This is a genomic window from Agrobacterium sp. CGMCC 11546 (genome assembly GCF_013365515.1).
In the GTDB taxonomy this organism is placed as follows: Bacteria; Pseudomonadota; Alphaproteobacteria; order Rhizobiales; family Rhizobiaceae; genus Agrobacterium; species Agrobacterium fabrum.
Genome location: NZ_CP047388.1, coordinates 288,356 through 519,041 on the forward strand (window position 1 = coordinate 288,356; position 230,686 = coordinate 519,041).

At 60.2% G+C, this 230,686-nt stretch carries 204 protein-coding genes (2 of these 204 cut by a window edge); 96 read left to right on the top strand and 108 right to left on the bottom strand.

The window, feature by feature from the left end; translation table 11 throughout:
• Together GSF67_RS26265 and GSF67_RS16155 are read right to left on the bottom strand one after the other, a co-directional pair.
• Positions 1 to 762, bottom strand: the 5' end (the start) of a protein-coding gene (locus GSF67_RS26265; protein ID WP_035216879.1) for a phosphatase PAP2 family protein. It extends 1,221 nt beyond the left edge of the window; only the first 762 of its 1,983 coding nucleotides appear in the window; it begins with the start codon at positions 760 to 762; its stop codon lies beyond the left edge, outside the window.
• Positions 763 to 976: 214 nt separating this feature from the next.
• Complete coding sequence (locus GSF67_RS16155; protein WP_006316511.1) at positions 977 to 2,257, bottom strand: ABC transporter substrate-binding protein; 1,281 nt, start codon at positions 2,255 to 2,257, stop codon at positions 977 to 979.
• Between the two features lie 194 nt (positions 2,258 to 2,451).
• On the opposite strand from GSF67_RS16155, the gene GSF67_RS16160 reads away from it, so the two are divergent.
• Genes GSF67_RS16160 through GSF67_RS16185 form a run of 6 tightly spaced genes read left to right on the top strand, consistent with a single transcriptional unit; the run spans position 2,452 to position 10,592 of the window.
• Positions 2,452 to 4,974, top strand: a complete 2,523-nt coding sequence (locus GSF67_RS16160; protein WP_006316513.1) for a hypothetical protein — start codon at positions 2,452 to 2,454, stop codon at positions 4,972 to 4,974.
• 13 nt (positions 4,975 to 4,987) lie between these two features.
• Entirely contained in the window at positions 4,988 to 6,082 is a 1,095-nt protein-coding gene (locus GSF67_RS16165; protein ID WP_176072043.1) for a glycoside hydrolase family 88 protein, read from the top strand.
• 5 nt (positions 6,083 to 6,087) lie between these two features.
• The gene (locus GSF67_RS16170) at positions 6,088 to 7,440 is read left to right on the top strand and encodes a glycoside hydrolase family 28 protein (RefSeq protein WP_035216880.1); all 1,353 of its coding nucleotides are present in this window, start codon (positions 6,088 to 6,090) and stop codon (positions 7,438 to 7,440) included.
• Positions 7,440 to 8,531: an ABC transporter ATP-binding protein gene (locus GSF67_RS16175; RefSeq protein ID WP_006316518.1), complete on the top strand. Its 1,092-nt coding sequence runs from the start codon at positions 7,440 to 7,442 to the stop codon at positions 8,529 to 8,531. Before GSF67_RS16170 ends, GSF67_RS16175 begins: the two co-directional genes overlap by 1 nt.
• A gap of 13 nt (positions 8,532 to 8,544) precedes the next feature.
• The gene (locus GSF67_RS16180; RefSeq protein ID WP_006316520.1) at positions 8,545 to 9,540 is read left to right on the top strand and encodes a carbohydrate ABC transporter permease; all 996 of its coding nucleotides are present in this window, start codon (positions 8,545 to 8,547) and stop codon (positions 9,538 to 9,540) included.
• 2 nt (positions 9,541 to 9,542) lie between these two features.
• Positions 9,543 to 10,592 (top strand): carbohydrate ABC transporter permease, encoded by a 1,050-nt coding sequence (locus GSF67_RS16185; RefSeq protein ID WP_006316522.1) that lies wholly within the window; start codon positions 9,543 to 9,545, stop codon positions 10,590 to 10,592.
• A 9-nt stretch (positions 10,593 to 10,601) separates the two neighbouring features.
• On the opposite strand, the gene GSF67_RS16190 is transcribed toward GSF67_RS16185, so the two are convergent.
• From GSF67_RS16190 to GSF67_RS16230, 9 genes are all read right to left on the bottom strand, one after another.
• Positions 10,602 to 11,648 (bottom strand): LacI family DNA-binding transcriptional regulator, encoded by a 1,047-nt coding sequence (locus GSF67_RS16190; RefSeq protein ID WP_176072044.1) that lies wholly within the window; start codon positions 11,646 to 11,648, stop codon positions 10,602 to 10,604.
• 203 nt (positions 11,649 to 11,851) lie between these two features.
• Positions 11,852 to 12,637, bottom strand: a complete 786-nt coding sequence (locus GSF67_RS16195; protein WP_006316526.1) for a TIM barrel protein — start codon at positions 12,635 to 12,637, stop codon at positions 11,852 to 11,854.
• Between the two features lie 8 nt (positions 12,638 to 12,645).
• Complete coding sequence (locus GSF67_RS16200; protein WP_006316528.1) at positions 12,646 to 13,656, bottom strand: Gfo/Idh/MocA family protein; 1,011 nt, start codon at positions 13,654 to 13,656, stop codon at positions 12,646 to 12,648.
• Positions 13,657 to 13,665: 9 nt separating this feature from the next.
• On the bottom strand, positions 13,666 to 14,562 hold the full coding sequence (locus GSF67_RS16205) for a sugar phosphate isomerase/epimerase family protein (protein WP_006316530.1): 897 nt from the start codon (positions 14,560 to 14,562) through the stop codon (positions 13,666 to 13,668).
• Between the two features lie 49 nt (positions 14,563 to 14,611).
• Positions 14,612 to 15,520, bottom strand: coding sequence for a substrate-binding domain-containing protein (locus GSF67_RS16210; protein WP_035216862.1), 909 nt, complete (start codon positions 15,518 to 15,520; stop codon positions 14,612 to 14,614).
• 427 nt (positions 15,521 to 15,947) lie between these two features.
• Positions 15,948 to 16,976 carry a LacI family DNA-binding transcriptional regulator gene (locus tag GSF67_RS16215; RefSeq protein ID WP_035216866.1) on the bottom strand — a complete coding sequence of 343 codons (1,029 nt, stop codon included), beginning with the start codon at positions 16,974 to 16,976 and terminating at the stop codon, positions 15,948 to 15,950.
• A gap of 511 nt (positions 16,977 to 17,487) precedes the next feature.
• The gene (gene pcaF, locus GSF67_RS16220) at positions 17,488 to 18,693 is read right to left on the bottom strand and encodes a 3-oxoadipyl-CoA thiolase (RefSeq protein WP_006316538.1); all 1,206 of its coding nucleotides are present in this window, start codon (positions 18,691 to 18,693) and stop codon (positions 17,488 to 17,490) included.
• Positions 18,694 to 18,703: 10 nt separating this feature from the next.
• Positions 18,704 to 19,399 carry a CoA transferase subunit B gene (locus tag GSF67_RS16225; RefSeq protein WP_006316539.1) on the bottom strand — a complete coding sequence of 232 codons (696 nt, stop codon included), beginning with the start codon at positions 19,397 to 19,399 and terminating at the stop codon, positions 18,704 to 18,706.
• A complete protein-coding gene (locus GSF67_RS16230) occupies positions 19,396 to 20,103 on the bottom strand; it encodes a 3-oxoacid CoA-transferase subunit A (RefSeq protein ID WP_006316540.1) in 708 nt (235 codons plus the stop codon). The genes GSF67_RS16225 and GSF67_RS16230 overlap by 4 nt, the downstream gene beginning before the upstream one ends.
• A gap of 138 nt (positions 20,104 to 20,241) precedes the next feature.
• Between GSF67_RS16230 and GSF67_RS16235 the strand changes: the two genes are divergently transcribed.
• Positions 20,242 to 21,003: an IclR family transcriptional regulator gene (locus GSF67_RS16235; protein WP_006316541.1), complete on the top strand. Its 762-nt coding sequence runs from the start codon at positions 20,242 to 20,244 to the stop codon at positions 21,001 to 21,003.
• Here the strand turns inward: GSF67_RS16235 and GSF67_RS16240 are convergent.
• Entirely contained in the window at positions 20,973 to 21,896 is a 924-nt protein-coding gene (locus GSF67_RS16240; protein ID WP_006316542.1) for a helix-turn-helix domain-containing protein, read from the bottom strand. The two genes, GSF67_RS16235 and GSF67_RS16240, sit on opposite strands and share 31 nt — an antisense overlap.
• 118 nt (positions 21,897 to 22,014) lie before the next feature.
• On the opposite strand from GSF67_RS16240, the gene pobA reads away from it, so the two are divergent.
• A complete protein-coding gene (pobA, locus tag GSF67_RS16245) occupies positions 22,015 to 23,187 on the top strand; it encodes a 4-hydroxybenzoate 3-monooxygenase (protein ID WP_006316544.1) in 1,173 nt (390 codons plus the stop codon).
• Here the strand turns inward: pobA and pcaQ are convergent.
• The gene (gene pcaQ / locus GSF67_RS16250) at positions 23,181 to 24,125 is read right to left on the bottom strand and encodes a pca operon transcription factor PcaQ (RefSeq protein WP_006316545.1); all 945 of its coding nucleotides are present in this window, start codon (positions 24,123 to 24,125) and stop codon (positions 23,181 to 23,183) included. The two genes, pobA and pcaQ, sit on opposite strands and share 7 nt — an antisense overlap.
• A gap of 95 nt (positions 24,126 to 24,220) precedes the next feature.
• Here pcaQ and pcaD point away from each other — a divergent pair, with 95 nt between their 5' ends.
• The 12 genes from pcaD (at position 24,221) to aroQ (ending at position 33,519) form a co-directional block, all read left to right on the top strand.
• Positions 24,221 to 25,018: a 3-oxoadipate enol-lactonase gene (gene pcaD, locus GSF67_RS16255; protein ID WP_006316546.1), complete on the top strand. Its 798-nt coding sequence runs from the start codon at positions 24,221 to 24,223 to the stop codon at positions 25,016 to 25,018.
• 3 nt (positions 25,019 to 25,021) lie between these two features.
• Positions 25,022 to 25,456 (top strand): 4-carboxymuconolactone decarboxylase, encoded by a 435-nt coding sequence (gene pcaC / locus GSF67_RS16260; RefSeq protein ID WP_006316547.1) that lies wholly within the window; start codon positions 25,022 to 25,024, stop codon positions 25,454 to 25,456.
• Positions 25,453 to 26,193, top strand: a complete 741-nt coding sequence (gene pcaH, locus GSF67_RS16265) for a protocatechuate 3,4-dioxygenase subunit beta (RefSeq protein ID WP_006316548.1) — start codon at positions 25,453 to 25,455, stop codon at positions 26,191 to 26,193. The genes pcaC and pcaH overlap by 4 nt, the downstream gene beginning before the upstream one ends.
• 2 nt (positions 26,194 to 26,195) lie before the next feature.
• On the top strand, positions 26,196 to 26,816 hold the full coding sequence (pcaG, locus tag GSF67_RS16270) for a protocatechuate 3,4-dioxygenase subunit alpha (RefSeq protein ID WP_006316549.1): 621 nt from the start codon (positions 26,196 to 26,198) through the stop codon (positions 26,814 to 26,816).
• Between the two features lie 12 nt (positions 26,817 to 26,828).
• Positions 26,829 to 27,890: a 3-carboxy-cis,cis-muconate cycloisomerase gene (locus GSF67_RS16275; protein WP_006316550.1), complete on the top strand. Its 1,062-nt coding sequence runs from the start codon at positions 26,829 to 26,831 to the stop codon at positions 27,888 to 27,890.
• A gap of 370 nt (positions 27,891 to 28,260) precedes the next feature.
• Complete coding sequence (locus tag GSF67_RS16280) at positions 28,261 to 28,929, top strand: amino acid ABC transporter permease (RefSeq protein ID WP_006316551.1); 669 nt, start codon at positions 28,261 to 28,263, stop codon at positions 28,927 to 28,929.
• A gap of 10 nt (positions 28,930 to 28,939) precedes the next feature.
• Positions 28,940 to 29,590, top strand: coding sequence for an amino acid ABC transporter permease (locus GSF67_RS16285; protein WP_006316552.1), 651 nt, complete (start codon positions 28,940 to 28,942; stop codon positions 29,588 to 29,590).
• Positions 29,591 to 29,633: 43 nt separating this feature from the next.
• Positions 29,634 to 30,473, top strand: a complete 840-nt coding sequence (locus tag GSF67_RS16290; protein WP_006316553.1) for a transporter substrate-binding domain-containing protein — start codon at positions 29,634 to 29,636, stop codon at positions 30,471 to 30,473.
• Positions 30,474 to 30,509: 36 nt separating this feature from the next.
• A complete protein-coding gene (locus tag GSF67_RS16295) occupies positions 30,510 to 31,346 on the top strand; it encodes a transporter substrate-binding domain-containing protein (protein WP_006316554.1) in 837 nt (278 codons plus the stop codon).
• A gap of 30 nt (positions 31,347 to 31,376) precedes the next feature.
• Complete coding sequence (locus GSF67_RS16300; RefSeq protein WP_006316555.1) at positions 31,377 to 32,138, top strand: amino acid ABC transporter ATP-binding protein; 762 nt, start codon at positions 31,377 to 31,379, stop codon at positions 32,136 to 32,138.
• Positions 32,139 to 32,209: 71 nt separating this feature from the next.
• The gene (locus tag GSF67_RS16305) at positions 32,210 to 33,079 is read left to right on the top strand and encodes a shikimate dehydrogenase (RefSeq protein WP_006316557.1); all 870 of its coding nucleotides are present in this window, start codon (positions 32,210 to 32,212) and stop codon (positions 33,077 to 33,079) included.
• Positions 33,076 to 33,519 (top strand): type II 3-dehydroquinate dehydratase, encoded by a 444-nt coding sequence (gene aroQ, locus GSF67_RS16310; RefSeq protein WP_006316558.1) that lies wholly within the window; start codon positions 33,076 to 33,078, stop codon positions 33,517 to 33,519. Before GSF67_RS16305 ends, aroQ begins: the two co-directional genes overlap by 4 nt.
• Here the strand turns inward: aroQ and GSF67_RS16315 are convergent.
• Positions 33,494 to 34,186: a TetR family transcriptional regulator gene (locus GSF67_RS16315; RefSeq protein WP_006316559.1), complete on the bottom strand. Its 693-nt coding sequence runs from the start codon at positions 34,184 to 34,186 to the stop codon at positions 33,494 to 33,496. The genes aroQ and GSF67_RS16315 overlap by 26 nt on opposite strands.
• A gap of 121 nt (positions 34,187 to 34,307) precedes the next feature.
• Here GSF67_RS16315 and GSF67_RS16320 point away from each other — a divergent pair, with 121 nt between their 5' ends.
• Positions 34,308 to 36,209: a bifunctional sugar phosphate isomerase/epimerase/4-hydroxyphenylpyruvate dioxygenase family protein gene (locus GSF67_RS16320; protein ID WP_035216869.1), complete on the top strand. Its 1,902-nt coding sequence runs from the start codon at positions 34,308 to 34,310 to the stop codon at positions 36,207 to 36,209.
• Between the two features lie 62 nt (positions 36,210 to 36,271).
• Here the strand turns inward: GSF67_RS16320 and GSF67_RS16325 are convergent, their stop codons facing one another.
• The gene (locus GSF67_RS16325; protein WP_035216882.1) at positions 36,272 to 36,574 is read right to left on the bottom strand and encodes a putative quinol monooxygenase; all 303 of its coding nucleotides are present in this window, start codon (positions 36,572 to 36,574) and stop codon (positions 36,272 to 36,274) included.
• 589 nt (positions 36,575 to 37,163) lie between these two features.
• Here GSF67_RS16325 and GSF67_RS16330 point away from each other — a divergent pair.
• The 5 genes from GSF67_RS16330 to GSF67_RS16350 all read left to right on the top strand — a co-directional run bounded on the left by GSF67_RS16330 (position 37,164) and on the right by GSF67_RS16350 (position 44,259).
• Positions 37,164 to 38,984 carry an ABC transporter ATP-binding protein gene (locus tag GSF67_RS16330; RefSeq protein WP_006316566.1) on the top strand — a complete coding sequence of 607 codons (1,821 nt, stop codon included), beginning with the start codon at positions 37,164 to 37,166 and terminating at the stop codon, positions 38,982 to 38,984.
• 41 nt (positions 38,985 to 39,025) lie between these two features.
• Positions 39,026 to 40,561 carry an ABC transporter substrate-binding protein gene (locus tag GSF67_RS16335; protein ID WP_006316567.1) on the top strand — a complete coding sequence of 512 codons (1,536 nt, stop codon included), beginning with the start codon at positions 39,026 to 39,028 and terminating at the stop codon, positions 40,559 to 40,561.
• Positions 40,562 to 40,651: 90 nt separating this feature from the next.
• The gene (locus tag GSF67_RS16340) at positions 40,652 to 41,575 is read left to right on the top strand and encodes an ABC transporter permease (RefSeq protein WP_006316568.1); all 924 of its coding nucleotides are present in this window, start codon (positions 40,652 to 40,654) and stop codon (positions 41,573 to 41,575) included.
• A gap of 6 nt (positions 41,576 to 41,581) precedes the next feature.
• Positions 41,582 to 42,430, top strand: a complete 849-nt coding sequence (locus tag GSF67_RS16345; protein WP_176072045.1) for an ABC transporter permease — start codon at positions 41,582 to 41,584, stop codon at positions 42,428 to 42,430.
• A gap of 5 nt (positions 42,431 to 42,435) precedes the next feature.
• Complete coding sequence (locus tag GSF67_RS16350; protein WP_244399945.1) at positions 42,436 to 44,259, top strand: M14 family metallopeptidase; 1,824 nt, start codon at positions 42,436 to 42,438, stop codon at positions 44,257 to 44,259.
• A 29-nt stretch (positions 44,260 to 44,288) separates the two neighbouring features.
• Here the strand turns inward: GSF67_RS16350 and GSF67_RS16355 are convergent, their stop codons facing one another.
• The gene (locus GSF67_RS16355; protein WP_035216873.1) at positions 44,289 to 44,663 is read right to left on the bottom strand and encodes a hypothetical protein; all 375 of its coding nucleotides are present in this window, start codon (positions 44,661 to 44,663) and stop codon (positions 44,289 to 44,291) included.
• Between the two features lie 340 nt (positions 44,664 to 45,003).
• On the opposite strand from GSF67_RS16355, the gene GSF67_RS16360 reads away from it, so the two are divergent.
• The 11 genes from GSF67_RS16360 (at position 45,004) to GSF67_RS16410 (ending at position 57,718) form a co-directional block, all read left to right on the top strand.
• Positions 45,004 to 46,176 carry an ABC transporter substrate-binding protein gene (locus tag GSF67_RS16360; RefSeq protein WP_006316572.1) on the top strand — a complete coding sequence of 391 codons (1,173 nt, stop codon included), beginning with the start codon at positions 45,004 to 45,006 and terminating at the stop codon, positions 46,174 to 46,176.
• A 90-nt stretch (positions 46,177 to 46,266) separates the two neighbouring features.
• Entirely contained in the window at positions 46,267 to 47,130 is an 864-nt protein-coding gene (locus GSF67_RS16365; RefSeq protein WP_006316573.1) for a branched-chain amino acid ABC transporter permease, read from the top strand.
• A 1-nt stretch (position 47,131) separates the two neighbouring features.
• Complete coding sequence (locus GSF67_RS16370; protein ID WP_006316574.1) at positions 47,132 to 48,139, top strand: branched-chain amino acid ABC transporter permease; 1,008 nt, start codon at positions 47,132 to 47,134, stop codon at positions 48,137 to 48,139.
• Entirely contained in the window at positions 48,136 to 48,900 is a 765-nt protein-coding gene (locus tag GSF67_RS16375) for an ABC transporter ATP-binding protein (protein ID WP_006316575.1), read from the top strand. Before GSF67_RS16370 ends, GSF67_RS16375 begins: the two co-directional genes overlap by 4 nt.
• Positions 48,881 to 49,597, top strand: a complete 717-nt coding sequence (locus tag GSF67_RS16380; RefSeq protein ID WP_176072046.1) for an ABC transporter ATP-binding protein — start codon at positions 48,881 to 48,883, stop codon at positions 49,595 to 49,597. The genes GSF67_RS16375 and GSF67_RS16380 overlap by 20 nt, the downstream gene beginning before the upstream one ends.
• Before the next feature lie 101 nt (positions 49,598 to 49,698).
• Positions 49,699 to 50,514: a MurR/RpiR family transcriptional regulator gene (locus tag GSF67_RS16385; RefSeq protein WP_006316577.1), complete on the top strand. Its 816-nt coding sequence runs from the start codon at positions 49,699 to 49,701 to the stop codon at positions 50,512 to 50,514.
• Positions 50,515 to 50,719: 205 nt separating this feature from the next.
• Positions 50,720 to 52,636 (top strand): 5-dehydro-2-deoxygluconokinase, encoded by a 1,917-nt coding sequence (iolC, locus tag GSF67_RS16390; RefSeq protein WP_006316578.1) that lies wholly within the window; start codon positions 50,720 to 50,722, stop codon positions 52,634 to 52,636.
• Positions 52,633 to 54,459 (top strand): 3D-(3,5/4)-trihydroxycyclohexane-1,2-dione acylhydrolase (decyclizing), encoded by a 1,827-nt coding sequence (gene iolD / locus GSF67_RS16395; RefSeq protein ID WP_006316579.1) that lies wholly within the window; start codon positions 52,633 to 52,635, stop codon positions 54,457 to 54,459. Before iolC ends, iolD begins: the two co-directional genes overlap by 4 nt.
• Before the next feature lies 1 nt (position 54,460).
• On the top strand, positions 54,461 to 55,369 hold the full coding sequence (gene iolE / locus GSF67_RS16400) for a myo-inosose-2 dehydratase (RefSeq protein WP_006316580.1): 909 nt from the start codon (positions 54,461 to 54,463) through the stop codon (positions 55,367 to 55,369).
• A 185-nt stretch (positions 55,370 to 55,554) separates the two neighbouring features.
• Positions 55,555 to 56,367, top strand: coding sequence for a 5-deoxy-glucuronate isomerase (gene iolB / locus GSF67_RS16405; RefSeq protein WP_003519834.1), 813 nt, complete (start codon positions 55,555 to 55,557; stop codon positions 56,365 to 56,367).
• A gap of 223 nt (positions 56,368 to 56,590) precedes the next feature.
• Positions 56,591 to 57,718 carry a Gfo/Idh/MocA family protein gene (locus GSF67_RS16410; protein WP_006316582.1) on the top strand — a complete coding sequence of 376 codons (1,128 nt, stop codon included), beginning with the start codon at positions 56,591 to 56,593 and terminating at the stop codon, positions 57,716 to 57,718.
• 134 nt (positions 57,719 to 57,852) lie between these two features.
• On the opposite strand, the gene GSF67_RS16415 is transcribed toward GSF67_RS16410, so the two are convergent.
• The 3 genes from GSF67_RS16415 to GSF67_RS16425 form a co-directional block, all read right to left on the bottom strand.
• Positions 57,853 to 58,815: a 2-hydroxyacid dehydrogenase gene (locus tag GSF67_RS16415; protein WP_006316583.1), complete on the bottom strand. Its 963-nt coding sequence runs from the start codon at positions 58,813 to 58,815 to the stop codon at positions 57,853 to 57,855.
• 484 nt (positions 58,816 to 59,299) lie between these two features.
• A complete protein-coding gene (locus GSF67_RS16420) occupies positions 59,300 to 60,322 on the bottom strand; it encodes a LacI family DNA-binding transcriptional regulator (RefSeq protein ID WP_004433466.1) in 1,023 nt (340 codons plus the stop codon).
• Between the two features lie 133 nt (positions 60,323 to 60,455).
• Positions 60,456 to 60,965, bottom strand: a complete 510-nt coding sequence (locus tag GSF67_RS16425) for a MarR family winged helix-turn-helix transcriptional regulator (protein ID WP_006316585.1) — start codon at positions 60,963 to 60,965, stop codon at positions 60,456 to 60,458.
• Between the two features lie 79 nt (positions 60,966 to 61,044).
• Between GSF67_RS16425 and GSF67_RS16430 the strand changes: the two genes are divergently transcribed.
• From GSF67_RS16430 to GSF67_RS16440, 3 genes are all read left to right on the top strand, one after another.
• The gene (locus GSF67_RS16430) at positions 61,045 to 61,845 is read left to right on the top strand and encodes a creatininase family protein (protein ID WP_006316586.1); all 801 of its coding nucleotides are present in this window, start codon (positions 61,045 to 61,047) and stop codon (positions 61,843 to 61,845) included.
• Between the two features lie 115 nt (positions 61,846 to 61,960).
• Entirely contained in the window at positions 61,961 to 63,088 is a 1,128-nt protein-coding gene (locus GSF67_RS16435) for a GTP-binding protein (RefSeq protein ID WP_006316587.1), read from the top strand.
• Between the two features lie 236 nt (positions 63,089 to 63,324).
• Positions 63,325 to 64,317, top strand: a complete 993-nt coding sequence (locus GSF67_RS16440) for a WD40 repeat domain-containing protein (RefSeq protein ID WP_006316588.1) — start codon at positions 63,325 to 63,327, stop codon at positions 64,315 to 64,317.
• A 212-nt stretch (positions 64,318 to 64,529) separates the two neighbouring features.
• Here the strand turns inward: GSF67_RS16440 and GSF67_RS16445 are convergent, their stop codons facing one another.
• From GSF67_RS16445 to GSF67_RS16455, 3 genes are all read right to left on the bottom strand, one after another.
• Positions 64,530 to 65,711: an MFS transporter gene (locus GSF67_RS16445; protein ID WP_006316589.1), complete on the bottom strand. Its 1,182-nt coding sequence runs from the start codon at positions 65,709 to 65,711 to the stop codon at positions 64,530 to 64,532.
• Between the two features lie 207 nt (positions 65,712 to 65,918).
• Positions 65,919 to 66,566, bottom strand: coding sequence for an outer membrane protein (locus GSF67_RS16450; RefSeq protein ID WP_006316590.1), 648 nt, complete (start codon positions 66,564 to 66,566; stop codon positions 65,919 to 65,921).
• Positions 66,567 to 67,103: 537 nt separating this feature from the next.
• Positions 67,104 to 67,391 (bottom strand): hypothetical protein, encoded by a 288-nt coding sequence (locus GSF67_RS16455; RefSeq protein WP_006316592.1) that lies wholly within the window; start codon positions 67,389 to 67,391, stop codon positions 67,104 to 67,106.
• Positions 67,392 to 67,660: 269 nt separating this feature from the next.
• On the opposite strand from GSF67_RS16455, the gene GSF67_RS16460 reads away from it, so the two are divergent.
• From GSF67_RS16460 to GSF67_RS16470, 3 genes are all read left to right on the top strand, one after another.
• Positions 67,661 to 68,839, top strand: a complete 1,179-nt coding sequence (locus GSF67_RS16460; RefSeq protein ID WP_006316593.1) for a hypothetical protein — start codon at positions 67,661 to 67,663, stop codon at positions 68,837 to 68,839.
• Between the two features lie 95 nt (positions 68,840 to 68,934).
• Entirely contained in the window at positions 68,935 to 69,576 is a 642-nt protein-coding gene (locus GSF67_RS16465) for a DUF1007 family protein (RefSeq protein WP_006316594.1), read from the top strand.
• Positions 69,570 to 70,619: a nickel/cobalt transporter gene (locus GSF67_RS16470; RefSeq protein WP_006316595.1), complete on the top strand. Its 1,050-nt coding sequence runs from the start codon at positions 69,570 to 69,572 to the stop codon at positions 70,617 to 70,619. Before GSF67_RS16465 ends, GSF67_RS16470 begins: the two co-directional genes overlap by 7 nt.
• Positions 70,620 to 70,699: 80 nt before the next feature.
• Here the strand turns inward: GSF67_RS16470 and GSF67_RS16475 are convergent, their stop codons facing one another.
• From GSF67_RS16475 to GSF67_RS16490, 4 genes are all read right to left on the bottom strand, one after another.
• Entirely contained in the window at positions 70,700 to 70,945 is a 246-nt protein-coding gene (locus GSF67_RS16475; protein WP_006316596.1) for a hypothetical protein, read from the bottom strand.
• The gene (locus GSF67_RS16480; RefSeq protein ID WP_006316597.1) at positions 70,932 to 71,624 is read right to left on the bottom strand and encodes a GNAT family N-acetyltransferase; all 693 of its coding nucleotides are present in this window, start codon (positions 71,622 to 71,624) and stop codon (positions 70,932 to 70,934) included. Before GSF67_RS16480 ends, GSF67_RS16475 begins: the two co-directional genes overlap by 14 nt.
• 257 nt (positions 71,625 to 71,881) lie before the next feature.
• Positions 71,882 to 72,577: a tellurite resistance TerB family protein gene (locus GSF67_RS16485; RefSeq protein ID WP_006316657.1), complete on the bottom strand. Its 696-nt coding sequence runs from the start codon at positions 72,575 to 72,577 to the stop codon at positions 71,882 to 71,884.
• A 121-nt stretch (positions 72,578 to 72,698) separates the two neighbouring features.
• Positions 72,699 to 73,337, bottom strand: a complete 639-nt coding sequence (locus GSF67_RS16490) for a 2-dehydro-3-deoxy-phosphogluconate aldolase (RefSeq protein ID WP_006316659.1) — start codon at positions 73,335 to 73,337, stop codon at positions 72,699 to 72,701.
• A 171-nt stretch (positions 73,338 to 73,508) separates the two neighbouring features.
• Here GSF67_RS16490 and GSF67_RS16495 point away from each other — a divergent pair, with 171 nt between their 5' ends.
• The 3 genes from GSF67_RS16495 (at position 73,509) to GSF67_RS16505 (ending at position 76,008) form a co-directional block, all read left to right on the top strand.
• On the top strand, positions 73,509 to 73,997 hold the full coding sequence (locus tag GSF67_RS16495) for a CYTH domain-containing protein (RefSeq protein ID WP_006316661.1): 489 nt from the start codon (positions 73,509 to 73,511) through the stop codon (positions 73,995 to 73,997).
• Positions 73,981 to 74,889 carry a CHAD domain-containing protein gene (locus GSF67_RS16500; RefSeq protein ID WP_006316662.1) on the top strand — a complete coding sequence of 303 codons (909 nt, stop codon included), beginning with the start codon at positions 73,981 to 73,983 and terminating at the stop codon, positions 74,887 to 74,889. The genes GSF67_RS16495 and GSF67_RS16500 overlap by 17 nt, the downstream gene beginning before the upstream one ends.
• Before the next feature lie 174 nt (positions 74,890 to 75,063).
• A complete protein-coding gene (locus GSF67_RS16505; RefSeq protein WP_006316664.1) occupies positions 75,064 to 76,008 on the top strand; it encodes a rhodanese-related sulfurtransferase in 945 nt (314 codons plus the stop codon).
• Between the two features lie 137 nt (positions 76,009 to 76,145).
• Here the strand turns inward: GSF67_RS16505 and GSF67_RS16510 are convergent, their stop codons facing one another.
• The 12 genes from GSF67_RS16510 to GSF67_RS16565 all read right to left on the bottom strand — a co-directional run bounded on the left by GSF67_RS16510 (position 76,146) and on the right by GSF67_RS16565 (position 92,792).
• Positions 76,146 to 78,389, bottom strand: a complete 2,244-nt coding sequence (locus GSF67_RS16510; protein ID WP_006316667.1) for a bifunctional diguanylate cyclase/phosphodiesterase — start codon at positions 78,387 to 78,389, stop codon at positions 76,146 to 76,148.
• A 196-nt stretch (positions 78,390 to 78,585) separates the two neighbouring features.
• On the bottom strand, positions 78,586 to 79,365 hold the full coding sequence (locus GSF67_RS16515) for a MetQ/NlpA family ABC transporter substrate-binding protein (RefSeq protein WP_006316668.1): 780 nt from the start codon (positions 79,363 to 79,365) through the stop codon (positions 78,586 to 78,588).
• Between the two features lie 33 nt (positions 79,366 to 79,398).
• On the bottom strand, positions 79,399 to 80,067 hold the full coding sequence (locus GSF67_RS16520; protein WP_006316669.1) for a methionine ABC transporter permease: 669 nt from the start codon (positions 80,065 to 80,067) through the stop codon (positions 79,399 to 79,401).
• Positions 80,057 to 81,172: a methionine ABC transporter ATP-binding protein gene (locus tag GSF67_RS16525; RefSeq protein WP_174011914.1), complete on the bottom strand. Its 1,116-nt coding sequence runs from the start codon at positions 81,170 to 81,172 to the stop codon at positions 80,057 to 80,059. Before GSF67_RS16525 ends, GSF67_RS16520 begins: the two co-directional genes overlap by 11 nt.
• A gap of 293 nt (positions 81,173 to 81,465) precedes the next feature.
• Entirely contained in the window at positions 81,466 to 82,095 is a 630-nt protein-coding gene (locus tag GSF67_RS16530; RefSeq protein WP_006316671.1) for an NAD(P)H-dependent oxidoreductase, read from the bottom strand.
• Between the two features lie 167 nt (positions 82,096 to 82,262).
• Positions 82,263 to 83,654, bottom strand: coding sequence for a GH1 family beta-glucosidase (locus GSF67_RS16535; protein ID WP_006316672.1), 1,392 nt, complete (start codon positions 83,652 to 83,654; stop codon positions 82,263 to 82,265).
• Positions 83,655 to 84,302: 648 nt separating this feature from the next.
• On the bottom strand, positions 84,303 to 85,241 hold the full coding sequence (locus tag GSF67_RS16540; protein WP_006314745.1) for an IS110 family transposase: 939 nt from the start codon (positions 85,239 to 85,241) through the stop codon (positions 84,303 to 84,305).
• Between the two features lie 370 nt (positions 85,242 to 85,611).
• Positions 85,612 to 86,922, bottom strand: a complete 1,311-nt coding sequence (gene xylA, locus GSF67_RS16545) for a xylose isomerase (protein ID WP_006309856.1) — start codon at positions 86,920 to 86,922, stop codon at positions 85,612 to 85,614.
• Positions 86,923 to 87,161: 239 nt separating this feature from the next.
• Positions 87,162 to 88,616, bottom strand: coding sequence for a xylulokinase (gene xylB / locus GSF67_RS16550; RefSeq protein WP_035214500.1), 1,455 nt, complete (start codon positions 88,614 to 88,616; stop codon positions 87,162 to 87,164).
• A gap of 47 nt (positions 88,617 to 88,663) precedes the next feature.
• On the bottom strand, positions 88,664 to 89,686 hold the full coding sequence (locus GSF67_RS16555; protein ID WP_006309858.1) for a LacI family DNA-binding transcriptional regulator: 1,023 nt from the start codon (positions 89,684 to 89,686) through the stop codon (positions 88,664 to 88,666).
• A 283-nt stretch (positions 89,687 to 89,969) separates the two neighbouring features.
• Positions 89,970 to 91,553: a DHA2 family efflux MFS transporter permease subunit gene (locus GSF67_RS16560; protein ID WP_006309859.1), complete on the bottom strand. Its 1,584-nt coding sequence runs from the start codon at positions 91,551 to 91,553 to the stop codon at positions 89,970 to 89,972.
• 21 nt (positions 91,554 to 91,574) lie between these two features.
• Entirely contained in the window at positions 91,575 to 92,792 is a 1,218-nt protein-coding gene (locus tag GSF67_RS16565) for an HlyD family secretion protein (protein WP_006309860.1), read from the bottom strand.
• A 161-nt stretch (positions 92,793 to 92,953) separates the two neighbouring features.
• Between GSF67_RS16565 and GSF67_RS16570 the strand changes: the two genes are divergently transcribed.
• From GSF67_RS16570 to lysS, 5 genes are all read left to right on the top strand, one after another.
• Complete coding sequence (locus GSF67_RS16570) at positions 92,954 to 93,640, top strand: TetR/AcrR family transcriptional regulator (protein ID WP_006309861.1); 687 nt, start codon at positions 92,954 to 92,956, stop codon at positions 93,638 to 93,640.
• 182 nt (positions 93,641 to 93,822) lie between these two features.
• Positions 93,823 to 94,584, top strand: coding sequence for a TerC family protein (locus tag GSF67_RS16575; RefSeq protein ID WP_006309863.1), 762 nt, complete (start codon positions 93,823 to 93,825; stop codon positions 94,582 to 94,584).
• Between the two features lie 238 nt (positions 94,585 to 94,822).
• On the top strand, positions 94,823 to 96,595 hold the full coding sequence (locus tag GSF67_RS16580) for an SLC13 family permease (protein WP_006309864.1): 1,773 nt from the start codon (positions 94,823 to 94,825) through the stop codon (positions 96,593 to 96,595).
• A gap of 211 nt (positions 96,596 to 96,806) precedes the next feature.
• A complete protein-coding gene (gene gltX / locus GSF67_RS16585; RefSeq protein WP_035214506.1) occupies positions 96,807 to 98,264 on the top strand; it encodes a glutamate--tRNA ligase in 1,458 nt (485 codons plus the stop codon).
• A gap of 247 nt (positions 98,265 to 98,511) precedes the next feature.
• Entirely contained in the window at positions 98,512 to 100,011 is a 1,500-nt protein-coding gene (gene lysS / locus GSF67_RS16590; protein ID WP_006309866.1) for a lysine--tRNA ligase, read from the top strand.
• A gap of 246 nt (positions 100,012 to 100,257) precedes the next feature.
• Here lysS and GSF67_RS16595 read toward each other — a convergent pair whose 3' ends face one another.
• Entirely contained in the window at positions 100,258 to 101,175 is a 918-nt protein-coding gene (locus GSF67_RS16595) for a hypothetical protein (RefSeq protein ID WP_006309867.1), read from the bottom strand.
• A 282-nt stretch (positions 101,176 to 101,457) separates the two neighbouring features.
• On the opposite strand from GSF67_RS16595, the gene GSF67_RS16600 reads away from it, so the two are divergent.
• From GSF67_RS16600 to GSF67_RS16620, 5 genes are all read left to right on the top strand, one after another.
• Entirely contained in the window at positions 101,458 to 102,348 is an 891-nt protein-coding gene (locus tag GSF67_RS16600) for a metal ABC transporter substrate-binding protein (RefSeq protein WP_035214509.1), read from the top strand.
• A complete protein-coding gene (locus GSF67_RS16605) occupies positions 102,345 to 103,253 on the top strand; it encodes a manganese/iron ABC transporter ATP-binding protein (RefSeq protein WP_006309869.1) in 909 nt (302 codons plus the stop codon). The genes GSF67_RS16600 and GSF67_RS16605 overlap by 4 nt, the downstream gene beginning before the upstream one ends.
• Complete coding sequence (locus GSF67_RS16610) at positions 103,234 to 104,094, top strand: metal ABC transporter permease (RefSeq protein WP_006309870.1); 861 nt, start codon at positions 103,234 to 103,236, stop codon at positions 104,092 to 104,094. Before GSF67_RS16605 ends, GSF67_RS16610 begins: the two co-directional genes overlap by 20 nt.
• Positions 104,091 to 104,945 (top strand): metal ABC transporter permease, encoded by an 855-nt coding sequence (locus tag GSF67_RS16615; RefSeq protein WP_006309871.1) that lies wholly within the window; start codon positions 104,091 to 104,093, stop codon positions 104,943 to 104,945. Before GSF67_RS16610 ends, GSF67_RS16615 begins: the two co-directional genes overlap by 4 nt.
• A 211-nt stretch (positions 104,946 to 105,156) precedes the next feature.
• Complete coding sequence (locus tag GSF67_RS16620; RefSeq protein WP_003499086.1) at positions 105,157 to 105,330, top strand: DUF1328 domain-containing protein; 174 nt, start codon at positions 105,157 to 105,159, stop codon at positions 105,328 to 105,330.
• 55 nt (positions 105,331 to 105,385) lie between these two features.
• Here GSF67_RS16620 and GSF67_RS16625 read toward each other — a convergent pair whose 3' ends face one another.
• A complete protein-coding gene (locus tag GSF67_RS16625; RefSeq protein WP_006309873.1) occupies positions 105,386 to 106,117 on the bottom strand; it encodes an SDR family oxidoreductase in 732 nt (243 codons plus the stop codon).
• Between the two features lie 196 nt (positions 106,118 to 106,313).
• On the opposite strand from GSF67_RS16625, the gene GSF67_RS16630 reads away from it, so the two are divergent.
• The gene (locus GSF67_RS16630; protein WP_006309874.1) at positions 106,314 to 107,081 is read left to right on the top strand and encodes an IclR family transcriptional regulator; all 768 of its coding nucleotides are present in this window, start codon (positions 106,314 to 106,316) and stop codon (positions 107,079 to 107,081) included.
• A 105-nt stretch (positions 107,082 to 107,186) separates the two neighbouring features.
• Here GSF67_RS16630 and tal read toward each other — a convergent pair whose 3' ends face one another.
• Entirely contained in the window at positions 107,187 to 108,152 is a 966-nt protein-coding gene (gene tal, locus GSF67_RS16635) for a transaldolase (protein ID WP_006309875.1), read from the bottom strand.
• A gap of 195 nt (positions 108,153 to 108,347) precedes the next feature.
• Between tal and GSF67_RS16640 the strand changes: the two genes are divergently transcribed.
• Entirely contained in the window at positions 108,348 to 109,379 is a 1,032-nt protein-coding gene (locus GSF67_RS16640; RefSeq protein ID WP_006309876.1) for a sugar-binding transcriptional regulator, read from the top strand.
• A 207-nt stretch (positions 109,380 to 109,586) separates the two neighbouring features.
• Here the strand turns inward: GSF67_RS16640 and GSF67_RS16645 are convergent, their stop codons facing one another.
• Together GSF67_RS16645 and GSF67_RS16650 are read right to left on the bottom strand one after the other, a co-directional pair.
• Positions 109,587 to 110,459, bottom strand: a complete 873-nt coding sequence (locus GSF67_RS16645; RefSeq protein WP_006309878.1) for a bifunctional helix-turn-helix domain-containing protein/methylated-DNA--[protein]-cysteine S-methyltransferase — start codon at positions 110,457 to 110,459, stop codon at positions 109,587 to 109,589.
• Between the two features lie 267 nt (positions 110,460 to 110,726).
• The gene (locus GSF67_RS16650; RefSeq protein WP_006309879.1) at positions 110,727 to 111,209 is read right to left on the bottom strand and encodes a DUF2244 domain-containing protein; all 483 of its coding nucleotides are present in this window, start codon (positions 111,207 to 111,209) and stop codon (positions 110,727 to 110,729) included.
• Between the two features lie 37 nt (positions 111,210 to 111,246).
• Here GSF67_RS16650 and nth point away from each other — a divergent pair, with 37 nt between their 5' ends.
• Positions 111,247 to 112,029, top strand: a complete 783-nt coding sequence (gene nth, locus GSF67_RS16655) for an endonuclease III (protein WP_006309880.1) — start codon at positions 111,247 to 111,249, stop codon at positions 112,027 to 112,029.
• Here nth and GSF67_RS16660 read toward each other — a convergent pair.
• The gene (locus GSF67_RS16660) at positions 111,991 to 112,728 is read right to left on the bottom strand and encodes a sulfate transporter family protein (RefSeq protein WP_006309881.1); all 738 of its coding nucleotides are present in this window, start codon (positions 112,726 to 112,728) and stop codon (positions 111,991 to 111,993) included. The two genes, nth and GSF67_RS16660, sit on opposite strands and share 39 nt — an antisense overlap.
• Before the next feature lie 295 nt (positions 112,729 to 113,023).
• Between GSF67_RS16660 and GSF67_RS16665 the strand changes: the two genes are divergently transcribed.
• Entirely contained in the window at positions 113,024 to 113,857 is an 834-nt protein-coding gene (locus GSF67_RS16665) for a MurR/RpiR family transcriptional regulator (protein WP_006309882.1), read from the top strand.
• A gap of 66 nt (positions 113,858 to 113,923) precedes the next feature.
• On the opposite strand, the gene GSF67_RS16670 is transcribed toward GSF67_RS16665, so the two are convergent.
• From GSF67_RS16670 to GSF67_RS16715, 10 genes are all read right to left on the bottom strand, one after another.
• Entirely contained in the window at positions 113,924 to 115,498 is a 1,575-nt protein-coding gene (locus tag GSF67_RS16670) for an FGGY-family carbohydrate kinase (RefSeq protein WP_006309883.1), read from the bottom strand.
• A 57-nt stretch (positions 115,499 to 115,555) separates the two neighbouring features.
• Entirely contained in the window at positions 115,556 to 116,275 is a 720-nt protein-coding gene (locus GSF67_RS16675; RefSeq protein WP_006309884.1) for an HAD family hydrolase, read from the bottom strand.
• A gap of 6 nt (positions 116,276 to 116,281) precedes the next feature.
• Positions 116,282 to 117,766 carry a mannitol dehydrogenase family protein gene (locus tag GSF67_RS16680; RefSeq protein ID WP_035214505.1) on the bottom strand — a complete coding sequence of 495 codons (1,485 nt, stop codon included), beginning with the start codon at positions 117,764 to 117,766 and terminating at the stop codon, positions 116,282 to 116,284.
• Between the two features lie 125 nt (positions 117,767 to 117,891).
• Complete coding sequence (locus GSF67_RS16685) at positions 117,892 to 118,890, bottom strand: ABC transporter ATP-binding protein (RefSeq protein WP_128822053.1); 999 nt, start codon at positions 118,888 to 118,890, stop codon at positions 117,892 to 117,894.
• 12 nt (positions 118,891 to 118,902) lie between these two features.
• Positions 118,903 to 119,727, bottom strand: a complete 825-nt coding sequence (locus GSF67_RS16690) for a carbohydrate ABC transporter permease (protein WP_006313219.1) — start codon at positions 119,725 to 119,727, stop codon at positions 118,903 to 118,905.
• A gap of 12 nt (positions 119,728 to 119,739) precedes the next feature.
• Positions 119,740 to 120,612 carry a carbohydrate ABC transporter permease gene (locus GSF67_RS16695; protein WP_035215471.1) on the bottom strand — a complete coding sequence of 291 codons (873 nt, stop codon included), beginning with the start codon at positions 120,610 to 120,612 and terminating at the stop codon, positions 119,740 to 119,742.
• A 165-nt stretch (positions 120,613 to 120,777) separates the two neighbouring features.
• The gene (locus GSF67_RS16700) at positions 120,778 to 122,091 is read right to left on the bottom strand and encodes a sugar ABC transporter substrate-binding protein (RefSeq protein WP_080814536.1); all 1,314 of its coding nucleotides are present in this window, start codon (positions 122,089 to 122,091) and stop codon (positions 120,778 to 120,780) included.
• Between the two features lie 143 nt (positions 122,092 to 122,234).
• A complete protein-coding gene (locus GSF67_RS16705; protein ID WP_006313245.1) occupies positions 122,235 to 123,188 on the bottom strand; it encodes a sugar-binding transcriptional regulator in 954 nt (317 codons plus the stop codon).
• 305 nt (positions 123,189 to 123,493) lie between these two features.
• Entirely contained in the window at positions 123,494 to 125,344 is a 1,851-nt protein-coding gene (locus GSF67_RS16710; protein ID WP_006313239.1) for an ABC transporter ATP-binding protein, read from the bottom strand.
• Between the two features lie 48 nt (positions 125,345 to 125,392).
• Positions 125,393 to 126,556 carry a M20 aminoacylase family protein gene (locus GSF67_RS16715; protein ID WP_006313238.1) on the bottom strand — a complete coding sequence of 388 codons (1,164 nt, stop codon included), beginning with the start codon at positions 126,554 to 126,556 and terminating at the stop codon, positions 125,393 to 125,395.
• Between the two features lie 305 nt (positions 126,557 to 126,861).
• Between GSF67_RS16715 and GSF67_RS16720 the strand changes: the two genes are divergently transcribed.
• The 3 genes from GSF67_RS16720 to GSF67_RS16730 all read left to right on the top strand — a co-directional run bounded on the left by GSF67_RS16720 (position 126,862) and on the right by GSF67_RS16730 (position 130,635).
• The gene (locus GSF67_RS16720) at positions 126,862 to 128,571 is read left to right on the top strand and encodes a peptide ABC transporter substrate-binding protein (protein ID WP_006313237.1); all 1,710 of its coding nucleotides are present in this window, start codon (positions 126,862 to 126,864) and stop codon (positions 128,569 to 128,571) included.
• A 140-nt stretch (positions 128,572 to 128,711) separates the two neighbouring features.
• Complete coding sequence (locus tag GSF67_RS16725; RefSeq protein WP_006313236.1) at positions 128,712 to 129,722, top strand: ABC transporter permease; 1,011 nt, start codon at positions 128,712 to 128,714, stop codon at positions 129,720 to 129,722.
• Positions 129,715 to 130,635 carry an ABC transporter permease gene (locus tag GSF67_RS16730; RefSeq protein WP_006313234.1) on the top strand — a complete coding sequence of 307 codons (921 nt, stop codon included), beginning with the start codon at positions 129,715 to 129,717 and terminating at the stop codon, positions 130,633 to 130,635. Before GSF67_RS16725 ends, GSF67_RS16730 begins: the two co-directional genes overlap by 8 nt.
• A gap of 145 nt (positions 130,636 to 130,780) precedes the next feature.
• On the opposite strand, the gene GSF67_RS16735 is transcribed toward GSF67_RS16730, so the two are convergent.
• The 14 genes from GSF67_RS16735 to GSF67_RS16800 form a co-directional block, all read right to left on the bottom strand.
• Positions 130,781 to 131,131: a ribbon-helix-helix domain-containing protein gene (locus GSF67_RS16735; RefSeq protein WP_006313233.1), complete on the bottom strand. Its 351-nt coding sequence runs from the start codon at positions 131,129 to 131,131 to the stop codon at positions 130,781 to 130,783.
• Positions 131,132 to 131,202: 71 nt separating this feature from the next.
• On the bottom strand, positions 131,203 to 131,769 hold the full coding sequence (locus GSF67_RS16740; protein WP_006313232.1) for a DJ-1/PfpI family protein: 567 nt from the start codon (positions 131,767 to 131,769) through the stop codon (positions 131,203 to 131,205).
• Positions 131,770 to 131,865: 96 nt separating this feature from the next.
• Positions 131,866 to 133,263, bottom strand: coding sequence for an amidase (locus GSF67_RS16745; protein WP_006313231.1), 1,398 nt, complete (start codon positions 133,261 to 133,263; stop codon positions 131,866 to 131,868).
• Between the two features lie 53 nt (positions 133,264 to 133,316).
• Positions 133,317 to 134,138, bottom strand: coding sequence for an ABC transporter permease (locus GSF67_RS16750; protein WP_006313230.1), 822 nt, complete (start codon positions 134,136 to 134,138; stop codon positions 133,317 to 133,319).
• Positions 134,135 to 135,085, bottom strand: a complete 951-nt coding sequence (locus GSF67_RS16755; protein WP_006313229.1) for an ABC transporter permease — start codon at positions 135,083 to 135,085, stop codon at positions 134,135 to 134,137. Before GSF67_RS16755 ends, GSF67_RS16750 begins: the two co-directional genes overlap by 4 nt.
• A gap of 247 nt (positions 135,086 to 135,332) precedes the next feature.
• Complete coding sequence (locus GSF67_RS16760; RefSeq protein ID WP_006313228.1) at positions 135,333 to 136,868, bottom strand: ABC transporter substrate-binding protein; 1,536 nt, start codon at positions 136,866 to 136,868, stop codon at positions 135,333 to 135,335.
• Positions 136,869 to 137,077: 209 nt separating this feature from the next.
• The gene (locus tag GSF67_RS16765) at positions 137,078 to 137,980 is read right to left on the bottom strand and encodes a LysR substrate-binding domain-containing protein (protein ID WP_006313227.1); all 903 of its coding nucleotides are present in this window, start codon (positions 137,978 to 137,980) and stop codon (positions 137,078 to 137,080) included.
• Positions 137,981 to 138,240: 260 nt separating this feature from the next.
• Positions 138,241 to 138,990 carry an ABC transporter ATP-binding protein gene (locus tag GSF67_RS16770; protein WP_006315575.1) on the bottom strand — a complete coding sequence of 250 codons (750 nt, stop codon included), beginning with the start codon at positions 138,988 to 138,990 and terminating at the stop codon, positions 138,241 to 138,243.
• Positions 138,987 to 139,823, bottom strand: coding sequence for an ABC transporter ATP-binding protein (locus GSF67_RS16775; protein ID WP_006315574.1), 837 nt, complete (start codon positions 139,821 to 139,823; stop codon positions 138,987 to 138,989). The genes GSF67_RS16770 and GSF67_RS16775 overlap by 4 nt, the downstream gene beginning before the upstream one ends.
• Complete coding sequence (locus GSF67_RS16780; RefSeq protein ID WP_006315573.1) at positions 139,820 to 140,752, bottom strand: ABC transporter permease; 933 nt, start codon at positions 140,750 to 140,752, stop codon at positions 139,820 to 139,822. Before GSF67_RS16780 ends, GSF67_RS16775 begins: the two co-directional genes overlap by 4 nt.
• Complete coding sequence (locus tag GSF67_RS16785; RefSeq protein WP_006315572.1) at positions 140,749 to 141,816, bottom strand: ABC transporter permease; 1,068 nt, start codon at positions 141,814 to 141,816, stop codon at positions 140,749 to 140,751. Before GSF67_RS16785 ends, GSF67_RS16780 begins: the two co-directional genes overlap by 4 nt.
• Positions 141,817 to 141,834: 18 nt before the next feature.
• Positions 141,835 to 143,475 carry an ABC transporter substrate-binding protein gene (locus GSF67_RS16790; RefSeq protein ID WP_006315571.1) on the bottom strand — a complete coding sequence of 547 codons (1,641 nt, stop codon included), beginning with the start codon at positions 143,473 to 143,475 and terminating at the stop codon, positions 141,835 to 141,837.
• A 50-nt stretch (positions 143,476 to 143,525) separates the two neighbouring features.
• Positions 143,526 to 144,581: a dipeptidase gene (locus GSF67_RS16795; protein WP_035216431.1), complete on the bottom strand. Its 1,056-nt coding sequence runs from the start codon at positions 144,579 to 144,581 to the stop codon at positions 143,526 to 143,528.
• 205 nt (positions 144,582 to 144,786) lie between these two features.
• Positions 144,787 to 145,494, bottom strand: a complete 708-nt coding sequence (locus GSF67_RS16800) for a phosphoribosyltransferase (RefSeq protein WP_006315568.1) — start codon at positions 145,492 to 145,494, stop codon at positions 144,787 to 144,789.
• A gap of 212 nt (positions 145,495 to 145,706) precedes the next feature.
• Here GSF67_RS16800 and GSF67_RS16805 point away from each other — a divergent pair, with 212 nt between their 5' ends.
• Positions 145,707 to 146,879 (top strand): M20 aminoacylase family protein, encoded by a 1,173-nt coding sequence (locus GSF67_RS16805; protein WP_035216430.1) that lies wholly within the window; start codon positions 145,707 to 145,709, stop codon positions 146,877 to 146,879.
• 216 nt (positions 146,880 to 147,095) lie between these two features.
• Positions 147,096 to 147,797, top strand: a complete 702-nt coding sequence (locus GSF67_RS16810; RefSeq protein WP_035216426.1) for a DNA helicase — start codon at positions 147,096 to 147,098, stop codon at positions 147,795 to 147,797.
• A 51-nt stretch (positions 147,798 to 147,848) separates the two neighbouring features.
• Here GSF67_RS16810 and GSF67_RS16815 read toward each other — a convergent pair whose 3' ends face one another.
• From GSF67_RS16815 to GSF67_RS16850, 8 genes are all read right to left on the bottom strand, one after another.
• Entirely contained in the window at positions 147,849 to 149,642 is a 1,794-nt protein-coding gene (locus tag GSF67_RS16815; RefSeq protein WP_006315566.1) for an adenine deaminase, read from the bottom strand.
• A complete protein-coding gene (locus tag GSF67_RS16820) occupies positions 149,639 to 150,559 on the bottom strand; it encodes a nucleoside hydrolase (RefSeq protein WP_006315565.1) in 921 nt (306 codons plus the stop codon). Before GSF67_RS16820 ends, GSF67_RS16815 begins: the two co-directional genes overlap by 4 nt.
• Positions 150,560 to 150,561: 2 nt before the next feature.
• Positions 150,562 to 151,587, bottom strand: coding sequence for an ABC transporter ATP-binding protein (locus GSF67_RS16825; protein ID WP_006315564.1), 1,026 nt, complete (start codon positions 151,585 to 151,587; stop codon positions 150,562 to 150,564).
• Positions 151,580 to 152,359 carry an ABC transporter permease gene (locus GSF67_RS16830; protein WP_006315562.1) on the bottom strand — a complete coding sequence of 260 codons (780 nt, stop codon included), beginning with the start codon at positions 152,357 to 152,359 and terminating at the stop codon, positions 151,580 to 151,582. The genes GSF67_RS16825 and GSF67_RS16830 overlap by 8 nt, the downstream gene beginning before the upstream one ends.
• A complete protein-coding gene (locus GSF67_RS16835; RefSeq protein ID WP_006315560.1) occupies positions 152,356 to 153,183 on the bottom strand; it encodes an ABC transporter permease in 828 nt (275 codons plus the stop codon). The genes GSF67_RS16830 and GSF67_RS16835 overlap by 4 nt, the downstream gene beginning before the upstream one ends.
• Positions 153,184 to 153,349: 166 nt before the next feature.
• Entirely contained in the window at positions 153,350 to 154,372 is a 1,023-nt protein-coding gene (locus GSF67_RS16840) for an ABC transporter substrate-binding protein (RefSeq protein ID WP_006315558.1), read from the bottom strand.
• Positions 154,369 to 155,430 carry a LacI family DNA-binding transcriptional regulator gene (locus tag GSF67_RS16845; protein ID WP_006315554.1) on the bottom strand — a complete coding sequence of 354 codons (1,062 nt, stop codon included), beginning with the start codon at positions 155,428 to 155,430 and terminating at the stop codon, positions 154,369 to 154,371. Before GSF67_RS16845 ends, GSF67_RS16840 begins: the two co-directional genes overlap by 4 nt.
• A gap of 134 nt (positions 155,431 to 155,564) precedes the next feature.
• Positions 155,565 to 156,485, bottom strand: coding sequence for a LysR family transcriptional regulator (locus tag GSF67_RS16850; RefSeq protein ID WP_006315552.1), 921 nt, complete (start codon positions 156,483 to 156,485; stop codon positions 155,565 to 155,567).
• A gap of 96 nt (positions 156,486 to 156,581) precedes the next feature.
• Here GSF67_RS16850 and GSF67_RS16855 point away from each other — a divergent pair, with 96 nt between their 5' ends.
• The 4 genes from GSF67_RS16855 (at position 156,582) to GSF67_RS16870 (ending at position 161,282) form a co-directional block, all read left to right on the top strand.
• Positions 156,582 to 157,769: an acyl-CoA dehydrogenase gene (locus GSF67_RS16855; protein WP_006315550.1), complete on the top strand. Its 1,188-nt coding sequence runs from the start codon at positions 156,582 to 156,584 to the stop codon at positions 157,767 to 157,769.
• Positions 157,770 to 157,981: 212 nt separating this feature from the next.
• Positions 157,982 to 158,698 (top strand): 4'-phosphopantetheinyl transferase, encoded by a 717-nt coding sequence (locus GSF67_RS16860; RefSeq protein ID WP_176072047.1) that lies wholly within the window; start codon positions 157,982 to 157,984, stop codon positions 158,696 to 158,698.
• A 128-nt stretch (positions 158,699 to 158,826) separates the two neighbouring features.
• Positions 158,827 to 160,740, top strand: coding sequence for a PhoX family phosphatase (locus GSF67_RS16865; protein ID WP_006315546.1), 1,914 nt, complete (start codon positions 158,827 to 158,829; stop codon positions 160,738 to 160,740).
• A 191-nt stretch (positions 160,741 to 160,931) separates the two neighbouring features.
• A complete protein-coding gene (locus GSF67_RS16870) occupies positions 160,932 to 161,282 on the top strand; it encodes a DUF488 domain-containing protein (protein ID WP_006315544.1) in 351 nt (116 codons plus the stop codon).
• A 55-nt stretch (positions 161,283 to 161,337) separates the two neighbouring features.
• Here the strand turns inward: GSF67_RS16870 and GSF67_RS16875 are convergent, their stop codons facing one another.
• From GSF67_RS16875 to GSF67_RS16925, 11 genes are all read right to left on the bottom strand, one after another.
• Positions 161,338 to 161,733: a cytochrome c family protein gene (locus tag GSF67_RS16875; protein WP_035216428.1), complete on the bottom strand. Its 396-nt coding sequence runs from the start codon at positions 161,731 to 161,733 to the stop codon at positions 161,338 to 161,340.
• A gap of 69 nt (positions 161,734 to 161,802) precedes the next feature.
• Complete coding sequence (locus GSF67_RS16880) at positions 161,803 to 162,363, bottom strand: gluconate 2-dehydrogenase subunit 3 family protein (RefSeq protein ID WP_006315541.1); 561 nt, start codon at positions 162,361 to 162,363, stop codon at positions 161,803 to 161,805.
• Complete coding sequence (locus GSF67_RS16885; protein WP_006315540.1) at positions 162,363 to 164,048, bottom strand: GMC oxidoreductase; 1,686 nt, start codon at positions 164,046 to 164,048, stop codon at positions 162,363 to 162,365. Before GSF67_RS16885 ends, GSF67_RS16880 begins: the two co-directional genes overlap by 1 nt.
• 151 nt (positions 164,049 to 164,199) lie before the next feature.
• On the bottom strand, positions 164,200 to 165,054 hold the full coding sequence (locus tag GSF67_RS16890; protein ID WP_006315537.1) for a sugar phosphate isomerase/epimerase: 855 nt from the start codon (positions 165,052 to 165,054) through the stop codon (positions 164,200 to 164,202).
• A gap of 122 nt (positions 165,055 to 165,176) precedes the next feature.
• Positions 165,177 to 166,346: a Gfo/Idh/MocA family protein gene (locus GSF67_RS16895; protein ID WP_176072048.1), complete on the bottom strand. Its 1,170-nt coding sequence runs from the start codon at positions 166,344 to 166,346 to the stop codon at positions 165,177 to 165,179.
• An 11-nt stretch (positions 166,347 to 166,357) separates the two neighbouring features.
• A complete protein-coding gene (locus GSF67_RS16900; RefSeq protein ID WP_006315535.1) occupies positions 166,358 to 167,407 on the bottom strand; it encodes a sugar phosphate isomerase/epimerase in 1,050 nt (349 codons plus the stop codon).
• A 33-nt stretch (positions 167,408 to 167,440) separates the two neighbouring features.
• The gene (locus GSF67_RS16905; protein ID WP_006315534.1) at positions 167,441 to 168,463 is read right to left on the bottom strand and encodes a LacI family DNA-binding transcriptional regulator; all 1,023 of its coding nucleotides are present in this window, start codon (positions 168,461 to 168,463) and stop codon (positions 167,441 to 167,443) included.
• 3 nt (positions 168,464 to 168,466) lie between these two features.
• Positions 168,467 to 169,435 (bottom strand): ABC transporter permease, encoded by a 969-nt coding sequence (locus GSF67_RS16910; RefSeq protein ID WP_006315533.1) that lies wholly within the window; start codon positions 169,433 to 169,435, stop codon positions 168,467 to 168,469.
• Between the two features lies 1 nt (position 169,436).
• Entirely contained in the window at positions 169,437 to 170,381 is a 945-nt protein-coding gene (locus tag GSF67_RS16915) for an ABC transporter permease (RefSeq protein ID WP_006315532.1), read from the bottom strand.
• Positions 170,378 to 171,871, bottom strand: coding sequence for a sugar ABC transporter ATP-binding protein (locus GSF67_RS16920; protein ID WP_006315531.1), 1,494 nt, complete (start codon positions 171,869 to 171,871; stop codon positions 170,378 to 170,380). The genes GSF67_RS16915 and GSF67_RS16920 overlap by 4 nt, the downstream gene beginning before the upstream one ends.
• Before the next feature lie 103 nt (positions 171,872 to 171,974).
• A complete protein-coding gene (locus GSF67_RS16925) occupies positions 171,975 to 172,997 on the bottom strand; it encodes a substrate-binding domain-containing protein (RefSeq protein WP_006315530.1) in 1,023 nt (340 codons plus the stop codon).
• A gap of 298 nt (positions 172,998 to 173,295) precedes the next feature.
• Between GSF67_RS16925 and GSF67_RS16930 the strand changes: the two genes are divergently transcribed.
• Both GSF67_RS16930 and GSF67_RS16935 read left to right on the top strand, forming a co-directional pair.
• Positions 173,296 to 173,691, top strand: coding sequence for a cupin domain-containing protein (locus GSF67_RS16930; RefSeq protein ID WP_006315528.1), 396 nt, complete (start codon positions 173,296 to 173,298; stop codon positions 173,689 to 173,691).
• Positions 173,692 to 173,850: 159 nt separating this feature from the next.
• Positions 173,851 to 174,726, top strand: a complete 876-nt coding sequence (locus GSF67_RS16935) for a hypothetical protein (protein ID WP_006315527.1) — start codon at positions 173,851 to 173,853, stop codon at positions 174,724 to 174,726.
• On the opposite strand, the gene GSF67_RS16940 is transcribed toward GSF67_RS16935, so the two are convergent.
• Positions 174,716 to 175,780: a LacI family DNA-binding transcriptional regulator gene (locus GSF67_RS16940; RefSeq protein ID WP_006315526.1), complete on the bottom strand. Its 1,065-nt coding sequence runs from the start codon at positions 175,778 to 175,780 to the stop codon at positions 174,716 to 174,718. The two genes, GSF67_RS16935 and GSF67_RS16940, sit on opposite strands and share 11 nt — an antisense overlap.
• Positions 175,781 to 175,918: 138 nt before the next feature.
• Between GSF67_RS16940 and GSF67_RS16945 the strand changes: the two genes are divergently transcribed.
• The 6 genes from GSF67_RS16945 (at position 175,919) to GSF67_RS16970 (ending at position 182,089) form a co-directional block, all read left to right on the top strand.
• Positions 175,919 to 176,953 carry a Gfo/Idh/MocA family protein gene (locus tag GSF67_RS16945; protein WP_006315525.1) on the top strand — a complete coding sequence of 345 codons (1,035 nt, stop codon included), beginning with the start codon at positions 175,919 to 175,921 and terminating at the stop codon, positions 176,951 to 176,953.
• A 12-nt stretch (positions 176,954 to 176,965) separates the two neighbouring features.
• Positions 176,966 to 177,868: a sugar phosphate isomerase/epimerase gene (locus GSF67_RS16950; protein ID WP_006315524.1), complete on the top strand. Its 903-nt coding sequence runs from the start codon at positions 176,966 to 176,968 to the stop codon at positions 177,866 to 177,868.
• Between the two features lie 63 nt (positions 177,869 to 177,931).
• Positions 177,932 to 179,164, top strand: coding sequence for a sugar ABC transporter substrate-binding protein (locus GSF67_RS16955; RefSeq protein WP_006315523.1), 1,233 nt, complete (start codon positions 177,932 to 177,934; stop codon positions 179,162 to 179,164).
• 113 nt (positions 179,165 to 179,277) lie between these two features.
• A complete protein-coding gene (locus GSF67_RS16960) occupies positions 179,278 to 180,180 on the top strand; it encodes a carbohydrate ABC transporter permease (protein WP_006315522.1) in 903 nt (300 codons plus the stop codon).
• The gene (locus GSF67_RS16965) at positions 180,177 to 181,004 is read left to right on the top strand and encodes a carbohydrate ABC transporter permease (protein WP_006315521.1); all 828 of its coding nucleotides are present in this window, start codon (positions 180,177 to 180,179) and stop codon (positions 181,002 to 181,004) included. Before GSF67_RS16960 ends, GSF67_RS16965 begins: the two co-directional genes overlap by 4 nt.
• On the top strand, positions 181,001 to 182,089 hold the full coding sequence (locus GSF67_RS16970; RefSeq protein ID WP_006315520.1) for an ABC transporter ATP-binding protein: 1,089 nt from the start codon (positions 181,001 to 181,003) through the stop codon (positions 182,087 to 182,089). Before GSF67_RS16965 ends, GSF67_RS16970 begins: the two co-directional genes overlap by 4 nt.
• 74 nt (positions 182,090 to 182,163) lie before the next feature.
• On the opposite strand, the gene GSF67_RS16975 is transcribed toward GSF67_RS16970, so the two are convergent.
• Positions 182,164 to 182,829 carry a transglutaminase-like cysteine peptidase gene (locus tag GSF67_RS16975; protein ID WP_006315519.1) on the bottom strand — a complete coding sequence of 222 codons (666 nt, stop codon included), beginning with the start codon at positions 182,827 to 182,829 and terminating at the stop codon, positions 182,164 to 182,166.
• Between the two features lie 232 nt (positions 182,830 to 183,061).
• Between GSF67_RS16975 and GSF67_RS16980 the strand changes: the two genes are divergently transcribed.
• Together GSF67_RS16980 and GSF67_RS16985 are read left to right on the top strand one after the other, a co-directional pair.
• Positions 183,062 to 184,078 (top strand): DUF1402 family protein, encoded by a 1,017-nt coding sequence (locus GSF67_RS16980; protein WP_006315518.1) that lies wholly within the window; start codon positions 183,062 to 183,064, stop codon positions 184,076 to 184,078.
• Positions 184,079 to 184,453: 375 nt separating this feature from the next.
• Complete coding sequence (locus tag GSF67_RS16985; protein WP_128822080.1) at positions 184,454 to 186,010, top strand: TerC family protein; 1,557 nt, start codon at positions 184,454 to 184,456, stop codon at positions 186,008 to 186,010.
• Between the two features lie 3 nt (positions 186,011 to 186,013).
• Here GSF67_RS16985 and GSF67_RS16990 read toward each other — a convergent pair whose 3' ends face one another.
• Entirely contained in the window at positions 186,014 to 187,684 is a 1,671-nt protein-coding gene (locus tag GSF67_RS16990) for a metallophosphoesterase (RefSeq protein ID WP_035216840.1), read from the bottom strand.
• Between the two features lie 260 nt (positions 187,685 to 187,944).
• Here GSF67_RS16990 and GSF67_RS16995 point away from each other — a divergent pair, with 260 nt between their 5' ends.
• Entirely contained in the window at positions 187,945 to 189,903 is a 1,959-nt protein-coding gene (locus tag GSF67_RS16995; RefSeq protein WP_006316386.1) for a bifunctional diguanylate cyclase/phosphodiesterase, read from the top strand.
• 139 nt (positions 189,904 to 190,042) lie between these two features.
• Here the strand turns inward: GSF67_RS16995 and GSF67_RS17000 are convergent, their stop codons facing one another.
• From GSF67_RS17000 to tssH, 9 genes are all read right to left on the bottom strand, one after another.
• Complete coding sequence (locus tag GSF67_RS17000) at positions 190,043 to 190,348, bottom strand: PAAR domain-containing protein (RefSeq protein ID WP_035216835.1); 306 nt, start codon at positions 190,346 to 190,348, stop codon at positions 190,043 to 190,045.
• A gap of 74 nt (positions 190,349 to 190,422) precedes the next feature.
• Entirely contained in the window at positions 190,423 to 190,965 is a 543-nt protein-coding gene (locus tag GSF67_RS17005; RefSeq protein WP_006316387.1) for a GNAT family N-acetyltransferase, read from the bottom strand.
• A 6-nt stretch (positions 190,966 to 190,971) separates the two neighbouring features.
• The gene (locus tag GSF67_RS17010; RefSeq protein WP_202797956.1) at positions 190,972 to 191,595 is read right to left on the bottom strand and encodes a hypothetical protein; all 624 of its coding nucleotides are present in this window, start codon (positions 191,593 to 191,595) and stop codon (positions 190,972 to 190,974) included.
• A gap of 672 nt (positions 191,596 to 192,267) precedes the next feature.
• Entirely contained in the window at positions 192,268 to 193,269 is a 1,002-nt protein-coding gene (locus tag GSF67_RS17015; RefSeq protein WP_138921683.1) for a DUF4123 domain-containing protein, read from the bottom strand.
• 5 nt (positions 193,270 to 193,274) lie between these two features.
• Positions 193,275 to 195,722 carry a type VI secretion system tip protein TssI/VgrG gene (gene tssI / locus GSF67_RS17020; protein WP_176072049.1) on the bottom strand — a complete coding sequence of 816 codons (2,448 nt, stop codon included), beginning with the start codon at positions 195,720 to 195,722 and terminating at the stop codon, positions 193,275 to 193,277.
• Between the two features lie 14 nt (positions 195,723 to 195,736).
• Positions 195,737 to 196,237, bottom strand: a complete 501-nt coding sequence (locus tag GSF67_RS17025) for a type VI secretion system amidase effector protein Tae4 (protein ID WP_006315890.1) — start codon at positions 196,235 to 196,237, stop codon at positions 195,737 to 195,739.
• An 11-nt stretch (positions 196,238 to 196,248) separates the two neighbouring features.
• Positions 196,249 to 196,638, bottom strand: a complete 390-nt coding sequence (locus GSF67_RS17030; RefSeq protein ID WP_006315891.1) for a Rap1a/Tai family immunity protein — start codon at positions 196,636 to 196,638, stop codon at positions 196,249 to 196,251.
• Between the two features lie 106 nt (positions 196,639 to 196,744).
• A complete protein-coding gene (locus tag GSF67_RS17035; protein WP_003504561.1) occupies positions 196,745 to 197,221 on the bottom strand; it encodes an Hcp family type VI secretion system effector in 477 nt (158 codons plus the stop codon).
• 57 nt (positions 197,222 to 197,278) lie between these two features.
• Entirely contained in the window at positions 197,279 to 199,957 is a 2,679-nt protein-coding gene (tssH, locus tag GSF67_RS17040; RefSeq protein ID WP_006315892.1) for a type VI secretion system ATPase TssH, read from the bottom strand.
• 220 nt (positions 199,958 to 200,177) lie between these two features.
• Between tssH and tssA the strand changes: the two genes are divergently transcribed.
• From tssA to GSF67_RS17110, 14 genes are all read left to right on the top strand, one after another.
• Entirely contained in the window at positions 200,178 to 201,233 is a 1,056-nt protein-coding gene (tssA, locus tag GSF67_RS17045; RefSeq protein WP_010973762.1) for a type VI secretion system protein TssA, read from the top strand.
• Positions 201,234 to 201,298: 65 nt separating this feature from the next.
• Positions 201,299 to 201,808: a type VI secretion system contractile sheath small subunit gene (gene tssB, locus GSF67_RS17050; RefSeq protein ID WP_010973761.1), complete on the top strand. Its 510-nt coding sequence runs from the start codon at positions 201,299 to 201,301 to the stop codon at positions 201,806 to 201,808.
• A gap of 93 nt (positions 201,809 to 201,901) precedes the next feature.
• Positions 201,902 to 203,383, top strand: coding sequence for a type VI secretion system contractile sheath large subunit (gene tssC / locus GSF67_RS17055; protein ID WP_006315895.1), 1,482 nt, complete (start codon positions 201,902 to 201,904; stop codon positions 203,381 to 203,383).
• Between the two features lie 54 nt (positions 203,384 to 203,437).
• Positions 203,438 to 204,832 (top strand): type VI secretion system contractile sheath large subunit, encoded by a 1,395-nt coding sequence (gene tssC / locus GSF67_RS17060; protein ID WP_006315896.1) that lies wholly within the window; start codon positions 203,438 to 203,440, stop codon positions 204,830 to 204,832.
• Positions 204,829 to 205,653, top strand: a complete 825-nt coding sequence (locus GSF67_RS17065) for a type VI secretion system accessory protein TagJ (RefSeq protein ID WP_006315897.1) — start codon at positions 204,829 to 204,831, stop codon at positions 205,651 to 205,653. Before tssC (GSF67_RS17060) ends, GSF67_RS17065 begins: the two co-directional genes overlap by 4 nt.
• Positions 205,646 to 206,155, top strand: a complete 510-nt coding sequence (gene tssE / locus GSF67_RS17070; protein ID WP_006315898.1) for a type VI secretion system baseplate subunit TssE — start codon at positions 205,646 to 205,648, stop codon at positions 206,153 to 206,155. The genes GSF67_RS17065 and tssE overlap by 8 nt, the downstream gene beginning before the upstream one ends.
• Positions 206,148 to 207,929, top strand: a complete 1,782-nt coding sequence (gene tssF, locus GSF67_RS17075) for a type VI secretion system baseplate subunit TssF (RefSeq protein ID WP_006315899.1) — start codon at positions 206,148 to 206,150, stop codon at positions 207,927 to 207,929. The genes tssE and tssF overlap by 8 nt, the downstream gene beginning before the upstream one ends.
• Before the next feature lie 9 nt (positions 207,930 to 207,938).
• Positions 207,939 to 208,943, top strand: coding sequence for a type VI secretion system baseplate subunit TssG (tssG, locus tag GSF67_RS17080; protein WP_006315900.1), 1,005 nt, complete (start codon positions 207,939 to 207,941; stop codon positions 208,941 to 208,943).
• 10 nt (positions 208,944 to 208,953) lie between these two features.
• Positions 208,954 to 210,153 (top strand): type VI secretion system-associated FHA domain protein, encoded by a 1,200-nt coding sequence (locus tag GSF67_RS17085; RefSeq protein WP_006315901.1) that lies wholly within the window; start codon positions 208,954 to 208,956, stop codon positions 210,151 to 210,153.
• Positions 210,143 to 211,483 (top strand): type VI secretion system baseplate subunit TssK, encoded by a 1,341-nt coding sequence (tssK, locus tag GSF67_RS17090; protein WP_010973757.1) that lies wholly within the window; start codon positions 210,143 to 210,145, stop codon positions 211,481 to 211,483. Before GSF67_RS17085 ends, tssK begins: the two co-directional genes overlap by 11 nt.
• Entirely contained in the window at positions 211,480 to 212,985 is a 1,506-nt protein-coding gene (gene tssL / locus GSF67_RS17095) for a type VI secretion system protein TssL, long form (RefSeq protein ID WP_006315905.1), read from the top strand. The genes tssK and tssL overlap by 4 nt, the downstream gene beginning before the upstream one ends.
• Positions 212,982 to 216,461 carry a type VI secretion system membrane subunit TssM gene (gene tssM, locus GSF67_RS17100; RefSeq protein ID WP_176072050.1) on the top strand — a complete coding sequence of 1,160 codons (3,480 nt, stop codon included), beginning with the start codon at positions 212,982 to 212,984 and terminating at the stop codon, positions 216,459 to 216,461. The genes tssL and tssM overlap by 4 nt, the downstream gene beginning before the upstream one ends.
• An 82-nt stretch (positions 216,462 to 216,543) precedes the next feature.
• Complete coding sequence (tagF, locus tag GSF67_RS17105) at positions 216,544 to 217,959, top strand: type VI secretion system-associated protein TagF (RefSeq protein ID WP_006315907.1); 1,416 nt, start codon at positions 216,544 to 216,546, stop codon at positions 217,957 to 217,959.
• A complete protein-coding gene (locus GSF67_RS17110) occupies positions 217,946 to 218,848 on the top strand; it encodes a protein kinase (protein WP_006315908.1) in 903 nt (300 codons plus the stop codon). The genes tagF and GSF67_RS17110 overlap by 14 nt, the downstream gene beginning before the upstream one ends.
• An 8-nt stretch (positions 218,849 to 218,856) precedes the next feature.
• Here the strand turns inward: GSF67_RS17110 and GSF67_RS17115 are convergent, their stop codons facing one another.
• Positions 218,857 to 219,993, bottom strand: coding sequence for a polysaccharide biosynthesis/export family protein (locus GSF67_RS17115; RefSeq protein ID WP_006315909.1), 1,137 nt, complete (start codon positions 219,991 to 219,993; stop codon positions 218,857 to 218,859).
• Between the two features lie 264 nt (positions 219,994 to 220,257).
• Between GSF67_RS17115 and GSF67_RS17120 the strand changes: the two genes are divergently transcribed.
• Both GSF67_RS17120 and proP read left to right on the top strand, forming a co-directional pair.
• Positions 220,258 to 220,554, top strand: a complete 297-nt coding sequence (locus GSF67_RS17120) for a PRC-barrel domain-containing protein (RefSeq protein ID WP_006315910.1) — start codon at positions 220,258 to 220,260, stop codon at positions 220,552 to 220,554.
• 165 nt (positions 220,555 to 220,719) lie between these two features.
• Positions 220,720 to 222,240 (top strand): glycine betaine/L-proline transporter ProP, encoded by a 1,521-nt coding sequence (gene proP, locus GSF67_RS17125; protein ID WP_035216560.1) that lies wholly within the window; start codon positions 220,720 to 220,722, stop codon positions 222,238 to 222,240.
• Between the two features lie 85 nt (positions 222,241 to 222,325).
• Here the strand turns inward: proP and GSF67_RS17130 are convergent, their stop codons facing one another.
• The 8 genes from GSF67_RS17130 to GSF67_RS17165 form a co-directional block, all read right to left on the bottom strand.
• Entirely contained in the window at positions 222,326 to 223,051 is a 726-nt protein-coding gene (locus GSF67_RS17130; RefSeq protein ID WP_006315912.1) for an SDR family oxidoreductase, read from the bottom strand.
• Between the two features lie 49 nt (positions 223,052 to 223,100).
• Positions 223,101 to 224,711: an FGGY-family carbohydrate kinase gene (locus GSF67_RS17135; protein ID WP_006315913.1), complete on the bottom strand. Its 1,611-nt coding sequence runs from the start codon at positions 224,709 to 224,711 to the stop codon at positions 223,101 to 223,103.
• 89 nt (positions 224,712 to 224,800) lie between these two features.
• The gene (locus GSF67_RS17140; protein WP_006315914.1) at positions 224,801 to 225,532 is read right to left on the bottom strand and encodes an SDR family oxidoreductase; all 732 of its coding nucleotides are present in this window, start codon (positions 225,530 to 225,532) and stop codon (positions 224,801 to 224,803) included.
• A gap of 39 nt (positions 225,533 to 225,571) precedes the next feature.
• Positions 225,572 to 226,549 carry an ABC transporter permease gene (locus GSF67_RS17145; RefSeq protein WP_006315915.1) on the bottom strand — a complete coding sequence of 326 codons (978 nt, stop codon included), beginning with the start codon at positions 226,547 to 226,549 and terminating at the stop codon, positions 225,572 to 225,574.
• Positions 226,539 to 228,041, bottom strand: a complete 1,503-nt coding sequence (locus tag GSF67_RS17150; RefSeq protein WP_176072051.1) for a sugar ABC transporter ATP-binding protein — start codon at positions 228,039 to 228,041, stop codon at positions 226,539 to 226,541. The genes GSF67_RS17145 and GSF67_RS17150 overlap by 11 nt, the downstream gene beginning before the upstream one ends.
• A 71-nt stretch (positions 228,042 to 228,112) precedes the next feature.
• Complete coding sequence (locus tag GSF67_RS17155; protein ID WP_006315917.1) at positions 228,113 to 229,024, bottom strand: ABC transporter substrate-binding protein; 912 nt, start codon at positions 229,022 to 229,024, stop codon at positions 228,113 to 228,115.
• A 97-nt stretch (positions 229,025 to 229,121) separates the two neighbouring features.
• Positions 229,122 to 230,006, bottom strand: coding sequence for a helix-turn-helix domain-containing protein (locus GSF67_RS17160; RefSeq protein WP_035216607.1), 885 nt, complete (start codon positions 230,004 to 230,006; stop codon positions 229,122 to 229,124).
• 371 nt (positions 230,007 to 230,377) lie between these two features.
• Positions 230,378 to 230,686 carry the final stretch of an NAD(P)-dependent alcohol dehydrogenase gene (locus GSF67_RS17165; RefSeq protein WP_006315924.1) on the bottom strand. Its footprint extends 744 nt past the window's final position, so only the last 309 of its 1,053 coding nucleotides appear in the window; its start codon lies off the right edge, out of view; the stop codon is at positions 230,378 to 230,380.

The window sequence follows — 230,686 nt, forward strand, 5'->3', positions numbered from 1 at the left end:
GGTCTCGATCACCTCACCCTTGTCATTCATGCGCCAGGGCCTTGGTGTGGAATAGAAATATTTCGCCGGCGATGTCGTACCCTCAGGGCCACGGATTACCTTCATGAAAGCGACGAAATCCTTCAGCTCGCTATCCGCCGCACCGGCCTCGGTGCCCTTGTCGTCTTCCTTGCGGGTGATGACCTCGTTCGGGTCGAAATCGGCAAGCGTATGATTGATCGTCGTCGTCGCACCCGCCCCTTCGCGATACCAGTCGGCAAGCGGGCCCATGCCGTCGATGACGCTGTAACCCTGCGAGCGGCGGTCGTTCATATAGGCTTCGAAGGCAGCCGCGCGGGTGCGGTTGTCGCCGGTTACGGACAGCACGTAACGCATGTTTTCCTGCCAGACGGCGGGATCGACGATCTTCACATGGCTGAAATCCGCCGGACCATCACCATTGGCGCCGCCATCGGCCCATTTTTCATCGCCGAGGGTCCAGATGCGGTTGAAACCGGAGAGGATTTCGATGATCGGATTGTCCCGGTCGTCATAGGCGCGAACGTCCTCGACTTTGGCATTCTTGCCCGTCTGGTTGCGGTAATTGTCGACAAGCGGCAGCGGATAGGACGCGACAGGCTCCGGAACCGCGATGGCATAACCCTTGCCCGCCGGCCCGTTGCTATCGAATGCCGCAGCGCCTTGAACAAAAAGCAGCAATGCGGCCGAGGCAAGCATGGTCGAGCGCGCAGACGGAAAAGACAACATATTCAATTTGGCCATGACGAATCCTATGATTTTAAGCGAACGAAAGCAGGCGACGCGGTTTTCCGCGCGCCTCGTCACCAGGTTTAAACGGCGCTTATTTCAGTTTTTCGATTGGGCTGATCGAGGCAGCGATATCCGCTCGCAAGGAGGGGATGGATATGCCCGGAGGCTGGCTCCGGGCATGGTCTTCGATGGCTGCATTCTTCCGGCAATGCCGGATAATTGCCGATTATTTCTTGACCGTAACGGCCTCGTTGATCTTGGCGACATCGTCTTCCAGAACCTTGTAGGTCTGGTCGAGCGTCAGTTCGCCGACGATCAACTGGCTCATGCGCTGCACGATCTGCTGATACATGGCGCTGCCGCCCTTGGCGCGCTCGAATTCGCGGGCGGCCTGCGGCACGTTCTTCTTGTTGTCGAGGAAGACCTGCATCGCCGCCTTGGCGTTTTCGCTTTTCAGCTTGTATTGCGGGTCGGCGATCTCCGCACCCGTCAAGATGACGTAGTTTTCAGCAATTTCCCGCTGCACCTTCTCGGAGCCGAGGAATTCGATGAAATGGGCCACATCCTCAGGATATTTGGTGCGCTTGAAACCGACGATCGCGGTGCCGCCTGGCATGGCGTAGCAGCCGGCATCGCCGCAGGGGGCATTGATCGCGGTCCACTCGAAGGTATCGCCGATCTTGTTCTGGAACGGATTGACCATCCAGTTGCCAGCCAGATAGGTCACGACATTGCCGTTGACGAACTCGTCACCCATGTTCTTGTACTGCGAACCACCGGCGGCACCCCACATTTCCTTGGGGAAGCTGCCGTTCTGCGTCCATGAAAAGAGATCAGCGATATATTTCTTCGCCGCGTCGTCAGGGAAGCTGAACTTGCCGTCCTTCACATAGGTCGAGCCATAGGAGAATGCGCCGCCGGAAAAACGGTGGCCGGAACGGTCCATGGTGAAGGGGATCTGCACGCCCGTCGCCTTGGCGACACGGGCGGATGCCTCGACGATCTCGCTGAATTTCGCGGTCGGGCCGGGCAAGGGTTCGCCGGCCTGCTCAAACAGCGTCTTGTTGACGAAGGGTAGATTCAGCGTCTGCGACGCCATATAGCCGTTGATCGACTTCGGATCGTTGACATTGGGCAGGCGTAGCTGGTCGAGGCTTGCACCGTGCAGTTTCGCGAAGGCTTCCGCATCCTTCATGTAAGGCCGCATGTCGAGATAGTAGGGCGCCAGCTGCCAGTCGGTGATCTTGGCGATATCAGGGCCCTCGCCCACCGCCAGCTGCACCGGCAGCTGCTTGGAAACCGCGTCATAACCCGACGATACAAAATTGATCTTCACATCGGGATTGGCTGCCTCGAACTCCTTGCTGAGCGCGGCCATGCGCTGCACGTAGCCCTGATCGTCATCCGTAAAAAGAAACGTGATCGTGCGGGTCTCGGCCTGGGCAGCTGCCAGACTGGCGACGGAGGCTAATACAAGGGCGCTGACCCCCGAAAACAATTTCATCATGCTCATCCTCCCAATGAAAACATTTTCACAAATCGAACAAAAGCTCCTCTGCCAAATTCGATTTATAATGTTTTGCGGCTTGACAGAATAAACGTCAAGCTGTTTGTTTTGCGTAATTCGCACAAATCGACGCGGAAAAGCGAAGTTCGGTTTGTGAAAATAATTTCATTATCGGTCGACGGGAGGCGATCCATATGACGGATGCAGCATTAGCGGCGAGCGCCTCGCAGCCGACCTATAGCGTCGCCAACGGCGAGACGGTGACGGCATGGATCGTCTCGGATCTGGTGGAGACATCGTTTCCGGGCACGCCGGCACCGGCAGAGGATCGGGTCAATTACCGCTTCATCAACGGTTTCGTTGATGTGGGTGACCTGCCCTGCCGCAAGGCTTTCCAGCAGACCATGATCGGCCGTGACATCAAGCCTGATACGGACTGGCCGGTATCACATCTCAACCTGCCGGGTTCCAACCGCCGCGTTGAATTTACCGGCTTCTGGCATGTTCCCACCCATGTGCAGCGCTGGCTGAAAGGCACCTTCCGCAGCGATGCGGCAAGGCAGGCGCATTTGCGGCTTCGCACCTGCGGCGGCGTGCGCATCTGGGTGAACGGCGTCGAACAGCTGCGCTTCGAACCCTTCATCCGTAATGTCGAAAGCAGCCGCGATATCACACTTGATCTGGCGGCCGGCGACAATGAGGTGCTGCTGCTCTGCGAAGATCTTGCGGAGCGCGACATCATCTGGTTCTTCGAGCTTGAGGTCATCGATGCCGTGCCGCTGACCGTGGTGCTGCCGGTCCCTCTCAATCGCGAGGAGACGAAACGTCTGGCCGCACTGGTGCGTGACGTGCACCTCGCCCGCGACGTATTTTCCGGCAGCGCCCTCGAGCTTGTCTTCGGCGCGGCACCCACGAGCGACCTGCCGGTGCATATCGCAGTCAAAAGCCATGGCCATGAGCGCGCCGCACTCGCCGATGTCGAGACCGTACTGAAGGCCGGGCAATCCTCGCTGACGATCCCCGAGACGATTGGCATTGCCGACGGGTATCACGGCGTCAGGATCACCCTCGGATCGGGAGCCGGCACCGTCACCCGCGTCATCGACGCCGCCTTCATGCGCGATATCGCGCCGGAAGCGTCCGCTGGCGACATAAGCGCGCGAAAAAAGGCGGCCCTCTTCTTCAGCGCCCGTTTCGGCGCCTGGCGCATCGGCCGCGCGCTCGCCATGGTCGCGACCGGCAGCGATGACATCAAGACGATCGGTGGCATCGTTGACGCGACGCTGCACTCCATCGACCGGCGCGAAGACTGCTCCGACTTCATCATGATCCCGCTGCTCTGGCTGGTGCGCGCCTATGGTGACCGGCTGCCGGCGGATATGCGGGCGCGCATCGATGCCTCGATCCTCGGCTATCGCTACTGGGTGGACGAGCCGGGCAATGACGTCATGTGGTTCTGGAGCGAAAACCACGTCCTCTGCTTCCATACCAGCCAGTTGCTCGCCGGCGACTATCTGCCAGACGCCACCTTCACCGCCTCTGGCCGTACCGGACGCGAACAGGCGGCGCTGGCGGCGGACCGGCTGGGGCGCTGGTTCGACAGCGTCGAGGCGCATGGCCTCGCGGAGTGGAATTCGGCCGCCTATTACCCCGTGGATTTCATTGGCCTGCTGGCCATCGAACATTGGGCGGGGCCGGAACTTGCCGCCCGCGCGCGCCACCAACTTGATCTCATTTTCGAAATGATCGCGCTGCATACACTCGGCGGCGTTCCCTCGGGTTCTCAAGGGCGAGCCTATAACAAGGAGTTGCGCGCGGGACCGCTGACGGAGCTGGCGCCCTTTGCCGAGGTCGCCTTCGGCAAGGGCTGGCTCAACAACGGCGTCGCCTCGCTACCGATGTTCTGCTGCGGCGACTACCTGCCGCCGGCGCATCTTGCCGCCCTCTCCCAGCTGGAAACCGGCCGCATGGTCGAGGCGCGGTATGCGCAGGGGCTGGAGCCCGGCAAGCTTGTGCTGTTCAAGAACGAGGCCGCCCAGCTTTCCACCGTTGTCGACCACAAGACCGGCCGCAAGGGCCACCAGCAGCATGTCATGGACATCAAGCTTGCCGGCCATCCGATGGCGCGGCTCTGGGTCAATCATCCCGGTGAAGACGATCCATGGGGCACGCAGCGCCCTTCCTATTGGGCGGGAAGCGGCATCCTGCCGCGTGTGGCGCAGCATCGCGATATCGCAATGCTGATTTTCGATACCGGGGATCACCGCAATGACTGGACCCATGCCTATCTCGGCCGCGACGGGCTGGACGAGGTAGTGATGCAGGGCAACTGGCTCATCACCCGTTCGGGCCGCGGTTTCGCGGCGCTTTACGCCACGAACGGACTTGAACCCGTCACCTCTGGCGCCACTGCCAACCGCGAGATCAGATCGCCCGGACGCCGGGCCGGCTGGATCGGCGTCATTGGCTGCGGCGACGGGCAGGCCTTCGCCGGCTTCCGCGAGAAAATCCTCGCCACACAGGTCACCTTTAATGCCGAAAGCCGACTGCTCTCGGTCACGCCGCCGGGCGGGCCGGAACTCACTCTCAGCTGGGACGGCAGCTTCACCATCGGCGGACAGGCCATGGCCTTTGACCATGACCAACCGCAACCGAAAATCACCTTCGACAGCGCCGATCCCACCTCGGACAGCGCGGCACGCCCCTTTTACTCCTAAGCGGAATGACCAGATGAACCAGCCAAGCATGGAAAAAGACACTCTCCGGACGACCATCGACAATGTCGCCGCCGCCTTCAGTCGCCTCAAGGGCATTCAGGAAGGTCTGGTCAGTGGCGGTTCCGATGGCAAGATCCAGTTCGACGAATGGGACTGGGAAGTGGGCGTGGGCCTTTACGGCTTCCTGCGCCGGGCGTTCGCCGCCAATGACCAGAAGGCATTGGACGACCTCGTGACATGGTACGGCTGGCAGATCGACCGTGGCCTGTCGCCGCGCCAGATCAACAGTTCCGCGCCGATGCTGCCGCTCGTCATCTTGACGGAACATGTCGACCGGCCGGATTTCCGCGCACTGGTGGAAGACTGGGCCGACTGGCTGGTGCATGAATTGCCCAAAACCGAAGATGGCGGTTTCCAGCATGTCGTCAAGGAGCGGCTGAACGAGGGCGAATTATGGGACGACACGCTGTTCATGGCCTGTCTGTTCCTCGCCCGCGCTGGTGTGGTCTGTAAACGCCAGGACTGGATCGATGAAGCCGTCTACCAGTTCATGATCCATGCGCGGTATCTCTCCGACCCCGTCACCGGGCTCTGGTATCACGGCTGGACCTTCAACGGCCGGCACAATTTCGCGGACGCCTTCTGGGCGCGTGGCAATTCCTGGATCACCGTCGCCATTCCCGAGCTCTTCGAGCTGGTGCCGACACTTGCCGGAAAGGACAAACTTTTCCTCGCCAATGTGCTTTCAAGCCAGGTGCGGTCGCTGAGAAAATATCAGCGTGAAGACGGCATGTTCCATACGCTGCTCGATGACCCGACTTCGCCGGTCGAGACATCGGCAACCGCCGGCATCGCCTATGGCATTCTGCGCGGCATCGAAGCCGGCATTCTAGGCGAAGAAAACCGGCCGCATGCGGAGCGCGCACTGAAGGCGGTGCTCGGCAATATCGATGACGAAGGTGTCGTTCACGGTGTCTCCGACGGCACGCCGATGGGACACGACCTCGATTTCTACCGCCGCATCCCCAATCTGCCCACGCCCTATGGGCAGGCGCTGACGATGCTGCTTCTGATCGACGTTTTTCTGAAAAGGCCAAAGGCATCGTGAATATCATGAACACCAGTCAGGACATCACAGTTGCAGCAGGTGGCGTTGATGCCACGGCGGCCATCCAACAGGCTATCGACACCGTATCATCAGCAGGCGGCGGGCGCGTGTCTCTCTCGGCCGGGCGTCATGTCAGCGCCGGTCTCCATCTCAAAAGCGGCGTGGAACTGCACCTTGCCGAAGATGCCGTGCTTGCTCCCGTTTCGGATTACGACGCTTACGCGCTGACCCGGGTTTCGGTGATTGCCGAAGACTCCGATCGCGGCATGATCATCGCGAACGGCGCAAGCAATATTGCCGTTACCGGGCCCGGCCGTATCGAGGCCGGCGGTGAAAACTTCATCATCGGCGATGACGCGGCCATGGGAACCTATGTCCCGGCGAAAAAACGCCCGCGCGTGATGGTGCTGGAAGCTTGCCGCAACGTGCGCCTCGAAAACCTGAACGTCAGCGGCTCACCCATGTGGACGCTGCACATGGTAAATTGCGAGGACCTCCATTTCCGCAACCTGCGCATCGAAAACGACCGCCGCCTGCCCAATACGGACGGCATCGTGCTGGACGCCTGCCGGCGCGCGCTGATAGAGGACTGCTTTATCTCAACTGCCGATGACGGCATATGCCTCAAAACCAGCGCCGGGCCGGATGGCAAGGCGGTGGGGGTCTGCGCCGACATCACTGTGCGCGGCTGCACCGTCTCCAGCATGAGCTGCGCGCTGAAACTCGGCACGGAGTCCTTCGGCGATTTCACCAATGTGGTGTTCGAGGATTGCAAGGTCGTGCAGTCCAATCGCGGCATGGGTCTTTTCTCTCGCGATGGCGGCGCGATGCGCAACATCCGCTTTTCGCGGATCGAGACCGAGTGCCACGAGACACCGGGCGGATTCTGGGGCTCGGGTGAAGCGGTCACCGTCACCGTCGTCGACCGCCGTCCCGAACGGCAGGCCGGCCGGGTGGAAAACCTCGTGGTGGAAGATCTAGGCGGCTCCATGGAAGGGGCGATCAACCTCGTCTCCACCTCAAAGGCGGGCATTCATAATGTCAGGCTGGAGCGCATCACGCTTGCGCAGCAGCCAGGCATGCTCGGCACCGGCCTGCAATATGACCTGCGCCCCACCAATGCCGACATAGCGCCAAGTGCCGATGCGGCCGGCCGCGCCAATGCCTGGACACAGGATGCGCAGGGCCGGATTGTCGGCATGGAGGATTATCCCGGCGGCATGCCGGCGATCTATCTTTCCGGCGTTCACGGATTTTCGGCTGATAATGTCGCCATCAAAAGAGCGATGCCCTTGCCCGAGGGCTGGAATACCAAAGAGATCGTCGCGACGACGGGCTCTGATGAAGGGAGCATGTGATGGGAAGTCTGAAACTCGAAAACCTCAACAAGGCGTTCGGCGCCGTTCATGTGCTGCATGATATCGATCTTCAGATCGAAAACGGTGAGTTCGTCGTTTTCGTCGGCCCCTCAGGCTGCGGAAAATCGACGCTGCTGCGCATCATCGCCGGGCTTGAGGACGTTTCCTCCGGCACCATCGGCATTGGCGGGCGCGATGTCAGCGCGCTGTCGCCGGCTGAGCGCAAGATCGCCATGGTATTCCAGTCCTACGCGCTTTATCCGCATATGAGCGTGCGCAAGAACCTTGCCTTCGGTCTGGAAAACCTGCGCTTCAAGCGGGCCGAAATCGAAAGCCGCATCAATGAGGCGGCGCGTATGCTCGCCATCGAGCCCTATCTCGACCGCAAGCCGAAACAGCTTTCCGGCGGCCAGCGCCAGCGTGTCGCCATCGGCCGTGCCATCGTGCGCGAGCCTGACATTTTCCTGTTCGATGAGCCGCTCTCGAACCTTGATGCGGCACTGCGCGTGCAGACCCGCGCCGAAATCACGCGGCTGCACCGCGATATCAAGACAACGATGATCTATGTCACCCACGATCAGGTGGAAGCCATGACCATGGCCGACAAGATCGTGGTGCTGCGCGCCGGGCGCATCGAGCAGGTGGGCAGCCCGCTCGAGCTTTTCGACAATCCGCGCAACCTCTTCGTTGCCGGTTTCCTCGGTTCACCGCGCATGAACATGCTGAAGGGCACCATCACCAAGGGCGAGGACGGCAACATCGCCATCGACGCCGGCTACGGCGTGTCTCTGCCCTGCCTCGTCGACCCCGCGACCGTCAGTCCCGGACAGGCGGTTCTGGCGGGCATCCGCCCCTCGCATTTCGCCATCACGGATGCCGGTCTGCCCTTCGAGGTGCAATATCACGAAAGCCTCGGCACCGAGACCTATCTTTACGGCAATCTCCAGGGTGAGAAAGAGCAGATCATCGTGCATCAGGCGGGCCATTTCGCGCCCGCCTCCGGCTCCGTTCTGAAGATCATGCCGGCACGGGAAAAAGTGCATGTCTTCGATCCCGCCACCGAACTGGCGCTGCCGCGCGCCGCGAGCTAAGGGAGAGGTTAGCATGGCCAATCCGACGCTTGCGAGACTGTCCGACCGTGCGCTCGATGCCGTGATGGCGATTGCCGAAGTGCCGCTCAACTTCATCGAGCGGCTGATCGGCAAAAGGCGCATGCCCTATATTTTCCTGATGCCGAACCTTGTTCTGTTCGGCATCTTCACCTTCCTGCCGATTGCGATTGCCGTCGGTTACGCCTTTACCGGCGGCACCGAACTTCTGATCTCCGACCGCCCCTTTGTCGGCTTGGAGAATTTCGGAAAACTGCTGGATTGCCAGAGCTACATGGACCCCGGAAGCTGCCGGGAATCGCTGTTCTGGACAGCAATCTGGAACACGCTGTGGTTCGTCGCCTTCAATGTCGTCGCCACGCTGCTGGTGGCACTCATCACCGCACTCATTCTCAACAGGGCGATCGCCGCGCGCGGTTTCTTCCGCGCCATGTTCTTTTACCCCGTGCTGCTATCGCCCGTCGTCATCGGCCTCATCTGGAAATGGTTTCTGGACCGCAACGGCCTGCTTAACGCCTTCTTCCAGATGCTGGGCGTGCCGCCGGAAATCTTCCTGCTGGATGTCGGCTGGTCGCGCTTTTTCGTGGTCGTCGTTTCGGTCTGGTTCCATATGGGCTTTTATACGCTCATCCTGCTCGCCGGCCTTCAGGCCATCCCCAAGGACCTCTATGAAGCTGCCGCCATCGATGCCGCGTCGCCCCGGCGCACGCTGTTGCGCATCACCCTGCCGCTTCTCGGCCCCAACCTGCTTGTCGTGCTCATTCTCCTGATGATCCGCTCCGTGCAAATCTTTGATGAAGCGTGGGTGCTGACCAATGGCGGCGGACCGGGCACGGCCAATACATTCGTCGTGCAATATATCTACCAGATGGCCTTCGGCAGCGATCTGAGGCTGTTTGGCCTTGCATCCGCCGCATCGGTTCTCATGGGCCTTGTGCTTCTCGCACTCACTCTCGTGCAGTTGCGCCTCGGCAAAAAGATGGAGTCCTGACCATGTCCAACGCCGTCGCGTTCCTCACACGCACCCGCCGCCCCGGCAGGATCGGCCTTACCGATATCCTCTCCTGGGTCTGGCTCATCGGCGGCACGCTCGCCGTCCTCATTCCGGTCGTGTGGGCCGCCATGTCATCGCTGAAACCGGAAGCCGAAATCACCAGGTTTCCGCCGAGCCTTCTGCCGCGCGCCGCCGTGCAGGTGGAGGTTCAGGGTTACGACAAGCCGCTCAGCCTGTGGAAAGCCACCATCAATGACGTGGAGCGGGAAATGGCCATGGTCCGCCGCGTCGGCCTGAAAGCCCAGATGGTCGATCCGGCCAATCCCGGTCCGCCCGTCAGCGTCGATACCCGCGAAATAAAGCCGGTTCAGAAACTAACCATCGCAACGGAGAACTTCACCGATCCCCTGACGCAGTTCAGCTTCCTGACCTTCCTCAAGAACTCTGTCTTCGTCACCTTCGTCGCAACGGTCCTGACGCTGATCGTCAATGCCATGGCGGCCTTTGCGCTCTCGAAGTACCGTTTCCGCGGCGAAAAGGCGATCTTCGTGCTGATCATCTCCACCCTGATGATCCCGCTCACCGTCGTCATGGTGCCGGCCTATCTCGTCATCGTCGGTGTCGGCCTCGTCGATAATCTCTGGGGCGTCATCATCCCCACCGTCGCGACGCCGACGGGCGTGTTCCTGCTCAGGCAATATATGCTGACCATCCCCGACGAGCTGATCGAGGCCGCGCGAGTGGATGCTGCCAGCGAATTCCGCATCTTCTGGCGCATCATCCTGCCGCTGACGGCACCGGCACTTGCGGTCCTCGCGATCTTCTCGGTTTTGTGGCGCTGGAACGATTTCCTCTGGCCGCTGATCGTTCTCAGCAGCCGCGAAAACTTCACGCTGCAGGTGGGGCTGAACGCTTTCCAGGGCGAGTTCTCGGTGCAATGGCACTATATTCTCGCCATGACCTTCCTCAGCCTGGCACCCGTCACCGTCGTGTTCCTGTTCCTGCAGCGTTACATCACGACAGGCATTGCCGGCACTGGCATGAAGTAATCCCTGACATCACCTGGGGGGCGGCGCGATGCTGCCCCTCAACACCAGCCGACAACCAAGTTCCAGCCGATGCGCCGGACGTGTCGGATCGGCTGCCAACAGCCGCTGCTCCAGCAGCGCAAGCGCCGCACCGCCCAGCCGGTCGGCCGGCAGCTGGATGGTGCTGAGCGGCGGCGCGCTGAAGGCTGCCGGCATGATATCGTCGAAACCCAGCACTGACACATCATCGGGAACTCGGATTCCAGCCTCCGTCAGCGCCTTCAGACAGCCGAGCGCCAGATTGTCAGCGGCACAGAAGATTGCCGTTGCTTTTCGAAGCGGGCGTTCTTCGGCCAGCAGCCGGCGAATGGCAGCCTCGCCCCATTGCGGCTCATAGCTTTCCACCTCGACAACCATATCCGAAGGCACGGCAAGGCCCGCCGCGAGATAGGCGTCGCTGTAACCATCATAACGACGGCGGATCGTCGTGCGCCCCTTCCAGGTGATATGCAGGATATTGCGATGCCCGAGCGACAGCAGATGCTCGATGCCGAGCCGCGCGCCAAACCGGTTTTCCGCCGTCACCGTATCGACGATCATGGCCGGGTCTTCGCCATTGATGAGCACCACCGGTCGGCCAAGCGCCGACAGCGCCTCGACCAGTTGCGGCCTGTCATCATTGAGAACCACGATCCCATCGACATTGTCGCCATCAGCTGCCGCCGCCACGGCGACCGGATCAATCCGGCTCGTTGCACTGACATAGGGAACGATGCGAATGCCGCGCCGCTCGCATTCGCGCCGAAAACCGTTCAGCATCGTCCAGCTGACCATGTTGAGGTCACTCTGCGGGGCTGCATCATTGGTCATAGCCAGAAGCACGACGCGCAGGGTCGCGATGGTTGCCTTCTGCCGGCGGTTTTCGAGATAGCCAAGCGTGCGTGCCGCCTCCAGCACCCTCTCGCGAACCTGCGTGGTCAAGGGGGCGGTGCCGTTGATGGCATGAGAAGCCGTGCTCAGCGAAACATTCGCCTCCCGCGCCACGTCCTTAAGCGTCGTTTTCCTATCCGCTTTCATATAGGGAGAATTCAACCACTCTTCTTCGCACAGTGCGGGCAGAAAGCCTGCCCACGCAGTCGATCTGAAGAATACCCGTGCCTGTTCGCTGCTCACTCGTTACCGGAAGACTACAGCAACATCCGTAAATGCGGAATTGATTTCTTTAGGTTTTTACCGATCAATAAAGCGCCGCCCGCAGCAATCCACAGGCGGCGGCGCTATCAGAGTGCATGGACGATATGGCCGATGCTGTCCCTCACGGCAACGGCGGGGTCTTTCAGCTCGTGCACCTCAGTCGCAAATGGCTCGAAGCTGTAGGGCCCCTTGTAACCGGCCGCCTCCAGCGTCCTGATCTGAGCGATATTCTCCAGCCGATCGTCGCCATCCACCAGAACACGGTGGGCGTCCAGCATGTCGGCGACCGAGACGGCGGGGTCGGTAACACCGGAAATGTGGACGAGGCCGGTGCGTTCGGGGAAGAACTCGGTCTCGCCCGCGAGGTGATGGTGAAAGGTGTCATGCACCAGCTTATAGACATCACCGCCGCCGGCCGCATCGATTGCCCTCACGGCCTCCGCCTTTGTGCGCAGCGAGGAAACCGGGAAGCCGAGCGGCTCGACAAGGCCGGTCAGGCCGCGTTCCTCGAGGATCGGCTTCATGGTCTTCAGCGCCGTAACGAGATCGTCAAAAGAGACGGCCGTGCCGTCATTGAGCGGGCACATGACCAGCGCCTTCGCGCCGCTTGCCGCCGCATAATCGGCCATGGCGACAGCCCGCGCAGGCAAGTCGCCCGACCAGACATTGAAAGGATAAAGCGCGTTGATCGAGATGATCGTCACGCCAGCCTTTTCGGCCGCCGCCTTCACCGCGACCGCATCCGTCGTGCCGACGATATCAGGCAGGTCGTTGCGGATTTCGACTTCAGTGAGACCGAGTTCGCGGGCGGTTGCGAAGAACTGCTCGAGGGAAAGCTTCGGGGCGGTAATGTGGTTGATGGCAAAACGCATGAAAGACCTCACTGGTAAAGAGCAGGACGGGCTGGCAGATCGATGGCGACGGCCGCCCCTTGTGTTTCCTGCGCGGCCACGCAGGCGTCGGAGGTGATGGCGGCCACATAGCCGTCCCAGGAATTGGGACCCGAGGCCGTGCCCTTCGCTGCGGCGTGAATGAAATCCTGCAATTCGACATCGTAGCTGGCGATAAAGCGGTCTTTCCAGTCGGTCAGAATATCGTTCTGCAGCCTGGCGCCAAGGCGCGTCTGCACCGACATCGGCTCGGGCAGGCTGGCAATGCCGTCCTCACCCACCACCTGGCACTGGATATCGTAGCCATAATGGCAATTGACGAAGATTTCGACGTCGATGATCGTGCCCTTGGCGGTTTCCAGAATGACGATCTGCGGGTCCTTCAGCCTCGCGTGGCTGCGGGCGGCGGAACGGGGGAAAAGAACGCGGGCGGAAACATAGTCATCGTCGAGCAGCCAACGCAGCACGTCGATCTCATGGATCATTGTGTCGTGGATCGCCATCGGCGTCACATATTGCTCCGGAACCGTGGGGTTGCGATGAGCGGCATGCACGATGATCGGCGCGCCGATCCTGTTGTCCACGGCCTGTTTCAGCGCCATGTAACCGGCATCATATCGCCGCATGAAACCCACCTGAACCAGCCGTTTGCCATGCGCCACTTCGGCATCGACGATGCGTCTTGCGCCTTCGGCCGTCGTCGCCAGCGGCTTTTCGCAGAAGCACGGCTTCCCGGCTGCGATGGCCGCTAGCACATATTGCTCATGGGTTGCGCCCCATGAGGTGACGAGCACGGCGTCCACGTCAGGCGATGCGATCAGCTCCTCACCGGTGGCGAAGATGGCGGCATCCGGGGCGATGTCGTTTTTGACCGCATCGGCCGAGGCGCGGTTGACGTCACTTAGCGCAACGATCTTCGCGCCGCCCAGAACCTTGTTGATACGGCGGGCGTGATCACGCCCGATTGCGCCGGTGCCGACGACACCAATTTTCACAGTCATCTGAAAACCTCATTTCCAGTATTTGGCGACGTATCGCCGGGTTTCGCTGAGCATGAACCGCGCGCTGTCATCGACACGGTCTTCCCAGGCAAAGACGCAGTTCGACAGCACGCCATCGAATTTCATGTCGGCAAGCGTTGCGAAGAACGTCTCCCAGTCGATCTCGCCCTGGCCGAAATCCGTGTGCTGATGCACCCGGACCTTGGAACCGGGCGGATTGACGATGTAACGCAGCTGCGACGACTTGTTATGGTCGTAGGTATCGGCAAGGCGCACATGCACCAGATGACCCTCGGTCGCGCGCAGGTTCGCCACCATGTCCGGCCCGTAAAAGAACGTGTGCGGTGCGATGAAGGAGGCCTTTACCGCCTTGGAATTGATGGTCTTGATGATGTCGATGGCCGGCGCGATCTCCTCGATCCAGTCTTCGGGATGGGCCTCCAGTGACAGCACCAGCCCTTCCCGCTCGAGGATCGGCACCAGAATATCCATGGCGCGGAAGAACTGCGCCTCGCAGGTTTCCGGGCGATGCAGGCCGGAACGGTCGTTGAGGCTGCGCTCCGGCGAGCCGCCACGGCCGAATTCCGAAACGAACATCGGGCATTCCATCTCAATGGCAATCTCGATGGCGCGTTTCCAGTTATCTATCGCCACGTCCCATTCGTCCGGGTAGGGGCTTGCCCAGCGATACATCGGCTGCAGCGTGGCAAGGCCGACACCATGGTCCTTCAACGCCTTTTTGAATTCAGCGACCCGTTCAGGATAGACCTTCGGCCGTGTCCACCAGGAAAGGAAATCCGGGCGCGGCGAAAGTTCGACGTAATCATAACCGAGGTCTGCGACCTTGCGGCAGGTTTCGGCCAGGGAGAGGTGCCGGAACATGTGGGGATCGAGCGTATGTTTCATGGCTATTTCCAGTGGAGTGATAAACGGACCGGGGCCGAGGCCCCGGGGCTTATTTCGCGTAGGCGGACATGTTTTCCGGGGTGACGAGTTCGAAAGGCACCCAGAGCGTCTTTTCCGTGCTTTGCCCGGCAGCGGCCTTCACCGCCGTCTGGACGGAGACCTCACCCTGCTTCGTCGCATTCTGGTAGACGGTGATATCGAGATCGTCGGCCTGCATGGCGGCAAGACCGTCAGGTGTGGCGTCGATGCCGGCAATGACGACATCCTTCATGGACACGCCCGCTGCTTTGAGCGCCTGCGCTGCACCTATCGCCATTTCATCATTATTGGCGATGACGGCATCGAACTGAATACCCGCCGTCAACCAGGATGAAACGAGGTCCTGCGCCTGCGTGCGGCTCCAGTTCGCCGTCTGCTTTTCGAGGATTTCGATCTTGCATTCCGGTTTGGAAAATACCGTTTCGACATCCTTGGTACGCACCAGCGCCGCGTGATTTTCCAATGGCCCCATCAGGATGACGGCCTTGCCCTTGCCGCCCATCAGCTTGCAGGCGGCTTCTGCCTCCATGGTGCCGGAATCGAGTTCGTTGGAACCGACAAAGGCCGTGCCATCAGGCAGGCCGGTCTCCAGTTCGGCCGGCGGATGGTTCACATAAACCAGCGGAATTTTCGCAGCAGAGGCGGCTTTGGTGATTGCGGCAGTCGCATCGCCATCCACGGCATTGACGATGATCGCATCGATACCATTGGCGATGAAATTCTGTACCTGATTGAGCTGCTTCGACGGATCAAGCTGGGCATCCTCAACCAGAAGCTCGATATTTTTATCGCGCCCGGCCTCGGCTTTGATGCCGTTGAGCAAGATCGTCAGAAATGGGTTGTCGAAAGACGTCATCGAGACTGCGATGCGCGTCTCGGCAAGAGCCGGTGTCGCGAAAATGCAGAGTGCCGTCGCCATCAGTAATTTTTTCAAGGTTTCCTCCCACGGAAATCGCCGTTGGTTGCTTCAGTTTATGTCGCCGGAGCCGGCCATCCTGCCGGTCTGGGCCAACGCACCCGTTGCCAGCATGGCGGCGAAAGCTGCAATTGCGAAATGTCTTTTCATGTCGTTCTCCTCCACAACCCTTGAAAAGAACCGGTTGCGCACTCCCGCGCATTTCGCGCTGTCATGGCTTTCCGGCAAAGCTGCCCCTTCGCCGCAAAGGAAAATCCGCGGCGTCAAGCAACCCTGAAATAATCTAGTCTCGTGAAGGTCGGCCTCCTGCCCGCTCCACAGGCGGCCAAGATTTCCTAGTCCGGTCGCGGCGTCAACGCGTCAGCAGCACGCAAAACCATCAAGAATGATAGAAACAGGCGCCGGGTGTATGATGGAATCTATCAAACCATCACAGGCTCTCAGGAACCCACAGATGCGCGGGCACAAAACGCTGGCCCGGCGTTTCCGCCATGCCATGTTCGATGGTGTGAACCATGGTGGCCAGAAGGTCGGCGCAGAGTTCACGCAGCGGGGTCTGGAAGACGCCGCTGATGCGCCGTTCAAGCAGCGCCTGACGGGATTCAGGCGTGAGTTCATTGACCAGACAGACGATGTTTTCCTGCCGGTTTTCCTGCTGCAGGGCCTCGATCACCCCCTCCATGCCACCGCCGACGCAATAGATGCCGACGAGATCCCGGTGCTTGGCGATGGTGTCCATGACCAGCTCATAGGTCAGCCGGCGTGTTTCCAGCGTGATCAACGCGTCCATCACCTCGAATTCCGGCGCATATTCGCGCATGTAGCTGCGAAATCCTGTCTCACGCAGGGAATGGCCGTGGAAACGGTGGCCGCCGAGGAGAAGAAGCACCTTGCCCCTGCTGCGCGCCAGCTGCGAGATCATCCACGCCGCCGTGCGTCCGATCTTCATGTTATTGGCACCGAGATAGGCTTCCCGCACACCCTGGGCGAAATCGGAGAGCAGCGAAAACGTCGGTATACCGTTGGCCTTCAGCGCTTCGACGGCAGCCGTGACATCGTGATGGTCCGGCCCCGTAGCGGCAACCGCCTGCACGCGGCCCTTCATGCCAGTCAGCAGCGCCGCCAGTTCGCCCGGCTCACCGGACTGGGCGAATTCGATGCGCAAGGTGAGGTGGCGATCCCGGATGTTGCGCGCCGCAAGCTCCAGCTCGTCGGCAAAGCTCTGGTAAAAGGCATGCCGTTCCTTGCGCAGAATGATGCCGAGACTGTAGGACGGCATATCGGCCAGCATGCGCTGGCGAATGATGTTGGCGGCATGAAAGCCGATCTTCTCCGCCGCCTCGAACACCCGCCGCGCGGTTTCCTCACGCACGGGCAGGCGACCATTCAGCACCCGGTCAACGGTGGCGACGCTGACGCCGGCGGCTTTTGCGACATCTGTGATGGTCGGACGCTTCATGTTGGCTCCCGCAGGCGGAAAGATTCCTGTCATGTCTTGCAGAACATGTCATGGATGATGATGGAATCCAACATGGGCGAAGGGATATGGCAGGGAGCGTGATGGCAGGGATGCCGACCCGCCACCTGAACGGCTCCTGTTTTAATAGTCCACCATGACCAGTCCCCCCAATGCCTCCTCCCCCTCATCTCTGTGCTTGTCACAGAGATCCAGCCAGCCCAAGTCCTTGGGCTGAGAGAACTCTTTTCGCCGCGCAGACGCGCGCCGGCTGGACTCCTGTGACGAGCACAGGAATGAGGAGGAATGGGGTTGGGGTGGGCTGCACTGGAATGGGCCAAGACGAGAAAATCGCCGTCTGAGTGGCCCAAATAGCCACAATCGCGCGGAATGAAACTGCGGCAGCGGTATTCATGGCCTTTTACAGTGGCACTCATACCTTTTCACAGCAGTATCCCTACCGCCTCACGATGGCATTCGCCCCGTATTACGATACCGAATGGCGCTGATCTCGTCAGACCCGCTCCAGCGCCACGGCAATACCCTGCCCGACACCGATGCACATGGTGGCGAGCGCAAGCCGCCTGCCGGTGAGCGAAAGCTCAAGTGCCGCCGTCCCGGCAATGCGCGCACCCGACATGCCGAGCGGATGGCCAAGCGCGATCGCACCGCCATTGGCATTCACCCGCGCATCGTCGTCGGCAATGCCGAGCTGGCGCAGCGTCGCAAGACCCTGGCTGGCGAAGGCCTCGTTCAGCTCGATCACGTCGAGCTGTTCCTGCTTCAACCCGAGCCGTGCCAAAAGCTTGGCCGAGGCCGGCGCCGGACCGATGCCCATGACGCGCGGCGGCACGCCGGCGGTGGCCCCGCCGAGAATGCGGGCAATCGGTGTCAGACCATATTTTCTCGCCGCTTCCGCTGAAGCGATGATGAGCGCGGCCGCGCCATCATTGACGCCGGATGCATTGCCCGCCGTTACCGTCGCGCTATCGCGCTTGTTCACCGGCTTCAGCTTCGCCAGCGCTTCGAGACTGGTCGCCCGCGGATGTTCGTCACTGGAGATAACAACCGGATCGCCCTTACGCTGCGGGATCGTCACCGGGACGATTTCCTTGGCGAGACGGCCGTTGGCCTGAGCATCAGCCGCCTTCTGCTGGCTGCGCACCGCAAAAGCATCCTGATCCTCCCGCGAGACCTGATAGTCGACCGCGACATTGTCGCCCGTTTCGGGCATGGAATCGACGCCATATTGTGCCTTCATCAGCGGGTTGACGAAACGCCAGCCGATGGTGGTATCGTAGATTTCGGCATTGCGCGAAAAGGCGCTTTCCGCCTTCGGCAGAACGAAGGGCGCGCGGCTCATGCTTTCCACGCCGCCGGCGATCATCAGTTCCGCCTCGCCCGATTTGACGGCGCGGGCGGCTGCGATGACGGCGTCCATGCCCGAGCCGCACAGCCGGTTGATCGTCGTTCCGGTCACTGAAACCGGCAGGCCGGCAAGCAGCAGCGACATGCGCGCCACATTGCGGTTGTCCTCACCCGCCTGGTTGGCGCAGCCGAAGATCACATCCTCGACGGCTTCCCAATCGACGGAAGTATTGCGTTCCATCAGCGCCTTCAGCGGCACCGCGCCGAGATCGTCGGCCCGCACGGAGGAGAGCGCGCCGCCGAAGCGGCCGATGGGCGTGCGGATATAATCGCAGATATAGGCTTCGGTCATGGATTTATCCTTAAAGTTCCGGGGCAACGAGATCGGCTACCGCACCATCCACAATGAGCGGCGCGCCGGTCATGGCCTGCAATTCCTCAAACGTCATCGCCGGCAATTTTTCGCGCAGCACGAAACGACCGTCCACTACGTCGATCACCGCATGGCTGGTATAGATGCGGGTGATGCAGCCGACGCCGGTCAGCGGGAAGCTGCATTTTTCAACCAGCTTCGGTTCGCCGTTCTTGGTGACATGTTCGGTAATGACGAAAACCTGTTTGGCGCCATGCACCAGATCCATGGCGCCGCCGACGGCCGGCACGCCCTTGGAACCGACGCGCCAATTGGCGAGATCGCCATTTTGCGCCACCTGATAGGCCCCTAGGATCGCCACATCCAGATGCCCGCCGCGCACCATGGCGAAGCTGTCGGCATGGTGGAAGAAGGCGGCACCCGGCTTCAATGTCACGGCCTTCTTGCCGGCATTGATGAGGTTCCAGTCCTCCTCGCCTTCCGGCGGGGCCTCGCCGAAATTCAATATACCGTTTTCGGTGTGGAAGATCGCCTGACGGCCGGGCGGCTGGTAGCGCGCCACCATTTCCGGAAAGCCGATGCCGAGATTGACGTAAGCGCCGTCCTCGATGTCCTGCGCCGCGCGCCAGGCAATCTGAGCGTTGGAAAGCTTGATATCGTCGCGGGTGTCGATGGTCTGGGTCATGCGTAGGCTACTCCGGCGCGAATGAGGACTTCTTCCTGTTGCGGATCGGGGATTTCCACGACGCCGTTCACAAAAATGCCTGGCGTCACGACATGCTCCGGGTCGATCTCGCCGGCGGCGACGATCCTGGAGACCTGCGCGATGGTGGTCTTTGCGGCCATGCACATCAGCGGGTTAAAATTGCGACCCGCCTTGTTGTAGGTGAGGTTGCCGTAGGTATCGCCAAGCTCGGCCTTGACGATGGCGAAATCCGCCTTCAGCCAGCGTTCCTGCACGTAGGAGCGGCCGTCGAATTCCGCGATCACCTTGCCATTGGCCAGTTCGGTGCCGAAGCCCGTCGGGGTGTAGAAGGCCGGAATGCCGGCACCGCCGGCGCGGATGCGCTCGGCGAGCGTGCCCTGCGGCACCAGTTCCAGCTCGATTTCGCCGGCCAGATACCGGTCTGTAAAGGCGCGCGGATCGGAAGAGCGCGGGAAAGAGCAGATCATCTTTTTGACCATGCCCGCGTCGATCATCGCGGCGATGCCGATGCGGCCATTGCCGGCATTGTTGTTGATGACCGTCAGGTTCTTCGGCCCCTTGTCGATCAATGCGTGGATCAACTCGATCGGCGCGCCGGATCCGCCGAAACCGCCGATCATGATCGTCGCACCGTTGCCGATACCCGAAAGCGCCTCTTCGGCGCTCTTGATTGTCTTGTCCATTCTCAAAACCTCCATCCAGCCGAGCGGATGGACCGACAGGGCTGCGTGGCCCTGAGGTAAAGCCGAAACAGTCTCGACGGCAAGAGTTTTGTGCGTTATATGATTTTTGTTCGTATATCGCACAAACGGAGCTTGGATATGGCCGTCAGCGAAAGAGACATGATGGGCGGTCTCGCCAAGGGTTTGCGGGTCATCGAGGCCTTCAGCGCCGAGCGGCCGCGGCTTTCCATCTCCGATGCCGCCGAGATCGCCGGGCTGGACCGCGCCACGACGCGGCGTTGTCTGCTGACGCTTTCGGAACTTGGTTATGCGGCTTATGACGGCAAGTTCTTCACCGTGACGCCAAAGGTGCTGCGGCTCGGCACCGGCTGTTTGGCCACCATGCCGCTTCCGAAGATCGTCCAGCCGCTCATCGACCGTCTCTCGGAGGAGATCGGCCAAAGCACCTCGGTTTCCATCCTGGACGAGACCGAAATCGTTTATGTCGCCCGCGCCGCCCAGCAGCGAGTGATGTCGATTGCGCTGATGCCGGGGTCACGCCTGCCCGCCTATTGCACCTCGATGGGCCGCGTTCTTCTTTCCGCACAACCGCCTGAGCGGCGGCGCGACATTCTCGAAGCCTCCCGGCGGGTTGCCCGCACGGAAAAGACGACCACCGACATGGACGCCCTGCTCGCCGAAATCGAGGTGAGCGGCCATCGCGGCTATGCGCTGATCGATCAGGAAGTGGAGATCGGGCTTCGCTCCATCGCCGTGCCGCTGAAAAGCGTGCGTGGCCAGACGGTGGCCGCGCTCAATGTCGGGCTTGCCGCCTCGGTCGCCTCGATGGAGGACCTGGTGGAGCGTTATCTGCCGGCGCTTCTTTCCGTTCAGCGGGAACTGGCGAGAATGCTGGTCTGAGGCGGTGTCAACGACGCGCCGGTATCGCCCATTTTGCGCTGTTCGGCGAGCCGCCAGGCGCGCGGCGTCAGGCCGGCCTCCCGCCTGAAGAAGCGGTTGAAATAAGCGGGATCGGCAAAACCCAGCCCTTCCGCAATCATCTGCACACTGGAGACAGTAAAGACCAGTTCCTGCTGGGCGATCTCGATCTGACGCTTGGCGATCAGCCGTTGCAGGCTGAGGCCGGACACCGAACGGACCAGACGGTTGAGATGTGTCTCGGAAAGGCCGAGCTTCCCTGCATAAAACCCGGCTTTCTGCGGCTCGCGAATATGGCGGGCGATCAGCGACAGCAACCGTTCGAAACGCTGCTCGGCAAGGCCTTCGCCACTCGTTTCCAGAAGCGGCTGCGCCGCCCGTGAGAGAAGCGTGACGACAGTGGCGAGCTGGCCTTCGATCATCGCGTCGCGACCGATCTCGCGGGCCTCATATTCCGTGGATATCCGTTCGAAACCGCTGCGCAAACAGTCTTTTTCGGCAAAGTCCCGCAACGGCAGAAGCACCGGCTGCTGAAAATTCCGCAGCAACAGCGCTTGCACCGATGCCGGCAGCGCGCCCGGCAGCATCGTGACGATCACTCCACCGATATCGCGTGAAAAGCGGAAGCCGTGTTCGAAACCCGGCGGCACGATGATGACGACCGGCGGGCGGATCGGCTCGATGCGGCCTTCCAGCAACGCATCGCCCTCGCCACCGAAAATGTACAAGATTTGCAGAAAGGCGGAATGACGGTGCAGGCCGATTTCAAAGCGGTGCAGGCTGCTACGCGAAAAAAGCGTCTCGCAATGGAAGCGAAAATCGGTGCCTTGCGCGGCTTCTTCCCCATAAAGCCCTTCATTGGCAGTCACCCGCATCTCACCTTCACTCCTCCGCACAATGGTCGGATAGTGCAATTTACGGACCGGAAAGTCCATTGAGCTTGTGGCCTGTCTTGGTCAAGTTCTTGACCGGAGACAAGTTCGGGAGGACATAATGCGTACACAGGTCGTCATCATCGGCTCTGGCCCGTCAGGGCTTCTGCTTGGCCAGCTTCTGGCGAGAGCCGGCGTCGAGACCGTCATTCTCGACCGGGTCAGCAAGGATTATATCCTCGGTCGCGTTCGTGCCGGAGTGCTGGAAGAAGGCACAGTGCAGCTGATGGAAAAGGTCGGCGCGGATAAGCGTCTGCGTCGGGAAGGCCTGCCGCATGACGGTTTTTCGCTGACCTTCGATGGTCGCGACCACCGTATCGATCTGTTCGATCTGACCGGCGGCAAACGCGTGATGGTTTACGGCCAGACCGAGGTCACGCACGATCTGATGGATGTGCGCGAGGCGGCAAACCTAGTGACCATCTACGACGCCGCCAATGTCGAGCCGCATGATTTTGATGGCGCAAGCCCCTATGTCACCTATCAAAAAGACGGCGTAAACCACCGGATCGATTGCGATTTCATCGCCGGTTGCGATGGTTTTCACGGGGTCAGTCGCAAATCCGTGCCTGATGGAGCCATCAAGCAATTCGAGAAGGTCTACCCTTTCGGCTGGCTTGGCATTCTGGCCGATGTGCCGCCGGTCAACCACGAACTCATCTATGCCAATCACCCGCGCGGTTTTGCCCTCTGCTCCATGCGCTCCAACACCCGTAGCCGGTATTACATCCAATGTTCGCTGGATGACCGGCCCGAGGACTGGAGCGACGAGCGCTTTTGGGATGAAATCCGCCGCCGCCTGCCGGAAAGCCACGCAGATGTCATGGTAACTGGCGCTTCCTTTGAAAAATCCATCGCGCCGCTCCGCTCCTTCGTCAGCGAGCCGATGCGGTTCGGACGGCTGTTTCTGGCCGGAGACGCTGCCCATATCGTGCCGCCGACGGGCGCCAAGGGCCTTAACCTCGCCGCCAGCGACGTGCATTATCTGAGCGAAGCGCTGATCGAGTTTTATCGCGACAGGTCTGAAGCCGGCATCGACGCTTATTCGCAGAAGGCGCTTTCCCGCGTCTGGAAGGCCGTGCGTTTCTCGTGGTGGATGACAACGATGATGCATCGTTTTCCCGATACGGAGGATTTCGGCCAGCGCATCCAGGAGGCGGAACTGGATTATCTCGTGCAATCGCGCGCCGCTTCCACGGCGCTTGCGGAGAATTATGTGGGGCTTCCTTACTGAGGGGCAGCCTCCGCCTTCCCATCCAACAAATCACCGGCTGCCTCGCGGATTGCCTGCATCAGCAGCGACAGCGGCAGCGAGGGCTGCGTATCGGCGCGGACAGTCAGCCCCACAGGGCCGCTGGTATCGCCGGTCTCGACCGGCAGGATGGCCAGAATGCCATCGGCCACATCCGCCGCCACCACGCCCTCCGAAATGATCCAGATTGCATCGCTGGTACGCAGGAAGGCGCGGCCGAAGGCATCCGACACGGTTTCGATGCGGATCGGCAGAGCCGGAACGCCGTTGGCGATCAAAAACTGCTCGACGACGGGGCCGATGACGGATTGCCGTGTCGGCATCAGCACCGGATATTCGTGCAGGTGATCGAAAATCGAAAGGCCGGGCGATAAAAGCGAATGGCCGGCACGAACCACGAAGCGCACCTTTTCCGAATAGAGGTGCTCGAAGGAAAAACCCGCCATTTTCTGCGGCGCGGCGAGACGCCCAACGACAAGATCGAGATCGCCAACGCGCAGCTGCTCCAAAAGCACCGCGTTTTCACCCGTCACGATCTTCACCGGACTACCGGTCTTCTCCGCCAGAAATCCAGCCATCGCCTTCGGCATGATGCGCACCGACACGGTCGGCAGAGCCCCAACCCGCACCGGCGGACCGGCGCGCGCCGCCTCCTGCGAGACCGAATCGACCGCCTGACGCAACGCCGTCATCGTCGCACCGGCATGGCGCAGGAATACCTCGCCGTAGCGGCTGATGCGGATGCCGCGTCCCTCCCGCTCCAGCAGCGACACGCCGAGAACGTCTTCCAGCTCGCGGATGGTCTTCGTCACCGCAGGCTGGCTGACATGCAGGATTTCCGCAGCGCGGATGACGCTTTTCTGGCGCGCCACCTCCACGAAGGTCTGCAGATGCCGGAACTTGATGCGCTGATCGACCATCGCTCATATAATCCAGTGGTTATGGTTTTCATCGATAATGTCATTTTACTTAACCGGAACCGGCTTGCAATACTCTTCGCAGGGAGGAGCATGCCATGCATTTTCTGCGCTGCGGCGAGACTGTGATCCATTATCGCGTCAAGGGATTGGGCAGCGGCAAGCCTGTCATCGCCTTCATCAATTCGCTCGGCACCGATTTCCGCATCTGGGATGCGGTTATCGAGGCGCTCGGTGATGACTATGCCTATGTCCTGCACGACAAGCGCGGCCACGGACTTTCCGATGTCGGGCGTGCTCCCTATTCCATCGACGATCACGCCGGTGACCTGATTGCGCTTCTCGATCATCTCGAGATCAAAAACGCCGTCATCTGGGGCCTGTCGGTCGGCGGACTGATTGCGCAGGGACTTTATGCGCGACGGCCCGATCTCGTCCGCGCTTTGGTGCTCAGCAATACAGCTCACAAGATCGGCACGACTGAGATGTGGGACGCCCGGATCGACAAGATCGCCGCCGATGGCCTCGCCTCACTGGTCGATCCCGTCATGGAGCGCTGGTTCACGCCACGCTTCCGCCAGCCTGAGAATGCCGCCTATGCCGGCGCGCGCAACATGCTCTCGCAACAGCCGGAAGCGGGTTATAGCGGCACCTGCGCCGCCATTCGTGATGCGGATTTTACCGAACAGGCCGGGCGTATCGCCGTGCCGACGCTCTGTATCGCGGGTGATCAGGACGGCTCCACCCCGCCGGAACTGGTGCAATCGCTGGCGGGTCTCATCCCCAAGAGCCGTTTCGTCACCATCGCCGGCTGTGGCCACATTCCCTGCCTTGAACAGCCGCTGGTCTATGCACAGGCGGCCTCCATTTTTCTGAAGACCTTGCCGGAGCATTGACCGATGGCGGACCATATCGACAAGAACGAACGTTTCGAACAGGGCATGAAAACCCGCCGCGCGGTGCTGGGCGACGCCCATGTCAACCGCGCGCAGACCATGACGTCCGATTTCGACCAGCCTTTCCAGCAGCTCATCACCGAAGGTGCATGGGGCACGGTCTGGTCCGGCAACCACTTCACGAAGCGCGAACGCTCGATCGTCACCATCGCCTTGCTGGCGGCGCTGGGGCAGGATGAGGAACTGGCCATGCATGTGCGCGCCACCGTCAATACCGGCGCCACGGAAGCGGATATTCGCGAGGCGCTGCTGCATGTGGCGATCTATGCCGGCGTGCCCGCCGCCAACCATGCTTTCAAGATCGCCAAGCTTGCCCTGGTCAGCATGAAGGCCGATAGTTCCGCTGATAATTCTGGCAATGGGGAGGAGACGAAATGAGCAACCAACCGCCTGAAACCGGGCCGTTCTTCGCGCGCAACCGCGACATTCACCCGCTGGCCTATGCGCCCGGCTACAAGACGTCGATCCTTCGCTCGCCGCAGCGCGCGCTGATTTCGCTTGAGGGCACCAAGAGCGAGATCACCGGCCCCGTTTTCGGTCATGGCATGCTCAACCCGCTGGATAACGACCTCATCCTCAACTATGCCCGCCCCGGCGAAATGCCGATCGGCCCGCGGATTCTGGTGCATGGCCGGGTGCTGGACGAGCGTGGCCGCGGCGTGGATGGCGCGCTGGTGGAATTCTGGCAGGCCAATGCCGGCGGCCGTTACCGCCACAAGAAGGAAAGTTATCTCGCCGCCATCGATCCAAATTTCGGCGGCGTTGGCCGCACGATTACGGATGAAAACGGCTATTACTGGTTCAAGACCATCCAGCCGGGCGCTTACCCCTGGCCAAACGGCGTCAATGACTGGCGCCCGGCCCATATCCATTTCTCGGTCTTCGGCCATGGCTTTGCCCAGCGGCTGATCACCCAGATGTATTTCGAGGGCGATCCGCTGATCTGGAAATGTCCGATCGTCAAGACGATTCCCGATGAGGATGCGATCAAAAGACTGATCGCGCCGCTTGACATGAACGCGACGCTGCCGATGGACATGCTGGCCTATAAGTTCGATATCGTTCTGCGCGGCCGCCGCTCGACCCTTTTCGAAAACCGCATGGAGGGCAACTGACCATGGTCCAGCCGCTCAACTATTTCAAGGAAACCGCTTCGCAGACGGCAGGCCCCTATGTGCATATTGGTTGCACGCCGAATTTCGTCGGCATCGAAGGCGTGTTCGAAAAGGATCTGGGTTCCGGTCCGCTTTATAACGACAAGGCTCGCGGCGAACGCATCAGCGTGCGCGGCACGGTCTATGACGGTGCGGGCATGGCGCTGAAGGATGCGCTGATTGAGATCTGGCAGGCCGATACCGACGGTTATTACAACAGCCCCAGCGAAACCCGGGGCAAGGCCGACCCGAATTTCATCGGCTGGGGCCGCTCGCCGGGCGACATGGATACCGGCGAATTCGTCTTCGAGACTATCAAGCCCGGCACGGTGCCGTTCCGCGATGGCCGGCCGATGGCGCCGCACATCACCTTCTGGATCGTTGCGCGCGGCATCAATATCGGCCTGCAGACCCGCATGTATTTCCCGGAAGAACAGGAAGCGAATGCGGCCGACCCGGTTCTTGCCCGTGTCGAGCAGAAAAGCCGCATCGCCACGCTTGTCGCCAAAAAGGAGGAAGGCAACGTCTATCGTTTCGATATCCGCCTTCAGGGCGAAGGCGAAACCGTGTTTTTCGATATCTGAGAGAGGCGGAAGATGAGCCTTTCTCCCTTCGAGCACCCGTTCCTGTCAGGCCTTTTCGGCGATAGCGAAATCGTCGAGCTGTTTTCGGCAAGGGCGGATATCGACGCCATGATCCGTTTCGAAACGGCGCTGGCAGAGGCGCAGGTGGGAACAGGCATCATCTCCGAAGAGGTGGCGGAGACAATCGTCTCGGGGCTTTCGGAGTTTGCTGCCGATATCACCGCCCTTCGCCGTGAAGTCGAGAAAGACGGCGTGGTGGTGCCTGAACTCGTGCGGCAAATGCGGGCAGCCGTCCCTGGCGAGGCGGCGGAAAAGGTGCATCTCGGCGCAACCAGCCAGGATGTCATCGATACCAGCCTGATGCTGCGACTGAAAATGGCAACGGAAATCATCGCCGCACGGCTTGGCCGACTCATCGATGCGCTCGGCGACATCGCCTCCCGCGATGGCCATAACGCGCTCACCGGTTATACCCGCATGCAGGCCGCCATCGGCATCACGGTGGCCGACCGCGCGGCGAGCTGGATTGCGCCGCTCGAGCGCCATCTGCTCAGGCTCGAAACCTTCGCGCAAAGCGGTTTTGCCCTGCAATTCGGCGGTGCGGCCGGAACGTTGGAAAAGCTCGGCGTCAATGCCGGAGCCGTGCGGGCCGATCTCGCCATGCGGCTCGGCCTTGCAGACAAACAGCAATGGCAGAGCCAGCGCGACGGTATCGCCGAATTCGGCAATACTCTCTCGCTCGTGACGGGGACGCTCGGCAAGTTCGGGCAGGATATCGCCCTGATGGCCGAACTCGGTACGGAAATCCGTCTCTCCGGCGGCGGCGGTTCTTCCGCCATGCCGCACAAGCAAAATCCGGTCAATGCCGAAACGCTGGTGGCGCTTGCCCGCTTTAATGCCGTGCAGATATCCGCGCTGCATCAGTCGCTCGTACATGAACAGGAACGGTCCGGCGCGGGCTGGATGCTGGAATGGCTGTCGCTTCCGCAAATGGTGACGGCAACGGGTGCCTCGCTGCTGATCGCCGAACGGCTGGCAGCGCAGATAGACAGGCTCGGCGCGAACGAAAACTAACCGCAGGGCGGGTTCGTTTTGAGCGCATCAAGGAGTTTCCGGCACTGCCAGACAGCATGCCGGAAGCGAGTTGACCGCGCGTGGAAAGCGCTTGTGGTTTCGCGCCTTAGCCTTTGATAATAAATGATTTACTTGAAAATCCGACAAATGAAAAAACAGCGCGGAAGCTGTTTTTTAACCGGACATAATGCTTGACATAAAAATGAACTAACTGGTACAAACATTATGATTAACACCATGCCGACGAGGAAGGCTCAAAGCCTTTGGCGGCAGGAGCATATAAAAATGGAGGGCTTTGGCGCCGGGAGGTTCCAGAGCAATGCGGACAAGGCAAAACGCCTGTCCGGACCCGAACGGGTTGGGAGGAAGAATGTCTTACAGTCTCGATTTTTCGGCAGTCATAGAGCGCCTGCCCGAGCTGCTTTTGGCCTGTCTTGCGACAATCGGCCTGGCGATTGCCGGCATGTCGCTCGCGACAGTCATCGGCGTTCTGGGCGTTGTTGCCCGCCGTTCGCGCTTCAAGCTGCTACGCGGCCTCGTCATCGGCTTTGTGGAAGCCATCCGCAACACGCCGTTTCTGGTGCAGATATTCTTCATCTTCTTCGCCCTGCCGCAGATCGGCATCAAGCTCAACCCGACCGTGACCGCCATCATCGCGCTCGCTCTCAACGGCGGCGCCTATGCGATTGAAATCATTCGCGGCGGCGTCGATTCCATTCCCAAGGGCCAGGTGGAGGCGGGACTGGCGCTCGGCCTGCACCGCGCGCAGATTTTCCGCCATATCATCCTGAAGCCGGCGCTGCGGGCGGTTTATCCCTCGCTCACCAGCCAGTTCATCATGCTGACGCTGACCACCTCGGTCTGTACCTCGATCGCGGCTTACGAACTGACATCGGTGGCGCAGAAGATCGAGGCGGATACGTTCCGTTCCTTCGAGGTCTATTTCTCGATCACGCTGCTTTATCTGGTCATTTCCTCACTGATGATGGGAATTTTTGCGCTCATCTCGCGTGCATCCTTCAGCTATCCGGTCAAGTGAGGAAAAGACAATGGCATCAATCGGTCCCAACGAACTCTTCTTCCTGATGCAAGGCCTGAAATGGACCCTTGCGCTGACCCTGATCGGTTTCATCGGCGGCGGTGTCTTCGGCCTTTGCGTGGCGCTGGCCCGCGTCGCGGACAGCCCGGCAATCCAGCGTGCGAGCATGGCTTTCATCGCCGTTTTCCAGGGCACGCCGCTCCTGATGCAGCTTTTCGTGGTTTATTACGGCGTGGCGCTTGCGGGCCTCAACGTCGATGCCTGGATCGCGGTCGCCATCGCCTTTACCCTGCATGCCAGCGCCTTCCTCGGCGAAATCTGGCGCGGCGGCATCCAGGCAGTGCCGAAGGGCCAGACCGAGGCCGCCAATGCGCTCGGCCTGCATTACGTATCACGCATGAAAGACGTGGTTCTGCCGCAGGCCTTCAAGATTTCGCTGCCGGCGACCATCGGTTTCCTCGTGCAACTCATCAAGGGCACCTCGCTTGCGGCAATCGTCGGCTTCGTCGAGCTGTCGCGCGCCGGCCAGATCGTCTCCAACCAGACATTCCGTCCGCTCACCGTCTTCGCCATCGTCGGCATCATTTATTTCCTGATCTGCTGGCCGCTTTCCCTGTGGGGCGCCGGCGTTGAAAAGCGGCTGCAGGCCGCGTCCCGTTAATCGTCAAAAATCATCTCATCAGCTTTGTAAGGAGGAGCAAAAGATGAAAACTACCAACATGAAATTCTCACGCCGCGCCCTGCTCGCGCTTGCCGCGGCAACCGTCGCCCTGCCCTTCGTCGCGCCGGTCGATGCTTCCGCCGCCACGGTGGAAGAGGCCAAGGCCAAGGGCAAGGTCGTCATCGGCATTCAGGGCGATAATTCGCCATGGGGCTTCGTCAATTCCAGCGGCGTGCAGGATGGTCTGGATGCCGATATCGGCAAGGCCTTTGCCGACTATCTCGGCGTCAAGGTGGAATTCGTGCCGCTCGCCGTGGCCAACCGCATCCCGGCACTTTTGACCGGCAAGGTCGACGTGCTTTTCGCCACCATGGCCATGACCGCAGAACGCGCCAAGAGCATCCAATATTCCAAGCCCTACGTCGGCAACGTGTTTTCCGTCTACGGCCCGAAAGACAAGAAGATCGCCGGTTTTGACGATCTGACCAGCCTCAACGTCGGCGTGCCGAAATCGAGCGCCATGGATACGGCCATCACCGCCGGCGCGGGTTCCAAGGCCAATATTCTGCGCTTCGATGATGACGCCGCGAATATTCAGGCGCTGATTTCCGGCCAGGTCGAAGCGGTTGGCGGCAACATGTTTTATGGCGACCGGCTGAACAAGGCGGCCGAAGGTAAATACGAGTCGAAGTTCGATCTGACGACGATGTATAACGGCGCCGGCACACGTCCTGGCGAAAAGGACTGGAACGAGACCATCAACGCCTTCCTCGACAAGATCAAGTCGGATGGCCAGCTCGCCAAGATCTACGACAAGTGGATGAAGCGAGATATTCCGGCCTTCCCGGAAAGCCTGCCGGATATTCCTTTCACCGTGAAGTGAAGGATTGGACGAGGCTGAGATTGGGAGGAGTAACCAATGGGAATCTTTGAGACAAAGACACGTTGGCGGACGGCCCTCGCAGTCGGATTGGCAGCACTGCTGCCGATCCTGACACCCGCAGGGGCAGATGCCCGGACGCTGGAAGAGGCAAAATCCAGCGGCAAGATCGTGATAGGCATCCAGGGCGACAACGCGCCCTGGGGCTTCATCAATTCATCCGGCGTGCAGGAAGGCTACGATGCCGACCTGGCCAGGGGGTTTGCGGATTATCTCGGCCTGAAGGTCGAGTTCGTGCCGCTTGCCGTCGCCAACCGCATTCCGTCGCTGCGCACCGGCAAGGTTGATGCCCTGTTCGCATCGATGGGGATGACACCGGAACGTGCCAAGAACGTGCAATATGCACAGCCTTACGCGCATAACGTCATGTCGGTTTACGCCACCAAGGACAAGAAGATCGCCAATTTCGACGATCTGACGGGGATGACCGTCGGCGCACCGAAATCCAGCCCGATGGACACAGCCTTGACCGCCGGCGCGGGTACGAAAGCGAATATCCTTCGTTTCGATGACGACGCCGCCACCATCCAGGCGATCCTGTCGGGCCAGATCGAGGCGATCGGCGGCAACCAGTTTTATGGTGACCGCCTCGCGGCGGCCGGCGGCAAGGATTACGAGGTGAAGTTCGACCTCGTGACCCTCTACAACAGCGCCGCCACGCGCCCGGGTGAAAAGGACTGGAACGAAGCGCTGAACGCCTGGCTCGATAAGGCCAAGGCCAATGGCGACCTCGCAAAAGTCTATGCCAAATGGATGAAGCGCCCGGTTCCGGACTTCCCGGCCTCGCTTCCCGACATTCCCTACACCATCAACTAAACGCCGCTGCAAAGCATGAAGGAAAGTTCCATGTCGCAATCCTCCGCCGCACAGGCTCCGCTGATCGCCCTTGAAGGGGTTGGAAAGTGGTATGGAGCCTTCCATGCGCTTAAAGGCGTCAACATGACGGTTCGCAAAGGCGAAAAGATCGTTCTTTGCGGCCCGTCCGGTTCGGGCAAATCCACCCTTATCCGCTGCATCAACCATCTGGAGGAAATCCAGGAGGGCAAGATCACGGTCGAGGGCACCACGTTGTCGGATTCAAGCCGCGCCATCGATGCGGTTCGCCGCGAAGTGGGCATGGTGTTCCAGAGCTTCAATCTCTTCCCGCACAAGACCATCATGGAAAACTGTACCCTTGCCCCCATGCGGGTGAAGGGTCTCTCCAAGGCCGATGCGGAGGCGACGGCGCGCAAATATCTGGAGCGCGTGCGCATACTCAACCAGGCCGACAAATACCCGGCACAGCTTTCCGGCGGCCAGCAGCAGCGTGCGGCCATCGCCCGGGCGCTATGCATGGAACCGAAGGCCATGCTGTTCGACGAGCCGACCTCGGCACTCGACCCGGAAATGGTGAAGGAAGTGCTCGACACCATGATCGGCCTTGCCCGCGACGGCATGACGATGATCTGCGTGACCCATGAAATGGGTTTCGCCCGCCAGGTGGCCGACCGTGTCGTCTTCATGTCGGAAGGCGAGATCATCGAGGAAGGCCCGCCGGAAGAATTCTTCCGCGATCCCAAGCACCAGCGTACGCGCACGTTCCTCGGCGAAATTCTCGCCCACCACTGAGGTTCGCGCGCTCTTAAGGCGGGCGGGATCGTCCCGCCTCTCCCACACCGTCCGATGAGCGACATCAGATCATGACAGAAAAAACCGTCTTCAAGGTCGGCCTGATAGGCGCCGACATCCAGCTTTCCAAATCGCCCGCGCTGCATATGCGCGAGGGGGCGGCCCATGGCCTCGACTATTCCTACGAGCTTGTGGATGTTACCGCCCGCAAACTGCCGCAGAGTAGCCTTCCCGCTCTTCTCGACGAGCTGGAGGCGCGCGGTTTTGCCGGGACGAACATCACCCATCCCTTCAAGCAGGCCATTATTCCGCATCTGCATGAACTCTCCGACGATGCCCGCATGCTGGGCGCGGTCAACACGGTCGTCTTCCGGGATGGACGCCGTATCGGCCACAATACCGACTGGTACGGTTTTTACGAAAGCTTCGTGCGTGGCCTGCCGGATGCAAAGCGCGACCGGGCGCTTCTGGTCGGCGCAGGTGGTGCAGGCGTTGCAGTGGCCCATGCCGCGTTGAAGCTCGATATTATCAGGCTCGATATTGTCGACCGGGATTTTCCAAGAGCCGAACGTCTCGCCGACGAGCTCGATGCCCGTTTTGGTGAAGGCCGCGCCTTCGCGGTGAAGGACCCGGTCGACTCGCTGCCCTTTGCCGATGGCCTGATCCATGCCACGCCGATGGGCATGCCCGCCCATCCCGGCATGCCGGTTGCGGCCGAGCTGATCGAACAAAAGCACTGGGTCGCCGATATCGTCTATATGCCGCTGGTGACCGAGCTTCTGGCGACTGCGGCCAGCAAGGGATGCCGAACCCTGCCCGGCGGCGGCATGACCGTATTCCAGGCCGTCGGCGCATTTCGCCTCTTTTGCGGCCGCGAGCCGGATGCGAAACGGATGACGGCGCATTTCACAGAACTTTGCATGGCGGAGGGCGTGGCATGAGCCTTTTTACGATCCTGAACGGTCCGAACCTCAATTTGCTCGGCCAGCGCCAGCCGGAGATTTACGGCTACGAGACGCTCGCCGATGTCGAGGCCGATTGCCGTGCCATCGCCGAAGCCGCCGGCCACGAGCTGTTTTTTGCCCAGAGCAACCGGGAATATGAGCTGATCGACTGGATCCACGAAGCCCGCGGCAAGTCCGCGGGCATCGTCATCAATCCGGGCGCATTTACCCATACGTCAGTGGCGATCCTCGATGCGCTGAACGCCTTCGAGGCACCGGTCATCGAGGTCCATATTTCCAACATCCACAAACGCGAGGTCTTCCGGCACCATTCCTATGTGTCGACCCGTGCCGAAGGCGTGATCGCTGGTCTTGGCATCGAAGGTTACGGGGTGGCGCTACGCCACCTCATCAACCGTCTTTCCCGATCCTCGTAATATGCTCGGGCTTCAGCACATAGCGCAGCAACATCTCCGCCACATGTGCGGACAGCGCTTCCTGGCCGGCCTCACTGAAAAGCGTATCGCCAAAATTGAACGAAAAAGTTTCGGTGTTCGAGACGTTGTAAAAAGACAGTGCACTGATCTGCCAATGCAGCTCAAGAGCGTCCAATCCCGGCCGGAACAGGCCGGCATCCTGCCCGCGCTTCAATATTCGCCGCATGATCTCGATGGCGGGCCGGTTGACGTTGCGGATCGCCTCCGAAACCCTGATGTGCCTGCCGTGGTGAATGTTTTCCGTCATGACCATGCGGACAAAAGCGGGGTTGCGACGGTGATGCTCGAAGGTGAACCGACAGAGCTTCTCCAGTGCGGCAATCGGCTCCAGATCATCCAGCTCAAGGTTGCCTTCGCCGCCGCGCACCTGCGCATAGGCCGCCTCCAGGACGCGTTTGTAGAGGCCTTCCTTGTCGCCGAAATAATAATAGATCATGCGCTTGGACGTGCGCGTGCGCGCCGCGATCTCATCGATGCGCGCGCCGGAGAGGCCGTTCTGCGAAAACTCATCCATGGCGACGGAAAGAATGTCGCGGCGCACCCCTTCCGGATCGCGCTTCGCCTGCCGGCTTTCTCGGGTTGCGTTCGAAGTCGCGCTTTTGGTCATTATCCATTCCATCGGTGCGGCGGCGGCCTGCGGTCACGCCCTGCTTATTAACCAATTAGTACATAAGGCTGAAAAGGAAGGCAATATGGCGAGCTATGACACAGGAAGACACGGCATGCCAATGCGCACATCCATCGCAACCGTGTCGATCAGCGGCGAGTTTCCCGAAAAGCTGGCGGCCATCGCCAAGGCCGGCTTTTCCGGCGTGGAGATTTTCGAGAATGATTTCCTGACCTATGACGCCTCCCCGCGCGAGGTGAAGGCGCTTGCCGCCGATCATGGTCTCGATATCACCCTCTTCCAGCCGTTCCGCGATTTCGAGGGCATGCCGGAACCGCACCGCGCCCGCGCCTTCGAGAGGGCTGAGCGGAAATTCGATATCATGGGCGAACTCGGCACTGATCTGATGCTGATCTGCTCGAATGTCTCTCCGGTCTCGCTCGGCGGCATCGACCGCGCCGCGGCCGATTTCCATGAGCTCGGTGAACTGGCCGCAAAACATGGCGTGCGCGTCGGTTACGAGGCGCTGGCCTGGGGCCGCCATATCAGCGATCACCGCGATGCCTGGGAGGTGGTGCGCCGTGCCGATCACGCCAATGTCGGGATCATTCTCGACAGTTTCCACACGCTATCGCGCAAGATCGACCCCAATTCGATCCGCTCCATTCCGGGCGACAAGATCTTCATCGTGCAGCTGGCCGATGCGCCGCTGATCGACATGGACCTGCTCTACTGGAGCCGCCATTTCCGCAACATGCCGGGTGAAGGCGATCTGCCTGTCGTGGACTTCATGCGCGCCGTGGCCGCGACGGGTTATAGCGGCCCGCTGTCGCTGGAAATCTTCAACGACCAGTTCCGCGGCGGCTCCGCCCGGCTGCTTGCCGAAGATGGCCACCGCTCGTTGATCAACCTGATGGACCAGGTGCGACGGCTCGAACCCGATATCCGCATCGACGTGCCTGCCATGCCGGAAAGGGTTGAAACGCAGGGTGTGGAATTTGTCGAGTTCACCACGGCACCCGAGGAAAAGGCCAATCTGGAAGTGCTGCTCGCCACGCTTGGTTTTGAAAAATCGGCGCAGCACCGCAACCGCGCGGTCGATCTTTATACGCAGGGCGATATCCGTATCGTCATCAATACCAGCGATGACGGCGACAGTTTTGCCGGTGCCTCCTATTCGATCCACGGCACCAATGCCTATGCCTTCGGGCTGAAGGTCGACGATGCCAAGGCGGCGCTGGCGCGGGCCGAAGCGCTCGGCGCACCGACCTTCGCAGAACCGCGCAACACGGACGAAGTTGCCGTTCCCGCCATTCAGGGCGTGGGCAATGGCGTCATCTATTTCCTCGATGCGTCACCGGCGCTCGCCTCCATCTGGGACAAGGAATTCGAGCCGATTCAGGGGCAGAAGGCGGTGAGCGATGCCGGCCTGACGCGTATCGATCATCTCGCGCAAACAACGCATTATGATGAAATGCTGACCTGGCTTCTGTTCTACACCTCGCTGTTTTCCTCCCGCCGCACACCGATGATCGATGTGGTCGATCCCGGCGGGCTGGTGCGCAGCCAGGCGATTGAAAGCGTGCCGGCAGCGAATTTTCGCCTGACCATGAACGGCGCGGACAATCGCAAGACCTTTGCCGGCAAATTTCTGGCGGAGGGTTTCGGCACCAGCATCCAGCACATCGCCTTTGCCACCGACAATATTTTCGCCACGGCCAAGGCGATGCAGGCGCGCGGCTTTCACGCCCTGCCGATCTCGCGCAATTATTACGACGATCTGGAAGCCCGATTCGGGCTGGAGCCGGAATTCTCCGATGCCCTGCGAGAAGCAAGCATTCTTTATGACCGCGACGACAATGGTGAATATTTCCAGATCTACAGCCGTACCTTCGGTGAGGGCTTTTTCTTCGAGGTCATCGAAAGGCGTGGTGCTTACGGCGGTTATGGCGCCATGAACGCCCCCTTCCGCATTGCCGCGCAACGACGCCTTGCGCCGCCGGTCGGCATGCCGAAGGAATAAGTCCCGGCACAGCAATTCGATCGGGCCGCAGCCGGCAGAAATGCCGCTGCGGCCCGTTTCGTTCAAGGCAAGGTCGTTATTTCATAGTCGCGCGGAATGGCGGAGGTCGCCGTAAACCAGGCAGATGCCCGCGTCCGCTGCTGATGAAAGTCAAAGGCAGGACGATCGGCAAAAAGCTCCTTCACCCGCCAGACCAGCGGATCGTCGGTCTGGGACACCTCGAAAGAAATGCAACCGGGTTCCGCTCTCGTCAGGCGAATATGGTCGGGAAGATGCTGCCGCACCAGTTCAACATCATCTTCCGATAAGCACCGTAGAAAACCGCTCAACCTGACCGCGCCTGCCTTGTTGTTCATGCCTGACATCCATTCCTCGTCGCCCACACCTCGGGCAGCGCTTTGCGCGCTCTGCCCGATTGCACTAGAACGTGGATATCGCCACGCTCCTCAGCTTTGCAAACTATAAATATATTCGTCTGCCTGCGGATAGGAAGACGGCCCTTAACGACAACGATTCTGCGACATAGGCATCTTTACGGAGCATTCGGTGCAAATCCGCGCTCAAAATCGATGCGCCTGCACATTTGTAGAGCAGTACACAAAAATTGTTCAACACTCTGGACATGATTGTTCTGTTTTGTTAGCTTTTTCGGCAAAACAAGGGTGGGGAATAAAGTTTCATGCGCATCGTGGAATCGGCGGCCGACGCAAATTATCCTGATGAGACCTGCGAGGTCATCAGCTGCGCTTCCGTGGCAATGCGGGCCTTGAATTGCCCGGCGGCGTCCAAGGCGTTTTCCACCGGCAAAGCGGCCTGAAACATGCAGTCCCTCGAGACATCCCCGTCCTGTCCGCATGGTGTCGCCCCGCGCATGCCTGCCTGCAACCCATTCCCCTTTTCCATTTCAGATGACTGCGCCAGAATTGCCGCGCAGGCCATGCCGGAGACGATGATATGACTGCCGCAAACGCAAACGCCCTCCTGTCCGTCGAAGGCCTGAGCGTCGAGTTTGGAAACAGCCGCGTCGTGGACGATATCTCCTTCCGCGTGGAACCCGGCCGCACCGTCGCGGTCGTTGGCGAATCCGGGTCGGGAAAATCGGTCACGTCGCTCTCCACCATGCGCCTTGCGGACATGATGGGCGCGACCTACCCCACCGGCAAAATCCTGTTTGAAGGCAAGGACTTGCTGAAGGCGTCGCAGAAAGAGATGCGCTCGATCCGCGGCAAGGAGATCGCCATGATCTTCCAGGAGCCGATGACCTCGCTCAACCCTGTCTTCACCATTGGCGACCAGATCTGCGAAGTGCTTGTTCTGCATGAGAAGCTCGGCAAGACGGCTGCGATGGACCAGGCAAAGCAACTGCTCGACATGGTGCGCCTGCCCGATGCGGCGGAGCTTCTGAAACGTTATCCGCACCAGCTTTCCGGCGGCATGCGCCAGCGCGTGATGATAGCCATGGCGCTCGCCTGCCGGCCGAAGCTTTTGATCGCCGACGAACCGACGACGGCGCTTGATGTGACCATTCAGGCGCAGATTCTCAACATCATGCGCGACCTGCAGAAGAAGCTCGGCATGGGCATGGTCTTTATCACCCATGATATGGGCGTTGTGGCGGAAATGGCCGATGACGTCGTTGTCATGTGGAAGGGCAAGAAGGTCGAGGAAGGCCCGGTCAAGGATATCTTCGCCAACCCGCAGCACCCGTACACGCGCGCCCTGCTTTCCGCCGTGCCGCGTCTCGGCAGCATGGAGGGCGAAGCGTTTCCGAAGCGCCTGCCGCTCACCGTGTTGCAGGATGGCCAGCCGGTGGTGATCGGTGAAGAACGCGTGCAGGACACCGCCAAATATGATCAGAAACCGCTTCTGTCGGTGAAGGACCTGTTCGTTCGCTTCGATATTCGCAAGAACCTGTTCGGCAAGGCGACGCACCGCCTGAGCGCGGTGCAGAAGGTCAGTTTCGACATCCATGCCGGCGAGACGCTGGCGCTGGTGGGCGAATCCGGTTCCGGCAAATCCACCATCGGCCGCACCATCCAGCAGCTGCAAACGGCTGTATCAGGCGAAATTTCCTTCAACGGCCGCAGCTATTCGCAGATGTCGGCGGCGGAGCGGTTCCGCATGCGCCAGGAAGTGCAATATATCTTCCAGGACCCCTTCGCCTCGCTCGATCCGCGCAAGACGGTCGGGTTTTCGATTGCCGAACCGATCAACACTCATGGTTTGATCAATGATCAGAAGGCCGTACGCCGGCGCGTGGATGAGTTGCTGGAACGCGTGGGCCTCAGCTCGGAACATGCCGCGCGTTATCCGCACGAGTTTTCGGGCGGCCAGCGCCAGCGCGTCTGCATCGCCCGCGCACTCGCCTCCGATCCGAAGCTCATCATTGCAGACGAAGCGCTGTCGGCGCTCGACGTCTCCATTCAGGCGCAGATCATCAATCTGTTCATGGATTTGCAGGCCGAGCGCGGTCTCGCTTATCTCTTCATCAGCCATGACATGGCTGTCGTGGAAAAGATGAGCCATCGCGTAGCCGTGCTTTATCTCGGCCAGATCATGGAGATGGGCAGCCGCCAGCAGGTCTTCGAAACGCCGACGCATGATTATACCCGCCGCCTGCTTTCGGCCGTGCCGGTCGCCGATCCGACCATTGAGCGCCGCATCGCCATGATCGAGGGCGAAATACCCAATCCCGTGCGCCGTGTCGGTGATGAGCCGACCATATTCGCCCATGAGGAAATCAATCCGGGCCACTTCATTGCGAAGAGCGCCTGAATAACAACCAGAACCGCAACCATCTGAAGAGGAACAGGTAGATGACAATAATCAAAAAGGGGATGACGACAACGTTCGTCGCGCTTGCCATGGCCGCCACGGCCTTTACCGCCGCACCGGCTCTTGCCGCCGGCAAGATGACCATTTCCAGCCCGCAGGACCCCGGCAGCTGGGATCCGATCGACACCTTCCTCGTACAATGGGCAGCCGTTGCCACCAACATTTTCGACGGCCTGACCTATCGCGGCCCGGACCTGAAGCTGGCGCCCGGCCTTGCCGAATCCTGGGAAGAACTGGATGAAGGCAAGCGCATCCGCTTCAAGCTGCGCCAGAACGTCAAGTTCCACAATGGTGAGCCTTTCAACGCCGCCGCCGTCAAGTTCACCTTCGAGCGCCTTCTCGGCGAACAGGGTGCCAAGGGCCCGCAGCGCTCCAACTACGTCGCCATCGAAAGCGTCGATGTCATCGATGATTACACCGTCGACATGAAGCTGAAGGCGCCCGATCCGGTGCTGCTCACCAAGCTTGCCGGTTATGGCGGCATGATCGTTCCGCCTGCCTATATCAAGGAAAAGGGCGAGGACAATTTCAACCTCAACCCTGTCGGCACCGGCGCATTCAAATTCGTCTCCTATGCGCCGAAGACCAACATCAAGCTGGAAGCCAACCCGGATTACTGGGGCGGCGCACCAAAACTCTCCGAACTGGAATACCGCTTCATTTCCGAACCGGCGACAGCCGTTGCCGAGTTGCAGGCCGGCCGCGTCGATCTCGTCATTCCGCCCACCATCCCGATCGGCATGATCCCGGTCATCGAAGGCGATTCCAAGCTGGAGATCGTCAGCGTTCCCGGCCCGACGGTGGATGCGCTGCGTTTCAACACCCGTGACGGCATCACCGCCGATCCGAAGGTGCGCAAGGCGATCATCATGGCCGTCGACCGTGGCACCATCGTCAAGTCGATCCTCGCCGGCCAGGCATCTGAGATCGCCAGCTTCCAGAGCGCGCTGTCCTTCGGTTACGATGCCGATCTGAAGCCGCTGCCTTACGATCCGGAAGCCGCAAAGAAGCTGCTCGCGGAAGCCGGCGTCAAGCCGGGTGCGGCGTTGCAGATCGATATCCGCGGCAATGACGCGACGATGAACGAAGTGGCGCAGGTCATTTCCAGCTATCTCTCCATGGTCGGCATCACCGCCACCATCAAGCCCTATGAGACCAACGTTCTGCTGAACGACATCATCCCGCAGGGCAAGACCGGCGCGATGTTCCAGCAGAAGTGGGGTGGCTGGACCTTCGATTACGACAATACGGCCTATTCCATGTACCACTCGGGTGAAAAGTGGAACCCTTACGACAAGGATGAAAAGCTCGACAAGCTCCTGGAATCGCAGCGTCCGCTGACCGACCGTGCCGCGCGCGAAAAGATCCTCAAGGAAATCGGCAGCTATACCGCCGAACGCGCGCTGGAAATTCCGCTTTACAACACCAATGCCATTTACGGCATCAACAAGCGGGTCAAGGGTTTCATCGCACCGCCGGATAACCGCCTGAAGCTGACCGACGTCACCGTCGAATAATCAGGTTTATCCGCCCTAAAAGCGCCTTGCCCGCCATCCCGCGGGCAAGGCCGGGTCTCTCTTCCCGAGTTTCTCTTCAAGGTAAAAAACGTGGCCGGTTTCCTCATCAAGCGATTGCTGCAGGCGATTTTCGTCGTCATCGCCATCACCCTTCTCGTATCTTTCGCCATCCGCCTGACGGGCGATCCGGCTGTCACCATGTTCCAGGGCGGTGGCAGCATGACGGAAGACGATCTGGCGCGCATCCGTGCAGCGCTTGGAACCGACCGGCCGTTCTTCGTACAATATTTCAGCTTCCTGAAGGGCCTCGTGACACTCGATTTCGGCCGCAGCTTCACCGGCAGCACGCCGGTCTCGCGTCTCATCGCCGATGCCCTGCCCGCCACGCTGCTGCTCGCCTTCATCTCCATGGCGGTGTCGATCGCGCTTTCGATCCCGCTCGGCATCAAAGCCGCGACCTCGCGCGGCAAGACGGCAGATCAGGTGATCCGCATCTTCTCGCTCATCGGCCTGTCCTTCCCGAATTTCTGGCTGGCGACGATGCTGGTGTTGCTGTTCTCCATTACGCTCGGCTGGTTGCCGCCAAGCGGCATGGGCGGCTTCGCCAGCTACATCATGCCATCCGTCACCATGGGTGTTATCCTGACGGCGACCAATGTCCGTCTCGTGCGCACGGCGATGCTCGATACGCTACGCTCACAATATGTCATGGTGGCGCGCGCCAAGGGCCTCAGCGAAAGCAAGGTTCTCTACAAGCATGCGCTGCGCAACTGCGCCATTCCGCTCATCACCTATTTCGGCCTGCAATTTGGCGGGCTTCTCGGCGGCATCGTCGTCATCGAGCGCGTCTTCAACTGGCCGGGTCTCGGCACGCTGGCTTTCGATGCGGTCGGGGCGCGCGACTATCCCGTGCTTCAGGCCGTCATCACCGTGCTCTCGCTGATGATCGTCGGCATCAACCTTCTGGTCGATATTGCCTACGGGCTTGTCGATCCGCGCATCCGCACGGAGTAAGTGACAATGGCTGCCAAAACCTCGCGCCTGTCGCGCTTCACCAATCTGGAATTCGTCCTCGGCGCGTTCCTCACGACAGTCATCTGCCTTGCGGTCGTCTTTTCCGACGTGCTGTTTCCCGGCGGCGCAGACAAGATCGACCTGATGGCGCGCCTTGTCAAGCCCTTTGCCAATGCCGCCCATCCGCTCGGCACCGATCCGCTCGGCCGTGACGTGCTGGCCCGCGTCGTCGCCGGCGGCAAGATTTCGCTGCTGGTCGGTTTCACCTCGGTCATCGGCGCGGTCATCTTCGGCGTCGCGGTCGGCTTGGTCGCCGGTTATTATCGCGGCTTCTGGGATATGCTTGTCATGCGTTTTGCAGATATCCAGCTCGCCATGCCCTTCATTCTTCTGGCGATCACCTTCATCGCCATTGTCGGCGGCAGCCTCACCAACACCATCATCCTGCTGATCATCTCGCAATGGGTGCAATATGCCCGCCTCGTGCGCGGCTCGGTGCTGACCCTGCGCGAACGGGAATTCATTCTCTCCGCCCGCGCCATCGGCGTGAAGGACTGGCGTATCATCCTCCAGCACCTGCTGCCGAACCTCATCGGCCCGGTCATCGTGCTGATGACGCTCAACGTCGCCAATAACATCCTCTTGGAAAGCAGCCTGACTTTCCTCGGCCTCGGCGTCGATCCGACCATTCCAAGCTGGGGCGGCATGCTGGCGGATGGCCGCACTTACCTGCAAACGGCATGGTGGGTCAGCGTTTTCCCCGGCCTTGCCATTCTGCTGACCGTGCTTGGCCTCAACCTTCTCGGCGACTGGCTGCGCGACAGCCTCGACCCCACAGGCAGAACCTCAAGGTGATTGCGATGAGCCAGATTTTCGACCAGACCTTCGAGCGCACGCTGGATGCGCTTCTCGCTAGCGCCACGCCCGGCCAATCCTTCGAGGCTTGGACCTTCGATGATGCCAAAAGCCGGCGCGAGGCCGAAGAGAGGCTGAAGAAAAAAGGCGTCTGCGCCCGCATCCGCAGCGCCTACAAGCCGCTTCTCTTCACCTTTCTGGAAGAGATCAATCTCGATGGCGTCGACGCCATCGAGGTGCGTTACCCGGTGCACGCAAATGCGCCAGCCAACCGTTTCCGGCTGGAGGCCTATCCGCTGGCGGCACTAGTGGGCGATGCGACGATAAATTTCATCGCCCGCGACGACGATGCCTTCCATTATGACCTGACGCTGAGCCGTAACGGCAAGCAGGAAAGCCTCACGGTTCTGGCCCCAAACCGGGTCCATACCGATATCGTCGGCGAAACCAATGTCTCGCCAACCGGCTGGTTCCGGCCTGCCGGCAATGCTGCGGGCAAGCGGCTGGAGACGGATTACGAGCAGCTTTTCGAAGCGGCAATCAATGCCGTCGCCGACCATAGCTGGGGCGATGAAGAACCCTATTTCGAGGAACTGAACATCGGCGTCGCTCATCCTGCCGAGGACATGGCCCTGCCCGTCGGCGACGAGGTCGTCAGCCTGCGCGAAGCGCTGCACGAGGATTTCTATTTCTCGCTACTGGAATTCTTCCAGAAGAAATCCGGCCGCCCGCTGGGTGACCGGGGCCTGAAACCCGGCCAGATCGTACCGGAAATCTTGAAAAGCGAAGGTGGAATCTCCGTCCACATCGAGACCCGTTCGCTGACTACCACCTTCCTCGATGGCGGCGAGCAACCGATCGATGAAGCCCGTGAACCGGTCGCGGCGGGCCAGCTCGCAAAGCTGCTTGAAGAGATCGGCGGCGAGGCCTTCGATGCCCGCTCCCGCTCCGGCCGCATCCTTGCCGCCCGTTACGTGGCCGGCAGCGATGCCGCCGTGATGGTCAGCGGCGGCCAGCACCCGAACGAGACGACAGGCATCGTTGGCGCCATCCGCGCCGCCGGCAAACTCGCTGAGCGCAAGGACGCGCATTTCACCATCTCGCCGCTGGAAAACCCTGACGGTTACGCCCTGCACCAGCGGCTGCGCATCGACAATCCGCGTCATATGCACCATGCGGCGCGTTACACCGCTCTTGGCGACGACCTCGAATATCGCACGCCGCAAAATTCAGGCGCGCATCTGAACGAGAAGGAAATCCGCTTCAAGGCGCAGGAAATCAGTGGCGCCAGCCTGCATGTGAACCTGCACGGTTATCCCTCACATGAATGGACCCGGCCTCTATCCGGTTATGTGCCGCGCAATTTCGCCATGTGGACGTTGCCGAAGGGCTTCTTCCTCATCATCCGCCACCATGCGGACTGGGAAAGCCAGGCTGAAGCCCTGCTCGACAAGGTGACCCGCCATCTCGGCGCGATTCCCGGCCTTCTGGATTATAATAACCGCCAGATCGGGCTTTATGAAATCCACGCCGGCGAAACTGGTTTCCGCATCATCAACGGCTTCCCATGCCTGTCATCCGTGGACGACCGCCACACCGTGCCGATGACGCTGATCACCGAATATCCCGATGAAACGATCTATGGCGACGATTTCATCACCGGCCATACCGCGCAGATGGAAACAGTGCTTTCGGCCTATGAGGCCTGGCAGGAAATCCTGGCACCACAGGTCGCGATAGAGCCTGCCGGAAACGGCGCGGCCTGCATTACCGGCGGCACCGGCCTGCGGGAAACACATGCTCCAACGGAGTGTTGCCGCATGTGTTGAACGGAACCGCCCAACCGGAGGCGGTTCGCCTATTTTGCCGACGCGGTGGTGGCGAGCTTCTGGTCCCGCTGCTTCTGCAGCAGCTTCTTGCCCTTGCTGAGAATATGCAGGTTGGCTGCGTCAAGCTTATTGTAACCCGCCTGAATAATATCGATATCGGCAACGTGGCCGATCGCTGCAAGCTTGTACATGACGTCACCGACGGCCACATCGATGCTGGGCGCCGGCGCGGATACGGCATCCTTCACGGCTGCCTGCAGGTCTTCCGTTGTTCCGCCCATGGCGTGATAGAGCGTCAGCGCCTTGCGCAGGAATGCTTCGCGACGCTCGATCCTGTTGTTGAGCGTATTTTCCCCGACGCGATTGCGCATCAGCTCAACAGCTTTATTCTGATATTCGCCCATCAAGACACCAAATAAAGTTCCAAAATATGCTTGGCGAGACTACGAACAATCCCCTTAGAACTGGTTAAGGCATTGGTTCGTCTCCACATCGGCACTATCCAGCGTCGAGTTTGCCCGAAGCTGTTCTCACGACACGCCAGCCCCCCAGCGGCCGCTTGTTAGACTGGCAGCAACGGCGCTTCTCCATCGTGGCGGTATGGAGTAGAACGAAATGCTGGCTTATTGATAACCGTCAGGTTATTTATCACCCCCCTTATTTCATTTTACATTGGCCATCACACTCCCCAATCTGCGAAGATCGGCCAGTGGATGGGAGCCACGGGTCACTTGGGAGGAAATTATGAAGTTGCCGCTTACCGCCGCGATTGCGGCTGTTCTTTTCAGTTCCGTCGCCTCTGCAGAAACGATCAAGATCGGCGTCATCGGGCCGATGTCGGGGCCTTTTGCGATCCACGGCAAGAATTTCAAAGCCGGTATCGAAGCCTGGCTTTCGATGCATGACAACAAGGTGGGCAACGACACTGTCGAAGTCGTTTATCGCGACGTGCCGCAGGCTGATCCCGCCCAATCCAAGGCGCTTGCACAGGAACTGGTGGTGAAGGAGCGCGTGCAATATCTGGCCGGCTTCATGTTCACCCCCGATGCCATGGCGGTGACGCCATTGTTGAAACAGGGCAATGTGCCGATGGTGGTCATGAATGCCGCCACCTCGGCCATCGTCACCAAAAGCCCCTATGTGGTGCGCACCTCTTTCACAACCTGGCAGACCTCCACACCCATCGCCAAGGTGGCTTTTGACGGCGGCACGAAAAAGGTGATCACGCTGGTCAGCGACTATGGCCCGGGCGTCGATGCCGAAAACGCCTTCAAGGCGGCTTTCGCGGCCGCCGGCGGAGAGGTGGTAGAGAGCATTCGCATGCCGATTTCCACCAATGATTTCAGCCCCATCATGCAGCGCGCGAAGGATTCCGGCGCTCAGGGCGTCTTTGCATTTCTACCCTCGGGCCCGACAACGCTCGGCTTCGTCAAGGCCTTCAACGATAACGGCCTGAAATCGGCGGGCATCAAGCTTTTTGGCCCCGGCGATCTCACGCAGGAGCCGGATCTGCCGGCTCTGGGGGAAGCCGCACTCGGCATGCAGACCACCTTCCATTATTCCGTGTCGCATGATTCACCCGAAAACAAGGCCTTCGTGGCAGCAGTCAGCAAGACGATCGGCAATCCCAAGGATATTTCCTTCACCTCCGTCGGCGCCTTTGACGGCATGTATGTCATCAGCAAGATGATCGAGGCCACCGGCGGCAAACAGGATGCGGAAAAGGCGGTTGAGGCGGTGAAGGGTCTATCCTGGACAAGCCCGCGCGGCCCTGTCAGCATCGATCCGGAAAGCCGCCACATCACGCAGAACATCTATCTGCGCGAAGTGGCCAAAGCGGATGACGGCACCTATTACAACAAGGAAATCCAGACCTTCGAAAAGCAGGGCGATCCGGGTCTCGCCGCCGCGAAATAAAAGGCAGCTTTAACGACGTTGTCGGGCCGCCAAGAGCGGCCCGTCTCCGGCCCGGATGGGCATCGCTGCACCGGGAGGAGTTTTTTCAGCATGCAGACGGTCTTCAGCATCCTCATCGATGCGCTTGCCTATGGCATGGTCCTGTTCATCATCTCCATCGGCCTTTCCGTCACAATGGGGCTGATGCGGGTGGTCAATCTGGCGCACGGCGCCTTCGCGATGATCGGCGGTTACCTCGCCTCCTATGCTGCCCACGGCCTCGGCCTTGGTTATGCGATGGCGATCCTCGTTGCTATTGTCGGCACCATCGTCATCGCCATACCGCTCGAACGTTTCCTCTACCGCCGCATCTATGGCGCGCCGGAGCTGACACAGGTACTGATGACCATCGGCATCACCTTCTGCATTATCGGCATCGCAAATTACGTTTTCGGACCCACGTTGAAGACCATTCCGCTGCCGCAGCAGCTGGCTGGCCCCACCGATCTCGGCTTCCGCACCATCGCCACCCATCGCATCTTCGCCATTGCCTGCGGGCTGGCCGTGGCCGGCGCGCTGTGGTTCACCTTCGAAAAGACCGCCTTCGGCATCAAGCTGCGTGCCGCCGTTGATAATGCCGCCATGGCGGCCGCACTCGGCGTTCGCACGGAAATCATCTATGCCGTCAGCTTCGCCATCGCCGTCGGCCTTGCCGCGATGGGCGGCGTCATCGGCGCGGAACTGCTGCCGGTCGAACCCTATTATGCGCTGCGCTACATGGTCACCTTCCTCGTGGTGGTCTCCGTCGGCGGCGCGGGCTCCATTCCCGGCGCGCTGATCGCCTGCCTGCTGCTCGGCGCGATCGATACGACGGGGCGGTATCTCGCCCCCGAATATGGCGAATTCTTCTTTTATCTGGCGGTCATCGTGATCATCACCTTGTTCCCGCGCGGCCTTCTAGGAAGGGCGAAATGAGATGGCGGTGCTCATGAACGACGTGACTGAAACGGCAGACACCCCGAAGGCACGCTCACCGCTGCGTGCTGTCGCCGGGCCGCTTCTCATCATCGCCGCCGCCATCATCGGCTACTTCCTGTTTCCGGATAATCTGGCGCTTCTGACCCGCATCATCGCCATTGCGCTTCTCGTGCTGTCGATCGATCTCGTCACCGGTTATTGCGGCGTCGCCACGCTTGGCCATGCCGCACTCTTCGGCGCGGGCGCCTATGCCGCCGGCATTGCCGCTGCCCATTTCGAGATCACCGACCCGCTTCTCATGACCGTAATCGGCGCGGCAGCGGGCGGTGTGGCCGGGCTGCTCTCCGGCACGGTGCTGCTGCGCGCCCACGGCCTGCCGCAGCTGGTGCTTTCCATCGCCGTCATCCATTTGTTCCATGAGGCGGCCAACAAGGCATCCGGCTGGACAGGCGGCAGCGACGGTCTGTCAGGTGTTTCCCCGGACGCCCTGTTCGGCACCTTCGAATTCGACCTTTTCGGCCGTACCGCCTATGTCTACGGCGTCTGTCTGCTGCTCCTCGTTTTCATCGCCCTCAGGGTCGTGGTCAATTCGCCTTTCGGCATGTTGTGCCGCGGCGTCAAGCAGGACAGCGTCCGCATTCAGGCCATGGGCGGCTCTGTGAACGGCACGATTTTGAAGATGTTCGTGATATCAGGCATCGTCGCCGGCATTGGCGGCGCGCTGAACGCCATCTCCACCCAGGTTGTCGGCCTCGACAGCCTCAGCTTCACGCTTTCGGCCGAGGGGCTGGTCATGCTGGTTCTCGGCGGCGCGGGCTCGCTTTACGGCGCGCTGATCGGCACTGTCACTTTCATGTGGTTCGAGGATGTGGTTTCCGCGGCCAATCCGTTCCACTGGCTCACCATTGTCGGCCTGCTGCTGATTGCCGTCGTGCTCTTTGCACCGCGCGGACTTTACGGCGCGGGTGAACAGATCATCGCGCGCCTGCGGGGAGATCGCAAATGAGCGCCATTTTCGAAGTCTCCGGCCTGCAGAAGAATTTCGGCGGCCTTGTCGTCACCAACAATGTCTCGCTGTCGCTTTCGCCGGGAGACCGTACGGTGCTGATCGGCCCCAATGGCGCCGGCAAGACGACCTTCGTCAATCTCGTCACCGGCAATATCAAACCCTCAGCCGGCACGGTGCGCATCGCCGGGGAGGACGTCACAAACCTCAGCGCCAGCCAACGGGTGAAGCGCGGCCTCGTGCGCTCCTTCCAGGTCACCCGGCTGTTTCAGGACATGACGCCCGAGGAACATGTGGCGCTCGCCATTCTCCAGCGCGAAGGCAAAACGGCCCGGATTTTCGGCCGCTACCGCGCCATGCCCTTGGTGATGAGCGAAGCCCGCGACATTCTCGGCACGCTCGGTCTTCTGGCGCTTGCCGAAACAAGGGTGCGCGAAATCGCCTATGGCCAGCAGCGGCTGATCGAGATCGCGCTTGCCATGGCGCTTCGCCCGAAAATCCTGCTGCTCGACGAACCAGCGGCGGGCGTGCCTTCCACGGAAACGGCGCGCATCGAACAGGCGCTAGACCGGCTGCCGGCCGATCTCGCGATCCTGATGATCGAACACGACATGGATCTGGTCTTCCGTTTCGCCAAACGCGTCGTCGTTCTGGCGGCCGGCGCCGTCATTTTCGATGGCTCCCCTGAAGATGTCACCAGCAATGCGGAAGTCCGCCAAGCCTATCTCGGAAGTTACGCCAATGCCCGCAGCGCCGCTTGAAATCGCCAACCTCACCGCCGGTTATGGCCCGACAAAGGTCATCGAGGGCCTGTCGCTCTCCGTGCCATCGGGCTCGCGTTTTGCCGTGCTCGGCCGCAACGGCGTCGGCAAGACCAGCCTCTTCGCCACGCTGGCCGGCCAGACGAAACGGTTTGCCGGCGATATCCGCATCGGCGGACAGGACATCGCCGCTTTGCCGAGTGCTGCCCGCGCCAAGGCCGGCCTCGGTTACGTGCCGCAGACCCGCGATGTATTCCCCACCCTCACGGTGGAGGAAAACCTCTTCGTCGGCCTCAAGACCCGGCCGAAATCGGCCATCGAGGAAGCCTACACGCTGTTTCCGCGCCTGAAGGAGCGCCGCCGCAACCTCGGCTCGCAACTCTCCGGCGGCGAACAGCAGATGCTCTCCACCGCCCGCACCATTCTCGGCCAGCCGCGCGTGCTGCTGTTCGACGAACCGCTCGAAGGCCTCGCGCCCGTCATCTGCGAAGAACTGATGGCCGCCTTCTCCAAACTCGCGCAATCGGGCGAAATGACCATTCTTCTCATCGAACAGCGCATCCAGATGGCCATCGATTTCGCCGACCACGCCATCATCATGGAACGCGGCCGCATCGTCTGGGAAGGGCCGTCGAGCGAGCTTGCGGAGAACCCCGGTATTATCGACACGCATCTCGGGGTTGGCGGGTTGCACTGAGCCATCTCACCCTCATTCGTCGGCTTCCAAAAAACCCAATGGAATAAAAATTCCATTGCGGCTAAAGTGCACACGATTTCAGTCTGCACAAAGGAATGACAATGACGGCAATCGAGGCGCCAGATTCGGTGAAGGCTTTTGAGGAGCGGTTGCTCCAGGTGGCGGAGGGCCTGCCGAAGCGGTTGCGGCAATGTGCCGATTATGTCGCCTCCAACCAGGATCGCATTGCCGTTTCCACCGTCGCCGAAATGGCCGAAGGGGCCGGCGTGCAGCCCTCGGCCTTCATGCGGTTTTGCCAGATCATGGGTTTTTCCGGCTTTTCGGAAATGCAGCGCCTGTTTCGTGAATCCTATGTCGGCGGCTGGCCGGATTATGCCACCCGGCTCGATCACCTGCGTGAAAAGGGCGACGAGAGCGCCGCCGGCCTGCTGGCGGAATTCGTCGAAGCCGGCCGTTCTTCGCTCGAAATGCTTTTGAAATCAGTCGATACGAAGCAGCTGGACGAGGCGGTTTCGGCGCTCTCCAAGGCGCGCACCGTGCATATTATGGGTCTGCGCCGCTCATTCCCCATCGCCAGTTATCTGGCCTACGCCTTCGAGAAGATGAAGGTGCCGGCCGTTTTGCACAGCGCCGTTGGCGGGCTCGGCAATATCAGTGCCATTTCATCCGACGATGCGCTGATCGCCATCACCTTTTCCCCCTATTCCACTGAGACGCTGGAACTGGCGGAAAACGCCCGCGCCAACGGCATTCCGGTGGTGGCGCTTTCCGATTCCGCGGTCAATCCGCTCCGGAAATCCGGTGCGACGCTCCTGACGGTGACGGAAATCGATTTCGGCGCATTCCGCTCGCTTTCGGCCACGCTCTGTCTCGCCATCACGCTGGCGGTTGCTGTGGGAACACGCAAGACAGCCTGAATATTTTTATTGAAAATGGAAAAAATAGAATTTATGATCCAAATTCATGAAACGGGCATTCCACGACTGTCCGTCTCGTGACGGGACAAGTGAGCGGAGGAGGCTCACCGGAGCGGGATGGCGATAGCTGGCGGCATGGTTGCCTGATCCGCTCGACACACATGAGGCAGACCGCGCCAGCGTGCGGTGCTAAGGAGGAAACCTTTTGAAAAAACTTGATCTTATCACGATCGGGCGCTCGTCTGTCGACCTGTACGGTTCGCAGGTCGGCGGCCGTCTGGAGGACATGGCCTCCTTTGCCAAATATATTGGCGGATCTCCCACCAATATCGCAGCGGGTGCTGCGCGCCTTGGATTGAACAGTGCTGTCATTACCCGCGTGGGTGATGAGCATATGGGCCGTTTCATCCGTGAACAGCTGGTGCGTGAAGGCGTTGACGTGCGCGGCGTGAAGACAGACCCGGAGCGGCTGACCGCGCTGGTGCTGCTCGGCATTCGTGACCAGAACCAGTTCCCGCTGATTTTCTATCGTGAAAACTGTGCCGACATGGCGCTCAGCGAAGACGATATCGATCCCGACTTCATTGCCGACGCCGGCTGCATCTGCGCCACTGGCACGCATCTGTCGCATCCGAACACGGAAGCTGCCGTACTGAAGGCGCTGAAGCTCGCCCGTGAAAACGGTGCAAAGACCGCACTCGATATCGATTACCGTCCCAATCTCTGGGGTGTTGCCGGCCATGGCGATGGCGAAAGCCGTTTCGTCGAATCGCAGAAGGTCACCGCCAAGCTGCAATCCACTCTACATCTCTTCGATCTGATCGTCGGCACGGAAGAGGAATTCCACATCGCCGGCGGCTCCACCGATACGCTGACCGCGCTCAACGCCGTGCGCAAAGTCTCGAATGCGACGCTGGTGTGCAAGCGCGGTCCGATGGGTGCTTCGGTCTTCACCGGCGATATCCCTGATAGTCTCGATGACGGCCAGACGGGCGAAGGTTTCCCGATCGAGGTCTTCAATGTTCTCGGTGCCGGCGATGGTTTCATGGCCGGTCTGTTCCGTGGCTGGCTGCGCGGCGAAGACTGGCCGACGACGCTGAAATACGCCAATGCCTGCGGCGCCTTCGCCGTCTCCCGCCATGGCTGCACGCCAGCCTATCCGAGCTGGGAAGAGCTGCAATATTTCTTCAAGGCCGGCATTCGCAACAAGGCGCTGCGCAAGGACGAGGCACTGGAGCAGGTGCACTGGTCCACCAACCGCAAGGGCGACTGGGACACGATGCGCGTTTTCGCCTTCGACCACCGCATGCAGCTGGAGGCCATCGCCGACGAACTTGGCGTGAAACACGAGCAGATCGGCGCTTTCAAGAAGCTTTGCCTTCAGGCCGCACAGAAAGTTTCCGGTGGTGAGCCGGGTTACGGCATTCTCTGCGACGGCCGTCTTGGCCGCGACGCCCTGTTTGCCGCCAGCGGTTCTGGCCTCTGGATCGGCCGTCCGGTGGAATGGCCGGGCTCGCGCCCGCTGACGCTGGAACCCGATCTCGGCAAGGATTTCGGCGGGCTTTCCGAATGGCCGCTTGAAAATGTCGTCAAGGTTCTGTGCTTCTATCACCCCGATGACACCGAGGAGATGCGCACCGCGCAGGAAGAGACGGTCATGCGTCTGTTCGAGGCGGCACGGCGCAACCGGCTGGAAATGCTGCTGGAGGTCATTCCCTCCAAGGTCGGCCCGACAGACGATCTGACCGCGGCCCGCATCATCGAGCGCTTCTACGAGATCGGCGTTTATCCCGACTGGTGGAAGCTGGAGCCGATGAAGACACGCGCGGCGTGGAAAAATGCCTGCGACGCCGTGCATCGCAACGATCCTTACGTGCGGGGCATCGTCGTTCTCGGCCTCGACGCACCGCAAAGCGAGCTGGAGGAGAGCTTCCGCCTTGCCGCCGGCTTCGATCTGGTCAAAGGTTTCGCCGTCGGCCGCACGATTTTTGCCGACGCCGCACGGGGTTGGCTCGGTGGCAAGATCACCGATGAGGAAGCGGTGAAGGACATGGCGCAGCGCTATACCAGCCTGTGCCGCATATGGGATGAGGCGCGCGCCAAAAAGGGAGAGGCAGCGTGAAGACAATCAGATTAACGGCTGCGCAGGCTATGGTTCGTTACCTCGCCGCGCAGATGAATGAACATGGCGAAACCTATATCGCCGGCATGTGGGCGATTTTCGGCCATGGCAATGTCGCCGGCATCGGCGAGGCGCTTTATGGCATCCGCGACGAGTTGCCGACCTATCGCGGCCAGAACGAACAATCCATGGCCCATGCGGCCATCGCCTATTCCAAGCAACTGCGCCGCCGCCGCGCCATGGCGGTCACCTCCTCCATCGGCCCCGGTGCCGCCAACATGGTGACGGCGGCAGCGCTGGCGCATGTCAACCGCCTGCCGGTTCTGCTGATCCCCGGCGATGTCTTTGCCAATCGCGGTCCCGACCCCGTGCTGCAGCAGTTGGAAGATTTCGGCGACGGCACGATGACGGTGAATGACTGCTTCCGTCCGGTCAGCCGCTACTTCGACCGTATCATGCGCCCGGAACAATTGCTGACGGCCCTTCCCCGCGCCATGCGCACCATGACGGACCCTGCCGATTGCGGCCCGGTCACGCTTGCCTTCTGCCAGGATGTTCAGGCCGAGGCCTATGACTATCCGGTCAGTTTCTTCGAAAAGCGCATCTGGCGCCAGCGCCGCCCGGAACCTGATGTGGTGGAATTCGAAGAAGCGCTTGCCGCACTGAAGGCCGCAAAGAACCCGATCATCGTTGCCGGCGGTGGCGTGCATTTTGCCGGTGCCACCGAGACGCTGAAACGTTTTGCCGAAACCCATTCCATTCCGGTCGTTGAAACACAGGCCGGCAAATCGGCGCTTGCGTGGGATCACGATCTCAATTTCGGCCCGGTCGGTGTTACCGGCGCGGAAAGCGCCAATATCGTCAGCGAGAAGGCCGATCTGGTCTTCGGCGTCGGCACCCGCTTTCAGGATTTCACAACAGGCTCCTGGGCGCTGTTCAAGAACCCGAGCCGCAAGATCCTCGCGCTCAACGTCCAGCCCTATGACAGCGCCAAGCATGACGCCATCAGCCTGACGGCGGATGCGAAGATCGGGCTTGAAAAACTCTCCGCCGCCCTCGGCAGCCACCGTTACGCGGCGCCGGATGCCGGCCTCAAGGCAGCATGGTTCGCAAAGGCCGATGCCGATACCGCCGCACCGGGCGAGGAGCATGTGAACAGCCTGCCCACCGACATGCAGGTGATCGGCGCGGTGCAGCGCCAGTCGCGGGACAATACCGTCGTCATGTGTGCCGCAGGCACCATGCCGGGGGAGCTGCATCAGCTCTGGAAATCAAAGCTGCCGCTCTCCTATCACATGGAATATGGCTTCTCCTGCATGGGTTATGAAGTGGCCGGCGGCCTCGGCATCAAGATGGCGGAACCGGACCGCGACGTGATCGTCATGGTCGGCGACGGCTCCTACATGATGATGAATTCCGAGCTTGCGACATCCGTTGGCATGGGCGTCAAGATCACGCTCGTCATCACCGACAACAGGGGCTATGGCTGCATCAACCGCCTGCAGATGGAAACCGGCGGCGCGGAGTTCAACAACCTCTACGCTCATACCAACGTCAATCCGATCGCCATCGACTTTGTCGCCCATGCCGGCTCGATGGGCGCGGATGCAAGCAAGGTTTCTACCATTGCTGAACTGGAAGAGGCACTTGCCGCCGCCCGCGCTTCCAGCCGCACCACCGTCATCGTCATCGATACCGACCCCTATCCAACCCCGCAGGCCGGTGGTCACTGGTGGGATGTCGCGGTGCCTGAAGTCTCCGACCGCGCCGAAATCGGCCCGGCCCGCGTTCGTTATGAAAACCATGTCAAGGAAAGACAGTAAGATGATCCGTTACGGCACCAACCCCATCGCCTGGTCCAACGACGACGATAGAACGCTCGGCGCCCATATCAGCCTGGACCAATGCCTCGATGAGACCGCCAAGATCGGTTTCGACGGTATCGAGAAGGGCCACAAGTTTCCGACCGACCCGGAAGGCCTGAAGGGCGTGCTTTCACCGCGCGGCCTCTCCTTCGTTTCCGGCTGGCATTCTCTGAACCTTCTGACCGACGACATCGAGTCTGAAAAGAAGGCGATGCAGCCGGCGCTCGATCTCCTGAAAGCCATGGGCTCGAAGGTCATCATCGTCTGCGAGACCTCCAACGCCATCCACGGCGCCGATGACACGGCGCTGGTCGACCGGCCGCGCCTTGCGGCCGAAGACTGGGCGAAGTTTGGCGCCGGTGTCGAGGCGCTGGCTGCTTTTGCTGCTGGGCAGGGCATCACCCTGGTTTACCACCATCACATGGGAACGGTGGTCGAGAGCGAAGAGGAAATCGACCTCCTGATGAAGCATACCGGGCCGAAGACGCATCTGCTGCTCGATACCGGCCATTGCCTGTTCGGCGGCGGTGACCCCGTCCGCGTCGCACAGAAATATATGGGCCGCGTCGGCCATATCCATGCCAAGAACGTGCGGCCGGTGATTGCCGATCAGGTGCGCAATGAGCGGCTTTCCTTCCTCGAAGGCGTTCGCCGCGGCGTGTTCACGGTGCCCGGCGACAGCGAAGGCGGCGTGAACTTCCCGCCTGTGCTGAAGGTGGCGGCCGAGCATGGTTACAGCGGCTGGCTGGTGATCGAAGCCGAGCAGGACCCTGATGTGCGCAACCCGTTCGAATATCAGAGCCTCGGGCTGAAATCGCTGAAGGCTTTTGCGCGCGAGGCGGGGCTGGACAAGGCTGAGGCTGCTTGAAGCCTTTTCTTCCTCATTCCTGTGCTTGTCACAGGAATCCAGCCGACGCGCGTCTGCGCGACGCAAAGACTCCTCTCAGCCCAAGGACTTGGGCTGGCTGGATCCCTGTGACGAGCACAGGGATGAGGGAAACGCGGGAATAGCCGCCCGATAAATTGAACGACTGACCAAAAAGGAACATCACCATGACCTCACTTCTGCGCAAGCCGGTCGCGACAAGCGGCAAGGTGCACGATATCACGCCCCAAAGCGCGGATTGGGGTTATGTCGGTTTCGGCCTCTACCGCCTGAAACCGGGTGAGACGGCAGCGGAAAACACCGGCGATACGGAAGTCATCCTCGTGCTTGTCGAAGGCAAGGCGACGATTTCCGCAGGCGGCAAAGATTTCGGTGAACTCGGCGACCGCATGAACGTCTTCGAGCGCAAGCCGCCGCATTGCGTTTATGTTCCGGCCGGTTCGGAATGGTCGCTGACCGCCACGACGGATTGCACCGTTGGCGTCTGCACCGCACCCGGCGAAAAAGGCAGCCGCGAGGCGCAGCAGATCGGGCCCAATGGTGTGCAACTGACGGAACGCGGCAAGGGCGCCAATACACGGTATATCTTCCCCATCGCCATGGAAGAGCGCGATGTGGCAGACAGCCTGCTGGTGACGGAAGTGTTCACACCATCGGGCAACTGGTCATCCTATCCGCCGCACCGGCATGATGAGGATAACTATCCCGATATGACCTATCTGGAAGAGACCTATTATCATCGCCTCAACCCGGCGCAGGGTTTCGGTTTCCAGCGTGTCTTCACCGAGGATGGCTCGCTGGACGAGACCATGGCCGTGTCTGACGGCGATGTCGTGCTGGTGCCCAAGGGCCACCACCCCTGCGGTGCGCCCTATGGCTACGAGATGTATTATCTGAACGTGATGGCGGGACCGATGCGCAAATGGCGCTTCAAGAACCACCCGGATCACGACTGGATTTTCAAGCGGGATAATCCCTGAGACGCACGACGTCCCTCATTCCTGTGCTTGTCACAGGAATCCAGCCGGCGCGCGTCTGCGCGGCGGGTAAGGACTCCTCTGAGGCCCAGGACTTGGGCTGGCTGGATCCCCGTGACAAGCACAGGGATGAGGGCGGTGAAACTTGGGAGCGCCCATTGCAATTCAGAGAAAATAGAAGCGATAAGTCGTTGATTTTATTCTAATAATTTCGGGAGGAGAGACCATGGCCGCTCTTGGCGTGGGCCTTATTGGCACGGGTTACATGGGCAAATGCCACGCGCTGGCGTGGAATAACGTCACGAGTGTCTTCGGCGATGTGGAGCGCCCACGGCTGGTGACGCTCGCGGAGGTCAATCCGGAGCTGGCGGCGAAGAAGGCCGCCGAATTCGGTTTCGCCCGCTCGACAGGTAACTGGCGCGACCTGCTGGCCGATCCCGAGATCGACGTCATCTCGGTCACCACGCCGAACGCCTTTCACCCGGAAATGGCAATTGCCGCCCTTGAGGCCGGCAAACATGTCTGGTGCGAAAAACCGATGGCGCCCGCCTTTGCCGATGCGGTGAAGATGCGCGATGCCGCCCGCCGTTCCGGCAAGGCGGCGGCGATGGGTTACAACTATATCCAGAACCCCGTCATCCGCCACATTCGCCGCCTGATCGATGAGGGCGCTATCGGCAATGTCTATCACGTCCGCGCCGAAATGGACGAGGACTTCATGGCGGACGCCACCCAGCCCTTCTACTGGAAGAGCGAAGCGTCCTCCGGATACGGTGCGCTGGATGATTTCGCCGTTCACCCGCTGTCATTGCTTTACGCCCTGTTCGGCCATGCCGAAAGCGCCATCACCGACATGGTAAAACCTTACGAGACCCGCCCGCTTGCCGGCGGCGGCGAACGCGCTGTCGAGACCCACGATCTTGCCAGCGTTCTCCTGAAGCTCGAAGGCGGCATTTCCGCCGTGCTCATCGCCAACCGCTCCGCCTGGGGCCGCAAGGGCCGCATCGCCATCCAGATTTACGGCTCCACCGGCTCGATCCTGTTTGATCAGGAGCGGATGAACGAGTTCCAGCTCTACACCACGGATGGACGGCCGGAAGAACAGGGTTTCAGAACCATCCTCACCGCACCCCACCACAAGCCCTATGACCGCTTCATCCCCGCCCCCGGCCACGGCCTCGGTTTCAACGATCTGAAGGTGATCGAATGCCGTGAGCTGATCGCGGCGATCGAGGGCAACAAGGCCCATATCATCGATTTCGAGGAAGGGCTGAAGATCGAGCGCAGCATTCACGCCATGGCGCGGTCGTTTGCCGAAGGGCGTTGGGTAAGGGCGGAGGAGATTGCGGAATAGGGACAGACAGGAGGTGAGCGCCAAGCTCACCTCTTTCGTCATGCTCGGGCCTGTCCCGGGCATCTGCAACCGATCGATTTAACGCGACGTGGTTGGAACCTCGGGACAAGCCCGAGGATGATGGAGGAAAGGCCTTACCCCTTGACCGGCGTCTCCGGCACCGGTGTCAGCACCTTGCCATCCCTGAACCAGCCGAGAATATTGTCCGCCACCAGGTCGGCCATGGCGTTGCGCGTCGGAACCGAGGCGGAGGCGACATGCGGCAGCAGGGAGACATTCGGCAAGGCGAGGAAAGCTTCCGGCACCTTCGGCTCGGCATAAAACACGTCGAGACCGGCAGCACCCAAAGCACCGCTCTGCAACGCCTGCAGCAGCGCATCCTCATCGACGCTGGAGCCACGGCCGACATTGATGAACACGCCCTCACGCCCAAGCGCCGTCAGGATGTCGGCATTGATCGCCTTGTGCGTCTCCGGCGTGCCGGGCACGATGCAGATCAGGATATCGACGGCCTCAGCCATCTCCTTCAGCGAACCGTAATAGGTGTAGGAGAGTTCGTCGCGCTTGCTGCGGGTATGGTAACCGATTTCCACCTTGAAGGGCTCGAGCCGCTTGGCGATTTCCTGGCCGATGCGGCCCATGCCGAAGAGGCCGACCTTGCGGCCGCGCAACGAAAACGGCGATAGCGCAAACGGACCTTCGCCAACCCATTTGCCATCACGCAGCCACGTCTCGGCCTGATAAAGACGGCGCACGGTATTGATCAACAGCGCAATCGTCGTATCCGCCACTTCGTCATTCAGCACATCGGGCGTATTCGTCACCACGATGCCGCGCGTGGCGGCGTGTTTGGCGTCGACGCCGTCATAACCCACGCCAAAATTGGCGATGATCTCAAGCTTCGGCAGTGCGTCGATCCACTTGGCGTTAACGACACCGGAAACGGCAATGGCATTGATGCGCTCGGCCGCACCCTCAGGCAGAACCGGCTCGGCACCGGCAGGCACTGCCACGATCTCGACCTTGCCTTCAAGGCGTTCGAGAACGCGCGGGTTTATCTTGCCGGGAACGAGAACGACGGCCTTTTTGTCAGACATGAGCGGATATTCCTCCAGATAACATTCCGATATCAGGAGCGGGCTTTGGGCGAACCGCTCCTATAGGCAGCGATCTTTTCAAACAACGGCGGCCGTGAAAAGGCCAATAAGGGGATGTTATGGGGGCAGACGGAAGTTTCATGCCGATTTTTATGCGGCACATCGCTCGCCGCCATGCCGGACTGGTTCATCGCTACTGGGTGTGAATTTCTGAAGAAACTTCGCATCAAGAGCATCTCGCGCGAAGGATAAAGCTTCTCGCGACGTCACCCTTTGGCATGTCCCAAGGCTCTAATCACATCGACAAATCAGTACGTTGCAGCTCCTCGGGACAGGCCCGAGGATGACGTCGGTGCAGGTTGCATGACCCACCTCCCCTAAAAGAAGCCTTCCCGTCGCGCGGGCGCACGTCAGTAGGATTTCAGGCCAACACCGGAGATGGATACGCGCGCCGCAAAGATCGCTCCTCTCCCATTCGGCAAGCTCAAACCCGCGGCCGCACCGGCCCCGTCGACTGGCGGATGCGCATTTCCGGCTTGATCAGGTGAATACCGTCAGGCTCGTGACTGCCCGCCAGCCTGTCCAGCAGCGCACGGGCCGCAAGACGCCCGACCTCGGCCTGGCCGTTGGAAACGGTGGTCAGCGCCGGCGTGGCGATGGCCGCTTCTTCCAGATCGTCGTATCCCGTCACGGAGATATCGACGCCCGGTACCAGTCCCGCGCGGGAAATGCCGTTCATGAGACCGATGGCGACGAGATCGTTCCAGCAGACGGCAGCTGTAGGCTTCTGCGGCAGCGACAGGAAATGCACCGCCGCTTCAAAGCCGCCCTGCTTGGAGCGCGGGCCGGGAATACGCAGGTTCGGATCAACCTCGATGCCCGCCTTGCGCAGAGCATTGACGTAACCCTGATACCGGTCGCGGCCGGTCGATGTCTGGTCGGTGCCGCCGACCATGGCGATGGTGCGGTGGCCGAGGCTGATGAGGTGGTTGGTGGCGAGCGAAATGCCGTAGCTGTCATCGCCGCGATAGGTCGGCATGTCGACGCCGTCCATCGAACGGGCCACGAGGATGGCGGGCATGCCGTTTTCTTCGGCCAGCGTCATGTCCTCGATCGGCGTGCCGATGGCGGGCGACATGATGATGCCATCAGAGCCGAGCTGCAGCAGCGTTTCGATGAAGGTGCGCTGTTTTTCCACCGAATCATAATGGTTGGACAGAATGAAGGTCTGGCGGCTGCGGTCCAGCTCGCTTTCGATGGCTTTCAGGATTTCGCCATAGAAGGGGTTCATCACATCATGGAACACCACGCCGACAATGCCGGAGCGCGAGGTGCGCAGGCTGGCGGCGCGGCGGTTGTAGATATAACCCAGCGCCCGCGCCTGTTCCTTGATCTTGTCACGCGTATCGGAAGCAACCAGCGGGCTATCGCGCAATGCCAGGGAAATGGTGGCGGTCGAAAGACCGAGGCTTTCGGCAATCGTCGACAGTTTAACCTTTTGTGCCATGGCATTCCTCCCCAAACGCATGTCAGCGACGGACGTCCCTGTTTAAATCGCAATTAAACAATTTAAACAAAATCCGCAACCTGTTTAAGGAATGCCCATAAAAACAGAGGGCGCGTTTAAAAATTTCAACAAATTATTGAAGATTGGCGTCGATTGCCTTGAGAAGTTTAACAACGTTGCGAATATCCTTGGCCGAAAGCCCCTCTATGGCCCTCGCCCCGCAATCCGCTATTGATGTGTTGATGTGGTCGACACTCTTCAGGCCCGCTTCCGTCAGCTTCACCAGCGTCACACGGCCATCCTCATCGTCGCCGCTGCGTTCCACGAAACCTTGGGCTTCCATGCGGCCGATGGTGCGCGTCATGGTTGGCGCCTTGACGCCGAGTTTCTGGGCGATCTGCCCGGGTGTCAGGCTGCCTTCCTGCGCCAGCGCCAGGATAACGCCGTCCTGTCCGGCATAAAGCCCGCTTTCGGAAAGGCTGTGGCTCAGCGCCGTGCGCATGGAGCGGGCCGCCTGGGTGATAGATTGCGCCAGTTCCTCGGGGTTGAAATTCTCATCCCTTTTTTTGACGTCCTTTACCTTCTTGCTGCCCTTTTCCTTCTTGGCGCTTTTGTCCTTATGCCCGGATTTGTCCTTGCTCATATGCGAGTGCCTTTTACCCTGTGGCGGAACCGATATATGTTGCTGGAAATCCTTACCGAATGCACGCGCGGACTGCCAGATGCCAAACTCATACACGCATTATCACGACGAAAACGTAACAGACCCTCATCTTCGCGCAACAGGTGCAATTTCTGTCCTGCCGCTCGGCGCGCACGAACAGCACGGCCCCCACCTGCCCTTCGAAACCGATACGCTGATTGCGGCGGGCATCGTCTCCCGCCTCGCCGCGGTTTTGCCGGCCCATCTGCCGGTCTCCTTCCTGCCGGTGGAGGCGGTCGGTTATTCCATCGAGCACATGGATGTGCCGGGCACGAAGACCCTGCGTTACGACGAGGCCATCGAGCGCTGGCTCGGCACCGCGGAGGCGGAATATGAAAAAGGCGTGCGCAAATTCGTGATGCTGAATGCTCATGGCGGCAATTCACCGCTGATGACCATCGTCGCCACCGAGGCCCGCGCCCGTTTCGGCATGCTGGCGGTCGCCACCAGCTGGACCCGTTTCGGGGTGCCGGCCGATATCGTGAAACCGGAAGACAAGGCGGTCGATATCCATGGCGGCGATATCGAAACATCCGTCATGCTGGCGCTTCATCCAGAACTCGTGGCGATGGAAAAGGCCGCCAATTTCCCCTCGCGTCAGAGCGATTTCGCACAACGTTTCAGCCATCTGCGCGCTTATGGCCCGCACGCATTCGGCTGGCTGATGAGCGATTTAAACCCGGATGGCGTTGCCGGAAACGCCGCCGCCGCCTCAGCCGAAAAGGGCGAGAGGCTGATTTCCCACGCGGTCGACGGTCTTCTCGAACTGCTTGAAGATGTCCACGCTTTTGACATAACGTTATTTCATAACAAAATTTGAAAAACTCAGCCGAAACCGGCCAGAATCCCTTTGAACTGCCCGAACGTCGCGCCTATATGGACGACGACACTTATTCCTTAAGGCCGCGACCGGCCTTGCTCCACACGAGGTTTCCATGACCGAAACAGCACCAGCCAAGCCCATTCCAGTCACCGTCCTGACGGGATATCTCGGCGCCGGCAAGACGACGCTTCTCAACCGCATTCTCTCCGAGAACCACGGCAAGAAATACGCTGTCATCGTCAATGAATTCGGCGAGATCGGCATCGACAACGATCTGATCGTCGAATCCGACGAGGAAATCTACGAAATGAACAATGGCTGCGTATGCTGCACGGTGCGCGGCGACCTGATCCGCGTCGTGGAAGGCCTGATGCGCCGTCCCGGCCGTTTCGACGGTATCATCGTCGAGACGACAGGCCTTGCCGATCCGGTGCCCGTCGCACAGACCTTCTTCATGGATGACGACGTGCGCGCCAAGACCGAGCTTGATGCGGTTGTTGCCCTCGTTGACGCCAAGCACCTGCCGCTGCGCCTGAAGGACAGCCGCGAGGCTGAAGACCAGATCGCCTTTGCCGATGTCGTCGTCGTCAACAAGACCGACCTCGTAACGCCGGAGGAAGTGGCCCGCATCGAAGATATCGTGCGCGCCATCAATCCTTCCGCCCGCATCTACAAGACCACCCGTTCCGGCGTCGATCTCGCCCGAGTTCTCGATCAGGGCGCCTTCAACCTGGAACGTGCGCTCGAAAACGATCCGCATTTCCTCGAGCACGGCCATGAGGATCATGCCTGCGGCCCCGATTGCGATCATCACCATCATGATCATGGGCACGATCACGGCCATGACCACCATCATCACGACCATGACCACGGGCATCATGACCATGCGCACGACCATGGCCACGATCACCACCACGGCGCGGTCTCGCCGATCCATGATGTCACGGTGCAGTCGGTTTCGCTGCGCGGCGGCGAAATGAACCCCGAGCGGTTCTTCCCGTGGATCCAGAAGGTCACCCAGACCGATGGCCCGAACATCCTGCGCCTCAAGGGCATTATCGCCTTCAAGGGCGATGCGGAACGTTACGTAGTGCAGGGCGTGCACATGATCATCGAGGGTGATCACCAGCGCCCGTGGAAGGAAGACGAAAAGCGCGAAAGCCGCCTCGTCTTCATCGGCCGCGAAATGGATCGCGAGAAGCTGGAAAACAGCTTCAAAGCCTGCCTCGCGACGGCCTGATCCTTATCCCTCCGTCACCCCGGCCCTGAGCCGGGGCGGCGCTGCGGCGCATCCGTATCGTGAGCGATAAGCCGTTTCCAATCAATGACTTGATTGTTCCGGCTTCTGGCTAATTGCCGGAATGACGGATAAGACTTACGACTCGACGGACGCAAACAATCCTCATAGAACTATGGCGACCGCCGGGCCGACACCACGTCGTCCCATCAGACACACATATGAAAGACCGATGCCCCATGCCGACTGTTGCCCCGCTTGATATCGAAGGCCACGTGGTCTCGACCCATTTTCTCGGTGACATTCCGCTGTTTGCCACCGCCGCCGGCACCATTCACCGGCTGGATGGCGGCGAGAAGGTGACTGAGGCGCATGACGGGCTTCTGACCTGCATCCGTGATCCCTATAGCGCCACGCTGCTTTCCGGCGGCGAAGACGGACGCGTGCTGCGCATCGGCCATGATGGCAGCATCAGCGAAATCGCCAATGTGCCACGCAAATGGGTGGGCGTCGTTGCCGGCGGGCCGCAGAAGGCGGTCGCTTATGGTGTCGGCAAGTCCAGCTTCGTGCGGCTGTCGGACGGCACGGTCAAGGAATTCAAGGAAGAGCGCACGGTGGAAGCGATTGCCTTTGCGCCGAAGGGCCTGCGCATTGCCGTCGCCCGTTATAACGGCGTGACCCTGCATTGGGTGGCGACAGCGGGCGATCCCGTCGATCTGGAATGGAAGGGCGCCCATACCGGCGTCACATTCTCGCCCGACGGCAAGTTCCTCGTCACCACCATGCAGGAAAACGCCCTGCATGGCTGGAAGATGGAAGCCACCAAGGGCGGCATGGAAGCCCGCCACATGCGCATGACGGGTTATCCCGCCAAGGTGAAGTCCATCTCATGGTCGGTGAAAGGCAAGTGGCTCGCCTCATCAGGCGCGCCCGCTGCCATCGTCTGGCCGTTCTCCGGCAAGGACGGCCCGATGGGCAAGGCCCCGGAAGAACTCGGCAGCCGCGCCAACATCATGGCCACCAATGTCGCCTTCCACCCGGTGGAAGACGTGCTCGCCATCGGCTTCATCGACGGCATGATCCTTGGCGTGCGGCTCGCGGACGGCAAGGAAGCCTTGCTGCGCCGCCCGGGCAAGGGCGCCATTACCAGCATGGACTGGAGCGCCACCGGCAATCTGCTCGCCTTTGCCTCGGAAGCGGGCGATTGCGGGATTATTGATATTTCGGCTTAAAGTGTGGTTGGCCGCCCAGCGGGCTGATTCCATTTCGCGACGTGCTCTCTTCCCTCATCCCTGTGCTTGTCACAGGGATCCAGCCAGCCCAAGTCCTTGGGCTGCAAGAACCTTTCCCGTCGCGCAGACGCGCGTCGACTGAATTTCTGTGACTAGCACAGGAATGAGGGGTGTCCGCGATGCCACGGCCACAGTCAATCCTCAGCAAAATCCTATTCACTCACCTGACGTCGGGTCAGGAACAGCAACAGCAGCGCTGCACCCGCGCCAACCGAAGCCAGCCGGATCGACGTGCCGAAGCTCGCATATTGCGACACGAACCCCATTAACGGCGCCGCAAACAGGCCGGCAAGGAAGATGGAGTTCATGTAGAGCGCGGTTGCCCGTGCCGTGCGGCCGCGCGCGAAGCCCTGCACGAAGGTCAGGCAGGTGCCGGCGCACAACCCGTAATAGGCGCCTTCCATTGCCGCACCGACAAGCATGGCCGGCAAAGTCTGAACCGAAGCGATGATGTTGAAAGCGATGATCGCCATCACCGCCGAGACGCCAAGCAGGATCCGGGCGCTGACCCGGCGCATGATCCTCGGCGCAAGCAGGATCAGCAGAACCTCCATGGCACATTTGACGCTGAGCGACAGGCCCGGCACGTAATCCGGCAGGCCCACTTCGCGCACCAGAAACACAGGCAGGGCCGAGGCGCAGAGCGCGTGAGCGAAAGACATGCAGAAGCTGGCCGCCGCCGCCATCAGCAGCGGCAGGTTGCGACGCGCATCGGCATCACCGTCTGCCCGCCGTTCCATCGGACAGGTCTGGCCGCGCGGCACAATGGCGAGCGCCAGCCCGGCCCAGATCGCTGCCATCATCATGGCATTCATGAAAACGGCTTTCGCCCCGGCAAGATCGAGGATCAGGTAGGCCGCGGCCGGAAGCAGCATCCATGCCAGCGACACCATTGTGCGCAGGAAGGCGTTATATGAAGGCGCATCCAGTGCGTTTACCCGGCCATAGTAGCGGCCATAACTGAAAATCAGGGTACTGGCGGCATTGGAAAGCCCCATGCCCGTTGCCGTCACCGCCACCAGCAATGCCAGGTGTCCGGAGGTCGCCGCTGCCGCTGCGACAAAAGCACCGAACACAGAGAGCAGCAGCAATGGCCGTACCCGCACGCCGGCATCCACGCGCTCGCCATAGAAACGGCTGGCGATGATCGACGCCACCATTGCCGTCACGCTGTAGAGACCAAGCGTGGCCGGCGGGTGACCGAGCACCTGAATGATATAAAAGCCGATAAACGGCACGACAGCCGCATTGGTGCTGCCGGCGATGAAAACCAGCAGCGCGATCAGATAGGCCTGACGATCAAAAGCGCCCGGCGACGTGCTTTTCTGTAACATGGGAATCGACTGGAGACTGGCAGCGGGAGTGGATTGGGCGCCACCATCACATCAAAAGGGTATGCTGTTCAAGCCCAGGCGGAAGGCGATGTTTGTTTTCGTTTCCCGCGAAGCACGACACGTGACGCGTGTGCTTCCCTTGGCGTTCCCCGGGGTGCCGGGGCGGCGCAATACCTGCGCCGCCCCTTGTCGAAAACGGGATAACCGTCAGAACTTCACGCCAAGGCCAACCTTGACGACATGTTCGCTGACGTCACCTTTCGAAGTGATCGGACCGGTATGGTAGGTTGCCTTTCCGAAGTCGTTGTAACGATATTCGACGCGTCCAAACAGGTTGTTGGTGAAGGCGTAGTCGATACCCGCGCCGACCGTCCAGCCGTGCAGTACCTTGCTGTCCTCACCGAAGGGCGCCTTCACTTCGCTGTCCGTCGCGGTGTAACCGGCGGCGGTGTAGATCAGCGCCCGGTCGATCGCATAACCGGCGCGCAGACGTGCAGAGCCGTTCAGGCCTGCGGAAACCTCGCTGGTGACGATGGTCTTGTCGCCCCAGGCGTAACCGAGATCGCCTTCGACGCCGAGAATGACGGAGGGGGCGACTTCGAAATTATAGCCCGCGAAACCGGAAAAACGGCCGCCGTCAAATTCGTGCTTGGTGGTGACACCGAAGGTGGTCGACTTCACGCGGTTCCAGCCATAACCGGCCGAGGCACCGACATAAACACCGTCCCAGGAAAAGGCAGGCGCAACGTCATTGACGGCCGGTGCTGCTGGGATGTCGCCGACGGCATCGGCGGCAACGGAGGCGCCGGAAAGGATGCCGAGCAGGCCGAGGGCGAGAAGAGATTGTTTCAACATGCGATAGCTCCTTGAAAATACCATCCCGCCACCTGCGTGATGCGAGTATTTCGCGACCAGAAACGCAGCGTGATGACGGGGTTGACGCACCCCTAGATTGAAGAACATCGTGGTTAAAATCACGTAAACAGCCTAGACAAAAAGACACTTGTCGAACGTATTCCGATTAATATTTTCAATATTTACCAAATATAAATTAGAATTCACGCGAATGATCCCGGACTGTCCGCCGTGACATATAGTGGCTGCCATCGCGTCACAAAAACCATCATGAGTAGTGGCCATCCCGCACTTTTGTGTGTGCAGTCATCGGCGGTAAAGCCAACAAAAAAAGGGAGCCCGAAGGCTCCCTTGCAGTCACACGATGCGCCGTTTGTTCTTGCCGGCAGCGCCTTGCCATACATGCGCAAACTCGGGTCTTTGCCGGTCCATGTGCTGCGCGCATCGTCTGCGTCGAAAATCCCTGTCGATTTCCGAGCCATTGCTTCGGAGCGGGATGGCGAAAGCCAAGGGTTTCGCCATCCCTTTCTTCGTCCCTCAGTGCCGGCGCTTTTTGCCGCCGTCATTCTTGTTGTCGATGCCATCGACGGACGTCTTGTTGCCGTTGAGCACGCCGTTCAGGATGCCGGTCTTGTTGCCGTTCAGGATCCCGTTATTGGACAGGATACCGCTGACACCGAGATCGATGCTCGGCGAGACAACGACGAGGGCGCCGCCCTTGTTGCTGTTACCGGACAGGATGCCACCCAGAAGACCGCCCGCATTGGCCTGACCAACGGAAGCGACAGTAAGAATAGCGGCGACACAAGCAAATTTAGCAATCATTTCTCTCTCCTCTTATGTTTGATCACGCCATCTGGCGTAACTGAACTGTATATTTAGAGGATTCTAATTCAAGCAAAGGCTAATATTACAATAAACAATTAACTTTAATACTGGTGATTTTAATAGAATTTTATGTATCTGTCTTTCATTCGTTCGCCTCTATTGCGGCATTGGTGTCCGACAGCGACGTGGCGACAGTAAAATGGCGCGGGAGACTTTATTAACCATCCAAATATAAGATATTGCTTAATTAGAGACCGGAGATGCGAATGCGGCTGGGGGGATATATCGCGCTTGTTCTCGGGCTTGCCTGTGCCTCCGTTGCGCGGGCGGGTGAAAGCGCCGATGAGCATAATGTCACCTACAAGTCCGGCATCGCCTATGACAGCAATTATTTCGCCGACACCAACCGGCTGAGCGCAATTTCGCTGCGTGCCGGTCTGGGGCTCAATGGCAAGGTCGTGCTTGAGGGTGCGGAGCTGCGTTATTCGCTCGAGCATGAGGAGGTCCGCCTCCCCCGCTACAGCTTCGCCAATGAACATAATACCATCGCGGCATTGGGACTGACGAAACGCTTTTCCGACAGGCTGGAATGGGCCATCGAGCTGCGCGGCACCCGCAGCGATGCCGGCGATATCTTCCTGCATCTGCCGGAAGAAGACATCGGTTACCGACGGCTGGATCACAAGCTGGAAGCCTCTTCCCAGCTCGGCATCCTGGCGCTCGGCGGCAAGAACACGCTGACGGCAAGTTATGCCAGCCTGTTGAAAGGCAAGGCGCGGTTCCGCCCGGCCTATTTCATGCCCACCCGGCTGGAAGCCAATGAGGCGCTTTTATCGCTGAAGGCCGAACATGTGCGCCCGCTCGCCGGCGGCGAGGCGGGATTGACCATCGCCTATGACCGCATTCTCGTGCCGGAAGGGCAGCAGGAAAAATATGAGCGCTTCCCGTCCCAGACGCTGCGCGGCTCGCTGGCCTATGGCTACAAGTTCTCCGAGCGTTTCGCGGTCCTGGCCGAGGCGGGTCTCACCACCATTTCCGGTGACGAGATCAGCGACAAGGTGAAGCGCACCCGGCCTTATCTACGGGCGGAAGCAGAAATGAAGGCCAGCGAGCGCCTCGCCTTCGGTATCGGCTATTCGCAGGACTATGCGCTTTTTGATCCGGACGATTCCATCGCCGAATTTCACCGCCGCTGGCAGCTCGTCATGAAAAGCAGGCTCACCGAGAAGGTGGGGCTCGATCTTGCCCTGCGGCGCGTTCAGAAGGACTGGATCTACTACAATTACGACAGCAGCGAGCGCAGGCTGGTGGCTACACTGACCTTTGATACCGGCAAGAGCAGCAAGCTGGAACTGGAATTTAATCGCCTGCTGCATGGCGAACGCGATACCGACCTCGCTTATGACGGCTCCAGCATCACATCGCGTTTCAGCGGCACCTTCTGACGTCTCCCGGGAGCGGCGCGGGATCAGGTCGAAATTCGGTCCCAATTTCTGCTAGAGTCGAGCCTTCAAGATTCGAAGGCAGGACAGACCGGATAATGAACAGACGACTATTGCTTCTTGCGGCTGGCCTGACCTCCATTCCCATTGCCGCTTCGGCGCATCCGCACATCTTCGCGGAAGCCCGCATGGAAATCGTCGAGGGGCCGAACGGCACCATTCAGGAAGTACGCAACATCTGGCGTTTTGACGAGATGTTCTCGGCAAGCGTGGTGATGGATTACGACAAGAACAGCGACCTGAAGCTGGACAAGGACGAGCTGGCCGAGATCGGCAATACGGTCAAGGAATCGCTTGCCGAATATTCCTATTACACCTTCATCACCGCCAACGGGAAACCGGTGGAATTCGGCAAGCCCGACGCCATTCATGTGGACTACAAGGATCAGCAGATCCTGATGTTCTTTTCCGTGAAGCCGGCCAAGCCTCTGGCCATCAAGGGCAAGCTCAGCTTCGGCGCCTGGGATCCGACCATGTATACGGCGATCGATTTTGCCAAGGACGGTGATATCGCCACCGAGGGCAAGGATCTGAATGCCTGCAAGCACCATATCGTGCGTCCCGATCCCGACGAGGTAATCTCGCAGAACCAGAGTTCGCTCACCGACGCCTTCTTCAACGATCCGACGGGCACCGACATGACAAAACTCTTCGCCACCCGGCTGGAGATATCATGCTGAGCCGCAGGGCAAACCTTGCCGCCATCGCCATCGGCCTCATCGCGGCTGCCGGTGCGGCCCATGCCCAGTCGCCGCTCGGCATCGGTTCGGCGGAGCCATCCTTTTCCGTCGGCGGGCCCTTTGCGCCGCTGATGCAGTGGATCAACGTGCACCAGCAGATGTTCTACCGGGCGCTGACCGGCGCGCTGAAGGCGATGCGCGAGGATAGCTGGGCGCTCGGTTCGCTGATCAGCCTTTCCTTTGCTTATGGCGTTTTCCATGCCGCCGGCCCCGGTCACGGCAAGGCGGTTATCTCGTCTTATATGATCGCCAATGAAACGCAGCTGAGACGCGGCATCCTGATTTCCTTCGTCTCCGCGCTCATTCAGGGTTTGATGGCCATCGGCCTCGTCGGCGCGGCCTGGCTGGTGCTGCGCGGCACCTCCATCACCATGACCAAGGCGACGCAGGCGATGGAGATCGCCAGCTTCGCGATGGTAGCGCTGTTCGGTGCCTGGCTCTTGGTGCGAAAGCTCTGGTCGCTACGCATCCGGCGCGAGCCGGTGCCCGTCTTCGTCACCGCGGGCGAAACCCCCATGACCAGGACCACCGGCATGGGCACGGGGCTGCGGTTCCAGGGCAAGCCGGTCTTTGCTGACCATGATCATAACGGCACCGGCGATCTCTGCACCGCCTGCGGAAAGTCGCACGCACCCGATCCCATGCTGTTGAAGGGCAAAAATTTCAGCCTGCATGAAGCATGGTCGGCGATCATCGCGGTCGGCCTCAGGCCCTGCTCCGGCGCGATCATCGTCATGAGCTTTGCGCTTTTGAACGGGCTTTATCTCGGTGGCGTGCTTTCCGTGCTCGCCATGTCGCTCGGCACCGCCATCACGGTATCGGCTCTCGCCATCATGGCCGTTTCCGCCAAGGGGCTTGCCGTGCGCTTCGCCGGCCCCGGCAGCCGCAAGGCCGCCGGCATCAGCCACGCGATCGAAATCGCCGGCGCGCTTTTCGTGCTGATCATGGGGCTGTTATTGCTCGGCGCATCGCTTCAGTTCTGAAGCATTTCCAGTAAAACTGCGGAGCGGTTTTACGCCCGGAAAATGCGATAAAACGAAGAAGTAGAGCCTATTTTAGTGCCCTACCCGTCGCGGCGGCGCTGATACCGCGCCCGCAGCCAGAACAGCAGGAAAAAACACAGCACCGCCACCGTGCCAAAACCTGCGGCGAGCCAGGGCGAATAATCACCCAGCCACAACATGATCTTCGGCATGACGAAGAAGACCAGCCCGAAGCCGATGATGATGAGGGCGGCGGCGATGGCCGGCGACCAATCCTTCTTGCCGCTGGTCGGCTTTGCAGATGTCGGTTTCTCAGGCACTGGCATTGGTCAGCTCCGCGCGGATATCCTCGAGCTTGCGCTTCTGGTTGCCATCAGAGGCGAAATTGTCAGGCGAAAGCCAGGCTTCGAAGGCCCTGCCGATCAGCGGCCATTCACCGTCGATCATCGAAAACCACGCCGTATCGCGGTTTTGCCCCTTCGAGACCATATGCTGGCGGAAAACACCCTCGAAGGTGAAACCATACCGTTTCGCGGTGATCTTGGAGGGCTCGTTTTGATTGTGGCATTTCCACTCGTAACGGCGATATCCCAGATCCTCGAACACATGTTTCGCCATCAGATAATGGGCTTCCGTCGCAAGCGGCGAGCGCTTCATCTTCGCGCCATGGGCGACGGAACCGACCTCCACCACGCCATTGGCGGGATCGGGCCGCATGTAGCTCGCCATGCCGACGACCTCGCCGGTGGCATTTTCGACAAAGATGAGCGTCACCCAGTTGAGCTTCTGGCCAGCATCGATGAGCCAGTCACCAAAGGCATCGGCATCGGGAAAGGCGCTTTGCGGGAAATATTTGAGCAGCGCATTCACGCCCTCGCCGCCAAGTGCTGTCCAGAGTTTGGCGAGATGTTTTTCACGATCGAACGGTTCGGCGGTTACGTAACGGCCTTTCAGCACCACCGGCTTGGGCGCCGGACATCCTTTGAAATCACTCAGATCGCGCATTCTCTTCCCCATTTGCTGGGAGAAGGATTAGGGCAAGCGGGGCGGGATGACAACAGGGGATACGGCGTTCTTGGTGGGTGGCGCTCACCCCCCTCTGCCCTGCCGGGCATCTCCCCCTCAAGGGGGGAGATTAGCCAGCAGGTAACGCTCGCTCACTCGCAACGTTGAGGATGGCCGAGAGGCCGCCTCGGGTCGATCTCCCCCCTTGAGGGGGAGATGCCCGGCAGGGCAGAGGGGGGTGAACCCCAAACTCCGACTTACACCTTCGCCGCCACCACGGTCGCCTCGATATGATCCACCAGCGCATCCGGCAGCCCCAGGCGCCCGGCAAGAAGGTCTAGATACCCCCGCTCCGCCCGCGTATCCGCCTCGATTGCAAGCCGCGAAGCCGTATAAAGCTCCACCTTCTGCTCTTCGGTGCGGGCAGCAGCCACCAGCGCATCGATATCGAGCGGATCGGCCAGTTCCTTTTCCAGGAACCGCTCGGCTTCCGTGTCGAGGCCGGAGATCTGCACCTTGTCCATGATATTGGCGCGCTCCTTCTCATCGATATGACCATCGGCCTTGGCGGCGGCGATCATCGCCTGGATAAGTTTCAGCGCAAAATCATTGGAAAGGGCTGGCGATTGCGGATGGAAGGCGGAATCGGCCGGCGGGGCGAGAAGCTCCGGTTCGGGTTTCGGCGCGGCTTCCGGGGCCTGTCCGGACTTGTAATTCTTGTAGGCGAGATAACCGAGGCCGGCGATGGCGGCGACACCGCCGACGGTGGCGACATTGCCCGCGAGCTTGCGGCCGGTCTTGGTGCCGAAAATGGCGGCGGCAAGGGCACCGGCCTTCAGGGGATTGTTCTTGGCGATATCGGCGGCCTGCCCGGCTCTGTCACGGACGCTTCCCGAAAGGCCCGGCACCTGAGAACCGAGGAATTGTTCAAGAAGCTTCTTGGCGTCGAACATCAAAATCTCCTGTAGAGGTCAAATCTACAGGGGAGATAGGAAGCCGTGGGCCGAATACAAATGTCAAACCCGCTCACGCCTTCGTGAACGGGTTTGCAGAACGCATATCAGTGGCGCAAAATCAGCCGCGCAGCGCAGCCGCTTCGGCGGCAAGCTTGGTGATGCCTGCCCAGTCGCCAGTCGCTACCAGTTCGCGCGGGGCAACCCAGGAACCGCCGACGCAGACGACATTCGGCAGCGACAGGTAATCATTGGCATTCTTCAGCGATACGCTGCCGGTCGGGCAGAATACCGTACCGGCGAGCGGCGAAGACAGCGCCTTGAGGTAAGGCGCACCACCGGCCTGCTCGGCCGGGAAGAACTTCAGCACCTTGTAGCCCTCGTCGCGCAGCGCCATCACTTCGCTGGCGGTGGCAGCACCGGGAAGCAGCGGCACCTTGGAAGCGCGCGCGGCTTCCAGCACGCTTTTATTGATGCCGGGGCTGACGATGAAGGTGGAGCCCGCTTCAGCCGCCGCTTCGAAATCCTTAGCGTTGAGGATGGTGCCGGCGCCGACATGGGCGCCTTCCACTTCCGCAGCAACCGCACGGATGGCATCGAGTGCCGCCGGCGTGCGCATGGTGATCTCGATTGCCTTCAGGCCGCCTGCGACCAAAGCGCGCGCCAGGGGAACGGCGGAAGCGGCATCATCCACGATCAGCACCGGCACGACCGGCTGCAGTTTGAGGATGGAGAGAAGTTTTTCGGAATCCTGGGCCAAGACGAGCCTCCTTGCGCGATTGAAACGATTGAAATCCCGTTTACCGATTAGCCTGCCCCGGCTTTGATGTCGAGGCATGGCGGGGCCATTTTTTATCCAAATACTTCAATCAATTCGCTTCTTCATAAAGCTCTCTTGCGATAATCTGACCCCCCAGTTTGCGGAGACAGCATGGCCAAGGAAATCGAACGGAAGTTTCTTGTTGCAGGCGGTGAATGGCGCGATGAGGTGACACATAGCATGGCTTTTCGGCAGGCATATGTCGCTTCGCTGGAAAATCGCTCGGTCCGGGTCAGGATCGTCGACGGGCGTGATGCCACACTGACCATCAAGATCGGCGCAAGCGCGCTTGTCCGCGATGAATATGAATATTCCATTCCCCTCAAAGACGCGGAAGAGCTGATGGCGAGCGCACCGGGCGTGGTGATCGAGAAGACGCGCCACACGGTGGACCATGGCGGTTTCACCTGGGAGGTGGATGTTTTCGAAGGACAATATCGTGGGCTGGTCGTGGCCGAAGTCGAGATGAATGATGAAAATGCTAATCCCGATCTGCCGTCCTGGCTTGGCAGGGAAGTAACCGGGGACAAGCGCTTCTCCAACCAGTCGCTTGCCATGGACTGTCCGAACGGAGACCTGTCGGATGCCCTTCAGAATTGATCCGAAAAAGCCTTTCGGCGATGAAATCCGCCGGGCCGGACTGGAATTGATCGAGGATGCGGTCACCATCCTGCGCGACCAACCATCGGGATCGCATGAGGCGGTGCACGATGCCCGTAAGCGCTTCAAGCGGTTGCGGGCGCTCTATCGGCTGATCCGCAAGGTAGCGCCCGATTTCGCCCGCGAGGAAAATACCCGCTTCCGCGATATCGCCCGCTCGCTCGCCTTTGCGCGTGATGCGACGGCGCTGGTGGAAACCGCGGAATATCTCGAGGCTTTTGCGGCTTCCGATACGCAGGGCGAGGCATTGCGGTCGGTTACCGTGATGCTACGCGAGCGCCGCGACGATGCCCTTGACCACGAAGCCGGTCTCGATGAGGCGATTGCGGCGGCCATCACCGGCTGCGAAACGGGACGCGAAAGGCTGGAGGACCTTTCCCTGCCCGATGACCTGAACAAGACCGCAAGACTGGTGAGAACCGGCTGGGCGAAACAGAGGGTCAAAGCGCGCAAGGCGCTCTCCTGTTGTCGCGAGCAGGCGGATGTCGAACATTTCCACGAATTGCGCAAGGCGGGCCAGACCTACTGGATGCATCTTGGCCTGATGCGCCGCCTCTGGCCGTCTGCCATGCGCGCCAAGCGCGCCGACACCAAGCGGCTGGTCGATATTCTCGGCCACGAGCATGATCTCTCCGTCCTCACCGCGGTCGCCGACCGGGAACCGGACCGTTTCGGCAATGGCGAACGGCTGGCCCTGCTGCTTGCTGCAATCATCGAACGGCAGCAGGCGCTGCGTGCCGAAGGCCTTGTACTGGCCGACGAGGTGTTTTCCGAATCCGCCCGCACGGAGAGCCGCATCGTCGGCCTGTTGTGGCGGCAGGCGGCAAAATAGGCGGGCAGGCGGCGGTGTTGGGACGAGGTGTTGCGGTCTGACCAATTCCGGGTTTGAGGCACGAACCGTCTGCCCTCTTTTTCATCCTTGGATCTGATATTTGACGATTTTCAAAATAGCGCGATCCGCTGATAAATATTGCTTTGCGGCCGCCGTCGCTGTATTTCAGCGCCCATGACCGACACGACCATTCTCCCCCGCCCGGAAGTCTCTGGTGATTTCCTTGTGGCAGCGCTTTATCATTTCGCCCGCCTGCCGCGGTTCGAGAGCCTGCGCGAGCAGCTGTTCGAGCTCTGCCAGGAAAACGGCGTCAAGGGCACGCTGCTGCTTGCCGCCGAAGGCATCAACGGCACGATTGCCGGGCCGGATGCGGGCGTTCAGGCGGTGCTTTCCTTCCTGCGTGCCCAGCCGGAATTTGCCGCACTGGAGCACAAGGAAAGCCGTGCCTCGCACATGCCTTTCGTGCGCCTGAAGGTGAAGCTCAAGAAAGAGATCGTCACCATGGGCGTTCCGGATATCGATCCGAACCGCATTGTCGGAACCTACGTCGAGGCGCGAGACTGGAACGCGTTGATTTCCGACCCGGATACCATCGTCATCGACACCCGCAATGATTACGAGACCGCCATCGGCGTCTTCAAGGGCGCGGTCGATCCGCAGACGAAAACCTTCCGCGAGTTTCCCGACTGGGTGAAGAACAATCCCGGCCTGCACAACAAGCCTAAGATCGCCATGTATTGCACCGGCGGCATCCGCTGCGAAAAGGCCACCGCCTTCATGAAGGAACAGGGTTTCGACGAGGTCTATCACCTCAAGGGCGGCATCCTGAAATATCTGGAAGAGGTGCCGGAAGAAGAGAGCCTCTGGGAAGGCGCCTGTTTCGTGTTCGACGAGCGCGTCTCCGTTGTCCACGGCCTCGCGGAAGGCGATCACCAGCTCTGCCATGCCTGCCGCAACCCGATCACGCCGGAAGTGCGCCTGTCGACCAAATTCGAGGAAGGCGTATCCTGCCCGAGCTGTTACGACGAGCGCAGCGAAGACGACCGCCAGCGGTTTCGCGACCGGCAGCAGCAGATCGAACTGGCAAAGACGCGCGGCGAGCGGCATCTGGGGCGGTAAGACCGGGCAGCTGTCGGCGTGCGTAGCGGTTACATGTATATCGAGGGTTGCGCCTGACGTTCTTCTCCCCGCCGGGGAGAAGAAATGGCCGCGCTCTCAGGTGATTAAAATCACGGGAAGAAGCCGGTGCGCACCCTTCACGTCCCCGCCCGAAGCGCAAATAGCGGTGCATCCTGCCCGTCCAGCATGGTGGTGATATCTTCGGCCGCAACCGGCTTCGAGAACAGGTAACCCTGCAGTTCATCACAGCCGCACAGATGCAGGATGGCCGCCTGTTCTTCCGTCTCGACGCCTTCGGCCGTCACCGGAATATCGAGCGATTTCGCCAGCGCCACGGTCGCCTGGAGCATTTCCAGCGAGCGGCCGCCCTTATCGAGCGCCATGATCAGCGAGCGGTCGATCTTCATGCGGTCGAAACCGAAGCGGCGCAGATAACCGACGCTCGCAAAACCGGCGCCAAAATCATCAAGCGCTATGTGCAGGCCGAGCTGTTTCAGCTTGTCGATCGCCGCACTCGCCCGCTCCGGATGCTGGATGAAATAACCTTCCGTCATTTCCAGCCGCAACCTTTCGGACGGCGTCTGCGTCGCATCGAGAATGTCCGCGACATAACCGGAGAAAGCCGGATTGCGGAACTGCACGGGGGAAATATTCACTGACAGCTTGATGGACGGCCATTGCCGTGCCGTCTCGCAGGCCTTGCGCAGCACCAGAAGGCCGAGCCGGTCAATCAGCCCACTGGTTTCGGCGGCGGCAATGAAAATATCCGGCGGCACGAAACCGTAGCCCGGCCGCTGCCAACGGGCCAGTGCCTCCACGCCGGTGATGCAGCGCGTGGCGGCGCTGACAACCGGCTGGTAAACCACCTGTATCTCGTCATTCAGGATCGCGGAGCGCAGATCCGCTTCCAGCTGCAATTTTTCTTCGCGCAGCGCATCCATCTTCAGCTCATAGGAGACGTAACGCCCGCGTCCGTTCTCCTTGGCCTGGTACATGGCCATATCGGCACGGCGCAACAGTTCCTCGCCATTGATATCGCCCGCGCGGGAAACCGACGTGCCGATGCTGCAACCGATGCTCGCCACCCGTTCGCCGATGCTGAAAGGCTCGGTGAAGAGTTCGAGAAGCGACAAACACAGCTTGCGGCCTTCCGACCAGACATCGTTGCCCTGAATGGCGATGGCGAATTCATCACCGCCGAGCCGCGCCAGCACCGCGCCTTCCGGCACCAGCACCCGCAGCGCCGCCGCCACGCCCTTGATCAGCCGGTCGCCGGCGGCATGGCCATAGGAATCATTGATTTCCTTGAAGCCGTCGAGATCGAGATAGAGCAGCTTGATATCGGTCTTGTCGTGGCGGGCCTTGCCAACCATGCGGGTGAGGTGGGCAAACAGCCCGGCGCGATTGTCGAGCCCGCTCAACCGGTCACGCAGCGCCTCTTCCCGTGCTGCAGCCTCGTCCGCCTTCAGCCGGTCGAGCGTGGCCGAGCCGATGATGAGCAGCACCAGGAAAAACGTGCCGGCAATGCCGAGCGCGGTGAAGACCACCGGCCGCGCCTCATGAAAGCTGACATCCCCCGGCAGATGCGAACGCCAGACGAGCCGGGCCAGCACCTGCCCCAGCGGATTGACGATATCCACATGGTTGGCGGCAGGTCCGTCGCCATATTGAAGTTCCAGCCCCTCGACGACGTAATTGCGGGCGAGCTTGTCCACCGTCGCCTGTTTGAGGTGACGGGCGAAGATCAGATAACGACGCTCAGCATTATCCGTGGCCAGCGCGCCGGATTTGAGCCGCACAAGCGCGACACCGGCAGCGGCGACGCCATCTTCGGTTTTGACGAAACCCGTCACCTGCGAGGTAATGCTTGGGCGCATGGCCTGCACCCGCTCGATCATCTCCTTCAGGCCAGCGGCAAAATAGGTGTCATAAGTCCATTTCACCGGTTTGCCGTCCTGGTACGCCATTCGGGTCTTGCCGTCTTCATCCAATACCACGGCGGTGTCGAAAAGATCGCTGTTGACCGTCATCTCGCCATAGTTGCTTGCCACCCAGTCGAAACGATCAGGGGCGTAGACATACTCGGCGGCATCGTCCCAGGCGGCGTAATCGTTCAGCGTCGCGCCAAGCTGATCACGAAAGGTGACGAGAGCGCCCGCCGTCGTCTCGCGCGAGCGGGCATTGTCGAGCAGATTGGCCTTTTCGCGGACCTGGCTGAGGGCTGAAAGGACGAGCGCGGTGACGATGAGAAGCACCAGCGCGAAGGTGGACAATACGACGCCGACGGCGGTTCTGCGCCCGACCGGCAAATAGTCCCCAATGTTGCGCGGCGCAATCCGCATAAAATCCCCTTTGAAAGCATCATCTTGCGAGGGAAACATTCAAAAGGCGTTAAACCGCCCCGCAACGCCGACCCAAAAAACAACGGGTACAAAACGACAGTCCGGGCGAGAGACTGAAAAATCCTTCCCTGAAATGGCGGGGGTTTTTCAGGGAAAACCGGTTATCGCTGGTCTCCAAACAAAAAACCTCCCCCGCGAACGGGAGAGGTCCTCATTTCCACCATGCGGCAGCTTCTTACCAGGACGGGATGACCGTGCCGTTGTACTTTTCCAGAATGAAGGCCTTCACTTCCGGGCTGTGGTAGGATTCTACCAGCGTCTTCACCCAGGGCTTGTCCTTGTCCTGCGCACGGACGGCGATGACGTTGGCATAAGGGGACTTTTCGCTTTCGATGGCGATGGCGTCCTTTTTCGGGTTCAGGCCGGCAGCCGTCGCGTAATTGGTGTTGATGACCGAAGCGTCGGTGTCGTCAAGCGAACGCGGCAGCTGAGCAGCGTCAAGTTCGACGATCTGAATGTTCTTCGGGTTTTCGGTGATGTCGGCAGGCGTTACCTTCAGACCGGCCTCTTCCTTGACCTTCAGCACACCCTTGGAGGCGAGAACCAGAAGCGCACGACCGCCATTGGTCGGGTCGTTCGGAATGCCGATGGTTGCGCCGTCCTTCAGCTCGTCAAGGTTCTTCACCTTCTTGGAATAAACGCCCATCGGGGTGGTGATGGTGGTGCCGACGCTGACGAGATCGAACTTGCGGTCGGCGATCTGGTTGTCGAGGTAAGGCTGGTGCTGGAAGGAGTTGGCCTGCAACTCGCCATCATTCAGCGCCTGGTTCGGCACGACATAGTCGGAGAATTCGATGATATCGATATCCAGACCCTTGGCGGCCGCGATCTTTTTCACCTGTTCCATGATCTGCGCGTGTTCGGCAGGGGTAACGCCGATCTTGATCGTCTCTGCCAGCGCCTGACCGGCGGTGAAGAGAGCGGCGAGCGAAGCCGCGAGGATGAGTTTCTTCATGGGTGTCTCCTTGGGTTGTTATTATAAACGCAGTTAATTCTTCCGGGTCCGCTTGTCGAAGCTGCGCGCCAGCCGGTCGCCGGCGCTCTGCACCAGTTGCACCAGCACGATGAGCACCACAACCACCGCCAGCATCACATCAGGCATGAAGCGCTGGTAACCGTAGCGGATGCCGAGGTCACCCAGCCCGCCGCCGCCGACAGCGCCGACCATGGCCGAATAACCGATGAGGCTGACCAGCGTCAGCGTCAGCGCCAGCGTGATGCCGGGCTTGGCTTCGGCGAGCAGCACCTTGGTGACGATCTGCAACGGTGTCGCGCCCATGGCGCGGGCGGCCTCGATCAGGCCCTTATCCACTTCGCGGATCGCCGCCTCCACCAGCCTTGCGATGAAGGGCACGGTCGCAACCGTCAGCGGCACGATGGCCGCATTGGTGCCGATCGACGTGCCGGCGACGAGACGGGTGAAGGGAATGATCGCCACTACAAGAATGATGAAGGGCGTGGAGCGCGCCGCATTAACGATGAGGCCGAGGATGCGGTTGGTCATCGGTGCTGGAAACAGTTCGCCCTTGCCGCTGGTGGCAAGGAACACACCCATGGGCACGCCGATCAGTGAACCGACAATGCCGGCCACCGCCACCATGTGCAGCGTCTGCCAGAGTCCCTTGAAGAGAAGGTTGAAGATCATATCAGGCGACATAACCGAGCACCTCCGTGTGAAGACCGGTTTCCGCATAAAAGCGGTTGGCGCGGGCGGTGACCTCAGCCGAGGCCGGATAGGAAACGACGAGCGAACCGAATGGCTGACCGGAGATTTCCTCGATGGTACCGGCAAGAATGTTCACGTCTGGGCCGATTTCAGCAACAAGCCGGGCGGTAAGTGGCTGGAAAGCCGTCTCGCCGAAGAAGACCAGGCGCACCAGAACGCGGTCGCCGTCCGTAGCTTCCTGCTTCAGCCCCGAAGTGACCCAGTGCGGCAGCTTCACACCGACCGAGGATGACAGCAGGCTGCGCGTCGTCTCATGTTTCGGCGCGGTGAAGATGTCGAAGGTCGTGCCTTCCTCGACGATCAGGCCCCTGTCGATAACGGCCACCTGCGAGGCGATGGTCTTCACCACTTCCATCTCATGGGTGATGAGCAGCACGGTGAGACCGAGTTCGGCATTAATGCGCTTCAGCAGTTCGAGAATGGACTGCGTCGTTTCCGGATCGAGCGCCGAGGTCGCCTCGTCGGAGAGGAGCAACTTCGGCTGGGTGGCGAGTGCGCGGGCAATGCCAACACGCTGCTTCTGGCCACCAGAGAGTTCCGCCGGATACCGCTTCGCCTTGTCGGAAAGCCCGACGAGATCAAGCAGCGGCGCGACGCGGGCCTCGATTTCCTTCTTGCCCAAGCCGGCGATTTCGAGCGGCAGGGCCACGTTGTCAAAAGCGGTGCGTGAGGACAAAAGGTTGAAGTGCTGGAAGATCATGCCGACGGAACGGCGCAGCGTGCGCAGGCTCTTTTCATCAAGCGCCGCAACATCGACGCCATCAACGACCACGCGGCCGGTCGAGGGCTTTTCAAGGCCGTTGGCGAGGCGGATGAGCGTGGATTTGCCCGCACCCGAACGGCCGATGATGCCGGTGATGGAGCCTTTCGGCACGGTGTAGTCGATACCGGCAAGGGCTGCGAAGCCCGGCTTGCCGTCGGCGCCGCCAAAGGTCTTGGTCACGCCTTCAAACGTGACCATCGGCTCCTTTGCCGCCCCTTGCGGGACCGCCTGTTCTGAACGCGCGGGCGAGGCCGCACTGGATGGAAAATTCATTGTGAACTCTGGGAATGCGTGACGGATTGGGTCTCAAAAAATCCTGTTGCGGTGCTGAACCGCTATCTTCATGCAGCCTTCGGGCACATTCGATGACAGCTGATTTTCCGGGTCATTTCGTCAGGCTTTCACTCAGAAATGCCGGGGATCGGCAATTCGATGGCGCATACTTGCCCGCACACGCCACCTTTTAACAGGGATGTTTTTTCAATTATCTGAGAAGAGAGAAAAAATCTACCGCAAAGCCGCCTCGGCGGCCTTGCGGCGGTCAAGATTTCGCGACGATATGAAAATCACACGCGGCTGGTGAATTCCTCGAGCGGGCGGCGGACCTTTTTCAGGTTCACCAGCCAGTCGCCATCCGGCTGGCGATAACCAAGCGGCAGAATAGTGACGGAGCGCAGGCCCTTCTCACGCAGGCCGAGGATTTCGTCGAGCTTGGCGGGATCGAAACCTTCCATCGGGGTGGAATCCACACCCTCAAAAGCGGCCTGCGCCACGGCCATACCGAAGCCGATATAGGCCTGACGCGCAGCATGTTCGAAATTCACCTGCTGGTCACGCTGCGGATAGGTGGTGAGCAGCATCTGGCGATAGGCTTCCCAGCCCTCGTTCTTGATGCCGCGTTCCTCATTGACCAGATCGAACATGTGGTTGATCCGCTCTTCGGTGTAGTTATCCCACGCCGCAAACACCAGCAGATGCGAACCTTCGGTGACCTGCGCCTGGTTCCAGGCGATCTCGCGGATCTTGGCGCGCACTTCCGGGTCGGTGACGACGATCACCTCGAAAGGCTGCAGGCCGCTGGAGGTGGGCGCCAGCCGAGCCGCCTCGACAATGCGCTCGACCTTGTCTTCCGCGACCGGCTTGGAAGGATCCATTTTCTTGGTGGCATAACGCCAGTTGAGTTTTTCAATAAGCATGTTCGTTTTCCCTTGGGAGGACCAGCCCGCCCGGCCCCTTTTGGAGGCAGAAACGGACGCTACGCCTTCGTAGCCTGCCTGACATAGGGGACGGGATGACGGGTGCAAGCAGGCACCGCCGGGTAACCAACGAAAAACTCAGCATGACTGATGATTTTGTTTACTTATTATTTTTCCTGCTTCGTATTTTCAGGAACGTGATTGCCCTTCGGAAATCCCGAAGCCAAAGCACTATACCACTTGCCGCTGTTCTTCAGCGTGCGCACCTGTGTGTCATAATCCACATGTACGAGGCCGAAGCGCATGCGGTAGCCCTCTGCCCATTCGAAATTATCCATCAGGCTCCAGGCGAAATACCCGCGCATCGGGTAACCGTCGCGGATGAGATCGGCGACGATGCCGAGATGTTCGGCGTAATAATCGAGGCGCGGCTGGTCATTCACCTCGCCGTTTTCGACGCCGACATTATAGCAGGCGCCGTTTTCGGTAATGTAGCACTCCGGCAGGTCGTAACGTTTGTAGAGTGTCTCGACCAGCGACTTAAGCGCCGGCGCATAAACCTCCCAGCCGATATCGGTCTTCACCTCGCTGACCGCCGGAGCCGGCGTCGTGGCGGGGAATTCCGCACCCGGCGTCGCATCGTCGGCAACGCGCATCGGCGTGTAATAATTCAGGCCCCACCAGTCGAGCTTCTGACTGATGATGGCGAGGTCTTCCGCCTCCACGACTGGCATGCGATCACCCAGCGCTTGCATCATCTCGGCTGGATATTCGCCCTTGAAGACCGGATCGAAAAACGCACCATTGTGGAACTGGAAGGCACGTTCGGCGGCCTTGAGATCAGCCTCGCCGTTAGAAGCCGGAATGACGGAATGGGCGTTCAGCACCAGCCCCACCGGCACCTTCGGCGCGACATGGCGGGATGCCTCGACGCCGAAACCATGGGCGAGATTGATGTGGTGCATGGCGGCTAAGGCCGCCTCCATGTTGCGTTCGCCCGGCGCGTGAATGCCGTAGAGGTGGCTGAGCCAGACCGCGCACCAGGGTTCGTTGAAGGTCGCCACCGCATCCAGCCGGTCGCCCAGACGGGCCATGACGGTCTTGGCGTAACGCTGGAAAGCATGGGCGGTGGAGCGCGAGGCCCAGCCGCCGTCGCCCATCAGGGTCAGCGGCAGATCCCAATGGTAAAGCGTCGCATAGGTCTTGATGCCGCGCGCCTTGCAGCCATCAACGAGACGGTCGTAAAAATCCAGGCCTTTTTCGTTGATCGGTCCGAAACCATCGGGAATGATGCGCGGCCAGGCGATGGAGAAACGATAGGCCCCGACACCCATCTCCTTGATGAGATCGAGGTCGTCTTCCCAGCGATTGTAATGGTCACAGGCAACGTCGCCATTGTGGCGCCCGAAGACATGGCCCGGCATGTTGCAGAAGGCATCCCAGATGGAGGGCTTGCGGCCATCCACCTTGGTGGAGCCTTCGATCTGGAAGGAGGCGGTCGCGACGCCGAACAGGAAATCACCGGGGAAACGGGCTGCAAGCGTTTGGGGATCGGTCATCCGACAGGCCTTTCTATCCATCGAGCGTGAAAAGATCAGCAGCGGTTTAGACCATGTCGCGTGCGAGGTACAGCCGGGCTGGCAGAATCTACAACGTTTCAGGATGCGCGGTTAACAAGTCCAAAGCGCTTTGCATGCACAAATGCCGCCGCAGCGGTTTAACCGGCGGCGCAAGGCATCGGCCCGGCGAATGCGGGTGGAATGGGGAAGTGGTAGAAGTTTTTGCATTCGCCGGGCCTCGTCATCCGGGCCGTCATAACGGCCCTTCGGTCTTTTCACGGCATCTATCCGATCAGCCCTTCCCGCCTCTGGCCCGGCGGGATGCCTTTCAGAAACACGGTCTGCCAGAACCATGCTTGTCGATGCCGGCCTCCGGTTCGCAAAGGGCGCCGCGCGTATCGCCCTTCCGTTCCGGTTGCGGGAAGAATGATGCGGCCAAACGGGCTGATGGGGATGAGTGGGGACGTATTTTTCGGGAAGTGACTGAAAAACAAGGAGAGGTGGCGCGGAATTGTCCTCACCTGTGAAAGCCTGACAGGGAGCGAGCCGCCTTATCCGGCGTGCGACCTTCTTCATCTCGCTATGGAATGGTATCTGCAGCATCAGGGCAGGAGACCGAATGGGCGGCATCCTGCATACTCAACGTCATCAACTCTGTTGTAACAAGTCGTCCCTGAGCCTTGCGTTTATGGTCACGACGATCTTTCGCATGGTTGCGGCGATAGCGACGATGGGCGGTTTTCCGTTTCGGATGAGGCGTTCGTAGAAGGGGGCGAACTGTCCCTTTCCCTGTGCTGCACACATTGCGGGCATGAACAATGCGGTTTTGGCCTGGGGTCTTCCGCCGCGCTGTCGCCGTCGACCTTTGGCGTTTCCGCTTTCGCTGGGATGGGGAGCGGTTCCGGCAAGGGCTGCGGCCTGGCGGCGATGCAGGGAGCCGAGTTCCGGCAGCTGGGCGATCAGGTTTGCAGCGCTTAGGGTTCCGACGCCGCTGACCGTGGTGCAGATACGGATGCGCCTGGCAAGCCTGTCGCTTCTTTCGACGAGCGCTGCGATTTGGCCATCGAGGGCGTCGATCTGGCGCTGGATGGCACCGAGCATGGCCTTGAACGAGGCTGCGATAGCCTTTGCGCCAGGGGCTTTAGAGCGGTTCTGCTCGGCTACCCTGAGCGCCACCAGATCGGTCCTGCGCCGCACCAACACCTGCAATTCCACCTCATCGGCATCCGGCGCATGCCATAGCGGCAACCTCGCCCAACGCTCGCAGCCATAGGCAGCCATCTGTCTGGCGTCGATGGCGTCGCTTTTGCCAAGCGTTCCCAGCGAACGGATATAGGCTTTGAGCTTCATCACATCGGCGCGATGGCAGGCAATGCCCACTTTGAGGCATTCCTCCAGCAGCATGAGCTCGTATCCGCCGGTCGGTTCGCAGATGACGAAATCCGGCCGCATCGTCTTGAGCAGCGCGCGGACGCCGCAGCGGTTGTTGTCGACGGTCAGGATGCGGCTACCCTCGCTGGCGACGAGACTGTCCTTGGCGACATCGACACCGAGGCATCGAAGGGGTGGCGTGTGCAAAAAGTCCATAGGTCTGCTATCCTTTGCAGGCTTCGGATTGTTTGCGGGCGTGGCGATCAGCGGCCCAATCAACTCTCCAAGCGGTGAAGCAAAGGCGGCAGGGAACCTTGATGACGTCGGGCGTGATCCCGATCCTTGGACGGTCGCCCGCCGCCGGGACTGCGGGCTGTGAAGGGCCCGCAGTCCCGCACCGACAATACCCGGAAAGCAACAAACAATCCTCGGGCTTGTCCCGATGATCCAACCACCTTTCAATCAATTGAGAGGTTGCAGATGCTCGGGACAGGCCCGAGCATGACGGAAGAACGGTTTCGCAACTTGAACCAGCCTGTGAATGGGGGAGATTCCCCCATCCACTGTCTTTGAACGAACCAGCCCGTCAAACGTAACGATTGACCACGTTTTCGAGATATTCCTGACGACCGGACTTCGGCTCGGGATTGATATCCTGGCGTTCGACCAGCGCTGCGATCTCTTCGAGCTTCAGCTCGCCGCGCAGCATCTTCTGCGCTTCCGGGGAATCCCACTTGGCGTAACGCTCGGAAAGCGGCTTCGACAGCGCACCGTCCTCGATCATCTTCGCCGCCGCCTTCAGGCCACGGGCGCAGCAATCCATGCCGCCGATATGGCCGATCAGCAGGTCCTGCGGATCGAGCGACTGGCGACGCAGCTTGGAATCGAAATTGGTGCCGCCATTCTTGAAACCGCCGCCGGCGAGAACATGATAATAGGCAAGCGCCATTTCCGGCACATTGTTGGGGAACTGGTCGGTATCCCAGCCGGACTGGTAATCGTTGCGGTTCATGTCGATGGAGCCGAAAATGCCGAAGGCATTGGCCATGGCCAGTTCATGCTCGAAGGAGTGGCCGGCGAGGATGGCGTGGCCCTGCTCGATATTGACCTTCACTTCCTTTTCCAGACCGTTTTTCTGCAGGAAGGCGTAAACGGTCGCGACGTCGTGATCATACTGGTGCTTGGTGGGCTCCTGCGGCTTCGGCTCGATCAGGATCGTGCCTTCGAAACCGATCTTGTATTTATATTCCACCACCAGATTGAGGAAGCGGCCGAGCTGGTCGAGTTCACGCGACAGATCGGTGTTGAGCAGGGTCTCGTAACCTTCGCGGCCGCCCCACAGAACATAATTCGCGCCGCCGAGCGTCTTGGTGGCGTCCATGCAGGTCTTCACGGTTGCGGCGGAGAATGCGAAAACATCCGGGTCCGGATTGGTCGCGGCGCCCGACATGAAGCGGCGGTTGGAGAACAGGTTCGCCGTGCCCCACAGCAGCTTCACGCCGGTATCGGCCTGCTTCTGCGCGAAGTAATCGACGATCTCGTTAAGGTTCTTCGTGTTCTCAGCAAAGTTTTTGCCTTCCGGGCGCACATCCGCATCGTGGAAGCAATAAAACGGCGAACCGAGCAGCGAGAAGAATTCGAAGGCCACGTCTGCCTTCAGCTTGGCAGCCTGCATGGTGTCTTCAAACCACGGGCGCTGGAAAGTCTGGCCGCCGAAGGGGTCACCGCCCGGCCAGGTGAAGGTGTGCCAGTAGGCTACCGCGAAACGCAGGTGATCTTCCATGCGCTTGCCGCCGACGATCTCGTCGGGGTTATAGTGGCGGAAGGCCAGCGGATTGGTGCTGTCGGGGCCTTCATATTTGATCTTGGCGATATCGCCGAAAAAACCTGTGCTCATTGGGTGGTTCCTCCTTGGTGGTTTTAAATCGTGTTTGGAAATTTCAAGGTTGGAGGGTGTGGTTCACCCCCCTCTGCCCTGCCGGGCATCTCCCCCTCAAGGGGGGAGATCAGCAGGACGCTATCTATCGCTCCATACTCAGCCTCGCATGAGGGCGGGAAGTAGCCGCTTGTCGATCTCCCCCCTTGAGGGGGAGATGTCCGGCAGGACAGAGGGGGGTAAACCCCACACTCCGCGTCTCACTGCGAAAGCGCCCGAATAGCCGGATAAAGCGCATGATACCGGCGGTAAGCCTCTTCATAAGCATCGCCAAGCGCCGCCACCGGCTCAATCGTCCGCGCCGTCTCCGGCTGCGAGCAGACGGCCACCGGATCGGCCCCGGTCGCGGCAATCAGGCCGAGGCGGGCGGCACCAAAGGCCGCACCGAAATCGCCCTCAGCCGGAATATCGACGGGAACGCCAAGCGAGGTGGCGATCGAGGCCAGCCAATAGGCCGAACGCGAGCCGCCGCCGATAGCGGTGACGCGGGAGATGGACGTGCCGGCAGATTTCAGCGCTTCGAGATTATCCCGGATCGCGAAAGTCACGCCTTCCAGCACGGCCTGGGTCAGCGCCTTGCGGTCACTTTCATGCGACAGGCCGATGAAGGACCCACGGATGGCAGCATCATTATGCGGCGTGCGTTCGCCGGAAAGATAAGGCGCGAAAGTGACGCCGGTCGGTGCGAGAAGCGTCTCGCCGAGTTCGCCGGTCAGATCGGCAGCGGATTGCCCGGTGAGGCGCGAATACCAGTTCAGCGCATCCGTGGCGGAGAGGATGACGCCCATCTGGTGCCAGGTGTTCGGCAGCGCATGGCAGAAGGCATGCACGGCGCTTTCCGGCTTCGGCAGATAGGAGGCATTGGCTGCGAAGAGCACGCCCGATGTGCCGAGCGACACGAAGGCATGGCCTTTCTTCACCGTGCCCATGCCGCAGGCCGACGCCGCATTGTCGCCGGCACCACCGGCGACGACGGCGCGTCCGGAAATGCCCCATTCGCCGGCGAGTTCGGCACGAAGAACGCCCGCCTCATCCGTGCCTTCCACCAGCGACGGCATGTGTTTTTCATCGAGCCCGGTGGCGGCGAGCAGCTCGGGGGACCATTTGCGCGCGCCGGTATCGAGCCAGGAGGTGCCGGCGGAATCCGACATTTCCGAGATGTATTCGCCCGTCAGCCATAGCCGCAGATAATCCTTCGGCAGCAATACCTTGGCCACTTTCGCGAAGATGTCGGGTTCGTTCTTCGCCACCCAGGCAAGCTTCGGCGCGGTGAAGCCGGGGAAGACGATATTGCCTGTGATCTTGCGGAAACGCGGATCGGCATCGAGCGCGGCGGCCTCGGCATGGGAGCGCGTGTCGTTCCACAGGATGCAGGGGCGCAGCACCTTGCCTTCGGCATCGACAAGCGTCGCGCCGTGCATCTGGCCGGAGAGGCCGATGCCTTTCACGGCAGCAAGCTCTTTCGCAAACTTCTGCTTCAGGCCCGCAACCGCAGTTTTCGTCGCGGCAATCCAGTCCGCCGGGTTCTGCTCGGACCAGCCGTGATGCGGGCGCGAAACATCCAGCGAGCCGTTGGCCGAACCGATGATTTTCTGATCGCCGTCCATCAGCAGGGCTTTGACGCCTGACGTGCCAAGATCGAGACCGAGATACATGTATTTCTCCATTCCGGCGCTCCACGCGCCACTTCCAGCCTGTTTGCTCAGGGCAGATTGTCCCTGAGGAAGATGTCAATACGGATACGTTCCTGCGCGGCGATGACGGGCAGGCCATCGGCGCGCGCCTTCAACACGCGGATGGCGCTGCGCACCTCGTGGCCGGCATCCTGGTTGAGCACGGCATCGAGCAGCCCTTCTCTCAGCGCATTGGCGGTGTTTTCCGTCAGCTCATGGGCGATGACCGAAAGCGCTCTTTCGCCATCTGCGGCCCCAAGCGCCCGGATGAGGCCGCGATTACCCGCGCCGAGACTGTAGATACCGGCGAGGGCATCATTGCCGAGCGCCTCGCGCACCAGCGCCTCGACGGTGAGCGGATCGTCCCTGCCCTCCAGCACCGGCAGCAGCCGCACCTGCGGAAATTCGGTTTCGAGGACGGCGCGAAACCCTTCCAGACGCTCGCGATGGTCACGCACCAGCATGGAGCCGGCAACAACGGCGACATCGCCTCCGTGCCCGGAGAGGAAACGTCCCATCAGGCTCGCCGCCGTGCGCCCGGCCGCAACGTTGTCCACGCCGGCATAATGATCGCGCCGCGAGCCGGAAAGGTCCGACACCAGTGTGACCGTGGCGATGCCATCTTCCGCCAGCCGGTCGGCGGCTTCGGCCACATCTTCGGAATCGGTGGCCACGAAGGCGACGCCGGATGGTTTTTCCCGCCGCGCCACCTCGAGAGCTTCTGTGAGCGCTGCGGCATTAAAGGGCGGCACTTCGATCACGCGGATGGCCGTGCGCTCCAGATGCGAGCGGCCGGCTGCAGCCCGCACTTCGGCGCGCAAAGTCGCCATGAAGGAATTGTCATTGCCCGGCAGAATGAAGATCATCGAGTAGTTGCGGCCCTTGGCCAGATTGGCGGCGGCGATATCGCGCACATAACCAAGCTCGGCAATGGCCGCTTCCACCCTTGCACGGGTGGCGGCATGCACGCCGGGGCGCATGTTCAGCACCCGGTCGATGGTGGCGAGGCTGACGCCCGCACGCTCGGCGATATCGTGAACTGTCGGCTTCATGGCTCCTCCCTCGCCTTTGAATATCCAGCTTTGCGGTCGAGGTAAACCAAAAAATGATGTACGTACCTCATATTTCAACAAAAGCCGATGTGGAGGTCAGCGGCTCCTCGCGCAACGATGCCGCTTATTTTTCCTCCGCGCCGGGGAGAAGGGGACCCGAAGGGTCGGATGAGAGGGAACGCCAGCGATAAACCAAGAGTTTCCACTGCGCCAACAGGCAGGCAAAAAAGGGGCCGTCATTTCCGACGGCCCCAGCTCTGCGGTGGATGGGAGGGGATTTCGTTCAGTGCGCCGCGTCTGGTGGCGGCGCTGCCTTGGGTTTCTGGATCAGCACGGTCATAAAGATCAGGCTGCCGAACAGCAGCGTCAGCGCAAAGAACACGTCCGCGAAGGCGAGCATCCAAGCCTGTTGCGACACCATGCCGACCAGCTTCTTGATCGCGACGGAAGCCCCGTCGAGCCCGTAGGAATCGTAGTTCGCGCCGACATTGTTCAGCCATTCCAGCGCCTGCGGATTGGAATAGCTGACATGTTCCGCCAGCCGCACGTAATGATCGTCGGTGCGCTGCGACAGCAGGGTGTTGATGACCGCAAGACCAACCGCGCCGCCGAGGTTACGGGTGAGGTTGAACAGACCGGATGCATTGCGGATACGGGCCGGCGGCAGCGTGCCGAGCGCGATGTTGTTGATCGGCACCATGCACATCATCAGCCCGAAACCGCGCAGGATCTGCGGGATCAGCAGCTCGTAGAAATCCCAGTCGGTCGTCACATAGGTCATGATCCAGGTCCCGCAGCCGAAGCTGATGAAGCCGATGGCCATCATGATGCGCGGATCGAGCTTGGTGGAGACCTTGCCGGCGATCGGCGCGGTGAAGAACATGGCAAGACCGGAAACGAACATGGTCTCGCCGATCATCAGCGCATCATAGCCACGCACCCGGCCGAGATAGAGCGGGTAGAGATAGGTCAGCCCGTAAAGCCCGATGCCCATGACGAAGGAAAACAGCGAGCCGATGGAGAAGTTTCGGTCCGCGAAGGCGCGGATGTCCACCACGGGGAAGTCCACCTTGAAGGCACGCCAGAAGAACACCACCGCGCCGATGACCATGGCGATGGATCCGATGACAATACGTTCATCGTTGAACCAGTCCTTGTTGTTGCCTTCTTCCAGCACATATTCCAGCGAGCCGAGGAAGACCCCCATGGAGATCAGCCCCCACCAGTCGAACTTCTTCCAGAGCGAACGTTCCGGCTTGTCGAAATCGATCAGGCTCCAGGTCAGGATGGTGACGATGATGCCGGGAATGATGTTGACGAGGAACAGCCAGTGCCAGGAAAACGCATTGGAAAGATAACCGCCGACCGTCGGGCCGATGGTGGGCGCAAGCGTAGCGACGAGACCGATGATGGGCGAGACGATGGAGCGCTTGGACGGGGGGAAAATGGTGAAGGCGGCCGCAAAGACTGACGGGATCATGCCGCCGCCGATAAAGCCCTGGATCGCCCGGTAGACGATCATCTGGTCGATATTGGTGGCAGTGGCGCAGAGGGCGCTCGACAGCGTGAAACCCGCCGCGCAGGTGGCAAACAGCACGCGCGTGGACAGAATGCGCGCCAGCGTGCCCGACAGCGGGATCATGATGACTTCGGCGATCAGATAGGAGGTCTGCACCCAGGCGATCTCGTCCGAGCCCGCGCCGAGGCCAGCCTGGATTTCCGCAAGCGAGGCGGAGACGATCTGAATGTCGAGAATGGACATGAACATGCCGAAGACCATCGCGAAGAACGCGATGAGCCTGCGTCTGTCCATAGGTGGATCGACGGGGATGGACGCCCCGCCTGTGCCGACAACCGTAGCCGCCATGATCTTGCCCTCAACGAAGCCTTACTTGGCCTGCGGGTTAACTTGCGCCGTTCTGGTGTTTTCAGGTGCCGTGCGGGTGTCGACATCAACAACGACACTGAGGCCGGCGCGCAGATTGTGTTTGGCAAGGTCTTCCTTGGAGAAGACGATGCGTACTGGCACACGCTGGATGACCTTGGTGAAGTTGCCCGTCGCATTTTCCGGCGGCAGCATGGAGAAGACCGAGCCCGAGCCGGGCGAGATCGACTGGACCGTGCCTTCGATGGCCTCGTCGTCGAAGGCATCTACGTGGACGCGGACCTTCGAACCGGGCACAACGCGGGCAAGCTGCGTTTCCTTGAAATTGGCGTCGATATAAAGCTCGTTCATCGGCACCAGCGAAGCGAGGCGCTTGCCGACAGAGACCAGATCGCCGGTCTGCACCGCAAGATTGCCGATGACGCCGTCATAAGGTGCCTTCAGAACCGTGAAGGCCAGGTCGCGGGCGGCCTTGTCCTTGGAAAGCTGCAGCGAACGGATAGTGCTTTCGGCTTCCTCGCGCTGGGCGCGCAGAAGCTCGACATTGGCTTTCGCAGACGAGATCGCCGCCTCGCCCGCCACGACATTGGCCCTGGCCTGATCGAGTGCGACCTGCGCGTTATCGGATGCGGCGACCGTGCCGACGTCCTTAGCCTGCAATTCGGTGGCGCGCTTCTGGGTGATTTCGGCGCCGCGAAGGGCGGCATCAAGAGCGCCCTTCTGGGCAACGGCCTGCTCCTGCGCTGCCTCGCCGCCGATGATCTGCGCATCGATGCGCTTCAGCGACAGTTGCTCGGTGCGGATCTGTGCGTCGGCCTGTTCGAATGCGATGCGGTAGTCGCCATCGTCAAGCGTCACCAGCGGATCGCCCGCCTTGACTTCCTGGTTCTCGACGACGTTCACCTTGGCGACGTAACCGGCAACCTTCGGCGCGATGACGGCAATATCACCTTGTATATAGGCGTCATCGGTCGACACCATGAAGCGGCCGTCGATCCACCAGTTGTAACCGTACCAGCCGGCACCGGCCAGAAGCGCAAGCGCGAAGATCGGCAGAAGCGGCGAACGCTTCTTCGCCTTCGGCGCAGCAACGGCGGGAGCCGGAGCCGCCTGCGGCGGTGCGTCAGCCGGCTTTGCCGGGGAGGTCTCGGCCTTGGCGGTGATGTCCGCCTCTTCCGCATCGTTGACGGCGCGAACCGCGCTATTCTTCTGGGCCGACATGAGATTGTACCGTGATAAATTGAAGAAAGTTTTTTCGAACTGAACCGTTCGGTTCGATTGACATAATCTCTTTCCTGACACATATCAAGTGTTATCGAACTGATTGGTTCGACGTTCGGTTAATTTTTTTTACGTCATTCCAATGCTAAGGGGCATTAGCGATGGCAGGTGAAGACAGGGATATGGAGACGGAAACGGAAACGGTCTGTCCGGGCAACACCGCCGGGCGTTTTGCGGCGGGCGAAGACCCCGCCAAACGCGACCAGATTCTGGCGGGCGCGTGGCGCGTGTTCAAGCTCAAGGGCTTCGACGCCGCCAGCATGAACGACATCACCCGTGAAGCCGGCGTTTCCAAGGGTACGATCTATGTCTATTTCTCCAACAAGGAGGATTTGTTCGCGGCGTTGGTCGACCATCACCGGCAGGAATTTGCCACCTCCATGCGCAATATTCTGGCCGGCACCGAAGAGGTGCGCAAAGGCCTGGAACAGTTCGGCAAGGCTTTTGCCAACAAGATGATCTGCTCGGACATGATCCCCGCCATGCGCTCGGTGATCGGCGTCATCGACCGCATGCCCAAGCTCGCCCAGCGCTTTTTCATCGCCGCACCCAATAATGTCCGCACCGTGCTTCAGGATTTCATCGAGCACCATATAGCGCTCGGCCATCTGAAGGTAGACGACGTGGAACTGGCCGCGCGGCAATATATCGAGCTTTCCACCGGCACGTTCTTCAAGCTGCGCCTGTTCGGCGAGATCGACGGCCCGGTTCCGGAAGAGGAGCTGGACCGGGTGATCGCCAGCGCCATCAAGGTGTTCATGGCGGCCTACGGAACCGACAAGGCCTGAAATCATTCAGCAACGGGCGACCGGACCGGCAACGGCACGGGGCCTGATACGCGGTTTGCGCGAAATTTCGATGAAATCTTGCCTATCACAGGCGCGGTCTCCTTGTTTCTCGCGTATTGCGCTATAAATTCCACGAACCGAATGTTTCGGGTGGCCTTGTTGCTGAAAGGAAAAATTCCCTGATGGAGTCCGTTCTCCCTCTTCTGTCCGACCCCGCTGCCTGGGTGGCGCTGGTCACCCTGATCGTCATGGAGGTCGTGCTTGGCATCGACAACCTGATCTTCATCTCGATCCTCACCAACAAGCTTCCGCCTGAACAGCGCGAAAAAGCCCGCAAGATCGGCATCGGACTTGCGCTCATCATGCGTCTCGGCCTGCTCGGCACCGTGGCCTGGATCGTGCAGCTCACCACGCCGGTCTTCGAAATCTTCGGCCACGCCTTCTCGTGGAAGGACATGATCCTCATCGCCGGCGGCCTTTTCCTGATGTGGAAGGCCACCAAGGAAATCCACCACAACGTCGATCCTGAAGACCACAAGGAAGACATGGTGGGCGGCCCGGTCGCGATGAATTTCGGCGCCGCCATCGGCCAGATCCTGCTGCTCGACCTCGTCTTCTCGGTGGACAGCATCATCACCGCCGTTGGCATGACACCGCATCTGCCGATCATGATCGTCGCTGTGGTCTTTGCCGTTGCCGTGATGCTGCTGGCCGCAACGCCACTCGCCAACTTCATCGAGCGCAACCCCACCATCGTCATGCTGGCACTCGCCTTCCTGATGATGATCGGCACGACGCTCATCGCCGAAGGCATGGGCTTTCATGTGCCCAAGGGCTACGTCTATGCCGCCATGGCGTTTTCGGCGCTCGTGGAACTGCTCAACATGCTCGCCCGCAACGCCAGACAGCGCAAGAAAGCGCAGGCCGCCGGCAAACCGCATTGACGGCATTCCGTCATGCCGGACCCGATCCGACATCCAGCCAGCCCAAGTCTTTGGGCTGGAAAGACACTTCTCGCCGCGCAGACGCGCGTCGACTGGATACCGGCTCATGGCCGGTGTGACTGAGGGGTAGGAAGGACGATCTTCCTCCGCGGAACCGCTTCACCCCGCCTTGCGTTCTTCGATATCATCCCCGATAGAGTCCTCCCCCGGTGCCTCTCATTCGAAAGCATAAGCAAGCATGACGACAGAACAGATCCTCGCTTTCGTCGTGATCGCTGGCATGATGGTCGCGTTCATCTGGGACAGGTTCCGTTACGATGTCATCGCCTGCAGCGCATTGCTGGTGGCGGTGGCACTTGGTGTGGTGCCATTTAACAAGGCTTTCTCAGGCTTTTCCGACGATATCGTCATCATCGTCGCCAGCGCGCTGATCGTCAGTTCGGCCGTGGCGCGTTCGGGTGTCGTCGATATGACGATCAAGAAATATTTCCCCGAAATGCATTCCAAGGGCCTGCAGCTTGCCTTTCTGATGATCGTCGTCGCCATCATGTCGGCCTTCATCAAGAATATCGGCGCTCTCGCCATCATGATGCCGGTCGCCTTCCAGTTCGCCCGCAAATCGGGCAGCCCCGTTTCCTATTATCTGATGCCGATGGCTTTTGCCGCGCTCTTGGGCGGGTTGATGACGCAGATCGGCACCTCTCCCAACATCGTCGTCTCGCGGTTGCGCGAGGAGATGACCGGCCAGAGCTTCTCGATGTTCGACTTCACACCCGTCGGCGCGGGCCTGACGGTGATCGGCATCATCTTCCTGACCTTCGGTTACCGCCTGCTGCCGGTGCGCAACCGCCAGCAGGCATCCGTGGAGGATGCACTCGACCAGGCAGCCTATACGGCAGAGGCGACGCTGCCGGCTGACAGCACCTTTGGCGACAGGCCGCTGCGGGAGCTTTTGAAACAGGCGGATGGCGATGTGATCGCCAGCACCATCCTGCGCGGGCCGCGACGCATCTCCCCCTTCCCCGACGTCAAGCTGAAGGCGGGCGACACCGTTTTGCTCGAAGGTAGCCCGGAGGGACTGGACCGCGTCGTCTCGCAGGCGAAGCTGCTTTTATCCGGCAAGCCGTTGATGGAGAATGGTCAGAAAACCGCCGATCTCATTTCCATGGAAGCGGTGATCAGCAATGAATCGGTGCTATCAGGCATTTCCGCGCGTGAGCTTTCCTTATCTTATACGCGCGGCGTCAACCTGATCGCCGTCAGCCGCCGCGGCCAGCGTGTCAGCCAGCGGCTCTCCGACCTCACCTTGCAGGCGGGCGACGTCATTCTTTTGCAGGGAAGCCGCAAGAACCTGCCGCAGGTGCTGCAGGAATTTTCGCTGCTGCCGCTGGCGCAGCGGGAAATCCTGCTTGGCGTGCAACGTCGCGCGCTTTTGCCCGTCATCGTGCTGGCCGCCGCCATGCTGGCCGCCGGCAGCGGACTGGTGCCGGTTTCGGTTGCCTTTTTCGCCGCCGCCTTTCTGATGATCGTCGTCGGCGCGATCCCGCTTGCCGAGGTCTATAAATCGATCGACGGGCCGATCCTCGTCATGCTCGCCGCCCTTATTCCCGTCAGCGATTCGCTTCGCACGAGCGGGGCGAGTGAACTGATCGCGGGCTGGCTTGGCAGTGCGGCGCAGGGGCTGCCGCCTTTCGCGGCGCTCGGCATGATCCTGCTCACCGCCATGGCTGTGACGCCCTTCCTCAACAATGCCGCCACCGTGCTGGTCATGGCCCCCATCGCCGCCGGTTTTGCCACCACGCTCGGCTTTCGCCCGGAAGCCTTCCTGATGGCCGTGGCAATCGGTGCCGGCTGCGACTTCCTCACCCCCATCGGTCACCAGTGCAACACGCTTGTCATGGGCCCGGGCGGGTATCGTTTCAGCGATTATCCGCGCCTTGGACTGCCGCTGTCGATCATGATCGTCATCGCCAGCATTCCCATGCTGCTTTACGTCTGGCCGGTGAACTGAGGCCGGGCGGCGAGACCGGCCATCCCCTCGGGACTCCATATTTCCTTGACGCCTGCGGCAGAATATGGCCTAAGCCGAAGCCGAACGGGAATATGAAAAAGGCACTTTCTTTTCGCCTTTCGACATGATGTCCTGCCGCATCCAAACGAAAACTCCGTGATATCAGGGTGAACCGTCCCGATGTCACTCCACGTCACGACGAGTGAATTTCATGACCACTTCCGGCGTTCGCGTCCGCATCGCACCTTCCCCCACCGGCGAGCCGCATGTCGGCACCGCCTATATCGCGCTGTTCAACTATCTCTTCGCCAAGAAACACGGTGGCGAGTTCATTCTGCGCATCGAGGATACCGACGCCACTCGCTCGACCCTTGAATATGAGCAGAAGGTGCTGGAAGCGCTGCGCTGGACCGGCCTCACCTGGTCGGAAGGCCCCGATGTCGGCGGCCCTTACGGTCCCTACCGTCAGTCCGAGCGCAAGCCGATGTACTGGCCCTATGCCGAAGAATTGCTGGAAAAAGGCCATGCCTTCCGCTGTTTCTGCACGCCCGAGCGGCTCGAGCAGATGCGCGAAGCGCAGCGCGCCGCGGGCAAGCCGCCGAAATATGACGGCCTTTGCCTCCACCTGAAGGCTGAAGAAGTGACCACCCGCGTTGCCGCCGGCGAGGCCAATGTCGTGCGCATGAAAATCCCGACCGAAGGCTCGTGCGATTTCCATGACGGCGTTTACGGCGATGTCTCGATCCCCTGGGATTCGGTTGACATGCAGGTGCTGATCAAGGCCGACGGCATGCCGACCTATCACATGGCCAACGTCATCGACGACCATCTGATGAAAATCAGCCATGTGGCGCGCGGCGAAGAATGGCTCGCCTCCGTGCCCAAGCACATCCTGCTTTACCGTTATTTCGGCTGGCAGGAACCGGTGTTCATGCATCTTTCGCTGATGCGCAACGCCGACAAGTCGAAGCTCTCCAAGCGCAAGAACCCGACGTCGATCTCCTATTATTCGGCCCTCGGTTACCTGCCGGAAGCGCTGATGAACTTCCTCGGCCTGTTCTTCATCCAGATCGCCGAAGGCGAAGAACTTCTGACGATGGAAGAACTGGCCGCAAAGTTCGACCCGGAAGCGCTGTCCAAGGCCGGCGCCATCTTCGACATCCAGAAGCTGGACTGGCTGAACGGCCGCTGGCTGCGCGAAAAGCTTTCGCCGGAAGAGTTCATTGCCCGCACGCTGGAATGGGCGATGGAAAATTCCCGCCTGACCGAAGGTCTGAAGCTTTCGCAGAGCCGCATTTCCAAACTCGGCGAGTTGCCGAACCTCGCCGGGTTCCTGGTGTCGAGCGATGTTGGCCTGACGCCAGCTTCGTTTGCGGGTCTTAAAAGCAAACCGGAGGAAATCCACGAGATCCTCACCACGGTTGCCGCCGACCTCGAAAAAATGCCGGACTGGAATGTGGAAGCCATCGAAGCCGAGCTGCGCGATGTGGCCGAACGCACAGGCAAGAAGCTGCGCGTCGTGACGCCGCCGCTCTTCGTCGCCGTCTCCGGTTCATCGCGCTCGCTGCCGCTGTTTGAAAGCATGGCGCTGCTCGGCCGCTCTGTGGTTCGCCAGCGCCTGAAAGTGGCGATTGCCGTTGTGGCCACGATGGTTGGCAGCGGAAGCTGATAATTTGGTGTTGGCGGTCACGCCGGCATCCTGAAATATACCCCTCTGCTTGGGGTACCCCCCTCTGCCCTGCCGGGCATCTCCCCCTCAAGGGGGAGATCGGGCGCCGCACCCGCTCGTTCCATGGGCAAGGTGTCCACCGCTTGTCGATCTCCCCTTTGAGGGGGAGATGTCCGGCAGGGCAGAGGGGGGTAGACCCGAGCGCAAAGGGTAACCGCAACGAACAAGCCCGCTTAAGGCAAAAAACATGACCGACACCAAGACCGAGACCACCGCCCTTTCCTCCGACGCGACTGAAGTGCGCCGCCAGAAACTTGCGCTGCTGCGCGAGCAGATCGGCGATGTCTATCCGGCACATTTCCATCGCACGCTGACCAATGCGGAGCTGGCGGAAAAATATGCCGATATTGAGCCGGACACGGAAACCGGCGACACGGTAACGGTGGCGGGCCGCGTTTATTCCTCGCGCAATTCCGGCATGTTCATGGATATACATGACGCCTCGGGCAAGGTGCAGATCTTCTCCCACAAGGATACGACGCCGGAAGCGGCGCGCAACCTGCTGCCGATGATCGATATCGGCGACATCATCGGCGTCACCGGCAAGGTGCGCCGCACCAAGCGTGGCGAGCTGACGATCAATGCCGAAGAAATCACCATGCTGACGAAGTCGCTGCTGCCGATGCCCGAAAAGTGGCATGGTGTCTCCGATATCGAGCTGCGTTACCGTAAGCGCCATCTCGACATTCTGGCGAACGAAGACTCAAAGCTGCGCTTCCTGCAACGCTCGAAAATCCTCTCCGGTATCCGCCGTTTCATGGAGGCCGAAGGCTTCCTCGAAGTGGAAACGCCGATGCTGCAGACCGTTTATGGTGGTGCAACGGCCGATCCGTTCAAGACCTTCCACAACACACTGAAGATGGACATGTATCTGCGCATCGCGCCGGAACTGTTCCTGAAGCGCACGCTGGTCTCAGGCCTTTCCGACAAGGTGTTCGAAATCAACCGCAACTTCCGCAACGAAGGCGTCTCCACCCGGCACAATCCTGAATTCACCATGATGGAGTGCTATTGGGCCTATGCCGATTACGAAGACATCATGGGTCTCGTGGAACGGCTGTTCGAGACGCTGGCGATTGCCCTGCATGGCACGACCGAAGTGGAGTTCCAGGGCCAGACGATTTCCTTCAAGGGTCCGTTCAAGCGCGTGCCGATGCCTGATGCGGTGAAGGAAGCGACCGGCATCGATTTCCTCGCCATCAAGACCGACGAAGAGGCCCGCGCCGCTGCCAAGGCCGCCGGTTTTGCCGTCGAGAAGGACTGGACCTGGGGCGAATGCCTTGCCTTCATCTTCGAAGAGAAGGTGGAAGCCACGCTGATCCAGCCGAGCCACGTCACGCATTTCCCGAAGGACATTTCGCCCTTCGCCAAGGAAGTGCCGGGCGAACCGCGCCTCGTCGAGCGTTTTGAGAGCTATTGCAACGCCTGGGAAGTGGGCAACGCCTTCTCGGAACTCAACGATCCCGAAGAACAGCGCCGCCGCATGGTGGAACAGCTGGAGCAGGCCCACGCCCGTGGCGAAAAGGACAAGCAGCTGGACGACGAATTCCTCGACGCCATCGACCAGGGCATGCCACCCGCCGGCGGCCTCGGCATCGGTGTCGATCGCCTGATCATGCTCTTGACCAACGCCCCGTCGATCCGCGACGTGATCCTCTTCCCGGCTCGCCGCAACAAAGCGGATTGAGAAGAGACGAAGAAAGGGAGCTTCGCGTGAGAAGCTCCCGATAATCTCGTTCGTTATGCCAGTGACCGACCGTCCCTCATTCCTGTGCGCGTCACAGGAATACAGTCGACGCACGTCTGCGTGGCGGGGAAGGACTCCTTTCAGCCCAAGGACTTGGGCTGGCTGGATCCCTGTGACAAGCACAGGCATGAGGAAAGACACCAGTACCTTCCGGGATTGTGTGGCCTGCGCCGAATTCCGGCGCCCTTAATGCCCTGCCTTGGCCTTGTCGCCACTCGGTTCATCCGCCTCAGCCTTCTCCTCCGCCGCCTGGGCGGTCGTCGAGCCTTTTCCGAAGATCAGTGATTTCAGATAGGACAGGCTGAAGATGCTGCTGCCCTCGGCTTCCGGTGTCGAGGTCAGAAGCTCGTCAGTGACGGGTTCGCCATGGGCTTCGGGAGACGGGGTTTCGCCGTTGGTTTCCGGGCTCGTTTCGCCATGGCCGCTCTCAGCCGGGGCAGCGCCGTGCTCGCCGCCGGCAGCGCCCTTGTTTTCGCCGTGACCTTTCGGTGCCTTGCCCTCGTGACCTTCAGAGCCACCATCCAGGACCGGGGTGGCGCAATCGGCGGAATCGCTGAGGCTTGCGGCCATGGCTTCGGTATCTTCCAGCGGCAGATCGATGCGCAGACCATAAAACTGGCCGCTGCCATTGGCGGCGCCATCGTAATAAAAGGCGGAATAACGATGGGCGTTGGCGCCTTCGGGAATTTTTGCCGGATCGGGAATGAAGACCACCTGCGCGGCAATGGCGCGGCCGCGCATTTCCGAGCGCAGCTGCGGTCCGTTCTTGTCTAGCACGGAAACCTGCACCAGATCGGGTTTCTGCTTGTCGTAAACCGCCTTTGCAACACGAAGCGCGGTCTTCAGCCGCTCGGGGCCGTCTCCGCCTCCGGTGCGGATAAATTTGCGCACCCATAAGGCGCCGTTCTTGCGGATGTTGACCGTCTGGACTGCGTCGCAGGAAAGCCCGTTGCTGGAAGCATAGGATGGACCAAGCAGCCGTTCACTGCCGATGAACACGGCAGCAGAACCGGTCGCACCCGCCAAAAGCAGGATCCCGCCTCCAATCATAACGAGCTTGCGCGAAAACCGCATTCGTCCGAATACAGCTTTCACCCGCAACATCCTGACATCAAGTACCCCGCCTTAAGCCCTCACCCCGAAACGTGGCTCGAAGGATGAGGGACACGCGGGATAAGCTGCGGACAACGTTGTCCGAGCCTCGCGATAGTGCCGCTTTCTCATTGAAAAAAGTTTAACCAGACCGCCGCGGCGCCTGCAAAAACGCACCAATTTCGGACATTTCCGAAATCAGCTAAATTGAGAATGATTTGCAATAGCGTTGACATCTGTGATTCCATAACAGATGGTATTGCGAGTTAATCGCAACAGAAATTGGTGACAGACGTGAATCTTCATAAAATCCGCCATGCCCTTTTTGCTTTTTCGCTTTTCCTGCCGGGTGTTGCCGTCGCGCAGGAAAAGCCGAAAGTGGTCACCACCTTCACCATCATCGCCGATATGGCGCGCAACGTGGCGGGTGATGCGGCGGACGTGGAGAGCATCACCAAGCCGGGTGCGGAAATTCACAATTACCAGCCGACACCGCGTGATATTCTCAAAGCCCGCAAGGCCGATCTGGTGCTGCGCAACGGCCTCAATCTGGAATTGTGGTTCGAGAAATTCCTGACCAATCTTTCCGGCGTGCCTGATGTAACGGTAAGCGATGGTGTGCAACCCATGGCGATCAGCGGCGGCGCCTATCAGGGAAAACCCAATCCGCATGCCTGGATGTCGCCCGATAACGCCTTGATCTATGTGGAAAATATCCGCAAGGGTCTTGCCGAAATCGACCCTGCCCACGCCGATGTTTATACCGTCAATGCCAAGGTCTATTCGGACAAGATCAAGGCCACGGTGCAGCCGATCCGCAATGCGCTTTCCGTTCTGCCTGACAACAAGCGCTGGTTGGTAACGAGCGAAGGCGCCTTTTCTTATCTCGCCCGTGATTTCGGCCTGAAGGAACTGTTCCTCTGGCCGGTCAATGCCGATAGCCAGGGCACGCCGCAACAGGTGCGCGGTGTGATCGACGCCATGCGCGAGCACAATATCCAGGTCATCTTCAGCGAAAGCACGGTTTCCGCCGATCCTGCAAAGCAGGTGGCCAAGGAAACCGGTGCGGCCTATGGCGGCGTCCTTTATGTGGATTCGTTGAGCGAGGCGGACGGCCCGGTTCCGACCTATCTGGACCTCCTGCGCGTGACCAGCGAAACCATCGCCAAGGGACTGTCTTCATGAGAATGGGCAGTAAAAAATCCGGCGGCGGCCTGACGGTTCAAAATGCGACAGTGACCTATCGCAATGGCCACACCGCATTAAGAAACGCCAGCTTTTCCATCCCCCGCGGAACGATCACTGCACTTGTCGGCGTCAATGGCGCCGGCAAGTCCACGATTTTTAAGGCGATCATGGGTTTTGTGCCGCTGGCAGCCGGGTCCGTATCGATTTTCGATCTGCCGGTGAAGGAAGCGCTCCGCAAAAACCTCGTCGCTTATGTGCCACAAGCCGAAGAGGTGGACTGGAGTTTTCCGGTGCTGGTGGAAGATGTGGTGATGATGGGCCGATACGGCCACATGAATTTCCTGCGCATCCCGTCGAAACGCGATCACCAGATGGTCGAGGAGGCGCTTGGACGCGTCAACATGCTCGATTATCGCAAGCGGCAGATCGGCGAACTCTCGGGCGGGCAGAAGAAGCGGGTGTTTCTCGCCCGCGCGCTGGCGCAGGAGGGCCAGGTGATCCTGCTGGATGAGCCTTTCACCGGTGTCGACGTGACGACGGAGGAGCAGATCGTCGTGCTGCTGAAAGCGCTGCGTGACGAAGGCCGGGTCATGCTGGTCTCAACCCACAATCTCGGCAGCGTGCCGGAATTTTGTGACCGCGCCGTGTTCGTCAAGGGCACGGTTCTGGCGTCCGGCAAGACGGCGGATACCTTCAACGAGGAGAACCTGCAAAAGGCCTTTGGCGGCAGCCTGCGCCACTTCGTGCTCGGCGGGGCGGAACTGCATGACGATGCCGATCCGCGCCGCTTGAAGGTGATTACCGATGACGAGCGTCCCTTCGTGATCTACGGCAAGAATGGTCAGAACGGGGATGAGGCACAGGCTCTGAAAGAAAAAACCGATGATAACCAGCCTTCTTGAGCCCTTCACCTATGGCTATATGCTGAACGCCATCTGGGTCAGTGCGCTGGTGGGCGGTGTCTGCGGTTTTCTCTCCGCTTATCTGATGCTGAAGGGCTGGTCGCTGATCGGCGATGCGCTTTCCCATGCCATCGTTCCCGGTGTGGCCGGGGCCTATATGCTCGGCCTGCCCTTTTCGCTGGGTGCCTTTCTTTCCGGCGGGCTTGCAGCCGGTTCGATGCTGTTCCTGAACCAGAAGACGCGGCTCAAGGAAGACGCGATCATCGGCCTCATCTTCACCTCGTTTTTCGGGCTTGGCCTGTTCATGGTGTCGCTCTCGCCCACGTCGGTGAATATCCAGACCATCGTACTTGGTAATATTCTGGCGATCACGGCGGAAGACACCATCCAGCTGGTGCTGATCGGCGGCATCAGCCTCCTCGTGCTGGCGCTGAAATGGCGCGACTTCATGGTCGTCTTCTTCGATGAGAACCATGCCCGCACCGTCGGGCTGAAACCGGAGGTGCTGAAGGTGATCTTCTTCACCCTGCTCGCCGCCTCCACGGTCGCCGCTTTGCAGACGGTCGGGGCCTTCCTCGTCGTCGCCATGGTGGTGACGCCGGGCGCCACCGCCTATCTCCTGACCGACCGTTTCGAACGGCTGATCCTGATGAGCCTCATCATCGGTGCGGCCACCAGCTTCGTTGGCGCTTATCTCAGCTATTTCCTCGATGGCGCCACCGGCGGTGTCATCGTCGTGCTGCAGACGGCGATCTTCCTTGCCGCCTTCGTTTTTGCGCCCAAGCACGGCCTGCTCGCGTCGCGCGCCAAGGCCCGCAAGGCACTGGAGGAAACGCCATGAGCGACACTCTCGAACTCGCCATCCTGCCGTTTCAGCTGCCCTTCATGCAATATGCCTTCGTCATTACACTCATGATCGCGGTGCCGATGGCGATGCTGTCCTGTTTTCTGGTGCTGAAGGGCTGGTCGCTGATGGGGGATGCGGTCTCCCATGCCGTGCTGCCCGGCGTGGTGATGGCCTATATCGCCGGCATACCGCTCTCCATCGGCGCTTTCATCGCCGGCATGATCTGTGCGCTCGGCACCGGTTTCATCAAGGAAAACAGCCGGATCAAGGAAGATACGGTGCTGGGCATCGTCTTTTCCGGCATGTTCGGGCTGGGGCTGGTGCTTTACGTGAAGGTGCAGAGCGACATGCATCTCGACCATATTCTCTTCGGCGACATGCTAGGCATTGCACCCAAAGACATGCTGGAGACGGGTCTGATCGCGCTTTTTGCCACGCTGTTCCTCGGCATCCTGCGCAAGGACCTTTTGGTCAACGCCTTTGATGCGCAGCATGCCAAAGCCATCGGCCTGCCGGTGCGCGTGCTGCATTATGGCCTGCTGATGGTCCTGTCGCTCACCGTCGTCGGTGCATTGAAGGCGGTGGGCATCATCCTCTCGGTCGCCATGCTGGTGACGCCAGGCGCAATCGCTTTCCTGCTGACCCGGCAGTTTTCCGCCATGATGCTGGTGGCCGTTGCGGTGGCGGTTGCCTCATCGCTGGCTGGCATATGGGTGAGCTTCCTGATCGACAGTGCGCCAGCCCCCACCATCGTGATGTTCATGAGCCTTGCTTTCGTCGCCACCTTCATCCGCACCACCTGGAAGGCCCGCCGGACGGACGCGGCGCGGGAAACAGGCTTCTAGAGCATTTCCGGTGAAAGCCGGTTCACCTGAAATGCTCTATCTCTTTGCTTTTGCGCAGTCCGGACGCAAAACCGCTAACGCACTTTTGCTGGACATGCTCGAGAACAACGATTTTTGCGGGCGTGTGGAACATTTTCGCCTTTTGCGCGTCATTTTGCTGAGCCTGTCGCGGGGCGGCGGGCTTGGCAAATTATGCAAAAGGGGAAGCGCCATGCTGAAGTGGGCTCTTATTTTCTTCGTTATTTCTTTGATCGCAGGCGTATTCGGCTTTACCGGCATTTCCGCGGCGGCGGCGGGCGTGGCCCGTATCCTGTTCTTCATCGCCGTGGTGATCTTCCTGGTCTTCCTCGTGCTTGCACTGATGGCCGGCAGCGCTGTCGTCTGAACAAAAAAGGCGACCGGTCTTCACCGGTCGCCTCTCCTCTTTCCAGTAAAGATAATCAACCCGTCCAGCCGCCATCGATCACATGGATCTGGCCGGTGGTGAAACCTGCCTCGTCGGAAGCGAGATAAGTGACGAGCGCTGCGATTTCTTCCGATGTGGCGATGCGGCCCATCGGCTGGCGGGCGATGAAATCGGCCAGCGCCTGTTCGTAATTGCCGGTGGCGCGCAGGCGGTCATGCAAGGACGGGCTGTCGACCGTGCCGGGGCAAATGGCGTTGCAGCGAATGCCCTTGGTGACGAAATCGGCGGCAATGGCCTTGGTGAGACCCACGACGGCAGCCTTGGAAGCCGTATAGGCGAAACGGTTCGGCACGCCCTTCACGCTTGAAGCAACCGAGGACATGTTGACGATCGCGCCCTTGCCCTTTTCCAGCATACCGGGCAGGAAGGCGCGGCAGGTGCGATACATCGCCTTGGCATTGAGGTCGAAGGAGAAATCCCAGTCCTTCTCTTCACAATCGAGAATGGTGCCGGAATGCACGAAGCCGGCGCAGTTGAACAGCACGTCGGCATGGCCGATATCGGCAGCGAAATCCTTGACGCCATCTCCGTCAAGCACGTTCAGAACCCGGGTTTCCGCACCCTTCAGGGTGGAAAGCGCCTGCTCGTTGATATCGGTGGCGATGACGCGCGCGCCGAGCGATATGAAACGCTCCGCCGTCGCCCGGCCGATACCCTGGCCGGCGGCGGTGATCACCACTGTCCGGCCGTTAAAATCCTGCACCATAAATAGCCTCCCGCTAAAGCCGACCGCCAGCGTGGCCGAGCCGTTGAATTTCAGTGATCTCAAATATGGATCGACAATTCATATGTAAACGCGGTATTCATATGGCGTCAAGCAAACTTGCGCGGATGCGGGGTATCGGGCAACCATATTTTAAGGCACCCCGCCCGGCACGCATCAGAAACACCATCGAGGCCAGATGACCGACGACGACAGCGAAAGATATCGCGCCCCCGCCCTCGACAAGGGCCTGGACATTCTCGAGCTTCTGGCCCGCACGGATGGCGGGCTGACGCAGATCGAGATCGCCAAGGCGATCGGCAAAAGCCCCAACGAACTGTACCGGATGCTGGACCGTCTGGTTCGTCGAGGTTATGTGCAGCGGCTCGACGGCGACCGGTTTTCGCTGACGCTGAAAATGTTCGGGCTGGCGCATTTTCATGCACCGATCCGCCGGCTCGTCTCCTTCGCCGCACCTGTGATGCGCGATTTCTCAGCAAGCGCCGAACAGGCCTGCCATCTCGCCGTTTATGATCGCGGCAGCGTCGTTGTCATCGCCCAGCAGGAATCCGCCACCTATTGGGCCATGTCCATGCGGGTCGGCGCGCAAATGAGCCTGTTCCACACCGGCTCCGGCCATGTGCTTCTGGCCTTCCAGACAGAGGCGCAGCGCGAGATCATGATGACCGAACAGGTGCGCGGCAGCGGCGAGACCGTGCCGGCGGACCTAGCCGAGCGGCTGCGGCAGGTGCGCAGCAACGGCTTTGAATCCATGGACAGCTTGCAGACGGCGGGCGTGCGCAACATTTCCGCCCCTGTTCTGACGCTGGATGGCACCGCACTCGCCGTCATCACCTGCCCCTACATCACCACGCTCGGCGGCACGGCCCCGACGCGCGAGACTTGCGAACAGCTGATCCGCGATGCGGCAAAACGCATCTCCGAAGTGGTGACGGGAAACGTCTGAAGGGCACAAAAAAACGCGACCGGCAGGGGCCCGATCGCGTTTCAATTGACTGGAGATTATGTCTGGTAAACGCGAGGGGAACGCAGATGGTTCCCCCTTTTTTTGTCAGGCGGCAGCGGCCGTCAGTTCCTTGCGGACCATCTCGCGCAGCGTCACCAGATCCTTGGCGAACAGGCGGATGCCTTCGGAAAGCTTCTCGGTTGCCATCGCGTCTTCGTTCATCGCCCAGCGGAACGCCTTTTCATCGAGCGACTGCAGCGCCTCGGCCTTGACATTGTCAGGCGAAAGCTTGCGCTCAAGCTTGCCATTGTCCTTGTCCAGCTCTTCGAGCAGCGCCGGGCTGATCGTCAGGCGGTCGCAACCAGCCAGCGCTTCGATTTCGCCGACATTGCGGAAGGACGCGCCCATGACGACGGTGCCGATGCCATTGGCCTTGTAATAATTGTAGATGCTGCGCACCGAAACGACGCCCGGATCGGTCTCGGCGGTGTAGGTCTCGCCGGTCGACTTCTTGTACCAGTCGAGGATACGGCCGACGAAGGGCGAGATAAGGAAAGCCTTGGCTTCGGCGCAGGCGATCGCCTGTGCCTGCGAGAACAACAGCGTGAGGTTGCAGTCTATGCCTTCGGATTGCAGAACTTCGGCAGCCTTGATGCCTTCCCATGTGGAGGCCAGCTTGATGAGGATGCGTTCACGCTCGATGCCGCGCTCCTTATAGGAGGCGATGATGTGGCGTGCCTTGGTGATGGAAGCCTGCGTGTCGAAGGACAGGTCGGCATCGACTTCGGTCGACACGCGGCCCGGCACCAGACCGGCAAGGGCTGCACCGACGGAAATCGCCAGACGGTCGGCAACGGCGGCAACGACGGCGTCGGACTGGCCGCCCTGCTTCCTGCCCCAGGCGACAGCTTCCTTCACCGCATCGGCAAAGGCCGGCGTGCCGAGCGCTTTGAGAACGATGGTCGGGTTGGTGGTGCAATCCACCGGCTTCAGGCGTGCAACCGCCTCGATGTCGCCGGTATCGGCAACGACCGTGGTGATGGCGCGAAGTTGTTCGAGTTTGGACGTCATGGCGAATGATCCTTCATGATCTCTGGTAAACTTGCTCAGCCGTCTTTTCGTTCCCGCACCAGAAGTGCGCCCAAGGCCGAAATCACGGTTCTGTCCGGCTCCGACTATCGCAAGTGGCGCGGTCGAAAGTCAAGACATTTGCGCATCGCAATTGACATAAGTTTCATGGCTGCGATACTCGACCGCACATAAGGAATGGCGAAAACCGTGGCGAAACTGAGAAGAGAGACCCATACGACCTATTCGGAAGCGGCTTCGCTGAGGCTGCGCGCGGCATGGCTCTATTATAACCAGGGCATGACGCAGAAGGATGTCGCCGAAAGACTGGGGATCAGCCGCTCCACCGTCATCCGCCTGCTCGACGAGGCAATGAAACGCTCCGAAGTGCAGATCTGGATCAATGAAGGCATCGAGGATTTCGTCTCGCTGGCCGGCCAGCTGGAAGCAGCCTACGGACTGGACGAGGCCGTCATCATCCCTTCGCCCGGCCCGTCTCCCGCCGGCCCATCTACCGCCAGCCCATCTACAGCCAGCAAGACAAGCGCGGAAGGCACCGCCAAGGCCGTCGGCCTCGCACTCGGGCAGTTCCTCTCCGAAGTGGTGCCGAACGGTGCCACCATCGGCGTCGGCTGGGGACGCACCATGACCGCCTCGCTCTCCAGCTTCCGGCCGCCGCGGCGGGAAAACTGCAAGGTCGTCTCACTGCTCGGCGGTATCGTCGCCGTGCACCAGACCAATCCGCTCGATTACACCTGGCGGCTGGCAAGCGCGCTCGGGGCGGAATGTTACATGTTCCTCGCGCCGCTTTTGGTGGATTCCGTCGAGACCAAACGGGCGCTGATCGAAAAATGCGGGTTGGCGACGCTTTACGATCTCGCCGAAACGCTCGATCTCGCCATCGTTTCCTGCGGCGATATCGGCCCCCATTCCACTTCGCTGTCGGAAGGTTTCATCTCCAGGGAGACGCTGCGCGAACTCGTCGATGCCGGCTGCGTCTGCGACACGATGTTCAACTTCATCGATGCCGAAGGCCGCTCCGTCAATCATCCGATCAACCAGCGCGCCATGGCGATCGATCTCGACACGCTGCGCAAGGCCAAACACATCGTCCTCGCTTCCGGCGGCGCCCACCGCGCCATCGCCATCCGCGCCACGATCAAGCGCATCGGCTGCAATACGCTGATTACCGACGAAGCCGCGGCGCGGGCCTTGATGGAACTGGTTTAAGCGTCGTCAGGCCATTCGCGGGCGGTCCTCATGAGCGTCTCTTGCGTCGGCTCTCCACCCCTCCCTCATTCCTGTGCTTGTCACAGGAATCCAGTCGCCTCGCGTCTGCATGGCGGGAAGAGTTCTTTCAGCCCAAAGACTTGGGCTGGCTGGATCCCTGTGACAAGCACAGGGATGAGGAATAAAGGGGATAGCCGATCCTCAGCGTCACGCCTTCCCCGTTTCCCATCCCAGCATCGCACGCTTGCGCGTCAGGCCCCAATGGTAACCCGTCAACGCACCGCTCTTGCCGACCGCGCGGTGGCAGGGGACAACGAAGGAGACCGGGTTCGCGCCAACAGCTGCACCTACGGCTCGGGATGCGGTGGGCTGGCCGATATCGCAGGCGATGTGCGAATAGGTGACGGCGCGGCCCATCGGGATTTTCAGGAGGCTTTCCCAGACCCTCACCTGAAAATCCGTGCCGAGCAAAACCACGCGCAGCGGCTTGTCTGCCGTCCATAGGGACGAATCGAAGATACGTGCGGCATAGGGCGCGGTCGCTTCGCGATCCTCGACATAATCCGCATTCGGCCAGCGGCCGGCCATATCCTCGAAACAGGCTCTTTCGTCGCCCGGATCGGCAAAGGCGCAGCCGGCAAGGCCGCGATCGGTGATCATGACCAGCGCAAGCCCGAAGGGCGAGGCGTGAAAACCGTAACGGATCGTCAGCCCGCCGCCTTTCGCCTTCCATTCGCCGGGCGACATGGCCTCGTGGGTAACGAACAGATCATGCAGGCGGCCAGGCCCGGACATGCCGACCTCGATCGAGGTTTCAAGCAGCGGCAGGTCCTCTTCGCGCAGCAGCCTTTTGGCGTGATCGAGCGTCACGGCCTGCAGGAAGGCCTTGGGCGAAAGACCGGCCCAGCGGGTAAAAGTCTTCTGCAATTGCGTCGGCGACTGGCCGAGCCTGGCGGCGATGGCTTCGAGGGAGGGTTGCTCGCGATAATCCAGCGTCAAAAGCTCGATAACCCCGCGCACCGTATCGTAATCCGAGCCGATGGGGGTGATGTCTTCCTTCAGCATGATATTGGCGTTCATCGCATGTCTCCTTAACGGGTAAGAGAAAACCACTAAAGCGCGCCGGTCTCCACCCGTTTCTTGCGCGGCATCACGATACACAAGGAATGTTCGTTAGCCGGAACACCCACTCACCCTCATTCCTGTGCTCGTCACAGGAATCCAGCGGACAAGCGCCCGCGTGGCGAAGGACTCTTCTCAGCCCAAAGACTTGGGCTGGCTGGATCCCTGTGACGAGCACAGGGATGAATGAAGGAGACCACCGCGCCGCGACACTTCCTGACCCACTCACATCCGCCGCCGCACCGTCGCCAGCGCACCGCCGAAGGCCTTGGCAAAGCTTTCCCTATCATCCGGGTTCAGGAACGAACCAATATCGGTCGCCCGGCCCTCGCCCGTCACATGCATGGAAACGATGCCGATCTCATCATGCCGTCTTACCCGGAAGCGCGCCCAAAACGGATTAAAACGATATTCCACCATGCGTCCGGCGGGCGAGAATTTGCGGATCGACAGGTTGGTGCGCGATACGCTCACCTCTTCCCGCGCTTTCGCCGCCCGGTAATTGGCGCGGAAGGCGATATAAAGCAGCAGAAAATCCAGCCCGAAAAACAGGCCGACCGGCCATGCGCCGGTGGCGAGGAAAAAGCCGCCATAGATGAGGCAGGCAAATCCGGTGAGGATGAGAAGCAGCCGGAAACCCCTTCGGCCAAGCGAGCGGTGCGGAACGAGTTCCGCCGCGAAAATCGGCTGGTCGTCGAGCGTATCCACGTTGCTTTCCTTTGGCCGCGCTGGCTATAGATAGTGCATGACAGTCGCCAAGAAACGATCCAGCACCCAAACATTGAAAAAGTCAATTCCGGCGCAGCGGCGCAAACCAGCGCGGGTAAAAACCGCCTATTCGAAAGACGAACTCACCGAAATCTTCCGTCGCTTTTCTATTCAGCGGCCGGAGCCGAAAGGCGAGCTGGAACACACCAATCCCTTCACCCTGCTGGTCGCCGTGGCGCTCTCCGCTCAAGCGACCGATGTCGGTGTGAACCGGGCGACCCGCGCCCTGTTCAAGGAGGCGGATACGCCGGAAAAAATGCTGGCGCTCGGCGAGGAACAGCTGATCGGCCATATCAAGACCATCGGCCTTTATCGCAACAAGGCAAAAAACGTCATCGCACTATCGCAGATGTTGATCGACAATTTCCATGGTGAGGTGCCGAAAACCCGCGAGGAGCTGGTAACCCTGCCCGGTGTTGGCCGCAAGACCGCCAATGTGGTGATGTCGATGGCCTTCGGCGTGCCGACGCTCGCAGTGGACACGCATGTGTTCCGCATTGCCAACCGGCTCTGTCTTGCGCCCGGCAAAACTCCCGATGAGGTAGAAGACCGGCTGGTCCGCATTATCCCCGAACAATATCTGTTCCATGCGCATCACTGGCTGATCCTGCATGGGCGTTATTGCTGCAAGGCGCGTAAGCCGGAATGCGAGCGCTGCGTGATTGCCGATATCTGCAAATCGCCGGAAAAGACCTTCGATATTCCGGCCCCGCTGGTAGAACTACCCGCGCAGCTGTTCGGTGCCGCCGGCGGCGAATGACGGATCGCGCCGGCTGACGGCCTTGTGCAGATGCACCATCAGCGAGGCGGCGAAAAGCGGAGTCAGCAGGTTGAGGAACGGCACCGCCAGGAATGCCGCAATCACCAGCCCGGCGATGAACACCGTGGTGCGGTGCTTCACCCGGAACAACCGGGCGTCAGCGGGCGAGCGGAAACGCATGGCCGCGAACTCGAAAAATTCCCGGCCGAGCAGATAACCGTTCACCAGAAAAAACGCGATGAGATTGACGCCCGGCACCAACAGCAGCAAAAGTGCTATGAGGTTGCCGGCAATGACGACGCCGAAAAACTTGATCGATGACAGCACGGCTTCGCCCATCGGCATTGCCTTGCCAGGCGGATCATCCGGATAGTGCTGTTTTTCCACCACTTCGGCGACATCATCGAGAAACAGGCCGGCGATGACGGCCGTGACCGGCGAGATGAGCAGCGCCAGCGCCAAGGCAAGTCCGATGCCGGCGAAAATGGCGAAAACAAAGCTCAGCCAGCCAGCCCAATCGGGCACGCCGGGGATAAGCGTATCGATCCATGGCAAAGCGAAATAGATGAAGATGGAGCGGATCGCGAACCAAAGCGCCGCCAGCACCAGCAGCGTCAGCCCCAGCACCTTCCAGAATACCGACCGGGTCTCGGCGGCAAAGAGATTGCCAAATGCCAGCCGCGCCGCATCAAATATCATTCGGAACTCCCTTGACGCCTGTGGCGTTGAAACTCTCTCAACACCGAGATAGGCGCTGGCCCTTCACTCCGCAAGACAGGGTGTGACGCCCGCTGGCGGGAGTTAAACCGCAAATGGAATTTCCCTTGAATAAAAGGTATCTCTAAAATATAATAAACCATCTACGATAATTCGCATTCCGGTCCGGTGGAGGACATGGCCGGGAAAGCTCGTCCCCACCGTCAAATCGCGGTTCGCACGCTTGCACGGGCGCGCGAATGCATCACCGTTCAATAAATATAAAATAAAAGAGGCGTTGGTGGAAAAGCTGCTGTTGAACCTGACGCGCGCCATGAAGGCAGGCACCCCTTCCGAGCGCAAGATTGCCAAATATCTGATCGAACATCTGGACGAGTTGCCGTTTGAAACGGCACAGACGCTGGCCGCAAAGCTCAGCCTCAGCCCGATGACGGTCGGCCGTTTCCTGCGTTCTCTGGGGTACCGGCAATTCAGCGATATCCGCGCCGACCTGCGCCACGCGGAAGAAACCGTCGGCGCAGACCAGCCGGTGACGGCCGAAGGCGGCGAACGGCATTCCAATCCGTTCTCACAGCTTCTGTCGCAGCAGATCCAGGCGATCCAGACCGCCTTCGACATGACCACCCAGACGATCTGGCGTCTTGCCATGAACGAGATCACCTCGGCGGACGATGTCTGTCTGGCGACCTCTCCGGAAGGGCTTGATGCCGGCCGGCATTTTTACGGGCGGCTTCTGGAGTGCCGGGGCCATATTCACTACCTCGGCAGCGACAATGCGGCCTATGTCGCCCTGTGGGATTACGACCCCACGCGCACGTTGCTCGTCATCATGGATTGCGGCGGCAACCTGTTGCCCCTCCAGCGCCTGTCGGCCACCGCCCGCAAGGGCGGTTACAGAACACTTCTGATCACCACCCGTTTTTACGAATGGGGACCGGAAAGCGTCGATCTCTGTCTTGCCATGCCGCAGAGCCAGAATGGCGGCCAGGGCCTCCTGCAACTGGTCTCCCTGCTGGAATTCACGCTTTGCGCGCTGAGCGCCGGGGCGGACGACGCCAGCAGGGTCCGGACAAAAAACCTTGCCGCCCTGAAGCGCTCGCTGCGCAGCTGATTGCGGTTGACAACAACAAACGGCCGAGGAATCGAGCGGTCACCGCCATAATTCCAATCTAATAAATCAAAGACGTTCCAGTTCCTGGCGATGCCGGTACATGGCGAGGAAACGGCGATAATCCCGCTCGTAATGCGCCGTCAGCGCCGGATTACCCGAGATTTCCGCATTGCCGGGATACATGGCGGCCCCTGCCGCCGCGAGGCTCGCATGCACGCCGCCGGCCGTCGCCGCCGTCATCGCCGTGCCGAGCAGCACCGCATCGGCGGTGGCGGGAACCACGATGCGTTTGCCCGTCACATCGGCGTAAAGCTCCATCAACAGCGGGTTCTTCACATGCCCGCCGGTGACATGCAGCGTTTCCACCGCATAACCGAAACGCTCCATGGCATCGAGGACATGGCGTGCGCCGAGCGCAATCGCGACCGCGGTGCGCCAATAAAGACGGCAGAGACTGTCGAAGGAGGTATCGAGCGTCAGCCCGCTGATGACGCCCACCGCATGCGGATCGGCAAGCGGCGAACGGTTGCCGTGAAAGTCAGGCAGAACATGCAGCCGGTCCGCAAAGTTCTCTCCCTCCATCTCGCGCAATTCAGTGACGCGCGCAACGATGCGGGCATGTAACGCCGTATCCGGCTCGCCACCCGCCGCATGCATGCGCACGATATGGTCGAGCAGCGCGCCGGTAGCCGATTGCCCACCCTCCACCAGCCAGTGGCCAGGCAGCACCGCCTGCCAGTAGGGTCCCCACAGGCTGCGGCCGGGCATCGGCTGCGTGGACATGGCGACAAGGCAACTCGACGTGCCGGCGATCAGCGCGACATGTTTGCCGACATCCTCGGCAAGGCATCCACCCAGAGCCCCGAGCGCACCGGCATAGGCATCGATCATGCCCGCCGCCACCTGGCAGCCGGTATCGAGACCAAGTTCTGCGGCGGCCTCGGGCGAAAGCGGGCCGATGGCGCCGCCCGGCATGACGGTAGTTTCAGGCAGGCCTGCCCGCTCCTTCAGGTCGTCCAGTCCGGCAAAGGCCAGATAATCCGCCTGCCAGCCGGGATTTTCCTGCGCCAGGAAGTTCCATTTCGCCGTCTGCGTGCAATTGGAGCGCTGTGCCGAGCCGGTCGCCTTCCAGGTCAGGAAATCCGCGAGATCGAAGGCGAAGGACATGCGCGACCAGCTTTGCGGCATATGCGTCTTCAGCCACATCAGCTTCGGCATCTGCATTTCGGGCGAGACGCTGTTGCCGGCGAAATCGAGCACCCGATGGCCCGAGGCCGTTAGCCGGTCGGCCTCGCCGATGGCGCGGTGGTCGAGCCAGACGATGGTGTCGAAACGGTCTTCACCGGTCGTGGAAACCGAAACCGGCTCACCCTGTCCATCGCGGATGACCAGCGAGCAGGTCGCGTCAAAACCAATGGCGGCAATGTTTTGCGGCAGCACGCCGGCATCGGCAAGCGCCGCCTTCACGGCAATGCAGACGGCATTCCATATATCGGTGGAATCGTGCTCGGCGTGGTTTTCACGCGGCCGCTGCATGAGGATGGGATGAATGGAGCGCGCGAGCAGCCGGCCGGCCGGATCGAAAATCCCGGCCCGGGCGCTCGCCGTACCGACATCGACAGCGACAAGATTTTGACGCATCAAGACTGCAATTCCATCCCTGGCGGAGCGACCCAGCGGCGGCAGGCAAGATCGGGTTCAGCCTGCGTCACGTTCCACCTGGCCGTCAAAACCGCCCCTCCCCACATAGCTGCCGACAAGTTGGACCAAATCCGGCATCGCGTCAAACACGGCATCGGCCCCGAGAGCGGCGATCTTTTCACGGAAGGCGGGGAAGCGTGCATGCGATCCGCCGGTGAAGGCAAAAACGCCCATGCCGGCCGCTTTTGCGGCGGCAATGCCCGCCGGGCTGTCCTCAATCACGATGCAGTGACGCGGGTCGACGCCCATAGAGCGCGCCGCATGCAGGAAGAGATCGGGGGCCGGCTTGCCGTTCTTCACCATGGTGGCGCTGAAGACATGTGGCTCGAATTTGTCGATGAGGCCCGTCAGCCCCAGCGAATAACGGATGCGCTCCGGCTGGCTGGATGACGCGACGCAGCGCTTCAATGGCAGAAGCCGGTCCAGCGTCTCGGCAATGCCGTCGATCGGCTTCAATTCGGTGCGGAAGCGTTCGAACAGCGTCGCCCGCATATGCTCGAGAAAATCGATGTCGGTCTCGACACCGTAATCCTCGAACAGGATCGCTGTCATGCTGGCAACACTGCGGCCGAGAAAACGCTCATAGGCTTCCTCCTCCCCCATCGTCACGCCGAGATGGGAGAGCATGTCGAGAAGAACCGAGATGGAGACCGGCTCGCTGTCGACGAGAACGCCGTCGCAGTCGAAAATCAGCAGAGGTCCGGTCCCGTCTCGCATCTCACGTCACTTTTCAGCCAGCTTGTCATCCAGATAAAGCTGCAAGGTCTTCGCCGTGCCTTCTTGCCACAGCGTCTTCAATGCATGGGCGAAGCGTTTACGGAAAAGCGCCGATTCGGCAACCTCCCCGAAGATGTCGTCGAGGGCAAGGAAGGCCATCGGGTCGTCCTTGGCCTTGATGGCGGCCGCCTGCAGCCGCTCGGCGCTGGCGTCGTTGAAGACTATTTCCTTGCCGCTGTCGGAGGTACCGTAGAAATAACGGCACCACAGTGCCGAAACCAGCGACAGTCCGACGATATCCTCGCCGCGCGACAGGCGGTCGGCGGTAGAGGGCAGGATGAATTTCGGCTGGCGGTTGGAGCCGTCCTGCGCGAGGCGCGGAATGGTATCGCCAATCTTCGGGTTGAGGAAACGCCGCTCGATGAGGCCGAAATATTCGCCAAGATCGGTATCGGGAACGGGCGGAATGACCGGGATGATCTCGTCCTTTTCGAGCTTGGCCAGAAACGCCCGGATCAGCGGATGCTCCATGGCCTCATGCACGAAATGAATGTCGAGCAACGCTGCCGGATAGGCGATTGCCGCGTGGCCACCGTTCAGGATGCGGATCTTCATGTGCTCGTAGGGCGCAACATCCTTGACGAACTGAACGCCCGCTTTCTCGAGCGCCGGACGGCCTGCGGGGAAATTATCCTCCATCACCCATTGCTTGAACTCCTCGCAGAAGACCGGCCAATTATCCTCGATGCCGAAATCGTCACGGGCAATATTGCGTTCACGCTCACCGGTGGCGGGCGTGATGCGGTCAACCATGGAATTCGGAAAGGCGACGTTTTCGCCGATCCAGTTGGCGAAGGCCGGGTCGGAAAGCGCTGCCAGTCCGACAACAGCATTTTTCGTGACCTTGCCATTATGGGGAATGTTGTCGCAGGACATGATAGTGAAGGGTGAAAGCCCTTTGTCGCGCCGCGCCTTCAACCCGGCAACGATGAAGCCAAAAACGGTTTTCGGAGCGGACGGGTTCCTGCCATCCTCGGCAATTGCCGGATGCTGCGGATTGAAGGAGCCGGAGGCATCGATGAAATAACCGCCTTCGGTGATCGTCATCGAGACGATGCGGATTTTCGGATCGGCGAGCGTATCGATGGTGGCCTGGGTATCGCCAACCTTCAGAATGTCGATCATCGGCCCGGTGACGCGCGCGCCGGTGCGATTATTGTCCTGCTCCACGACAGTGGTCAGGAAATCCTGTGCGGCAAGTTTTTCGCGCATCGTGGCATCGGAAGGCAGAACGCCAGCGCCGATGATGGCGAAGTCGTGGTCCGCACCGGTGTTGAACAGGTCATCAAGATAGACCGCTTGATGGGCGCGGTGGAAATTGCCAACGCCGAAATGCACGATGCCAGCGGATAGATCATCCCGGGAATAGGCCGGAACAGCTGCCGTCTTTCGGGCTTCGTCAAGCGTTGCGAGGGAGAGTTTGCATGTCATGTCACGATCCTCGAAGGGGAAACGTTGGTCGTGCCGATCGCCCTCTTGCCGGGCAATCAACCTGTCGGAGCACCGCCTGCGACCACAGGGCAGTCAGGCGGCAGAACTTTCGGAGTTGCCTCCCCCTAGATCGCGATGCCCTTGTCATCGAATCTGTGGATTTTGGTCTCATCGGGTGTGATGAAGACGGTATCGCCGTGTTTGCATTCGAACTCACCGTCGGTCCTGGCGGTGATGGGTCCGATGCCTGACACCTCGAGATGCAGGAACGTATCCGATCCGAGATGTTCGGCAACGGTGACCTTGCCCTGCCACAGGCCGCTTTCTTTCGACAGCACCAGATGTTCGGGCCGCACGCCGGCGGTGGTGGCGTTCTTGCTGCGGGCGAAGTCGCCGGTGATGAGGTTCATGCGCGGCGAGCCGATGAAGCCGGCGACGAACAGGTTGGCGGGCGAGCGGTAAAGCTCCATCGGCGAGCCGACCTGTTCGATATTGCCGCGGTTGAGGACGACGATCTTGTCGGCCATGGTCATGGCCTCCACCTGGTCGTGGGTGACATAGATCATCGTCGTCTTCAGCGTGTTGTGCAGCTCGGAGATTTCCAGCCGCATGGTGCCGCGCAGCGCCGCATCGAGGTTGGAGAGCGGCTCGTCGAACAGGAAGGCTTTCGGTTCGCGCACGATGGCGCGGCCGATGGCGACGCGCTGTCGCTGGCCGCCCGACAGCTGCGAGGGCCGGCGCTCCAGATAATCGGTGAGGTTGAGAATGCGGGCGGCATCCCCGACCTTCTTGTCGATGACGGCCTTGTCGAGCTTGGCCATCTTCAGCGGGAAGGCGATGTTGTTGCGCACGCTCATATGCGGGTAGAGCGCATAGGACTGGAACACCATGGCAAGGCCGCGCTCGGCCGGCGCCTTTTCGGTGGCGTCGTTGCCGTCGATGACGATTTTGCCGCCGGAGACGTCTTCCAGCCCGGCGATCAGCCGCAAAAGCGTGGACTTGCCGCAGCCGGACGGGCCGACGAAGACGACGAACTCGCCGTCGTTGATATCCAGATCGATCGACGGGATGACTTTCGCCTCACCGAAGAGCTTGGACACGTTCTGAAGGGAAATGCTGCCCATGTTTGTCGTTCCTTATTTCACGGCGCCAAAGGTCAGGCCACGCACGAGTTGTTTCTGCGAGAACCAGCCGATGACGAGAATGGGGGCGATCGCCATCATCGAGGCGGCCGAGAGCTTTGCCCAGAACAGTCCCTGCGGTGAGGAGAACGAGGCGATGAAGGCCGTCAGCGGTGCTGCATTGGTGGTCGTCAGCCGGATGGTCCAGAAGGATTCGTTCCAGGCAAGGATGACGTTCAGAAGCAGCGTCGAGGCAATGCCCGGCACCGCCATCGGGGTCAGCACATGCACGATCTCGTTCCAGAGCGATGCACCATCCATGCGGGCGGCTTCCAGAATCTCGCCGGGGATTTCGCGGAAGTAGGTGTAAAGCATCCACACCACGATCGGCAGGTTGATGAAGGTGAGCATGACGGTGAGCCCGATGCGGGTATCGAGCAGGCCGGCATTGCGGAAGATCAGGTAGATCGGCACCAGCACCGCCACCCCCGGCATCATCTTGGTGGAAAGCATCCACATCAAGATGTCCTTGGTGCGTTTGGTCGGCGAGAACGCCATCGCCCAGGCGGCGGGAATGGCGATGATCAGCGCGATGATGGTCGAGCCGAGCGACAGCACGACCGAGTTCATGAACGGCTTGAAGTAATCGCGCTGGGTCTGGACGGTGATGTAGTTTTCGAGCGTACCCGATGGAAGGAGGCTGAAGCCTGCGATCGCCTCCGGCTCGGTCTTGATCGAGGTGAGGAAGGCGTAAAGGATCGGGAAGAACAGCAAAAGCGCCACGGCCCATGCCGCGATGGAAAAGCCGATCTTTGCGCGTGTGGTTGTCTTGCGGGCCATGATCGGTTCTCCTTAACGGTCCAAATTCTTGCCAACGGCGCGCATCAGGAAGATGGCGACGATATTGGCGAGCACGACGGCGATGATGCCACCGGCCGAAGCGCCGCCGACGTCGTAGCCTAAAAGTGCAGTGCGATAGATGAGGAAGGCAAGGTTGGTGGAGGCATAACCCGGGCCGCCATTGGTGGTGACGAGGATTTCCGCGTAGACGCCGAGCAGGAAGATCGTCTGGATGAGGATGACGACGGTGATGGCGCGGGCAAGATGCGGCAGGGTCAGATAGATGAAGCGGTTGACGAAGTTGGCGCCATCCATCTCGGCCGCTTCCTTCTGCTCGCCATCGAGCGATTGCAGGGCGGTGAGCAGGATCAGCGTGGCAAAGGGCAGCCATTGCCAGGCAACGATGATGATGATCGACAGCAGCGGAAACTGCGCAAACCAGTCGACCGGTTGCAGGCCGAAGAAACGCGAGAGATCGGCAAGCACGCCGTATCCGGGATGCATGATCATGTTCTTCCACACCAATGCTGCGACAGGCGGCATGACGAAGAAGGGCGAGATGATCATGATGCGCACGATGCCCTGGCCGAAAATGTCATTGTCGAGAAGCAGCGCAATGGCGATGCCGCCGATGACGGTGATCAGGAGTACGCCGACGACGATCAGCAGCGTGTTCCAGATCGACTGGAAGAAGGCCGGGTCGGTGTAGAAATACTGGTAATTGAACAGACCCGCAAAGCTGACATTGGCCGGGTTGAGGAGATTGTAGTTCTGGAACGAGAACCACAACGTCATCGCCAAAGGCACGATCATCCACACCAGCAAAAGCAGAACCGAAGGCGCAAGCATCACCCGCGCTAACCCGCTCGTGTTTCGTGTTGCCATTGCACTAACCTCCCCTTGGGCTCGGGCAGCACGACATGCGCCCGGCATATCCGGAAGAACCGGCTCATTCTTGTTTTGATTTGAAAGATATCGAAGCCGCCTGGCGGTCTTCGGACCGCAGGGTCGCTGCCCGGCACACAGGCCGGACAGCGATCTTCGGGAGGATTACTTGATGTAACCGGCGCGGGTCATTTCGCGCGTTGCAGTCGACTGGGCGCTGGCAAGCGCATCATCGACGCTGGACTGACCGGCGACAACCGCCGAGAACAGCTGGCCGACCGTGGTGCCGAGCGCCTGGAATTCAGGGATCGCCACGAACTGACCGCCTGTGTAAGGCACGGGCTTCACGGTCGGCTTGGTGATGTCGGCGGCATCCATGGCGGCAAGCGTGGGCTTGGCGAAGGCGGCAGCCTTTTCATAGTCGGCATTCTTGTAAAGCGAGGTGCGGGTGCCCGGAGGCACGTTTGCCCAGCCTTCCTTGGAAGCGACAAGCGTGGTGTAGTCTTTGCTGGTTGCCCAGGAGATGAACTTTTCAGCGGCTTCCGCCTTCTGCGAGCTCTTCGGGATCGCCAGGTTCCAGGACCACAACCAGTTGCCGTGGTTCTTCAGTTCGCCATGCGTCGGGAAGAGCGCATAACCGACCTTGTCGGCAACTGTCGAATCTTTCGGGTTCGACACGAAGGAAGCAGCAACCGTGGCGTCGATCCACATGCCGCATTTGCCCTGCTGGAACAGCGTCAGGTTTTCGTTGAAGCCGTTGGAGGAAGCACCGGACGGGCCTGCATCCTTCATAAGATCGACGTAGAACTGAAGAGCACTCTTCCATTCCGGCTGATCGAACTGCGGCTTCCAGTTTTCATCGAACCAGCGACCACCAAAGGAGTTGGTCAGCGCGCTGATGAAAGCCATGTTCTCGCCCCAGCCGGCCTTGCCGCGCAGGCACATGCCGTTGATATCCGTCTTGCGGTCGGTAATCTTGCGAGCGGCATCACCGATGAATTCCCAGGTCGGGTTGTCAGGCATCTTCAGGCCAGCTTTTTCAAACAGGTCCTTGCGATACATGATCATCGCGGATTCGCCATAGAAAGGCGCTGCGTAAAGCTTGCCGTCAGCGGAAAGACCACCGCGGATCGCCGGCAGGATGTCATCGACGTCGTATTTGTCGCCGAGCTTTTCGAGCGGCAGCAGCCAGCCCTGCTTGGCCCAGATCGGCACTTCATAGTTGCCGATGGTCATGATGTCGTATTGGCCGCCATTGGTGGCGATATCGGTCGTCACGCGCTCACGCAGGACGTTTTCCTCAAGCGTGACCCATTCCACCTTGATGTCAGGGTTCTTTGCCGTGAAGTCGGAGGTCAAACCCTGCATGCGGATCATGTCGCCGTTGTTGACGGTGGCGATGGTCAGCGTTTCGGCGGAAGCAAGGGTCGAAAAGGCGAGTGCCGAGCACGCGCCCAGCAAAATGGTCTTCAATGTCATATCTTCCTCCCAGAAGAAATTTATGAGCATTCGCTTTGCTCTGGAGCATTTACTCACCGACAGCGGAAAAATGTCAAGCAACATCCTGTGCTGCGGCGCACATGGAAAAATCAAGCCATTGATTTTGATGAATTAATTTTTGCTCAATGCGTGAGCAAATATTCACTTGTCGCTTCGTCGGTGATGAGACCGTTCAAAAGGCCGCCCCGCAGTGCCGCGAGAATCGAGGCATTCTTGCGCGCGCCCTGCGCCATGCCGATGACCGTGCAGGTCTCTCTGGAAGGGATGGGAACGGAGGCGACACGCTCATTGACGGAATGCTCGAGAATCGTGCCATCGGCGTCATATACCCAGCCGCAAATCTCGCCGATAGCACCGCCGGCCATCAGGGCCTTCATCTCATCGACACCGAGGAAACCATCAACGCAGAGCGGTGCGTTTTCGCCGAGTTCGCCGACGCCGACGAAGGTGACATTGGCGGCTGCACCCAGCGCCAGTGTGGAGCGCACCATGGACTGGTCGTGCAGCAGCTCACGTTCCTCAGCAGACGAGCAGAGAACCGGCAGCGGCATCGGAAAATGCCGCGCCTTGATGGCGTCCGCCATGCTGAAGATGACGTTGTAATAGGCCGCCGAGCCATCCGGCCCGATATTGCCCGTCAGCGACACGATGCGATGCTGCGGACACTCCATCGGCGGCAGTTGATCCACAGCGGCCTTGAGCGTTCGGCCGGTGCCGATGGCGAGTACGATCGGATCGGCATTTTTAAGCCAGCGCTCGATTTCCGCCGCACCGGCCTCGGCAATGCCAACTGTGGAGGAACCGCCGGCCGGATCGCTCGGCACCACTTCAATATATTTAAGGCGGAACTTCTCTTTCAGACGTTCGGCCTTTTCGAGACAGGCGGCGATGGGATGATCAAGCCGAACCTTGATCAGCCGCTCGGCGACGGCCAGCGACACCAGCCGCTGCGCCGACTGCCGGGATATGCCCATGGCAGCGGCGATCTCATCCTGTGTGCGGCCGGCGACATAATAAAGCCAGCCGGCGCGTGCCGCATCGTCCAGCCGTCCATGTGCGTCGTTCCGTCTGGCCATGCCGCCGCCCTCTAAGAATTATGCTCGAGCATTTGCTGGCATTTTTTTGTGTTGGCTGTCAAACGGCGGGATGTGGAAGTGGGTGTTCGGTGGATTAAAATCATCCAGCTCGGCGGGGCGGCATATTTCTCTTCTCCGCCGGGGAGAAGGTGGCCCGAAGGGTCAGATGAGGGGGCTAGCTCGCGGTTTATCACTGCCCTCGCCCCCTCATCCCGCTTCCGCGGACTTCTCCCCGGCGGGGAGAAGAAACAAGCGGTGACCGCTCGGTCCCTCGAGAGAGCTCAGCCCGAAGCCAGCACCCTCATTCAAGCCGCTTCCTGCACCAGATGCCCGGCAGACACCTCGCGATAATGTCGCTGCGGCGGCACGTAATCCACCGGACGGATCGGGCTCTTGATCTCGTCCGTCGCCATGTTGCGCCTGATCTGGCGCCGGGCCGGGTCCGGCACCGGAACGGCCGACATGAGCTTTTTCGTATAGGGGTGCTGCGGATTATCGAAGACGGCGGCGCGTGGGCCGATCTCCACGATCTCACCGAGATACATCACCGCGACGCGGTGGCTGACACGCTCCACCACCGCCATATCGTGGGAAATGAACAGGAAGGCGAGGTTGAGGCTCTGTTGCAGGTCGAGCAGCAGGTTACAGACCTGCGCCTTGATAGAGACATCGAGCGCCGAAACCGCCTCGTCGGCCACGATGACCTTGGGGTCGAGCATTAGCGAACGGGCGATGGCGATACGCTGGCGCTGGCCGCCGGAAAACTCATGCGGGAAACGCCGCATCATATCCGGGCTGAGGCCAACCTTCTCCATCAGGTCCGCCGCCTTTTCACGGGCCTGTGCCTTCGGTCCAAGCCGGTGCTCGATGAAGGGCTCCATGATCGCCGTGCCAATGCTCATACGCGGATCGAGGCTGGCGAAGGGGTCCTGAAAGATCATCTGCACGCTGCGGCGCATGGTACGCAACGTCGTCTTATCGAGTTTCATCACCTCGTAACCGTCGAGAGTGACATTGCCGGAGGTCGGCTCGATCAGCCGGGTGATCGACCGCCCGGTGGTGGACTTGCCGCAGCCCGATTCACCAACCAGCGATAACGTCTCGCCTTCAGCCAGATCGAAGGAGACTTTCTCTACCGCGTGCACGGCACCGGACTTGCGACCGAGAAGACCGGAGCGGATATCGAAGCGGGTCGTCAGGTCCTGCACCGAAAGAATCGGCGTGCGACCACCGGAAACCGTGTTCCTGACCTCTTCGACCGGCTGGCTTTCGCCGGTCTTGATATCGATGATCGGGAAACGCGCGGGCAGCACCCGCTCCTTCATCGAACCGAGTTTCGGCACAGCCGACAACAGAGCGCGGGTGTAAGGATGCTGGCCGCGATGAAAGATGTCATCCGTCGTGCCGGTTTCAACCACATCGCCGCGGAACATGACGATGGTGCGATCCGCCACCTCCGCCACCACGCCCATATCATGGGTGATGAACAGGACCGACATGCCCTCCTCTTCCTGCAATTGCTTGATGAGGTCGAGAATCTGGCCCTGAATGGTGACGTCGAGCGCCGTCGTCGGCTCGTCCGCAATCAGGAGTTTGGGCTTGGAGGCAAGCGCCATGGCAATCATCACGCGCTGGCGCATGCCGCCGGAAAACTGGTGCGGATAGTCGTCGAAACGGCTGGCCGCATTGGGAATGCGGACTTTTTCCAGAAGACGGATGACCTCGGACTTTGCGGCAGAGGAGGAAATATCCTGGTGCACGGTCAGCGCTTCAGCAATCTGCTTGCCGATCGGAAAGATCGGGTTAAGACTGGTCATCGGCTCTTGGAAGATCATCGAAATGTCCTTGCCGCGAACCTTGCGCATCTCCTCTTCTGGAAGGGCAAGCAGATCGCGCCCGCCGAGCATGACCTTGCCCTCGATGCGGCTCGTTTTCTTATCGAGAAGCCGCATGATGGACAGCGACGTCACGCTTTTGCCCGAGCCGCTTTCACCGACGATCGCGACCGTTTCGCGCGGCGCAATGTCGAAACTCATGTTGCGGACCACCGATTTCCAGCCGCCATCAACGCGGAAGGACGTGGTGAGATTTTGAACCGAAAGAACCGGGCTTACCGAACCGCCGGTCTGTTCCATGGACGTTGCCGCCAAAAGCATGCCGATCTCCTGAAAAGCGAAAGGCGGCCATCAAGGCCGTCTGATGTCTTACGCAGCAAGCGCGGTTTCGGCCATCGAAACCCAGTAGCTGATACCGTAAGGCAGGGCTTCGTCGTTGAAGTCGTAGGCGGCATTGTGCAGCCCGGCCGTGTCGCCGTTACCGATGAAGATGAAGGCGCCGGGGCGGGCTTCCAGCATATAGGAAAAATCCTCCGCCCCCATATGCGGGTTGGGATTGGTGTTGACGGCATTGGCACCGGCGACGCCCATCGCTACACCGGTCGCAAATTCGGTTTCGTCTGCATGGTTGAAGGTGACGGGATAACCGCGATGGTATTTCACCTCCACGGTCGCACCATGTGCCATGGCGGTGGCGGCCGCCACTTCCTTCAGGCGCTTTTCGGCGAAATCACGGGTTTCCGGCAAAAGGGTGCGCACCGTGCCTGTCAGCGTCACCGAACCCGGAATGACATTGACCGCCGTGCCGCCATGAGTGGTAGCAACGGTGACAACGAGCGATTTCAACGGATCCGTCTCGCGTGAGACGATGGATTGCAGGGCGATAATGATATGCGCCGACGTCAGTACCGGGTCGATGGAAAGATGCGGTGCGGCTGCATGGCTGCCCTTGCCGGTGACGACGATTTCAAAGCTGTCGGCCGCGGCCATGGTAGAGCCCTTGCGGATGGCGAATTGGCCGACCGGAATGCCGGGCTCGTTATGCATGCCATAGACCTGCGAAATGCCGAATTTTTCCATCATGCCGTCGTTCAGCATGGCAAGAGCGCCAGCACCGCCCTCTTCGGCCGGCTGGAAAATGACCGCGAGGGAACCCTTGAAATTGCGGGTCTCGGCCAGATATTGCGCCGCGCCCAGAAGCATGGCGGTGTGCCCGTCATGGCCGCAGGAATGGGCCTTGCCCGGCGTCTTCGATGCCCATGGCTTGCCGCTGGTCTCGAGGATCGGCAGCGCGTCCATGTCGGAGCGGAAACCAATGGTCGGGCCATCCCCGTGACGGCCCCTGATGATGCCGACCACACCGGTCTTGCCGATGCCGGTCTCGACCACATCGCAGCCGAAGGATTTCAGTTTTTCGGCCACGAATTTCGATGTTTCGAAGACATCATAAAGCAATTCCGGGTGCTCATGCAGGTGGCGCCTCCAGCCAGCCACGTCTTCCTGCATTTCAGCCACACGGTTCAATATCGGCATTCTGTTTTTCCCTTTTTTTGTTCCCCGCCGGGTTGTCGGAAAACATATTGCATTTGGAATTTCTTCTTTTGCAAGCGTGAAATTCGCAATATGCGCGAAAAATAGGCCCAAACTTCAATGGCTTATTTTTTGTTCAACACCAAGACATTAGGACTTGATTTTAAAAAAAACTAACAATAGCATCACCACGAATGGGGATTATTTCCTAGCAAAGTCAGATACTTAAGAAAACAGACTTTGCTCTCGACGTCGGGAAAAGCGTCAAACATTCAAATAGATAAAATCCAAAAAAGGGGAAAACCACGATGAAGAAGCGCAATGTTCTCTTTGCCAGTACGGTGGCGGCGATGGCCTTGGCAGGCTCTGCCGCCCATGCCGAGCGCGGCAGTGACGGCGAACTGAAAATCCTGTTCTGGCAGGCCGTATCGACGCTCAATCCCTATCTTTCGGGTGGCACGAAAGAGATTTACAGCTCATCCATCATCATCGAGCCGCTGGCTCGCTACAACGAAAAAGGCGAGCTGGTGCCGACGCTGGTGAGCGAGATCCCGACAGTCGACAATGGCGGCGTCGCGAAAGATCTGCTTAGCATGACCTGGAAGCTGAAGGGCGGCGTCAAATGGTCCGATGGCACGGCTTTTACAGCCGATGACGTGGTATTTACCTGGAAATATTGCACGGCCCCAGATGGCGGCTGCGCGCAGGCGGCACAATATGAAGGCGTCAAAAACGTAGAAGCCATCGATGCCCACACCGTGAAGGTCAGCTTCACCGAGCCGAAACCCTATCCCTACTCCGCCTTCGTCGGCGCGCAATCGCCCGTGATCCAGAAAAAGCAGTTCGAAAACTGCGTTGGCGCGGCAGCTCCCGGCTGCACCTCGGCCAATTTCGGTCCGATCGGTACGGGGCCTTTCGTGGTCAAGGATTTCAAGCCGAACGACGTCATCAGCTATGTCGCCAACCCCAATTATCGTGATGCGGCCAAACCCGCATTCGCCACGGTTACGCTGAAGGGTGGCGGGGATGCGGCATCCGCTGCACGTGCGGTACTTGAAACGGGCGAATTCGACTATGCCTGGAACATGCAGGTGGAGCCGGAAATTCTGGCGACCATGGTGGCCGCCGGCAAGGGCAAGCTGGAAACCGCCTTCGGCACGCAGGTCGAACGTATCAATCTCAACTGGTACAATGCCGATCCCGCTTTGGGAGACAAGCGCTCCACCAAGGAAGGCGGCCCGCACCCGGCCCTTTCCGATCCGGCCGTGCGCCGCGCGCTATCGCTCGCCATCGACCGTGATATCATCGACGAAGCCGGTTATGGCGAAGCAGGCAAACCGACCTGCAATATCGTACCCGCACCGGAAGCGGTCGCATCTACGAAGAACGATAGCTGGTGCCTGAAGCAGGATATTGAAGGCGCCAACAAGCTGCTCGACGATGCCGGCTGGGTGAAGGGTGCAGATGGCATCCGTGCCAAGAATGGCGTGAAGCTTTCCTTCCTCTACCAGACCTCCACCAATTCTGTTCGCCAGGCGGCGCAGGAACTGGTGAAAGACATGTGGTCACAGATCGGCGTTGCGGCTGAACTGCGCAATGTCAGCGCCTCGGTCTTCTTCGGCGGCGATCCGGCAAGCCCCGACACCTTCCAGAAGTTTTATGCCGACGTCGAGATGTACACCAACAACTTCGACGGCACCGACCCCGAAAAATATCTGGCGGAATGGCTTTGCGACAAGATCCCTGCCCCCTCAAACGGCTGGCAGGGGCAGAATGTTCCGCGATATTGCAACCCGGAATTCGACAAGCTGGTAAGCGTCCTGTCCAAGACGACCGACTTTGCCAAGCGTGCAGAAATCGCCAAGCAGTTAAACGACATGCTGACGGAAGAGGGTGCACATATTCCACTCATCCATCGCGGCAACGTCTCCTCGCATTCGCTGACGCTGGAAGGCGTTCGGATGAATGGCTGGGACTCCGAACTCTGGAACGTCGCGGACTGGTCTCGCAAGAAATAACACGCAGATGTGCCGGCCTCTTTGCAAGGGGCCGGCCTTTTGCATGCCCGTGGACCATGATCTGAAGACTTAGTTGCAGCGTCGTTGCGAAAAGGCTCTCGATTTTCGTCTCGCCGCGCTCTGGGTCTGGAAAGTTTCAGATGTTTACCTTTACCCTCCGGCGGCTTGCCTTTGCCGTACCGACCCTGCTCGTCATCAGCTTCGTGATCTTTGCGCTGCTTGATCTCGCGCCCAACGACCCGACCGGCGACCTGCCGCTCACCATTCCGCCAGAGGTGCGTGAGCAGATCCGCGCTTCGCTCGGCCTCGACCAGCCCTTTTTCATCCGTTACCTGATGTGGCTGCAGCAGTTCTTCATCAACGAACCGCTCAACCTCTTCGAAAAGCTGACCGGCTGGCAGATCGGCGATGGCAGCCGCATGCGGGTGCTGTCCTGGGCAACGCGCAGCCCGGTGGTCGATCTCGTCATCCAGCGCATGCCGCAGACGCTCTGGGTGGTTGGCCTCGCCTATCTTTTCGGCGCCCTCCTGGCGATCCCGATCGGCGTCATTTCCGCCTATAAGCAATATTCGATCTTCGACCAGATCGGCACGTTCGTCTCGATGGTCGGTTATTCGGTTCCCACCTTTTTCACCGGCGTGCTGCTGGTCGTGATCTTCAGCTCCTATCTGCAATGGTTCCCATCCGTCTACGACACCAACCTGCAGGTCAGGGACTGGACGAGTTTCGTAGCGCAGGTGAAACAGATGTTCCTGCCGGTGCTGGTGCTGACGCTCTACAATGTCTCGCAGATCAGCCGCTTCGTGCGCGCCTCCATGCTCGACAACCTGCATCAGGACTATGTGCGCACCGCACGCGCCAAGGGCGTGAAGGAGAAGTCCGTCCTCCTCGTTCACGTTCTGCGCAACAGCCTGATCCCGGTCGTCACCGTCATCGCACTCGGCGTGCCGACGATCTTTTCCGGCGCCATCATCACCGAGCAGATTTTTCGGGTAAACGGGCTTGGCCAATTGCTGATCGTTGCCGTTCAGGGCGCGGATATTCCGCTGGTGCAAACACTGACCTTCATTTTCGCGGTGCTGATCGTGCTCTTCAACCTGATTGCCGACGTGCTGTACGGCATTCTCGACCCGAGGATCCGCTATGACTGATGCCACAATTGCAGCACCAACGGTTGCAGCGACGCCCGTCAAATCCGCCCTCGCCGATATCTGGAAACAGTTCCGCGTCCACAAGGGCGGCGTGGCGGGGCTCTTCGTCTTCACCTTCATCCTGCTTGCGGTCTATGTCGGGCCCTATATCCACACCGTGGCGCCCAACGCGATCAATGTGAAGGCGCGAAACCAGTGGCCATCGCTGGCGCATCCGTTCGGCACTGATAATCTCGGCAAGGACATGCTGGCACAGGTGCTGGCAGGCGGGCGCATCTCGCTCGCCGTGGGCATCACTGCCATGCTTCTGGCACTGTTTCTCGGAACGTTGGTCGGGGTGTTATCGGGCTACTTCCGCAGGCTGGACGGACCTTTGATGCGGCTGACCGACCTGTTTCTGGCGCTACCGCTTTTGCCGCTGTTGCTCGTCATCCTGATGCTGTTTCGCGACACGCTGCGGGCGGCCTTCGGGCCGGAAACCGGGATCTTCATCCTGATCGTCTTTGTGATCGGGATAACCAGCTGGATGCATACCGCCCGCATCGTGCGCGGTGATGTGCTGACGATCAAAAGCCAGGAATTCATCATGGCTGCGAAATCGAGCGGCATGCGCGAATACCGCATCATCCTCAGGCATATTCTGCCGAATGTGCTGAGTTCCATTATGGTCTCGGCCACGCTCGGCATCGCCGCCGCCATCATCACGGAATCCGCCCTCTCCTTCCTCGGCCTCGGTTTCCCATCGGATTTCCCAACCTGGGGACGGCTGCTGTTCGACGGTGCGAACTTCCTGCAACTGACGCCGTCGCGCGTGTTATGGCCGGGGCTGGCGATTTCGCTGACTGTTCTGAGCGTTAATTACATCGGCGACGCGGTGCGCGATGCGCTCGATCCTCGGGCGTTGAAGAACTGAGAAGATATGCGAAAGAGGGGGAACCCTCGAACCATTCCCACGTCATCCTCGAGCTTGGCCCGAGGATCTAATCACGTCGAAAAAAACGATATGTCGGCAGATCATCGGGACAAGCCCGAGGATGACGTCGAGTATACTGGACCACCTAGTGATAATTCACCTTTTCAGCATCCAGAATGCTGTCCGCATCCAGCGCCGCAATCGGAATATCTGTCCGTACCGGAATATCGCCGGAAAGCTGAAGCGCAAGATAACGCCCGCAGCAGACCCGCAAAAACGAGGTGAAGTTGCCGAGATCATGCCCGGCATCGATCGATTCATTGTAGAGCTTGGCGATGAGCTGCACGCTGTTCATGCTATCCCGGCGCGCGATCTCGTCCAGTGTCGTCCAGAAGAAATTTTCAAGCCGCACACTGGTCACCATGCCATCGATCCTGAGCGACCGTGTATGGCTTTCCCAAAGTGTCGGGTCTGCCTTTATGAAAAGCTTGCACATGGTTTCCTCCCTCACCACGTTCCAAAACATAAGCGGAAAACGGGGCCGGCAAAAGCCCCGTTTCGCTGGTCTTATTTGCCGAGCACCGCCATGAATTGCGAAAGCCATGCCGGATGCGCCGGCCAGGCGGGCGCCGTTACCAGCTTGCCGTCGGTGACGGCGGCATCGATGGCGATGTCGGCATAGGTGCCGCCTGCCTGTTCCACCTCGGGGCGGCAGGCGGGATAGGCCGAGCAGGTACGGCCCTTCAGCACGCCGGCGGCGGCCAGCAATTGCGCACCGTGGCAGACGGCCGCCACCGGCTTGTCGGCTTCGAAGAAATGTTTCACCGCCGCCAGCACTTCGGGATTGAGGCGGAGATATTCCGGTGCGCGTCCGCCCGGAATGACCAGCGCATCGTAATCTGCCACCTTGATATCGGCGAAGGTAGCGTTGAGCGCGAAATTATGGCCACGTTTTTCCGAATAGGTCTGGTCGCCCTCGAAATCATGGATGGCCGTGGCGATGGTCTGGCCCGCCTTCTTGCCGGGGCAAACCGCGTGGACGGTATGGCCGACCGCAGCCAAGGTCTGGAACGGCACCATGGTCTCGTAATCCTCGGCGAAATCGCCGGTGATCATCAAAATCTTCTTCGGCATGTCTGCTCCTCCCGTTTTTGAATGCCTTTCAGCACCCTAACAGGCCCGGCGGAGATGCGGGTATTATGGCAATACTACATGTCCAGAAAGGCGCGATCAGCGACGCTGCGGCGGCTCCGGCCAGCGTCGCACCCCACCGCCCCAATTCTCGAACGCCTTCGAAAGCCGGAGCACGAACAGGTCTTCATAACGCGGGCCGACGATCTGCAATCCGATGGGCATGCCGGATGTCGAGAAGCCGCAATTGATCGAGGATGCCGGCTGTTCCGACATGTTCCACGGCACGGTGAAGGCAATATGTTCGAAGGGCCGCGCTGGGTCGTTGGTGGGCGAGGCCCAGTCTGCCGGATAGGAGACAATGGGATTGACGGGCGAAATCACCACATCAACCGACTGCATCAACCGCCCGCAGGCCTTGCGCATTTCCATGGTCTGGTTGAAACCGAAAACGGCACGCGCACCGGAAACGTCAGCCCCCTTTTCCGCCCATTCGAGAATATAGGGAAGGATCGTGGCACGACGCTCGGCGCTCAGCGCCACCATGTCGCCCCAGAATTTTGCCCGCCAGAAATCGTCAAGCCCATCCAGCATCTCCCGTGTCAGCACCGGCTCGACCGGAATGACGATAGCGCCCGCCTGTTCGAAAAGTTTCGCCGCCGCCACCACCGCGTCGCGCACCTCTTCATCGAGCGGCAGGCCGCAGCCAGCATCCAGCATCAGCCCGATTTTCAGGCCCTTCACATCGATATCGAGATCCATCCAATCGATGGCGTTCGGGGGTAACGATGTGCCGTCGCGCCAGTCCGGGCGGGAGAGCGTTGCCATGGCGCAGGCGGCATCGGTGACCGTGCGGGTCATCGGCCCGGCGCAGCGGCCGGTATAATAGGGATCGACGGGTATGCGACCCTGGCTGGGCTTGAAACCGAACAGCCCGGTCCACCCGGCCGGCAGCCGCACCGATCCACCAATATCCGTGCCGACATGCAGCGTGCCATAACCCGCGGCACCCGCCGAGGCCGCACCGGCACTGGAGCCGCCGGGATTCTGTGTCGGATCCCAAGGGTTGCGGCTGAGCTTGTGGAAGCTGGACAGGCCGGAAGAGAGCATGCCGTAATCCGGGCAGGTTGTCTTGGCGTAGAGGATAGCACCATCCTCGCGGCAGCGGGCTGCCACCGGCGCGTCTTCCACCGCCGGCACCAGTTCCACCGCCTTGGTGCCGAGCGGCACGGGATGGCCTTTTGTGGCGATGAGTTCCTTCAGCGAGACCGGGAGCCCATCAAGCGGGCCAAGCGTTTCGCCGCTCTGCCAGCGCTGCGTCGAGGCTGCGGCCTGCCTGCGGGCATCCTCCGGGTCATAGGCATAAAGCGCGTTCACGACAGGCTCGAAAGCCTCGATGCGCGCTTCCACCGCCTGCCAGTATTCCGAGGGCGACAGCTTCTTTTCCCGGTAAAGCGCCAGAATTTCGAGCGTGTTGAGGTCTATGAGATCGGTCATGGCATCGTCTCGTCATAAAAACAGGAAATAGCGGCGATATCGGCTTTAAGCGCTCAGCTGGTATCGCGCGGATCGAGCAGATCACGCAGGCCATCACCGAGAAGATTGAGGCCGAAGACGGCAAGCGCGATGGCAAGGCCGGGCATGATGGCAAGCCAGGGGGCCGCGCCGAGATAGGTCTGGGCATCGGCCAGCATCCGTCCCCAGGTGGCGGCGGGTGGCGGCATGCCAAGACCGAGGAAAGAAAGGCCCGCCTCGGTCAATATCGCAAGACCGAGCTGGATCGTCACCTGCACGATGATCTGGTTGGAAATATTCGGCACGACATGGAAAAGCGTGATCTTGGCGCGGTTCTGGCCGATACTGGTGGCGGCGGTGATATATTCCCGCGCCCATATCTGCAGTGCGGCACCCAGCGTCAGCCGGGCAAAAACCGGCACCATGAAGGTAGCGATGGCGATGATGGCGGTGAAGCGTCCCGTTCCGATGAAGGCGCCGAGCATCATCGCCGAGAGGATCGGCGGCACGGCGAAGATGATGTCGCAGATGCGCATGACCACGGTTTCGGTAAAGCCGCGCAGAGCCGCGACCGCAACACCGATTGCCGTGCCGATAAGGGCACCGATGGCGACGGCGGCGATAGCGGTGGAGAGAGAGTTCCACGCACCGGCCATCAGCATGGAGAGCACATCACGGCCGAAATGATCCGTGCCGAGACCGCCATAAACCAAGGGCGATTTCAGCTTCTGGACGATCTGTATCTTGGTCGGCGAAAGCGGCGTCCAGACCAGCGACAAAAGGGCGACGGCGACAAGAAAGCTGGTGACGGCGATGCCGATGACGAAGGCCGGGCGGCGGCGGAGCAATCGCATCATCGCGCACCTGCCCGCAATCTCGGATCGATGAAGAGATAGGCGATATCGACCACGAAATTCATGATGATCACCAGCGCCGAGAAAAACAGCACGACGGACTGCATCACCACGATATCCCGCTGCGTCAGCGCCTGATAGGCAAGCCGCCCGAGACCCGGCAGGTTAAAGACATTTTCCACCAGCACCGCACCGGCAATGAGGAAGGTGAATTGCAGGCCGATCATGGTGACGACGGGGATCATCGCGTTCGGCACCGCATGCCGCCACAACGCCACCCGCTCGCTCAGGCCCTTGGCGCGGGCGGTGCGCACAAAATCCTCGTTCATCACTTCCAGCACGGCAGAGCGGCAGACGCGGGTGAGAACGCCGGCCTGCGACAGCGCGAGCGCGATTGCCGGCAGCACCAGCGCCACAAGCCCTGCCGAAAAGCTTGGGCTCCAGCCGGGAAACCCGCCTGATGGCATCCAGCCGAGCGTGGTGGAGAACACGATGATCAGCAGCAGGCCAACCCAGAAACCCGGCACGGCGATGCCCACATGGGAAAACAGCCCGGCCACAAAATCCAGCGCCCCATTGCGATTCTTCGCCGCCGCCACACCAAGCGGAATGGCAATAGTGACGGACAGGCAGATGGCGAGCAGCGCAAGCGGCAGGGTGACGGCCAGCCGCTCGATGATCAGCCCCGCCACCGGCACGCCATAGGTATAGGATTGGCCGAGATCACCCCGGAAAACACCGACCAGCCAGTGGAGGTAACGCAGCAGCAGCGGCTGATCGAGGCCCATCTGCTTCTGCAGCGCGGCGAGCGTATCGGGGCTCGCCGAAGTTCCGAGCATGATGGCGGCGGGATCACCCGGCAGCAGGCCCATGACGACATAAATGATGAGGGAAACGGCAAATAGCGTGATGATGAGGCTTACGAGACGCCGGATGAGGACAGCTAACATCTGGCATCTGCTCCTTGCGTGTTCTTGCGGCCGGATAGGGCAAATGGGTCTATCGCCATAGCCGCACGTTCCTCCCTCATCCCTGTGCCCCGGAACATGCCTGAGGATGCCACAGGGATCCAGCCGACGCGCGTCTGCGCGGCGAGAGAGTCTTTTCCAGCCCAAGGACTTGGGCTGGCTGGATTCCTGTGACGAGCACAGGAATGAGGTGGCGGGGGAAATTGCGCCCGGCCGTGCACGTCAAACCCTACTCTTCCCAATGCACATCCGTCAGCACATTCGAAGGAATAGGCTCGTTTTCCCACAGCCCCTTCACCTTCCTGTCCCAGACGCCAAGCTTCGGCATCACGAACAGGAACAGCGCCGGCACATCTTCGGCCAGGATTTTCTGGGCATCGCCATAAAGCGCTTCCTGCTCGCCCGCATTCGCCGTCTTTTCGACATTGGCGATGACCTCGTTGAAGGCCGGGTTCTTGTAGTTGAAATAATAGGGATCACGGGCATAGATATCGATATCCATCGGCTCGGCATGGGCAACGATGGTCATGTCGTAATCCGCACCTTTCAACACATCCGCCACCCATTTGGCCGGAAATTCGGTGGTTTCGATGGTCATGGTCACGCCGATTTCGGCCAACATCGCCTGCAGGATTTGCGAGGTACGCTGGGCATAGGCCATTTGTGGAGCCTTGATGGTGAAGCTGAATCCGTCAGGATAACCCGCCTCCGCAAGCAGCGCCCTGGCCTTGTCGACATCATAGGGGTGAACGCCAGTCGTATCGATGTACCCGCGGTCATTCGGCGTATAGTGACTGCCGATGGCCGTGCCGTAACCGGACCAGGCGCCTTCTATGACAGTGCCGCGATCCACCGCCATCATCAGCGCCTGGCGTACACGCTTGTCATCGAAGGGCTTGCGGGCATTGTTCATGCCAGCCACGACCTTCAGCTCGGTATTGCCGACAAAGGTGCCGAGGCGCTTATCGCCGTCAAAGGAGGTCATCAGTTCCGGCGCGCCAAATTCCGGGAAGGCATCGATGTCGCCTGATTTCAGCGCCGCAGCCTGCGCCTGCGGATCGGCAACGAAGCGGAAGGTCGCCTTGTCGATCTTCACCGCCACTGCCTTGTCCCAATAGGCGGCGTTTTTCTCAAGCTCCACCTTGTCGCCCTTGGCCCAGCTGACGAATTTGAATGGGCCGGTGCCGACGGGCGTTGTGCGGTTAGCCTCGGCGCTCTTCGGCGCGACCATGACGGAGGCCGGCCAGCCGAGCCAGTAGATGAGGCTGCCGGCGGGCTGCTTCAGTTTCAGCACCAGCGTGTCCGCGTCCGGCGTCTCGATGTTATCGATTGCCGCAAAGAAGCGCTTCTGCGGGTTGACGGAAGCTTCTCCGCGCGCCCGGTCCAGCGAGAATTTCGCGACGGCGGAATCGAACGCCTCGCCATCATGGAAGGTAACACCCTTGCGCAGCTTGAAGGTGTAGCTCTTGCCATCAGGCGAAATTTCCCAGCTTTCGGCAAGCTGCGGCTTCACCTTGCCCTTGCTGTCGATGGTGACGAGACCTTCGAAAATATTCTGCCAGGTGACCTGGCCGATCGCGACGGGAGCGGCAATGGTCGGATCGAGACCGGTCGGCTCCACCGTCATGCCAAGTGTCAGGGCGGTTTTCGGCGCGGCTTCGGCGTTAACAACCGAAAGCGGCAGCCAGAGCGCCGTGCCCAATGCAAGCGTCAGCGCGGTACGGCGCGAAAGCTTTGCCGCCTGCGAAAGATAAGTGCGTGGCATCCTTAGTCCCCTGTCTGGCGGCCGGGGCATTTTTGCCCTTCCAAAGACCACCCGTTGCAAAAAGAGTGTCATGTTGCAGGCGCACACACAATCTCCGTTTTTGTGTGCTCCGTGTAGCTGAAATGGCTACACGGAATTGCCGGTGGAAATCAACCTTGGTGGGTAATTTCCCAAGCTCGCCTATTCCTCTCCCCAGCGGGCAGAAGAAACTACCCCGCTGTTGCCTCGCGCATGAAACGCTCGATGAAATCGGCAAGTTTGGAGGCGGCGAAAGACAATTGCCGGTCGGGCGCAACACAGAGATCGATCTGCGTATGGATACCCTTCTTGCCGGCTAGCGGAACGGCGACCATCTGGCCGCTGCGAATTTCGCGCGCCACCGAAAGCGCCGGCAACAGCGTGGCGGCGGCATGGCCCAGCACCAGCTCCTTCAGCATTTCCAGCGAGCTGGTGATGAAGACGGGATCAAGCTCGATACCCGCATCGGCAAACAGTGTATCGAAGGCCTGACGCGCGGCAAAACTCTTGTCCGGCAGGGCAAGCGGCATGCCGGCCAGTTCCTTCAGCGAGACCTCCGGCTGGGCGGCGAGCGCGTGGCCGGCGGGGAAGATGACATCGTAACTGATGCGGGTACGCGAGCGCACCTTCACACCCGAAAGCTTCGGCGCAAACAGGCTGACGACGAGGTCCGCTTCCGCCGCACCCAGCGCCTCCATCGCCTGCCGGGCGCTGGTAATATGCACCTCAAAGCGCAGCTTCGGATATTTCAGGCTGAACTGCGCCAGCACGGGCGCCAGAAGGTTCGCCACCGTCGCGCCATTGGCATAAACCGTGACCCGGCCGCGTTGCAGGCCTTTGAGATCGTCGATCAGCTGGTGCACATGGTCGAGTTCGCGCAGCGTCTTGCCGGCGCGGGCCGCTAGCAGCTCACCCGCCGCCGTCAGCTTCACGCCGCGGCTGGAGCGCTCCACCAGCGGCGAGCCGAAATAATATTCGAGGTTCTCGATCTGCCGGCTCACCGCCGTCGGCGCGACATTCAGGTTTTCCGCCGCGGCGCGCATGGAATTGGTGCGGACGAGTTCGTCGAAATACATCAAGGCGCGCAGTTGCATGGGACGGAGACCTTGTTTGGGTGGGCCGTGTTGGCGGCCAGCATACCACCGCGGTACGATGAGAGAATACTTCCCCCGGCGAAGATCGCTGTGGAGCAAAAGCCCGCTGCTTGTTTCTTCTCCCCAGGGGGAGAAGGTCGCGGCAGCGGGGATGAGGGGGCGACGGTAGAGAGATGCCGGAGAGCTGGCCCCCTCATCTACCCCGTTCGGGGCATCTTCTCCCCGGCGGGGAGAAGAAAGGGAGGCACTCTCTCATCAGATCAAGCGCGCTTGAAACCCTCGCTCGCCACCAGCAGCTGCCTTGTATAGTCAGCGGTAAATTCGCGGCTTTCCAGCGCCTCGGCCTCCAGCATTTCCACCACCTTGCCGCTTTTCATCACGGCCAGCCGATCGCACATATGGCTGATGACGCCGAGATCGTGGCTGACCATGACAAAGGTAAGGTTGCGGTCTTTGCGGGCCTGTTCCAGCAGGTTGAGGATTTCCGCCTGAATGGAGGCGTCGAGCGCCGAGGTCGGCTCGTCTAGCAGCAGGATTTTCGGCTCCACGATCAGCGCGCGGGCAATGGCGATGCGCTGGCGCTGGCCGCCGGAAAGCTGGTGCGAATAACGGAAACGGAAACCCGAGCCGAGACCCACTTCGTCCAGCGCCCGGGCAATGCGCTGCTCGCGATTGTCGAGACCGTGAATGACGAGCGGTTCCAGCAGCAGTGCATCCACCGTCTGGCGCGGGTGAAGCGAGCCATAGGGGTCCTGAAACACCATCTGCACATCGCTGTAAAAACTCTTGTCGCGGTGCCTGCTGGAGTAGGAGCGCCCCGCCACCATCAGCGAGCCTTCATCGAAATGGTTGAGGCCGGCAATGGCGCGTAGCAAGGTCGATTTGCCTGAACCGGACTCGCCGACGATGCCGAAGGATTCACCCTCGGCGACATCGACGCTAACGCTGTCGAGCGCGATGTAACCGTCGAAATCCACCACCATATCTCTGATGGAAAGAACTGTGCTCATGCGCGCCACTCCGGCTTGCGTTCCAGAACGGGCAACGGATGGCGATGGCCGCCAATTTCCGGCAGGCAGTTCAACAGACCCTGTGTATAGGGGTGTTTCGCTTCCTTGAGATTGGCGGAAGAAAGCTCCTCCACCACCTTGCCGGCATACATGACAAGAACACGGTCGCAGAAGGAGGAGACGAGCCTGAGATCGTGGCTGACGAAGATCAGCCCCATGCCACGGTCGCGCACCAGCTTGTCGAGAATATCAAGCACTTCCAGCTGCACCGTCACATCGAGCGCCGAGGTGGGTTCATCGGCGATCAACAATTCCGGGCCGCAGACCAGCATCATGGCGATCATGACGCGTTGGCCCATGCCACCGGAAACCTCGTGCGGATAAAGATCGAACACGCGTTCGGGATCACGGATCTGCACCGCCTCCAGCATGGCGAGCGTGCGCTGGCGCGCCTCGCTGGAACTGACGCTTTCATGGGTGCGCAGCGTTTCCATGATCTGGCGGCCGATGGTCATGACCGGGTTCAGCGAATATTTCGGGTCCTGCAGGATCATGGCCATGCGTTTGCCGCGCATGAGCCGCCTTTCCTTTGCCGAGGCGCGAAGAAGATCGATATCACCGAAACGCAACGTATCGGCCTCGATACGGGCGCTCTTCGGCGTCAGCCCCATGATGGCGCGACCAGTCTGCGACTTGCCGGAGCCGGATTCGCCAACGATGCCAAGACGCTCGCGGCCTAGCGTGAAGGAGACGCCCCGCACCGCCTCCACCAGCCCGGTGCGGGTGGGGAAGGAAACGCGCAGGTTCTCGACAGTCAGAAGCGGCGCGCTCATTGGTTCGCCTCCTTGGGGTCCAGCGCATCGCGCAGGCCATCGCCCAGAAGGTTGAAACCGAGGCTGACGATCAGGATCGCAATACCCGGCATGGCGGCAACCCACCATTGATCGAGAATGAAACGGCGTCCCGAAGCAATCATCGCGCCCCATTCCGGCAGCGGCGGCTGGGCCCCAAGGCCAAGGAAGCCGAGACCGGCTGCGGTGAGGATGATGCCCGCCATATCGAGCGTGACACGCACGATGAGCGACGACATGCAAAGCGGCATGACGTGCTTCAGGACGATGCGAAACGGCGACGCGCCCATGAGCTTCACCGCCGCGATGAAATCGGAATTGCGGAAGGTCATGGTTTCGGCGCGCGCGATGCGCGCATAGGGCGGCCATGAGGTGACCGCAATGGCCAGTACCGCATTTTCGATGCCCGGTCCAAGTGCGGCCACCAGCGCAAGCGCCAGAACCAGCTTCGGAAAGGCCAGAAAAATATCGGTGATGCGCATCAGAACGGCATCCACCCAGCCGCCAGCATAACCTGAGACGGTGCCGACGATGAGCCCGATAGGCGCGGCTATGATGGCCACCAGCAGCACCACGAAAAGGGTCAGCCGCGAACCGTGGATGAGGCGCGAGAGAATGTCGCGGCCCTGATCGTCGGTTCCGAGCAGATACCCCGCGGTGCCAGGCGGCAGAAGCCGGGCATTGCGCAGATCGCCCTGCACCGGATCGTGCGGGGCAAGCACATTGGCAAACAGCGCCACGAACAGCAGCGCGATGATGATGCCAAGCCCGAGCAGCGCCAGCCGGTTTTCCGAAAACCGCCGCCAGATGACATAGGCCCGGCCAAGGCGGGCCTGCCTGCGCGAGGCCGGCCGGTCGGAGAGCAGCCATTCGCGGCTATAGGGTTTGAGTGTGTCGGTGGAAATCGTCATCGGCTGCGCGTCCTTGGATCGAGCGTCCGGTAAAGCAGATCGGAGAAGAGATTGATGCCGACGAAGATGGCGCCGATCACGATCGTGCCGCCGAGAACGGCATTCATATCCGCATTCTGCAGGGAATTGGTGATGTAGAGGCCGAGCCCCGGCCAGGCAAAGATGGTTTCGGTCAACACCGACCCTTCCAGCAGGCCAGCGTAAGACAGCGCAATCACTGTCACCAGCGGCACGGCGGCGTTGCGCAGCGCGTGGAACCAGATGATGCGGGTTTCCGAAAGCCCCTTGGCGCGGGCCGCAACAATATATTCCTGGGCAAGCTCGTTCAGCATGAAGGAGCGCGTCATGCGGCTGATATAGGCCAGCGAAAAATAGCCGAGCAGCGAGGCGGGCAGGATGATGTGGCGGAACAGATCCCACAACACGTCCCATTGCCGTTGCCAGATCGCGTCGATCAGGAAAAATCCCGTGACCGGCGTGAAGGTGAATTCGTAGACGATATCCATGCGGCCGGGATAAGCCACCCATTGCAGCCGGGCGTAAAACACCAGCAGCGCCAGGAGGCCAAGCCAGAAGATCGGCACGGAATAGCCGATAAGGCCGATGACGCGAACGACCTGGTCGGCAAAGCTGCCGCGTTTCACGGCAGCGAGCACACCGAGCGGAATGCCGAAGACGGCACCGATGATGGTGCCGATCGTGGCAAGCTCGATCGTCGCCGGAAACACCCGCTTGATATCTTCCATGACAGGATTGGTGGTGAGGACGGAGATGCCGAAATCACCCGACAGCGCCTGTTTCAGATAAATGAAGAACTGCTGCCAGAGCGGCAGGTTGAGGCCGAGCTGCTCGCGCACCCGCTCGACCACATGCGCAGGCGCACGGTCGCCGACGATCGCCAGTGCGGGATCGATCGGCACGACACGGCCAATGAAAAATGTGACCGCCATCAACCCCAGAAAGGTGGTGATGACGGTAAGGGCGAAGCCGATAATGGCCTTAGCACGGGCGTTGGCACGGCGTTTGCCCTGCCTCGCCCTGCTGTTTGCTTCAACGATGCTCAAGAGACCGATCCTTCCGGATCATTCCTTCGAGATCGTATAGACGTAGTTGGTGTCAAAGCTCGGTCCGAGTTTCAGGCCCTTGAGCTTGGCTGAATAACCGGCAACTTCCGTCTGCTGGAAGATGATGACGAAGGGACCCTTCGCCAGAACTCCCTTCTGCAGGTTCTGGTAGATGGCGGCACGCTTGGCAGTGTCCTTTTCCAGCAGCGCCGACTGGGTTTCCTTGGTCAGATCAGGAACATCCCAGGCATTGCGCCAGGCGAGCGTCTTGTTCTTGCCTTCATCGGAATTGTCGTAGTTGATGGTGAAGGTTTCGGCATTCGAGTTCGGATCGAAATAGTCCGAACCCCACTGGCCGATATAGATATCATGCGTGCGGGCGCGATATTTGGTCAGGGTCTGCTTGCCGTCGCCGGGAATGATTTCCAGCTTGATGCCGGCCTGCGCCAGCGTCTGCTGCACGCTTTCGGCAATGCCGGTCACCGGCTGCGTGTTGCGCACATCCATGGTCACGGTGAAACCGTCCTTCAGGCCGGCCTTGGCGAGAAGTTCCTTGGCCTTGGCAACGTCGAGCTTGTAGGGGTTCTCATCGAGCGCGCCGAGCTGGCCCTTCGGCAGGAAGGTCTGGTGAACTTCACCGATGCCCTTGATGATCGTCGCGCCGATCGCGTCATAGTCAACCAGATATTTCAGAGCTTCAACGACTTCCGGCTTCTTCAGGTTCTCGTTCTTCTGGTTGAGGCTGAAGTAATAAACGGTGCCCTTGGGCGCAGAGGTGACGGCAAGGCCTTCCTTCTTGGAAACCGCTTCCATGTCGCCGGGCTCGAGGTTACGGGCAACGTCGATATCGCCGTTCTCAAGCGCCAGGCGCTGGCCCGAGCTTTCCTTCATATGGCGATAAACGACGCGCTTCAGCTTCGGCTTCTCACCGTAATAATTCGGGTTGGCTTCCAGAATGACGGCCTCGTTGGCCTTCCAGCCAAGAATCTTGTAGGGGCCGGAACCGGCATAACCGGTCTTCAGGAATTCATTGCCGAAATCCGTGTCGTATTTGTAATCGGCGCTCGGCGTAACCGACTTCGCCTTTTCGGTGATGAGCTTCTTGTCCACCACGGCGGCGACCGTTGCCGTCAGCACGTTCAGCACGAAGCTCGGCGCGTAAGGCTTGTCGACCGTCAGCACAAAGGTGTTTGCATCCGCAGCCTTGGCTTTTTCATTGACGTTGTCGCCCTTGAGGCCGAACTGCGTCAGCAGGAATGCCGGCGACTTGTCGAGCTTGACGGCGCGTTCGAAAGAGAAGGCCACATCGTCAGCGGTGATCGGGTTACCGGAGGCGAATTTCAGACCGGATTTCAGCTTGAAGGTGTAGGTGAGGCCGTCCTCGGACGTCGTCCAGCTTTCGGCGAGATCGCCGATGACTTTGGACGTGTCGTTGAGATCGATGGAGACGAGCTTGCTGTAGGTGTTACCGGTGACTTCGGCGGCGGACAGTTCGAATGCTTCACCCGGGTCGAGCGTGATGATGTCGTCGATGGCGAAACCTTCGACCAGCGTGTCGGCCGGCGTGGCAGCGAAAACGTGCGGCGCCGACAGCATCATCAGCGACAGAGCGGCGCTGGTGCTAAGGACCCGCATGGATTTGTTGAGCGATTTGATCATAGGATCTCCCCTTTTGTTATAAGATTGATTTGGTTCGCTTAAAACTGTTCTCAGGCCGCTTCGTGCCAGGCCTGAGACAAAACACGCAGCCAGTTTTCCCGGCAGATTTTAGCAAGCTCTCCATCACCGTAACCTGCCGATTTCAGTGCCGCAACCAGATTGTGGTTGCCGCTGGCATCGGCCACGCCGACAGGTACCGTCGCGCCGTCGAAATCCGATCCGAGCGCCACGCAGTCGATGCCCATGCGTTCCACCATGTAGTCGATATGGCGCACCATGTCGGAGAGCGGCGTATCGGCAATGTCACGCCCATCGGGCCTGAGCATGGTCACGGCATAGTTGAGGCCCACCAGCCCACCGCTCTCCCTGATGGCATCCATCTGCCGGTCGGTGAGATTGCGGGCGACGGGGGTGAGCGCATGTGCGTTCGAATGGCTGGCGATCAAAGGCTGGTTGGAGGTCTTTGCCACATCCCAGAAGCCTTTTTCGGTAATATGGGCGAGATCGATGAGAATGCCGAGCCGGTTGCATTCCTTCACCAGCGCGAAACCGGCATCGGTAAGACCGGGCGCGGTATCGGGTGACATGGGATAAGAGAAGGGAACGCCATGGCCGAAAATATTGTGCCGGCTCCAGACCGGGCCGAGTGAGCGCAGGCCGGCGGCATAAAACACCTCCAGCGCGTCAAGATCGGCACCGATCGCTTCGCAGCCTTCCATGTGCAGCACGGCGGCGAAAATATCCTCGGCAAAGGCCTTGCGAATATCAGCCGTGGAGCGGCAGAGCCGCCAGGCACCGGCACGATCGAGCCTCAGCGCAATCGCCGCTTTCTCCATGGCGATATCGAGGGAAGGCAAGCGCTCCAGCGGCGCGGCGAGCGGCGTGTCGTAATGGCCCTGTTCGTCCGGTTCCTGCAGGACCAGATCGCCTGATGGGATATAGATGGCGCAAATGCCACCACCGAGACCGCCTGCCCTGGCGCGTGGACCATCGATATGGCCTTCGCGCGTACCGTTCTTGAATTCAGCCACCGGATCGCCACCGGCCTTGCTGTTGCGCCACAACCGAAGCAGCACATCATTATGACCGTCGAACACTGCATGCATGTCAAGAAATTCCAGTAAGCGGCAAAACCAAAGGGGGCGGGCAGACGCCGGAATGACACCGCGCGAAAGCAAACCGGCGCATTTTTCGCCGACCGCTCTAATCTGTCGGAAGTGATCTTAGGACGATCTCTCGCGGCTCCGCAAGACGCAAATTAGGCAGCGGTGAAATTATCACCACTTGCCTTTTGCCGCGAATTGCGCAACGTCAAGCCCGCCAGCCGCCTTCGGCTTTTGTCAGCAGCGGCGTGGCGAAAACGCCCCTCACCCGCTCCGGCCATTCCGACCCGAAAGCGGCGATTTTTTCCCGCCAGCGATCCGATTGCAGCATGGCAGCGCCGATCACCACCGGCTTGATGCCGGATGAGGCGAGAAGCGAAAGGCCTGCAATAATGGAGCTACCGCTGGAGATGACATCATCCACCAGCGCCACCCGCTTGCCCTCGATGAGTGGCAGCATGCGCGGATCGATATAAAGCCGCTTTTCCTGCTTGGTTGTGATGGAGGACATCGGGACCGACAGTTCCTCCAGATACCAGAATTTCCGCGAAGTGCCGAGCGGCACGTAACGGGAATGGCCGAGATGGCGGGCAACGGCAGCGGCAAGCGTCAGGCCCAGCGTCGGCAGGCCGATCACGACGTCAGGGCTGAACGGCGCGAGCTTGGCGGCAAGATCGGCCGCCAGCGCCTCCAGCACCTCGAATGAGGCCTGATTGACGATGAGCGAGGCAAGCGCATGTTCGCCATCCGCAAGCGGCCTTATCGGCAGACAGATCTGCCTGTTGTCATCCAGTTCCGCCGGAAAGAAGCTGGAATGCGGGCCTGCCGTCGCAAAGGTGCCGGGCGGAACAATGTCCTGCCAAAACTCGTGCGGCGCGGCGGGAGACTGGGCGGCGGGCGATGCGGATGACGGCATCGGTTTTCCTTTCAGGAGCGGAATGGCGCAAGACGGATGCGGTTTTTTTCAGCCTCGCCAACCCCGTTCGACATATTAGGCATTTCAGCAACCGCACACATGCGGCGGGTTCATTTCATTGGCTTTTTCCGCTAGAAGAGAAAAAAGCAACAGGCATTCGGACAAACCCACCTATGACGCGGGTTTTCCCCATATTCAAGGACAAGCTTCCCATGAGACTGCTGGACCGGATCGGTGAGGACCTGCCATTCCTGACGGAGCTTCGTCATGATCTGCACGCGCATCCGGAACTGGGTTTCGAAGAGGAAAGAACCAGCGCCATCGTCGCCGATCTGCTCGAGCGCGCCGGGCTGAAGGTGCATCGCGGTCTCGGCGGTACCGGCGTTGTGGGCACGTTGCAGGTGGGTAACGGCACCCGCAGCATTGGTCTTCGCGCCGACATGGATGCTCTCGCCATGCCTGAGGTGCCCGAGCGGCCCTATAAATCGAAATTTCCCGGCAAGATGCATGCCTGCGGCCATGACGGCCATACTGCCATGCTGCTGGGTGCCGCGCGTTACCTCGCCAAGACTCGCGACTTTTCCGGCACCGTGCATTTCATCTTCCAGCCGGCCGAAGAGGGCCGGGGTGGCGCGAAAAAAATGGTGGAAGACGGGCTGTTCGACCTGTTCCCCTGCGATGCGGTCTATGGCCTGCACAATATGCCGGGGCTAGGGCTTGACGAAATGGCCGTGGTGGAAGGCCCGCAGCTTGCCTCTTCCGACAGCTGGCGTGTCACCTTCAAGGGCATCGGCACCCATGGTGCCAAGCCACATCTCGGCCGTGACCCCATAACGGCGGCGGGCACCTTCCTCGCCTCGCTGCAAACCATCGTCGGCCGCGTCATCGATCCGCTGCAACCGGCCGTGGTCAGCGCCTGTTCGGTGCAGGCGGGCGACCCGAAGGCGCTCAACGTCATTCCCGATCTCGTCGAAATCGGCGGTACGGCACGTGCCTATGCGGCAGATGTGCGCGACCAGCTGGAGGCGGAGATCGGCCGGCTGGCCAAAGGCACGGCGGCGATGTTCGGCATCGAGGCGCAGTACGACTTCATCCGCCGCATTCCGCCCGTCATCAATGAGGTGGACGCGACGAAGAGGGCGCTGCGCGCCGCAAAAACAGTGTTCGGCACCAAGGCCCGCACCACCTTCCCGCCCTCGACCGCCGGTGACGACTTCGCTTTCTTCGCCGGCGAAGCCCCCGGCTGCTACGTCTGGCTCGGCAACGGCCCGGCGGTGGATGGCGCGCTGCACCACAATACCTCCTACGACTTCAACGATGCGGCCATCGTGCCCGGCGTGGCGTTCTGGGCGACATTGGTGGAGCAGGAACTGGCGGCGGAGTAGCCCCATTTTGCTGCCTGCCGTTTTTCGACCGGCGATACCTCGGACGCTTGTGGCGAATCACTGGGCGCGGTAATTTCTGCGCGCAGGCGCAACCCACGCCTCCCCCCTCCTTTCGGGGAAGCATTCGACATGCGGGGTAATATCATCATCGAACCGTCTGTTCGGGCATTCGCATAAGGAGGGATTGCGTTTCAGACCCGAAATAGAGGTCTTTTGATGAAACTTTCTACTCCGATTTTTCAGTTAAAACGGCGGGCCAAACTCATGGTCCGAAACAATGCCATTCCCCTGCACGAAGCACTGGACCAGATCGCGCGCGAGGAAGGATTTGCACGGTGGAGCCTGCTGTCCGCTCACGTTGCGGCGGGCTCCTTATCCGAAAACCTGTTCTCCCGCATCGTGCATGGCGACATGCTTCTGCTTGCCGGCCGCCCAGGCCAGGGCAAGACAGCGCTTGGTTTTGAACTTTTGCGCGCGGCAGCCGAGGACGGACGGCAGTCTGTTCTGTTCACGCTCGAAATGACGGAGCAGCAGGCGCGAAAGCGAATCGAAAAACATGCGGCCGGAAAAAGAGAAACCGAGATCGTGACATCGGACGAGATATGCGCGGATTACATCATCCGCCATTTGTCACCGGCCAGACCCGGCACCTTTGCCGTGATCGATTATCTGCAGATACTCGACCAGCAGCGGCGCAAGCCGGACCTGTCGCAACAGGTAACCGCCCTTGGCGAATTCTCACAGAAGACCGGCGTCATTTTCGCATTCATCTCGCAGGTTGACCGCTCGTTTGATCCTGAAAACAAGCGGCTTCCCGATATGCGCGATATCCGCCTGCCCAACCTGCTGGATTTGGGCCTCTTCACCAAAGCCTGCTTTTTGCATAATGGCGAAGCGCAGCTTCACAATGTGAACTGACAGGCCCCGGCTGCCACGACGACGACATCGCGGCAGCCGGTCCTGACGTTATTATCGTAAAACCTCGATGACCGGGCTTTCCATCACCTTCCCCGTCAACACATCGGCAATGCCCATATCCGTCTGGTGCGGGCCGATATTGCAGGCGAGCGTGGCGCCGAAGCAGGCCTTGAAGACGAGATAGGGCGGCTGCCATTCCACCACCTTGCCGACGGCTTCGCGCAAGTCCTCGAAAGCCCGCGCCACCTCTTCAAGCGGCGCATCGGATACGAGGCCGGAGAGCGGCAGCGGGAGGATCGCGGTGACCTTGCCTTCGGAGGCAACGGCCATGCCGCCGCCGGTGCCGATCACCGCATTGGCGGCGAGCGCCATGTCCTCTGCGTTGCCACCGAAAACGGTAAGGTTGTGGCTGTCATGCGAGACGGTGGTGGCGAAGGCGCCGTTCCATGTTCCCCAACCGGTGAGGAAGCCGGTTTTTGTGGTGGGCTCGGCCATACCGTGGCGGTGGGTGACGGAGATCATCGTCGTCCCTTCGGGCGGAACGACAAAACCGTCCTTCACGTTGGCTTCCGTCTCACCCCATTGCGTGAAACGCGGGCGGTCGATGGTGGCGAGGCGTACCTTCGCGCCCTCGGATTTTACCCTGACATCATCGGCCATGCGTGGCGGAAGCTTCATCGAGCCTTCGAGCGCCGTCGTGTCGCATGCGGGAATGTCGACCAGCATACGGCCATCTTCCGCAACGGGCCTGCCGCTTACGAGCACATGACGGGCGGTAAAACCGCTCAAATCCTCGAAAACGACGATATCAGCACGGCGACCGGCGGCGATGAGGCCGAGATCGGAACGGCCAAGCCTTTGCGCAGCGTTCAGCGTCGCGGCGCGCAGCGCCCATTCGGGCTTCATGCCATAACGCACAAGACGGCGCACCACATCATCCAGCCCGCCGCCCTGCAACAGGTCGTCAGGGAAAACATCGTCGGTGCAGAGCGTCACCGTCTGCGGCAGGTGGCCGAGCTTATTCAGTGCCTCCACGAATTCCGGCAGCAGGTGATCGTGCGAGCCGCGCAGCTCGATCGTCATTCCCGCCCTGAGCTTTGCCATCAGGTCTTCGCCCGAGACAAGCTCGTGATCGGAAGAAACGCCCGCCGCCATGAAGGCATTGAGATCGGCGCCACCAAGACCGCGCGCATGGCCGCAAACCAGCTTTTCCACGGCGAGCCCGGCCTGGACGATGCCGCTCATGCGCGGATCGCGCTCGATGACGCCGCGCATGTTCATGATTTCCGCAATTCCGCCAATTTCCGGCCAGGAGAGGAGATCAGCGAGAATGGTGGCATCGAAATCCGCACCGCCACGCTCCAGCCCCGGTGCTGACGGCACGCAGGAAGGGGCGAGCAGAATGGCGCGCAAGGGCAGGTTTTCGATCGCCTTCGCCGCCCAGCGCACGCCATCGACACCATGCACATTGCCGAATTCATGCGGGTCCCAGACGATGGTGGTGACGCCGCGGGCGACAACCGCTGCCGCATAGGCGGCCGGCGTGATCATCGAGCTTTCGATGTGCATATGCGTGTCGATCAGCCCCGGCGAGACATAGGCCCCGCCCGCGTCGATCACCTGCGCGGCATCGCTGCGGCTTGCCGGTTCGTGAACGCTGGCGATCAGCGCTCCGACAATGCCGATATCGGCAGGGCGAAGCTCGCCCGTCACCACATCCACCAATGTTCCGCCGGTGATGAGAACATCAAAACGCTGATCACCACGCGCGGCGGCAACCGCACGGGTGCGCAAGGTGTCATCGTTGAGATCGGCAGGTTCCGCCAGGCGGATTTGCGCGCTCATCGCGCCGCCTCCCGGCGCAATGCTTCCAATATGGCGGCCTTTGCGGCTCCAGCATCAACGGTCACGGCAAACTGGGCGTTAAAGTCTGTCACCTTCTCCGCGCGTGTCTCGACCACGGTTCTTCCCCGCGTCAGCGAGGCATGAAGTTCGACATCGATGCGCGCCTGCTGCCAGCCGAGATGATCGGAGGTAAAGCCGACTGCGGCGACGGGATCGTAAAGCGCCATGGCAGCCCTACCGCGACTGGTGGCAATGCCGATGAAACCATCAAACAGATCGGCAATAAGGCCCGCATTCCTGCCGTCGGCGGTGCGGATCGGCAGGACATCGGCGGGCGAGGCCATGACCTTGCGGCAGGCATCGAGATCGACCATGCGCAGCGGCAGGCCATGGGCGAGCACGATTGCCAGTGCCTCGGGATCGGCGAAGGCGTTGAATTCGGCCGATGCCGTGTGGTTGCCGCTGGTAAGCCCGCCCCCCATCCAGGTGAGGTCGGAAATTCTGGCGGCAAAATCGGGCCGCGCAAGACAGAGGGCAGCGATATTGGTGAGCGGGCCGAGCGCGAGGATGCGCTTTTCGCCTTCACCCTCCAGCCAGTTGCAGAGAGCGGTAAAGGCATCGCTTTTTGGCAGAGCCGGCGCATCCGGCAAGCTTTGGCCGGCGGTCGGAATGCCGCTTTCACCGAGGATGGACTGCGCGGTTTCGAGCGCGCCGAGGACGGGCATGGCGCGGCCCTGATGGATCGGCATCGACCAGCCGAAGCTTGCTACGGCGCCTGCGGCATTGCGGCAGACCGCATCCAGCGTGGCATTGCCGAACACCAAAGAGATGCCGTCGATTGCGAGGCCCGCCGATTGCACCACCATGATGGCGGCGATATCGTCAAAGCCCATATCGGTATCGATCCACACGCCCATCGTCAGTTGAACACCTTGAGGCTTGCCGCTTTTTCGACCGGCAGATCGAAGGCGAGCGTATCACCGATGGCGTGCGCAGCAAGGGCGGCGTCGGTTTCTGCCTTGATGGGGCCAAGCGGCGTGTCCAGCAGATATTCGCGGCTGTTGCCGGCAAAGGATGTGCCGCGCACGGTTCCCTGGAAAGGACCTGAACCAAGGGTTACCATGCGCGGCCGCCAGGCCAGTCCAGATGCTGAAGGGACTGGTCCGGTAAGTGATGTCTTGCCGTTTGCGGTTTTCAACGCGCCGTCTTCCAGCGCGAAGATGTTTTCGAAGCCGACGAAGTCAGCCACGAAGGACGAAACCGGCGCGTTATAAATTTCCTCAGGCGTGCCGATCTGCTCAATCTTGCCGCCCTTCATGACGACAATACGGTCGGCCAGCGCCAAAGCCTCGATCTGGTCATGGGTGACGAAGATCATCGTCACGCCGGTTTCTTTCTGCACGCGCTGCAATTCGGTGCGCATTTCAAGGCGCAGGCGGGCATCGAGGTTGGAGAGCGGCTCGTCGAGCAGCAGCACCTTTGGCTCCATGACCATGGAGCGCGCCAGCGCCACGCGCTGCTGCTGGCCGCCGGAAAGTTCCGCCGGCTTGCGGGAGGCGAAATTGGACAAGCCCACCGATTTCAGGCCGGAGGCGACCTTGTCGTCAAGCGTCTTGCCGCTCATGCCCTTAAGTTTCAGGCCGAAGGCGACGTTTTCGTAAACAGTCAGATGGGGGAATAGCGCATAGGACTGGAACACCAGCCCGACGGCACGCTTGTTGGCCGCGACGCGGGTAATATCGGCGCCATCGAGATCAATACGCCCGCCTGCCACCGGCATCAGCCCGGCAATGGCGCGCATCGTCGTTGTCTTGCCGCAGCCGGAAGGCCCAAGCAGCGCGAGAAGCTCGCCCTTGCGGATATCGAGATCGAGATCCTTGACGGCGATGCTGTTGCCATAAGCGAGCGAGACTTTGTTGAGCGAAAGATAATTTGCGTCAGACATAACGGGAGAACCCCAGGAAACGTTCGGCCATAAAGACGATGCCGATGGAAAGGAAGGCGAGCAGCGAGGAAAGGGCTGCAACGGAAGGATCAAAGACGATTTCCATGTAACCCAGCATATCGATGGGCAATGTGCGCACGCCGGGACCGGAGAGGAACAGCGATACCGGCACCTGGTTGAAACTCGTCACGAAACCGAGAATGAAAGCCGACAGGATGCCACCGCGTATATTGGGCAGCACCACCCGGAAAAAGGCACCAAGCCGCGACGAGCCAAGCAGCACCGCCGCCTCCTCTATATCGGAGCGCAGGTTGTTGAGGCTGGCCGATACCACCCGCACCGCATAAGGCAGGATGAGCGCAGTGTGAGCTAGAAACAGGGCAAGCGTGATGCCGATGCCGAAGGGCACGACGAAATAGCGCAGCAGCGCAAGGCCGACGATGATGCCGGGCACGATGATCGGCGCGGAAACGATGGTGCGCACGGTTTCGGCAAAAGGCAGCTTGTAGCGCGACATGGCGTAGGAAGCGGGAATGCCGAGGATGAGCGCCGTGAACGTGCCGCCGATGGCAAGGAACATCGACATGGCAAAGCTCTCGCGGAAACTCTCGACCGTGAAGACCTTGGCGATCCATTTCAGCGAAAAGCCCTGCGGCGGAAAGGCGAGCGTATCGCCGGCCGAAAAAGAGGCGGCAACGATGATGAGGAACGGCCCGATGAGGAAACCGACGACAAGAAGGAGCGTGAGCGGAATGAAGAGCTGCCGGGTCATTTCTTGTTCCTTGCGGTGGCAATGCGCTTCAAGAGGATATTGGCGGCAAAGCTCATGACGATCAGAATGAAGGCGATGACACTGGCGGCGACGAAATTATTGGAGACCGTGACCTGCTGGTAAAGCAGGGTTTCCAGCATCAGCACCTTCGAACCACCGAGAATGGCTGGCGTGATATAGGCCGTCAGCGAACCGGTGAAGACCAGCGTGCCGCCGACGACCAGCCCTTCCTTGGTGAGCGGCAGGATGACCTTCCAGAACACCTGAAACCAGTTTGCGCCGAGCACGCGGGCAGCGGCGATCGTGTCCTTCGGCATGTTTTCCAGCGCGCTGATGAGCGAGATGATCATCAGCGGCAGGAACAGTTGCAGAAGGCCGATGAAAACGGCCGTTTCGGAAAACAGGATGCGGATCGGCGCGTCGCTCAGGCCCACCGCCTGCAGCGCCTGATTAACGATGCCGGTTCTGCCGAGAATGACGATCCATGCGTAGGTACGGGCAACCGGCGAGATCATCAGCGGCAGCACGACGAGATTGACCACATGGCCTTTCTTGCCCGGCGATAAGTTGATGATGGCAAACGCCGCCGCATAACCCACCACGGCCGAGACGACGGTAACAAGCGCGCCGAGTTTGAGCGTACGCAGGAAAACCGTCTGGTTCAGCGGATCGGAAAAGAAGGCGCCATAGGCCGACAATGTCCAGCCGTCAGCGGTGCGGAAGCCCTCCGACAGAAGCATGAAGACCGGCACAAGAAAGACCGCCGCCGCGAAAATTGCGGCGGGCAATGCAAGCGCCAGCGCTTCGGCCCGGTTCTGAAACATCGGTTTATTCCCTGAACGGCTCCAAGGCCGGTTGTTATGGCAGCCGGAAGGATCGGCCTGCGAAAAAGAGGGTGGAAAAGCGGTCAGGGGACGACCGAACCGCTTTTCCCGGAATGGAGCCGCCCTCGCGGACGTTTCGATGCCCCATTCCAAATGGTGAAAGGACTTACTGGCCGACCTTGGAATTCCACTCCGACAGCCACTTGTCGCGGTTATCGAGCGTCACGTCGGACGGAATGAGCTGCAGGCTGCGGGCGGTCTCGTCACCATAGGTGATGTTGTTCGCCACCTCGTCGGACACCTTGACCTCCTTATTGGTCGGGCTGTCCACCAGCTTTTCAGCCAATGCCTTCTGAACGTCGGTCGACAGCCAGAAATCCATGAATTGCAGCGCAAGCTCCTCGTTCTTTCCGCCCTTCGGCACGACGAGCACGTTCATGCCGCCGGTCTGGCCTTCCTTGGGCGTTGCCCAGGCGAGCGGCAGATCGAGCTTGGTGAAAGGCGCCCAGGAGAAGCGGCCGATGGGGGCTGCCCAGATTTCTTCCTGCTGCATCAGTTGCACCAGCTGCGATGACTTGACGTAGAAGGTGACGATATCGTCCTTCTTCTCACCCACGGCCGCGATGGCGCCGGCAAGATCAGGCGTATCCTTGCCAATCGCCTTGCCGAGCATGTAAAGCGCCGGCGGGCCCTGATTTGTGGTGACATTCGGGAAGGCGACGTGATCGACAATGCCGTCCTTCAGGAGATCGGCCCAGCTGTCGATCTCCATCTTGTCGGTGCGGTAGACGATGGACGTTGCGTAGAAATTGACGCCGACGCTCATGCCGTCGCCATTCGGGTCCTTGGCGATGTCATAGAGCTTTTCGATATTCGGAACCTTGGACGCATCGATCTTCTGGATCAGGTCCTTGCGGGTGGCTGATAGCGCATCGGCCATGGAGACGATGGCGAGATCGACCACCGGATTGGCCTTGTTGGCTTCCATCTTGGCAAGACGTTCGACGCTGTTGCCGGTTTCGACCACCAGCTTGCAGCCGCATTTTGCTTCAAACGGCGCATAGACCAGTTCCTTGAATTCGTCCTGCGCGAAGGCGTAGACCGAGATCGTCAGCGTCTTGTCCTGCGCTTGCGCCGCTCCCATCGTCAGCATCAGGGCGGTGCCCGATGCAAGAATGATTTTTTTCATGGTGTGAGTTCTCCTGCTGTCGTTTTTTTGGCTTCAATCGCATCATGCTTTGTCTTGCCGGTGGAACCGCGCATGATCAGCGCCATCGGTACTTTCGAGATTTCCGCCGTCACATCGATGGCGACGCCGTTGTCGCCGGCGCTGTCGATGGCGCGCAGCAGCGCCCCGACGGCCAGATCAGCGATGCGCCCCATATCCATGCGCATGGTCGTGAGCGGCGGGGTGACCACGGCGGAAAAGATGAGATCGTCAAAACCGGTGACGCTTGCCTCCTCCGGCACATCGATGCCCTCACGCTGCAATTCGGTGAGCGCCCGCAGCGCATGGAGGTCGGAAATGGCGGCAAAGGCGGTGAAACCATCCGCCACCAGATCGGCAAGCCCCAGCCGGCAGCCCGCACCGTCAGCCTCTTCGATGCTGTCGATCCAGAGCGTCCGGGTCACACAGGCCTTGCCGAGACCATCGCGAATGCCGCCGAGACGGTCGTTCTGCACGTTGGAATCGCGGTTCTTGCCCACCAGCACCACCTTGCGGTGGCCGAGGTTTGCGAGATAGTCGCCCACCTGCCGGCCGCCATCCCAATGGTCGGCAGCGACGGTGTTTCCGGGCGTAGAAGGGCTGTCGATGATGGCGACAGGGCAATCGACGCCGGAGATGCGCGTGCCCCGGCGAGGAACGATGACCATGCCGTCCACTCCGCGCTCGATCAGCCGGTTGATGGCGTCAGTCTGCATGGCGATCTCGCCGCGCGCATCGGCAATCAGCACGCCATAACCGGCAGAGACTGCTGCTTTTTCGATGGCCTGTGCGATCTGTGGGAAAAGAGGGTTGGCGATATCAGGCAGGACGAGCCCGAGAACCCCTGATCTGCCGGTGCGCAACGCCCTGCCCGCCGAACTCGGCACATAGCCCAATTCACTTGCCGTCTTGCGAATGCGCTCCACCAGATCGGGCGAAACACGGCCCTTGCCGGAGAGCGCATTGGACACCGTTGCCACCGACACGCCGAGTGCCGCTGCTATCGCGCTCAGATTGGTGGCAGGCCGTGACGACGCCATGGATGGTCCGGAAAGGCTGATTAAACGTTTAATCAGGATAAGCGAGGCGCGCCCTGCTGTCGAGTCCTTCGCCGGCGAAATGCGGCGAAAAGCTGGGCACAAGGGTTAAATGCCCGAAAAAAGAGCGATTATTTTTACAAGGCCTGGGTGCTGGCTGCGCGATAAGCCTCGACCTGACGCACCAGCCAATGCCGAAACAGCACGACAGGCGCGTGATTGGCACGCGAAAGCGGCGCCACCGCATAATAGGAACTGGGGCTTCTCGCCTGATGATCGAAGGCTTTCACCAGTTGCTTGGATTTCAGCTCGTTATCGATCAGGAACAGCGGCATCAGCGCCACGCCAAGCCCGGCAATGCAGGCCTGCGCCACGCTGGAGAATTGCTCGAAGCGCATGCCCTGCGGCAGCACGAGCGACAGGCCAAGGCTTTCGAACCAGTGGCCCCAGGCTCCCGGCCGCGAGGCCATATGCAGCAATGGCAGGGCGGCGATATCCTCGCCCTTTTCCACCGGGTGGGCGCTGAGGAATTGCGGGCTGCAAACCGGCGCGACCATTTCATGCATGAGAAAGGTGCTTTCCGCCCCCGGCCAGTCGGCCTGGCCGATATGGATCGCCATATCCAGCTGCTCGCGCTCAAAATCGAACTGGCCGATGCGGGTGGCGAAATTGATGGTGATTTCCGGATGGTTTGTCACAAAATCCGGGATGCGCGGCAAAAGCCAGCGGGTGCCGAAGGTGGGCAGCATCGCAAGGTTCAGCGTATTGCCATGCGTTTTGGTCATGATCTGCAGCGAGGCGGAGCGTATCTCGCCAAGCGCCGCCGCGATCGATTTTGCGTAAGCACTACCCTCGGTCGTCAGCGACACTCCGCGCGCGCCGCGTTCGAACAGGCGCACGCCAAGCTGTTCTTCCAGTGACATAACCTGACGGCTGATCGCCCCTTGCGTCAATGCAAGCTCATCGGCAGCGGCTGAAAAGCTGCCAAGCCGGGCAACGGAATCAAAGGCGGCAAGCGCACTGGTGGAGGGCAGGAGTTTACGGCTGAGAGACGTCATGACCTATTACTATAGGTAATGCAAAAATGAGTAAACATGGCTTGTGCGCGACGGCTGGGATAAGAATAATCCGGGCAGCAAATCCGGAGGCACACAGTGAGCGAACGCGCAGCATTTAATTGGCAGGACCCTTTTCTGCTCGAAGACCAACTGACCGATGACGAGCGGATGATCCGCGACAGCGCCGAGGCCTTCGGCAAATCCGAACTGCTGCCGCGCATCTCGGAAGCCTATCTTTCCGAAACCACCGAACCGGAACTCTTCCGCCTGATGGGCCGCACCGGCCTGCTCGGCGTCACCCTGCCGGAAGAATATGGCGCCGCCAATGCCAGCTACGTGGCCTATGGTCTGGTCGCCCGCGAGGTGGAGCGGATCGACAGCGGTTACCGCTCGATGATGAGCGTGCAGTCCTCGCTCGTCATTCACCCGATCTTCGCTTACGGCTCGGACGAACAGAAGAAGAAGTACTTGCCGGGCCTCGTTTCCGGCGAGCTGATCGGCTGTTTCGGCCTGACCGAGCCGGATGCCGGTTCCGATCCGGGCGGCATGAAGACCCGCGCCGAAAAGATCGAGGGCGGTTATCGCCTGCGCGGTTCGAAAATGTGGATTTCCAACGCGCCAATCGCCGATGTCTTCGTCGTCTGGGCGAAATCCGAAGCCCACGACAATGAGATCAGGGGTTTCGTGCTGGAAAAGGGCATGAAGGGTCTTTCCGCCCCCAAGATCGGCGGCAAGCTTTCGCTGCGCGCCTCGATAACAGGCGAGATCGTCATGGATGGCGTGGAAGTCGGCGAAGACGCGCTGCTGCCTGACGTTTCCGGCCTGAAAGGCCCGTTCGGCTGCCTCAACCGCGCCCGCTACGGCATTTCCTGGGGCGTGATGGGCGCTGCTGAAGATTGCTGGTTCCGCGCCCGGCAATATGGTCTCGACCGCAAACAGTTCGGCAAGCCGCTGGCCGGCACGCAGCTCTACCAGAAGAAGCTCGCCGACATGCAGACCGAGATCGCACTCGGCCTACAGGCATCGCTGCGCGTCGGCCGGCTGATGGACGAACACAAGATGGCGCCGGAAATGATCTCCATCGTCAAGCGCAACAATTGCGGCAAGGCGCTGGATATCGCCCGACAGGCCCGCGACATGCATGGCGGCAACGGCATCCAGATCGAATATCACGTCATGCGCCACGCCCAGAATCTTGAAACGGTGAATACCTATGAGGGCACGCATGACGTGCACGCGCTGATCCTCGGCCGGGCGCAGACTGGCATTCAGGCGTTTTTCTAAGGTTTCATCCGCATCCCCTACACCGGGAAAAGGCCTTCGAAGTTCGCTTCGAAGGCCTTTTGTTTTCGAACTCCGATGCTGACGTTCCAAGCGCTTGGCGAGGGGATTGCAAGACCGGATGATATGGCTGATAGGATGCCGTTTCTCTCCGGTCCTGATTGACGAGGCGATGTTTGCGGCTTTGACCCGCCCGGTGAAACAAGGGGAAGATTATGGCGATCGTGCCGGCATCTCATAAGGACACCTTTCCCGATGCTGCACCGGCGGCCGTCTGGCCGTGGCCGGACAACAGCGGCGAATGCCATTGCCTCACCCTTCGCTATAACCCTGACGAAGAACCCGCCGCCGATATGGCCGCTTCGCTGCCGCCGCAGCTTCTGCGGGCAGTGCCCAAACGCAAGGTGGAGTTTCTGGCGGGACGCCGATGCGCAGCGGAAGCCATACGTCGCCTCACCGGGCAGGCAATATTTCCCGGAATGGGAGAGGATCGGGCGCCGATCTGGCCAGACGGCGTTGTCGGCGCGATTTCCCACAGCGGTGACCGGGCGATTGCCCTTGCCGGCGTCGGCAGCAGGTTTTGCGGCATCGGCATCGATATCGAGAAGCTTTTGAGCGAAGAGGAAGCCGGTGATATCGCAACGCAGGCCCTGACAAATCAGGAGCTTCACAGCCTCGGCAACGTCATCGATCCGTTCATGACCGGGCTGATTTTTTCGGCCAAGGAGAGCCTGTTCAAGGCGCTTTATCCAACTGTCAAACGGCTTTTCTTTTTCGAGGCGGCAGAATTATCCGCCTACGATGAGGAGGGTTCAGGAGCCCTGCGGCTGACCGCCGACCTGGACGGCGGATGGCGCAAAGGAACGGAGGTTCCCTTCCGTTTTGGCCATTTCGAAGGTCTTCTGCTCACCCGCGTCCTTCTCCCGCATTGAGAGAAATTGCACGATTCTGGTCTCCAAAATTCATATTTTAAGTCGTTCTTCCCGTCATCCGAGTGAAACACTCAGACGATACGCAGCCTGTTGGAATGATTCCAAACATTGAACGGTGGAGACAAGACATGACCGACATCGATACGAGCAAGCTGTCCTGGGACGCGTGGGACGAACTGCAAAATCCGCCGCCGGCCGAAACCGATTTTGACCGCGTGGTCGAAAGCGCGATTTCCCGCCGCGGTTTTCTCGGCGGCGTGCTTGCCTTCGGTTCGGCTGCGGCCGCCATGGGCACGCTTGGCAACCTGATGAGCAGCACATCGGCCGAAGCGGGGCAGGCAGCCACCTCGCGCTTCCAGTTCAAGCCGGTGGCGGCCGCGACCGACCACACCATTCACGTTCCGGAAGGCTATAGCTGGAAGCCGGTTGCCAAATGGGGCCAGCCGCTGTTTTCCAACGTCCCCGATCTCGACCCCGCCAAGGGCGTCAGCGTCGAAAACTCCGACAAGGTCTTCGGCGAGAACACCGATGGCATGGAACTGTTCATGGTCGGCGCGCATCAACTGATCGCCGTCAACCATGAATATGTGAACCCGGAAACCAACCTGCCGCATGCCGAAAAAGGCAATCCGAAGACGGCCGACGACGTGAAAATCCTGCAGAACATGCAGGGCGTCACCGTCATGGAAGTCGCCGAAGGTACCGATGGCTGGCAGATCGTTCTCGACAGCCCCTTCAACCGCCGCATTCATCACAACACACCGATGACGCTTTCCGGCCCGGCCGCCGGTTCCGATCTCGTCAAGACCGCCGCCGATCCAAAGGGTGTCGACTGTCTTGGCACCTTCAACAATTGCGGTGCCGGCCGCACACCGTGGGGCACCTATCTCACCTGCGAAGAAAACTTCAACGGCTATTTCGGCACCACCGATGTCGCCTTCAAGCTGCCTGACGATTACAAGCGTTATGGCATCGTCGCCGAGACACGTTATGCCTATGAGAAGTTCGATGCGCGTTTCGACGTCGCCAAGAACCCGAATGAGCCGCGCCGCGCCGGTTACGTGGTCGAGATCGATCCTTCGGACGCCAAGTCCACCCCGATCAAGCGCACTGCGCTTGGACGCATCAAGCACGAAAACGCAGCTGTAGTGATTGCCCGCGACGGCCGCGTCGTCGTTTATATGGGTGACGACGAGCGTGGCGAGTTCCTCTATAAATTCGTCTCCAACGGCATTTACGTGCCGGGCGGCGACACCTCCAAGCTGCTGGACGAAGGCACGCTCCATGTCGCCAAGTTCGCCGATGACGGCGCCGGCGAGTGGGTCGCTCTCACGCCGGAAACGACAGGCATGAAGATCGACGAAATCTGCGTCTTCACCCGCCAGGCCGCTTCCAAGGTGGGTGCGACGACCATGGACCGCCCGGAATGGGTCGCGATCAACCCGGTCGCCATTGAGGCCTATTGCGCGCTGACCAACAACAGCCGCCGCGGCGAAATGAAGGACGGCAAGCTGCGCGCCAATGCCGGCGGCGACGCCATGACCATCAATGCCGCCAACCCGCGCGAAAAGAACGAATACGGCCAGATCGTGCGCTGGTATCCGGAAAATGACGACCATGCGGACGCCAAGTTCAAGTGGGACCTGTTCTGCATGGCCGGCAACCCCACCGTTCACAAGGACGCCTATGCCGGGTCGGCAAACATCAACGAAGGCAACATGTTCAACTCGCCTGACGGCATGATGTTCGATTCGACCGGCCTGCTCTGGATTCAGACCGACGGCGAAGACAGCAATGAAGGCAATTTTGCCGGCCAGGGCAACAACCAGATGCTGGCGGGCGACCCGGCCACCGGCCGTATCGAGCGCTTCCTGACCGCCCCAAAGGGGTCCGAAGTCACCGGCCAGACCTGGTCCGGCGACAAGCGCACCCACTTCGTCGGCATCCAGCATCCCGATGCCCCCTTCCCGGACGGCGAAGGCAAGCTGCCGCGCTCGACGGTCATCGCCATCAAGCGCGACGACAACGCGAAGATCGGCTAACGTTTTGGCCTAAGCGGAACCGGATCGCGACAAACAGCTCTCCGGTTCCGCGATATTGGACGCCGTGCGCCCAAAGGACGCAGGGCGTTTTGTTGTCAGCGATCTCGGCATGTCGCTGGCGGGGTGATTTTTGGGCGCAATTCCAGAAATAATGTTGTAAATCGTCCGCTTGCCAAGCGAGGAGGGCGCCCATGCACGAGATAAGGGTCAAACGGATTTATGAGCCTGCCAGCGACGATGACGGTGCGCGCATCCTGGTGGACCGGCTCTGGCCGCGTGGCATGCGCAAGGAAACCGCACAACTTTCCATCTGGATGAAGGAGATCGCGCCGAGCAACGAATTGCGCAAGAATTTTTCCCATATGCCGTCACGCTTTGCGGAATTCATCCGCCACTATGACGCTGAACTGTCAGCCAACCCGGACGCCGTGGCGCGCATGAAGGCATTTATGGCCGAGGGGCGCGTGACACTGCTTTATGCCGCCCATGACACGGAACATAATCACGCCCTCGTTCTCGCCGACTATCTCCGTTCGCACTGAATCTCGCCGCCTCGCCCGCAGACCGAACTCTGTCTGCCCGGCAAGTTCTGCAGCTTTATTCGGCCGGCTTCGAGGCGGCGCTTTCGATATAGGCGATGAGATTGTCCAGATCTTCCGGTTTGCTGATGCCAGCCAGCGCCATCTTGTTTCCGGGTATTTTCTTTTTTGGCGCGCTGAGGAAATCCCGCAATTCTTCCTGGGTCCAGACGAGCCCGTCCTCACCCGCTTTTTTCATCGCACTCGAATAAGTATAATCAGGCACGCCGCCGGCTGCGCGTCCGATGATGCCGTTAAGCTGCGGGCCGACCCGGTTTTTGGCGCCCTCGCCGATGGCGTGACAGGCGGAACAGCGCTTGAAGACCGCCTCCCCCTTGGCAACATCGCCCTCCGAAAGAGCGGGGACCGTGGTGGCCGCGAGCATCGCTGCCGCGATGATTGATATATTGCGCATCGTGTCATCCTTGTCTTGCCGCATGAATGCGGCCCGCCCGGAAATGCGGACGGGCCGATGGTTTTCCGTTCAGGTCGTGCCCCAGGCAGGCGTGCCCTTCTTGTAGGGAACGCGGTCTTCGAAACCACCGGGAATCTCGTCGTAGACGAGGACTTCCGTCGCGCCGATCTTCGAGGTGAAGAAACCGAGCAGCGTCAACTGCTTGACGAGCGTGAAGGCATGCGGCTTTGCCGGCGTCTGCTCCGCCTTGGCCTGCTTGTCCAGCGCGGAGAGCAACGTCTGCTTTTGCTCTGTCGTCAGATCCAGAAAGCCCTTTTTATGGTCTGCCTGACTGCGTTTCTCTATTTCAGGGATTGCCGCAAGGAAAAGCGTCCGCTGCTCGTCGGTATAGCAATCGGCGGCATAGACCGCCATGAATGCACCCACTTCAGCATCCTTCGCACCCGGCGTGGAGGTGCGGGGAATGATGGTCTCCGCGACCTCGTCCAGAAACCGGATTTCCTCCGGGCTGAACACATGGCCGCCGGCGGCGGGCTTGGCGGCGTTTTCCGCAGCCGTGAGGACATCCGCGCCAATCAGCGGAAGGCCTGTGGCAATGGCTATCAGTTTCAAGAGTTCGCGTCTGTTCATCACAGGTTCCCCTTCTTGCGTTCGGAAACGGCAAAATCGGCGGCACGCGCCGTCAGCGCCATGTAGGTCAAGGACGGGTTGACGCAGGAGGCTGAGGTCATGCAGGCGCCGTCGGTGACGAAGACATTGGGTGCATCCCAGACCTGGTTATTGCCGTTGAGGACGGAGGTTTTCGAGTCGCGTCCCATGCGGGCGGTTCCCATTTCGTGAATGCCCATGCCGGGGGCGTAGGTACCCCGCGAGGGCTTGACGTTCTTGATGCCGACCGCCTCGAACATCTCGACGGCGTCATTGACCATGTCTTCGCGCATGTCGAGTTCGTTCTGCTTCATCTCGACATTCATGGAGAGGACCGGCAGGCCCCATTTGTCCTTCTTGTCATGATCGAGCTTCACGCGGTTGTCGTGATAGGGCAGCATTTCGCCGAAGGCGGTCATGCCGATGGTCCAGCCGCCGGGCTCCGTCAGCGCTTCCTTGTAGTCGGCACCGATATTGAGTTCGGCAATTTCCCGCTCCCAGCGCGAACGGCTGGCGGAGCCCTGATAACCGAAACCACGCAGATATTTGCGCTTGTCATCGCCGGTATTTCGGAAACGCGGAATGTAGAACCCCGCCGGACGGCGGCCCTTGAAGTAGAAGTCCTCGAAACCTTCCACCTGGCCGGTGGCGCCCATGCGGAAATGGTGGTCCATCACATTATGGCCGAGTTCACCGGAACTGCTGCCAAGCCCGCCGTCCCAGACGTCGGTCGCCGAATTCATCAGCACCCAGGTCGAGTTCAGCGTCGAGGCGTTGAGGAAGATGATGTCGGCGGTATATTCATAGGTCAGGTTCGTCTCGGCATCGATGATTTCGACGCCGCGCGCTTTCTTTTTGTCCTTGTCGTAGAGGATTTCCTTGACGATGGAGAAGGGCCGCAAAGTGAGATTGCCGGTGGCAACTGCCGCAGGCAGGGTCGAGGCCTGCGTGCTGAAATAACCGCCGAAAGGACAGCCCAACCGGCACTTGTTGCGGAACTGACAGCGGGTGCGCTCCTGATCAGGAAGTTCCTGGGTAATGTTGGCGCAGCGCGAATTGATGAGGTGGCGTGTGCCCTTGAACGCCTTCTTCAGCCGGCTCGCCACATCCTGCTCGACGAAATTGAGCGGAATGGGCGGCAGGAATTCGCCATCGGGAAGAATATCCAACCCCTCGCGGCTGCCGGAGATGCCGGCAAAACGCTCGACATAGTCATACCAGGGGGAGACGTCTTCATAACGGATCGGCCAGTCGACGGCGATGCCGTCTTTCGCATTGGCCTCAAAATCGGTCTGCGACCAGCGATAGGTCTGGCGCCCCCAGAGCAATGAGCGGCCGCCGACATGATAACCGCGGAACCAGTCGAAGCGCTTTTCCTCGACATAGGGCGTTTCCTGCTCATCGGCCCACATGCCGAGTGTTGCTTCTTCCAGCAGGTAATCGCGGCTGAGGACGGGATATTTCGCCTTCATCTCCTGCGTGGCGCGGTTGCGATGGGGATAATCCCAGGCTTCCTTGTCGGCATTCTGGTAATCGGTGACGTGCTCGATATTGCGGCCACGCTCCAGCATCAGGACTTTCAGGCCCTTTTGCGTGAGTTCCTTCGCGGCCCAGCCTCCACTGATGCCTGAGCCGACAACAATCGCATCATAATGATTGTCTGCCATGATAACTCCTCCGAGTGGTCTTTGGGAAAAACTCGACGAGACGAAGCGCTCCCCGTCGCAATGCGGCGGAAACTGGATATGCGTCTGTCGAACCTCATGCGCCCCGGCGAAACCCGCCGCCGGGGAGCGGTTCTGGTTTTACTGGCAGTGTTTACTGAAGGGTCGGAAGGCGTTCGTTCAGGAACGCGTTACCCTTGGTCACGACCGCTTCGGCATCGAGCGGAAGGTCGTGTTCAAGAATGAACCACTTGACACCGGCCTGCTTGGCCGCCGGCAGAATTGCCTTCCAGTCGAGAACGCCGGTTCCAAGCGTTGCAAAGCCGCGCTCGTTTTCCGCCGTGCCCGCAGGCGCATTGTCCTTGGCGTGGATGGCAAATACCCGGCCCTTTAAGGTGCCGAGGAATTCCGCCGGATCATTGCCGCTACGCGCCACCCAGGCGACATCGAGTTCGCTCTGCAGTTTCGGGCCAGCGGCATTGAGCAGCAGCTCAAGCGCCGTCTTGCCGTCGAACTTGACCATTTCAAAGTCGTGGTTGTGGTAAGCCATGGAGAGGCCCGCCGCAGACAGCTTGTCGGCATATCCACCAAGCTCCTTGCCGAAGGCGGTCCAGCCAGCGGCGTCCTTCGGGCGATCTTCCGGCTTCAGGAACGGCACGGTCACCACAGGATTGCCGACGGCCTTCTGCTCGGTGATAACCTCATCGAGGTTGCCGCGCAGCTTGTCGATCGGCACATGCGAGGAAATGACCTTGATCTTGTGCTTTTCCAGAAGCGCGTTCAGCTCACTGGCGCTAACCTTTTGCATATCCACCGTTTCAACGGCGGAAACGCCGGCGCGGTTGAGGATGGCAAGCTGCTCCTCAAGCGTTCCGGCGTTGCGCAATGTGTACATCTGCGCCGCAATCGGCAGCGTCTTGCTGTCATCGGCAAAAACCGGGTTTGCGATACCGGCCGCCAATGCGACGACAGCTGCCAGGCTTGCGAATTTTGACTTGAACGTTTTCAAACGCGTAACTCCCTTTCCGTTTGATCAATATGACGACACGCCCGCCATTGCCGGCCTCATGAACCGGGTCATGCCGGGCACAGCCTCAACTGCCCGCGCCGTCTCCTCCGATTGGCTGCGACCTAGATCTCGATCCCGACCCAGGTCGAGGTCTGGCTGGAGCGAACGGCCGCATCGATGAATGCGAGACCCGCAAGGCCGTCCTCCATGCCGGGGTAAATCACCTCCCCGGCGGCTGTTTCTCCCTCCCTCTTTGAGATGATTGCGTCTGCGGCTTCGCGGTAAATCGTCGCAAAACCCTCGAGATATCCCTCCGGGTGCCCGGATGGCACACGACTGACACGGTTTGCAGCGGCACCCGCACCCGCACCGTTGCGGGTAATCAGCCGCTTCGGCTCGCCATAGGGCGTGAACCACAGCTCGTCCGGCACACGGTGGTGCCATTCAAGCCCGCCCTTATCGCCATAGACCCGGAGCGACAGCGCGTTTTCATTGCCGACGGCGATCTGGCTTGCCCAGAGCATGCCCTTGGCACCGCTGTCGTAACGCAAAAGAATATTGGCGCTGTCATCCAGCAACCGCCCCGGCACAAAGGACGTGAGATCCGCATAAAGACTGCTGGGGATTTCACCCGTGACGAAGGCAGCGGCATTGAAGGCATAGGTGCCGATATCGCCGATGGCACCGCCGGCACCGGAGCGGCTTGGATCCGTGCGCCATTCGGCACCTTTTGCGCCGGTTTTTTCGACCGCTTCGGTCAGCCAGTCCTGCGCATATTCGGCCTGGACATGGCGCAGCTTGCCAATGGCGCCTTCAGCGATCATCTCGCGCATCTGCCGCAGCATGGCGTAACCGGTGTAGTTATGCGTCAGGACGAAAAGGCTGTCCGACGCCCTGACGATCTCGGCCAGTGCCTTGGCTTCCTCCAGCGTCGCGGTCACGGGTTTGTCGCAGATGACATGGATGCCGGCTTCGAGGAACGCCTTGGACGGAGCAAAATGCAGGTGGTTGGGGGTGACGATGGCGACTGCCTCAATGCCATCTTCCCGGCCGGCCTCAGTCGCCGCCATGTCCTCGAACGAGGCGTAGGAGCGCTCCGGCGCAATGCCGAGCAGGGTTGCCGAGGCAGCTGCACGCGCGGGATCGGAGGAAAGCGCACCTGCCACCAGCTCGTAACGGTCATCCAGCCGGGCCGCGATGCGATGCACCGCACCAATGAAGGCGCCCTGACCGCCGCCGACCATGCCGAGACGGATGCGGCGACTATCGAATTTCTTTGTTACGGAGGACATGACTATCCCTTTCAAAGTCCGAGAAGGCGACGATTGGCGGCGTCATCGATGCCGCTTTTGGCGAAATCGTCGAAAGCCCGCTCGGTCACACGGATGATGTGGTTTTCAATGAAGCCCGCGCCTTCACGCGCGCCGTCTTCCGGATGTTTCAGCGCGCATTCCCACTCCAACACCGCCCAGCCGTCGAAGTCATATTGGGTGAGCTTGGAAAACACCGCGCCGAAATCAACGTGCCCGTCGCCGAGCGAACGGAAACGGCCCGGCCGGTCAACCCAGCTCTGATACCCGCCATAAACGCCGGAACGGCCGGTCGGATTGAATTCGGCATCCTTGACGTGAAAGGCACGGATACGCTCGTGGTAGATGTCAATGAAGCCGAGATAATCCATCGCCTGCAGCACGAAATGCGAGGGATCATAGAGAAGGTTGGCACGCGGGTGATTGCCGGTGACCTCGAGAAAACGCTCGAAGGTGACGCCGTCATGCAGGTCCTCACCCGGATGCAGCTCATAGCAGAGATCGACACCATTCTCCTCGAAGGCATCCAGAATGGGTGTCCAGCGTTTGCCGAGCTCGGCAAAGGCCATTTCGACAAGGCCTGCCGGGCGCTGCGGCCACGGATAAACGAAGGGCCAAGCAAGCGCGCCTGAGAAAGTCGCATGGCTCTTGAGGCCAAGATGCTGCGAGGCTTTCGCCGCGCACTTCAGCTGATTGACGGCCCATTCCTGCCGCGCCTGCGGTTTGCCGTGCAGTTCAGCCGGTGCGAAACCGTCGAACATTTCGTCATAGACGGGGTGAACGGCGACGAGCTGGCCCTGAATATGGGTGGAAAGCTCGGTGATCTCGACGCCAATCTCGGCGAGGCGGCCTTTGATATCGTCGCAATAGGTCTTGGAGGCGGCGGCCTTTTCCAGATCGAAGAGTTTGGGGTCGGTCGGCACCTGAATGCCCTTGTAACCGAGCGAAGCCGCCCATTGGCCGAGATTGTCGAGCGTGTCGAAAGGGGCCTCGTTTCCGGCAAATTGCGCGAGGAAAATCGCCGGGCCTTTGATCGTCTTCATGTCCTTACACTCCTTGCATTCACAGTCTGGCCGCTACCGATGCGGCAGGCGGCAGGGCGCGACCGAGCCGCGCACCACGAGTTCCGTATCCAGCACGATGGTTTCGGCCGTGCGTTTGCCGTTCAGCCGGTCCACCATCAGCGCCATGGCCCTGCGGCCCATTTCCTGCCGGGGCTGACGCACCGTCGTCAGCGGCGGTTCGAAGGCATTGGCGAAGATGATGTCGTCGAAGCCGATGACGGAGACGTCAGCCGGAACCGAGAGACCCCTGCCCCGCAGCTCGCTGATCGCGCCAATCGCCATCTGGTCGCTCGATGCGAAGATCGCGGTGAAGGCGATGCCACCTTCGAGAAGACCGGCAATCGCCTGGCGGCCGGCCTCAATGCTGTAATCGCCCGTCACGACAAGTTCGTCGGCATAAGCGATACCGGCCCCGGCAAGTGCCGCCCGGTAACCATCGAAACGTTCCTGCGCCAGGCTTTCCGGAACGGGGCCGGCCAGATGCACGATCCTTTGATGCCCCGCAGCGATGAGGTGGCGCATGGCATTCATGGAGGCGGCACGGTTGTCCACCTTGACGGTCGGCAGCGCGAGGCCCGGCACCGTCTCCGACGCGATGACAATCGGCGGCAGCGCATCGGCTTGATCGAGAAGCTCGGACGGAAACTGTCCGGTCATCAATATCAGGCCGTCGGCATGTTTCTGCCTGACCATGTCGATATGGGTCGCCACGCGGTGTTCGTCATTGCGGGCGTCACCCATCAGGACCTTGAAACCTGCTTCGCCGGCTGCTTCTTCCACACCCTTGTAGATTTCGAGATAAAACGGGTTGCCGATATCTCGGACGAGAAGGATGACGGTGTTGTTGGATTGACGCCGGAAGCTTGCGGCCTGGGCGTTGGGAACGAAGTTCGCCTGCCGGACGGCGTCGAAAACCTTCTTTCGGGTTTCCGGGCGAACCTTGTCGGGTTGTTGCAGCGCCCGCGATACGGTCGCGATGGAAACGCCCGCGAGAGCTGCAACTTCCCTGATATTCGAACCTTGGTCTTTGCTCATCTGTCACACACGCAACTGCTTTTGGCGGCCATAAAGCAGCATCAGCGCTAGCAACGTGACACCGAATATGATCTGCCGTGCCCATACATCGAGGTTGAGCGTTATCAGTACGCTTTGCAGAATGGTGAGCGCAACTGCTCCGGCCATGGTTCCGACATATCCGCCCGCACCGCCGGCAAGCGAGGTGCCGCCGATGACAACAGCAATGATCGACGGAAGCACATACTGGTCGCCGACGGAGATGAAGGAGGTGCCGGTGTAACCGATGACGCAGACCCCGGTCAGCCCGGCGAACAGGCCGGACAGGCCGTAAAGCAACGTGCGGATCAGCGGGACAGGCAGTCCTACCAGCGTCGCCGCCCGCTCGTTAGAGCCGATGGCATAGATGGCGAAACCGAAGGCCGTGCGGCGCAGTACGAACAGCATGATCGCAGCAATACCAAGCCAGACGAAGAGCACGCCGGGAATGCCGAAAATGAGCGGCCGGTTGATGAAGCCCGCCAGCAGGGGTGCAGCCGCACCCGAAGGAACGCCCTGCGAATAGACCACCAGCCCGCCCTGAATGACCGCCGTCATGCCAAGCGTCATCACCAGCGGCGGAATGCGCACGAAGGTGATGCCGAGGCCATTGATGAGGCCAATCAGGAAGGGAATGCCGCCGGCAACCAGAATGGCAAGCGGAATGCCGGCATTCTGGCCATTCATCATATTGCCGGCAAGGACTGCGCCAAGCGAGATCATCGCGCCAACGGAAAGATCGATGCCTTCGCGCCCACCGAGGATGACGAGGTTCTGGCCCGCCGCGACAATGCCGAGAATGGCGGCAATCGTCAGCAGCCGCACGATCTGCGAGCCCTGCGCGAAGCCGGGCGACAATAGTTCGCCGACCAGCAGCAGGAAGGCTGATGCGCCAATGGCGATGGTCAGGGGATCGGTGATGATGGTTTTGAGTTGCAAGCCGGGATTGGTCATATCAACGCCTCGTCACCAGAACGCCGCCGGCCAGCGCCGTCAGCACGATCAAACCCTGCACCAATGTCTGGTACTCGAAGGGCAGACCCGCAAAGAAAATCACATTACCGATCATGCCGAGCACCAGCGCTCCGGCAATCGACCCGGTCGAGCTGCCGAAGCCGCCCGAAAGTGCGGTGCCGCCCAGAACCACGGCCGAGATGGAAGAGAGCGCCAGACTCGCACCGAGCAAAGGATCGCCCGAGGCTGTCTCGCCAGTCAGGCACAGAGCAGCCAGTGCCGAAAACAGGCCGGAAATCATGTAAGCACCGATACGGATGCCGGAGAGGCGCAAGCCCGTCTGGAAGGCGCCGGTGCGATTGCCACCCACTGCCAGCAGATGTGTATGGAAAGGAATGCGCGACACGATGAGCGTGAAAGCGATGCCCCCAATCAGCACCCACAGCACGAAGGGCAGGCCGACGAAGCTGCCGGAATAGGTCTGCCAATAGGCTTCGGGAACCGGAAGACCTGCCTGCGGCAGAACCCAGATCGCCAGACCGGCGAAGATGATGCCGGTTGCGAAGGTGGTGACAATCGGCTGGAAGCGCAGGCCGGATATGAAGAGGCCATTGACCAGTCCACACAGCAACCCGACAGCCGCACCCGCCGCCATGCCGGCGAAGACGGCACCGGTCGTGCCGCCGAGTGCGGCCACGACACTGACGGTAACGACATTGGCGAGCGCCACGATGCTGCCGACGGACAGATCGATATCTCCCGCCAGTATGACATAGGTCTGGCCGATGGCGACCAGGATCAACGGCAGAAATGTCGTCAGGTTCGATTGCAGCACGGAAGGCTGAACGAAGGACGGCTGCAGAAACGTGTTCACGGCGACGAGCACGGCCAGAACGACGAGGGTGATGATCCAGGGTTGCCTGCGCAGAACGCCTTGCGAATTCATGCGGCGTCTCCATAGGCGGCGCGGGTCATGTTGACGGATGTCATGTCGGCTCCGGTCAGTTCCGCAGAGATGCGTCCGCCGTTGAAGACAAGAATGCGGTCGGCATATTCGAGGATTTCCGCATCTTCCGAGGAATAGAGAAGAATGGTCGCACCGGCATCGGCCTGCTGCCGCATCAGCGCGAAGAGATCGGCCTTGGCGCCGAGATCGATACCCTTGGTCGGATCATCGAGCAGCAGCAGCTTGGGCGAAGTGGCGAGCCAGCGGGAAATGAAGATCTTCTGCTGGTTGCCACCCGAAAGCGTGCCGATCGGCATGTCCATGCCGGCAAATTTCGTCTTCATGTCATCCGCGACTTTCTGCACCCGCGGCTTCAGCGTTGCCGGCCGAACCAGCCGCATCTTTTCGCGCACCATCAGCGCGGCGACGAGATTTTCGAAGATCGACCGGCCCTGAAGGGAAGCATCGCGCCCACGGTCACCCGAGACATAGGCAAAACCGTTGTGAACCGCCTGCGAAGGCTTGCCGACGATGATTTCGCGGCCCTCGAACCGGACTTGCCCGGTTGCAAACGGACTGGCGCCGAAGAGGCCTTTCAGCAAGGCCGATTGTCCCTGCCCCTGCAGGCCGGCCAGACCGACGATTTCGCCCGGATAGGCTTCCAGAGAGACGCCGCGCACGCCTTCGCCCGCAACGTCAGTTACCTTGAGGCTGGGAACTGCGGCGGCCCGCCCCTGCTCGCGGGCGGGTGCGGCGCGGACATCACCGACCATATCGTGCACCACGGCTTCACGGGTGGTGGCAACGGTGTCGAGTTCGGAAATGGTCGCACCGTTGCGCATCACGGTAATGCGGTCGCAGACGGCAAAGACCTCGTCGAGACGATGGGAAATCATAATGGTGGAGACACCATCGGCCTTCTTGGCCCGGAGTATATCGAAAAAGCGCTGGGACTGGCGGCCATCGAGCGCCGCCGTCGCCTCGTCCATGATCATCAGGCTGGCATTCTGGGCGAAGACCTTGAGGATTTCGACGAGCTGGCGCTGATCGGGCGGCAGATTGCCGACGATTGCATCCGGCTCAAGCCCCTCGCCGGCCACACCATCAAACAGCGCAATCAGTCCGGCTGCCTCTGCCTTCAGTGCCTTGCCGTCCACGAAGATGCCGCGCTTCGGCTCGCGGCCGAGAAAGATGTTGTCGGCGACGGAAAGCTGCGGAATGAGGCTCAGCTCCTGATAAAACAGGGCGATACCGGAATTTTCGGCGTCGCGCGGACTTTTGAAGCGCACTTCCGCGCCGTTGAACCTGATGGTGCCGCTGGTCGGCGCGACCGCGCCCGCAACGATCTTGCAAAGCGTGCTCTTGCCGCAGCCATTGGCGCCCAGCAGCGCGTGAATTTCACCGCGACCAACGGTCAGCCTGCCGGCGGAAAGCGCACGCACGGCGCCAAAATTCTTCGTTATGCCGGCCGCTTCCAGAGCGTTCGCCATCGCATGTCCCCGAATAATGCTTGTCACAGGCGGACGGCCAAGGCCTGCTCCGCACTCGAAATTCCGGTTCGGGCCGACGTTTACCGCCGGCCCGGGAGAAATCTTACTTGAAGAACTCGCCAGCCTGCTCCGGCGTCACGGTTGCCGTGACGGACCAGTAGCCGGGCTTACCATCGGCAGCCTTGATATTGTCGGCAAGGTTATCGCTGCTGACGAAGGGGATCGGAATATAGATGGCGTTACCATAGGTGCCGCCGAAGATACCGTCCTTGAATTCCTTGCCCTGCAGCTTCAAGACCGCGACGTTGAGCGCGCTGGCCATGACACCCGGAGGATTGACCGAAGCGCCGGAATTGAACTTTTCCTTTTCCCAGCGGGTCATGAAGTCCTTGCGGATTTCGCCTGTTGCGGCAATGTCCTTGGTCTTGCCGGCTGCCTCGATGGCGCGCCATGCACCATCGGCCATGCCATCCTGCACCCACACACCGCTGATATCGGGATAGGTGGCGAGCAGGTTCTGCATGGCCTGCTGGCCCTGCGCCTGATCCCAGCTTGCATTGGCTTCGTTCAGCACCTTGATGTCAGGATATTTCTTGAACACTTCGCGATAACCGGCGACGCGGGCTTCATTTGCCGGGTTGCCGGCGATGCCGTTGATGGCGACCACGCTTCCCTTGCCCTTCAGCGCATCCGCAAGCCATTGTGCGGATTGGGCCGCCCATGCCTTCTGATCGATGCCGACGTAAAGTGCATCCTTCGACGACACTTCGGCGTCGGTGGCGATGACGAGGATGTTGCGTGCCTTGGCCTGTGCGAAGATCGGATCGAAAGCCGTCGGGCTGCCGGGATTGATGAGGATCGCATCAACGCCCTGGTTCATGAAATTGCGGATATGACCGATCTGCCCCTGCACATCGACATTGCCGCTCTGAACGACGACTTCGACCTTGACGCCCTTTTCGCCCCACGCTTTCGCAGCGGCCTGGGCTTCTTCGATCATCTGCGTGCGCCATTCGCTGCCGACGAAGGAATTGGAAAGACCGATCTTGAAGCTCTGCTCCTGCGCGTGCACGGACGTGCCGGCCGCCAGCACCATCGCGGCGGCAGCCATCAAATTTCTAAACATGAAAGTTTGCTCCTCCAAGCACGGTTCTCAACGATGAAACCGTTTACATCGACAAATGTAACCGGTTTCATATTCGAGTCAATCCCGAGAATGATTTTTATCGGGATACGTATGAGGGAATGAAATGCCGAGCGGCAGCTATGGAAAATGCCAATGAAACAGCAAAGATAATCCCTTCGAAAACGGGATATAACGACGCACACGCACCTGCTGCTTGATCGGCTTTTCACTCTCCCCTGTGGACAAGAGGGGAATTCCCGCATCAAATCACCGCTTGAGACTCGTCAGGAGAATGACCATGGAAATATTGCGCGCGGGAACACGGGCATCGGCCAAAGGCCCGGACGGCTGGTTCACCGGTACGGTCCGCATCGATCCGCTCTTCAACCCCTTCGATGCCGAGCGGGTGCAGGGTGCCCAGGTCACCTTTGAACCCGGCGCCCGCACCGCCTGGCACACCCATCCCCTCGGCCAGACCCTGATCGTGGTATCCGGCCTTGGCCGCGCACAGCGTGAGGGCGGCCTGGTGGAGGAGATTCGCCCCGGCGATATCGTCTGGTTCGCACCGGGCGAAAGACACTGGCACGGCGCCGCACCCAACATCGCCATGACCCATATTGCGCTTCAGGAGGTGAAAGACGGCAAGGTGGTGGACTGGATGGAACATGTGACGGATGACCAGTATGGCACTTGATGAAGTAGCTGCAATTGGCTCAGTGCCGTTTCGCCCCGCCCGCTTGCGACAAGTTTTTTAAACCATCATGCCAAAGATCGCGAAGGCCGTATGGCTTGAATCATCCATGCCTGTATAAAACGCTACCATCCTGTTGATAGAAACCCCGGGAGATATCGGATGAATTCAGGGCGTCGTGGCGTTCTCGCACTTCTGGGCGGTCTTGTGCTGGCAAGGCCGTCTCTCAGCGCAGCGTCGAGCAAGCCGGCAGCCGTTGCCGCCTCCCGCTCCAGTTACAAGCCGCGACATATCCTCTGTTTTCTCGGCCCTGAAAATGGGCTGGAGGCTCTCCGGAAGAGCGCCCGCGCCGCGGTCGATGATTTTGCGCCCGATTTCAGCCTCGACGAGGATTATTCGCAGGATGAGCCGGACGACCGGATGGACCGTTCCTTCAATGTCTGCTGGGACCGTGTCGACCCCGACGCCCACCAGTTGGCCGATGAGGAGGCTGTCGCCGGGCACGGCTCGGTTCTTTACGTGCTTGGCCCGTCCATGGACGCCGAAACAGCCGTGAAGACATCCGAAAATGCGCTTAGATTCGTGCAGCATATGCTCGATAACGGCGCCATCGCCGTGAAGGGAGAAAGTGCCGGCGTTGCCCATGGGGCAAGGCGCTGGAAGCAGCTCTTCGAGCAATCGCGCAGCGAAGCTGCTGCCGATGACGGAATGGCGCTTGCCAAAACCTGCCGTCTGGCTTTCGCACGCCGCCCCATAGGCGGTGATGCCGACGGGATGATGAGCGTCGGGTTTCACCTGATTGGATTGCCAGATGTGCAGGTGCACTTTACCAAAAATGGCGATCAGCCGTCCACGAACACAGAACAGCTAAAAATAGCGGCACTGATAGATGATATCGCCGATCAAATGGCGCGTGACGGCGTCGAAGCGGCCGTGAAGGATCGTCGCGCCGCCCTTGCCGATGATACGCGCTATGAGGAAGACGAATATAAATTCAACCCTTTCGGCGTCGTCAGCATTAACGACGTCAAGCTTTGAGGCCCCCGGGCGCAGCTGCCTGTGCAGCAGGCGGGGGGTCACTCTCGCCTGGCACCAGAAGCATGGGCCAGACGCGATGACGAGCCTGATCGGGATAAAAGGGCGCATAGGCCGGCATGGTCGACAATAAGGTCTGGGCCACCGTCACGCCGAGATCATGCAGGGACGTGCGGAAACTGGTGAGGCGCGGCTCGAGAAACTGGCCGCGTGGACCATCGCGGAAGCCGACGACGGCGAGATCTTGCCCCGGTTTCAGGCCAGCTTCCGCAAGACGGCGATAAAGACCGACCGCCATCAGCTCATAGATCAGCACAATCGCCGTTGGCCGGGGCCGCATCTGCAGCCATTCGCTGGCGGCGTGATAACCGCCCTGCTCGCTCGATTTCGCGCGGACGACCAGGGAAGAATCGTAGGGGATGCCATTATTCTCCAGCGCGCGCCTGTATCCCTCCAGAAAAACATAACCGAGATTGATATCGCTGTCGGGCGCAGCCACAGCGATCGAACGATGACCGGCAGCAACAAGGCGGTCGACGGCATTTTTCGCCACCCCCTCGAAATCGAGGTCGATCCAGGCGTGATCATCGCTGGAGGCTGTCCGGCCGAGCGCCACGAAAGGCAAACGGTTCTGCTTGAGGAAATCCACGCGTTTGTCGGTGCGCCGGGTGGCGGAAATGATCATTGCATCCACCATGCGCCGCGCCACCATACGCTTTAAATATTCATCCGGATCCTCTTCCCCCGGGCAGGGCAGAACGATGAGGTCGAGATTATGTCCTGAAAACACGCTTTGCAGGCCATCCGTCACCCCTAAGAAGAAGTTGTCGGAGTTTTCAACGGTCTGCGCGTCGCTGCCGGTCATAAGGCCGATGACATTGGTGGTTCCCTGCCGGAGGCTGCGGCCGGACTGGTTGGCGACGTAACCGAGCTTTTCCGCCGCTTCGAGAACACGGCGACGCGTCTCTTCGTTCACATCGGGCTTGCCGTTCAGGGCACGGGAAACGGTGCCAATAGATATCTGAAGATAATCGGCAAGCTGCCGGATTCCTTTCATGCATTCCCCTCCCAGGCCCGACGCGCAATCAACGCGTCCGTTAACGGTCTTGACATATCTAACACCATCGTCATAGTCTCGTAAACGTTTACGACGCTCTGCGCAAAGAGGAGTTTGCTAGGAGCCCGGGGAGATGAGATGACATTTAATGCCGTTTTATGCGGATGCGGAGCCATGGCCAAAGGCTGGTTGCGCGCCATTCAATCCACGCCGGAGATTTCCGGCGCGATCAGGATCGCCGGTCTGGTGGATCTGAACGAGAACACGGCCCGCGCCCTTGCCGAAGAATTCGCCCTCACCGACGCGGTCATCGGCACTGATCTTCGCGCCGTTCTTGCTGCAACGAAAGCCGACATCCTTTTTGATATCGTCATCCCGCAGGCACGCTTCGCCGTGGTTGAAGCCGGTCTCGATGCCGGGTGCCACGTGCTGAGCGAAAAGCCGCTGGCCGCCTCGATGGAAGAAGCCGCCACGCTGGTGGAGCTGGCAAAAAAAGCCGGCAAGATTCATGCCGTGGTGCAAAACCGGCGGTTTATTGCCGGTATCCGGCGGCTGCGCCGCGCACTGGAAGACGGCGTCATTGGCGACCTGACGGCCATCCACTGCGATTTCTTCCTCGGCCCGCATTTTGGCGGCTTCCGTGAGGAGATGAAGAACGTCCTGCTTCTCGACATGGCGATCCACACCTTCGATGCCGCCCGTTTCGTTGCCAATGAAAAGCCCCTTTCCGTCTTTTGCGTGGAGAAGAACCCGGCCGGCTCCTGGTATGCCCACGGGGCGAGCGCCAACGCCATTTTCGAGTTCTCCAATGATGTCGTCTTCACCTATCGCGGTTCATGGTGCGCCGAAGGCGAGCGGACCAGCTGGGAGGCGCGCTGGCGGCTGATCGGCTCGAAGGGAATGATCATCTGGGACGGCGAAGACAATTTCTCCGCCTCCGTGGCCGGTGACGACCAGGGGCTTTTGCGTGGATTTAAGACCGTAAACGTTTCCGATACCGTTTCCGAGAAGGATACGCGCGGTCATGCCAGCGTCATTCTCTCCTTCCTCGACTCCATCCGCACGGGTGAGATGCCGGAAACGGCCTCCTTCGACAACATCAACAGCCTTGCCATGGTGATCGGCGCGATTGAAAGCGCCCGCCTCGGCCAGCGTGTTTCCATTGCAGCATAAGGACTGAAAGACGTGAGCAATCCGGCAACATCCATCCGCATCGGCACTATGGTCAGCGCCAGCAAAGGCCAGGCGGCCGAACGCATCGGGCAGATCGCCGATCTCGGCTTTGAAAGTTTCGAGCCGTTCTTCTGGCAGACGACCAACGGTCAGGACCTTGCCGATCTGGGCAAGCGCTGCCTTGAGGCTATCGGCGACCGCGACATCACCATCGGCACACTCGGCATGTTCGGCAATCCGCTTGAAGAAACTGAGATCGACCTTGAGACCTTGCAGGGCTGGAAAGACTGCATCGACAATGCCCATCATTTCGGCGCGACCTGCGTTGCGGGGTTCACCGGCCGGCTGCGCGGCAAACCGCTGCCGGAAAGCCTGCCCAGATACAAGGAAATCTGGAGCGAGCTTGCCAAACGCGCCGCCGACAAGGGCGTGAAGATCGCCTTTGAAAACTGCGCCATGGACGGCAACTGGCAGACAGGCGACTGGAACATTGCGCACAATCCCGACGCCTGGGAACTGATGTTCAACGAAACGCCGGATGAGCACATCGGCATCGAATGGGAACCCTGCCACCAGATGGTCTATCTCATCGATCCGCTGCCGCAAATCCGCAAATGGGCGGACAAGATTTTCCACGTGCACGGCAAGGACGCGACCATTCGCTGGGACGTCATTCGCGAACACGGCATTTTCGGCAAGGAAAAATTCGTCTTCATGCGCACGCCGGGCTTCGGCGACAGCAACTGGACGGACATTATTTCCGAACTGCGCCTCGCCGGCTGGTCCGGCTCGATCGACATCGAAGGCTGGCATGACCCCGTCTACCGCGACGCGCTGGAAATGACGGGCCAGGTGCATGGTCTGAACTATCTGAAAAAATGCCGCGGTGGCGATTTCGTCGTCGACCCGACATAACGGAAGCCTTTCGGGAGAAGGTTTCCAGACAATGCAGCGACGATAACCAAAGAGGAGGAGATTATGGGTATCGCGAAATTTATGATGGCCGGTGCGCTTGTTCTGGCAAGCGTATCCGCCGGTGCGATGGCAGCGCATGCGGAAGATGTGACGTTGACCCTCTGGTCGCTGGATCGTGATATCCAGCCGGCGCCGAACCTTATTAAAGAGTTCAACGCACTCAATAACGGCATCAAGATCGAATATCGGCAATTGCAATTCGATGATGTGGTGAGCGAATCCATGCGCGCCTATTCGACTGGCAATGCGCCTGACATCATCGCCATCGACAACCCCAACCACGCGATGTTCGCCTCACGCGGCGCCTTTCTCGACGTGACGGACATGATTGCGAAGTCGGATGTCATCAAGACGGAAAACTACTTTCCGGGTCCGCTGAAATCGGTGACGTGGGACGGCAAATATTTCGGCGTTCCGAAAGCGACGAACACGATTGCGCTTTATTACAACAAGGACCTGTTCAAGGCGGCCGGTCTCGATGCGGCAAAACCGCCGCAGACCTGGGACGAGCTGGTGGATGCGGCCCGCAAGCTCACCAACCCCGCCAAGAATGTCTACGGCATCAGCTTCAGCGCCAAGGCCAACGAGGAAGGCACCTTCCAGTTTCTGCCCTGGGCGCAGATGGCGGGCGCAACCTACAAGAACATCAATACCGATGGCGCGGTGAAGGCGCTTGAGACGTGGAAGACCCTGCTCGATGAGAAGCTGGCTTCGCCGGACACGTTGACGCGCAGCCAGTGGGACTCCACCGCTACCTTCAATGCCGGCAACGCGGCCATGGCGATCTCCGGCCCCTGGGAAATCGACCGCATGCTCAAAGACGCCAAGTTCGATTGGGGTGTGACGCTGCTGCCGGTTCCGACACCGGACGCGCCGCGGTCTTCGGCCATGGGCGACTATAACTGGGCGATCTTCTCCAAGACCAAACATCCCGCCGAAGCCTTCAAGGCGATCGAGTTCTTCGCCTCAAAGGACAAGGACATGTTCAAGAACTTCGGCCAATTGCCGGCGCGTTCCGATATTCCGGTTCCGCCCACCGGAAACGCGCTGAAGGACGAAGCGCTGAAGACCTTCGTCGAGCAGTTGAAATACGCCCAGCCGCGCGGCCCCTCACCCGAATGGCCGAAGATTTCCAAGGCCATCCAGGACGCAATCCAGGGCGCGCTTTCGGGTCAGATGACGCCGAAGGCGGCACTTGATCAGGCCGCGGAAAAGATAAAGCTGGTCGACGGCTGATCCATTTGGGTAGGCGGCCGGGTTCATCCGGCCCCGTCCACGGGTTCCTCCCGGTGGGGCTGCCTGCTGCAACATGCAGCGGCGGCCCCGATCGGAGCTTGTGAGGATGTTTCATGAAAAAACTGTTTTCCAGCGTCAACGACGGTCGCGGGTTCGACATCGTCCTTGTCGCCTTGCCTTTGGGCTTCCTGTTCGTGATGGCGGGGCTGCCGCTCATCTACAACATCGTCATGAGTTTTCAGGAAGTCGACATGTTCAGCCTGGGCACCTTCGTGCGCCCATTCGTCGGCTTCAAGAATTATGTCGATCTGTTCCGGCAGCCTGAAACCCTGCCGATCCTGATGAACACCGTCACCTTCGTCGTCGCCTCCATTGCCGGGCAATTCGCCATCGGCTTCGGCCTGGCGCTGTTCTTCTGGGTGAATTTTCCCGGGGCCACCTGGCTGCGCGGCCTGTTCCTCGTATCCTGGGTCATGCCCGGCCTCGTTGTCGGCGCCATCTGGAACTGGATCCTGTCGGGCGATTTCGGCGTCCTGAATTTCTTCCTGCGGGAAAGCGGCCTGATCTCAGGCAATATCTTCTGGCGTTCGGATGCGAATTTTTCGCTCTGGGCCGTCGTCATTGCCAATATCTGGCTCGGCACTTCCTTCAACATGATCCTGCTTTCGGTGGGCCTCGCCTCCATTCCCGGCGATCTCTACGAGGCGGCAGAACTGGACGGCGCCAGCGCCTGGCAGCGTTTCTACACCATCACTCTGCCGATGATGCGGTCCACCATCGGTGCGATCGTGTCGCTGGGCCTTATCTTCACGCTCCAACAGTTCGACCTTTTCGCCGCCATTACCGATGGCGGGCCGAACAACAGCTCCAACGTGGCGCAATATTGGGCCTGGGATCTTTCCTTCCGGCAATATGATTTCGCCAAGGGCGCGACGATATCCGTCATTATGATCGTTTTCGTCATGCTGGCTTCCATCGTCTATGTGCGCTCGACACGACATGAGGTGCGCGGATGAGCATCACCAACCGCAACCGGCTTATGCTGGCCATCGCCATCATTCTCGCGATCATCTATCTGTTTCCGCTGTACTGGATGTATCTGACCTCGCTTAAAAGCGGTTCGGACATGTTCGCCAGTCCGCCCGCCTTCTGGCCCGGCGACCCGCAATGGCAGACCTATGCCTACGTCTGGGAAAGCCGCAACATGGGGCGTTACCTGTGGAATTCGGTGCTGATCGCCTCCAGCGCGGTGCTGCTGATCACCATTCTCGGTGTTGGCTGCGCCTATGTTTTGGCCCGCTATCGCAATGTCTGGGTGGATATCGGCCTGTTCCTCATCCTCATGCTACAGGTCCTGCCGGCATCGCTGATGATCACGCCGATCTTCGTCGGTTTCTCGCAATTCGGGCTTCTGGATTATCCGCGCCTGTCGGTCATCCTCGCCATCGCGGCCAAAAGCATGCCTTTCTTTGTGGTGCTGGTGCGCGCCACCTTCATGGCCGTGCCGCAGGAACTGGAAGAGGCGGCGCTGGTGGACGGCAATTCGCGGGTCGGCGCCTTCTTCCACATCGTGCTGCCGCTTGCCAGAAACGGCATTCTCGTCAGCGCCATTCTCATCTTCATGCAGGCCTTCGGTGAATTCGTTTATTCGAAATCGATGATCCAGGCGGCGGAATTGCAGCCCGCCAGCGTCGGCCTCAACTCCTTCATGGGCCCCAATACCAGCGAATGGAACAACATCATGGCCTATGCGACCATGTATGTGACGCCCATTCTTGCCCTCTTCATTCTCTTGCAGCGCCGCATCGTTTCCGGCCTGACATCAGGAGCGCTCAAATGACCTTTCAGATCGAACTTTCCGGCGTAAACAAATATTACGGCGCCTTCCATGCTCTGAAAAATATCGACCTTTCCATCAAGAAGGGCACCTTCGTCGCACTTGTCGGTCCTTCCGGCTGCGGCAAGTCCACCCTTTTACGCTCGCTGGCCGGGCTGGAGAGCATATCCGCCGGCGACATGCGGATTGCCGGCACGCTGATGAACGGTGTGCCGCCGCGCAAGCGCGATGTGGCCATGGTGTTCCAGTCCTATGCGCTCTACCCGCATATGACGGTGGAGGAAAACCTTACCTACTCGCTGCGCATGCGTGGCGTCGCCAAGGCGGAAGCCCGTAAGGCAGCGGAAGAAGTTGCCGCGACGACCGGACTTTCCAAGCTGATGAAACGTTATCCGCGCGAACTCTCCGGCGGCCAGCGGCAGCGTGTGGCCATGAGCCGGGCGATCATCCGCAATCCGCAGGCCTTTCTGTTCGATGAACCGCTTTCCAACCTCGATGCGGCGCTGCGTGTTCATATGCGCAAGGAAATCCGCGCACTGCATGATCGCCTGCATGCAACCTCGGTCTACGTCACCCATGACCAGATCGAGGCAATGACCATGGCCGATCATGTCGTCGTCATGCGCGATGGCGTCATCGAACAACAGGGCACGCCGCTCGAACTCTACGACCGCCCGGTCAATCGTTTCGTTGCAGGTTTCATCGGCTCACCGGCCATGAACTTCATTCCGGGCGTGGTCAGCCCGGATGGCGCTTCGCTTCTGTTGCAATTCGGCGAAGGTGAGCCGCAGCAATCGATCAGGGCTCCGGCTCCCTTGCCGCCCGGCAAGCGTATCATCGTTGGTATCAGGCCGGAACATATCCGGCCCGCAACAGCAACAGGTGCGGCGCTGACGTTACCTGTTTCGACCGTGGAAACCACCGGTTCGGCCACTTTCCTTACCCTCGGCGGCACATCGACCGAAGTGGTCATCGCGATACAGGGGCGCAGTGAGGTCAGGAGTGGCGAAGTCGTCGGCCTCGACATCAACCCGACCGACCTGCATTTGTTCGACGAAGAAACCGGAGCCGGTCTCGGAGGCCGGTAAAACGAAACATGGGGCATATTGGAAACGGACAGCCCGTTTGGGGCTCTCCGCGTCCTTCATGAGAGGCGAAAGCTTCAGCGCCCCATGATGATGTCGACGATATTCCGGCGCGCGGTGGCGGAGGTGGCGGTGGCGCGGCCAACCTCGCGGGCGGCGATGGCGGGCGAACCGGTGCCTTCAATATCCACCCACCGACCGGCATGCTCCGTGGATTGACGCTTGAGATAGGTATAGGGCGTTTCGTCCCAGCGAAAAATCTTCGGCTTCATATTGTCGAGAATGAAATCTCCGCGGTCCGTTCTGACCGTTAGGATGGCGTGGCCATCGCCTTTTTCGTCCCGGACGACGGTGATCAGCAGGTCGGAAACCGGGAGGCCGGCATCCATCAGCCGCTTCCGTTTCTCCAGCGCGAGGTCCTCGCAGTCTCCCGCGCCGTTATAGGGATATTCCCAATAATCCTCGTAACCCCACACTTCCATGTCGGTCCGCTGGTCGATCTCGGTATTGACGGCATTGTTGACCGAGACGAGGGTAGCCCAGACATCAGGGGTAAGACTGACCGGCGGCATAGACTTCACCGGCTGGCACTCAGCCGAATGCCGCTGGCAGAAGTCGTAATGTCCGACGGGCTGTGAGGTGATCCTGCCCGTCTGCATCGAAGGAGACGCCTGCGCCGGCGCGGCCAAACCCACGACAGCCAGAATGAAACATGCTTGCAGCGATTTGATGAGATGGGTCATGTTCGTCTCCTGACGACATGAGCTACCCGTGGCGACTTGAGGTCACATGAAACAAAATGCTCGACTTTTAACGACCCCGAAAATTCCCGGCCGGATGCTTGCACAATGAGGTGCGACAGCATTCCGGGCGGCAACAACGGTAAAGTGAGCGGCGGCAACTTGCCACGCGCAGGCGGCCTGCCCTAAGAAGGAGCCCTCACCGCAACACGATCCCCATCATAGAGACCGCCGTATGAGCCTGTTTGCGAAGTCCACCCGCGCGGCCGCCGTCCTTCTGGCGCTGGCCTTCCTGCCTTCTTATGCCGCAGCCCAGCAGATGGTCGTTGTGCCTCCCGGCAACCGCTCGGCCGAACAGCCCGAAATACCGCAGGCCTCGGCCATCAGGACCAAGGCGTTCTCCACGACCTACGAGGAAAAATTCCGCAAGACGGTCGATCTCCTGAACAGCGAACCCGGACTGCTCGGCAAGATCAGGAAGGCAGGCGCGGCCTATGGCATCGACCCAATCCACATCGTTGGCGCCATCGTCGGGGAACATACCTTCAACGTCTCGGCCGTCGATCGCATGCAGACCTATTATATCAAGGCCATCTCCTATGCCGAACTCGATATCAAGTTCAGCTATAACGGCGTGGCCCTCAAGACATTTCTCCAGCGGCCGGAATTCCGCTCCTGCGAGGCCCTTGCTACCACGTCTGAACAGTGGAGCTGCCGCGATACCGTCTGGGACCAGAGCTTCCGTGGCAAGGTGGTGGATGGCACGAGCTATGAGGCAATCTCCTTCCAGCGGGCCTTCTTCCAGCCCTTTTACGCGGGACAGACGTTCGGGCTCGGCCAGATCAGCCCGCTGACGGCGCTGCAGGTCACCGATCTCGTGAACAAAACAAGCGGCCTGCCGAAACTCTCAGCGGACAGGCCGAAGGATATCTACCGCGACGTCATGGATCCCGACCGCAGCATCCTCTATATCGCCGCTATCATCAGGGATTCCATCGACGCCTACAGGGAAAAGGGCTTCGACATTTCCGGCAACCCCGGCATCACCGCCACGCTCTACAATGTCGGCCAGCCAAGACGCCGTGCCGAGCGCCTGCGGACCGCCGTGGATGCCGGCGCAAAAAAACTGCTGCCGGTGGAAAACTATTATGGATGGCTGATCAACGACCGCCTCGACGTCCTGAAAAACATTCTCGACGGCAAGGCCATCGACCGACGCACCACCTCCGATATTGGCGGCCAGAAGCAATAGGGGCTTTTTGATACTGCAAGGCCAGCAATCGTGGAGATTGCATAGCACGGGATCGGCTCGGTAAAAATGCGTATTTTACGCGCCAAGATTGCCAAACCGCACCGTTTTGGCAACGAAAATTCGAAAACCGCTTTTCCAACCGTCGAAAATTTGCTAGTTGGAGCGGCACAAGAATTTACTGATAGTGGGATAAATCCGCCCTATGCCTGACGAAGGCGACAGTACCGACAGTAGTCGACACCGAACGAGGCTGGCTCGCATAACGCGACGCCAGCCTCGAATTTTCTTGTTTTTTTCAAAGCAGCGGCTTTCAGCCTCGGATGGTCGGTCCGGGGCTTTGCGCGTTTGCACCCATTCCCATAAAGGCTCCTGAACATGGAATTCCTCGCAGATCCGAATATATGGATCGGCCTCGTCACCCTTATCGTTCTCGAAGTCGTGCTCGGCATCGACAATCTCGTCTTCATCGCGATCCTTGCCGACAAGCTGCCGCCGCACCAGCGCCAGAAAGCGCGAATGATCGGCCTGTCGCTTGCGCTCATCATGCGCCTGCTGCTGCTGTTTTCGATCTCGTGGATCGTCACGCTGACGCGGCCGCTTTTCACCATTTCGGATTTCTCCTTTTCCGGTCGCGATCTCATCCTCATCCTCGGCGGTGCCTTCCTGCTTGCCAAGGGCACGATGGAACTGCACGAACGGCTGGAGGGTGACCAGAAGCCGAAACAGGGCAAGGTGGTCCATGCAGTCTTCTGGCAGGTCATCGTGCAGATCGTCGTGCTCGACGCCGTCTTCTCGCTCGACAGCGTCATCACCGCCGTTGGCATGGTCAATAATCTCTGGGTGATGATTACCGCCGTCTGCGTGGCCATGGCCGTGATGATGGCGGCATCGCGGCCACTGATGGCCTTCGTGTCGAAACACCCGACCGTGGTCATTCTCTGTCTTGGTTTTCTTCTGATGATCGGCTTCAGCCTGATCGTCGAGGGTTTCGGTTTCCATCTGCCGAAGGGTTATCTTTATGCGGCCATCGGCTTTTCCGTTCTCATCGAGGCGGCAAACCAGATCGGACGGCGCAACCGCGAAAGGCGCATCACCGCCGGCGATATGCGCGAACGCACCTCCGATGCCATTCTGCGGCTTCTGGGTGGCCGGGTCGGCGAACAGCAGTCGCTCGGCGAGACCGCTGACGTTATCGCCGCGCAGGCTGCGCAAGGCGACCTTTTCAAATCCGAGGAAAAGGACATGATACGCGGGGTGCTGACGCTTGCCGAGCGCCCGGTCGTATCGATCATGACACCGCGCACCGAAATCGACTGGCTCGATATTGATGCCGATCACGACACGTTACGAAGCCGGCTGCTGGAACTCGACCATTCCCGGCTGATGCTGGCGCAGGGCAAGCTGGACGCCTTCCTGGGCGTCGCCGCCACCAGGGACCTGCTGCGCGATCTGCTGCATGACGGAAAACTGAACCTCGAGCGTTCGCTGCGCGAGCCTCTCGTCGTTCATGAAAGCGCCACGGCCTTGCAGGTGATGGAACAGCTGCGCACATCGCCGCTGCAGATGGCCGTCATCATCGACGAATACGGCACGCTTCAGGGTATCGCCACGCCGACGGACATTCTGGAGGCGATTGCGGGTGAGTTCCCCGACGAGGGTGAGGAAGCGCAGATTTCCGGGCTTGAGCAAGACGGCTCCTGGTTGATCGACGGCACCGTCGATATCAGACGGGTCTCCTATCTCCTGGATATCGATCTGGTGGACGACGCCGACCGTTACTCAACGATCGCCGGCTACATCCTCTGGCGCCTCAGCCGCCTTCCCGAAATCGGCGAGCGGATTTCCGGCGACGGGTTCGAATTCGAGATCGTTTCCTGCTCGGACAGAAACATCGAAAAAATCCGGGCATGGAATACCAGCCTGGCCACCTGACAGTTACACGGAAACGGGCTCCTGTTTCCGTGTAGGCCGAAGCTCTACGCGCCGAGGGCTCGCCTCGGCGCGATCGAGAAACAGGCCGAGTGCAGCAAAGAAGATTTCGAGAAAACCTTCAATGGATCCATCATGACGATCAGCCTTGCGGCCGAGGCGATCAGCCAGCATCCGGTAAAGGGAACGCCGCTGCGGCGTGATATGCGGCAGGGCCAGACCCACGCCCTGGCGCAGGCAATACCAGTCGGTGATGAGCTCGATCATTGGCATATCCGCCTGTTCGGAGGCAATGGTCTTCTCTCCGAGCAGGCCGGCGACATCCCGCACCGTCTTACCAGCCATCGCCGCAACGATTTCCGCCGTCCATTCCCGGGGGAAATAGCGATGCGTGATCAGCGCCCGCTGATGGTCCCGCAGAAAGCTGCCGTAATCACCCGCCACAAAGGCCGCGTCCTGCGCTTCGCCGGCAAACGCCATTTCCTGCGCATACCCCCGGCAGATACGGCCATTCACCGGCAGATGGGCCATCTCCACCGTTTCCACGGCGATTTCCTGACGCGACGGGTGGACAACCTTGAAGGCCGGCGGGAAAGCAACCAGCGACGGGACGGCGATATTGGTCAGTGACCTCTCCCCTTCCCCGCGCCGCGTCACCCCCTCCACATGCAGGTGCCCGCTGAAATGCACGGCAAGCCCGGCTTTTATCAGCGCACCCTCCACCGCCTTATGCGGCATACGCCGCACGGCGGTCGTTTCGCCGAACAGGGCGCTTTCCACGCTGATCGCACCATCGAAGGGATCGAGTGCTGGATAGTGGGAAAAGCCGAGCAAAGTCTTGCCGAGCGCCTCTGCCCTGGCGCGCACATCTGCGATCCAGTCGAGAATGAACGGTTTGCAGCGCAGAAGCGCATTCCAGCCACCGGCGGTGCTGTCGATGAAGGCTGCCTCCTCGCCTCGTTCAAAGCTGCCGTCGCGTGGTTCGAAAATATTCGCGTCGATCATCATCAGCCAGAGACCCGGCTCAGGCTCGACCAGATAGGAGGCATCCATCAACGTGTAGACGTTGCGGCCGTCGGGTGAGCACACCTTGTAGAGCCGGTCCTGCGGCGCATCGGAGAGGCCGAAGGGTGTTTCCCAATGCAGGTAATCCGGCTGGCGGAAATAGCCAAAGGCCGCCATGGGGCCAAGACCTTCCGGATAACCGTCGCAATACATGCGCTCGCTGATAACGACCCGTTCCCCTGCCCGCTTCGCATCGCTAGAGACGGAGAGGCGTTCACCGTCCTCCACCAGGAACTCCTTGGTTTGATGCCGGCCGCACGGCCCGAAAATATCGTGGTTTCCGGGCAGCGCATAAAAGGCGGTGCCATGCGCATCGCGATGACGCTCAAGAATGCCCTTCAGCGTTTGTGTCGTCTCCCGCTGCCCGTCATCGGTATAATCGCCGAGTAGCACAACATGGCGAATGCCGCGCTGCCGCACCTCTTCCAGCGCCGCATGCAGTGCATCGGCGCTCTCATTAAAAACCCGGGTAGAGTCGCGCGTTTCCGACCAGCTGCGCATGGTGATGCGCTGGCCATCGATCTCGATACCGGGAAATCCGAAATCCGCGGCCGTGTCATGAAAATGTGCGTCAGCAATGACGGCAACGGAAGGGAGCAAAGGTGTCAGCATCATAAAACGGTCTTTCTGCCTGGGCAGTTCAAGATAATTGTCGGAACGGCGCGTTTATGTTTTCAAGTTTGCCTAACCTAACCACATTGTCATCCAGTTTCTGCCGGAACAGCATCTAACGGCGAAAATGGCGGCATGTTGCGAAGATACGCAGCTGCATCTTGCGGTTGATGCAGTTGTCTCCCGGTTAACCCTGTGTATTTCCAATGATGTAACTGGGCTTATGCTACCGATGTCGTCCTGTATTTGATGAGTCATAAATGAAAATACTGATCGCCATACAAAAACTGCTCGACTTCATGTCCGTCCGGTCTGACAATCCCGACCTTCTGAAAGCGCAGTACAGAGCCTTCACCCGGCAGATGCCGATGATGTATTTCATTTTGCTCTCAAGCACATGGGCGCTTGCCATTACGCATATGCAATTGGCACCATTTTGGCTCACCGTTGGGGTTCCCGCCGTTTTTACCATCGGCTGCACACTTCGGGTCGCATTCTGGTGGAGGACGCGCGGCATCGATCCCCGGCCGGAGGTGGCACTCGCCGCCCTTCGCCGCACGAACCGCCTGGCCGCCGGCATCGCCCTGGCCTTCACGCTCTGGTCTTTTTTGCTGGTGCCGCATGGAGATGCCTATACACGATCCCATGTCGCCTTCTACATGGCGATCACCGTCATTTCCTGCATCTTCTGCCTGATGTATGTACGGTCCGCCGCCTTCATGGTGACGGTCATCGTCAATGGCGCGTTCATCGCCTTTTTTGTGGCGTCACGGCAGCCGACATTCATTGCCATCGCCATCAATGTTCTGCTGGTTTGTGCCGGCATGATGTCCATCCTCCTGACCAATTATCGCAATTTCGAGCGCATGGTCATTTCGCAGCAGCGCACGGAGGCGCTCAGCAATGAAAACCTGCTGCTTGCCAATATAGACAGCCTGACGGGACTGCCGAACCGCCGCGCCTTTTTCGCACATCTTGAGGTCGAGCTCGCGAATGCCAGAGAAAAGGGAACCCGGCTGGCCCTGGGGGTCATCGATCTCGACGGTTTCAAGCCGGTCAACGATCTCTACGGGCATTCGGTGGGAGACCGGCTGCTGATCAATGTCAGCAAGCGCCTCACCGCCAATCTCAAAGCCAGCAAGGCTTTTCGACTGGGCGGCGACGAATTCGCCATCGTCGCCCCGATCATACCTGATGATGTGCAACTCGTCGCAAACGCCAATGCGATTTCCGAAGAGTTGAGGGCGCCTTACCATATGCCGGAAGGAACGGTGCATGTTTCCGCATCCATGGGAATAGCAGTCTTTCCCCACCTTGCCTCCACGCTGGAGCAGCTTTTCGACAGGGCAGACTATGCCCTCTACCACGCCAAGAAAACCCGGCGTGGCGATGCCGTTCTGTTCGATGCGGAACACGAAAAGCAGATCAATATCGAAGCCCGCATTGAGCATCTGCTCAAGCAGAGCGATCTGAAAAACGAACTTTCGGTGATGTTTCAGCCGATCGTGGATATACGCGACGGAAAAACGGCCGGGTTTGAAGCGCTGGCGCGCTGGCACAGCCCGGTTCTCGGGCATGTGCCGCCCGCACAATTCTTCGCCATCGCGGAACGGGCCGGCATCGTCGGTTCGCTGACGCGGCCGCTTCTGAAGATGGCGCTGGCCTCGGCATCGACATGGGACCCTTCCCTGCGCCTCTCGTTCAACCTTTCGGCCCAGGACCTCAACTGTCATGAAGGCGTGCTGTCCCTGATCGGCATCATCGAAAACAGCTGTTTCGACACCCGCCGTCTCGATCTAGAAATCACCGAGACAGCTTTCGCCCATGATTTCGAGCAGGTGAGACAATCCGTCGACATGCTGCGCCGTCTCGGCTGCGGCATTTCACTTGACGATTTCGGCACCGGTTATTCCAGCCTCACCCGGCTGCACGCCTTGCCGCTGACCAAGATCAAGATCGACCGCAGCTTCGTCACCGATCTGCACGAAAAACCAGCCAGCTACAAAATCGTGAAATCGCTTCTTGCCCTCAGCCGGGACATGGAGCTGGAATGCGTGGTTGAGGGGGTGGAAACATCTGCAGAACTCGCCATACTCGAAGGTCTCGGCGCCACGCTGGTGCAGGGCTATATTTATGCGCCGCCGCTGAGGGCGCGGGATGTGGCGGCGTTTCTTTCGGGGCAGACGCGCGCAGGCCGCGCGTCCATGGGCAAAGTCTAAAGACAGGTTCGGTTAGTCGAACAGGCGAAGCCGTTTCAATGGATGTTACACGGGTGGCTGTAACCGCTAGCTCGTCACACAAGGGCATATCTGTATGTGACAACTTCACACTCTAGCGCTCGAGCCTGTAAAAGAAAAACTACTCAAATGAAATCCAGGGAACGCCCTGAACCAGTGAGCCACCGTGCGCACAAGTGTCCCCCTGGCGCGCCACCGCCTTACCATCAATCTTTGCAACGGCGGACCCCCCAGTAATTCGATCCGATGTCGTCGGCACACCAGTACAAAGTAAGCTGTCTCCGACTGTGGCAATTGGCACGCCCTCGACTGTAACGAAACTTTGTTGTGTCGAAACAACCGGTCCGCCGACATGCGGCTTAGGCCCTGGATCAATCATGGGGCAGACGTGCATATGGCCTTTAAGAGTAACTGCGCGACCAACCATCGTGGACCTCATTTTCGCGGAAATATTGATACTTGCGTGAGCCCGAGATTCTGGCTGCCTACATGGATTGAGTATCAAGCTCTCTCAAGGAGTTTCTGTCGCATAAGAACACAATCCCGCTTTTCTGACGAAATTTGCGGATGCACTCTGTGACGCGGCAGTATTTTCTCGACGTGAAAATCGACCTTTTCAAGCAGACGTATCAATGGCGAAACCTTCGCGTCAATCAGCGTCCAGGCTTTTGTCAGCCCAAGCTCGGGAATCAGCACACGCATGATCTCTTCCGATAGCCCTTGACCTGAAAATTCATGGATCAAAGCGCCACCAAGCTCTTCGTCTGGCCCAATGTTCACAAACCCGATAGGCTCATCCAGCAGCTCCTTCCGTACGACGACGTAAGTTTTCAGGCCCTTTTCCCAGCCCTCGTCCCACTCAACGATTATGTGCTTAACGTCAGTCAGTGTGCCGGTAAACGGCACCGGGCTGTAACGGAAGAGATCTGGATCCGTAAGCATAGCGTATAATCTGCCAGCGTCGCTCAACACCGGTCGCCGGAGCACGAGCCTAGCGGTCATGATTTTGTCCGGCGCTTGCTGCCGGGCCAACTGTTCAGACATGCCTTACTACTCCAAAACAGAGTGGACGATAAATCGCTCCATCTCCTCCTCTGGGAGATATGGCTTTTCGCGCAGCGTTACAGTTCGGCCCTGAAAACGCTCATCGGCGCTGCTAAGTGTTTGCACACCTGCAGCTTTGTCTGCGACGCAGAAACCGTCCGTCGAAATGGCGAGTTCATCAAATGCTGCTTCAGTGCTGGCATACCGACCTGGTTTGCCGTTCAGACGTTCCAGCAGCGCCAAAGCCTCAAGCGCGCTCAATGATAATAAGTCGACCCCATCCAGAAACAGTGGCCGCTGTCCGATTGCTGGCATGATCTCGACAAGTCGGTTAGCATCATACCTCAGAACGAGGCCAGGTTTGCCACGCGTTTCCGTGATACTATCTGGAGAAGGGCCGCTCTCTTCATATGCGGCTATGAATGCATGCTTCTCCTCTTCGCTCATTGCTCCACCAAATTTCTCCAACGTCTCGCGCAAAAGTCCATCAGAAGCCCGGTCGCTCCCTTGACCCATTATTGCGCCATAAGTTTCGGACCAGGCGTCGACCCCCTCTGGAGACATGCCAAATTCGAGCCTACCGAGTCCTTTGCGTGGAAAAATCTTCCAGTCATCCGCTGCGGTCATCATTTTCCCATTCCTATTTCATCAATCCGTTTCGTCGTAGGCACTCGGCATAGGCCGTGGCCTGCGCTATGGCCGCATCGTATTTTGTCGGGTTTCCCTGCAACGTCGCGACCCTACGGGCATCCAGGACATCAGCCATAAAGGCAGAATACGTCTGGCCGCGTGCAAGAAGCCCTCTCTGCAAAGCATAACTTGGTCCATGTACACGGCCACCATAAGAGGCCGTAAGGCGATGATCAACCGGATCCATTTGTATCGCTGGCCCCACAGGTCTGGGCAACGGTGATTTCGAATCCGCAGGCATATGGTGGCTGTCAAGTCCGTCACCCAGCGTCTCGGGTGTATCAGTCATGCAGCCGTGGGCTCCGCCTCGGTAGGTGCTGCCAGGCACTCCACAGGCGAGGTATGCGCAGGGATTCTGCGCGCAGCGAGCGCAGGTCACGGTTCGAGTTGCAGGCACTGCTTGATCCTGTGCCTGTGCTTCAGTTTGGGCGTTCGACATCGCGCCGCTAACGCCGTTAACGATGTCGTCGCCGTAGACGATTGCCCCCGTGGTAACGACAGCGCCTCCAAGTAACCACGCCGCAGTACCCGCAGAAATGGTGGCCCCGCCAGCCGCAGCCGTTCCACCACCGGCGAGCGCAAGTCCGCCTCCTACTGCCAGTAAGGGAGGCATCAGCCAGCCCTCCTGTGAACGCGCACAACACTTTTCGTCTTACTGAAAAGCACAGCAAAATTCCCGTCAGGATCACTCGGACCAGACCGGATATACGTCCTAACCTCCGGCGCCTGGCCGCTTTTCTCACCAGAAATTAGCATCATGAACGCCCATAATTTTCGAGAGTACTCGAGCTTCAAGCCAAGTTCCTCCGCCTCAGCATCCTGTCGTCGCACAAGATCGCGTAATTCCACGTCACTCCTTGAGGAGGTGAAGTCCGGTGCGACCTTTCGTAGATAGGCCACGCGCGTGCTGACGACTGCTTCTCGACGCCGATCCTCAATTTCATCGATATTTCTCGTTGTGAAAGTCAGAGGACCCCTTGGCGCACGCGCTGTCCCATCCTTCCGGCTGGCCCGCATTATATTGTCGCCCCACTGATCGTCCGGTTGGAAGATGATGGCGTTTGCTGGTCCGAGCAGTCGAAGATACTGACCTTGGCTGAGTGTGGGTACGATCTGAGCCATGACGTTGGGATCGCTGTGGCGCAGAATGACCCGCTTCATTTGACCAAGCGATGCAACGGGCCGGTCCTCGGCGGGGCGTGGATCGGCCTCATAGCTTTTGCCCTGATCTACTTGCGCATCCCTCGGAAAGAGCACCATGTTGATTGTGCGCAAATGATGATAAAGTTTCTCTCCACCGGCTTCGCACTCCCAAAAAACACAAGCGTGTTTGCCATCGATCAAGTCGATCAGCCTATCCAATGAAGCTCGATCCACTGGCCTGGGGGTTGTTCCAGAATTTGCACGACGTCCGTGGTCAAGCCATACCAATTGCGGCGCGCACCGGTCCTGATCCTGGCTCCCTTTTGAAGACGCGCGGTAGAGAGATCGATGAAAAAACTCTCCGTCAGACAATGTTGTCGGAAGATCGGGAAATTGCGCGCCATCAAGGACTGCAAACACCGGCCTTTGCGACCGCAGGAGAATTTCTCGGAGTTTAGCTAGATCAGCCATCTTAACTACCCAACGAACGGCGTTGAACTTGCCGTCATGTTTCGCAAGCAAGACGGAGCTTCGCCAGGTCCGCCCTTTTTAAAGTTGATCTGGTTGCCTTCGATATCGATCTTCAGGGCAAAGAGCTTGATGCCGCTTTTAGTCAGGGAGATGTATCCGCCGGGTGTCGAAAGACGAATTTCGTCGTCGGCGAATATCTCCCAGACCTTCGCCTCGCCATGATATTTCTCTTCGGAGACGAGATTGTAGAGTTTGCCGACATTGACGGTGATCTTCTCGCCCACACGCGTGTATTGGCCCGTACCGACCTCGACGAATTGCTCTTTGCCGATGGTCAGGTTCTGCTGTTTTCCAACCTGTCGGACTTCCGTCTGGCCAATATTGGTGACTTTGCTGACCCCGACCTGCTCAGCCTTCGCCACTCCAACGGATGTGGATTGAAACGCACCGATGATCGTGTTCATGATGCCCGGCAACGGAAAGAGGCCCGAGGCATCGGAGCCGACACCCGTTCCAGAACCGGCAAGTGCCGTGCCCGCATCCGCCCGCGGGCTTGTGCCGGAAACAACCCCCTCGCGCGATGAAAGACCGCCCGCACCAAGAAAGCCGAGTGCGGATGAGGCAAGCGTGGTGGCGAAGGCGGCGACACCAGGACCACCGCCGCCGGCGATCTGGGCTGCCTGTGAAAGCAGGCCAGCCGTCTGTCCTGAAAGCGCCTGCACGCCTGCCATCGCCATCATCGCCATCGGTCCCGTTCCGCCGACGACAGTATTCACCGAACCACCGATCTCGTGTTTCTGGTTGCCGGAAACCTCGACGGCCCGATTGCCACCGACCGAGGCGACCTCGTGCCGGTCGATGCGTTTGGTCCGGTCGTTCAAGACCCGCGTCGTCTGGTCCTTCTGGGCATGGAAGAACTGGTTTTCCTTGCCGGCTTCATCTTCGAAGGTGATTTCGTTGAAACCGTCGCCCTTGTGACTGTTGGAACGCAGCACCATACGCGTCTTGTTGGCAGGCAGGTCGTAAGGCACGGAATTGGCGGGATTGTTGACCACGCCGATAACCAGCGGCTTGTCCGGGTCGCCATCGACAAAGGCAACCATCACCTCCATGCCGATGCGCGGGATTACCTGCGCACCCCATGTGCCGCCACCCCATGCCTGGCTGACACGCACCCAGCACGTATCCGTGCCATCCTTCTTCGCCTTGCGGTCCCAGGGGAACCACAGCTTGATGCGGCCATATTGATCCGGATGGATTTCCTCGCCTTCGGGGCCGGCGACGATTGCCACCTGTGTGCCCTCGATGCGCGGACGTTTGGTTGACCGGTGCGGCGTCAGCGGCACGCGGGCCGGAATTGCCTCGAAGTGATTGCGGTACTCCGGTTCGTTGCTGTTTGTCTCATAGGAGAGATCAACAATACTGTGGCTTGCCCTGATGATCACATGCTCCTCGTAGGCATGCTCGGGATGCGCAACCTCGAAAGGCGTGAAGCGACGGCCCGCTTCCAGAATACGCGTGGTCGACGAGCCGAACACCCGGTCATGATCGGCCTCAATTGCCTGGGTCCGCAGTTTCTGCGCCCGTTCCGCTTCTTCCACCGTTTTGATGCGGGCCGGATATTCATAAAGCTCGCGCTTCGTCGCATCCGGCATCTGCACCAGCGACGGCGTCATCGTGCCCGGCACCATGCCCGGCGTCTCGAAGTTCCAGTCCGCACCCGCCCGCTGGCCGGAGACATAGGAGAACCGCCGCGCCCAGTCATTGATGTGGTTACGGTCCGACGAGCCCTGCGCCAGACGCACCGTTCCCTCCCCCTGGGCAGCCGGAGACGGACCGAGCCAGCCGCTGGCGCTATCGGCCACATGCAGCTTGTGGCTGCCATCCTCGTGGCTGAACCAGTAGAACAGGCCGTCCTCTTCGAAACGGCGGGTGAGATAATCCAGATCGGTCTCGTTAAACTGCACGCTGTAGTGTTGAGCAGGCGGCGGTGAAATGATGCCTGACGTATCGGGTGCGGGAATGCCGTGTTCGGAAAACAGGGTCTCGACGATATCCACTGCCGTCTTGTCCATCCAGATACGGCAATCGGACCGGCGTGACAGCAGCCACATCTGCGGCCGGATGGTCAGCGCATAGGAGCGCATGCCGCGGGTAATCGGCGGCCCTTCATGCAATTCCGTCACCAGACCGTTGAAGGGGCGGCGGATGCCGCCGCCATCACCATCGCCCTGGCTTATCTCGATCGAGACATCGACCAGCCGCCCGATCAGCTCTTCCGGCTTGACCGCGTCCTTCTTGGCCCGCACCGTCAGGCGGATGTCGAAGAGCTGCGACACGCCCTCCTCGACGGACAGGCGTTCCGGCAGAAGCTGGTCCTCGCCCAAGGGCGAAGACACTTTCAGAACACGGCTCGCCTGAACGAAATCAGAAACCGAAGGCTGGTCGTTCATGGGACACTCCTAAATCAGGACCCGCGGCTGGCCTGCAGCGGCCAGAACCAGATCGTTTCCGAATTGTAGTAGCAGGCCGACGCGCATTGGGTGGCTTCCGACCCGCCGCGCACGAGATCGATATGACCGCCACCGGTGTAGCCGGGGATATTGTTGAAGGCCACGACACCGTTGCGCGCGCCGATACCGTTGCGGGCGGTGGCGGGCGTGTAAGGATCGGGCTCACCGAGATAGCTCGTCCGCTTCATCAGGGTGGCAAGGCGGCGCATGTTCACCTCGATGCCTTTTCCGGCATAGGGTCCCTTCTGGATGCGGTGCGAAGAGGGCACGATGTTGATGCCCGACTTCACGAAAGCGATGCTGACGCGGATGGCGCAGGTATTATGATAGTTCGGATTGCCGATGAAGCTCTCCCAGCCAATTTCCGTGAACAGATCACGCTGGCTGAGATAATTCGGATGCGACGGATCGCTGCTCGGATAATTGCTATAGAGAGTGTCAAAGTTAACGCGCATGGCTCGTCCCACTAGTTACTTTTCTGCTCACAGGGAAAGGAGACCTTGAGCGCCTCCCGCACGAGGGTTGCTGCCTGTTCATCCAGTTTTTCCGCAGGCATATCGCCGAGATATGTGTAGATTCGGTCGGTGAGTTCATGGGGCGCAACGGCACCCGCACCACACCAGTCCGATCCGCTTGTCAGATCGGCCACACCGGCGATGTAGGCGCTCGATTTTGCGACGGAAACCAGCCGCCGCATTTCCGGATCAGACACATCAGGAGCGAACTTCCCCTCAATGGCCTGCTTGAGTTCGGCACCGGAGAATATCCATGTCCGCTCCGCCGCACCGGCCGGTGAAAGACCGGACAGGGCCAGAACAAATGGCACCGAGACAAAAACCGCATATAGGGAGCGCATGAAAAACCCGCCTCGTCCAACGTGGATGAGAAACATCACGACGTGAGCTGCAAACTGCAATGAAAACGTTCCGGTGCCGGCATGCCGGCACCGGGTCGCATGGCTATCAAGCAGCCTTGGTCGTCGCCAGATCGTAGGAAGCGATCATCGGAGACTGCGGCGAGTTGTTGTCGTCGAACGGCGTGTACTTCACTTCCATTTTCGTGAAGTTGAGCTTGATGGTCTCCACCGGACGATCCCCGCTGGAATCCACCGAGTAGCTGGCGATAAGGGTGTTCGTCAGCAGGTATTCGATATAGGTGTTGCCCGGATTGCCGGTCGTCACCAGATGAATCGTTGCAAGCTTGCCAGTGCGGCCAGCACAGGCCTCCTGGAAAAGCTTTGTGGAAGACGAGTCGCTAACCTTTGTCAGAATGACTTCCGAAATGGTCGGTTCGGACGCTTCGCGGTTTGCAGCAGAACCAGCCGACGTGTTCATGTTGCGGGCCACGTTCCAGTGAATGGCTTCAATATCCATCCACTTGCGATGTTCTTCATGGGTGGCGTCGCCCTGGATACCGTCAATCTGCAGATAAATTGGCATGCTCTAAGCTCCTGTAGCTGAAATGACCTCTTGCTCCGAGGCCGAGTTACCCTTCGTTTAATGCCGCATGCGTCGGGTAGCCCCATCCGACGCGGCAACTTTATCCACCCCAACCTCTTCGGTTACGGCGAATTCATCTGCTTCCCCAGCCGCTTCGGCACGAATGCCGAACCCGTTTTCACCAAAATCGACAACGATCTTCCCAACGCGTTCTCCCGCGATGACCTTCTCGAGGAAAAAGCTGGAAAGAGGCGGCAGGAGATCCTTGCCGATCATGATTTCGATGGCGCGTGCGCCGATTTCACTTGCACCGGCGCGCGCCACCAAGGCATCGCGCGCCGCATCGGACAATCTCAGGTCGGTGCCATATGTTGCGAGCACACGGTCCCTGATCTTGCCAATCTGCATGTCCACGATCCTTGCAAGCTCCTCCGCGCCAAGCGGCATGAAGGGCAGGATGATCGTGCGCCCGAGGAATGCGGGCTTGAACTGTTTGGTAAGCTCCGGCATCAGAAGCGCTTCCAGCGCCTCACCTTCCGGCATCGTGTCGGGATCGGCGGAAAGCGCCGACAGCAATTCCGAACCGGTATTGGCCGTCATGAAGATCGTGGTGTTCTTGAAATCGACGTCGCGGCCTTCGCCATCGCGAAGCACGCCCTTGTCGAACACCTGATAAAAAATATCCTGGACGCCGGGGTGAGCCTTGTCGATTTCATCGAGAAGCAGAACGCCGAACGGCCGGCGGCGCACCGCTTCCGTCAGCACCCCACCTTCGCCGAAACCGACATAGCCAGGCGGTGAGCCGAGAAGCAGGGAAACCTTATGCTCCTCCTTGAACTCCGACATGTTGATCGTCGTCAGATGGCTGTTGCCGCCATAGAGAAGATCGGCCAGCGACAGCGCCGTTTCGGTCTTGCCCGTTCCGGACATGCCGACAAGGAAAAACACCGCCGGCGGACGGCGCGGATCGGACAATCCGGCCCTAGCGGTGCGCATGGCATCGGCAATCCGGGTAATCGCGGCATCCTGCCCCACCACCCGCTGCCGCATGCGTACATCCAGCGTGCGGACGCTTTCGATCTGGTCCGCCAGAAGTTTACCGAGCGGAATCCCGGTCCACCGCGAAACGACGGCGGCGATCGCTTCACGATCGACCACTGTCGGCACAAGTCTTTCGGCATTTGCGGGCCGCATCTCCGCAGCAGGCCGCAGGTGCGAAACATTCGACGCGCCGGTTTCGGCCGGCTGCTCTTCACTGAGCGCCGCCAGTTCAGCCATTTCCGCGTCATAACGGCCGCGCAGATCATCGATCCCGCCCTCGAGCCTTTCAAGCTCGTCGCGTATCGACTGGATGCGGTTTTGCATGTCCTCATCCTGCGGTTCACGCAGAAGCCAGTTCAGTTCGTCAGACAGAAGGTGTCGCTCGCTTTCCATGGCACGTAACCGCTCTGGCAACGTCTGCCGCGCCAGCGAAACGGCCGCGGCGGCGGTATCGAGCAGGCTGACCGCCTTGTCCGGCAATTGCCGAGCCGGCATGTAGCGCGCGGATAATTGCACGGCAGCCACGATCGCCTCATCACGAACGGTAACGTTGTGATGGCTGACGAAAGTATCCGCCACACCGCGCAACATCCGTATCGCGGTCGCCTCGTCCGGCTCGCGCACATGCACTGGCTGGAAACGACGCGTCAGCGCCGCATCCTTCTCGAAATATTTCTTGTATTCGCTCCACGTCGTTGCCGCGACGGTCCGCACCTCGCCTCGTGCGAGTGCGGGCTTAAGAATATTCGCCGCATCACCCTGGCCCGCCGCACCACCCGCGCCAACAAGGCCATGGGCCTCATCGATGAACAGGATGACCGGTTCGGCCGAACGCTTGACCGCATCGATCACACCGTGCAGGCGCCGCTCGAACTCACCTTTCACGCCGGCACCGGCCTGCAGCAGCGAAATATCGAGGTTCAGCAGGCGGACATTGCGCAGTTTCTCCGGAACGTTGCCGGAGGCGATTTCCAACGCCAGCGCTTCGGCGACCGCGGTCTTGCCCACGCCGGCCTCGCCCACCAGAATAGGATTGTTCTGTCGGCGGCGGGTCAGAATATCAACGAGCTGGCGCAACTCATCATCGCGGCCGATAACAGGATCAACCTTGCCGTTGCGGGCATCGGCGGTCATGTCGTGGGTGTAAAGGCGCAAGAAATCATTCTGGCCGGCGGCCTGTGCCGAGCTTGCCTCTCCTGAACTTGTCAGCGTTGAAGAAGCATCCACGCCTGCGCCGTTCTCGACCGAGCTGCGAAGACGCTCAAGCGCCCCGCGATCCATCGCCTTGAGAGACGGAAATGCCGAGCGGACAAAGGAGCGAAGTGAGGTTTCCTCATCCATCGCCAACAGGAGATCGCAAAGCGTCACGCGGTCACGGCCAGCCTCCAGCGACGCAAGAATCCATGCCTCCCGGGCCGCCGTGAGGATGTTCTGGGAGAGCGACAAGGCCTCCCCGTCGCCGATAATGGCCTCTTCCAGACTGCGGCCGATTTCAGCCTTCAATACCGGAAGTGGAATTTTTAATTCGTCGAATGTTTCCGCATAGATACCGGCATCTACAACCGCCAGCAGCCAATGCGGGATATCCACGTACCTGTGCCCCATACGCACCGCAACGGAAGCCGCAGCTTCGAGGGTAACGCGCAGGTCTGGCTCAAGCGCTCCAACGAGGCGATTGAGATCGATATGCGACATGCAATGAGCCTCCTGCCCGGGTTCATTCCACAACGTGACGTGGAATAACTATGATGATGAAACCGGGTTGTCCACCCCGAAGTTTATTTTTTATCAGATTAGATTAGGGAGTAGACGCCACAATTTAGACACATTTTGAATAAGTCTGTCTGATTAATAGCCTCACGTAAGGGAAGTAACTACAAAAAATCCATTACTATTTTCTGGGGATAGACTACTCTTGGATACACAGCATGTTAAAAGAGATATAGAGTTTTTGGGGAATTGCGGAGATAATATCCGCAACGATTCAAGAACGCGTGAAATATACTATAGAATTAAGGACGAAAGAAACCAGGCACGCGCAGAAGAGCGGGCCGCCTCCCCTCAGGATAACCTGAAGATCTCCAGTAGCTGGGACAGTGTCAGCAATCTTGGATTGCAGATTATATATTCCGAAAGCAAGGATGTTGAAATATTGGCATGGCTTGCGGAAGCAAGCCTGCGACTTCGCGGCTTCCATGGACTGCGCGAAATCTACGAGCTTTGTGGTGATCTTTTTTACAACCACTGGGACTCATTGCGCTCGATCAGCGACGATAATGACGAAGAAAAATTTGCACCTTTTGCGGGATTGAATGGCATTGGCAGCGAGGGAACACTTGTTCAGCCACTCAGGCTGGCATCGCTGATCCCCGGAGGCAAATTCGGAGAACACAGTCTCTGGGATTTCCAGCTGGCGCAGCGGCCGAACGAGAGCAAACGCCGCGAAGAACTGTACCGGATAGCCTCCGAGGCCGGTGTTGCCGCCATGTCTTCCCATCTGGCAGCGGTGAATACCTGTCTCTCCTCGTTTGACGCCATTACCGCCGTTCTTTCCGAACGTTGCGGCCAGGCCGCCCCCCCGAGCTCCAATATCCGCAACACGCTTATCGAAGCGGCCGCGGCAATTCGCACGCTGGGTGGGCGCGACCAGGAACCGGCACCGGTCGAACAGACGCCGGCCATTGCTGCGGGCACCGATGAAAGCGGGCAGTCGGCCGCGCGGACATCCCCGGCATCCCCGGAAGGCATATCTTCGCGCGATGAGGCGTTTGAAACTCTTCTTTCGGTTGCGCGTTACTTTCGCCGAACCGAACCGCATTCACCGATCTCGCTCTCCATCGAAACGCTGGTTCGCAGGGGGCGCATGGATTTCTCGGAACTGCTGGCCGAGCTTCTGCCGGAAACGCAGGCCCGAAACGCCGTTCTGACGGCCGCCGGCATCAAACCCGGCGGAGACAATAACGGGAAATAAGCAACTCGGGACGAGACGCCGTCCCGCAACAGTCATCTATGCCAAGGGGCATCAAGGAGGTTGAAATGGCAAGTGTACATGAAAAGCTGGAGCGGGTTCGCAAACCACGCGTTCACATTAAATACGAAGTCGAAACCGAAGGCGCGATGGTGGTCAAGGAACTGCCTTTCGTAGTCGGCGTGCTCGGTGATTTCTCCGGCAATCCCACCCAGCCGCTCAAGCCGTTCGGTGAACGCAAATTCGTTCAGATCGACCGCGACAATTTCGACGAAGTCATGCGCCGCATGACGCCGGGCCTCAACATTTCCGTTGCCAACACGCTGCAGAAAGACGGCACGGACATGCAGGTCAACCTGAAGTTCGAAAGCATGGACGATTTCGAACCCGGCGCCGTTGTGCAGCAGGTTCCGGCGCTCAAGGCGCTTCTGGATGCCCGCAACGAGCTGCGCGATCTGCTTTCAAAGGCCGACCGTTCGGAAGATCTGGAACGGATGCTGGAAGATATTCTGCAGAACAAGACCGACCTCGCAACGCTGGTTTCCGAACTGAAGGAAAAGAACGGCGCGAGCGAATAATCGCCTGTGCGGAGGAAAACCTCCCCGAACGGCCCTGCGGGGCTTCAACTGTTCAAGCGGCATTTTCAAAGCCGCATGTGGAAGGACTGAAACATGAGCGCTGAAAGCCTGCTGAAAAGCGAAGCACAGGCAACGACCGCCGAAAATCAGGGACTGCTGTCCAAGGTGGTTTCCGCAACCCGCCAGACCGAACCGGATCGCGCGCAGAACCTCTTGCGCACGCTGACCGATCAGGCCCTGAAGGGAACGGTCAAATATGACCGCAACCTCACGGTCACCCTCAATCACGCGATCGCCGAGCTGGACCGGACGATTTCCGAGCAGCTCGCTGCCATCATGCAGGCGCCGGAATTCGCCAAGCTGGAAGGCACCTGGCGCGGGCTCAACTATCTCGTCAAAAATTCCGAGACGAGCGTGAACCTCAAGATCCGTGTCATGAACGCCGGCAAGCGTGAACTGGCGCGCGATCTGGAAAAAGCCGTCGAATTCGATCAGTCCCGCCTCTTCAAGGCGATCTACGAAGACGAATTCGGCACGCCTGGCGGCGAACCGCTCGGCGCCATCATCGGTGATTACGAATTCGGCAATTCCTTCGATGACGTACAGCTGCTGCAGGGCGTCTCATCGATCGCGGCGGCGGCTTTCGCGCCGTTCATCTCGGCCGCCAGCCCGCACATGTTCGGTTTCGAGGACTATCGCGACCTCGCCCGTCCGCGTGATCTGGAGAAAATTTTCGATACGGTGGAATATGCCAAGTGGCGCAGCTTCCGCGAAAGCGACGATTCCCGTTTCGTTACGCTCGCCTTGCCGCGTGTGCTGGCCCGCATGCCCTATGGTCCAAAGACCAACCCCGTCGATGATTTCGCCTATGACGAAACCAGGGGCGCGGTGAATGGCGATCTGCAGCATGACGAATATTGCTGGATGAACGCCGCCTACGTCATGGGCACCAAGCTAACCGAGGCTTTTGCAAAGAGCGGCTGGTGCACGGCGATCCGCGGTGCGGAAAATGGCGGCCGGGTGGAAAACCTGCCCATGCACGTCTTCTCCAGCGATGACGGCGATCTGGACCTGAAATGCCCGACCGAAGTGGGCATCACCGACCGCCGCGATGCGGAACTCGGCAAGCTCGGCTTCCTGCCGCTCTGCCACTACAAGAACACGGATTATGCGGTGTTCTTCGGTGCCCAGACCGCACACAAACCGAAGCTTTACGACAAGCCGGAAGCTACGGCCAACGCCGCCGTTTCCGCCCGCCTGCCCTATATCATGGCGACCTCGCGCTTCGCGCATTATCTCAAGGTGATGGGCCGCGACAAGATCGGCTCCTTCATGGAAGCGTCCGACTGCGAAGTCTGGCTCAACCGCTGGATCGCCAACTACGTCAACGCCAATGACGAAGCGGGCGAAGAAAGCCGGGCGAAGTATCCACTGCGCGATGCCAAGGTGACCGTGCAGGAAGTGCCCGGCAAACCCGGCGCCTACAACGCGGTCGCATGGATGCGGCCCTGGTTGCAGATGGAAGAACTGACGACCTCGCTGCGCATGGTCGCCCGTATTCCGTCCAAGAACTGAGCACGGACCGGGGTGATCAGCCACCCCGGCCCCGTTCATCACCGGAGCCCGCTCATGGCGCATCAGTCCTTTCCGGACGCCCGCATTTTCGCCGACCAGCTCATCGCCCTCATCGATGAGGCGCTGACCGGCCAGGTGAACGCCATTCTCCACCATCCCGATTTTCAGGCGATGGAGGGGAGATGGCGCGGGCTCGCCATGGTCGTGCGCGAAGCGGGCCGCAGCACCGACGTGAAGGTGAAACTGCTGAACGCCAGCTGGCGCGACCTTGCCCGGAACACGGAACGCGCCACCGACTTCGACCAGAGCCATCTTTTCGAAGTCGTCTATAACCGCGAATTCGGCATGCCCGGCGGCGAACCGGTGGGCTTGATGATCGGTGACTACGCCTTTTCTCCCGATGATCTTCAGGGTGCAGATTCCATCACCACGCTGTCGCAGATCGGCATGGTGGCCGCTGCGGCCTTCTGCCCCTTCGTGGCGGCAGCCGCACCTTCCGCCGTCGGCCTGCAGGATTTTTCCGAACTCAGCCGGGTTCATGACTTTTCCTCGCTGAAGCAGGAGAAATCTCGGCTTCGCTGGAATGCGCTTCGCGCCCGCGATGATTCTCGCTTCGTCGGCCTTGTCGCGCCGCGTGTTTTGCTGCGCTCTCCCTACAGGCCCTATGCGCGTGGACGCGATGACGGGTTTCCATTCCGCGAACATGTGGCGGAAAGCGGCGAGACACTGCTCTGGGGTAATGCCGCCTTCGCCTTTGCGACCGTGGTCGTGCGCAACTTCGTCGATTCCGGCTGGTTTGCGGATCTGCGCGGTGTGACGCAGGATGCGGTGGATGGCGGCATGCTCTCGCCCCGGCAATTGCCGCCGTTCGATCTCGGCATCGAGAGCAACGGTCTTTCCGCCCAGCCGCCCGTCGAGGTGCAACTGACGACGGGACAGGAACAGCAGTTTTCCGATCTCGGCATCGTGCCCGTCTCCACCACCTATCTTTCCGGCATGGCAATCTTCAACGCCAACCAGTCCCTGCATGCACCCGGCCATTATTCCACCGAAGCGGCGAGGCAGAACGCCCGCCTTGCCGCGATGCTGCAATATGTGCTGTGCGCCTCCCGGTTCTCGCATTATCTCAAGGTCATCATGCGTGATGACATCGGCCAGCTGAGCGATGCCACGACGATCGAGCGCAAGCTGGAAAGCTGGCTCTCTTCCTACACGCTCGGCAATGACGATGCGGAAGCGTCGTTGCGCACGCGCTATCCGCTGCGCTCTGCCGGGATCAATGTCTTCGAGGTTCCCGGCAAGCCGGGGACATTCTCCTGCACCGTGCGCCTCCAGCCGCATTTCCAGCTCGATGACGTCTCCACGAGCTTCCACCTCATTGCCGAAACCATGATGCCGCCCGCCGCCGCATCCCGGTCTTCGGCCGAGCCGCAAAGGATATCCGCATGACGCTGCGCGACGATATTTCCCGCCTCCTGGACGATAACCAGCTGCAAGACGCAATCGGGCTCGCGCGGGACCATGTGAAAGCAAAGCCGACCGACAAGGGTGGCCGCCATTTCTACATCGACCTGCTGGTCCTTGCCGGTGACTATGAAAAGGCCGATGCGCAATGCAATCTGGCCGCAACATTTTCGCCGCAGGACAGCGTTGGCTTTTCCCTCTTTCGCCACCAGCTGCGCGCCATGGCTGCACGCAATGCGTGGTTCGAAACCGGCGCGGTGCCGGATTTTCCCGGCGGTCCCTCCGAGCTCGATCAGCTGGCCATCCGGGCGAATATTGCCGCACGCAGCGGCGACGCGGGTACTGCCAGAACCGCACTGGCTGAACTCGACGAAAAACGCGGCAATGTGCCGATCGGCCACGATGGCAGGAGCGCCGGCGACATCCGCGATCTGGACGACCGGGTTCCGCATGCGCTGGAGGTCCTGACCAATGGCGGCCGCTACCTCTGGATCGATTACGGGCGCATCGAGAGTCTCAGCATCGACCCCATGAGCCGCCCGCGTGATCTGGCCTTTCGAGGCGCCGAACTGACTTTGCGTGACGGCGCGATCGCATCCGTGCTGCTTCCGGCGATCTATCATGGCGCGGGAGATGATGTCTGTCTCCTTCTCGGCCGGGAAACCCGCTGGAGTGAAGACGACCAGCCGCTGGCGACGGGCTTTGGACAGCGCTGCCTCCTGATTGGCGACGATGTGGTGCCGTTTCACGAGATTGGCGCGCTTTCCGCCCTGTCCGACGAAGAAAGGCAGATCGCCCGTGGTTGATCCGCTGGAGCAATATCGCGCACGGCAAAGGACGCTGTCGCGCTCCATTCTGGACCGGCTGCTCGATGACGCGCCGGACGCGGAAACGGATATGCTCGTCAGTCTGAAGGATCAGGCCAGCGAGATGCGCGAGGTGATCCGCCGCGATCTCGAGGCATTGCTCAATACCCGCCGCAACCCCGCCGGACCGCCAGCCGTATTGAAGGAATTGGCAGATGCGCTGGTGAGCTATGGCGTGGACGGCATTCTTTCGGCCAATCTGGTGACGGATGCCTCCAAGGCGCAGCTCGCACGCAGCATCGAGCGGCGGATTTCCCTGTTCGAAACCCGCCTTGCCGATGTGCATGTGACGATCCTGAAAAACCGCACGGATGGCGACCGGGCGCTTCGCATGCGCATACAGGCAAGCTTCCGTCTTCAGGAAGGCATGCCGCCGATCAGCTTTGAATCCCGCATCGATCCGTCCACGCAACGTTTCTTGGTGGAGGCGACGAATGGCTGACGGCTTCCTCGAAAAATACAATGACGAGCTTTTTGCGCTGCGAAAACGCGCTTCGCGCTTTGCGGCGGCGTTTCCGAAGATCGCTGGCAGGCTGCGCATGACTGGTGATGTCGCCGACGATCCGCATGTCGAGCGGCTGATCCAGAGCTTTGCCTATTCCGCCGCCCGCGTGCGCCAAAAGCTGGACGACGAATTTCCCGAATTGTCAGACAGCCTGCTGGAAACGCTCTATCCGCATTATCTTGCGCCGATCCCTTCGATGAGCGTCGTGCAATTCGCTCCGAGTCCGGCGCTGGCAACCGTACAGACGCTTGCCCGTCACAGCGAAATCCTCGCCGAACCCGTGGGCGGCGAAAGCTGCCGTTTCCGCACCACGCAGGAGGTGCAGATCGCGCCGCTGCAGATCGCGGCAGCGACGCTTGCCGGCCAGCCGATCGACGCGCCTTTTTCGGCATCCTTTGCCGGCACTGCCAGTTGCCTGCGGCTTTCGCTGCGCAGCACGGCGCCGCGCGGCGGCACATTCCCGGAAATGGGACTGACGAAACTCCAGGTCTTCCTGTCCGCCGCATGGCAGCAGGCAACGGCGCTTTACGAGCTTTTGACCAACCATTGCATCGGCATGGCGCTTGCCCGTCATTCCGAGGATAAGGAAGCCATCTTCCTGCCGGCCGGCAATCTCAGACCTTCCGGGTTCACCCGCGATCAGGCCATGTTGCCCTATCCGGCCAACAGCTTTGACGGATACCGGCTTCTCACCGAATTCTTCGCGCTGCCACAGAAGTTTCTCTTTCTCGATATTGACGGGCTGTACAGATGGAGCGGCGGTGATTGCGAGCTTTATATCTATCTGGATGCCGCCGATGCGCAGCTTGAGCGCATGGTGTCGGTCAAGGATTTCGTGCTGAACGCGTCTCCGGTCATCAACCTCTTCAAGCAAAGCTGCGAACCGCTCAGCCTGGATGGAGCCCGGACCGAATACCGCCTGCTGCCGGATGCACGCCGCCAGCGGACCCGCGAGATATACGCGGTCGAAGACGTCCAGCTGACCAGCCGTTCCGGGCAGAGCGAGAAAACCTCTCCCTTCTTCGGCCGCACCCAGCGCAACAATGGTGCGAATGTGTTCTGGCAGATCCAGCGCCGGTTCGACGATGATGGCTCCTCCGATACCGACATCGCCTTCGTGGATGAAAAGCGCGGACCGCTGGGGCCGCTCGACGTGGTAGCGAGCATCGACACGCTCTGCATCAACCGCGAGCTGCCGAGCCAGCTTCCGTTTGGTGGTGGGCATCCATTTCTGCAGCTTTCGACCGGCAATGAAGCGGTGAAATCGGTCCATGCGCTAATGCCGCCGACGGCGGCGATCCGCGTCAACGAACGCTCGGCGCGCGAGTGGCGGCTGATATCGCATCTTCTCCTCAACCATCTTTCCCTCACCGATAGCGGCGGCGCCCCGCTGAAGGATATTCTGTCGCTTTATTCCTTCAGGGACAGCCCGGAAACCCGGCAGCTCGTGGAGGCTATCAGCAAGGTCGAAGCGCAGAATTCCCACGCCCGCATCGGTGCCACGATGGTACCCGGCACCGACATCACCGTGGAGTTCGATCCCGCGCTGATCGCACGGCCTGCGGCATTTGTATTCGCCGGCGTCCTCAACCATTTCTTCGGGCTTTACACCTCGATCAACAGCTTCACGCGGCTGACGGCGACGATGCGTGGCCATTCCAAACCAATTGCCCGCTGGCCGGCCCGCGCCGCTGACCGGCCGTTGCTTTAGGAGACCGGGATGGACCAGCAAATCCCAACCATGAAAGACCGGCAGGCCGCGCTTCTCAGCGACGATCCCGGCCGTTTTGAACCCACCACCGCGTTTCGCGTCGCCCAATTCGTCGCGGCGGATGACGGGGTCGTCATCGGTGCTCATGGCGTCACACAGCCGACACCGCTCGCGGTCAGCGGTTTTAATCACAAGCGCGGCCATGTTGAACTGAAATCCGCTTTCGCCCCGATCGTCGGTCCGCTCGGCTCGTTGCCGCCGGCCTATGGCGAATTGCTGCAACGGGAAGAACGTAATCGGTCCGGGGCGCTCGCGAGCTTCTTCAATCTGTTCGCGGCAAGGTTCAGCGAGCTTTTCGTCGCCGCAACGGAGAAATATCGCCTCGCAAGGGGCCTGCGCTGGTCGGCCAGGGAACAGGACAACGGTTTCCGCAAAACCCTGCTGGCGCTGACGGGGTTCAGGACGACGGGACTGGCACAGAAGGCCGGCGTTGCCGAAGACACACTTCTGCGTTTCAGCGGGCTGTTGGCCAGCCGCAACCGCAATGTCAGCGCGCTCACCTCCATGCTGTGCGAGTTCACCGCGCTTCCGGTCACGGTCGAACAGTTTCGGCGGCGCTGGGTGGCTTTGCCGCTTCACGAACAAAGCCAGCTCGGACAGGCCTCCGGACTGAGGCTGGGGCAGAACACGACGGCAGGAAGCGCTGTCGAAGATAAGAGCGGCGGCTTCCGGGTGGTGATCGGCCCCGTCGGCTATGCCGACTATCTGGCCCTGACGCCCGGATCGAAGCGGCTTGCGGAAATATTCGCACTGACGCGCCTGTTCGTTGGAAGCGCGCTGCATTTCGATGTGCAGGTGATCCTGAAAAAAGAGGACATTCCCTTTTGCCGCCTCGGCCAGTCCGATGCGCCCGCCCGTCTCGGCTGGAACAGCTGGGCCCGCATGGCACCCGCAGAAAAAGACAGCGCCGATGCTGTTGTGACCGAGCGCGAAGGCTCGGCTATTTCCGTGTGAGGGCCAGGACATGAAGCTTGCACTCAAGAACACACGGAACATCGGGACGGGACAAGCCGGCAAGTGGAGCTTCGAGCGAGGCCGCCGCGCAATTGGCCGGTCTCGTGATTGCGACTGGCAGATCGATGACAATGAGCGGCGCGTTTCCAAGCTACATTGCACGCTGAGCCGCGACGGCGAAGGTTTCATCATCCTCGACCAGAGCGCGAATGGCACGCTGGTCGATGGCCGCCTGTTGCTCGAAGGCGAAAGCGCGCGTCTTCGGGACGGTTCGCAGATCAATATCGGCGGGCAGATTTTCGAGGTCGCCATCAGCGGCAATGCGGAGCTCGATTTTTCCGATCCTGACGCCTCGCTGAAGATGAGTGACGAGACGCTGACCATTTCGGCGATCCTTGCCGATATCGCTCCGAACGGCCGTTCGGCCGGCGGCCTGCTGGGCAACACCGCCGCCGCCGATGACTGGCCGGAAACACGGCGCGAGGGCGCGGGCCGGAAGCCGAAGTCCATTTCGCGCAACGTCGAGATCGGCTGGAGCGAACCGCCCTCGGCGCAGGGAATAGGCACTGTTCTGCCTGATGACTGGGATACGGAGCCGGCTGCAAGCAGCGAACACGAACATACCGATGCGCTGAACACGCCGGTCATGATCTCACGTCCGGTCTCGGCTTCGCATGACCGGGATTTTGACAGCGTTTTCCCGGATACAGACGAAGACCCGATCCGCCAGGGCAGATTGTCCGCGGACACGGCGACCGCACAGGAGATCGGCGATCTTCTGACGGCACTGGAAAGGGAAAATGCCGATTGCCTGGCCATTCTCGACATTGAGATCGATCATGCCGGCCATGGCCCGGCACCATCCCTCATAGAGCGGATGGAAACGCTCATTGGCCAGCAGCGCCGTCTTGCCGCCTCGCTCGAAACCCTGATGCATGGCTGCACGCAGAAACTCGAGCCCCGGCTTCTCGAAGCCGCTGTTGATGCCGGCAACGATTTTCGCGCGAAGATCGGGCGCAGGGACTGGCAGGGGCTGGTCATGAAGACCGACTACTGGTCGGCCTACAAAAAACAATTCGAAGAAAACGGCCGTCCATTGCCGGTTAGGCAGTTCCTGCAGCGGGCAGCGCGTGGTGAAGCCGCGTCCGCACGGGAGACTGACGCGACCACGGCCGATGCCAAGGGGGTAAACAACCACGATGAGACATGAGAACCGTGTTGCCTGGAGTGAGGGCATGTTTCTTCGCGTTCAGCATTTTCAGCAATCTGACCGCTGGACCGAACGTCTGGTGCGCAACACCACGCGCAACCTTTCGCCCTACCCATGGGGCATCGCCGAGATCGGGGTCGATCGCAGCGCATTGTCGATAGGGCAATTCGCGCTGTCGAACCTGCGCGGCGTGCTTCCCGACGGCACACCCTTCGAGGCACCTGAGGATTCCGACCTGCCGCCGCCGCTCGATCTCGATGAAAGCGTCAAGAACGCCATCATCTATCTTGCCCTGCCGGCCCGGCAGCCGGGCAAGGCGGATATGTCCACCAGCGGCCGCAATGACACGAACAATGTGCGCTTCACCGCCTCAAGCTATGAAGTCACCGACACCAATATCGAGACGGATTTCGTGGCCCCGATCGACGTCGGCCGCCTCAGCCTGAAATTCCTCAAAACCGGTGACGATCTTTCCGGTTACGATCTCATCGGGCTGGCGCGGGTGATCGAAGTCCGCTCCGACCGTGCGGTCATTCTCGATCCGGATTTCATTCCTCCAAGCCTCAGCTGTGCAGCAGCGCCCCGCCTCAACGAATTGCTGACGGAGCTTCTGGGGATCGTGCGCCACCGCGCCCAGGCGATTGCCGAACGCATCGGCGACCCGACGATCCGGGGAACAGCGGAAGTGGGCGATTATTTCCTGCTGCAGATCCTCAACCGGGCCGATCCGCTGCTAGCTCACCGCGGTGCCAACGCCACACGTTTTCACCCCATCCGCTTTTATGAAGACTGTATCCAGCTTGCCGGAGAGCTCGCCACCTTCACCACGGACAGGAAGCGGGCGACGGATTTCCCGCCCTATCGGCACGAAGATTTGAAAGCCACCTTCGGTGCTGTCTTTGATGATCTGCGTACCTCGCTGTCGGCAGTTCTGGAGCAGGCAGCCGTGGCAATCGAACTGGTGGAACGCCGCCATGGCGTCCGCGTCGGCACCATCCACGACCGCACGCTTCTGCGCGATGCCGGTTTCGTGCTGGCCGTGCGCGCGGATATGGCCGCCGAGGATATTCGCCGCCGCCTGCCGGCACAGATCAAGGTCGGGCCGGTGGAACGGATTTCCGAACTGGTCAATGTGGCGCTGCCGGGCATCCCCGTGCGGTCCCTGCCGGTCCTGCCGCGGCAACTGCCCTATCGATCCGGCACCGTCTATTTCGAGATCGACACGCAGTCGCCGCTCTGGAAACAGCTTGATACCTCAGGTGCCATTGCCCTGCATCTGGCGGGCGAGTTCCCCGGGCTTGAAATGGAAATGTGGGCGTTACGCGAATGAGCACGGACAACCTCTCTTCCTGGCAGGATTTGCCGACGGTGGTCGAAATCACCGAGGAAAGCCGCCGGCGCAACCAGAACGCCCGCAACATGGCGGCAGTCCTCGAAGACATCGTCGAGACCGACGAGCAGGCCCGCCCCGCCAGGGGGAAAGTGGCCACCCTGCCGGTCGACAAGCTGCTGACCGGTTTCCACTTCGGCGGAGAGGAGGTGCCGACACTTGTGCAATCGGCGGCTCCCCTTCTCAACCTCGCACATCTGCTGCGCTTCAGCGATGCCGAGCCGGACCCCGACCAGCTTCGCCGCGCCTGCGTGGAGGCGATCACCCGTTATGAGCGCGATCTCGCTTCCGCCCGCATCAGCCCCGAGCGGGCAAGAGCGGCGCATTACGTCGTCTGCGCAACAGTGGATGATGTCGTTCTCAGCAATCCCTGGGGCGTGCGGGCAGGCTGGGCGCGCTCCGGCCTCGTTTCCACCTTCCACAATGACGTGACCGGTGGCGACCGGGTTTTCGACATTCTCGACCATTTCCACCAGTCGCCCGGCGCCAACAAGGATCTGCTGCTGCTGATCTATCTGTGCCTGTCGCTGGCTTTCGAAGGACGCACCCGCGTTTCATCGAAAGGGGCACTGGAGCTTTCACGCATCCGCGACAGCCTCTACAAGACGCTGATCGGCCAATATGGCACCTTCGAGCGGGAGCTTTCCCCACATTGGAAAGGCGTCGATGCCCGTCATACGCCACTGCGGACGATGACCGCGCTGTGGACCCTGCTGTCGCTGATGGCACTCGCCTTCGCGCTTGGTTATCTCTTCTTCACGCTATCGCTCAACAACGCATCCGATGTCACCTTCGAAAGGCTTGCCCATCTGCCGCCGACCGAGACGCCGAGCGTGCTGATCGCCAACCCGCCGCCCCAGCCACCGGCGCAAGTCGAAATTCCCAGGGTTGTCGAGCCGCCGAAGACGGTGGCGCCGAGACAACCCTCCCGGCTTGAAAAGCTGATGGCCTTCCTGCAGCCGGAAGTCGACAAGAAGCTTGTGACCCTGGCGGATGTGAACGGGCGGCTGCGGGTTCGCATCAACAATTCGGGCCTGTTCACGACAGGCAGCGCCGATGTCAGCCCGCAGTTCCGCGATCTCATCCAGCGTATCGGCGGTGCGCTTGCGGCTGAAAAATTCCGCGCCGTCGTCATCGGTTATACCGACACCGTGCCGATCAAGACGGTGGAGTTTCCATCGAACTGGCACCTTTCCGAGGCGCGCGCCAAGGCGGTCGGAGACATTCTTTCACAATTCACCGGCCCCGACGCGATCCTGACCGAAGGCCGGGCCGACAGCGACCCGATCGCCGACAACAAAACGGAAGAAGGCCGCCAGATAAACCGCAGAACAGAAATCATGGTCCTGACCAATCCCGATGAAAAACTGAGCGACGCCGGCATTCTCTCGCCGACCATAGAGAACAGTTCGGGACAGCAGCCGGGAGAGGCCCAGCCATGAATCCATTGAGCTATTTTTATACGATCCGTTCCTATGTCGAGAGCTATGCGGCCCTCGTCGGCCGGCGTTTCCTCTCGCTTTTATGGGTGATCGCGCTCTGCGTCGTCATCTGGTTCTACGGCTATCTGATCGCGCTCGGCGATTTCAAACCGCTTGGAACGGTGCAGGCGCGGCTCATCGCCATCGGCATCATCGTCGCCGTCTGGCTGGTCTACATCATCGTCACGATCTACCGCGGCCGCAAACAGGACAAGGAACTCGTCGACAGTATCGAGCGCGAGGCGCTGGCCAATCGGCAGGCGGAAATCGGCGAAATCCAGACCCGCCTGAAAGAAGCGCTCGCGCTCTTGCGGCGCGTCACGAAAAAGCGCTTCGGTTACATTTACGACTTGCCCTGGTACGTGATCTTCGGCGCACCCGGCTCCGGCAAGACGACGGCGCTGACCAATTCCGGCCTGCAATTTCCGCTTGGCGATGCGCTCGGTGAAAATGCGGTGAAGGGTATCGGTGGCACGCGCAACTGTAACTGGTGGTTCGCGGACGAGGCGATCCTTATCGACACTGCCGGTCGCTATACCACCCAGGATGACCTCGACGGTTCCTCGAAGGCCGGCTGGGAAGGCTTTCTTGGCCTTTTGAGGCGATATCGTCGTTCGCAGCCGATCAATGGCGCATTGGTCACGCTGTCCATTCCCGATCTGCTCAACCGCGATCCCGAAGAACAGCGGCAGGAGCTGCGCTCCATCCGCCAGCGTCTTTCGGAACTTGACGAATATCTGCATGCCCGCGTTCCGGTCTATATCGTCCTGACGAAAGCCGACCTGCTGCATGGTTTCGTGGAATTTTTCGATGGATTCAACAAGACCGACCGCCAGCAGGTGTGGGGCACCACCTTCAAGCTGGATGAGAGCTACTCCGCCGAAAACCTGCCGCAGCGCCTGACGGAAGAATTCGAACTGCTACAGCAGCGGGTCGATGCCATGCTGATCGAACGCCTGCAGCAGGAGCAGAATGCGGAGATACGCGGCCGTATCTTCCGTTTTCCAGCCGAACTCGCGCGGCTGAAAGACCGCCTGCACGAGGCCCTTGCCGAACTTTGCGCAAGTTCGCCTCTCATCGAGGCGCCGCTTCTGCGCGGCGTTTATTTCGCGTCGGGAACGCAGCCGGAAACGGAAAAATCTCCCGCGGCATCCAGAACCCGCCGCAGCTATTTCCTGTCGCGGTTGTTCAAGGACGTCATCTTCCCTGAAGCCGCCCTGGTGACGCGTGACAAGCGCCTTTCCCGGCGGCAATTGCTGGTGCGGCGCATTGCTTATGCCGTATCCGCCACGGCGGTCGCCATCGTCTTCACCGGCTGGATTTTCACCTATTTCGCCAATACGCAGGCGCTGGCCGAAGCGGATCGCAAACTTGGCGCTTATGAGCAGCTCGTTCAGGGAATTCCCGTGCGCGAGGTCGCGGACGCCGATTTCCTGCGGATCCTCCCCGCGCTCGACAATCTGCGCGATGTCAATTCCGGCTTTGCCCGCGAACGCGTGTGGAATGTCAGCTTCGGTCTTGATCAGGAAGACAAGATTGCCGGCCGGCAGCGTGACGCCTATCAGCGCGCACTCAACGCCCTGCTGCTGCCGCGCATGATCGTGCAGCTGCAAAAGCAGCTGAAGGATGAAAAGGATGTCACCCGTACGTTCAATTCGCTGAAACTCTACGGAATGCTGGGCGGGATGGGTGCACTCGACCGCGATTTCCTGACCATGCAGACGCATCAGATGTTCGCATCCCTTTATCCTGGCGACGGACGGGCGGCAGCGAGAGAGGCGCTTGACCAGCATGCAAAGGCGCTCGCCGGCGGCGTGCTCGCCCCGATCGAGCTCGATGCGCGGCTCATCGCCACCGCCCGCGAAACCATCCGCGATCAGGCGATTGGCACACGCGCCTATGATATTCTCGCCGGCCTTCCGCAAATGCGGGAATTGATGGAATGGACACCAGCTACGGCTTTCGGCCCGCTGGGGGAGCGTGCTTTCGAGCGTCGCAGCAAAGCGCCGATGGCCGAGGGGATAGAGGGCCTTTTCACCGCCGATGGATATCGCCGCGTCGTCATCCCGCAGGTCGCGCATGCGGCCCGCGTCGCGCTTTTCGAAGGATGGGTGCGCGGTTCTGACGATGCCATCAAGGGCGCGACTGTCGAGCAGGTGGCGCAGGCCGCGCTGCAAATCTATTTCGACAGGTTCGAGAAAATATGGGCCGACACGCTGTCCGATCTGCGCGTCAAACCATCCCAGAGCCTCGGCGACGCGGTGGAGACAACACGGGCTCTTGCCAATGAGCGCAATATCGTGGTGGAGGCTGCCAGATCGATCGCAGAGGCGACCGATCTCCGCCCCGGAGCAAACCCCGCCGCCCTCGCCTCCGCTGCGGAAGGAGACGCAACCGCAGCCGTTCTGGCCGCTACGGTGAATGCGGCCGATCCCTATGCGAGACTGCGCGACATGTTGGCGACGAAAGGCGCAGCTACAACGGGCGAGCAGCCCAATGGCGACAAGACCGGTGGTTCGCCATCGGAACAGTTACTCGCGCATTTCAAGTTGCTGAACGAACAGCTTGCCCGTTCGGCAACCACCTCCGATGAGGTCGCCAAGGTGTTCGACGTGGACAGCCAGCTCACCAAGGCCAATCAGGATCTGTTGCAGCAGGCACGCGAATTGCCGGCACCGCTCGACGTCTGGGTGGCAGGCGTGGCGGCGGATGTCGGCTCGCTCGCGGTCAAGTCCGCACGCAGCCGCATCGCCGAACTCTGGACGGCCGATTCAGCCTCCCTGTGCTCCTCGATCGTGACCGGTCGTTATCCCTTCGACCGAGCCTCCTCCCGCGATGTCGCGATTGCGGATTTCACCCGTCTCTTCGCGCCGACGGGGGTTTTCCAGAGCTTCTTCAAACAGCGCATGGAACCGTTTGTCGACAAGACGACGACCCCATGGAGCTGGAAAGGCACCTTCGGCGCCGCCGGCATTCCCAGCAGCGCCGTCGCCCAGTTCGAAAATGCCGACAAGATATCGCGCGCCTTTTTCCCGAATGGCAGCGAGACGCCGACGGTTTCGATCAATGTCAAACCCGTCTCGCTCACCAATGCCTCCAGCGCGGTGATGCTGGAAATCGAAGGCGAGCGGGTCGTTTATTATCATGGACCGATCCAGGCGAAATCGATTACCTGGCCCTCGCGCGAAAACACGGCGAGCCTGTCGCGCATCGCCTTCCAGCCGGGCGGCTGGCAGCAGGCGAAGACCGAAAACGGCGACTGGTCGCCCTTCCGGCTGTTTGACGGTGCCAATATCGAAAATCAGTCGGGTGAGCTGTTGCGGGTGCGGTTTGAGAATGGCGTCCAGGCTGCCGAGTTCGATATTCAGTTCGGCTCGGTTCTCAATCCATTCAAGCTGGATGCGATTGCCAGCTTCGCCTGCCCTGCGCAGTTCTAGTGACGGAACGAGGCGGTGGTGTTTCAAAAGAGGGGATTATGATGAAGGCAAGCACGAAAAACACCGTGGGCAATCGCAACTGATGGCCGATCAGGCATCAAGGTCCACGCAAACAGCGGCGGAAAGCGATCGCATCGGTTTCTTCGGCAAGGTCCCCAGCCATGGCGATTTCATTTCCGATGGGCTCGAGCGGGAATTGATCGCTACCTTCGACGACTGGATGCGATCCGGCATGCACGCCTGCGCGGATATGTTCGCAGGCCGATGGACAGAGATATTCTCGTCGTCGCCGCCCATACGCTTCATCGTCGAAAGCGGCATATGGGGAAACTGCGCCTATGCCGGCGTGCTGGTGCCGAGCGCCGACCGGGTGGGCCGTAAATATCCGCTTGCCATCATTGCCCAGCTCAACGGCTTCCGCAGACATCCGCGAACACTCTATCTCGACGACACCTGGTTCATGGCCGTAGAGGCATTGGCCGAGACCTCGATGACCGGCGATTTCGACATGTCCCGGTTTAATGCCTCGATCAAGAAATTGCGCCTGCCGAAGCCGCGGGACGAGGATGACGCGCCGGAAATGGTCCGCGGCCGCGCGCCGACAAGCCTCTGGTGGCACATCGATCCCGTCAGCCGCCGTGCACGCGGCCTCAAATTCGACGGCAAGCCGAGAGCATCCGATTTTCTGCGCCTCTTCAGCGACATGACAGGCAAAGGCGACGAGGACGGTTCAAGAGCAGCGCCGGCGCCGGCAACGGTGCAGGAGAAGACAAAACAGCAAATACCGCCCGTGACACCCGCGCCAGCCCACCCAGCGGAACAGCCGTCATCTGTCATCTACAGCTATGCCACACATCCGGGAACGCGGCTTTCCCTGAATGCGGATGCACTGTTCGTTTCCCAGACGCCTTCCCTCTTCGCCATAGCGGATGGACAAGGCGATACGCATAGCGCCGCAGAGGCCGCGCGCCTCGCCACGAATATTCTTGCTGAAACGCCAGATGCCGAAAACCCGGAGATGATGGCGCAGCTGATCAGGGGAAAGCTCGGCACCGTCAACAGCCTGCTCCTCTCCCGCCAGGCGACTGGTGCCGATGGCAGGCCGATGGCCAGCGTCGTCATAGCCTCGATCATCGCCCGCACGCTGAGCGTCCTGTGGTCCGGTGATGCGCGCGCCTATCTCCTGAAAAACGGCACCATGCACCAGCTTTCGCGCGATCACGTCGTTGTCGGCATGAAAAAACAGCTCTCGCAATGTGTCGGGCTTTCCCAGCAATTCCGGCCGGATATCGTCTTCGATGAGTGGGGTTTGCAGGACAGGCTGCTGCTGTGCAGCTACCCGCTCGTGCAAATCCTCCGAGAACGCGCCATTGCCGAGATCGTCTTCAACACCCCGATCAAGGATTGCGCCAATGCCCTGGTCCAGGAAGCGCTGATCGAAAACGCCCGTGAGAATGTCAGCGCCATCGTGATTGGAAACCGGCATGAGCAAGGCTAGACATCCACTTGATGAACCTGCCTATCCGGAGGTAGCCGCACGTTTTTCCGACCTATGGCGAAGCATTCGCCATGATGGCATGCGGGAAAGAAGCGATCAGGAGCAAAAAGACCTGATCGACCAGATCCGAAATGCGTTGGATCGAAAAACACCTGGCGTTTCCGGCGAAAAACCGGACTGGATCGCGAACAGCTTTGCCGTGAATTGCACAGCCTACCAGAGCGAGACGACACTTCTGCTGCAATTGCGCCACCGCGATCTCGGCTCGCTGCACGCGCTGAAAACCGTGCCACCAGGCAGTCGCGACGACGCCGTTCTGCTGCAACGCTTGCGGGATGAGGCCGAGATCGGGCTCGCGCTGCGCCATCCCTGCCTTGCGGAAACATCAGCGCTTCTGAGATTGCCCGATGGCCGGCCTGGCCTTTTGCAGCCATGGTTCGCGCACTCGCTGGCATCGATCGTATCTACACAACCGATCGCCGCCTCGCAGGTGATCTCGATCCTTCGCCGCGTGCTGGAAGGGCTGAGTGCCATGCATGCATTTGGATATGTGCACTGCGATGTCACGCCAGCCAATATTCTGCTGGCGGATGGTTTTGAAACGGCGAGACTGGGTGATTTCGGCATCGCCCTGCGGATTGGCCGGAAACACACGGAACAGGGCCTGCGCTTTGCCGCCTCGCCTGAATTTGCGTCACCGGAACAGATGCAAGGCGCACCCGCAAAGCCGGATCAGGATATATACGCCGTGGGACGGCTCGCCCGGCGGTTGATCGCGACGGATGAGGCACAGTCACTGCAAAGCCTCGCAGATTTTGCGCAGGCCTGTTGCCATGACGATCCTGCCTTGCGTCCGCAAACGGCGACGGAAGCGCTACAGCTTCTGTAGCGCCGGCGTCAGTTGCCGCTGCCGGGAAGCGGGGCTGCCGCCGTCGGCACACTCTTCTGGAACACGGTCAGCAGCTTGGCCGAATCCACCAGCGGTGCATTGCTGGCATAAAGCACGTCGCCCTTCTGCATCTGGAAGAGCTGCATGAGCGCAATGCTCGAAGCGTCGCGCATGTTGACGTGATAGATCACCGGTCGCATGCTGGTGGCCGTCGCTACCGGGCCTTTCGCGCCCGATGCCCTTGCAACGGGAACCTGAACGATCTCGTTGCGGAACACATAGACATTGCGCGCATCGGCACGGTCATCCAGCAAGCCACCGGCGCGGCCGACAGCCTGCGCCAGGGTCAGCTTTCCGGCTTCAAACTGGAATTCACCGGCGCTCTTGAAGGCGCCAAGCGCCGTATAACTTGCCGCGTCGCCATCGATCATGATCTGATCATCCGGTGAAAGGCGGATGTTCTGACGGTCTTCCCGCATGATACGGTCAAGCGGCGCGCTGGCTCTCTGCGAGCCGCGAACGACCGTAACGTTGGCCGCACCCGGAGCGACGGTCGGACCGCCAGCCTGGTTGAGCGCGTCAAGTACACGCTCCTGACGGGCGGTGAGCACGATCTTTCCGGGGGTCTTCACCGCACCGCTGAGCATGACGGCGCTCGTCGGCTTGTCGACGACGGTAACCACGGCCTGCGGGTTCACGGCAGAGCCCTTGAGGCCGGCGACGACCTGCGATTGCAGCCCTTCAGGCGTAGAATCGATAACCCTCTGCTTGCCGACGAAAGGAATATTGACCGAACCGCTCTGATCCACGGTAAAGCGGCCGAGATTGAGCGTCTTGCTCTGTGTCGGAGAGAAAAGACCGTCTTCACCCGTGTCCAGCACGGTGATGTCGATCACGTCGCCACGCCGCAATCTCTGGGCGTTGTAACCGGTGTTGCGAAGCGCGGTGAGGCCGGGACCGGAAGCGCTTTGAATGCCGCCTGCAGAGACCGTGGCCGCCGGTGCATTGGCCAGCTCGATAACAGGGATTTTTTCGTTGGTTCGAGGGAAGGTCGCAGACCGGATATTGCCCGCGGTCGGCCCGTCAGATGGCTTTGCACAGGCGCTCAAAAGAGCCATCAGCAAAACCGTACCCAACTTTTTCATCCCTCATCCCCTCGATGATTCAACCTGACGCAGAGATAACATCCCAACACGTCATCGCAACAACTTTAGCGGTTGCAATTTAGCGAAAACTTGTCTTCCAAAGAAAAGGTGTGACCATTCCGCAACCTTTTCCGAAGGGTTATCTTACGAACCCCAACAATGCACCGATGAGAAATAACCCACCTCCACCGACTGCAATATTGGATGGAACGGTTTTGCAGTGCGGGAGTTTGTCTTGTGCAACCCAAGACAGGAGGAAGAACAATGGACCATACCAATCACGTACGCCTCGTTGAAACGGAACTCACCCCCTCGGTGCTCGAAGGGGCAACCGTTTATGGCGCAGACGACCATAAGGTCGGCAAGGTTGACCATGTCCATGGTGTCGGAGCCGCCACCACCGCCATCATCGATGTCGGCGGTTTTCTCGGCATCGGCGCGAAGCCGGTCGCAGTGCCGCTCAGCGACCTTGACTTCATGCGCGATGAAGACGGCGACGTCCACGCGGTGACCTCTTGGACGAAGGATCAGCTGAAAGAGATGCCCGAGCATCGTCACTGAACCCATCTCACCAGACTTCATCAACGCCCGGCCATGTGCCGGGCGTTCGTTTATATGGATCACTCCCCGCCCCCACTCCGCTTCCGCCGCCAAATGGAACGCTTGCGCCTGTCAGGCATTTTCATCGCGCAATAATTGGTTGTGCGGCATTCAAGGGGACAACAATTGAACAGTCAGATTCAGGCCAGCCCGCTGAGCATCGATGACGTGACCGTTATCGACGACGACAAGGTCAAAAAAGCCGTGACAGCTGCCGCTCTAGGCAACGCCATGGAGTGGTTTGACTTCGGCGTTTACGGTTTTGTCGCTTATGCCGTCGGCAAGGTTTTTTTCCCGGATGCTGCCCCCGCTGTGCAGACGGTGGCGGCACTTGCGACATTTTCGGTGCCGTTTCTTATCCGTCCGCTGGGCGGCATTTTCTTCGGCGCGATGGGCGACAAGTTCGGGCGCCAGAAAGTCCTCTCGCTCACCATCATCATCATGGCGGCCAGCACCTTCTGCATCGGCCTCATTCCGGGTTATGCGACCATCGGCATCTGGGCTCCCATCCTGCTGCTGCTCTGCAAGCTCGTTCAGGGCTTTTCCGTGGGCGGCGAATATACCGGTGCGGCCATCTTCGTGGCGGAATATGCGCCGGACCGAAAACGCGGTTATCTCGGAAGCTGGCTCGATTTCGGTTCGATCGCCGGCTTTGTGCTCGGTGCGGGGCTTGTCGTTCTGCTCAGCACCGCCATGGGGGAAGCGAAATTCCTCGACTGGGGCTGGCGCATCCCGTTCTTTCTTGCGGCACCTCTGGGCTTGATCGGTCTTTATCTCCGGCATGCGGCGGAAGAGACGCCGGCCTTCACCGAACGCCTGCAGCGCGCCGAGGAAGAAGATCGGCAATCGCTGAAAGAGCGGCCGATGGTGCCGATAGCGGAAATCGCCAGGGAGCATTTCCGCTCCCTGGCAATCTGTATCGGCATGGTTCTCGTCACCAACGTCACCTATTACATGCTGCTGACCTACATGCCGACATATCTGTCGAAGACGCTGAATTACAGCGAGGACCACGGCGTTCTCATCATCATCGCCGTGATGGTTGGCATGCTGTTCGTCCAGCCTGCCATAGGGCTTTTGAGCGACCGAATCGGCCGCAAGCCGTTTCTCGCCGCCGGCAGCACGGCAATCCTTTTTCTGTCGCTACCGGCTTTTCATCTCATCGCCAGCGGACAGGTCGTCCAGATATTCTTCGGCCTGCTTATTCTCGCAGTCGCGCTCAATTGCCTGATCGGCATCATGGCCTCGACTTTACCGGCCCTCTTTCCGGCCCGCATTCGCTACAGCGCGCTGGCAATCGCCTTTAATATCTCGATCATCGTTGCCGGGCTGACACCAACGGTAACCGCCTGGCTGGTGGAAGTGACCGAGAACATCTACATGCCGGCCTATTACCTGATGGTCGCAGCCGTTTTTGGCATCGTCACGACCTTCTTCCTGAAGGAAACGGCCAACCGGCCGCTTTATGGCGATACGCCAAATGCCTCCAGCCGCAAGGAAGCGAAATCGCTTCTGGCGGAGCAATATCAGCATATCGAAAAAAGCGTCGAAGAGATCGACGAAGAACTCGCTAAACTGGAGGAGCAGAAGAAGATTCTACAAACCAAACGCGAAGGACTCGTCGGGCGTCATCCGGACCTGACCTGACAACGCTGCATCCTAAAATGAAATGCGCGGCGGTGCGTGTTGCACCCCGCGCATTCGTTTTAGTGGATTTTAGCAATCAGCGTTCTCAAACGGCGAGGAAACCGCCATCAACAGGCAATACGGCGCCGGAAATCATCTTGCTGTCGTCAGATAGCAGCAGCGCGATGCTCTGCGCCACCTCTTCCGCTTCCGCAAAACGGTTGAGGGGATGGCGAACCATCATCGGCTGGCTCTTTTCGGGATCGTTCCAGGCTTCGGCGGCGAGTTCCGTCAGCGTGATGGTGGGCGCGACGGCGTTGACGCGGATACCGTGGGGCCCAAGCTCCTTGGCAAGAACGCGGGTTGCACCTTCGAGCCCGGCCTTCGATGCCGCATAGCACAAATGATCCTGAAAACCGCGATGGCCGGCAATCGAGGTGATGTTGACGATGGCACCGCCGCCGCCATTTGCGACGCGGCCGCGGGCAAATTCCTGGCAGGTGACGAGCGCAGCACGCAGGTTGATGCCGAGCACCGCCTCATATCCGGCGTCGCTCATGTCTAGCACGCTTTCCAGCACGTTGATGCCGGCGCTGTTGATGAGAAAATCGCACGGACCAGCTTCCGCCATGGCGGCACGGGTGGCGGCGATGTCTGCGAGGTCGACACGGATCGAACGTCCACCGATTTCGCTTTTCAGGCTGTCGAGATCGGACTGGGTGCGGCTGATCGCCACCACTTCCGCACCGCGCGCGGCCATCAGTTGCGCGCAGGCGCGGCCGATGCCTTTGCCCGCGCCGGTGATGATGACGGATTTTCCGGAAAACTGCATGGAATCCTCGTTATTTTGCGGCCATAGATAGCGGCCAAGCGATTGTCGATCAGGAATGGCTGGCGGAGCGAATGGCACGCGCCGCATTCTGCAGCGCCAGAAACGCGTCGTAACGCGCCTGGTGAACCTTGTGAAAATCGGGACCGGGCATTGCACTGCTGTCGATACGCGACATCGCCGGCATGGCAGCCATAAGGTCCGGATAGGTTCCGGCAGCGACGGCACCGAGCATGGCAGATCCAAGAAGCACCGGCTCCTCGCATTCGGTCAGTTCAACCGGAAGGCCCGTCGCATCTGCCAGCAATTGCCGGGCAAGCGGATGAGCGCCTGCCCCACCGCTGACGCTGATGGTTTCCACCGGCGCGCCGTTGCGGGCCTGTGTTTCGATGATCTGGCGAAGCCCGTAACCGAGGCCGAGAAGCCCCGCCACATAGAGCGCGACGAGGGAATCCACGCCGGTCTCCATGCCATAACCGGCAATGATGGCGCGGGCATGGGGATCGGCGAAGGGCGCGCGATTGCCAAGGAATTCCGGCACCACATGAAAATCTTCGGCAAGCTTCACTGCGGCGGAAGCGGATGCGGCGAGGCTGAGCGCGCGGTCGGCAAGCCAGACTGGCAATGCTTTGCCTTCCTTGTCGGCAAGCGCCTTTGCCTCGGCAAAGGCCGGGTGCAACTGCACCAGGTAATCGATGGCCGCACCGGCGGCAGACTGGCCGCCCTCATTGAGCCATGCGCCAGGAACCATGGCGGAATAATAGGGACCCCAGACACCTGGCACAAAGGCGGGCTCAGTGGTGGTCGTCATGGTGCAGGACGAGGTGCCGAAAACATAACCGAGGCATCGCGATGCATCACCACCCGCAGCCACCGTACCGACACCGCCGGCATGGGCGTCGATCAGGCCAGCGGCGACGGCGGTTCCTGCGACCAGACCCATGGCCTTGGCGGCCTCTTCGGTCAGGCCATTACCCAGCGCCGTGCCGGGATGAACGACGCTCTCACCAATGCGGCGAAAGCCCTGCTCCGCCAGATCGCCAAGGCCGATCTTGGTGAAATATTCCGCATCCCAGCGGTTTTCGTGGGCGAGATAGGTCCATTTGCAGGTGACCGTGCAGGCGGAGCGATCAAGCGCCCCGGAGGCCTTCCAGGTCAGAAAATCCGTCAGGTCGAAGAAGTGTTCGGCACGGGCATAGATATCCGGCCTGTTTTCGCTGAGCCACAACAGCTTGGGCGTCTGCATTTCCGGTGAAATGCGGCCGCCAACATATTTCAGGACGGCATGCTTGCCGGCGTTGATGCGTTCAGCCTGCTCGACAGCACGGTGGTCCATCCAGACGATGATATCACGTTCGGGATGATCGGCAGCACCTACCGGCAGGGTCACGTCACCGGGTCCGCGAACCACAAGAGAACAGGTCGCGTCGAAGCCAATGCCGGTAACCTCCGCCGGATCGATACGGGCGCGCGAAACGCTGTCGCGAACGCTATCACAAACCGCCTGCCACACCTCTGCGCTCGATTGCTCGGCAATGCCGCCATCCTCCCGGTGCATGCTGATCGGGCGCTTGGCGGTGGCGAGAAGCTTGCCCGCGACATCAAAGACACCGGCTCGCGCCGAGCCGGTCCCGACATCGACGCCAACAAGATAGGAAGCCATTTGCGATACTCCTCGGAGCGGATCATCCGGTGCTTGAACAGGTTGAAGCGGCGGAACCGTTTCCGGTTCTTCCGCCGCTCCAGAGATTATTAAACGCGGTCGAAGTTGGTCGGCAAGACCAGCATGTCGCGGATGGTGACGGTGCGCTTGCGCGTCAGCATATAAACGACGGCATCAGCCACTTCGCTCGCATCGATGAGGCTGCCCGATTCCTTGGCCTTGCGGAGATTTTCCTCCGGCCAGTCGGCCAGAAGTGCCGAGACGACCGGGCCGGGAGAGACCTGCGCGACGCGCACGCCGTGCGGGATCATCTGGCGGCGCATGCCCTGCACGAAGCTGGTGATCGCCCATTTCGAGCCCGAATAAACCGGCTCCCAATAGGTTGGGAAATGGCCGGCGATCGAGCAGGTGACGATGATGTCACCGGTCTTGCGCTCCGACATGTGCGGCACGACGGCCTGCACGTTCTTCATCACGGCGTTGACGTTGAGGTTCAGCATCTTGTCGATGGCTTCAGGCGTCGTTTCGGTGAGATCACCACCGATATAGGTGCCGGCATTACAATAGAGAATGTCGATATGATCGACCTTCCCCAGGATTTCCGGAATCATCGCGTTGCAGCTGTCGGCATCGAGCAGGTTGGTCACCTGCGGAATGGCGCGCTCGCCGAGCTTGGCGGCCAGATCATTCAAGGCTTTCTCGTTCCAGTCGACCATGACCACGGTTGCGCCCTGTTCCAGCAGCGCTTCTGTGGTTGCAAGCCCGATGCCGGATGCGGCGCCGGTGATGACTGCGATCTTGCCTTGCAGCGATTCAGACATTTAGTTCTCCTGCGTTTATGAAGGTGTTTCCGGGCCGGCTCAGCGCCATTCGCGCCCGATATAGATGGCCAGCAGAATGATGCCGCCCTTGATGACATCCTGCAGATAGGGGTTGATGCCCATCAGGTTGAGGCCGTTATTGAGGATGCCAAGCAGCACCGCGCCGATGAGCGTGCCGAGGATGAGGCCCCTGCCGCCGGCAATCGCCGTGCCGCCCAGAACGACCGCCGCAATGGCGTCCAGTTCGAAGCCGACGCCGGCATTGGGCTGGCCGCTCATCAGGCGACCGGTCAGTATGAGGGCGGCGAAAGCTGCCGTGACACCCGAGATGCCATAGACGGCAAGCTTGACGCGCCGGGTCTTCACACCCGAAAGACGGGCGGCCAGCTCGTTACCGCCAAGCGCATAGACGTGGCGGCCAAAGGCCGTGCGCTGCAACAGCACCCACGCCACCGCATAGATCACCACCATGATGATGACGGGCACCGGAACGATGCCGACGCGGCCAACGCCGAACCAGGAAATCCAGCTCGGGATGCCGCTGACCGGGTAACCGCCGGAATAGATGAGGCCGAGGCCACGGGCCATGCCCATGGTGGCGAGCGTGACGATGATGGCCGGCATCCTGCCCCAGGCGACCAGCGCCCCGTTGAAGATGCCGATGCCGAGCCCGATGAAGAGGCCGGCCGGCAGGGCAATCGCGGGAGACAGGCCGGTATTCACCATCAGGCCGGCCGACAGCGTGCCGACCAGCGCCATGACCGCACCGACCGAAAGATCGATGCCGCCGGTCAGGATGACGAAGGTCATGCCGACAGCGAGAATGCCAACGACGGAAACCTGCCGCAGCACGTTCATGATGTTGTTGACGCTGAAGAAATTGTCGCTCGCAAGACCCATGAGGATGGATACGACGATGAGACCCGCCAGCGGCAGGGCGAGCGGCGAGCGCAGCATGGCACTGAAACTGAAACCGCCCGTTTTCGCGGCAACGCCGGTGTTTGCATCAAGCGACATGTTCAACTCTCCCGGTGGTGGCGTTTGTCATTATTGTTTCTGAATTGATGTCTTCGCCCTCGACCGTGGCGACAATGCCGCCGGAGCGGAAGACGCAGACCCTGTCGGACATGCCGATCACTTCCGGCAACTCCGAGGAGATCATGATGATCGAATGACCCTTGGCGGCAAATTCGCGCATCAGCGAATAGATTTCTGCCTTGGCGCCAACGTCGATGCCGCGTGTCGGCTCGTCGAAGATCAGCACGCGCATGTCATGGTTCAGCCAGCGGGCGATAACGATCTTCTGCTGGTTGCCGCCGGACAGCGTGTCGACACGGGCATAGGGCCCCTGCGCCTTGACCTGCACCTGCGCCATGGCCCTCGTCGTGTGCTCCAGTTCCTTCTTGAGGTCGAGGAACCAGTGGGCCTTGCGGTATTTGCGATAATTGTTCAGCGAAATATTCTGCAGGATGGAGAAGCTGGTGATCAGCCCCTCCTCCTTGCGGCTTTCCGGCAGCAGGCCGATGCCGCGCATCAGCGCATCGTCGGGCCCGGATAAACGCGTATCCACACCATCAAGCTTGATCTTGCGGCGCGAAGCGGAATGCGCACCGAGCATGGCCAGCACCGTTTCCGTGCGGCCCGAGCCGACGAGCCCGGCAAAGCCGAGGATTTCACCCTTGCGCAGCCAAAAGCGCGAGACAGGGCCGCCCTTCTTCAATTGCAGCTCTTCGACTTCGATCACCTTTGCGGCGGAAGGATCGAGCTGCGGCTTCGGCGGGAAGCTGGCTTCGATGCGCCGGCCGACCATCATCTCCACCAGACGGTCATTGTCGACCTCCGACGTCAGGCAGGAGCCAATCAACTCGCCATCGCGAAGAACGGTGATGCGGTCGCAGATCTCGAATATTTCATCGAGGTGATGCGAAATGAAGATGATCGCCACGCCCTGACGGCGCAGCTCGCGCATGACATTGAACAGGTGCTCTGTCTCGGAGGGCGTGAGCGTCGCGGTCGGCTCGTCGAGCACGAGAATGCGGGCATCCAGCGACAATGCCTTGGCGATTTCGACAAATTGCTGCTGGGCAACCGACAGGCGGTGCACCGGCACGTCGAGCGGCACATCCACGGCCAGCCGGCCCATGATTTCGGCCGCGCGCTTGCGCATCGCGCCCTTGTTCAAAAGGCGCAGCGGCCCGCGAATTTCGCGGGCGAGGAACATGTTTTCAACGGCATTGAGATAGGGGATCAGGCTGAATTCCTGAAACACGATGCCGACGCCAGCGGCAATCGCTTCGTCATAATTGGCGAAGCGGCGATCCTTGCCGTCAATGCGGATCGTTCCCTCCGATGGCTGCAAAATGCCGCACAGGATCTTCATCAAAGTCGACTTGCCGGCACCGTTTTCGCCCAGAAGCGCATGCACCTCGCCGGCGCGCGCCTCAAGGTCGACGCCGCGCAGGACTTCGATCTTGCCAAAGCTTTTTCTTATTGCATTCAGTTCCAGCATTTCACCCTCCTCAATGGTCGGGATTTAACCCCGCCCCCATACTAGATGGGGACGGGGCCTGGGAGGAGTTCTTACCAGCTGAACTCGCCGGCGTTTTTGCTGTCGACGACCATAACGTCGATCGGGACTTCCTTCGGCACGACGCGTGCGCCCCACTTCTGGGCAAGCGCCATGGCAAGGCCGACACGTACCTGGTCACGCGGGAACTGCGCGGTGGTTTCGATGAAAGGGCCACCGTCGGCAATTGCCTTCACAGCTTCAGGAGCACCATCCACCGAGGTGAGCTTGATGTCCTTGCCGGAACCCTGAATAGCAGCGAGTGCACCCATCGCGCCGCCATCATTCACCGAGAAGATGCCGGCGAGGTTCGGACGCGACTGGATCATGTTTTCAACGACGCCGAGAGCAACGGAGCGGTCCTGACGGCCGTTCTGCGTGTCGACCAGCTTGATGTCGGCGAATTCGGCGAGAGCCGCCTTGCAGCCTTCAACGCGCTGAAGGATCGGCACGACCGGGATACCGTCGAGGATTGCGACTTCACCCTTGCCGCCGAGCGCGTCACCGAGATGTTTGCACGACTTGTAGCCGGCATCGCGGTTCTTCGAACCGACGAAGGTGTCGACCGGGCCGTTAGCGTTGGCATCGACAGCAACGACAATCACGCCGGCAGCCTTGGCAGCGTGCACGGCAGCTTCGATGCCGGCGCTGTCGGTCGGGTTCAGGAGCAGAATGTCAATCTTCTGCTGAAGCATGTCTTCAACGTCGGAAATCTGCTTTGCGACATCGTGGCCGGCATCGGTGACGACGACGTCAGCACCGATGCTTGCGGCGGCTTCTTTCAGCGCTTCCTGCATCGACACGAAATAAGGGTTGTTGAGTTCCTGGAAGGTCATGCCGATCTTCAGCTTTTCCTGCGCCAGCGCCGGAGCGGCCATCATTGCAATTGCGGCTGTCGCCATCAGAAACTTGGATTTCATTTTCATCTCACTTTTCCTCCCGTTTGGAAAGTTGGGGCAACAGGTGCCCGTTTCCGGACAGACCTCTGCCCGAATTGGTAAAAATCGGCGCTGTGTCGCTGGTTTACTCCGCCATAACCGCTGCCTTCTGGGCTGCGAAAATGGTCCGGAACCTCGACGGTGACATTCCCTTGAGTTTCAGGAAATGCCGGTTGAAATTCGAAAGGTTGGAAAAGCCCACATCATAGCAGACCTCCGCCACTTTCACGTCCTGATCCGCCAAAAGCATCTGGCAGGCGAGATCGATGCGTAACTGATTGCGATATCGCACCAGCGTCGTGCCCGTGTGGCGCTTGAAGGCGCGGGAAAAGGCGCTCGGGCTCTGGCCCACCATGTCCGCGAGATCGATTTCCTCGACCTGTTCGGTCAGGTGCTGGCGCAGATGTGACAGAGCGCGGTTGATGCCGCTGTCGCCAATTCCCGTCAGGTCCAGCTCGTAGCTCAGGCTGGCCAGCACCTCGGATGTTGGCGCATTGACCAGCAGATCGAGAATTTCCCAGAAAAGCGCCAGACGCGTCAGCCCCTGCGCCTCGATCAGCCGAAGCACCAGCGGGCGAACCCGGTCGCTCGTCTCGTCGTCGAACAGAATACCGCGGCGGCTGCGATCCAGCAGGGCACGCACCACATCCATCTCGGCCATGGAGGTGCAGGCATCTTCGATAAAGCTCTCCGGAAACTGGATCACGAGAGAGCGTGTCGGCACGATTTCGTCCGGCTCGATCTCGCTGATCCAGTTCTGGGGGAGATTGGGACCGGTCATGATGAGCTGACCGGGGCTGAAGCGACCGACGAAATCACCGATATAAAACGTGCCCGACGTGGCGACGACCAGATGGATTTCATATTCGGGATGGTAATGCCAGCGCACGGTGCGGAACGGATAGCCATGCCGCCAGGCAGCGAAAGATTCGCCCTTGCGGATGTGCACCAGTTCCAGATCGGGCTGCATCATGGTTCCTCCCATCAGTCGCGTCCGCCGCATTTGCGGAGAGAGCCATTTCCTCTAATGGCTCGTCCAAGGCGTTGATGAGGAGCATATGGCGTGCGGCATCCCTGCATCCACATCACGCCGAAGAAATTGCCGATACTTTTTTGACTCTTTTTTGTCAGGAATTGAAGAGTCGCCCGATAGGACTGATTATAAACGCGGCGGCGGCGCCTATTTTTCCGCTCAATTTGGCGTGATGCGCTGAAACAATACGCAACCGGAGTCGATATCTGGTGAAATCTTGACGTGTAGCCTGCCGGATGGCGGCAGGCCACACTCATACTTTTCCGCACCATATCTGCCGCTCAATCATCAGCGGCCGACTTCGTCTTTTATTGCGGCATGACGATCTGCAACTTCACATCCGTTTCCCGCGCTTCCACCGCACGGTCGAAACCGGCGATACTGTCTTCGAAGGGAATGGTGGCAGAAATCAATGGCTTGAGATCAACCTTGCCGGAGGCGATGAGTGCTACGGCGCGGTCATAGACATTGGCGTAACGGAATACCGTTTCCACCCGCAGCTCCTTGGCCTGAAGGCCGACGATATCGACCGGAACCGGGTCAACCGGCATGCCAACGAGCACGATGGCACCGCCCGGCCGCGCCAGTTTCGCCATGCCGAGTACGGCGGGTGCCGC

What these genes read in the sequence shown, in the direction of transcription:
- GSF67_RS16155 (WP_006316511.1), bottom strand. Translation starts at nt 2,257, where the DNA reads ATGATGAAATTGTTTTCGGGGGTCAGCGCCCTTGTATTAGCCTCCGTC.
- GSF67_RS16160 (WP_006316513.1), top strand. Translation starts at nt 2,452, where the DNA reads ATGACGGATGCAGCATTAGCGGCGAGCGCCTCGCAGCCGACCTATAGC.
- GSF67_RS16165 (WP_176072043.1), top strand. Translation starts at nt 4,988, where the DNA reads ATGAACCAGCCAAGCATGGAAAAAGACACTCTCCGGACGACCATCGAC.
- GSF67_RS16170 (WP_035216880.1), top strand. Translation starts at nt 6,088, where the DNA reads ATGAACACCAGTCAGGACATCACAGTTGCAGCAGGTGGCGTTGATGCC.
- GSF67_RS16175 (WP_006316518.1), top strand. Translation starts at nt 7,440, where the DNA reads ATGGGAAGTCTGAAACTCGAAAACCTCAACAAGGCGTTCGGCGCCGTT.
- GSF67_RS16180 (WP_006316520.1), top strand. Translation starts at nt 8,545, where the DNA reads ATGGCCAATCCGACGCTTGCGAGACTGTCCGACCGTGCGCTCGATGCC.
- GSF67_RS16185 (WP_006316522.1), top strand. Translation starts at nt 9,543, where the DNA reads ATGTCCAACGCCGTCGCGTTCCTCACACGCACCCGCCGCCCCGGCAGG.
- GSF67_RS16190 (WP_176072044.1), bottom strand. Translation starts at nt 11,648, where the DNA reads ATGAAAGCGGATAGGAAAACGACGCTTAAGGACGTGGCGCGGGAGGCG.
- GSF67_RS16195 (WP_006316526.1), bottom strand. Translation starts at nt 12,637, where the DNA reads ATGCGTTTTGCCATCAACCACATTACCGCCCCGAAGCTTTCCCTCGAG.
- GSF67_RS16200 (WP_006316528.1), bottom strand. Translation starts at nt 13,656, where the DNA reads ATGACTGTGAAAATTGGTGTCGTCGGCACCGGCGCAATCGGGCGTGAT.
- GSF67_RS16205 (WP_006316530.1), bottom strand. Translation starts at nt 14,562, where the DNA reads ATGAAACATACGCTCGATCCCCACATGTTCCGGCACCTCTCCCTGGCC.
- GSF67_RS16210 (WP_035216862.1), bottom strand. Translation starts at nt 15,520, where the DNA reads ATGGCGACGGCACTCTGCATTTTCGCGACACCGGCTCTTGCCGAGACG.
- GSF67_RS16215 (WP_035216866.1), bottom strand. Translation starts at nt 16,976, where the DNA reads ATGAAGCGTCCGACCATCACAGATGTCGCAAAAGCCGCCGGCGTCAGC.
- pcaF (WP_006316538.1), bottom strand. Translation starts at nt 18,693, where the DNA reads ATGACCGAAGCCTATATCTGCGATTATATCCGCACGCCCATCGGCCGC.
- GSF67_RS16225 (WP_006316539.1), bottom strand. Translation starts at nt 19,399, where the DNA reads ATGACCCAGACCATCGACACCCGCGACGATATCAAGCTTTCCAACGCT.
- GSF67_RS16230 (WP_006316540.1), bottom strand. Translation starts at nt 20,103, where the DNA reads ATGGACAAGACAATCAAGAGCGCCGAAGAGGCGCTTTCGGGTATCGGC.
- GSF67_RS16235 (WP_006316541.1), top strand. Translation starts at nt 20,242, where the DNA reads ATGGCCGTCAGCGAAAGAGACATGATGGGCGGTCTCGCCAAGGGTTTG.
- GSF67_RS16240 (WP_006316542.1), bottom strand. Translation starts at nt 21,896, where the DNA reads ATGCGGGTGACTGCCAATGAAGGGCTTTATGGGGAAGAAGCCGCGCAA.
- pobA (WP_006316544.1), top strand. Translation starts at nt 22,015, where the DNA reads ATGCGTACACAGGTCGTCATCATCGGCTCTGGCCCGTCAGGGCTTCTG.
- pcaQ (WP_006316545.1), bottom strand. Translation starts at nt 24,125, where the DNA reads ATGGTCGATCAGCGCATCAAGTTCCGGCATCTGCAGACCTTCGTGGAG.
- pcaD (WP_006316546.1), top strand. Translation starts at nt 24,221, where the DNA reads ATGCATTTTCTGCGCTGCGGCGAGACTGTGATCCATTATCGCGTCAAG.
- pcaC (WP_006316547.1), top strand. Translation starts at nt 25,022, where the DNA reads ATGGCGGACCATATCGACAAGAACGAACGTTTCGAACAGGGCATGAAA.
- pcaH (WP_006316548.1), top strand. Translation starts at nt 25,453, where the DNA reads ATGAGCAACCAACCGCCTGAAACCGGGCCGTTCTTCGCGCGCAACCGC.
- pcaG (WP_006316549.1), top strand. Translation starts at nt 26,196, where the DNA reads ATGGTCCAGCCGCTCAACTATTTCAAGGAAACCGCTTCGCAGACGGCA.
- GSF67_RS16275 (WP_006316550.1), top strand. Translation starts at nt 26,829, where the DNA reads ATGAGCCTTTCTCCCTTCGAGCACCCGTTCCTGTCAGGCCTTTTCGGC.
- GSF67_RS16280 (WP_006316551.1), top strand. Translation starts at nt 28,261, where the DNA reads ATGTCTTACAGTCTCGATTTTTCGGCAGTCATAGAGCGCCTGCCCGAG.
- GSF67_RS16285 (WP_006316552.1), top strand. Translation starts at nt 28,940, where the DNA reads ATGGCATCAATCGGTCCCAACGAACTCTTCTTCCTGATGCAAGGCCTG.
- GSF67_RS16290 (WP_006316553.1), top strand. Translation starts at nt 29,634, where the DNA reads ATGAAAACTACCAACATGAAATTCTCACGCCGCGCCCTGCTCGCGCTT.
- GSF67_RS16295 (WP_006316554.1), top strand. Translation starts at nt 30,510, where the DNA reads ATGGGAATCTTTGAGACAAAGACACGTTGGCGGACGGCCCTCGCAGTC.
- GSF67_RS16300 (WP_006316555.1), top strand. Translation starts at nt 31,377, where the DNA reads ATGTCGCAATCCTCCGCCGCACAGGCTCCGCTGATCGCCCTTGAAGGG.
- GSF67_RS16305 (WP_006316557.1), top strand. Translation starts at nt 32,210, where the DNA reads ATGACAGAAAAAACCGTCTTCAAGGTCGGCCTGATAGGCGCCGACATC.
- aroQ (WP_006316558.1), top strand. Translation starts at nt 33,076, where the DNA reads ATGAGCCTTTTTACGATCCTGAACGGTCCGAACCTCAATTTGCTCGGC.
- GSF67_RS16315 (WP_006316559.1), bottom strand. Translation starts at nt 34,186, where the DNA reads ATGACCAAAAGCGCGACTTCGAACGCAACCCGAGAAAGCCGGCAGGCG.
- GSF67_RS16320 (WP_035216869.1), top strand. Translation starts at nt 34,308, where the DNA reads ATGCGCACATCCATCGCAACCGTGTCGATCAGCGGCGAGTTTCCCGAA.
- GSF67_RS16325 (WP_035216882.1), bottom strand. Translation starts at nt 36,574, where the DNA reads ATGTCAGGCATGAACAACAAGGCAGGCGCGGTCAGGTTGAGCGGTTTT.
- GSF67_RS16330 (WP_006316566.1), top strand. Translation starts at nt 37,164, where the DNA reads ATGACTGCCGCAAACGCAAACGCCCTCCTGTCCGTCGAAGGCCTGAGC.
- GSF67_RS16335 (WP_006316567.1), top strand. Translation starts at nt 39,026, where the DNA reads ATGACAATAATCAAAAAGGGGATGACGACAACGTTCGTCGCGCTTGCC.
- GSF67_RS16345 (WP_176072045.1), top strand. Translation starts at nt 41,582, where the DNA reads ATGGCTGCCAAAACCTCGCGCCTGTCGCGCTTCACCAATCTGGAATTC.
- GSF67_RS16350 (WP_244399945.1), top strand. Translation starts at nt 42,436, where the DNA reads ATGAGCCAGATTTTCGACCAGACCTTCGAGCGCACGCTGGATGCGCTT.
- GSF67_RS16355 (WP_035216873.1), bottom strand. Translation starts at nt 44,663, where the DNA reads ATGGGCGAATATCAGAATAAAGCTGTTGAGCTGATGCGCAATCGCGTC.
- GSF67_RS16360 (WP_006316572.1), top strand. Translation starts at nt 45,004, where the DNA reads ATGAAGTTGCCGCTTACCGCCGCGATTGCGGCTGTTCTTTTCAGTTCC.
- GSF67_RS16365 (WP_006316573.1), top strand. Translation starts at nt 46,267, where the DNA reads ATGCAGACGGTCTTCAGCATCCTCATCGATGCGCTTGCCTATGGCATG.
- GSF67_RS16370 (WP_006316574.1), top strand. Translation starts at nt 47,132, where the DNA reads ATGGCGGTGCTCATGAACGACGTGACTGAAACGGCAGACACCCCGAAG.
- GSF67_RS16375 (WP_006316575.1), top strand. Translation starts at nt 48,136, where the DNA reads ATGAGCGCCATTTTCGAAGTCTCCGGCCTGCAGAAGAATTTCGGCGGC.
- GSF67_RS16380 (WP_176072046.1), top strand. Translation starts at nt 48,881, where the DNA reads ATGCCCGCAGCGCCGCTTGAAATCGCCAACCTCACCGCCGGTTATGGC.
- GSF67_RS16385 (WP_006316577.1), top strand. Translation starts at nt 49,699, where the DNA reads ATGACGGCAATCGAGGCGCCAGATTCGGTGAAGGCTTTTGAGGAGCGG.
- iolE (WP_006316580.1), top strand. Translation starts at nt 54,461, where the DNA reads ATGATCCGTTACGGCACCAACCCCATCGCCTGGTCCAACGACGACGAT.
- iolB (WP_003519834.1), top strand. Translation starts at nt 55,555, where the DNA reads ATGACCTCACTTCTGCGCAAGCCGGTCGCGACAAGCGGCAAGGTGCAC.
- GSF67_RS16410 (WP_006316582.1), top strand. Translation starts at nt 56,591, where the DNA reads ATGGCCGCTCTTGGCGTGGGCCTTATTGGCACGGGTTACATGGGCAAA.
- GSF67_RS16415 (WP_006316583.1), bottom strand. Translation starts at nt 58,815, where the DNA reads ATGTCTGACAAAAAGGCCGTCGTTCTCGTTCCCGGCAAGATAAACCCG.
- GSF67_RS16420 (WP_004433466.1), bottom strand. Translation starts at nt 60,322, where the DNA reads ATGGCACAAAAGGTTAAACTGTCGACGATTGCCGAAAGCCTCGGTCTT.
- GSF67_RS16425 (WP_006316585.1), bottom strand. Translation starts at nt 60,965, where the DNA reads ATGAGCAAGGACAAATCCGGGCATAAGGACAAAAGCGCCAAGAAGGAA.
- GSF67_RS16430 (WP_006316586.1), top strand. Translation starts at nt 61,045, where the DNA reads ATGCCAAACTCATACACGCATTATCACGACGAAAACGTAACAGACCCT.
- GSF67_RS16435 (WP_006316587.1), top strand. Translation starts at nt 61,961, where the DNA reads ATGACCGAAACAGCACCAGCCAAGCCCATTCCAGTCACCGTCCTGACG.
- GSF67_RS16440 (WP_006316588.1), top strand. Translation starts at nt 63,325, where the DNA reads ATGCCGACTGTTGCCCCGCTTGATATCGAAGGCCACGTGGTCTCGACC.
- GSF67_RS16445 (WP_006316589.1), bottom strand. Translation starts at nt 65,711, where the DNA reads ATGTTACAGAAAAGCACGTCGCCGGGCGCTTTTGATCGTCAGGCCTAT.
- GSF67_RS16450 (WP_006316590.1), bottom strand. Translation starts at nt 66,566, where the DNA reads ATGTTGAAACAATCTCTTCTCGCCCTCGGCCTGCTCGGCATCCTTTCC.
- GSF67_RS16455 (WP_006316592.1), bottom strand. Translation starts at nt 67,391, where the DNA reads ATGATTGCTAAATTTGCTTGTGTCGCCGCTATTCTTACTGTCGCTTCC.
- GSF67_RS16460 (WP_006316593.1), top strand. Translation starts at nt 67,661, where the DNA reads ATGCGGCTGGGGGGATATATCGCGCTTGTTCTCGGGCTTGCCTGTGCC.
- GSF67_RS16465 (WP_006316594.1), top strand. Translation starts at nt 68,935, where the DNA reads ATGAACAGACGACTATTGCTTCTTGCGGCTGGCCTGACCTCCATTCCC.
- GSF67_RS16470 (WP_006316595.1), top strand. Translation starts at nt 69,570, where the DNA reads ATGCTGAGCCGCAGGGCAAACCTTGCCGCCATCGCCATCGGCCTCATC.
- GSF67_RS16475 (WP_006316596.1), bottom strand. Translation starts at nt 70,945, where the DNA reads ATGCCAGTGCCTGAGAAACCGACATCTGCAAAGCCGACCAGCGGCAAG.
- GSF67_RS16480 (WP_006316597.1), bottom strand. Translation starts at nt 71,624, where the DNA reads ATGCGCGATCTGAGTGATTTCAAAGGATGTCCGGCGCCCAAGCCGGTG.
- GSF67_RS16485 (WP_006316657.1), bottom strand. Translation starts at nt 72,577, where the DNA reads ATGTTCGACGCCAAGAAGCTTCTTGAACAATTCCTCGGTTCTCAGGTG.
- GSF67_RS16495 (WP_006316661.1), top strand. Translation starts at nt 73,509, where the DNA reads ATGGCCAAGGAAATCGAACGGAAGTTTCTTGTTGCAGGCGGTGAATGG.
- GSF67_RS16500 (WP_006316662.1), top strand. Translation starts at nt 73,981, where the DNA reads ATGCCCTTCAGAATTGATCCGAAAAAGCCTTTCGGCGATGAAATCCGC.
- GSF67_RS16505 (WP_006316664.1), top strand. Translation starts at nt 75,064, where the DNA reads ATGACCGACACGACCATTCTCCCCCGCCCGGAAGTCTCTGGTGATTTC.
- GSF67_RS16510 (WP_006316667.1), bottom strand. Translation starts at nt 78,389, where the DNA reads ATGTTTCCCTCGCAAGATGATGCTTTCAAAGGGGATTTTATGCGGATT.
- GSF67_RS16515 (WP_006316668.1), bottom strand. Translation starts at nt 79,365, where the DNA reads ATGAAGAAACTCATCCTCGCGGCTTCGCTCGCCGCTCTCTTCACCGCC.
- GSF67_RS16520 (WP_006316669.1), bottom strand. Translation starts at nt 80,067, where the DNA reads ATGTCGCCTGATATGATCTTCAACCTTCTCTTCAAGGGACTCTGGCAG.
- GSF67_RS16525 (WP_174011914.1), bottom strand. Translation starts at nt 81,172, where the DNA reads ATGAATTTTCCATCCAGTGCGGCCTCGCCCGCGCGTTCAGAACAGGCG.
- GSF67_RS16530 (WP_006316671.1), bottom strand. Translation starts at nt 82,095, where the DNA reads ATGCTTATTGAAAAACTCAACTGGCGTTATGCCACCAAGAAAATGGAT.
- GSF67_RS16535 (WP_006316672.1), bottom strand. Translation starts at nt 83,654, where the DNA reads ATGACCGATCCCCAAACGCTTGCAGCCCGTTTCCCCGGTGATTTCCTG.
- GSF67_RS16540 (WP_006314745.1), bottom strand. Translation starts at nt 85,241, where the DNA reads ATGGACTTTTTGCACACGCCACCCCTTCGATGCCTCGGTGTCGATGTC.
- xylA (WP_006309856.1), bottom strand. Translation starts at nt 86,922, where the DNA reads ATGAGCACAGGTTTTTTCGGCGATATCGCCAAGATCAAATATGAAGGC.
- xylB (WP_035214500.1), bottom strand. Translation starts at nt 88,616, where the DNA reads ATGTATCTCGGTCTCGATCTTGGCACGTCAGGCGTCAAAGCCCTGCTG.
- GSF67_RS16555 (WP_006309858.1), bottom strand. Translation starts at nt 89,686, where the DNA reads ATGAAGCCGACAGTTCACGATATCGCCGAGCGTGCGGGCGTCAGCCTC.
- GSF67_RS16560 (WP_006309859.1), bottom strand. Translation starts at nt 91,553, where the DNA reads ATGGCGGCTACGGTTGTCGGCACAGGCGGGGCGTCCATCCCCGTCGAT.
- GSF67_RS16565 (WP_006309860.1), bottom strand. Translation starts at nt 92,792, where the DNA reads ATGTCGGCCCAGAAGAATAGCGCGGTTCGCGCCGTCAACGATGCGGAA.
- GSF67_RS16570 (WP_006309861.1), top strand. Translation starts at nt 92,954, where the DNA reads ATGGCAGGTGAAGACAGGGATATGGAGACGGAAACGGAAACGGTCTGT.
- GSF67_RS16575 (WP_006309863.1), top strand. Translation starts at nt 93,823, where the DNA reads ATGGAGTCCGTTCTCCCTCTTCTGTCCGACCCCGCTGCCTGGGTGGCG.
- GSF67_RS16580 (WP_006309864.1), top strand. Translation starts at nt 94,823, where the DNA reads ATGACGACAGAACAGATCCTCGCTTTCGTCGTGATCGCTGGCATGATG.
- gltX (WP_035214506.1), top strand. Translation starts at nt 96,807, where the DNA reads ATGACCACTTCCGGCGTTCGCGTCCGCATCGCACCTTCCCCCACCGGC.
- lysS (WP_006309866.1), top strand. Translation starts at nt 98,512, where the DNA reads ATGACCGACACCAAGACCGAGACCACCGCCCTTTCCTCCGACGCGACT.
- GSF67_RS16595 (WP_006309867.1), bottom strand. Translation starts at nt 101,175, where the DNA reads ATGTTGCGGGTGAAAGCTGTATTCGGACGAATGCGGTTTTCGCGCAAG.
- GSF67_RS16605 (WP_006309869.1), top strand. Translation starts at nt 102,345, where the DNA reads ATGAGAATGGGCAGTAAAAAATCCGGCGGCGGCCTGACGGTTCAAAAT.
- GSF67_RS16610 (WP_006309870.1), top strand. Translation starts at nt 103,234, where the DNA reads ATGATAACCAGCCTTCTTGAGCCCTTCACCTATGGCTATATGCTGAAC.
- GSF67_RS16615 (WP_006309871.1), top strand. Translation starts at nt 104,091, where the DNA reads ATGAGCGACACTCTCGAACTCGCCATCCTGCCGTTTCAGCTGCCCTTC.
- GSF67_RS16620 (WP_003499086.1), top strand. Translation starts at nt 105,157, where the DNA reads ATGCTGAAGTGGGCTCTTATTTTCTTCGTTATTTCTTTGATCGCAGGC.
- GSF67_RS16625 (WP_006309873.1), bottom strand. Translation starts at nt 106,117, where the DNA reads ATGGTGCAGGATTTTAACGGCCGGACAGTGGTGATCACCGCCGCCGGC.
- GSF67_RS16630 (WP_006309874.1), top strand. Translation starts at nt 106,314, where the DNA reads ATGACCGACGACGACAGCGAAAGATATCGCGCCCCCGCCCTCGACAAG.
- tal (WP_006309875.1), bottom strand. Translation starts at nt 108,152, where the DNA reads ATGACGTCCAAACTCGAACAACTTCGCGCCATCACCACGGTCGTTGCC.
- GSF67_RS16640 (WP_006309876.1), top strand. Translation starts at nt 108,348, where the DNA reads ATGGCGAAAACCGTGGCGAAACTGAGAAGAGAGACCCATACGACCTAT.
- GSF67_RS16645 (WP_006309878.1), bottom strand. Translation starts at nt 110,459, where the DNA reads ATGAACGCCAATATCATGCTGAAGGAAGACATCACCCCCATCGGCTCG.
- nth (WP_006309880.1), top strand. Translation starts at nt 111,247, where the DNA reads ATGACAGTCGCCAAGAAACGATCCAGCACCCAAACATTGAAAAAGTCA.
- GSF67_RS16660 (WP_006309881.1), bottom strand. Translation starts at nt 112,728, where the DNA reads ATGATATTTGATGCGGCGCGGCTGGCATTTGGCAATCTCTTTGCCGCC.
- GSF67_RS16670 (WP_006309883.1), bottom strand. Translation starts at nt 115,498, where the DNA reads ATGCGTCAAAATCTTGTCGCTGTCGATGTCGGTACGGCGAGCGCCCGG.
- GSF67_RS16675 (WP_006309884.1), bottom strand. Translation starts at nt 116,275, where the DNA reads ATGCGAGACGGGACCGGACCTCTGCTGATTTTCGACTGCGACGGCGTT.
- GSF67_RS16680 (WP_035214505.1), bottom strand. Translation starts at nt 117,766, where the DNA reads ATGACATGCAAACTCTCCCTCGCAACGCTTGACGAAGCCCGAAAGACG.
- GSF67_RS16685 (WP_128822053.1), bottom strand. Translation starts at nt 118,890, where the DNA reads ATGGGCAGCATTTCCCTTCAGAACGTGTCCAAGCTCTTCGGTGAGGCG.
- GSF67_RS16690 (WP_006313219.1), bottom strand. Translation starts at nt 119,727, where the DNA reads ATGGCCCGCAAGACAACCACACGCGCAAAGATCGGCTTTTCCATCGCG.
- GSF67_RS16695 (WP_035215471.1), bottom strand. Translation starts at nt 120,612, where the DNA reads ATGGCAACACGAAACACGAGCGGGTTAGCGCGGGTGATGCTTGCGCCT.
- GSF67_RS16700 (WP_080814536.1), bottom strand. Translation starts at nt 122,091, where the DNA reads ATGACATTGAAGACCATTTTGCTGGGCGCGTGCTCGGCACTCGCCTTT.
- GSF67_RS16705 (WP_006313245.1), bottom strand. Translation starts at nt 123,188, where the DNA reads ATGGCCAGACGGAACGACGCACATGGACGGCTGGACGATGCGGCACGC.
- GSF67_RS16710 (WP_006313239.1), bottom strand. Translation starts at nt 125,344, where the DNA reads ATGCTTTTGGCGGCAACGTCCATGGAACAGACCGGCGGTTCGGTAAGC.
- GSF67_RS16715 (WP_006313238.1), bottom strand. Translation starts at nt 126,556, where the DNA reads ATGCCGATATTGAACCGTGTGGCTGAAATGCAGGAAGACGTGGCTGGC.
- GSF67_RS16720 (WP_006313237.1), top strand. Translation starts at nt 126,862, where the DNA reads ATGAAGAAGCGCAATGTTCTCTTTGCCAGTACGGTGGCGGCGATGGCC.
- GSF67_RS16725 (WP_006313236.1), top strand. Translation starts at nt 128,712, where the DNA reads ATGTTTACCTTTACCCTCCGGCGGCTTGCCTTTGCCGTACCGACCCTG.
- GSF67_RS16730 (WP_006313234.1), top strand. Translation starts at nt 129,715, where the DNA reads ATGACTGATGCCACAATTGCAGCACCAACGGTTGCAGCGACGCCCGTC.
- GSF67_RS16735 (WP_006313233.1), bottom strand. Translation starts at nt 131,131, where the DNA reads ATGTGCAAGCTTTTCATAAAGGCAGACCCGACACTTTGGGAAAGCCAT.
- GSF67_RS16740 (WP_006313232.1), bottom strand. Translation starts at nt 131,769, where the DNA reads ATGCCGAAGAAGATTTTGATGATCACCGGCGATTTCGCCGAGGATTAC.
- GSF67_RS16745 (WP_006313231.1), bottom strand. Translation starts at nt 133,263, where the DNA reads ATGACCGATCTCATAGACCTCAACACGCTCGAAATTCTGGCGCTTTAC.
- GSF67_RS16750 (WP_006313230.1), bottom strand. Translation starts at nt 134,138, where the DNA reads ATGATGCGATTGCTCCGCCGCCGCCCGGCCTTCGTCATCGGCATCGCC.
- GSF67_RS16755 (WP_006313229.1), bottom strand. Translation starts at nt 135,085, where the DNA reads ATGTTAGCTGTCCTCATCCGGCGTCTCGTAAGCCTCATCATCACGCTA.
- GSF67_RS16760 (WP_006313228.1), bottom strand. Translation starts at nt 136,868, where the DNA reads ATGCCACGCACTTATCTTTCGCAGGCGGCAAAGCTTTCGCGCCGTACC.
- GSF67_RS16765 (WP_006313227.1), bottom strand. Translation starts at nt 137,980, where the DNA reads ATGCAACTGCGCGCCTTGATGTATTTCGACGAACTCGTCCGCACCAAT.
- GSF67_RS16770 (WP_006315575.1), bottom strand. Translation starts at nt 138,990, where the DNA reads ATGAGCACAGTTCTTTCCATCAGAGATATGGTGGTGGATTTCGACGGT.
- GSF67_RS16775 (WP_006315574.1), bottom strand. Translation starts at nt 139,823, where the DNA reads ATGAGCGCGCCGCTTCTGACTGTCGAGAACCTGCGCGTTTCCTTCCCC.
- GSF67_RS16780 (WP_006315573.1), bottom strand. Translation starts at nt 140,752, where the DNA reads ATGACGATTTCCACCGACACACTCAAACCCTATAGCCGCGAATGGCTG.
- GSF67_RS16790 (WP_006315571.1), bottom strand. Translation starts at nt 143,475, where the DNA reads ATGATCAAATCGCTCAACAAATCCATGCGGGTCCTTAGCACCAGCGCC.
- GSF67_RS16795 (WP_035216431.1), bottom strand. Translation starts at nt 144,581, where the DNA reads ATGCATGCAGTGTTCGACGGTCATAATGATGTGCTGCTTCGGTTGTGG.
- GSF67_RS16800 (WP_006315568.1), bottom strand. Translation starts at nt 145,494, where the DNA reads ATGCCGTCATCCGCATCGCCCGCCGCCCAGTCTCCCGCCGCGCCGCAC.
- GSF67_RS16805 (WP_035216430.1), top strand. Translation starts at nt 145,707, where the DNA reads ATGAGACTGCTGGACCGGATCGGTGAGGACCTGCCATTCCTGACGGAG.
- GSF67_RS16810 (WP_035216426.1), top strand. Translation starts at nt 147,096, where the DNA reads ATGAAACTTTCTACTCCGATTTTTCAGTTAAAACGGCGGGCCAAACTC.
- GSF67_RS16815 (WP_006315566.1), bottom strand. Translation starts at nt 149,642, where the DNA reads ATGAGCGCGCAAATCCGCCTGGCGGAACCTGCCGATCTCAACGATGAC.
- GSF67_RS16820 (WP_006315565.1), bottom strand. Translation starts at nt 150,559, where the DNA reads ATGGGCGTGTGGATCGATACCGATATGGGCTTTGACGATATCGCCGCC.
- GSF67_RS16825 (WP_006315564.1), bottom strand. Translation starts at nt 151,587, where the DNA reads ATGTCTGACGCAAATTATCTTTCGCTCAACAAAGTCTCGCTCGCTTAT.
- GSF67_RS16830 (WP_006315562.1), bottom strand. Translation starts at nt 152,359, where the DNA reads ATGACCCGGCAGCTCTTCATTCCGCTCACGCTCCTTCTTGTCGTCGGT.
- GSF67_RS16835 (WP_006315560.1), bottom strand. Translation starts at nt 153,183, where the DNA reads ATGTTTCAGAACCGGGCCGAAGCGCTGGCGCTTGCATTGCCCGCCGCA.
- GSF67_RS16840 (WP_006315558.1), bottom strand. Translation starts at nt 154,372, where the DNA reads ATGAAAAAAATCATTCTTGCATCGGGCACCGCCCTGATGCTGACGATG.
- GSF67_RS16845 (WP_006315554.1), bottom strand. Translation starts at nt 155,430, where the DNA reads ATGGCGTCGTCACGGCCTGCCACCAATCTGAGCGCGATAGCAGCGGCA.
- GSF67_RS16850 (WP_006315552.1), bottom strand. Translation starts at nt 156,485, where the DNA reads ATGACGTCTCTCAGCCGTAAACTCCTGCCCTCCACCAGTGCGCTTGCC.
- GSF67_RS16860 (WP_176072047.1), top strand. Translation starts at nt 157,982, where the DNA reads ATGGCGATCGTGCCGGCATCTCATAAGGACACCTTTCCCGATGCTGCA.
- GSF67_RS16865 (WP_006315546.1), top strand. Translation starts at nt 158,827, where the DNA reads ATGACCGACATCGATACGAGCAAGCTGTCCTGGGACGCGTGGGACGAA.
- GSF67_RS16870 (WP_006315544.1), top strand. Translation starts at nt 160,932, where the DNA reads ATGCACGAGATAAGGGTCAAACGGATTTATGAGCCTGCCAGCGACGAT.
- GSF67_RS16875 (WP_035216428.1), bottom strand. Translation starts at nt 161,733, where the DNA reads ATGCGCAATATATCAATCATCGCGGCAGCGATGCTCGCGGCCACCACG.
- GSF67_RS16880 (WP_006315541.1), bottom strand. Translation starts at nt 162,363, where the DNA reads ATGAACAGACGCGAACTCTTGAAACTGATAGCCATTGCCACAGGCCTT.
- GSF67_RS16885 (WP_006315540.1), bottom strand. Translation starts at nt 164,048, where the DNA reads ATGGCAGACAATCATTATGATGCGATTGTTGTCGGCTCAGGCATCAGT.
- GSF67_RS16895 (WP_176072048.1), bottom strand. Translation starts at nt 166,346, where the DNA reads ATGTCCTCCGTAACAAAGAAATTCGATAGTCGCCGCATCCGTCTCGGC.
- GSF67_RS16900 (WP_006315535.1), bottom strand. Translation starts at nt 167,407, where the DNA reads ATGAAGACGATCAAAGGCCCGGCGATTTTCCTCGCGCAATTTGCCGGA.
- GSF67_RS16905 (WP_006315534.1), bottom strand. Translation starts at nt 168,463, where the DNA reads ATGAGCAAAGACCAAGGTTCGAATATCAGGGAAGTTGCAGCTCTCGCG.
- GSF67_RS16910 (WP_006315533.1), bottom strand. Translation starts at nt 169,435, where the DNA reads ATGACCAATCCCGGCTTGCAACTCAAAACCATCATCACCGATCCCCTG.
- GSF67_RS16915 (WP_006315532.1), bottom strand. Translation starts at nt 170,381, where the DNA reads ATGAATTCGCAAGGCGTTCTGCGCAGGCAACCCTGGATCATCACCCTC.
- GSF67_RS16920 (WP_006315531.1), bottom strand. Translation starts at nt 171,871, where the DNA reads ATGGCGAACGCTCTGGAAGCGGCCGGCATAACGAAGAATTTTGGCGCC.
- GSF67_RS16925 (WP_006315530.1), bottom strand. Translation starts at nt 172,997, where the DNA reads ATGTTTAGAAATTTGATGGCTGCCGCCGCGATGGTGCTGGCGGCCGGC.
- GSF67_RS16930 (WP_006315528.1), top strand. Translation starts at nt 173,296, where the DNA reads ATGGAAATATTGCGCGCGGGAACACGGGCATCGGCCAAAGGCCCGGAC.
- GSF67_RS16935 (WP_006315527.1), top strand. Translation starts at nt 173,851, where the DNA reads ATGAATTCAGGGCGTCGTGGCGTTCTCGCACTTCTGGGCGGTCTTGTG.
- GSF67_RS16940 (WP_006315526.1), bottom strand. Translation starts at nt 175,780, where the DNA reads ATGAAAGGAATCCGGCAGCTTGCCGATTATCTTCAGATATCTATTGGC.
- GSF67_RS16945 (WP_006315525.1), top strand. Translation starts at nt 175,919, where the DNA reads ATGACATTTAATGCCGTTTTATGCGGATGCGGAGCCATGGCCAAAGGC.
- GSF67_RS16955 (WP_006315523.1), top strand. Translation starts at nt 177,932, where the DNA reads ATGGGTATCGCGAAATTTATGATGGCCGGTGCGCTTGTTCTGGCAAGC.
- GSF67_RS16960 (WP_006315522.1), top strand. Translation starts at nt 179,278, where the DNA reads ATGAAAAAACTGTTTTCCAGCGTCAACGACGGTCGCGGGTTCGACATC.
- GSF67_RS16965 (WP_006315521.1), top strand. Translation starts at nt 180,177, where the DNA reads ATGAGCATCACCAACCGCAACCGGCTTATGCTGGCCATCGCCATCATT.
- GSF67_RS16970 (WP_006315520.1), top strand. Translation starts at nt 181,001, where the DNA reads ATGACCTTTCAGATCGAACTTTCCGGCGTAAACAAATATTACGGCGCC.
- GSF67_RS16975 (WP_006315519.1), bottom strand. Translation starts at nt 182,829, where the DNA reads ATGACCCATCTCATCAAATCGCTGCAAGCATGTTTCATTCTGGCTGTC.
- GSF67_RS16980 (WP_006315518.1), top strand. Translation starts at nt 183,062, where the DNA reads ATGAGCCTGTTTGCGAAGTCCACCCGCGCGGCCGCCGTCCTTCTGGCG.
- GSF67_RS16985 (WP_128822080.1), top strand. Translation starts at nt 184,454, where the DNA reads ATGGAATTCCTCGCAGATCCGAATATATGGATCGGCCTCGTCACCCTT.
- GSF67_RS16990 (WP_035216840.1), bottom strand. Translation starts at nt 187,684, where the DNA reads ATGCTGACACCTTTGCTCCCTTCCGTTGCCGTCATTGCTGACGCACAT.
- GSF67_RS16995 (WP_006316386.1), top strand. Translation starts at nt 187,945, where the DNA reads ATGAAAATACTGATCGCCATACAAAAACTGCTCGACTTCATGTCCGTC.
- GSF67_RS17000 (WP_035216835.1), bottom strand. Translation starts at nt 190,348, where the DNA reads ATGGTTGGTCGCGCAGTTACTCTTAAAGGCCATATGCACGTCTGCCCC.
- GSF67_RS17005 (WP_006316387.1), bottom strand. Translation starts at nt 190,965, where the DNA reads ATGTCTGAACAGTTGGCCCGGCAGCAAGCGCCGGACAAAATCATGACC.
- GSF67_RS17010 (WP_202797956.1), bottom strand. Translation starts at nt 191,595, where the DNA reads ATGATGACCGCAGCGGATGACTGGAAGATTTTTCCACGCAAAGGACTC.
- GSF67_RS17015 (WP_138921683.1), bottom strand. Translation starts at nt 193,269, where the DNA reads ATGGCTGATCTAGCTAAACTCCGAGAAATTCTCCTGCGGTCGCAAAGG.
- tssI (WP_176072049.1), bottom strand. Translation starts at nt 195,722, where the DNA reads ATGAACGACCAGCCTTCGGTTTCTGATTTCGTTCAGGCGAGCCGTGTT.
- GSF67_RS17025 (WP_006315890.1), bottom strand. Translation starts at nt 196,237, where the DNA reads ATGCGCGTTAACTTTGACACTCTCTATAGCAATTATCCGAGCAGCGAT.
- GSF67_RS17030 (WP_006315891.1), bottom strand. Translation starts at nt 196,638, where the DNA reads ATGCGCTCCCTATATGCGGTTTTTGTCTCGGTGCCATTTGTTCTGGCC.
- GSF67_RS17035 (WP_003504561.1), bottom strand. Translation starts at nt 197,221, where the DNA reads ATGCCAATTTATCTGCAGATTGACGGTATCCAGGGCGACGCCACCCAT.
- tssH (WP_006315892.1), bottom strand. Translation starts at nt 199,957, where the DNA reads ATGTCGCATATCGATCTCAATCGCCTCGTTGGAGCGCTTGAGCCAGAC.
- tssB (WP_010973761.1), top strand. Translation starts at nt 201,299, where the DNA reads ATGGCAAGTGTACATGAAAAGCTGGAGCGGGTTCGCAAACCACGCGTT.
- tssC (WP_006315895.1), top strand. Translation starts at nt 201,902, where the DNA reads ATGAGCGCTGAAAGCCTGCTGAAAAGCGAAGCACAGGCAACGACCGCC.
- tssC (WP_006315896.1), top strand. Translation starts at nt 203,438, where the DNA reads ATGGCGCATCAGTCCTTTCCGGACGCCCGCATTTTCGCCGACCAGCTC.
- GSF67_RS17065 (WP_006315897.1), top strand. Translation starts at nt 204,829, where the DNA reads ATGACGCTGCGCGACGATATTTCCCGCCTCCTGGACGATAACCAGCTG.
- tssF (WP_006315899.1), top strand. Translation starts at nt 206,148, where the DNA reads ATGGCTGACGGCTTCCTCGAAAAATACAATGACGAGCTTTTTGCGCTG.
- tssG (WP_006315900.1), top strand. Translation starts at nt 207,939, where the DNA reads ATGGACCAGCAAATCCCAACCATGAAAGACCGGCAGGCCGCGCTTCTC.
- GSF67_RS17085 (WP_006315901.1), top strand. Translation starts at nt 208,954, where the DNA reads ATGAAGCTTGCACTCAAGAACACACGGAACATCGGGACGGGACAAGCC.
- tssK (WP_010973757.1), top strand. Translation starts at nt 210,143, where the DNA reads ATGAGACATGAGAACCGTGTTGCCTGGAGTGAGGGCATGTTTCTTCGC.
- tssL (WP_006315905.1), top strand. Translation starts at nt 211,480, where the DNA reads ATGAGCACGGACAACCTCTCTTCCTGGCAGGATTTGCCGACGGTGGTC.
- tssM (WP_176072050.1), top strand. Translation starts at nt 212,982, where the DNA reads ATGAATCCATTGAGCTATTTTTATACGATCCGTTCCTATGTCGAGAGC.
- tagF (WP_006315907.1), top strand. Translation starts at nt 216,544, where the DNA reads ATGGCCGATCAGGCATCAAGGTCCACGCAAACAGCGGCGGAAAGCGAT.
- GSF67_RS17110 (WP_006315908.1), top strand. Translation starts at nt 217,946, where the DNA reads ATGAGCAAGGCTAGACATCCACTTGATGAACCTGCCTATCCGGAGGTA.
- GSF67_RS17115 (WP_006315909.1), bottom strand. Translation starts at nt 219,993, where the DNA reads ATGAAAAAGTTGGGTACGGTTTTGCTGATGGCTCTTTTGAGCGCCTGT.
- GSF67_RS17120 (WP_006315910.1), top strand. Translation starts at nt 220,258, where the DNA reads ATGGACCATACCAATCACGTACGCCTCGTTGAAACGGAACTCACCCCC.
- GSF67_RS17130 (WP_006315912.1), bottom strand. Translation starts at nt 223,051, where the DNA reads ATGCAGTTTTCCGGAAAATCCGTCATCATCACCGGCGCGGGCAAAGGC.
- GSF67_RS17135 (WP_006315913.1), bottom strand. Translation starts at nt 224,711, where the DNA reads ATGGCTTCCTATCTTGTTGGCGTCGATGTCGGGACCGGCTCGGCGCGA.
- GSF67_RS17140 (WP_006315914.1), bottom strand. Translation starts at nt 225,532, where the DNA reads ATGTCTGAATCGCTGCAAGGCAAGATCGCAGTCATCACCGGCGCCGCA.
- GSF67_RS17145 (WP_006315915.1), bottom strand. Translation starts at nt 226,549, where the DNA reads ATGTCGCTTGATGCAAACACCGGCGTTGCCGCGAAAACGGGCGGTTTC.
- GSF67_RS17150 (WP_176072051.1), bottom strand. Translation starts at nt 228,041, where the DNA reads ATGCTGGAACTGAATGCAATAAGAAAAAGCTTTGGCAAGATCGAAGTC.
- GSF67_RS17155 (WP_006315917.1), bottom strand. Translation starts at nt 229,024, where the DNA reads ATGAAAATGAAATCCAAGTTTCTGATGGCGACAGCCGCAATTGCAATG.
- GSF67_RS17160 (WP_035216607.1), bottom strand. Translation starts at nt 230,006, where the DNA reads ATGCAGCCCGATCTGGAACTGGTGCACATCCGCAAGGGCGAATCTTTC.